Source organism: Nocardia sp. NPDC127606 (assembly GCF_042671725.1).
Taxonomy (GTDB): domain Bacteria; phylum Actinomycetota; class Actinomycetes; order Mycobacteriales; family Mycobacteriaceae; genus Nocardia.
This window is the reverse complement of the sequence record NZ_JBHXWQ010000005.1, coordinates 279,695-510,380: the sequence shown is the minus strand read 5'-3', so window position 1 is coordinate 510,380 and position 230,686 is coordinate 279,695. Positions and strand designations below refer to the sequence as shown.

The window sequence follows — 230,686 nt, the reverse complement described above, 5'->3', positions numbered from 1 at the left end:
GACGGGCACCGCGGGCCCCGGCGTCGACCGCTTCGCCACCGACCCCGAAACCCCCTGGCTTCTGCGCTATTTCGACCGCATCCGCTGGCACCCGGTCGAGGCGGACGAACTACTCGACCTTCGCGCGGATTTCGCGGCGGGCAAGGTGGACATCACCACCGAGAACGGCGACTTCCGCCTCGCCGACTACCGCAAGTTCCTGGCGGAAAACGCCGACTCCATCACCGACTTCCGCGCGCTCCAAGCCGAAGCCTTCGCCGAGGAACGCCAATCCTGGCGCAGCGCGGGAGAACTCACCGACTGAGCTACGTCAGGCGAGGAGAACGGTCTTCCCCGACGCGTGCCCTTGCTCGAACGCGGCAACGGCAAGGGCCGTGTCGGACAGGGGGAACCGCCGCTCGATCACCGGGCGCAACCGTCCGGAGACAGCCAATTCGGCCAGGTATTCCAGGTCGGCGGCGGCGGGTCGCATGAGCAGCGCCTTCAGGGTCTGTCGCGCGAACAGGTCGGTGAGTGCCACCTGACCCAGCCATCGGATCGGGCCGAACCAATTGTTGCCCGGCGCGGCGGCGGAGGAGATGAACACGCCGTCCGCGGCCAGCACGCGACGGATCTCGCGTAGTTTACGGTTGCCCGCCAGGTCGAAGATCACGTCGTAGGGAACGTCCGTTCTGGTGAAATCGTCTGTGGTGTAGTCGATTACGCAGTCGGCGCCGATGTCGCGCACCATATCGACATGGCGGGTGCTGCACACCGCCGTCACGTGCGCGCCGAGCACCTTCGCGATCTGCACCGCGAAGCTGCCGACCCCACCGGAGGCGCCGTTGACCAGCACCCGCTGTCCGGGCCCGACCTTGCCGATATCGCGCAGCCCCTGCAAGGCCGTCATTCCCGAATCCGGTATCGCCGCAGCGTCTTCCATGCTCAGATCCGGGGGAACAGCGGCGAACGAACGCTCGCCGGCACACACGTACTCGGCGAACCCACCGCTGGGGACCTCGCCGAAAACCTGATCACCGACGCGGAATTCAGCGACCCCGTCACCCACCGCGACGACCTCGCCCGCCGCGTTCTGCCCGATCATCCGACGCTTGGGCCTGCGCAGCCCGAACCCGAGCCGCAGCAGGTACGGCGTCCCGTTGAGCAGATGCAGGTCCCCGCTGCACAGGGACGCCGCCCGCACCCGGACCACCACGTCCCGGTCCCCGGGCGTCGGCCTCGGCACGATCTCGGTCCGCAACACCTCGCCCCCGCCGTATCGGGGCGCGATCCAGGCGGTCATCGAAGCGGTATCCACATCGGTCATGAGAATTGTCCCTCATCTCGCACTTACAGCGTAAGTCTCCAATGCGAGACGCTACACTTACGCCGTAAGTACGTCAAGGAGAGGACACCATGCCGCCGCGCACCCCACTCACCAGGGAACGCGTCCTGCGCGCCGCCATCGACCTCGCCGACCAGCAGGGCTTGGCCGCCCTGTCGATGCGCAACCTCGCCAAGGCCGTCGGCGTGGAGGCGATGTCGCTGTACAACCACGTCGCCAACAAGGACGACCTCTACGACGGCATAGTCGACCTGGTGGTCGCGGAGATCTACGTCCCCCGAGCGGGCGGCGACTGGCAGGCCGAACTCCGCCACCGCGCCGCCTCTGCCCACGAGGTCCTGCTGAACCACCGCTGGGCCACCGGCCTACTCGGCTCCCGCGTCAACGTCGGCCCCGCCATGCTGCGCTACGTCGACGCCACCCTCGGCTGCCTGATCACCGCGGGCTTCACCTACGAACAGGCCGATCGAGCCTGGAACGCCCTGGACAGCCACATCTACGGCTTCACCATCCAGGCCGTCAACTTCCCTCTCGACCCTTCCGAATACGCTTCGGCCGCACAACGATTCCTTCCGCTCATCCCGACCGAAACTCATCCCCACCTGCACACACTGGCGGAGCTCGTCATCACCGGAAATCACTCCGGCGCGGCTGATTTCACCTTCGGCCTCGATCTACTTCTCGCGGGGTTGGCGAGTCTGCTCCCCCGCTGACAGCGGCGTGGTGTCAGATACAGATCTCCACGCTGCCCAGCGGGAAGCACAACGCCACCGATCCGATTTCCGATGCTGTGGGAGTGGCGGCCTGCGGCGCAGGCACGGCAGCCGAGGCCGCAGGAGCGGCGACAGCGCCGAGAGCCAGAACGATGGCGGCCGTGGCGGCCGCCTTGCTGATCTTCGCGGACATGGGAATCCTTCCTTCGGGTGAACTCGGTTGGTTCCTAGCTGCGCGCCCCCTCAGTCTTCGCCGTGAACAGGGCAAACTCCAGACAAGAAAACATCACGTCGGACGCGGTGGCGTCGCGGAACAGTCACTTTCGGGATTCGACGGTCACCCATGTAAGGCCCGTGTGCAGGGAAAGCCGCCGGTTTTCCCGGGAAAACCGGGTGTTACCGCCTGGTGACCTCCGCGCCGCCGAATTCACCGTTCCGGAATCTGGCCGGACGTTGTCCACCGATCGGTGGACGCGAAGTTCGACCGGTCGATGCTGTCTGCGGCACCGGCCACCCGAGCAGCATTGACGACATGCGAAATCGCTTGGTATTGATCGCCGTTGCCAGCGCGCGCCATCCGTGGCGGGCCATTGTCGGCTGGTTCGTCTTCGTCGCGCTGTGCGTCGGAATCGGCGCCGGAATCGGCGGGAAACCCGCTGCCACCGAGGACTTCTGGATCGGTGAGGCGGGCCGCGGTGAGGCGATCGCGACCTCGGGCGGGCTACAGCAGGTGCCGATGGAACGGGTGCTGATCACCGGCGGAGGGGCCGCCGCGGACAACGCGGCGCAGGACATCACCGACCGAATGCTGACACTGCCCGAGGTCAGATCCGTTGATGTTCCGGTGTATTCACCGGATGAGACGGTGCTGCGCATCGACGTGACCATGGCGGGCGCGGAACTCGATGCCAAGAAGCACGTGGCCGCGCTGCGCGAGCAAACCGATCAGGTACAGCGGGCGTACCCGGACCTGCGGGTCGAGCAGACCGGCGGTCCCTCGATCAGCAGCGGTGTCGAAGCCTTGCGCGGGCGCGATCTGGTACGAACCGAGTTGATCGCGCTGCCGATCACCCTGATCACCCTGCTCGTCGTGTTCCGCTCGGCGGCAATGGCTCTGGTGCCGTTGCTGCTGGCGATATCGTCGATCGTCGCGGCGATCGGCCTGTCGCTGCCCGCCTCACATCTGTTCCCCGACAACGGAGTCGGCACCAACATCATCCTGCTGATCGGGATGGCGGTCGGCGTCGACTACACCCTGTTCTATCTGAAACGGGCGCGCGAGGAGCGGGCCCGCGCGGGCAGCTCGCTCAGTTCACGGGCACTGGTGGAACTGGCGGCGGCGACCTCCGGGCGCGCGGTGGTGGTCTCCGGTATCGCCGTCGCGGTCTCGAGCGCGACGATGTATCTCGCCGACGACGTGGTCTTCTCCTCGATCGCGACCGCCACGATTCTGGTCACCCTGGTCGCGGTGGCCAGCTCGCTCACCGCACTGCCCGCCCTGCTGACAGTGCTGACCGATCGAGCCGCGCGGCGTGCGGCCCGCAAGCCCTCGGAACCGCAGCGAGAGGGCACCGGTCGACTCACCCGTTCCCTGCTGCGACTGACCGCCGCACGCCCGGTAGCCGCACTGACCGTCTCGGTTCTGGCCGTGCTCATGCTCACCGCGCCGCTACTCGGCCTCGAACTCACCGACATGGGCCGCGAGACCCATCCACGCTCCATCCCCGCCATGCAGACGTTCGATCGACTCAATACCGCGTTCCCCCAGCTCAAGTCGATGCACCAGGTAGTGGTGGCGGCCGCACCGACGCGCGCCGACGACGTCACGGCCGAGCTGCGCGCACTGGCCCGACGAGCCGAATCCGATCCCGCCCTCGCGGGCAATCCCGAACTGCGCACCTCCCCCGACGGCCGGGTCAGCCTGCTGGAACTGCCGGTCCAGCACCACGTCGGCGACGACGCGGCCCAACAGTCACTCGAACGACTCCGCACGGACTACCTACCGGCAACCGTCGGCACCCTCTCCGGCGTGGACTACGCGGTGACCGGTGATGTCGCTCGCTATGCCGACTACCCGCGCCACCAGGAACAGAAACTGCCCCTGATCATCGCGACGTTGCTGCTGGTGACGTTCGTCCTGACCGTCGTGACGTTCCGCTCCGTGGTCCTCGGACTGCTCGGTGTCGTGCTGAACCTGCTCTCGGCGGGCGCGTCGCTCGGCCTGTTGACCGCGGTCTTCCAGAACACCTGGGCCGAGAGCCTGCTCGATTTCCATTCGACCGGCTCGATCGGCTCCCGAGTCCCCCTGCTGCTGTTCGTGATCCTGTTCGGACTGTCGATGGACTACCAGGTTTTCGTGCTCAGCCGCATCAGCGAGCTCGCCCGCGCGGGCATGCCGACCCGCCAGGCCGTGGTCGAGGGTGTCGGCGGTTCGGCGAGCGCGGTGACCAGCGCCGCGTTCGTCATGGTCACAGTGTTCGCGAGCTTCGTTCCACTGCACATCATGGAGATGAAACAGATGGGCTTCGCCCTCGCGGCGGCGGTCCTGCTCGACGCGTTCGTGATCCGGATCGTGATCCTGCCCGCGGTATTGCTGCTGCTGGGTGATCGCACCTGGTGGCCTTCCCGCCCCGCCGTCACCGCCGAGCCGGTGAAAGTAGGCTGAGCGGAATGGAGCAGAGGCCGACCCGGACGCAGATCCTGCGCCGGTGGTATGCCGGATGTTGGGTGCTGTTCGGCCTCGGCCCGCCGGTGATCGCGGTGCACGATCGCACCGATCTGACGAAGTACTCGACGTGGATCCTGATCACGGCGCTGGCCACGAGCTATGTGGCGCTGACGACCTTTCCGCGCCACCGCGTCGTCGGGGCAACCAGCTTTCTCTGCCTGCTGGTCGCCGTCCTCGGCGTGACGGCGATCCTGCTCGAAGGCGGCGCGGCATTCTTCATCGTCTCGATTCCGCTGTTCTGGATCTACACTCCGACGCCGCGCCGCGCGGTCGGTTACCTCAGCGCGGCGGCGGTAGCCACCCTCGTCGGGAATCTCACCGGTCCGATCTTCTCCCCCGGCAATGCCACCTTCACGCTGCTCGGATACGCGGGCGGCGTCCTGCTCGGGCTGTGGATGGACCAGGTGATCAGGCAGGGCGCCGAACGCACCCGCGCCCTCGGCGCCGAGCTGGAACGCACCCAATCCGATCTCGCCGCCGCCCACCAGCGGCAGGGTGCGGCCGAGGAACGCGAACGGATCGCCCGCGATATCCACGACACCCTCGCCCAGGGCTTCGCCTCCATCGTCGTGCTGGCCGAGGCGGCCCGCGACAGCATCGGCACCGATCCGGCAGCGACCGCCAGACAGCTGTTGTCGATCGAGCGCACCGCCCGCGAGAACCTCACCGAGGCAAGGGTTCTGGTCGGCGGACGTCCCGCGGACAGCACCGGGATCGCCCAGACGCTGCGTCGGGTCCTCGACAGCTTCGCCGAAGACACCGGGCTGACCGTGCACGCCGAACTCGCCGACATCGTCTGCGACCAACCCACCAGAATCGGCCTGCTGCGCTGCACGCAGGAATCCCTGGCCAACGTGAGCAAGCACGCGAAGGCGAGCACTGTGAGCGTGGTCCTCTCCCACACCGGTGCCGGACCTGAGCTCGAGATCACCGATGACGGAATCGGTTTCACACCGCACGAGGCTCGCGGATTCGGTCTGAACGGGATGCGCACCCGGCTGGCCGAACTCGGTGGCGAATTCGCCGTCACGAGCTCGCCCGGCGAGGGCACCAGGATCTTCGCCCTTCTCCCCTCGACCGGACCGACATGACCGAGCCCCTACGCCTGATCCTGGCCGACGATCACCTCGTGATGCGAGCGGGTCTCGTCGCGCTGTTGCAGGCCGAACCGTCCATCCAGATCGTCGGCGAGGCGGCCGACGGCGCGGAAGCCATCGATCTCGCCGAACGCCTGTCCCCGGATGTAGCGCTGCTCGATCTACGGATGCCGGTACTCGACGGCGTCGCGGCGACCCGGGACATCGTGCGCCGCACCGGAACCCGCGTCCTGATTCTCACCACCTACGACACCGATGCCGACATCGAACGCGCCATCGAAGCGGGCGCCATCGGCTACCTCCTCAAGGACACCACCCGCGATCAACTCGTCGACGCCATCCACGCCGCCGCCCACGGCCGGACCGTCCTGGCTCCCCGCGTCGCCGAACGCCTGGTCGCCCGCATCCGCCGCCCCGAACCGGTCACCTTGACCCCCCGCGAAATCGATGTCCTCCGCGCGGTCGCCGACGGCCTCTCCAACCCCGAGATCGGCAGACGACTCGTCATCGCCGAAGCCACCGTCAAAACCCATCTACTCCGCATCTTCGCCAAGCTCGACGTCAACGACCGCACCCACGCCGTCATCGTCGCCATGAACCGGGGCCTGTTCACCACCGGCGAGTGATCGACTCCAGCAGCCGATCAACCGGGAACCAGGTCCGCGCTTCTGCGCACGGCACCGGGGGACAGACTGTCCGATTGCGGCGCGACCTCCATGACCGCTTCCGCCACGGCGAGACAGGCACCGAGCCGCGGCGGTCGGCGCAATCCCGAATCCCCTTGCAGCAGGAGCCGAACCGCGGCCCATGGCAGGTTCACGTCGGCGAACGATGTGTGGAACAAGCCCGCCGAGGGGCGTGGATTCGCCTCGAGCAGTACTGGTTCGCCACCGCGATAACGCAATTGAACATTCGTCAGATAGGCCAGTTCGAAATGTCGCACGAGCCGACGCGCGATGTCGACCAGTGCGGGATCGTCGAGCAGGATGCGGAAACGTCCCTGCTTGGCCCGCGGAATACCCATCAGCAGTTCGCCTCCCGGAGCGGAGAGGCAGTCGATGCTGATCTCCGGTCCTTCGAGGAACGGCATCACGAGCAGCGGCGGCACCGCTTCGCCCTCTTCCGCCGCCCGGCGCATCGCCCCCGCGACCGCCTCGACCGAGGCCACCGGCCGGGGCGCGACCCGCAGGTTCGCCATCGTCAGCGGGCGGTCGTCGAGGATGCGGAAGCCGAATGCCGAGTACTCACCGCTGGGCTTGATGCACAGCGTCTCCCCGGTGAGCGAGAGCTCGTCGACAGCCGCGTAGAACTCATCGACGCCGGCCGCCTCGCGCCATGGCGGCACGGGAATTCCCGCGGCGCCGGCTATCTCGTAGGTGAGAACCTTGCTGGTCAGCGCCGTCACCGCGGACAGCGGCGAACACATCAGACTGGTACCGACCGCGGCGAAGTCCGCCGCGCGGCCCGCCAGCGCATCGAGCCGGCGCGGCGGGATGAGCACATCGATCCCGTGCGTCCGGCAGTAGTCGAGGGCGAACTGCGCGTACTGCTCGTTGCTGACGTACCGAGGCTCGATCACCGACACATCACACGCCGAGAGAGCTGCCGCACTCGGATCCACATTGCTGGCGAAAACAGTGACTTCGACCCCGTCAGGGTTCTCCCGTAGCAACCGCATGACCTGAACGCTGGCCGCACCCGCACTGCTCAGCCAAATCCGAAGCGTTATGGCAACCGCTCCCTTCCTTTTCCCGAAGCGAACCCGGACCTTATCCCGGTTCTGCTTCGAGCACATTTCGGAAAGAAGGACCCCACGTCACATCGGGGGGAACTACATCACAGGCCGTACTTACGGACGAATTCCTCGGTGAGGTCGATCGCGGGGAGTCCGAGATCGGTGGCTCCAGGATTGGGCCGAAAAGGGCACCTCCGCCAGGACTACTCGCCTACCGAGCGCTTCGGTAGGCGAGTAGCGGCGGACTAGTCGGCGACGATCACCGTCACTTCACCCTCGGCCGCGTCGGTCGGATCGCCTGCCACGACGAACCAGTGCGTGACCTCGCCCTCTGCCAGGTCGTCTTCGACCGAGGCGTCGGGCAGGACCGACAGGGCGCCCGCGGTGGACGAGGCCAGGAATTCCTGGACCGCGGCCGGGCCGGAGGCGTGGGTGGTGTAGGTGGTGCCTTCGTAGTCGATGCCGTGTTCGTCGCGCAGGCGCTCGGCGAGGGCCACCGCTTCGGACTGGGTGAGAACCGTGGTGTTCTCGCCGCAGACCTGCACGAAGGCCGGGTGGTCCTCGGCCAGGGGGCGGACTCGGTCGGCGTAGGAGACGGGATGGGCCGCGGCCGCGGCGATCTCGTCTTCGACGTCGGCCAGGATCAGCCACTGACCCGCCACCCCGGCGACCGGCGTCGCGCTGATACCGAAAAGAGCTCCGGCGGCGGCGATCTCGACGCCGGGAAGTTCGCCGGCGAACAGCACCGCGGCACCCGCCTTCTGGACCGCCCAGGCGGCGAGGACCGAATCCACGCTGCGCGGCAGCGAGATCGCGACCACGTCGCCGGGGCCCGCGCCGCGCGCGATGAGCACGCGGGCCAGCTGCGAGGACTTGCGATCCAGTGCGCTGTAGGCGATTTCGCTGTCACCGCGCAGCAGCGCCGGAGCCTGCGGATCGGCTTCGACGACCTCGGCGAGCACCTTGGCCACCGTCTGCGCGCCGACACCGGAAGCGACCGGAGCCGAAACAGCGGCTGTCACACCGGAATCGGCGAGCAGCTGAGCGCGTTCGCTCGCATCGAGGATGTCGATGTCGCCGACCAGACCGGACGGGTTGTCGAGCAACTCGTCGAGCACCCGCAGCAGGCGCTGCGACAGCGTGCGGACCTCATCGGCGGTGAAGGTGCTGGTCAGGTACTTCATCGTGATCTCGATGGTCGACTCGGCCATCACCACCAGCGTGAGCGGGTAGTGGGTCGCGTCGTCGAGGCCCACACCGGTGACCTGCATGCCGTCGATCGAGCTCGCCGCGGTGACGGCGTCCTTGTCCATCGGGTAGGACTCGAACACCACCAGCGTGTCGAACTGCGAGCCCATGCCCGCCACCCGCTGGATGTCGGACAGCCCGACGAAGTGGTGGCTGAGCAGTTCGGCCTGCTCGGACTGCACCCGCTGGGTGAGCTTCTCCGCGGTCATCCGGTCGTCGATCTGGATGCGCACGGGCAGGGTGTTGATGAACAGGCCGACCATCGACTCGACGCCGGGCAGTTCCGCCGGGCGACCCGAGACGGTCGCGCCGAACACCACGTCGTCGCGGCCGGTGAGGCGACCGACGACGATGCCCCACGCGGTCTGCAGCATCGTGTTCACGGTGACACCGAGCTCGCCGGCGAACTTGCCGAGCGCCCTGGTGCGGTCGTTGTCGATCTCGACGATGACCTTGCCGAGCTCGTAGCGCTCCTCGGTGCGCGGCGCGGGCGCGAGCTGGGTGGGGCCTTCGACCCCGGCCAGCGCGTCGGCCCACACCTGCAGCGACACTTCGCGATCCCAGCCCGAGAGCCAGGACAGGAAGTTGCGGTAGGACGCCACCCGCGGGAGCGCGGTGAGGTCGCCGTGGACCGCGTAGAGGACGAGCAGGTCGCGCATGAGCAGCGGCATGGACCAGCCGTCGACCAGGATGTGGTGGACGGTGATCGCCAGGTGCGAGTGCTCCTCGTCGATCTTGTAGAGACCGAAGCGGATCAGCGGCGCGGTGGCCATGTCGAACTGGTTCGCCTGGTCGGCGCGCAACAGTTGCCGCATGCGCGGCATCCGCTCGTCTTCGGGCAGGTCGGTGAGGTCGACCTCGCGCCACGGCACCTCGAGCTCGGACAGCACCACCTGCACCGGCTGACCGGCCGAATCGGTGACGAACGCGGTCCGCAGGTTCGGGTACCGGTCGAGCACGGCCTGGGCCGCGCCGCGCAGCCGCTCGGTGTCGAGGGTGCCGGTCAGGTCGAGGACGGCCTGCACGGTGTAGACGTCGACGGTCGCCGAGCTGAGCATGGCGTGGAACATCAGGCCCGCCTGCAGCGGCGAGAGCGGCCACACCTCCGACAGCGCCGGGTAGTCGCGCTCCCACAGCTCGAGATCGGACTGGCCGACCCGGATCAGGGACATGTCGGACGGGGTGAAGCCACCCGCGTCGGCACGCTGGGCATGCGTGGCGAGCGCGGTGAGCGCCGCCACGAACAGGTCGGCGAACTCCTGCGCCTGGTCGGCGGTGAGCAGACCCTTCGGGAACGCGATGTTCGCGCCGAGCTGCGGTCCCTCGTCGCCGTCGTTGACGATGGCGTTGATGTCCAGGGTCGCGTTGGCGGGCATGTCGAGGTCCATCTCGGCGTCGAGCCGGCCCAGATCCGCCACCGGCACCCAGCCGAGTTCGGCGAGCTCGGTGGGGATCTCACCGGCGGTCGCGCGACCGAGGTAGTTGAAGCTGATCTGGCCCACGCTCGGCAGGTCGGCACCGTCGAGGTACTTCAGCATGCCGAAGCCGATGCCCTTGTCCGGCACCGCGAGCATCTGCTCCTTGACCGATTTGATGACGTCACCGAGCACGGCGCCACCGGCGAACGCGTCGTCGAGGTCGGCGCCGGCCAGGTCGAGCCGGACCGGGAAGGCGGTGGTGAACCAGCCGACGGTGCGCGACAGATCCGCACCGGCGACGATCTCTTCCTGGCGGCCGTGGCCTTCCAGCTTGATCAGTGCCGCGGTACCGGATTCGTCACCACGCCACCGGGATACGGCCAGTGCGAGCGCGGTGAGCAGACCGTCGTTGACGCCGCCGTGGTAGAGGCCGGGGATCGCGGTGAGGACCGCGTCGGTGACCTCGGGCGACAGGGTGACCTGCACCCGGTCGACGGTGGCGAAGGTGTCCACCTGCGGGTCGAACGCCCGCGCGCCAAGCTGCGGATCGGCGGTGGCCGAAACCTCGCGCCAGAACGGCAGTTCCGCGCGACGATCCGTCGACTGCTCGACCAGGCTGTGCGCCCAGCGACGCATCGAGGTGCCGTTGACCGGCAGCGTGACCTGCTGGCCCGCCGCGATCTGACCCCAGGCCATGCCGAGGTCCGGGATCAGGATGCGCCAGGAGACGCCGTCGATCACGAAGTGGTGGCCGACGATGAGCAGTGCGTCGCGGCGGCGCGGTCCGTCGGCGTTGTCGCCGAAGGCGAACCAGACGAACTGCACCATGGCGGCGTTCGCGGGGTCGAGACGACCCATCGCCTCGTCGTATTCGACACTGGCCAGCTTGGACAGCTGGTCGTCGGCGATGTCGCCGGACACCTCGACCCGACGCACGAGGGTGGTCACGTCGACCTCACCCGGCGCCAACGCCTCGAAGATCCAACCGTTCTCGGGATCCTTCGCGACCCGCGAACGCAGCACATCGTGGTGGTCGAAGACCGCACCGATGGTGGCGTGCAGGACATCGGCGGTGATGTTGTCGGGCAGGCGAAGCACCATCGACTGGGAGAACCGGTCGTAGGTGGAACCGCTCGCCAGGATCTGGCGCATGATCGGCAGCATCGGGATATCGCCGACGCCGCCTCCCGGCAGCTCCTCGAGCACGATCTGTTCGGCGTCGCCCGCCAGCACAGCGATCTCGGCGAGCCCTGCGACGCTGCGCTTGTCGAACACATCGCGCGGCTTGAAGAGCACGCCGCGGTCCTTGGCCCGCGAGACCAGCTGGATGGACAGGATCGAGTCGCCGCCGAGAGCGAAGAACGAATCGTCGAGGCCGACGGCGTCCACACCGAGCACCTCGGCGAAGACGGTCGCGATGATCGCCTCGACTTCGCTGGTCGGCGTGCGGAACTCGCGCGGGGCCAGGACCGGCTCGGGCAGTGCGCGCCGGTCCAGCTTGCCCGCGGGGGTCAGCGGGATCTCGTCGAGGACCATCACGGCGGCGGGCACCATGTGCGCGGGCAGGTGCTGCGCCGCGTACTCGACCAGGGCGGCCGGGTCCACGTTGCCGCGGACGTAGGACACCAGGATGGTGGCGCCCGCGTCGGTCTTGCGGCCGATGGTGGCGGCGAACTCGACGTCGTCGTGCGCGGTGAGGACCGCGTCGATCTCGCCCAGTTCGATGCGGAAGCCGCGGATCTTCACCTGGAAGTCGTTGCGGCCCACGTATTCCACGACCGGCTTGCCGTGCACCGTGCGCCAGGCGACGACGTCACCGGTGCGGTACAGGCGCTCGCCTGCCGCGTACGGGCTGGCCACGAAACGCTCGGCGGTGAGGCCGTGGCGCGCGTGGTAGCCCCGCGCCAGCGGCACACCGCCCAGGTACAGCTCACCGGCCACGCCCTCGGGGACCGGGTGCAGGCGGCTGTCGAGCACGTACACGGTCGCGCCCGCGATCGGGCCACCGATGTTCATGGTGTCGCCCGGCAGCAGCGGATCGGACAGGTTGGTGGCGATGGTCGCCTCGGTCGGACCGTAGGCGTTGTAGAACCGGTGCAGCGCCGGGTCGGTACCCGCGCTGTGCCAGTTCGCGACCAAGTCGACGGGGGCTTTGTCGCCACCGACGATCAGCGCTTCGAGCCCGGCCAGTGCCGCGGGTTCCATCGACGCCGCGACCAGCGGGGTGAGGAACACATGGGTCAGCTGCTGGCCGGCGATGATGTCGGCCAGTTCCTCGCCACCGACCACACCGACCGGCGTGATCACCAGGGTGCCCGCCGAGCCGACGGCCAGGAGGAACTCGAGGATCGACGCGTCGAACGACGGTGACGCGAACGCCAGGGTCCGCGCGTTCTTGTCGAGGCCGAACTGCGCGACCTGGGCGGCGGCGAAGTTGGGCACACCGGCGTGGGTGACGACGACGCCCTTGGGCAGACCCGTCGAACCCGAGGTGTAGATCATGTAGGCCGTGTTGCCGGGGCGGACCGCGCCACGGCGATCGGCCTCGGTGAGCTCGGCATCGGACTGCGCGGCGATCGCGGCCTCGGTGGCCGCGTCGTCGAGAGTGAGCCAGTCGCCCAGCGCGGGCGCGGGCAGGTGGTCGACCTCGGCCGACACCGTGATGCCCAGTGCCGCACCGGAGTCCGACATCATGTGCGCGATGCGCTCGGCCGGGTACTTCGGGTCGACCGGCAGGAACGCCGCACCGGTCTTGCTGACGGCCCAGATGGCGAGGGTGGTGTCGAGTGAACGCTGCATGGCGATGGCGACGACGGTCTCCGGTGCCGCACCGCGCTCGATGAGCACCCGCGCCAGGCGCGAGGATGCCGCGTCGAGCTCGGCGTAGGTCAGCGAGGCCGACTCGCCCGGCGCCACGATGGCCTGACCGGTCGGGTTGGTCGCCACAGCCTGGGCCAGCAGCTCCGGCAGGGTGCTCACCGCGGCGGCGGGACCGCCTGTGCGGGTGAGCAGTTCGGTGCGCTCGACGCTGTCGAGGAGTTCGAGGTCACCGACCGGGGTGGTGGTGTCGGCGACGACCTCGGCGAGCAGACGCTGGAAGCGCTGCGCGAACTTCTCCACCGTCGACCGGTCGAACAGCGCACTGGCGTAGGAGAACTCGGCGTAGGCGCCCGCGTCGTCGCCTGCTGCCGCTTCCCGCACGGTGAGCAGCAGGTCGAACTTGGCGGTGTCGACGTCGAAGTCGACGGCCGAGACCGACAGGCCGGGCAGCTCGAAGCCTGCGTCGGGCAGGTTCTCGAACGACAGCGCCACCTGGAACAGCGGGTGCCGCGCGGTGGAGCGCTCGGGGTTGAGCAGTTCCACCAGACGTTCGAACGGGATGTCGGCGTGAGCGAAGGCGGCCAGGTCGGCTTCCTTGGCCTGGGTCAACAGCTCGGCGAAGGTGAGCTGTCCGCCGACCTGCGTGCGCAGGGCGAGGGTGTTGACGAACATGCCGATCACGTCGTCGAGTTCGGCCTCGCCACGGCCCGCGATCGGGGTGCCGATGACGATGTCCTCGGTGCCCGACATGCGCGCCAGGAAGACCGCCAGCGCGGTGTGCACGACCATGAACAGCGTCGCGTTCTGCTCGCGAGCGATGGCGGACAGTCCGGCGTGGATGTCACCACCGATCGGGAACAGCACCCGGCCGCCGGCGAAGGACTGCGTGCTGGGACGCGGCCGATCCAGCGGCAGGTTCAGCTCGTCGGGCACACCGGCGAGCGCGCGCTTCCAGTAGTCGGCCTGCTGGGCGATGAGGCTGGTCTCGTCGGTCTCGGCGCCGAGCACCTCGCGCTGCCAGACGCTGAAGTCGGCGTACTGCACCGGCATCGGCGCCCAGCCCGGTGCTTCACCGGTGGCACGGGCGGCGTAGGCGATCATCACGTCGCGGGTCAGCGGGCCCATGGACCAGCCGTCGGCGCTGATGTGGTGGGCCACGAAGACGAGGACGAACTCCTCGTCGGCGACCTGCATGAGCTTCGCGCGCAACGGAACTTCGTCGATCACGTCGAAACCGGTGGTGATCAGCTCGGCGATCTTGTCGCGCACCTGTTCGGGGGCAACGGTTTCCGGCGTCAGATCTGGGACGTTGCCTTCGACCGGCAGGATCACCTGGTGCGGTGTGCCGTCGGTCGACGGGTACACCGTGCGCAGGGTCTCGTGCCGCGCGAGCACATCGGCGACTGCCAGCTGCAATGCCTCGACATCCAGCGCGCCCGACAGGCGGACGGCGACAGGGATGTTGTTCACCGAAGAGGCAGTGTCGAACTGGTTCAGGAACCACATGCGCTGCTGTGCGAGCGACAGCGGCACCTGGTCCGGGCGCGCAGCGGCGACCAGCGCGCGACGCCCACCGGCACCCGCACCCTGCTCGACCTTCACCGCGAGTCCGGCCACCGTCGACGCCTCGAACAGCAGGCGCACGGGCACCCGGCTGTCCAGGGCGGCGCCGAGGCGGGCCGCCACCTGGGTGGCCAGCAGCGAGTTGCCGCCGAGGGCGAAGAAGTCGTCGTCGGCACCGACGCGCTCGGCGCCGAGAACATCGGCGAACACGCCGGCCACGATCTCCTCGATCGGGGTCGACGGCGCGCGGAAGGTCTGTGCCTCGAACTCCGGCTCCGGCAGCGCCTTGCGGTCGAGCTTGCCGTTGACATTCAGCGGCAGCGCATCCATGACGACGAACGCGGCGGGCACCATGTACGACGGCAGCCCGGCGGCCAGCGTCGACTTGACCTGCGCCACCTCGATATCCGAGCCGACCAGGTAGGCGACCAGACGGTCACCGGTGCGCGGATCGGACTTGGCGATCACCGCGGTCTGGGCGATCTCGGGCAGCGCGAGCAGCGCGGCCTCGATCTCGCCGAGCTCGATCCGGAAGCCGCGGATCTTCACCTGGAAGTCGGTGCGGCCGCGGTAGTCGAGCTCGCGGTTGTGCCAGGCCACCAGGTCACCGGTGCGGTACATGCGAGTACCCGGGGTGAACGGGTTGGCCACGAAGCGGTCGGCGGTCAGGTCGGGGCGACCGTAGTAGCCGCGAGCCAGCTGCGCGCCTGCCAGGTACAGCTCACCGGCGACACCGTCGGGCACCGGGCGCAGACGCTCGTCGAGCACGTAGACCTGGCTGTTCCACTCGGGCGAGCCGATGGAGACCGACACCTGGTCGGCGGCGTTCACCCGGTGCGAGGTGATCGAGACCGCGGCCTCGGTCGGGCCGTACAGGTTGAACAGCTCGGTGCGGCTGAACTCCGCGCGGAAACGCTGGGCCAGCGAACCCGGCAGCGCCTCACCGATGGCGAGGACCCGCCACAGCGAATCGGGCATCCCCGAGGCCAGCAGCGCGTCGAGCATCGACGGCACCACATGCAGAGTGGTGACCCATTCGCGGGCCATCAGCTCGTTGAGGTAGGCCGGGTCACGATGACCGTCGGCCGAGGCGATCACCAGGCGACCACCGCAGACCGCGGCCGACCAGAACTCCCAGACCGAGAGGTCGAAGGTGGCGGCGGTCTTGAGCAGCACCGCGTCGGCGGCGTCCATGCCGAACTCGATCAGCTTCCACTGCAGCTGGTTGGCGATGGATTGGTGAGGAACGGCGACCCCCTTGGGGCGCCCGGTGGAGCCGGACGTGAAGATCACGTAGGCGGTGTTGTTTGGACGCAGCGGTTCGGTGCGCTCGGTATCGGAAATCGGTGCCGCGCTCAGCGATTCGAGGTCGAGCTCGTCGACGCGAACCACCGGTGCGACGTCGGTGCCGAACTCGGCGTTGGTCAGCACGCAGACCGGTGCCGCCGTCTCGAGGATGTAGTCGGTGCGCTCGGCCGCCTGATCGGGGTCGACCGGCACGTACGCGCCGCCGGATTTGGCCACCGCGTACATCGCGACAACCAGGTCCACGGAGCGGCGCATCGCCAGCGCGACACGGGACTCCGGGCCCACACCGCGCGAGATCAGGTGCCGCGCGAGACGGTTCACCTTCGCGTCGAGTTCGGCGTAGGTGAGCTGCGCGCCGTCGTCGGTGACCAGCGCGGTCGACTTCGGATCGGCGGCCACCGTCGCGTCGAGCAGCGAGACCAGGGTGGCCTCGGTGTCGACCGAGTAGGTGGTGGCGTTGCGGGCGTCGAGGATCTGGGTGCGTTCGGCCGGGGCCAACAGCTCGATATCGCCGACCGCGGTTCGCGGGGTGGCGACGATCGCGCCGAGCAGGCGGGCGAACCGCTCCACGAAGCCTTCGACCGTGGCGTGGTCGAACAGGTCGGTGGCGTAGGTGAACAGACCCGAGATACCTTCGGGCTCACCGGCATCGCCGTAGCGGTCGGTGGCGATCAGGTGCAGATCGAACTGCGACAGCTCGGTGGCGATGTCGAGGCCGGAGACGGTCAGGCCCGGCAGTTCCAGGGTGGCGCGGCTGAGGTTCTGGAACGACAGGCCGACCTGGAACAGCGGGTGACGCGCGGTGGAGCGCACCGGGTTGAGCACCTCGACGAGACGCTCGAACGGCACGTCGGCGTTGGCGAACGCCGCGATGTCGTCTTCGCGCTGGCGGGCCAGCAGTTCGGTGAACGCTTCGCCGCCGTCGACCTTGGTGCGGAACACCAGGGTGTTGACGAACATGCCGATCATGTCGTCGAGCGCCGCTTCGCCACGTCCGGCCATCGGGGTGCCGATGGCGATGTCGTCGGTGCCGGACAGGCGGGCCAGCAGCACCGCGAGGGCGGTGTGCACGACCATGAACAGCGTCGCGCCCTCGGCACGGGCCAGCTCGACCAGCGCACGATGGGTGTCGGCGTCGATCTGGACATCGACCTTGCTGCCGGCGAAGGTCTGCACCGCGGGGCGCGGACGGTCGGCGGGCAGGTCGAGCTGATCGGGCAGGTCCGCGAGGGCCTGCTTCCAGTGCGCGACCTGCTTGGACGCCATCGAGTCGGCGTCGTCCTCGCTGCCGAGGAGGTCGCGCTGCCAGATGCTGTAGTCCGCGTACTGCACGGCCAGCGGGGCCCAGCCGGGCTCGGAGCCCATCGAACGGGCCGCGTAGGCGGTCATCAGGTCGCGGGTCAGCGGGGCGACCGAGGAACCGTCACCGGAGATGTGATGCACCACGAGGGCGAGCACGAAGTCGCCCGCGATGCTCCCGGCGGGCCCGGAGGCGGTAGCGGAGCGTGACCACGCAGGGCCCTCGAGAGCATCGCCATCGGATACAGCGTTCTCGACGCGGAATAGCGCCACCTTGAGGGGGACCTCGACGGTGACGTCGAACATCGTCGACATCAGTTCCGCCACAGCCGTTTCCACCTGGTCGGCGGCGACGGTGCGTTCGATCAGTTCCGGCGCGGCCTGCGCGGGCGACAGGATCACCTGTGCCGCACCGGCTTCGGTCTGCGGGTAGATCGTGCGCAGGATCTCGTGGCGGGTCACCAGGTCGGTGACCGCCGCACGCAGCGCGTTCACGTCGAGGTCGCCGGTGAGGCGGACCGCGACGGGCACGTTGTAGGCGGCCGACTGGGTGTCGAAGCGGTTGAGGAACCACATCCGCTGCTGCGCGAGCGAGAGCGGGATGTGCGCGGGGCGCGGACCCGCGGTCAGCGCCTTACGGTCACCGGTCTCGGCATGCTGCTCGACCCGCTGGGCCAGTGCGGCCACCGTGGACGCCTCGAACAGCAGCCGCACGGGGATGCGGGTGTCGAGTGCCGCGCCGAGGCGGGCGGCGACCTGCGTGGCCAGCAGCGAGTTACCGCCCCAGGCGAAGAAGTCGTCGTCGAGGCCGAAGCGCTTGTCGGCGTCGAGGCGAAGGACCTCGGCGAAGGTGGCGGCGACGAGCTGTTCGCTCGGGCTCACCGGCGCGCGGAACACGGCCTTCTCGACCTCGGGCTCCGGCAGGGCCTTGCGGTCGAGCTTGCCGTTGGCGTTGAGCGGCAGCGCGTCGAGCTGCAGGAACACGGTCGGAACCATGTACGACGGCAGCTCGGCGGCCAGCGCGGCACGCAGGGCCAGCTTGTCGACCACATCGCCGGCCACGACGTAGGCGACCAGGCGGTCGCCGACCACGGGATCGGTGTGGGCCAGGACAGCGGCGGAGGTGATACCGGCCTGACGCAGCAGCGCGGCCTCGATCTCGCCGAGTTCGATGCGGAAGCCGCGGATCTTCACCTGGAAGTCGGTGCGGCCGCGGTAGTCGAGCTCGCCGTCGGCGTTCCAGGCGACGAGGTCGCCGGTGCGGTACATGCGCTCGCCGGTCACCGAGAACGGGTCGGCGACGAAGCGGTCGGCGGTCAGGTCGGCGCGACCGTAGTAGCCGCGGGCCAGCTGGGCGCCGGCCAGGTACAGCTCGCCGGAGACACCCACCGGAACCGGGCGCAGGCGCGAATCCAGCACGTAGACACGGCTGTTCCACTCCGGTGCGCCGATCGAGACCGACACCGTGTCCGCGTCGGTGACCGCGTGGCTGGTGATCGAGACCGCGGCCTCGGTCGGTCCGTACAGGTTGAACAGCACGGCGGTGTTCGCCGTGCGGAAACGCTGCGCGGTCGCGGCGGGCAGCGCCTCACCGATGGCGAGGACCCGGCGCAACGTACGCGGTAGTGCCGCACCGGATTCGGTGAGCAAGGCGTCGAGCATCGACGGCACCACGTGCAGCGTGGTGACGCCGGCGGCCCGCATCAGGTCGTTGAGGTAGGCCGGGTCACGGTGGCCGTCGGCGGTGGCGACCACCAGGCGGGCGCCCGCGACGGCGGCGGTCCAGAACTCCCAGACCGAGAGGTCGAAGGTGGCGGCCGTCTTGAGCAGCACCGCGTCGTCGGCGCCGATACCGAATTCGGCCGTCTCCCACAGCAACTGGTTGACGATCGCGCCGTGCGAGACCGCCACACCCTTGGGCTTGCCGGTCGAGCCGGACGTGAAGATGACGTACGCGGTGTTCGCGGGGACCAGGGTGCGCCCGGTGATCTCCTCAGCGCTGACATCGCTCAGGTCGAGGTCATCGAGGACCACAACTTCGGCTGCCGCCGTGCTGAATTCGGCGTTCGCCGTCGTCAGCACGACAGCCGGTGCGGCCGTCTCCAGGATGTAGTCGGTGCGCTCGGCAGGCTGATCCGGGTCGATCGGCACATAGGCCGCGCCCGTGCGGGCCACCGCGTACATCGCGATGATCAGCTCGGCGGAACGGCGGATGGCAAGAGCCACCCGGTCTTCGGTGCCGATCCCGCGCGAGATCAGGTGCCGCGCGAGACGGTTGACCTCGGCGTCGAGCTCGGCGTAGGTCAGCTCGCGGCGTCCTGCGACCGTCCGACCGACTGCAGCGGTGCCACTACCGGATTCGGCGCCGGCGGCAACCGCTTCGGATTCCGACTCGTCCACGACCAGCGCGATGGCCTCGGGAGTGGCCGCCACTGTCGCATCGAGCAGCGACACCAGGGTGGCGTCGGTGTCGACCGCGTGCGCGGTGTCGTTCCACGCCGTGACGATCCGCTCGGATTCCGGCGTGGTGAGCAGGTCGATATCGCCGACCGCGATGGTGGCGTCGGCGGCGACCGCGTCGAGCACCAGCAGGAAGCGGTCGGCGAAGCTCTGGACGGTCGACTCGTCGAACAGGTCGATGGCGTAACCGAATTCGGTGACCAGCTGGGCCGGTGCGCCGTCGTCGGTGTAGCGGTCGTAGAGGGTGACGTGCAGGTCGGTCTTGGCCAGCTGCGAGTCGTAGTCGACGGCGCTGACGGTCAGGCCGGGCAGTTCGAAGGTGGTGTCGGCCAGGTTCTGGAACGACAGGCCCACCTGGAACAGCGGATTGCGCGCGGTGGAGCGGACCGGGTTGAGCACCTCGACCAGCCGCTCGAACGGTACGTCGGCGTTGGCGAAGGCTTCCAGGTCGCGGTTGCGCACATCGGCGAGCAGTTCGGCGAAGGAGGCGCCGGAGTCGACGGCGGTGCGGAACACCAGGGTGTTGACGAACATGCCGATCAGGTCGTCGAGCTCACGCTCGCCACGGCCGGCGATCGGGGTGCCGACGGCGATGTCGTCGGTGCCGGACAGGCGAGCGAGCAGCACCGCGAGCGCGGCGTGCACGACCATGAACAGCGAGGCGTTGTTCGCCCGTGCCAGGTCGTGCAGGGCCGCGTGCCGGGTCGGGTCGATCTCGAAGCGGATGGCCTGGCCCTGGAACGACTGCGCGGGTGGGCGCGGCCGGTCGGCGGGCAGTTCGAGCTGGTCGGGCAGACCGGCCAGCGCTTCGCTCCAGTAGGCGACCTGCTTGGCGGCGAGGGATTCGGGATCGGTCTCGTCGCCGAGGACCTCGCGCTGCCACAGCGCGTAGTCGGCGTACTGCACGGGCAGCGGCGCCCACTGCGGGGCCTCGCCCTGCACGCGGGCCACGTAGGCGGCCATGATGTCGCGAGCCAGCGGGCCCATCGAGGAACCGTCGGCGGAGACGTGGTGCACGGTGAACGCCAGCACGTGGTCGGTCTCGTGCAGTTCGAACAGCGCGACCTTGAGCGGCACCTCGTGGGTGACGTCGAAGGTGGTCATCGCGAATTCGATGACGCTGCCGAGCAATTCGGCCTCGGTGACCGCGATGTGGTGCACCACGGCGCGACTCTGCGAGACGGGCAGGATCACCTGGTGCGGGCCGTCGGGCGAGCCCGGGTAGGTGGTGCGCAGCATTTCGTGGCGGGCGAACACGTCGCCGATGGCCTGCTCGAGCGCGGGCACGTCGAGTTCGCCGGTGAGGCGGACGGCCAGGGGGATGTTGTCGACCGCGGAGGTGGACGTGTCGAACTGGTTGAGGAACCAGTAGCGCTGCTGGGCGGGCGAGAGCGGTATGACGGCGGGCCGCTCCCCCGCGGTCAGGCGCGGACGGGTCCGTCCGGAGCCCGCGTTGTGCTCGGCGCGGGCGGCCAGTGCGGAGACCGTCGAGGCCTCGAACAGGTCGCGCACCGAGAGCTGGGTGTCCAGGGCCGCACCGATGCGGGCGGTGACCTGGGTGGCCAGCAGCGAGTTGCCGCCGAGTTCGAAGAAGTCGTCGTCGGCGCCGACGCGGGTCACGCCGAGCACGTCGCCGAAGGTGCCCGCCACGATCTCTTCGATCGGGGTGGACGCCGCGCGGAACACCTTGGCCTCGAACACCGGCGCGGGCAGCGCCTTGCGGTCGAGCTTGCCGGAAGCGTTGAGCGGGAAGGCATCCAGGATCACGAAGGCGGTGGGGACCATGTAGGCCGGCAGCGCGCCGCCGAGTTCGGTGCGCACGGCATCGAGGTCGATGCTCGTACCGGCCGCCGGGATCAGGTAGCCGACCAGCTGGTCACCGAGGCGCTCGTCGGAGCGGACCACGACCACCGACTGGGCGATCGAGGGCAGCGCGGTGAGCGCGGACTCGATCTCGCCGAGTTCGATGCGCAGACCACGCAGCTTCACCTGGAAGTCGGTGCGGCCCAGGTATTCCAGCTCGCCGTCGGCGGTCCAGGCGACGAGGTCGCCGGTGCGGTACATGCGTTCGCCGTCGGTTCCGAACGGGTCGGCGACGAAGCGGTCGGCGGTGAGGTCGGGACGGTTGACGTAACCGCGCGCCAGCTGGACACCGGCCAGGTACAGCTCGCCGGGAACGCCGACGGGTGTCGGGTGCAGACGCGAATCCAGCACGTACACCTGGGTGTTGAAGACCGGCGCACCGATCGGCACCGAGGTGGTGTCGGCGTCGGTGACCTCGTGGAAGGTGACGTCGACGGCGGCTTCGGTGGGGCCGTACAGGTTGTGCAGGGCCGCGCCGGTGAGGGCGCGCATCCGCTGCGCGGTCGGCGCGGGCAGCGCCTCACCCGAGGCGAACACCAGGCGCAGGCTGCTCGAGATCTCCCGACCGTCGGCGAGCGCGACAGCGGCGGACTCGGCGAGTTCGGCGACGAACACCGACATCATCGACGGCACGAAGTGCGCGGTGGTGACGCCCTCGGTGGCGATGATCTCGGCCAGGTAGGCCGGATCGCGGTGACCGTCGGGCTTCGCGACAACCAGCTTCGCGCCGATCTGCAAGGGCCAGAAGAACTCCCACACCGACACGTCGAACGTCGCCGGCGTCTTCTGCAAGACCACATCGGCTTCGGCCAGGCCGTACGCCTGCTGCATCCACACCAAACGGTTGACGATCGCGCCGTGGCTGACCGCCACACCCTTCGGACGACCCGTCGAACCCGACGTGAAGATCACATACGCCGTGTTCTCCGGACGCAACGGCGCGATGCGCTCGGCATCGGTGACCGGCGCATCCGAGTAGCCCGAGAGATCCAGGCGTTCGATGTTGAGCGCCGTGGTCGAACCGGCGTCGAATTCGTCACGGACAGTGGTCAATACGCACACCGGCGCCGCGGTCTCGAGCACGTAGTGGGTGCGCTCGGCCGGGTGGTCGGGGTCCAGCGGCACGTAGGCGCCACCGGCCACGCTCACCGCGTACATGCCGATCACCAGATCGAGCGAGCGGCGCATGCCGAGCGCGACCATGGTGTCCGGGCCGACACCCTGGGCGATGAGATGACGGGCGAGGCGGTTCACCTGCGCGGTGAACTCGCGGTAGGACAGACTCGTCCCCTCGAACGTGAGGGCGGTCGCGTTCGGGCTGGTCGCGGCCTGTGCCTCGAACATCGACACCAGCGTGGCGGCCTGGTCGACCGGGTGCTCGGTGGCGTTCCAGTCGGTGACCACCTGGCGGTATTCGGCCGGGGCCAGCAGGTCGACCTCGCCGATCGCGCGGGTGGGCTTGGCCACGACCGCGGTCAGCATCCGCACCAGGCGCTGTGCGAGGGCGGCGATGGTGTCGGCGTCGAACATGTCCGTGGCGTAGGCGAATTCGGCGGTCATGCCGTCGGCGGAACCGTCGGCGCGGTGGCGATCGGCCAGGTTCAGGTGCAGATCGAACTTGGCGGTGACCACGTCGAGGGGCACACCCGCGACCTCGAGGCCGGGCAGTTCGAAGGAGGCCTCACCTGTGTTCTGGAAGGACAGCATCACCTGGAACAGCGGGTGGCGGGCCTGCGAACGGGCCGGGTTGAGGATCTCCACGAGCCGCTCGAACGGCAGGTCGGCGTGACCGAAGGCGGCGAGGTCGTTCTCCCTGGTCCGGTCGAGCAGCTCGGTGAACGGCTGGGCCGGGTCGACGGCGCTGCGCAGGACCAGGGTGTTGACGAACATGCCGATGGCGTCGTCGAGCACCGCTTCACCACGACCGGCGACGGCGGTGCCGATGGCGATGTCGTCGCTGCCCGACAGGCGGGCCAGCAGTGCGGCGAACGCGGCGTGCACGACCATGAACAGGCTGGCGCCGTGTTCGCGGGCGAGCGCGTTGAGTCCGGCGGACAGGGCCGGGTCGATCGAGAACTCGTGCACGCCACCGCGATTGGACGCGACGGCGGGACGGGCCCGGTCGGCGGGCAGGTCGAGCTGGTCGGGCAGCCCGGCCAGGTTCTGCGACCAGTAGGCCACCTGCTGCGCGATCATCGACGCCGAATCGGCTTCGGCGCCCAGCGTTTCGCGCTGCCACAGGGCGAAGTCGGCGTACTGCACGGGCAGCGGGGTCCAGCCGGGCGCCTCACCGCGCGAGCGGGCGGCGTAGGCGATCATCACGTCGCGGGCCAGCGGGCGCACCGACCAACCGTCGCCGGAGATGTGGTGCACGACGAAGACCAGCACGTGGGTGTCGGGGTGCGAGCCGTCCATCGAGCCGGCGACGCGCAACAGTTCGGCGCGCACCGGGACCTCGGCGGTCACGTCGAATCCGGCGAGCACGAGTTCGCTGATGCGATCACGGATCTCGTCCTCGCCGACGGTGATCGGGTGCAGCGAGATCGGCATCTGCCCGACGGGCAGCACGACCTGCACACCCTGGCCGTCGGCGGTCTCCGGGTAGACGGTGCGCAGCACCTCGTGCCGGTCGACCACATCGGCGACGGCCTGGCGCAGGGCGTCGATGTCGAGGTCGCCGGTCAGGCGGACCGCGAGGGGGATGTTGTTGACGCCGGTCGCGCTGTCGAAGCGGTTGAGGAACCACATGCGCTGCTGCGCGAGCGAGAGCGGGATCTGGTCCGGGCGCGTACCGGCGACGAGCTCGCGACGGCTGCCGCTGCCCGCGTGGACCTCGACCTTGGCGGCCAGCGCGGCCACCGACGGCGCCTCGAACAGGGCGCGCACGGGGACGCGGGTGTCGAGGGCGGCACCGAGGCGGGCGACCACCTGGGTGGCGATGAGCGAGTTGCCGCCCAGATCGAAGAAGTCGTCGTCGAGGCCGACCGCGCGATCACCGGACAGGCCGAGCACCTCGGCGAAGGTGGCGGCGACGATCTCCTCGATCGGCGTGCGCGGCGCGCGGAACTCGCGGGCCTCGAACACCGGCTCGGGCAGGGCGCGCCGGTCGAGCTTGCCGTTGGCGCTCAGCGGCATCTCGTCGATGATGACGAAGGCGGCCGGAACCATGTAGGACGGCAGCTGCGCCGCGAGATGCGCGCGCAGAGCGTCGATGTCGACGGTCTCGCCCACGGCGGGGACGACGTAGCCGACGAGCTGGTCACCGGTGCGAGCATCCGAACGCACGACCACCACGGCCTGCGTGACGGTGTTGTGCGCGGTGAGCGCGGCTTCGATCTCGCCGAGCTCGATCCGAAGACCACGCAGCTTGACCTGGAAGTCGGTGCGGCCGAGGTAGGTGATCACGCCGTTCTCGTCGCGGCGGACGAGGTCACCGGTGCGGTACATCCGTTCGCCGTCGGTCCCGAACGGGTCGGCGACGAAGCGGTCGGCGGTGAGATCGGGGCGGCCGAAGTAGCCGCGGGCCAGCTGGGCACCAGCCAGATACAGCTCACCGGCGACACCGGCGGCGACCGGGTGCAATCGCGAATCCAGAACGTAAGCCCGCGAGTTCCAGACCGGCGTACCGATCGGGACGGCGCCGTCGACCTGGTCGGCGACCGGGCCGTGCGTCGCGTGGACGGTGAACTCGGTGGGGCCGTACAGGTTGAACAGAGCCGCGTCGCTCACCTTGCGGAATGCGACGACCGTATCGGCGGTGAATGCCTCACCGGCGATCAGCAGGGTGCGCAGCGAGGACAGAGCTCCGCCCTCGATCGCGGCCCGATCGATGCTGCCCGCGAACACGGTGAGCATCGACGGCACGAACGAGGTCATCGTGACCCGTTGCGCGGCAATGACATCGGCGAGGTACTGCGGATCGCGGTGGCCGTCGGGGCTCGCCACGACGATCCGGCCGCCGGTGCTCAGCGGGCCGAACAGCTCCCACACCGACACGTCGAAGGTGGCAGGCGTCTTGAACAGCACCACATCGTCGGCGTCGATGCCGTACTCGCCGGTGATCCAGCGGATCTGGTTCACCACGGCCGAGTGCGGCACGGCCACACCCTTCGGGCGACCGGTCGAGCCGGAGGTGAAGATGACGTAGGCCGGGTGCCGCGGGAGCAACGGGACGATCCGCTCGGCATCGCTGACCGGAGTCTGCGGGTACGCCGTGAGGTCGATCGCGTCGATGACCAGCGTCGTCGGGGCGGTGTCCACGGCCGCGTCGTCGAGTCCGAACCCGTCGCGGGTAGTGGTGAGCACGGCGACCGGGGCAGCCGTCTCCAGGACGTAGGCGATGCGGTCGGCGGGCTGGTCCAGGTCGAGCGGCACGTAGCCACCGCCTGCTTCCTGCACCGCGTAGGCCGCGACGACCAGGTCGATGCCGCGGCGCAGGCCGAGCGCGACCAGGGCTTCCGGTCCAACGCCCGCCTCGATCAGGCGATGCGCCAAACGGTGCACGCGCGCGGCGAATTCGGCGTAGGTCAGGGTTTCGCCGGTGGCGGGGTCGACCATCGCGACCGCGTCGGGCGTAGCCGCGGCCTGGCGGGCGAACTCGTCCACCAGCGTGCCCGCCTCGGGCAGCTCGCGGGCGGTGTCGTTCCAACCGTGCACGGCCAGAGTGGTTTCCGCCGAGTCGAGCAGGGCGATATCGCCGACGGCGCGGTTCGGCGCCGCCGCGATGCCGGCCAGCAGGCGGGCGAAGCGGGCACCGAAGCGGTCCATCGTCGCCGCGTCGAACAGGTCGGTGGCGTAGATCAGCTCGGCGACGATGCCGGACGCGTCGCCCGGCTTCTCGGTGAGCACGACCTGCAGGTCGAATTTGGCCACGTCGATCGGCAGATCCACGCCGCTCACGGTGAGGCCGGGCAGTTCCAGGCTGGTCTGGCCGGTGTTCTGGAAGGCCAGCATGACCTGGAACAGCGGGTGACGGGCCTGCGAGCGCGCGGGGTTGATGATCTCGACGAGCCGCTCGAACGGCAGGTCGGCGTGACCGAAGGCCGCGATGTCGCTCGCGCGGACCGCGCCGAGCAGGTCGGTGAAGCTCGCGTCGCCGTCGACCTCGGTGCGCAGCACCAGGGTGTTGACGAACATGCCGATCAGGTCGTCGAGGGCGCGCTCGCCACGGCCCGCGATGGGGGTGCCGATGGCGATGTCGTTCTCGCCGGACAGGCGCGAGAGCAGCAGTGCCAGCGCCGCGTGGGCGACCATGAACAGCGTCGCGCCGCGGGTGCGGGCCAGCTCGGTCAGGGCCGCATGGGTCTTCGCGTCGATCTCGAAGGTGTGGGTGGCGCCGCGTCCGCTGGCGACCGCGGGGCGCGGCCGGTCGGCGGGCAGATCGAGCTGCTCGGGCAGGCCGCGCAGGGTCGAACCCCAGTACGAGATCTGCTGGGCGATCACCGATTGCGCGTCGTCCTCGTCACCGAGCACGGCGCGCTGCCACAGCGCGAAGTCGGCGTACTGGACATCGAGGGGACGCCAGGCCGGTTCGGCGCCTTCGACGCGGGCGCTGTAGGCGGTCATCACGTCGCGGGTCAGCGGGCCCATGGAGAAGCCGTCGGCCGAGATGTGGTGCACGACAAGGGCGAGCACGTGTTCGGTGGGGCTCACCTCGAACAGGGCCGCACGGAACGGCACCTCGGCGGTGACGTCGAACGCGGTGCGTACCAGCTCCGAAAGCCGTTGCGGCAGTTCGGCGGCGGTGGTCTCGATCGGCGCGAGGTCGGGGATGACCTTGCCGGTCGGCACGATCACCTGGTAGCCGGCGCCGGAAACCTCCGGATAGTAGCTGCGCAGGGATTCGTGACGAGCGAGCACGTCGGCCACGGCCACCTGCAGCGCCTGGCGGTCGAGCAAGCCCGACAGCCGGACCGCGGCGGGAATGTTGTCCACCGCGGACTCGGGGTCGAAGCGGTTGAGGAACCACATGCGCTGCTGGGCCAGCGACAGCGGCACCCGCTCGGGGCGCTGCTGGGGCACCAGCGGCGCGCGGCGTTCGGTACCGGAGTGCGTCTCGGCCCGCGCGGCCAGCCCGGCCACGGTGGAGGACTCGAACAGTTCGCGCACGCCGATATCGGTGTCCAGCGCGGCCGACAGGCGGGCGGCGACCTGGGTGGCGGTCAGCGAGTTGCCGCCGAGCGCGAAGAAGTCGTCGTCCAGGCCGACCCGGTCCAGACCGAGCACACCGGCGAAGGTGGCGGCGACGATCTCCTCGACCGGGGTGGTCGGGGCGCGGAACACCGCGGCCTCGAACACCGGCGCGGGCAGCGCCTTGCGGTCGAGCTTGCCGGAGGCGTTGAGCGGGAACTCGTCGAGCACGATGATGACCGCGGGCACCATGTAGGCGGGCAGGTTGTTGCCCAGTTCCTCGCGGGCGTCCTCGATGTCGACGGTGCGGCCGGTCGCGGGGATGACGTAGGCGACCAGCTGGTCACCGGTGTGCTGCTCGCCACGCACGACGACCACCGACTGAGCGACCTCGTCGAGGCCGGTCAGCGCGGACTCGATCTCGCCGAGCTCGATGCGCAGACCACGCAGCTTCACCTGGAAGTCGGTGCGGCCCAGGTACTCCAGCTCGCCCTGTTCGGTCCAGGCGACGAGGTCACCGGTGCGGTACATGCGCTCGCCGTCGTCACCGAACGGATCGGCGACGAAGCGATCGGAGGTCAGATCCGGGCGGGCGACGTAGCCGCGCGCCAGCTGGGCACCGGCGAGGTAGAGCTCACCCGCGACACCGACCGGGACGGGGCGCAGGCGCGCGTCGAGGACGTAGACCTGGGTGTTGAAGACCGGGGCGCCGATCGGCACCGTGTCCACGTCGGTGTCGACGACCTCGTGGAAGGTGACGTCGACGGCGGCCTCGGTGGGGCCGTACAGGTTGTGCAGCGCGGCGCCGGTCAGCTCACGCAAGCGGTGAGCGGGCTTGGGCGGCAACGCTTCACCGGAGGCGAACACCATCCGCAGCGACTCGCAGCGCGCGGCCGCGGCGTCGGCGACGAACACGGCGAGCATCGACGGCACGAAGTGCGTGACGGTGACGCCCTCGGTGCGAATGATCTCCGCGAGGTACGCCGGATCGCGATGACCGTCCGGCTTGGCGACAACGAGATTCGCGCCGATCTGCAGGGGCCAGAAGAACTCCCACACCGACACGTCGAACGTGGCAGGCGTCTTCTGCAAGACCGCATCGGCCTCGGTCAGACCGTAGGCCTGCTGCATCCACACCAAACGGTTGACGATCGCACCATGGCTGACCGCCACACCCTTCGGACGACCCGTCGAACCCGACGTGAAGATCACATACGCCGTGTTCTCCGGACGCAGCGGCGCGATCCGCTGGGCGTCGGCGACGCGGGAATCGGCGTAGCCGTCCAGGTCGAGCAGGTCGATCCGGACCTGTGCGGTGTCGATCTCCAGATCGGTGCCCGAGGTGAGCACGCAGACCGGATCCGCCGTCGCCAGAATGTATTCCGTGCGCTCGGCCGGGTGATCGGGATCCAGCGGCACGTAAGCGCCACCGGCCACGCTCACCGCGTACATGCCGACGACCAGGTCGATCGAGCGACGCATGCCCAGTGCCACATAGGTTTCCGGGCCCACGCCGCGGTCGATCAGCCAGCGCGACAGGCGGTAGACCCGCTGGGCGAACTCGGCGTAGGACAGACTCGTGCCCTCGAAGGACAGGGCGGTGGCCTGCGGCGTGCGGGCGACCTGGGCCTCGAACATCGAGACGAGGGTGGCCCGCTGGTCGACCTCGTGCGCGGTGGCGTTCCACTCGCGCACGACGAGTTCGCGTTCGGCGGCGTCGAGCAGTTCGATATCGCCCACGGCGACAGCCGGTTCCGTGGTGATCGCGGTGAGCACCCGGATCAGGCGCTCGGCGATGCGATGCACGGTGGCCGCGTCGAACAGGTCGCTCAGGTAGCCGGCGCGCACGCGCAGCTGGGTGTCGAGCTGGGCGATCAGCGACAGCGGGTAGTGGGTGGCGTCGGCCGCGTCGAGGCCGGTGACAGCCATGCCGTCGATGTCGGCGGCCTGGGCCTTGATGCCCTCGGCGTCGACCGGGTAGGACTCGAAGACCACCAGCGAGTCGAACAGGCCACCGATTCCGGCCGCGGACTGGATCTCGGCGAGGCCGATGTAGTGGTGGTCGAGCAGATCGGCCTGCTCGCCCTGGGTGCGGGTGAGCACGTCGCGCACCGATTCCGCGGCGTCGAAGCGCACGCGCACCGGGACGGTGTTGATGAACAGCCCGACCATGGATTCCACGCCGGACAGCTGCGCGGGACGACCCGAGACGGTGGTGCCGAAGAGCACGTCGTCGCGGCCGGTCATCCGGCCGAGCACGATCGACCAGGCCACCTGCAGGACGGTGTTCGGGGTGACGCCGAGGTCGGCGGCCAGCGCCACGAGCCGCGCCGTGGTGGGCTCGTCGAGGTCGAACAGGTACTCGTCGGACAGGGCGGCGATCTCGCGGCTCGCGTCGGGGCGGGCCAGCATGGTCGGCTCGGTGACGCCGCGCAGCGCGTGCGACCAGGCCTCGATCGAGACCGAGTGATCCTGGCGGGCAACCCATTCCAGGAAGTGCCGGTAGGAGCGGACGGCGGGCAGTGCGCTCGCGTCGCCGTGCAGGGCGTAGAGGGCGAGCAGGTCACGCATGACCAGCGGCGTCGACCAGCCGTCCAGGAGGATGTGGTGGTTGGACACCACGAAGCGCCATTCGTGCTCGGCGATCTGGATCAGGGTGAAGCGGATCAGCGGCGGGTCGGCCAGGTCGAAGCGCGCGGTGCGGTCGGCCTCGACGAGGTCGGCGTATTCGCCGGTCTCGATGCGATCGTGTTCGGTCCACGCCACGCGGGTGGTGTCGAGGACGACCTGCACGGCGTTGCCGTCGTGGTCGGTGACGAACGCGGTGCGCAGGGTTTCGTGGCGGTCGAGCAGCGCCTGGGCGGCGGCGCGCAGACGGGTGGCGTCGACGCGACCGGTGAGCGTGAGGACCGCCTGGGCGGTGTAGACGTCGACCGAGGTGGCGGCGAGACGGGCGTGGAAGAACAGACCTGCCTGCAGCGCGGCCAGCGGCCACACCTGGGTCAGCTCGGGGTAGCGCTTCTCCCAGGTGTCGATATCGCGCTGGGTGGAGCGCACGAGGGCGAAGTCGGACGGTGTGTGACCGCCCGCGTCGGCCGAATTGGCGTGCCGGGCAACGGCTTCCAGTGCGGTGATCCACAGGTCGGCGAATTCGCGGACCTCGGCCTCGGCGAGCAGGGTGCTCGGGTAGCCGATATTGGCGCTGAGCTTGTCGCCGACGACGATCGCGTTGACATCGAGGGGCGCCATCGCGGGCATGTCGGCGTCGTAGGCACCACCGAGGGCGGCCAGCTCGGGCGCGGGGATCCAGCCGAAGCCGCGCAGCGCGTCGGGGACGTCACTGTCGGCGACACGGCCGAGGTAGTTGAAGCTGATCTGGCCGGGGAGCTGCGTGGGCAGTTCGACGGCGGTCTCGGCGTTCATGTACCGCAGCAGGCCGTAACCGATGCCCTTGTCGGGCACCGCGAGCAGCTGTTCCTTGACCGCCTTGACGGCCTGTCCCAGCGCCGGACCACCGGCGAGCGCGGCGTCGATGTCGATGCCGGCCAGGTCGAGGCGGACCGGGAAGATGGCGGTGAACCAGCCGACGGTGCGCGACAGGTCGGCGCCGGGCGCGACCTCTTCCTCGCGACCGTGGCCTTCCAGACGCACGAGTAGCGCGTCGCCGCTCGGGTCGGCGCGGTGGCCGTTGCCGAGCGCGCCGGGACCGGTTCGGGTGGCGCGCCACTTGGCGGCGGCCAGTGCCAGCGCGGTGAGCAGACCGTCGTTGACGCCGCCGTGGAAGAGCGCGGGGACGGTGGTGAGCAGGGCCTTGGTGACCTCGGCGGACACCTCGACCGGCAGCTTCTCGACGACACCGGAGACGTCGACCGCGGGGTCCATGGGCCGCGCGGTGAGCAGCGGGTCCGGGGTGGCGACGACCTCACGCCAGAAGTCGAGTTCGGCGGCGCGGTCGGCGGTGCGCGCCTCGTCGGCCAGCGCGTGCGCCCAGGCCCGCATGGAGGTGGCGGGGGCGCCGAGCTCGGGCTGCTGCCCGGCGGAGAGCTGACCCCACGCGGAAACGAAGTCGGGCACGAGGATGCGCCACGAGACGCCGTCGACGACGAGGTGGTGAGCGACAACGATCAGGCGGCCTGCGCGACGGGCATTCGACGCACCTGCGCCCTCGTCGACGTTCAGCTCCGGCTCGAGCCAGACGAAGCGCACGACGACGCCGTCGGCCGGGTCGAGGCGGTCCAGGCTCGCATCCAGTGCGGCAGCGGCGATCTCGACGAGTTCGGCATCGGAGACGGCGGGGTCGAAAGAGGTGTGATCGATGAGCGCGGTGGCGTCGACGGTGCCTGTGGGGGCGGTGACGACGACCCAGCGGCCGTCGACCTGATGCAGGCGCGAGCGCAGCATGTCGTGACGGTCGATGACCGCCCCGACGGTGGCGGCGATGCCCGCGCGGTCGATACCGACCGGCAGTTCCAATGCCATCGTCTGGTTGAACCGGTCGAACGAACCGGAACGCTCGGCCATGAACCGCACGACCGGGGTCAGCGGCATCTCGCCGACGCCACCACCGGGCAGCTCGGCCAAGGTGATCGCGGAAGCCGCCGCGACATCGGCGGTTTCGGCGACCGAGGCCAGCCCGGCGACGGTGCGCTGTTCGAAGACGTTGCGCGGGGAGAACAGCACGCCGCGAGCCTTGGCCCGGGAGACGAGCTGGATGGAGACGATCGAGTCACCGCCCAGGGCGAAGAACGAATCGTCCACGCCCACGCGTTCCACACCCAGCACCTCGGCGAAGACCTCGGCGATGGTCTGCTCGATCGGGTTGCGCGCGGCCCGGAAGGTGACCTCGGTGGCGAACACCGGCTCCGGCAACGCCTTTCGGTCGAGCTTGCCGACCGGGGTGAGCGGCACGTGGTCGATCACCATGATCGACGACGGCACCATGTACGCGGGCAGACGATCCTCGACGTGCGCGGTCAGCGCGGCGACATCGATCGAATGCCCCGGCGCGGCAACCACATACGCGACCAGCGAGACCGCGCCCGCGGTGCTCTTGTGGCCGACGGTGGTGGCGAAGTCGACGGTCTCGTGCGAGGCGAGAGCGGAGTCGATCTCGCCCAGTTCGATCCGGAAGCCACGGATCTTGACCTGGAAGTCGGAACGACCGACGTACTCGACGGTGCGCTCGGCGGTCCAGCGCACCACGTCGCCGGTGCGGTACATCCGCTCGCCCGGGATGAACGGGTCGGCGACGAACCGGTCGGCGGTGAGCCCGGCGCGGGCGTGGTACCCACGGGCCAGCTGGATGCCCGACAGGTAGAGCTCACCCGCGACACCCACCGGTACCGGCTGGAGCTGGGTGTCCAGGATCAGCGAACGCATGCCGCGAGTCGGCCCACCGATGGTGACCAGCTCGCCCGGTGTCAGCGCGGCGCTGATGTTGGTCATGATCGTGGTCTCGGTGGGGCCGTAACCGTTGTGGAAGGCGCGAGTCGTGCCGTCCGCCAAAGGAACTGCCCACTTCGACACCAGATCGGCGGGCACCGCCTCACCACCGGCGACCAGCACGCGCAGCGAGTCGAGCCCGCTGGGGTCGAAGGTCGCCAGCGCGGCGGGGGTGATGAAGGCGTGGGTGACCCGCTCGGCGCGGATCAGCTCCGACAGCTCGTCACCGCCGTAGACACCGGGCGGGACGACGACCAGCGCACCGCCGCGGGCCAGCGCCAGCAGCAGCTCGAGGATCGAGGCGTCGAACGAGGGCGAGGCGAAATGCAGTGCGCGGGTATCGGTGTCGAGGGCGTAGCGCTTGGCCTGCTCCTCACCGAAGTTGGCCAGACCGGCGTGGGTGACGACGACGCCCTTGGGCACACCGGTGGAGCCGGAGGTGTAGATGACGTAGGCGGGCTGCTCGGGCGTGGTCGCGCGGACCAGTTCGGTGTCGGCGATCGGACCGCCGTCGAAAGCGTCCAGATCCAGCTCGTCGAGCACCAGCCAGCCCACCGCACCGGTAACGGCGGTCGAGCTTTCCGGCCGCGCCGCAACGGATTCCGCCGCCGGACGCGCAGCGATATCGGGCAGACCCACGCGCACCGACGCCACGGTGATGCCCAGCGGTGAACCGGAGTCGGTGACCATGTGGGCGATGCGGTCGGCGGGGTAGGTCGGGTCCACCGGGACGAAGGCCGCCCCGGTCTTGGCGACCGCCCACGCTGCCAGCACCGAGTCGGCCGAACGCGGCACACCGATCGCGACGAGATCCTCGGCGCCGATCCCCTCGGCGATCAGCAAGCGCGCCAACCGGTTCGAGCGTTCGTCGAGCTCGGCGTAGGACACACTCGTCCCCTGGAACACCACCGCCGGGCCCGTCGGGTTCTGAGCGACGGCCTCGGACAGCAAGGTACGCAGAGTACGGGCAGGCACCGGCGGTTCGCCGACCCGGAACACCAGGTCGGTCCGCTCGGCGGCGTCGAGCACATCGATCGCGCCGACCGTGATCGAGGCATCGGCGGCGATCGCTTCGAGCACTCGCTGCCAGCGCACGGCGATGCCGGCGACGGTGTCCTCATCGAACAGTTCGGTGGCGTAGTTCAGTGCCAGCGCCATCCCGCCGTGGCCGGGTTCACCCAGCTCGGAGAGGGTGAACTGCAGGTCGAAGCGGGCAACGCTCTCGTCGAGGTCGAGCGCCGACACTGCCAGGCCGGGCAGTTCCAGCGTGGTGCGGTCCAGGTTCTGGAAGGCCAGCATCACCTGGAACAGCGGGTTACGCGACTGCGACCGCTCCGGAGCCAGGAGTTCCACCAGGCGCTCGAACGGCACATCGGCATTGCCGAAGGCGTCGAGGTCGGTCGTGCGCGCTTGTTCCAGCAGGTCGGTGAAGGACTCGGCCGGGCGCACACCGGTGCGCAACACCAGGGTATTGACGAACATACCGACCAGGTCGTCGAGGGCCTGTTCACCACGGCCCGCGATAGGGGTGCCGACGGCGATGTCGTCGGAGCCGGACAGGCGGGCCAGCAGCACCGCGAGCGCGGTGTGCATGACCATGAACAGCGACGCGCCCTGGCGGCGGGCGACCTCGTCGAGCTTCGCGATCAGCTCGGGCGAGAGTTCACGGTGCACGGTCGCGCCGTGATGCGAGGCGATCGCCGGGCGGGCGCGGTCGAACGGCAGGGTCAGCTCGTCGGGGACACCGGCGAGCTGGGACTGCCAGTAGCCGACCTGGCGCGACATCAGCGAGTCGGCGTCGTCCTCGGTGCCGAGCACCGCGCGCTGCCAGATCGCGAAATCGGCGTACTGCACCGGCAGCGGCGCCCAGCCGGGGGCGGTGCCCTGGGCACGGGCGGTGTACGCGCGCATCACATCTCGGGTCAGCGGCGCGATCGAGAAACCGTCGGCGGCGATGTGGTGCACGACCACGACCAAGACGTGCTCGGCACCCGCAGCCTGTTCGTTGTCAGCGGTGCGACCTGTGTGGCCTGCGGAGGCGACCCGGAAGAGGCGGGCGCGCATCGGAACCTGTTCGGCCACATCGAAACCAGTGGAGACGAACTCGGTGACGGTCTCGAACAGCTCGTCCTGAGCGATCGCGATCGGGCGAAGGTCCAGCGAAATGCGTTCCGCCGCGACGATCTGCTGCACGGGGGTGCCACCGTGCTCGGGGTAGCGGGTGCGCAGCGATTCGTGCCTGCGGACCAGGTCGGCCAGCGCGAGTGCCAGTGCCTCGGTGTCGAGGTCGCCGGTGAGACGGATCGCGACGGGCAGGTTGTAGGCGGCCGAGGTGGTGTCGTACTTGTTGAGGAACCACATCCGCTGCTGCGCGAACGACAGCGGAACCAGTTCCCCTTCGGCGCGCTCACGGGCGACCAACGCCGCGCGAGCGGTGCCGCCGGTGTGCGATTCCACCCGTGCCGCGAGGGCTTCCACGGTGGACGCTTCGAACAGCGCGCGCACCGGCACCGTCGCGCCGAGCGCCGCACCGATGCGGGCGACGACGCGGGTCGCGATGAGCGAGTTGCCGCCGAGGTCGAAGAAGTCGTCGTCGACACCGACCCGGTCCAGGCCGAGCACATCGGCGAAGACCGCGGCCACGGCTTCCTGCACGGGTGTGACCGGTGCGCGGAAGGCCCGCGCCTGCACCGCCGGAGCAGGCAGCGCACGCCGGTCCAGCTTGCCGTTGACGGTCAGCGGGATCCACTCGAGGCGCACGAGCGCCGCCGGAACCATGTAGGCGGGCAGCTGTTCGGCCGCGCCGCTGCGAATGGTCTCGAGGTCGGGTTCGAGATCGCCCTCGGCGACCACGTAGGCGACGATCCGCTGATCACCCGGCTGATCCTCACGCACGATGACCGCGGCCTGGGCGATGCCCGGCTGCGCGAGCACCGCGGCTTCGATCTCACCGAGCTCGATCCGGAAACCACGGACCTTCACCTGGTCATCGGCGCGGCCCAGGTATTCGAGTTCGCCGAAGCGATTCCAGCGCGCGAGGTCGCCCGATCGGTACAGGCGCGAGCCACCCTGGTTCGGGCCCGCGAGCGGGTTGGCGACGAAGCGGGTGGCGGTCAGGTCGGGGCGACCGAGGTAACCGCGCGCCAACTGCGGTCCGGCGACATACATTTCGCCCGCGACACCCACCGGCACCGGCCGCAACCGGTTGTCCAGGACGTACACACCCAGACCCGCGATCGCCCGGCCGACCACCGAACCGGCCGCGGCGGCAATGGTTTTCGCGTCCAGCGCACGGAACGACACGTGCACCGTGGTCTCGGTGATGCCGTACATGTTGACCAGCGTCGGCGAGCTGTCACCGTGGCGCGCGACCCAATCCGAGAGGCGGCGCAGCTCGAGGGCCTCGCCGCCGAACACCACGTAGCGCAGGGCGAGCGGTTCCAGACCCGGTCCGGCGTTGCGGTCGGCCTCGGCCAGCTGATAGAACGCCGACGGCGTCTGGTTGAGCACCGTCACCTGTTCCACCCGCAGCAGTTCCAGGAACTGTTCGGGCGAACGCGAGGTGTAGTAGTCCACGACGATCAGCGAACCGCCGAACAGCAGCGGGCCCCACAGTTCCCACACCGAGAAGTCGAAGGCGTAGGAGTGGAACAGCGTCCACACATCACGCGGGCCGAAGCCGAAATCACGGTCGGTGTTGGCGAACAGGCGCACCACATTGCGGTGCGCGACCGCGACACCCTTGGGGCGACCGGTCGAGCCGGAGGTGTAGATGACGTAGGCGACATTGTCCGGCGAGAGCGGGGCGAGCCGGTCGGCGTCGGTGATCGGGGCGTCGTCGGCGTCTTCGATATTGCCGGTTTCCACGGCGAAGCCGTCGAGCACCACCGAGGGCAGGTGCTCGGGCACCCGTACCTGGACGGTGGAATCGAGGACCACGCTGGTGGGGCGCGAGTCCTCGAGCACATAGGCGATGCGCTCGGCCGGGTAGGTCGGGTCGACGGGCACGTAGCCCGCGCCGGTCTTCACGACGGCGAGCAGCGCGACCACGAGATCGAGCGAACGCGGCAGGATCACCGCGACCAGCGATTCCGGGCCCGCGCCGTCTTCGATCAACCTGCGCGCCAACACATTCGCGCGGCGATCGAGTTCGGCGTAGGTCAGCGACTCGACACCGAACTTGGCGGCGATACGGTCGGGGTAGGCGGCGGCCGCGGCGTCGAACAGGTCGACCAGGGTCGTGTGCTTGTTGCCGAACAGGCCACGCCGGTAACCGGCGGGGGTGCTGGCGTCGTGGATGACCGGCAGGCCGATGGCGTCGACGCCGGAGGACACCCAGCGCTGGGCGACATCACGCTGTTCGGCCTCGCCGAGCAGGTCGATGTCGCCGACGATCACGTCGGGGTTCTCGGCGACGCTGCGCAGGATGCGGACCAGGCGGTCGCCGAAGGCGGCGACGGTTTCGGCGTCGAACAGATCGGTGGCGTAGTTCCACGACAGCGCCAGCGAGCCGTCGGCGGCTTCGCCCACGGTGAGCTGCACGTCGAATTTCGCGGTGCCCGGATCGAAGTCGACGACGTCGAGATCGAGGCCGGGCAGCGCGATGGTGCCCGCGTCGGCGGCGGTGGCCGCTTCGAAGGTGAGCGCCACCTGGAACAGCGGGTGGTGCGCCTGCGAACGGGTGGGGCTGAGCACGTCGACGAGGCGCTCGAACGGCACATCGGCATTGGCGAAGGCGGACAGGTCCACCTTGCGGACCTGATCCAGGAGGTCGCCGAAGCGCGCGCTCGAGTCGACCTCACTGCGCAGCACCAGGGTGTTGACGAACATGCCGACCAGGTCGTCGAGCGCGCGCTCGCCACGACCGGCGATGGGGGTGCCGATGGCGATATCGGTGCTGTTGGACAGGCGTGCGGCCCAGGTGGCCAGCGCCGCGTGCATCACCATGAACAGGGTGACGCCGCGGGCGCGGGCGATCTCGGTCAGCGCGTGGTGCAGTTGCGCGTCGACCGAGAAGCGGTGCAGGTCACCGGCATTGGTGGCGACCTCGGGGCGCGGCCGATCGGCGGGCAGCTCGAGCTGATCGGGCAGGTCGCGCAGCTGCTCGGTCCAGTAGGCGAGCTGGCTCGCGGCGACCGAGTCGGGATCGGACTCCTCCCCGAGGAGCTCACGCTGCCACAGGGTGTAGTCGGCGTACTGGACTTCCAGCGGCGTCCAGGCGGGGTTCTCGCCGCGGGTGCGCTCGGTGTAGGCGATGACGACATCGCGCAGCAGCGGACGCAGGGAGAAGCCGTCACCGCTGATGTGATGCACGACCAGCACGGCCACGTGGTTCCGGTCGTCGACGCGCAGCAGGCTCGCGCGGAACGGGACTTCGCGGGTCACGTCGAAGTGCACGCTCGCCAGTTCGATCACCCTGGCCACCACATCGCTCGCGGCGACCGGCTGGGCGGCCAGCGCGACCCGGACCTCGTCGGCGGGCAGGATCCGCTGGTAGCCCGCGCCTTCCTCGACCGCACCCGCGGTCACGTCGGCTGCCGGGTACAAGGTGCGCAGGGACTCGTGCCGGGCGACCACGTCGGCGATGGCCGCCTCGAGCGCGGCGACATCGAGGTCACCGGTGAGACGGATCGCGACGGGGATGTTGTTGACCGCGGTGCGGTTGTCGAATCGGTTGAGGAACCACATCCGCTGCTGCGCCTGCGACAGCGGCACCAGCTCGGGCCGCGGGCGCGCGACCAACGGGATGCGCCCACCGCGACCGGTGTGCGTTTCGACGCGAGCCGCCAGCGCGGCCACCGTCGACGCCTCGAACAGCGCGCGCAGCGGCACCTGGGTATCGAGGGCCTCGGACAGCCGGGCCGCGACCCTGGTGGCGACCAGCGAGTTGCCGCCGAGTTCGAAGAAGTCGTCGTCGAGGCCGACCTGACCGGCGCCGAGCACCTCGGCGAAGGTGGCGGCGACGATCTGCTGCACCGGGGTGACCGGCGCCTGGAAGGTCCGCGTGGCGAACACCGGCGAGGGCAGCGCCTTGCGATCGAGCTTGCCGGAGGCGTTGAGCGGGAACGCGTTCAGCACCACGTACGCGGCGGGCACCATGTAGACGGGCAGCTCGGTGCCGAGGGCCTCCTTCACCGCGTCGGTGTCGACGGTGACCCCGGCCTCCGGGATGACGTAGGCGACCAGCTGATCGCCGGTGTGCTCGTCGGCACGGACCACGACCACCGACTGGGCGATCTCCGGCAGCGCCGTGAGCGCGGACTCGATCTCGCCGAGCTCGATGCGCAGACCACGCAGCTTCACCTGGAAGTCGGTGCGGCCCAGGTACTCCAGCTCGCCGTCGGCGGTCCAGGTGACGAGGTCGCCGGTGCGGTACATGCGCTCGCCGGGCGCGAACGGGTCGGCGACGAAGCGGTCCATCGTCAGGTCGGCGCGACCCACATACCCGTGGGCCAGCTGCACGCCCGCGAGATAGAGCTCACCCGCGACACCCACCGGAACCGGTCGCAATCGCGAATCCAGCACGTACAGACGGGTGTTGAACACCGGGGCGCCGATCGGCACCGTCTCGATGTCGGCATCGGTGACCTCGTGATAGGTCACGTCGACCGCGGCTTCGGTCGGACCGTAGAGGTTGTGCAGTGCGGCGCCGGTCAATTCGCGCAGACGCTGCGCGGTCGGCGCGGGCAGGCCCTCGCCGGAAGCGAACACATTGCGCAGCGAGACACACTCGGCGGCCAGCGGTTCGGTGACGAACACCGCCATCATCGACGGCACGAAGTGCACCGTGGTGACCTGTTCGGCCCCGATCAGGCGGGCCAGGTAGGCCGGGTCGCGATGCCCGTCCGGCTTGGCGACGACCAGGCGCGCGCCGACCTGCAAGGGCCAGAAGAACTCCCACACCGACACGTCGAAGGTGGCGGGGGTTTTCTGCAGCACCACGTCGTCGGCGGCGAGGCCGTAGGCGGCGTGCATCCACACCAGGCGGTTGACGATCGCCGCGTGGCTGACGGCCACGCCCTTGGGGCGACCGGTCGAGCCGGAGGTGAAGATGACGTAGGCGGTGTTGTCCGAGCGCAGCGGGCGGTGCCGGTCGGCGTCGGTGACCGGCTCGGTGGAGCGGCCGGACAGGTCGAGCTGGTCGATGCGCACCTCGCGACCGGCGGCCGCGGGCAGGCTCTCACCGGAGGTGAGCACGCAGACCGGTTGCGCGGTCTCGAGGATGTGCTCGATGCGCTCGGCCGGGTGATCGGGATCCAGCGGCACGTACGCGCCACCGGCGGCGGACACGGCGTACATGCCGACCAGCAGGTCGATCGAGCGCCGCATGCCGAGTGCCACATACGATTCCGGGCCGACGCCGGCGTCCTTGAGCCAGCGCGCCAGCTGACGCACGCGGCCCGCGAACTCGGCGTAGGACAGACTCGTCCCCTCGAACGTGAGCGCGACCGCGTCGGGGGTGCGGGCGACCTGCGCCTCGAACAGCGCGTGGAGAGTGGCCGGTTCGTCGTCGCTCGGCGTGCTCAGCGCGGCGTCGACGGCGAATTCGGTGTCGTTCCAGCGATCGAGCACCAGGGCACGCTCGGCGGAGTCGAGAAGTTCGATGTCACCGACGGGAGCCGAGGGGTCGACCACGACGGCGGTGAGCACGCGCAGCAGGCGGGCGCCGAAGGTCGCGGCGAAGCTCGCGTCGAAAAGATCTGTCGCGTAGACGAGTTCGGCATCCATGTGGCTGTCGTCGTCGGCGGGGACCTCGCTGAGCGCGAGCTGCAGATCGAACTTGGCCATGTGCTGGTCGATGCCCAGCTCGGAGACCGTGAGGCCGGGCAGTTCCAGGGTGGTGCGGCCCAGGTTCTGGAACGAGAGCATCACCTGGAACAGCGGGTGGCGCGATTGCGAGCGCGCCGGGTTGAGCACCTCGACGAGGCGCTCGAACGGTACGTCGGCGTGCGCGAAGGCGGCCAGGTCGTGCTCGCGGACCTGACCGAGCAGCTCGGCGAAGGTGGTGCCCGGATCGACCTGCGCGCGCAACACCAGGGTGTTGACGAACATGCCGACCAGGTCGTCGAGTGCCTGCTGACCACGGCCCGCGACCGGGGTGCCGATGGCGATGTCGGGGGTGCCCGACAGGCGCGACAGCAGGACGGCGAAAGCGCTGTGCACCACCATGAACAGGGTGGTGCTGTGCTCGTGGGCGACCCGGTTCAACGCCTCGACGAGCTCGCCGGGCACTTCGAAGCGGTGCGTGCCCGCCTGGTAGCTGGCCTGCACCGGCCGCGACTTGTGACCGAGGCGCAGTTCGTCGGGCAGATCGGCGAGCGCGCCGCGCCAGTGCTCGAGCTGCTCGGAGATCAGCGAGGTGGGATCGGTTTCGTCGCCGAGGATCTCGCGCTGCCACAGCGCGTAGTCGACGTACTGGATGTTCAGGGGCGGCCAGCCGGGTTCGGTGTTCGCGGTGCGGGCCACGTAGGCGGTCATCAGGTCGCGCACCAGCGGGCGCAGCGAGAAACCGTCGGCGGCGATGTGGTGGACCACCATCACCAGCACATGTTCGCGCTCGCTGAGCTCGTAGACCCGAAGGCGCACAGGCGCGTTCGCGGTGACGTCGAAACCGCGGCGGGCGAACTCGTAGAGCGAGGTCGCCATGTCGGTCTCGTCGGCCTCGATCAGCTCGACGTCCGGAATCGAGCCCGCGGCGGCGAGCACCTTCTGGTAGGCGGTGCCGTCGGCCATGGCGGCGCGCCCCGACTCGGGGGTGACGTACACGGGGTAGACCGTGCGCAGGGTTTCGTGGCGGGCGACCACGTCGGCGACCGCGCCGCGCAGCGCGGGCAGATCGAGCAGGCCCTGTAGGCGGACCGCGACCGGGATGTTGTAGGTGCCGGTGTCGGCGACGTCGAAGCGGTTCAGGAACCACATGCGCTGCTGGGCGAGCGACAGCGGCGGGTACTCGGGGCGCTGACGGGCCGTGAGCTCGGCGCGCAGACCGGTGCCCGCGTGCGATTCCACGCGAGCGGCCAGCGCACCGACGGTGGGCGCCTCGAACAGGGTGCGCACGCCGACCTCGGCGTCGAGCGCCGTGCTCAGGCGCGCCGCGACCTGGGTGGCCACGAGGGAGTTGCCGCCGAGGGCGAAGAAGTCGTCGTCCACGCCGACGCGTTCGGCGCCGAGCAGGTCGGCGAAGATCTCGGCGACGATCTCCTCGATCGGGGTCGAGGGCGCACGGAACACCTTCGCCTCGAACACGGGCGCGGGCAACGCTTTACGGTCGAGCTTGCCGGATGCGTTGAGCGGGAAGGCCTCCAGCACGACCAGGGCCGACGGCACCATGTAGGTGGGCAGTTCGGTGGTGATGCCCGCCTTCACCGCGGCCACGTCGAGGGCCGACTCCGCTTCTGGCACAAGGTAACCGACGAGCTGGTCACCGGCGTGCGCGTCGGAGCGCACGACCACGACCGACTGCGCGACGCCCGGCTGAGCCAGCAGGGTCGCCTCGATCTCTCCCAGTTCGATGCGCAGACCGCGCAGCTTCACCTGGAAGTCGGTGCGGCCCAGGTAGTTCAGTTCGCCGTAGGTCAGACCGTTCTCGCCCGACACCGCGGTCCAGGTGACGAGGTCGCCGGTGCGGTACATGCGCGAGCCTGCCGCGCCGTACGGGTTGGCGACGAAACGGTCGGCGGTCAGGTCGGCCCGGTTGAGATAGCCGACAGCCAGCTGATCGCCCGCGAGATAGAGCTCTCCCGCGACACCGGGCGCCACGGGGTGCAGGCGCGAATCCAGCACGAACACCCGGGTGTTCCACACCGGGCGCCCGATCGGCACCGACTCCACATCGGCGTCGACGACCTCGTGATAGGTGACGTCGACCGCGGCCTCGGTGGGGCCGTACAGGTTGTGCAGGCGGGCGCCGGTGAGCTCGCGCAGGCGCTGCGCGGTGGGCGCGGGCAGCGCCTCACCGGAGGCGAACACCTGACGCAGGCGCACCGCGTCGCCGTTGCCGTTGCTGCCGAGGGTCGAGACGAACACCGACAGCATCGAGGGCACGAAGTGCGCGGTGGTGATGTCGCGTTCGGCGATGGTCTGGGCCAGGTACACCGGGTCGCGGTGACCGTCGGGCTTGGCGACGACCAGGCGGGCGCCGGTCTGCAAGGGCCAGAAGAACTCCCACACCGACACGTCGAAGGTGGCCGGGGTCTTCTGCAGGACGGCGTCGGCCGCGTCGATCGGGTACTCGTGCTGCATCCACAGCAGGCGGTTGACGATCGCCGCGTGGTCCACCGCGACGCCCTTGGGGCGACCGGTCGAGCCGGACGTGAAGATCACGTACGCGGTGTTGGTGGCCCGAATCGGTTGCACGCGTTCGGCATCGGTGATCGGCGCACCGCTGAAGTCGGCGGGCGAGAAGATGTTCTCGACCGCGTGCACGGTGACGCCGTCGGCCTCGAACGCGTCGCGGCGACTGGTGAGCACCAGTCGCGGCTGCGCGGTCTCGATGATGTGGCCGATGCGGTCGGCGGGCTGATCCGGGTCGAGCGGCACATAGGCGGCGCCGGCCTGCAGCACCGCGTACATGGCGACGACCAACTCGGTGGAACGCCGGATCGCCAGTGCCACATGGTCACCGGGGCCGACGCCATCGGAGATCAAGCGGCGGGCGATGCGGTTGGCCCGCTCCTGCAGCTCGCGATAGGACAGCTCTTCCTGCTCGAAGACCAGGGCGACGGCGTCCGGGGTCCGCTCCACCTGTGCGTCGAACAGCGACATCAGCGTCGCGTGCGGGACGGCGTGCGCGGTGTCGTTCCAGTCGACGAGGACCTGCGCGTGCTCCTCGGGTGCGAGCAGATCGATGTCGCCGACGAACACCTCGGGATCGGCGACGACCGCGGCGAAGATGTTGTCGAGCCTGCGGGCGAACGCGGCGACCGTCGATTCGTCGAAAAGATCGAGCGCGTACGAGAACTCGGCCGACATGCCGCCGACGTCACCGTCGGTGTCCTGAACCTCGGTGAGCGTGAGCTGCAGGTCGAATTTGGCCAGCTGCGGGTCGTAGTCGATACCGCTCACCGCCAGACCGGGCAGCTGCAGCGAGGCCTGCTTGTTGTTCTGGAACGACAGCATCACCTGGAACAGCGGGTGGCGTGCCTGCGAACGGGCCGGGTTGAGCACCTCGACCAGGCGCTCGAAGGGCACGTCGGCGTGCGCGAAGGCCTGCAGGTCGGTCTCTCGGGCCTGGGCGAGCAGGGTGGCGAACGGGGTGGCGCCGTCGACCTGCGAGCGCAGCACCAGGGTGTTGACGAACATGCCGACCAGGTCGTCGAGCGCCTGATCGCCACGGCCCGCGACCGGGGTACCGATCGCGATATCGCTGGAGCCGCTGGCACGGGCCAGCAGCACCGCGAGGGCGCTGTGCATGACCATGAACAGCGAGGCGTTGTAGCGGCGGCCCAATTCGACCAGGGCGCGCTGGGTTTCGCTCGCGATGACGAAGCTGTACGTGCCGCCCCGGTAGGACGCGGCGGGCGGGCGCGGGTGATCGGCCGGGAGGACCAGCTCGTCGGGTAGGTCCGCGAGTTCCTTTGCCCAGTAGGCGATCTCGGAGGAGATCAACGACTGCGGATCGTCCTCGGAGCCGAGGACCTCACGCTGCCAGAGCGAGTAGTCGGCGTACTGGACCGGCAATTCGGCCCAGGTCGGCGCCTCCCACGAGGTGCGAGCCGCGTAGGCCATGATCACATCGCGCGAGAGCGGCGCCATCGACCAACCGTCGGCGGAGATGTGGTGCACCACCATCCCGAGCACGTACTCGGACTCGGACACCTCGAAAAGCCGTGCGTGCAGCGGCACTTCGCTGGTCACGTCGAACGCCATCGACGCCAGATCGATCAGGTGATCGATGAGGTTGTCCTCGGTCACCCGGTACGGGGTGAGGTCGGGAACGATCTGCGCGGCGTCCAGGACCACCTGCACGGGGCCGGTGCCGGAGTCGGGGAACACGGTGCGCAGCGACTCGTGGCGGTCGATCACGTCGATGACCGCGACCTGCAGGGCAGCCACGTCGAGGTCACCGGACAGCCGGATCGCGACGGGGATGTTGTTGACCGCCGACGCGGTGTCGAAGCGGTTGAGGAACCACATGCGCTGCTGCGCCAGCGACAGCGGCACCCGGTCGGGACGTTCGCGGGCGACCAGCGCCTTGCGCGCGCCGTCACCGGCCTGGGACTCCACCCGGGCGGCCAGCGCCGCCACCGTGGGGGCCTCGAACAGCATGCGGACCGGGACACGAGTGTCCAGGGCGATGCCGATGCGGGACGCGACCTGGGTGGCGATCAGCGAGTTGCCGCCCAGTTCGAAGAAGTCGTCCTCGACGCCGACCCGGCCCAGCTCGAGCACGTCGGCGAAGATCTGCGCGACGATCTGCTCGATCGGGGTGGTAGGCGCGCGGAACTCGCGCACCTCGAACACCGGCGCGGGCAGCGCGCGACGATCGAGCTTGCCGTTGACGGTCAGCGGGACCGCGGCGAGCACCATGATCGACGAGGGCACCATGTACGCGGGCAGACGCTGCGCGACATGGTCGGTCAGTTCGGCGATATCGATCGAACCGCCCGGCACCGCCACGACATAGGACACCAGCGAGGTGCTGCCGCCCTTGTTCTTGTGGCCGATGCTCACCGCGAAATCGACGGTGTCGTGCGAGGCCAGCGCGGAGTCGATCTCGCCGAGCTCGATCCGGAAACCACGGACCTTCACCTGGAAGTCGGAACGGCCGACGTACTCCACATTGCGATCGGCGGTCCAGCGCACCACGTCACCGGTGCGGTACATCCGCTCACCGGGGGCGTAGGGGTTGGCGACGAAACGGTCCGCGGTCAGCGAGGCGCGCGCGTGGTACCCACGCGCCATGCCGACGCCGCCGATGTAGAGCTCACCCGCGACACCGACCGGCACGGGGCGCAGGCGGTCGTCGAGGATCAGAGTGTGGACGCCGCGGATGGGGCCGCCGATGACGACTCGCTCCCCCGGGATCAGCCCTTCGCTGAGGTTGGACGCGATGGTGGTCTCGGTGGGGCCGTAGACATTGCCCAGCATGCGGCGCGCACCGTTGGGCAGGCGCACCGCCCACTTGGCGACCAGTTCCGGCGGGACCGCTTCACCGCCGGCGGCGAGCACCCGCAGGTGATCGAGACCGCGGGCATCGAAGGTGGCCAGCGCGGCCGGGGTCACGAACGCGTGGGTGACCTGTTCGGTGATGAGGATGTCGCGCAGTTCCTCACCGCCGTACACACCCGGCGGGACGACGACGAGCGTGCCGCCGCGACCGATGGCGAGCAGCATTTCCAGCACCGACGCGTCGAACGAGGGCGAGGCGAAATGCAGTGCGCGCGTGGTGGAATCGAGCGAGTAGAGGTCGATCTGCTCGGCGCAGAAGTTGGCGACGGAGGCGTGGGTGACCACGACGCCCTTGGGCACACCGGTGGAGCCGGAGGTGTAGATCAGGTACGCGGGCTGCGCGGGATCGGACTGGCGGACCAGTTCACGCGGCGCCAGGGCGGCATCGGAGATACCGGTGAGGTCGATGTCGTCGACCACCACCCAGCTCACCGAATCGGGCAGGTCGTCGGCTTCACCGGTGACCGTGATGCCAACGGACACACCGGCATCGGTGATCATGTGGGCGATGCGGTCGGCCGGGTAGTTCGGGTCGACGGGCACGAACGCGGCACCGGTCTTGGTGACCGCCCACACGGCGAGCACCGATTCCAGCGACCGCGGCACGGCGACCGCGACGAAGTCCTCGGCGCCGAGACCTTGCTGGATCAGCAAGCGCGCCAACTGGTTCGAGCGACGATCGAGGTCGCCGTAGGACACCGCTGTCCCCTCGAACACCACGGCGGTCGCCTCGGTGTCGCGGGCGGCCTGGGCGATCAGCTGCGGCAGCGTGCGCGCCACCGCGGCGGGGGCGCCGAAGCGGGTGACCAGGTCGGCGCGTTCGGCATCGTCGAGCACGTCGATCGCGCCGACGGTGACGGCCGGATCGGCCAGGATCGCGTCGAGCACGCGGCGCCAGCGCAGCAGCAGCTCTTCGACGGTCGACTGATCGAACAGGTCGATGGCGTAGGTGAGCACGCCGGTCATACCCGACAGCGAGCCGGTGCCGGTGTGTTCCTCGGTGAGGGTCCACTGCAGGTCGAACTTGGCCATGTCGACCTCGACCTCGTCGGCCGTGACCGTGAGACCGGGCAGCTCCAGGGTGCCGTGCGACATCTCCTGGAACGACAGCACCACCTGGAACAGGGGATGGCGGGCCTGCGAGCGCGACGGGTTGAGCACGTCGACGAGCCGCTCGAACGGCACATCCGCGTTCGCGAACGCGCTCAGGTCGGTTTCGCGGGTGCGGGTGAGGAATTCGGTGAACGGCTGGGTGGGATCGACGTCGGAACGCAACACCAGGGTGTTGACGAACATGCCGATCAGGTCATCGAGGGCCTGCTCACCACGACCGGCGATGGGGGTGCCCACGGCGATGTCGGTGGTGCCCGACAGGCGCGCGAGCAGCACCGCGAGGGAAGCGTGCACCACCATGAACAGGGTGACGCCGTTGGCGCGGGCCACCGCGGCGAGCTGTTCGTGGGTGTCGGCGTCGATCTCGAAACCCACGCGCGCGCCACGGAAGCTCTGCTGCTGCGGGCGCGGTCGGTCGCTGGGCAGGTCGAGCTGGTCGGGCAGGCCTTCGAGGGCGCTCTTCCAGTAGTCGAGCTGGCGCGCGGCCATCGAGGCCGGGTCGGATTCGGCGCCGAGCAGTTCGTGCTGCCACAGGGTGTAGTCGCGGTACTGGACCGGCAGCGGCAGCCAGGCCGGGGCCTGGCCCGCGGCGCGAGCCAGGTAGGCGGTGGCGACGTCGCGGGCCAGCGGGCCGAAGGAGAAACCGTCGGCCGCGATGTGGTGCACGACGAAAGCGACCGCGTATTCCGGTGTGCCGTTGGTGGTTCCGCCGACCACCTTGAAGATCTGCACGCGGATCGGCAGTTCCAGGGTGACGTCGAAGCCGGTGGAGGCGAAGTCGATCAGTTCCTCGCGCAGCCGCGACTGGTCGATCGGGGTCACCGCGATGCCGAGGTCGAATTCGTCGGCGCCGAGTACCTGCTGGAAACCGCCGTCGGCGTCGGGGAAGATCGTGCGCAGCGATTCCTGGCGCACCACGACATCATTGAGCGCGGCGATCAGGGCGTCGACATCGACGCGACCCTTCATCTGCACCACGAAGGGCAGGTTGTAGGTGGGCGCGGTGGGGTCGAACTGGTTGATGAACCACATCCGCTGCTGGGCCAGCGACAGCGGCACCTGCTCGGGATGCGGCAGCGCGACCAGCGGCGGACGCGTGGAAAGCTCGGCGGGCGTGACGGATTCGGCCCGCGCGGCGAGTCCGGCCACGGTCGGGGTCTCGAACAGCGCGCGCACACCCAGCTGGATGCCGAAGGCAGCGCCGATACGGGCGACGACCTGCGTGGCGACCAGCGAGTTGCCGCCGAGTTCGAAGAAGTTGTCGTCGGCGCCGACGCGTTCCTGGCTCAGCACGTCGCCGAAGATGCCGGCCACGATCTGCTCGGCCGGGGTACGCGGCGCACGGAAATCGCCTGCGGCAGCGGTGAAGACGGGTTCGGGCAGCGCCTTGCGATCCAGCTTGCCCGAGGTGTTGAGCGGGAACGCGTCGAGCACCATGATCGACGCGGGCACCATGTAGGCGGGCAGCTTCTCGGACACGAAACGAGTCAGCGTCGACGGATCGGCGGACTGGCCCGGCGCCGGCACGATGTAGGCCACGAGCTGCTGACCGGTCGCGGTGTCGACCACGAGCACCGCGGCCTGACTGACGGTCGGGTGCGCGAGCAGATCGGTCTCGATCTCGCCGAGCTCGATGCGCTGACCGCGGAACTTCACCTGGAAGTCGGTGCGGCCGATGTATTCCAGCACGCCCTCGGCGTTCCAGCGCACGAGGTCGCCGGTGCGGTACATGCGCTCGCCGGGGGCGCCGACGGGGTTGGCCACGAAGCGGTCCGAGGTCAGGTCGGGGCGGCCGCGGTAGCAGCGGGCCAGCTGTCGACCGGCCAGATACAGCTCACCCGGGGCGCCGATCGCGGCCGGGCGCAGCCGCGAATCCAGTACGTAGACTTCGACATTCCACTCGGGGATACCGATCGGCACCTGCGTGGTGTCGGCTTCGGTGGCCTCCCAGTAGGTGACCGAGACCGCGGCCTCCGTCGGACCGTACAGGTTGTGCAGGCCGGCGTCGGAGATCGCACGCAGACCCGCGGCGGTCTCCGGGGGCAGCGCTTCACCGATGACGAAAACCGCACGCAACGAGGCACATTGAGTCTGCGTGGCGTGCGAGACGAAGACGGTGAGCATCGACGGGACGAAGTCGGTCACGGTCACGCCGTGACGTTCGATCATGTCCGCGACATACAGCGGGTCGCGGTGGCCGTCGGGGCTCGCGATGACCAGTTTCGCGCCGACCATCAGCGGCAGGAAGTAGCCCCACAGCGACACGTCGAAGGTGGTGGCGGTCTTCTGTAAGTACACGTCGTCGGCGGTCAACCGGTACTCGTCGAGCATCCACAGCTCTTGGTTGACGATCGCGTGATGGGTGACCGCGACGCCCTTGGGGCGGCCGGTCGAACCCGAGGTGTAGATGACGTAGGCGGTGTTGTCCGGGCGCAGCGGCGACAGCCGGTCGGCGTCGGTGAGAGCTGTGGCGTCGAAACCGGTCGTGTCGAGTCGATCGATCTCCACGCGGGCGACGGTGTCGGGCAGGTCGAGGTCGTCGCCGGTGGTGGTCAGGACGCAGACCGGTGCCGCGGACTCGAGGATGTAGGCGGTGCGGTCGGCCGGGTGATCCGGGTCGATCGGCACATACGCGCCACCGGCCCGCAGCACGGCGTGCATGCCGATGACGAGGTCGAGCGAACGGCGCATGCCGAGCGCTACGAGCGATTCCGGGCCGACGCCGTCGGCGACCAGGAAACGGGCCAGCCGGTTGACCTTCGCGCCGAACTCCGCGTAGGTGAGGGTTTCGCCCTCGAAGTCCAGGGCGATGTTGTCCGGGGTCAGCGGAATCTGCGCGTCGAGCAGCGCGGGCAGGGTGGTCGCGGGGACCTCGTGTGCCGCGTCGTTCCACTCGGTGAGCGAGCGTTCCAGCTCGGCCGTGCCGGTGACCGGCAGGTTCCACACCGGCAGCTCGGCGTCGGCGGCCAGGAACCGGTCGAAGAACTCCAGGAACCGGCCGTGATGGGTCTGCGCGTCGGCGGCCGAGTACAGGTTCGGGTTGGTCTCGAAGTCGATGTGGGAGCGGGTGCCACCGTGCGACTGATAGAAGTTGACGCCCAGGTCTTCGATGCTGCCCGTGGACAGCACGTTGAGCGTGCCCTCCATGTCACCGAAGCTCAGGTGGTTGTCGAACAGCATGATGTTGACCCACGGGCCGAAGAACTCCGTGGAGACCATGCCCTCGCCCGCCGAATCACGGCGGATGTCCTCGTGCCGGTAGCGCTGGTGGCGCAGAGCGCCGGAGACCTCGGTGGTCACCGAACGCAGCAGCTGCGCGACCGTGGTGTCGTGGCCGACGCGCAGGCGCAGCGGGACGATGTTCGAGGTCACACCGCCCGAGCGACGCATCACCGCGGTGGTCCGGGCGGTGACCGGCAGGCTGAGGATGACGTCGGAGGTGCCGGTGATCTGGGCCAGATAGGCCGCGAAACCGGCGATCAGCAGCGGTGCGGCGGTGCTGTCGTGGCGGGCGATCGCCGCGGTGAGCAGCTCGTCCTGGGAGGTGCTCAGCGCCGCGCTGGTGATGTCGTTGACCGGCGAGGGCGGGGCCGAACGACCGGTGAGGCTGCTGCCCTCTTCCAGGCCCGCTACGCGCTGGGCCCAGTGTTCTTTGTCGGACTGAAAGCGGGTGCTGTCGCGGTAGACGAGCTCGGACTCGTAGAGCGCGCGCAGATCGGTGGCTTTGTTCGGCGGGGCCGGGGTGCCGGTGACCTCGGCGGTATAGAGCTGTGCCGTGCGGTTGACGAAGTTGTTGGCGCCGAAACCGTCGAGCACGATGTGGTGGACGCGGGCATACCAGTACCAGCGATCATCGCTGAGCTGGATCGCGGCAGCCTGGACGAGGCGGTCGCGAACGATGTCGAGCGGGCGGCTGTACTCCGCGCGCATCCACGCGGCGGCGGCCGCTTCGGGGTCGGCCTCGCCACGCAGATCGACATGGATCAGCGTCGCGTCCTGGGTGGGGTCGACGGTCTGCATCGGCTCACCGTCGATCTCGACGATGCGCAACCAGCCCGATTCGAGGTCGGTGGCCGCGTCGGCGCTCGCACGCTCGAGCACGGCGACATCGAGGCGTCCACGCAGGTCGACGTACTGGGCGATATTGATCGGCACCTGTGGGTCGACGTGCTGCGCGTACCAGATACCCAGCTGTGCGGGCGAGAGCGGGAAGTACTCCGAAGAGCCTCCACGTCCGTCACCAGTTTCGCCGTTTCCGCCGAAATCCAGCCGGTCCAACCCAAACCTCGCTTCCGGAACACCCGGTCAGGCGCTCCCCGACGACACCGGAACGCGAGCGCCCACCTGAATAAGCGTGGCGCCCGCGTCTCGGGTTCAGTTCTCGAATCAATCAGGCAAAAATGTCCATTGGCACTATCTGTCACCCAGGCCGGTCTCGTTACACGGCCGAGACCATGCACCTGACCGTCCGGCCGCCAGCGCCGGTCTACTCGTCGCAAACCATCGCACCAATCTACCGGTGTGCCCGCCCCGCAACCAACCACCTCCATAGCCGGCAAACATCGGCCCAGGTAAAGCCCCCGCCCCACGTTTGCTGACGCTTGTCTGTGTTCTCACATCCCCGTCGGGTCACCCGCGCACCGCGCCAACTGAGTGATGGATCACACCGATTGGTCTGCTGTTGTGGAGTGGGTGTTACCGGGTCCTGGCGGGGTCGTAGAGGTGCGACTGGGCGCAGTCGAGGGAAGTGGCCAGCGCGCGGCCGACGAGGATCACCGCGGCTTGACGCAGGCCGGCCGCCGCCACCTGATCGGCGATGTCGGACAGAGTGCCGCGCAGGACGAGTTGTTCGGGTTGGCTGGCGCGATAGACGACAGCCACGGGGCAGTCCGCGCCGTACTCGGCGACCAGCTCGAGCGCCAGTACTCCGATCCGGGTGATCGCGAGATGCAAGACGAGAGTCGCGCCGGTGGCGGCGAAGTTCGCCAGTGCCTCGCCGGGCGGCATCGCGGTGGAGCGGGCCTGGGTGCGGGTGAGGACTACCGACTGGACGACCTCGGGGACGGTCAGTTCGGTGCCGAGGGCGGCCGCCGCGGCCGCGTAGGCGGGGACGCCGGGGGTGATGTCCCATGCCACGTTGTGGGCGTCGAGTCTGCGGGTCTGCTCGGTGAGGGCCGAATAGATCGACGGGTCGCCGGAGCACAGTCGCGCCACGTCCTTGCCCGCCTCGGTGGCGCGCACGAGGTGGTCGATGATCTGGTCCAGGTTCAGGTGCTGGGTGTCGATCAATTCGGCGCCCGGCGCACAGTGGGCCAGCACCTCGGGGTCGAGGTAGGTGCCCGCGTAGAGGCAGACCGGGCTGTCACGCAGGAGGGTGACCGCTCGCACCGTGAGCAGGTCGGCGGCGCCGGGGCCTGCCCCGATGAAGTGCACAGTCATAGTCGGGAGTCTAGGAGTGCCCCCGAGACCGGCGGACAAGTAGGTTCTGTGTCGGATGGCAAGCGGCGGCGACGAGGAAACGGGGGTCCGCGATGCGGGTTTCGAGTAGGTCCGGTGGGGTGCGCGGCGCGGGCGCTTGCGCGGTTGTGATCGTGGCCGCCACGCTGGCGACAGGGTGCTCGGGAGAGAAGATCGTCGGCCAGGCCACCGCCACCGCGGACAGTTTCGCCCCGTCCGCGGACAACCGTGACCCCTCGCTCCAGATTCGCGGCGTCGTCGTCACCGAGATCGCGCCTGGCCAGCAGCACGTGCGGCCGAACCAGCGAGTCGCCTACCCGACGATTCCCCCGGTGGGCGGACCACACGACGCGCAATGGGCCGCCTGCACCGGCGTCGTCTATTCGAAGGCCCTGCGCACCGAGAACGCGGTCCACTCGCTCGAACACGGCGCGGTATGGATCGCCTACGACCCCGCGAAGGTGAGCGCGCAGGATCAGGCGGCGCTGAGCGCCAAGGTCACCGACCGCCAGTACACCCTGATGTCGCCCATCCCCGACCTGAACCACCCGATCGCACTGCAGTCGTGGGGCCACCAGCTCACCGTCGACTCCGCCACCGACGAACGCATCGACCAGTTCATCGTCGCTCTCCGCGAAAACCCGTACACCACCCCGGAAGTCGGCGCGACCTGCTCGTCCCCCCTCTTCGACCGCACCGATCCCCCGCCGTACGACCCGACCCCGCCCGGCCCCGACGCGGTCCCGATGACCGGCGCCCGCTAGCCCGTCATATCGAACTGCGCGATGATCTTCGTCGGCCGCACGCGCACCACGAGTTCGCCCGCCACCCCGTTGCGCTGACCGAATTCCTCCGCCTTGTCCGGACCCATGTACCGGGCGGCGATGGCGGTAGCGGTTCGCACGAGCTCATCGAGGTCTTCGGACAGCGAGACCGTCCCCTGCACCTCCACCAGCGCGTACGGCGGCTCCTCGAGGTCGACGCACACCGCGACACGCGGATCACGCGCGAAAGCCCGCCCCTTGGCCGTGTTCTTACCCGTATTGAAAACCAGCTCGTCACCTTCGACGACGAACCACACCGGCGTCACCAGCGGACGCCCATCCGCCGCGGCGAACGCCACCTTGCCCGTTCGCGTTCCGTGGGAAAGAAATTCGCGCACCTTGGGATCAGACAGAGAGGCCATGCGCCCAGGGTAAACGCAGCGGCGGCGGTGGCGCCGAAGGTGAATCAGCATGTCGACAGTCAGATCGCGCCGCTTTCACGTGCTGTGGCGACGGCGGAGGTTCGGGACTTCACGCCGAGTTTGGCGTAGATGTGGACGAGGTGGGACTTGACGGTGGTTTCGCTGAGGAACAGTTGTTTGGCGATGTCGCGGTTGGACAGGCCCGCGGCTACCAGGCGGAGGACTTCTACTTCGCGGGGGCTCAGGGTGGTGTCGGCTCGGCGGACTCTGGTCATCAGGCGGGAAGCGACTGTTGGGGAGAGGACGCTTTCGCCCGCTGCGGCGGCGCGGACGGCGGCGAGGAGTTCGGTGGGTGGGGTGTCCTTGAGGAGGTAGCCGACGGCGCCCGCTTCGATGGCGCCGAGGATGTCGGCGTCGGTGTCGTAGTTGGTGACGACGAGGACGTTCGGTGGGGTGGGCAGGGCCCGCAGGCCCGCGGTGGCAGAGGCGCCGGAGCGGCCGTCGCCGAAGCGCAGGTCCATCAGGACCAGGTCGACGGGGGTGGCGGCGCAAAAGGCCACCGCCGCGTCGGCATCCGCGACATCGCCGACGACGGTGATATCGGCGGCGGCGTCGAGGAGCGCGCGCAGGCCCGCACGGACGATGGCGTGATCGTCGGCGAGGAGAAGGCGGATCATGAGGCCGCTCCGAGCGGGAAGGTCACCGTCACGGCGGTGTGGCCGGGCTCGGATTCGACTGTCATCGCACCGCCCTGTTGCTCGACGCGGCTGCGCATGGCCGCGAGGCCGAAGGCCCCGGATCGGGGGTGGCGCAACGTATCCGGATCGATGCCGATGCCGTCGTCGACGATATCCAGGTGCGCGTCGGTGTCGTCGTAGGTGAGGGTGACCCGCATCCGCTCAGCCTGCGCGTGCTGGACCACATTCGCCACCGCGCTCTGCGCGATCCGCACCAGCGCCGCCTCGACCGGCATCGGCAGTCGTTCCGGCTCACCCTCGACGAGCAGCTGCGTGGTCAGAGCCGGCGACTGCGCGCGCAGGCAAATGCGTTCCAGCGCTTCGGCCAGTGATTGCCCGTCCAGCGCGGCGGGCGACAATTCGTCGATGAGCCTTCGGGTTTCGGCCAGGTCCTCGGCGGCGGTCTCGCGCGCGAGCCGAATACGGTCCAGCGCAGGATGATCCGGTGCGGCCTGCTCGGCGCTGTGCAGGAGCAGTTGGATACTGCTCAGGCCCTGGGCGACGGTGTCGTGGATTTCCTTGGCCAGGCGTTCGCGCTCGGCGAGCTTGCCCGCTGTCCGTTCCTGTTCCGCGAGAATCGCTCTGGTGCCGATCAATTCGTCGATCAGCCGCTCCCGCTCGACCGCCTCACTGCGCAGGGCCTGATAGCCGAGCCCGATCCCGATCGCCACCAGCGCGCCGAGAACAGGCCCCACCACCGCACCCGCGGACCAACCACGATGCGCCGCGAACCCGATCACACCGACCGCCGTCGCCGACACCACCGCGACCAGATTCCACGGCCGTGGCAGCAGGTGCAGGTAGACGAAGAACAGCCCGAACGCCAGGTAGACCGCATCGGGGGTGAGCGCAAGCAGGACCAGCCACAACACGGTCAGCGCCGACAGCCACACCCACACCACCGTCGCCCCATCGGGATAGGCATGCGAACGCGAGCGAGGGAACTCGGTCCCCGCGAAATACACCAGCAACCACACCACCGTCAGCGCGACCACCGCGACACCGTGACCGCCGCCGCCGGGCAGCAGCGCGCGCACCGCGACCACCACCGCCAGCACCGTCACCAGCACATGCAGGCCGAGGCGCAGGGTGGTGACCACCGGGGTCAGGGGGGACGAGTGCACGTCGACCAGCTTATGTGCGGCAACCACGCGGGCATCCATCGAAAGATGTAAACGCCGCCAGACCTTGGATGGACGGCGTTTCGTGCGCCGGTGCGATGGCGTCGACCGACGAGAACGACAGAGTGGAGTCATGTTCGTCGCACTCCGAGATCTGCGAGCCGCCCGCGGCCGCTTCCTGCTCATCACCACTGTCGTGCTGTTGGTGGCGGTGCTGGTGAGCTTCCTCAGTGGCCTCACCGCTGGGCTGGCGCACCAGAACATCTCCGCTGTCCAGGGGATCGATGCCGACCGGGTCGTTTTCGCCGAGACCGGGGCCGACCCGTCTTTCGACTCGTCGGTGCTCACCGAGCAGCAGATCGCGCAGTGGAAATCGGCGGACGCGACCCCGATCGGGATCTCGCGCACGAGGGCCGAGCACGCTGGTGCCAGCCCGACGCAGGTCGCGTTGTTCGGCGGCGACCCGTCGGCGTTCAGCAATCGCCCTGCTACCGAACCCGGTGCGGTGGTGCTGAGTTCGGCGGCGGCTCGTGAACTGTCCGCGGGCACCGGCGATGTCGTCCTGCTGGCGGGCCACGAGTTCACCGTCGCCGACGTAGCCGGCGACGAGTGGTACAGCCATACCCCCGTGATCTGGACGAGCATGCAGGACTGGCAGGCGGCCAGCCCGCGCGCCGGCGCCGCGACCGTGCTCGCGGTGACCGGCGATGTCCCCGGCGGCCTCGACGCCGAAGCCGGAACACACTCGCTGCCCGCGCAGGATGCCGTCCAGGCGATCGGCTCCTACCAAGCCGAGAACAGCTCACTCACCCTGATGACCGTGCTGCTGTTCGCCATCTCGGCGCTGGTGATCGGCGCCTTCTTCACGGTCTGGACCGTGCAGCGCCAACCCGACATCGCCACGTTGAAGGCACTCGGCGCGACCACCGGCTCCCTGGTTCGTGATGCCCTGGCCCAAGCCGCGATCGTCCTGACCGCGGGCGTCACGGCGGGCCTCGCGATCACCGCCCTGGCCTCACTGTTCCTGGGCGAGGCGATGCCTTTTGTGCTCAGCCCCGCGACGACCCTGGTCCCCGCGCTGGCCTTGATCGTCCTCGGCCTCGCCGGCGCCGCTGTCGCCCTGCGCTTCCTGTTCACCACCGACCCGCTGACCGCGCTCGGCGCGACCCGCTGACGAACCCATGACGACCGTCGCCCGCACCGATGCCGCAGTCAGGCCGATCCGGTGCACCGCGCGACCAACCGAAGGATCCACCGTGGCAATCACTCTCACCGACGTCACCCTCACCTACCCCGACGGCACCGACCGTCTCACCGCCCTCGACCGAGTGAACATGCACGTCCCCGGCGGCACCATCGCCGCGGTGACCGGCGCGTCCGGATCAGGGAAGTCGAGCCTGCTGGCCGTCGCCGCGACCCTGATCCGGCCCGACTCGGGCACGGTCGTGCTCGAAACCGAGTCGGCCACTACCGATCTGGCTACGCTGAGCCGCCGAGCGGCCGCCACAGCTCGGCGGAACTCGATGGGCATCGTCTTCCAGCAACCGAATCTCATCCCATCGCTCACCGCCGTCGAGCAGCTGGAAGTGACCGCCCACCTCGGCGGCCCGAAGCGGGCATCGCGTAGTGAAACCAGTTCCCGCGCACAGGAACTACTCGAAGCGGTAGGCCTGACCGAACACGCTCACAAACGCCCCGCCCAGCTCTCCGGCGGCCAGCGCCAGCGCGTCAACATCGCCCGAGCCCTGATGAACGACCCCGCCCTGCTCGTCGTCGACGAACCCACCAGCGCCCTGGACTCCGAACGCGGCGCCGCGATCATCGCCCTGATCACCACCATCGCCCGCGAACACCGCGCCGCCACCATCCTGGTCACCCATGACCCGACCCACCTGCACCGCATGGACGCGGTCTACCGCATGACCGACGGCCGCCTCACCGGCGTCGCCGTCCTCACGCCTGCCTGACGCTCCTGCCACCGGGCAGACTGGGCCCATGAGCGATCCGAGGCATCTCATCGTGGTGGACGCGGCCAATGTCATCGGCTCGCGCCCCAACGGTTGGTGGAAGGACCGCCCGGGCGCCGCGCGCAGGCTTCTCGCCGACCTGGCGAACCTGACGACTCGCCTGCCCGAGACCACCGAGGTCACCGTCGTCCTCGAAGGCGCGGCCACAGCCGCCGCCGACGGCGCCGAACCCTCCGCGCCGCGGATGAAGGTGGTCCTCGCCGAACGCTCGGGCGACGACCAGATCGTCGACGTGGTCGTCGAGACCGATTCCCACGAGCAGATCACCGTCGTCACCGCCGACCGCGAACTCCGCACCAGAGTCGAAGCCCATGGCGCCGAAACCGTCGGCCCCGGCTGGCTCTGGAACCAGATCGAAGCTTCACCCGCTTCGGGTGAAGACAGGACCGAGTCGAGCTGACAGGCTGACTTCGCTCCTCGTCGCGGGAATTCGGTCATGGAGGTGTGATGGCGGATACGCATGCCCCGGACGTCGATCCGGTTGCGGTCATGCGCTCCAAGCGGTACCTCGTGGCTCTACTGCTGGCGGCGGCTCTGGGCATACCGATCTCCTTGGTCGCGTATGGCTTCCTGGCCGCGGTAACGAAGATCCAGCAGTTCCTGTTCAGCGACCTCCCGGGCGACGTCTTCTCCGGTGGCACGCCATCATGGTGGCCACTGCCCTGGTTGGTGCTCTGCGGCGTGTTGACCGGTGCGACCATCCGCTACCTGCCAGGCAACGCCGGTCACTCTCCGGCATTCGGGTTCCATGCCGGAGGCACGCCGGTCGACAAGGAAATGCCGGGCATCATCCTGGCGGCGCTGGCCACGCTCAGCCTGGGGGCCGTCCTCGGTCCGGAGGCCCCGCTGATCGCGATCGGCGGCGGACTCGCGGTGCTCACGGTGCACCTGCTGAAGAAAGACGCGCCCCCGATGGCGCTGGTGATCATGGCGTCGGCGGGCAGCTTCACCGCCATCAGCACCCTGTTCGGCTCCCCGATCCTGGCAGCGTTCCTGATCATGGAAGCCGCCGGAATCGGTGGCGCGACGCTGAGTCTCGTCGCGGTACCGGGACTGCTCGCCTCCGGAATCGGTGCCGTCGTCTTCGTCGGACTGGACAGTCTCACCGGACTCGGCACGTTCTCCCTCGCGCTGACATCCGTTCCGGCGGCGGTGAACCCGACTCTGGCCACGATGTGCTGGGCTGTCGTCGTCGGCGGGATCGCGGCACTCCTCGGCTGGGCGATCCGCTGGGCCGGGCTGGCACTTCGACCGCTCGTCCACACCGATCGTATCCTGGTGACGGCAATGCTCGGGTTGCTCATCGGGCTTGCCGCCACCGCCTACCAACTGATTTCCGGGAACAGCTTCAACCAGGTGTTGTTCTCCGGGCAGGACGCCCTACCCGAACTCGTCGCCCACGCCGCCGACTATTCGGTGGGTGTCCTGCTTCTGCTCGGTCTCTGCAAAACGGTCGCCTACTCGATTTCGCTGAGTGCGTTTCGTGGTGGACCGGTCTTCCCGTCGATCTTCATCGGCGCCGTTCTCGGCATCGCGATGAGCGGACTGCCGGGCATGAGTATGGGTCCGGCGATCGCGATGGGCATCGGTGCGATGTGCGCGGTGATGCTGCGCCTCCCGTTGACCTCAGCGCTGCTGGGTGTTCTGTTGCTCGGTCCCGACGGCATATCGGTGACTCCCCAGGTGGTCGTCGCTGTGGCCGTGGCCTTTGTCCTGATCAATGTCCTCCCGACCACTCCAGCCGAAGGAGCCGGCGAATGACGACCTCCTGACGGGAGAACTATCCGGCCGACAGCGCCGCCAAAGCCATCTGCCTCAGCACCGGACGGGCCCGCGAAGCGCTCGCCGCCGACGCGCTGTGCGGCGTGGAGTTGATCAGGCCGAAGGCGGCGTGGGCCTGAATGCGGGCGGCTTCCTCGGGGAGAGCAGGGTTCAGCTCGCGCAGGACACCCACCCAGATCTCGACGTATTGGCGCTGGGTGCGGCGCAAGATCCGGCGGTCGTTGGCGGGCACGTTGTCGAGGTCGCGGTCCTGGATGCGGATGAGTTCGGGATTACCGAAGGCGAAGTCGAGATGGAAGTCGACCAGGGCCGTCAGCGCCGAGGCGGCCGACGGCGATTCGTCGACAACGGCGCGACCACCCGAGAGCAGGCGCTCACTGATGCCGACCAGGAGTTCGACCAGCAGTGCCTCTTTGTTCGCGAAGTGCCGGTAGACGGCGGGGCCGCTGATGCCGACCGCCGCGCCGAGGTCGTCCAGACGCACGCCGAAGAAGCCGCGGTCGGCGATGAGACGGGCGCCCGCGGCGAGCAACTGTTCGCGACGCTGAGCTTTGAGCTGCTCGCGCCGGGTCACCTGGACAGGCTCGGTAGTCGACATTGTGGCCGCCCCCTCTGGACAACTTGGTTAGTCAAGATTAACCTGAATTTCAGTTATTGGCGATTAACCGAGTGAGAGAATGGCGCGATGACGGTTACGCACGAGACCGAAGACGGCACCGTGGCCGTGACGAGCAACCGGGACGCACACGGCGCCCTGGTCGCGGATCTGCGGCAGCGGCTCGCCACAGCCGCGCTCGGCGGCCCGGAGAAGTCCCGCGAACGGCACGTGGCCAGGGGCAAGCTGCTCCCCCGCGAGCGCGTCGAGCAGCTGCTCGACCCGGGCAGCCCGTTCCTCGAGCTGGCGCCGCTGGCCGGCAACGGCATGTACGGCGACGAGTGCCCCGGCGCGGGCATGATCGCCGGCATCGGCCGCATCTCGGGCCGTGAGTGCCTGGTCCTGGCCAACGACGCGACGGTCAAGGGCGGCACGTACTACCCGATCTCGGTGAAGAAGCACCTGCGCGCGCAGGAAGTGGCCGCGCAGAACAACCTGCCGTGTGTGTACCTGGTGGACTCCGGCGGCGCCTTCCTACCGCACCAGGACGAGGTGTTCCCCGACCGCGAGCACTTCGGCCGCATCTTCTACAACCAAGCGAACATGAGCGCCAAGGGCATCGCCCAGATCGCGGCGGTCATGGGCTCGTGCACCGCGGGCGGCGCGTATGTGCCCGCGATGGCCGACGAAGCCGTCATCGTGCGAGATCAGGGCACCATCTTTCTCGGCGGCCCGCCGCTGGTGAAGGCCGCGACCGGTGAGGTCGTCACCGCCGAGGAGCTCGGCGGCGGCCTGCTGCATTCGCGGACCTCCGGCGTCACCGACCATCTGGCCGACGACGATCGCGACGCGCTGCGGATCGTCCGCAAGATCGTCGGCACGCTCGGCCCGAAGCCGGAGGCGCCGTGGGAGGTGCTGCCCAGCACCCCGCCCGCCAAGAACGAGGACGAGCTCTACGACGTGGTCCCGGTGGACCCGCGCACGCCGTATGACGTGCGCGAGGTGATCGACCGGATCGTCGACGGCGAGGCCGGATTCCACGAGTTCAAGGCCGAATACGGCAAGACCCTGGTCACCGGGTTCGCTCGCATCCACGGCCATCCGGTCGGCATCGTCGCCAACAACGGCGTGCTGTTCGCCGAGTCCGCGATGAAGGGCGCGCATTTCATCGAACTGTGCGACAAGCGCAAGATCCCGCTGCTGTTCCTGCAGAACATCACCGGCTTCATGGTCGGGCGCGACTACGAGGCCGGCGGCATCGCCAAGCACGGCGCGAAGATGGTCACCGCGGTCGCGTGCGCACGGGTGCCGAAGCTGACCGTGGTGATCGGCGGCTCCTACGGCGCGGGCAACTATTCCATGTGCGGGCGCGCGTATTCGCCGCGCTTCCTGTGGATGTGGCCGAACGCGCGCATCTCGGTGATGGGTGGCGAGCAGGCCGCCTCGGTGCTGTCCACGGTGCGCGGCGATCAGCTCGACAGCGCGGGCAAGCCGTGGTCCGAAGAAGATCAGGAGGCCTTCAAGGCGCCGATCCGGGACCAGTACGAGACCCAGGGCAACCCCTACTATTCGACGGCCCGGATCTGGGACGACGGCGTCATCGCGCCGACCGACACCAGAACCGCACTCGGCCTTGCCCTTTCGGTGTGCGCGCAAGCGCCGCTCGAACCCGTTTCCTACGGCGTCTTCCGGATGTGAGCGACATGCTGAACAAGAACCACCCCGTCGAATTCGACACCGTCCTGGTCGCCAACCGTGGCGAGATCGCGGTGCGAGTCATCAAGACCCTGCGCGCCATGGGCATTCGCTCGGTCGCGGTGTACAGCGACGCCGACGTCGACGCGCGCCATGTGCGTGAGGCCGATATCGCCGTGCGGCTCGGACCCGCGCCGGCACGCGAGAGCTACCTGTCGATCGAGAAGGTCGTCGACGCCGCCGTACGTTCGGGCGCACAGGCTGTGCATCCGGGTTATGGCTTCCTGTCGGAGAATTCGGCCTTCGCGGCGGCACTGGCCGACGCCGGCATCGTGTTCCTCGGCCCGCCCGCCAAGGCCATCGAGGTGATGGGCGACAAGATCACCGCGAAGAAGACGGTGACGGCGTTCGGGGTTCCGGTGGTGCCCGGCATCGCCGAACCCGGCCTGACCGATGACCAACTGATCACCGCCGCGACGGACATCGGCTACCCGGTGCTCGTGAAGCCGTCCGCAGGCGGTGGCGGCAAGGGCATGCGCCGGGTCACCGACGCCGCCGATCTGCCCGCCGCGCTGGTGAGCGCCCGGCGCGAAGCCGCTGCGGCATTCGGTGACGACACCCTGTTCCTGGAACGGTTCGTCAACCGGCCCCGCCACATCGAGGTGCAGATCCTGGCCGACAAGTTCGGCAATGTGGTGCACCTGGGTGAGCGCGAATGCAGCCTGCAGCGCAGGCATCAGAAGGTGATCGAGGAGGCTCCGTCACCGCTGCTGGACGCGCGGACCAGGGCCCGGATCGGCACCGCCGCCTGCAATACCGCCCGCAGCGTGGACTACGTGGGCGCGGGCACCGTGGAGTTCATCGTCTCGGCCGACCAGCCCGACGAGTTCTTCTTCATGGAGATGAACACCCGTCTGCAGGTGGAGCATCCGGTGACCGAGATGGTCACCGGTGTCGACCTGGTGGAGTGCCAGGTGCGGGTCGCCGCGGGGCAGAAGCTGGCGCGCACCCAGGACGAGATCCACCTCGTCGGGCACGCGATCGAAGCACGCGTCTACGCGGAGGACCCGGGTCGCGGATTCCTGCCGACCGGCGGCGCCGTGCTCGCGCTGTCGGAGCCGGAAGGCGCTGGTGTGCGGGTGGATTCGGGGCTCTCGGTGGGCACCGTGGTCGGTAGCGACTACGACCCGATGCTGTCGAAGGTGATCGCGCGCGGCAATACTCGCGCCGACGCGCTCGCCGCGCTGGACCGCGCACTGGAGCAGACCGTCCTGCTGGGCGTGACGAGCAACATCGAATTCCTGCGGTTCCTGCTCGCCGACGACGATGTGCAGGCGGGCCGTCTCGACACCGCGCTGCTGGATCGCCGCGTCGCCGACTTCGTCCCCGCCGAGGTGACCGACGACGAATTCATCGCGGCCGCAACACATCACTGGTTGCGACGCTGGCCCGCCACCGGCGGCGACCCCTGGTCGACCCCATCGGGATGGCGCCTCGGCGAACCGGCCCCGACATCGATCAGACTGTCCGCGGGCGAGAAGGTGCGCCACGTGTTCATCACCGGCACACCGGCTTCGGCGACAGTGTGGCTCGACGAGCCGGAGTCCGGCGTACCGACGACGAGTCGCCCCGAACCGCGCACGCTCACCGCCACCGCCTCGGCCGAGGGTCTCGCGTCGACGCTCGACGGGCTGCGGCGCACCTACCGCATCGCCGAGGCCGACGGCCAGCTGTGGGTGAGCCACGACGGCGGGCTCGCCGTTCTGCGCGAGGTCGCCGAGGCGAGCGTGCGCGGCGACACGGCCCACGTGGGTGATGCCGAAATCCGCAGTCCCATGCCGGGTTCGGTGATCGCCACGCCGGTCGAGAACGGCGCGACCGTCGCCGTCGGCGATCCGGTGATCGTGATCGAGGCCATGAAGATGGAGCACGCGCTCACCGCGCCGGTGGCAGGCACGGTGGAGGTGCTCGCCGCCCCCGGCGCCCAGGTGAAGCTGGACCAAGTACTGGTGCGCGTCGTCGCCCACCCCGCAGAAACCGTCGTCGCGGAAGCCGCGACAGAACCCGCCGTCGTCGAGACCGCCGCGGCACCGACCGAGCCCGAAGGAACCCCCGCATGACCGACTACCTGTCCACCGGTTCGCTGCCGGAGGAATACCGCCAGCTCGCACTCACCGTGCGCGATTTCGCCAACCAGGTCGTCGCGCCGGTGTCGGCGAAACACGATGCCGAACACAGCTTTCCGTACGAGGTCGTGGCGGGCATGGCCGAGATGGGCCTGTTCGGCCTGCCGTTCCCCGAGGAGTTCGGCGGCATGGGCGGCGACTACTTCGCCCTGTGCCTGGCACTCGAGGAACTCGGCAAGATCGACCAGAGCGTGGCCATCACCCTCGAGGCGGGTGTGTCGCTGGGCGCCATGCCGATCTACCGCTTCGGCAACGACAAGCAGCGCACCGAATGGCTGCCCCAGCTCACCAGCGGGCAGGCGCTGGCGGGCTTCGGGCTCACCGAACCCGACGCGGGCAGCGACGCGGGCGGCACCAGGACCACCGCCGTGCAGGACGGCGAGAGCTGGGTGATCAACGGCAGCAAGCAGTTCATCACCAACTCCGGCACCGACATCACCCGCCTGGTCACCGTCACCGCGGTCACCGGGCAGGCCGGCGGCAAGAAGGAGATCTCCACCATCCTGGTGCCGACCTCCACGCCGGGTTTCGTGGCCGAGCCCGCCTACAACAAGGTCGGCTGGAACGCCTCCGACACCCACCCGCTGAGCTTCACCGATGTGCGGGTGCCGCAGGAGAACCTGCTCGGCGAGCGCGGTCGCGGCTACGCCAACTTCCTGCGCATCCTCGACGAGGGCCGCATCGCCATCGCCGCGCTGGCCGTCGGCGCCGCGCAGGGCTGTGTGGACGAGAGCGTGCGCTATGCGGGCGAACGCCAGGCCTTCGGGCAGGCGATCGGCCGCAATCAGGCCATCGCGTTCAAGATCGCCCGGATGGAGGCGCGGGCCCACGTCGCGCGCACCGCCTACTACGACGCCGCCGCGCTGATGCTGGCGGGCAAGCCGTTCAAGAAGGCCGCCTCGATCGCGAAGATGGTCGCCAGCGAGGCCGCGATGGACAACGCCCGCGACGCCACCCAGATCTTCGGCGGCAACGGCTTCATGAACGAATACCCGGTGTCGAGGCACTACCGTGACAGCAAGATCCTGGAAATCGGCGAGGGCACCACGGAGGTACAGCTGATGCTGATCGCACGGGAGCTGGGTCTGTGAGCGCGCCTGATCACGGCGGCCCGGAGGCGGCAGCGGAGCGTGACCACGCAGGGCCTCGAGAGCAGGCGCCATCGAGCACCGCACCGAGGCGGGTCGTCCAGCGCGGACTGTGGTTCGAGGAGTTCGAGATCGGCACGATCTATGAGCACCGCCCCGGCCGCACCATCACCGAGGCCGACAATGTCCTGTTCACCACGCTGACCATGAACACCCAGGCCCTGCACCTGGACGCGGCCTTCGCCGACGCGCAGCCGCCGTTCAACCAGCGCCTGGTGAACTCGATGTTCACGCTGTCGACGCTGGTCGGGCTCTCCGTCGCCCAGCTCACGCAGGGCACGCTGGTCGGCAACCTCGGTTTCTCCGAGATGACCACGCCCGCTCCGCTGTTCCACGGCGACACCATGTACGCGGAAACGCTGGTCACCGACAAGCGTGAATCCAAGAGCCGTCCCGGCGAGGGCATCGTCAGCCTGGCTCACACCGCACGCAACCAGCACGGCGTGATCGTGGCGACCGCGATACGCAAGACACTGGTCCGTAAGGCACCGCAGGCATGAGCGACCGACACCACGCCACCGGGCACCCGTCGAAAGGACGCAGTATGAGCTGGCAGCCGAGTGGTCCCGCGTGGCTGTTCTGCCCGGCCGATCGCCCCGAACGCTTCGCCAAGGCCGCCGCAGTGGCCGATGTGGTGATCCTCGATCTCGAGGACGGTGTCGCGGCGGGTGACAAGGCCGCGGCCAGGCAGGCGCTGATCGACACCCCGCTCGACCCCGCGCACACCGTGATCCGGGTGAACGCGGCCGACACCGACGACTACGCGGCCGATCTGGCGGCGCTCGCGCAGACCGCCTACCGCCGGGTCATGCTGCCCAAATGCGAGTCGGTCGACCAGGTTCGCAGCCTCGACGGCTACGAGGTGATCGTGCTGGTCGAATCGCCGCTCGGCGCGGTGCGGATCACCGAGTCGGTGCAGGCCGACAACGCCATCGGCGTGATGTGGGGCGCCGAGGATCTGGTCGCCGGACTCGGTGGCACCTCGAGCAGGCATGCCGACGGCAGCTACCGCGATGTCGCCCGTCAGGTGCGTTCGTCGACCCTGTTGGCGGCCAAGGCCTTCGGCCGCTTCGCACTGGACTCGGTGTACCTGAACATCAAGGATCTCGATGGACTCGCCGCGGAGACGAGCGATGCGGTCGCTGTCGGATTCGACGCCAAGGTGGCCATCCACCCGAGTCAGGTCGCCGTGATCCGCGACGGCTACGCACCCGACCCCGCCGAGCTCGACTGGGCGCAGCGGGTACTGGCGGAGGTGCCCGACCATCGCGGCGTCTTCGCGTTCGAGGGCCGTATGGTCGACGCGCCGGTGCTCCGGCATGCCGAACAGATCGTCCGGCGCGCAGGCGTGCCCAGCTGATCATCGGGTAACCCGTCCCCGATACACGAGTAGTCCAGTTCGAGGAGGACATCGGAGTGCAACCGCAATGGGTCCCGAGCGCGCAAGATATCGCGTCGGCCCGAATCACCGACTTCGCCGCCTTCGTCACCGCGCGAACCGGCGACCAGTATCCCGACTACCAGGCACTGTGGCAGTGGTCGGTGGACGACATCGCCGGCTTCTGGCAGGCCGTGTGGGACTACTTCGAGCTCGGCGAGACCGCCGGTGAAGTGCTCGGCTCGCGGGAGATGCCGGGCGCGCAATGGTTTCCCGGCACCCGGCTGAACTATGTCGACCAGATCATTCGGATGGCCCAGTTCGGCCGCCCCGCGGTGATCGCCCTGCACGAGGACGCCGAGCCGCGGGAGGTGTCCTGGGCCGAATTGATCGAACAGGTGACGGTTTTCGCGCGGACCTTGCGTGAGCAGGGCGTCGAGGCGGGCGACCGGGTGGTCGGCTACCTGCCCAATATTCCGGAAGCGATCGTCGCGTTTCTCGCCGCCGCCAGTATCGGCGCGGTGTGGAGCGCCTGCGGTCAGGACTACTCCGCCAAGGCCGCGCTGGACCGGCTCGGCCAGCTCGACCCGACGGTGCTGGTCACCGCCGACGGCTACCGGTTCGGCGGCAAGCAACACGACAAACGGGCCGACATCGCGGCACTGCGCGACGGGCTGCCCGGCCTGCGTGCCACCGTCGTCGTCTCGCAGCTCGGACTCGACGTACCCGACACGCTCTCCTGGACGGACTCGGTCGCCGATGCCGGACTCGGTGTGATCGAAACCGTCCCGGTGGATTTCGATCATCCGCTGTGGATCGTGTTCTCCTCCGGCACCACCGGGCTGCCCAAGGGCATCGTCCACGGCCACGGCGGCGTACTGCTCGAGCACCTGAAAGCCGTAGCGCTGCAATCGAACATGGGCCCCGAGGACACGTTCTTCTGGTACACCAGCCCGAGCTGGATGATGTGGAACTTCCAGGTGGCGGGTCTGCTGACCGGCGCCACCGTCGTCACCTACGACGGCAGCCCGACCGCGGGCGGACCGGATGCGCTGTGGCGCATCGCCGCTCAGGTGGGCGCCACCGTTTTCGGCACCAGCCCCGGCTATGTTCTCGGCTGCGTCAAGGCCGGGTCGGTGCCACGCGCCGAGCACGACCTGTCGGCCCTGCGCTCGGTGGGTATCACCGGTTCGTCGCTGCCGGTGTCGAGCGCGCTGTGGTTGAACGAGAATGCCGGAGAGCACGTTCAGGTGAATTCGATCAGCGGTGGCACCGATGTGGTGTCGGCGTTCGTCGGCGGCGTCCCAACCGTGCCGGTATGGCCGGGTGAGCTGTCGGCGCCGTATCTCGGCGTCGCCCTCGATGCCTTCGACGAGCAGGGCAACCCCGTGCGCGGCGAGGTCGGCGAGCTGGTGGTCACCGCGCCGATGCCGTCGATGCCGGTGAGCTTCTGGCGCGACGACGACGGAAAGCGCTACCACGCGGCCTATTTCGACACCTACCCCGGCGTATGGCGCCACGGCGACTGGATCACCCTCACCGAACACGACAGCATCGTCGTGCACGGTCGCTCCGATTCGACGCTCAACCGCCACGGCATCCGCATGGGCAGCGCCGACATCTACCAGGTCGTCGAACAGTTCCCGGAGATCGCCGAGGCCCTGGTGATCGGCGCCGAACAACCCGACGGCGGCTACTGGATGCCCCTGTTCGTCGTGCTCGCCCCCGGCGCGGAACTCACCGAAGACCTCACAACCCGTCTCGCCACCGCGATTCGCACCGAGGTCTCCCCCCGCCACGTCCCCGACGAGATCCGCGAAGCCCCCGGCATCCCCCACACCCGAACCGGCAAGAAATTGGAAGTCCCCATCAAGAAGCTCTTCCAGGGCGCCGATCCCGCCCGCGTCGTCGAACGCAGCGCCGTCGACGACCCCGCACTCCTGGACTGGTATGCCCGGATAAGCCCACCCGACAAGGGCTAATACACTTGAACTATGAATGTCAGCGAGTCTCGTGGGGCGCGTGGGGTAGCTGGGACTGAAGTTCGGCGGCGGCCGAAGAATCGCCGGGCGCAGATCGCGGCGTCGTCGGCGGTGGCGTTCGGCGCCGCCGGGTATCACGGGGTGAGTATGGAGGACATCGCATCCGGGCTGGGGATCAGTTCGGCGGCGCTGTATCGGCACTACCCCAGTAAGTACGCGTTGTTCCGGGAGGAGTTACTTCGGGTCGGGCAGGCGTTCACGGCATCGATCGTGGTGTCGGCCGAAGACACACTGCCGGCGGCGCAACGGTTGCGGCACATGCTGACCGGGCTGATCGGCGCGACCGTGGAGAACCGGGCGACGGTGCGGCTGGTGCGATGGGAGGGCCGCTACCTCGAGCCGACGGATCGGGTGGTGCTCGACGAGCAGCAGGGTTCGGTGCTGGTCGCGCTCGACGAACAGCTGGCGATCTTGCGTCCCGAATTGACCACGGCCGAGCTGCGTATGGTCTCCACGGCGATCCTCGGTGTGGTCACCAGCATCGCCGATCATCACGCCGCGCTGCCGCTTCGCACGCTGAACAAGCTGCTCGGCTCGGCGTGTATGGCGCTCACCGATGCCGCATTGCCGCCCGCCGCAACCGTTTCGGAGCAGGGTGCCCGCGCCCAGATTCCCGATTCGTTCAAACATGAACTGCTGCTGCGCAAAGCGGTGGAGCTGTTCCACAAGCGCGGCTATCCGAATGTGAGCGTGGAGGACATCGCCTCGGCGGCGGGTTTGTCGGCGGCGTCGGCGGTGTACCGGTTCTATCGCGGCAAGAGCGACATCCTCGCCGCCGCGTTTCGACGCGCGGCAGACCGGGTGTCGGGGGCGATCGGGCCCGCGGTGGCGAGCACGCCCGACAGCGGAGCGGCGCTGGGCGTGCTGGTCGATCAGTTCGTCGCCGACACGTTCGACGAGCGGGCGCTGGCCGTCGTCTACTACGCCGAATTCGGGCACGTGCCCGCCGAGGAACGTGCGGTCCTGCGCAATATCCAGCGGTTGAGCGTGCAGGAGTGGGCGCGGCTGGTGCGCGATATGCGGCCGGAGCTCTCCGCGGCCGAGGCGCGTTTCCTGGTGCACGCGGCGTTCGCGATGGTCATCGACCTCGGTCAGCGCTTCGGCGACGACCCGATCGCCGGCCGGGCCAGGGTCGGATACCTGATGCGGCGGGTGCTGCGCGGCTGAGGCAATTCACCCGTTGCGTATGAGGCGCAGCGTTGCTGACTCGTCATACGCTCGGCGATCAGGCCGTCGAACGGAGCGTGCATGGATCCTCGCGCGAGCGCGTTGACCAGGCGATCGTTGCTCGGGCTCGCCGCGGCGGCAGCCGCCGCGGCGGCGTTGCCCGGGTGCGGGAACGAAGCGGTACCCGAGCCGATCCGCACCACCGGTCGCCCGGATGTGCTCGGCCGGGCGATCGACGCCTACATCTACGGCTATCCGATGGTCCTGCTGGACATGATGCGCGCGGCGAGCGGGCCGATCAACGGCTTCGATCACAGCGTCCTACCCGATCCCTACGATCGCGGGGTGGCCCGGCTCAGCCACGACATGGTCTATTCGCAGGCGTGGCTCGACCTGACCGAAGAGCCGATCGTGCTCCAGATCCCCGGGATGGAGCCCGATCGGTTCTGGCTGTTCCAGCTGGTCGACGGGTGGGCGAACACCGTGCACGACCTGACCAGCAAGACCCCGCGGACCACCGTGGACGCCGACGGTCCACCTTTCACCTATGTCCTCACGGGGCCCCAGTGGACCGGTGCGCTGCCCGCGAAAGTGACCCGGCTGCACATGCCGTCGTCGATGTGCACGATCGTCGCGCGGGTTCAGATCAACGGCGCCGGGGACGCGCCGGTGGTCAACCGGTGGCAGGAGAAGATGAAGCTGATCCCGCTGAGCGCCTGGGATCGCGGTGAACTCGCCGGGACGGTCAGCCGCGTCCACCAGATCGACCGTGGACCGGAGCCGCCGACGAAGCGAATTGCCGCGATGGACGGCCGCACCTACCTCAATCGCCTGTGCCGGCTGATGCTCACCGATCCCCCCGCTGCCGCCGACGCGCCACTGATGACGCAGCTGGCCACGATCGGTGTCCAGCCCGGTGGGGTCGTCGACGACCAACCCGCCGACATCCTCGACGAGGCCGTGCGCCAGGCCCAGCGCCGCATCGCCGACTGGACAGACCCGACCGCACGCTCCGTCAACGGCTGGGAGATCCCCATCGACCTCGGCGCCTTCGGTACCGACTACCTCCGCCGCGCCGCCACCACCAAGCGCTCCCCCGCCCTTGCCCCCGTCCGTGACGTCCTCTACGCGAACCGCGACGCCCCCACCACCGACGACCGAGGCAACCCGCTGCGCTACCGCATCCGCTTCGAACCGGGCCGATGGCCTCCTGTCCACGCCTTCGCCTCGATCACCGCCTACGACACGCAAGGCTTCCTGGTCCCCAACCCCGACGCGATCTACTCGGTCGGCCACTTCCCCGCCGTTGTCCCCGGACCCGACGGATCCGTGGAACTAGCCGTTCAACACCAGGACCCACGTCCCGCCGTCCCCACCGGCAACTGGCTCCCCATCCCCGCCACCGGCGACTTCTCCCTCACCCTGCGGCTCTACGCACCGCGCGAGAACGCCCTCGACGGAAAGTGGGAGCCCCCGCCGATGACGCTGGTCGACTGAGCCGGGCACGGTTCAGCCGATCACCCGAACTCGACAACGGTGCCGTTCTCGATCGACACCCTCGCGGCCTCGAAGAACAGCAGCCAGGTGATCAACTCCCGGTCGAACGGGTGCGACGAATCGCTGTCCAGCATCGTCCGGATCCTGCCGATCTCGGCGTCGGTGAGCACCCCATCGGCCAGCTCGATACCCAAATACGGTGCGACATAGATCAGTTCGCGCAACAGCGCAGTGCTCGACCCGACCATGCCACCGGCGATGTCGACGTCCTCGCCGACGAAAAGTACTTCGTCGAAATCGACCGGTACGTAGAACCCTTCGCAGTCCGAATGGCAGATGAGATGGGAGTCGAAGGTGGATCCGACCAAGTCGATGGCTGGATCATCCGAAGCGCTGTCTCCGTCGGCGACGGGTGTCAGCGGTTGCTCGGGATACTCGCGCGCTCGGGCATACGCGCGTCGCAGATAGTGCACGAAAGAGTAGGGCACGCTCCCTATCCGAGCGCGGTCCACTGCCGAACCCGCAGTCCTCGGCTCGCTGTGCGGAGCAAGCCCCTCCCGCACCAGTAGTTCGCTGAGCGCGCGCAGTTGCTCGGTCAACGCATCGAGATACTCCGGGTCGCTGCCGTCTGCCACGGCAAAGGCCAGCCCCCCGGTCCCCACTGAAAGTCCCATGGGCGCAAAGCTAGCCCGACCATCCGACAGATACCCGGACGCCGCAGGTCAGGGTTTGTTGGACATGGCGGCTATCAGGGAGTTGGGGCGCATGTCGAGCCAGTGGGATTCCACGTAGTGGAGACAGGAGGTTCGGGGGGCGGCGCCGAAGGCTACCGACCAGCCGCCGGGGACGGCGGCGAAAGTGGGCCAGAGGGAGTGTTCGCCTTCGGTGTTGACCAGGACGTAGAACTGGGCGTTGTCGTCGTCGAACGGGTTGGTCATGGGGTGGCCTTTCCGAGGAGGGTGCCGAGGTGGGCTAATGCTGCTGGGGTGCCTTCGATTTCGTGGTGGGCGAGCTCGCTCGTGCGGAACAGGCGGTCGCGGTGGGTGGTGCGGACGGGCGCGAAGTGGGGGGTGAAGTCGGTGGTGGTGATGCCGTAGGCGGCGATGAGAGCGGCCAACCGGGTGGGGTCGGGCGGTTCGGTGAGGACGACGGTCGCGCCCACTCGGAGGGGGAGCAGGTAGCCGTGCCAGGCGGTGGCGTCGCCGGTATGGGATTGGTGCAGATAGACATCGCGAGTGGTGAGGTGGTGGCGGGCCTGCATGGCGGTGACCCGGTGCACGGCGGCGGCATGACTGATGGTGACGCTGTGCGTTGCGCCAGGGGGAAACAGCACCAAGGCGGGGTGCTGCGGCAGGATCGGCGTGCGATGTTCGCTGCGGGCGACGGGTTCGCTGGAGTAGGTCGACAGGGACGCGCGGTCGATCGTCACCGTCGGGATGTCGTAGGTGCCGAGGTGTTCGCGGGCGGCGACGGTCAGGGCCAGTGCCGGGTTGACGATCGGTGGGAGCCGGGGGTTCGCGGCATCGATCGGCACCACGGTCCCACCCGCTTTGAGAACCGCGTAGGTCGCGACCACGAACTCGATGGAACGCGGGACATCCACGAGCACAGCCGATTCCGGGCCGATGCCGAGTGCGGTCAGATGCCGGGCGAGCTGATTGGTGCGCCGGTCGAGGTCACCGTAGGTGATGATCGAGGTCGGGCCGTCGGTCGGCGCATGGACGACGGCCGGGTCGAAAGGGGTTGCGGCGGCTTGGGCTTCGAACTCGTCGAGCAGCAGTTCGTCGGCGAGCCCGGTCGAGCGGGCGTAGGGCCCGTCATCGACGCGGCCGACGAATTCGATCTCGGCGGTCCAGGCATCGCCCGGCGGCCTGCGCCGCACGAGGTCGCCGGTGGCGAACATGCGGTCGTCCACCGGACCGATGGGGTTCGCGAGGAAGGTCGCCGCGGTGGCCTGTCTGCCGACGTACCCGCGCGCCAATTGCACACCGGAGACGTAGAGTTCGCCGATCTCGCCGTCGGCGACCGGGCACAGGTGCTCGTCGAGGATCAACAGTTCGACATCGTCGGCGGCCGATCCGAACGGGACCACCTCCAGGTCGGCGCCGGTCACCTCGTGCGCGACGAACTCGCCCGCGGTCTCGGGCCTGCCGTAGACGTGCCACAGGGTCGCGCCGCTCACCGCGCGCAGAGCGGCGGCGGTTTCCGCGAGCAGTGGCCCGCCCGAGCCGAGCACCACGCGCAGCGAGTCCAGACGTTCCTCGGCATCGGGCAGCGCCGCCAGTTCGGCGAGCTCGGCATGATCGAAACATGCCGCGGTCACCTGAGTTTCGGCAATAGCGTCGGCGAGCATCGCCGACGACGAGACCACCAGTGTGGCGCCGGTTTGCAGCGCGAGCAGCATCTCGCCCACCGCGGCCTGTCCGGCCAGCGGTGCGTGCCAGAGCACCGAGTCGCCGATACCGATACCGCACAGTCGCTGGCGCCAGCTCGAATTGGCCTGCGCGGCACGATGTCCGACGACGACGGCGGTCGCGGCAACGACATCGACGACCAGGTAGGCGGGGTTGTCCGCGCCCGGCCCTGGTAGCTCATCGGGGGTGACATCGACGGTGGCGTCGGTGTGCAGGACCGGGAACCCGGCGGGGTGCGGTGTTCCGTCGCTGGTGAGGATCAGGGCGGGCGCGGCCAGCGCGGCAGTGCGTCGTTGCAGGTCAGCGGAGCCCGCGGGGTCGAGCAGAACGAACGCACCGCCCGCGGCGAGCACCGCGTGCACGGCGACCACCAATTCCGCCGAGCGCGGAAGCGACACCGCGACCGTGGTTTCGGGGCCGACGCCGTGCTCGAGGAGAGCAGCGGCCAACGCATCGACTCGCTCGGCCAGTTGGCCGTAGGTGAGACCGATTTCGCCGTCGCGCACGGCGAGGATGTCGGGTTCGCGGTCGGCGTAGGTGGAGAAGGCGGCGAGCAGGGTCGCCGGGTCACGTGGTCGATCGCCGTCCAGGTCACGCAGGAGCGCGGCGAGGGTGGCGGCGGTCGTGACCGAATCCGTGTGCGACATCAGAGTTGTCCTTCCGAGTCGTCAACCGACGCTGTCCCGGCGATTACCGCGGCAGCATCGGTCACCAGTGTTTGCAGAGTGGAAGTGAGACCGGCCGCGCCGAGTGCGGCGAGCACGCCGGGCACGAGGCCGGCCAGCGCGACGTTCACCAACGCTTCAGGTTTCATCTTCGCGCCCATCGCCCTGCTCACCGCGGCGAGCTTGGCGTCGAGTGCTCCGTAGGAGATGGCGTGCTCGCCGTGGGTGAATGCCACGGTCGCCGGCGCGAGCCGAGCTGCCGAGCCGACGAGGCCCGGAAGATCGGCGATTGTGTAGGTGGTCGGGGTCTTTTCGGCGGCGGTGCGCAGGTCGATCGCGCGCACCGCCACGGTGGGGTCGGCGGCGACGGTGGTGAGCACCTTGCGGAATCGCTCGGCCATGGTTCGGACCGTCGACGCGTCGAACAGGTCGGTGGCGTAGCCGAAGTGGACGTCGAGACCGTCCAGCGCACCGTCGTCGCGGTAGCGCTGCAGGGCGGTGAGGTGCAGGTCGAATTTGGCTTCGGTGAGTCCGGGGTCCAAGGTCTGGACGTGTAGGCCGGGTAGCTCGATACCGCCGGGCGGCATGTTCTGGAAGGTCAGCATCACCTGGAACAGCGGGGTGTAGGCGCCGGTACGGGCGCGACCCACGGCATCGACCACCTGCTCGAACGGGACATCGGCATGCGACAGCGCGGCCAGGTCGCGGCGCTTCGCCTGGGCGAGCAGGTCGGTGAACGGCGCACGGGCGTCGACCTCGGTGCGCAGGGCGACGGTGTTGACGAACATGCCGACGAGGTCGTCGAGTTCGCGGGCGCCGCGCCCGGAGACCGGTGCGCCGATGGTGATGTCCGCGCTGCCGGATTGCTTGGCCAGCAGGACTGCCAGTGCGCTGTGGATCAGCGTGAACAGGGTGGTTCCGTTGGTGCGGGCCACGTCGTCGAGGCGAGTGGTGAGTGCGGTATCGATGTCGAATTCGATCGTCGCACCGCGCATTTCACGCCGGGCCGCGCGCGGGCGGTCGGTCGGCAGCGCCATGAGTTCGGGTGCGCCGGCGAGCTCGCGGGTCCAGTAGGCCAGCTGCTGGGTGAGCACGCTGTCGGGGTCGGAATCGGAGCCGAGCAGGTCGCGCTGCCAGGCACTGAAATCGCCGTACTGGATCGTCAGCGGAGCCCAGCCCGGTTCGCGCCCCTGGCTGCGATCCACGTAGGCGCGCACCAGATCCCGGGTGAGCGGGTCGATCGAGTATCCGTCCGCGCTGATGTGGTGCACCACGACGACGAGGACGTGATCGTTGTCGCCGAGGCGGTAGAGGGCGACCCGGATCGGGGGCGCGGCGGTGATGTCGAAGGGCTGCGCGACGAGTGCCGCGATCCGGCTTTCGACATCGGCGGGCGCGACCGGGAGGGGGGTGAGATCGACGGCGGCCGACCAGGCGGGCATCACCTGCTGGACCGGGCCGTCGGTGGTGTCCGGGTAGCGGGTGCGCAGCGTGTCGTGGCGGGCGAGCAGGTCGGCGACGGCCGCCTGCAGGGCGGGCAAGTCGAGCTCGCCGTTCAGGCGGATGGCGGCCGGGATGTGATAGGCCGAGGACTGGGGCGAGAGCTGGTGCAGCACCCACATGCGCTGCTGGGCGGGCGAGAGGACCGCGGGGCCTTCGCCGGTGCGCTTGGTCAGCGGGGGGCGGGCGATGACGCGATCGGCGGTGGCGAGATGTGCGGCCAGCGCGCCGACTGTCGGTGCGTCGAAGACCGCGGCCACCGCGACGTGGACGCCGAGCGCGGCGCCGAGGCGTGCGGCCAGGCGGGTTGCCATCAGCGAGTTGCCGCCGAGGGCGAAGAAATCGTCGTCGAGCCCGGCGCTCGCGCAGCCGATCACCTCGGTGAACGTCTGGGCGACGAGCTGTTCGACCGCGGTGACCGGCGCACGGAAGGCCGCTTCGGCGAACTGCGGTTCGGGCAGCGCCTTCCGGTCGACTTTGCCGTTGGGGTTGAGGGGCAGCGCGTCGAGCACCACCAGCGCGGACGGAACCATGTAGGCGGGCAGGTCGGCGGCGAGTTCACCGCGCAGGCGGGCGGCGACGGCAGGCTCGTCGCCCGGGGTCAGGTCGGCGACCGCCGCGTAGGCGATCAGGCGGGCTCCCGCACGCTCGTCGGTCGTGGCGACCGCGACTGCCGCCCGCACATCGGCGCAGCGCAGCAGGGCTGTTTCGACCTCGCCGAGTTCGATGCGGAAGCCACCGATCTTGACCTGGAAATCGGCGCGCTCGAGGTATTCGAGGGTGCCGTCGGCGCGCCAACGGACGATGTCGCCGGTGCGATACATCCGCGAGCCGGTGTCGGCGAAGGGGTTCGCGACGAACCGGTCGGCGGTGAGGGCGTGGCGCCCGTGGTAGCCGCGGGCGAGCTGATCGCCTGCCAGATAGAGCTCGCCCGCGACGCCGATCGGGACCGGATTCAAGCGGGCGTCGAGAACGTAGAGCGCACTGTTCCAGACCGGAGTACCGATCGGCACGATGTGCGACAGATCCTGGTCCACGTGGTATTCGGTGATCGAGACGGCCGCCTCGGTCGGTCCGTACAGGTTGTGCAGGCCTGCGGTGGTGCCGACGGCACGGAACTCGGTGGCCGTCGCCGCGGGCAGCGCTTCACCGATCGCGAGCAGAGCGCGCAGCGAAACAGGCAGTGCGGGAGTCACTTCGGTCGCCAGCAGCATGCCGACGAGCGAGGGCACGGCGTGCAGGACCGTGACGCCGTGCCGGGTCATGGTGGCACGCAAACGATCCGGGTCGCGTTCGTCGCCGGGACGGGTGACGATCAGGGCACCGCCCGAGGTGAGGGGTGACCAGAACTCCCAGACCGAGAGGTCGAAGGTGGCGGGGGTCTTCACCAGGACCCGGTCGGCGGTGGTCATGGTGAAGCGCTCGTGCAGCCAGCCGAGCTGGTTGACGATCGCGGCGTGCGGGACGGTGACGCCCTTGGGCAGGCCGGTGGAGCCCGAGGTGAAGATGATGTACGCGGGATGCGCGGGGCGCAGCGGGGCGATGCGCTCGGCATCGGTCACCGGCTCCGTCGACAGTTCTCGCAGCGCACGATGATCCAGCTCGAAGACCGGCACGTCCACGGCGATCGGCAGTCCGTCGGCGGCGGTGGTGAGCACGCACAGGGGTGCCGCGGTGGTGACGATGTAGGCGATGCGGTCGGCCGGGTGGTCGGGGTCGATCGGCACGTACGCGCCGCCCGCCCGGACAACGGCGTGCATGGCGATGACGAGGTCGATGCCGCGGCGCATGGCCAGTACGACGGTGCGCTCCGGGCCGACTCCCTCGGCGATCAGGAGCCTGGCGACCCGGTTGACCTGCGCGTCGAAGGTGGCGTAGTCCAGGGACTCGCCGGTTTCGTCGTCTACCAGCGCGAGCGCGTCGGGGGTCAGGTTCGCCTGACGCGCAACCAGTTCGGCGAGGGTGGTGGACTCGACCGGACGGGCGGTGTCGTTCCAGGTTTCGAGCAGCAGCTCACGATCGGCACCGAGCACGTCGAGGTCACCGATGGTGGTCTCCGCCGCGACGCTGACGGATTCGAGGATCCGGCACAGCTGACCGGCGAAGCGTTCGGCTGTTTCGGCATCGAACAGGTCGGTGGCGTAGCCGAGCGCCATCTCGATTCCCGCGGGGGTGCCATCGGCGGTGTAGTTGTCCAGGGCGAACAGGTGCAGGTCGAACTGCGCGACACCGGCATCGAATTCGATACTGGAAACGGTCAGGCCGGGAAGTTCGAGCTGTCCGCGGTCGTGGTTCTGGAACGAGTAGCCGACCTGGAACAGCGGGTGTCGCGCGGTGGAGCGGGCGGGGTTGAGCACCTCGACCAACCGCTCGAACGGCACATCGGCGTGCGAGAACGCGGCGATATCGGCGGTGCGCGCGGTGGCGAGCAGTTCGGTGAACGGCGCGTCGCCCGCGACCGGGGTCCGCAACACGAGGGTGTTGACGAACATGCCGATCACCTCGTCGAGCTCGGCTTCGCCGCGGCCCGCGTTCGGGGTGCCGACGGCGATGTCGGCGGTGCCGCAGATGCGGGCCAGCAGGGCCGCGAACGCCGCGTGCACCACCATGAACAGGGTGGCGCCGTTGTCGCGCCCGAGTGCGGACAGCGCGGCATGCAGGTCGGCGTCGACGGTGAAGCTCACCTTGTCGCCGCGCAGGGTCTGGCGGGCGGGGCGAGGACGGTCGGTCGGCAGGGCCAGCTGATCGGGAAGTCCGGCCAGCTGGGTGTGCCAGCAGCCGACCTGCTGGGCGGCGAGGGATCGCGGGTCGGCTTCGTCGCCGAGCAGGTCACGCTGCCACAGCGCGTAGTCGGCGAACTGCACGGCGGGCGGCGCCCAGCCGGGGGCGGTGTCGGCAAGCCGGGCGGTGTAGGCCCGCATGAGGTCGGCGACGAAGGGGGCGATGGAGGAACCGTCCGCGGCGATGTGGTGCAGGACGCCGGCCAGCACGAATTCGGTGTCGTCCAGCTGGAACAGCCGCATGCGCACCGGGATCTCGGTGGTGACGTCGAAGGTGGTCTCGGCCAGTTCGCGAATCGCGGCGGGAAGCGTGGCTTCGCTGATCGCCACCGGCGTGAGCGCCGATCCGGTGGTGGGCACCGCGGCGGCGACGATCGACTGCACGGGTGTGCCGTCGACCTCGGGGTAGACGGTGCGCAGCGACTCGTGCCGGGCGACCACATCGGCCATCGCGGCCTGCAACGCACCGGTGTCGAGCGCGCCACTCAGCCGCAGCGCGAACGGGATGTTGTAGGCCACCGAGGCGCGGTCGAAGCGGTTGAGGAACCACATCCGCTGCTGGGCCGGGGACAGCGGGAGCAGCTCGGGACGAGCCCGGCCGACCAGCGCGGGTCGATCGACCTTCGACTGGGCGTCGATCGCGGTGGCCAGTTCGGCGACGCTCGGCGCCTCGAACAACGTCCGTACACCCACGCGCCGGTCCAGGGCGGCGCCGATGCGGGCCACGGCCTTGGCTGCCAGCAGCGAGCTGCCGCCGAGGGCGAAGAAGTCGTCGTCGGCGCCGATCGGCCGGTCGTCGGCACGGCCGAGCACCTCGGCGTACACGGCGGCGATGATCTGCTCGGTGACGGTAGCCGGTCTGCGGTAGGTGGTGGTCTCGAAGACGGGGGCGGGCAGGGCCGCGCGATCGAGCTTGCCGTTGACCGTGAGCGGAATGCGCTCGACCGGTACGACGGCGGCCGGGAGCATGTGCTCGGGCAGGGTGCGCGCCAACTCCTTGCGCAGGGCGGCGGTGTCGAGATGGGTGTACTCCCCCACCACGTAGCCCACGATGCGCGGCTCGTCGACGAGGTCGGTCCGCACCAGCACCGCGACTTCGCGAGGCGCGATCGAGCTGTGCAGCAGCGCCGCTTCGATCTCGCCGAGTTCGACACGGAAGCCACGGAGGTTGACCTGCTGGTCGGCGCGGCCGAGGTATTCGAGGTCGACGTGCGTGGTGCGCGACGCCCCGGTGGCGTCGTCGGGCACGACCGTCCAGCGGGCGAGGTCGCCGGACCGGTAGGCGACGGATCCGGGAGGACCGTAGGGGTCGGCGACGAAGCGGCTCGCGGTCAGGTCCGGTCGGCCCAGGTAGCCGCGCGCCAATTGCGGTCCGGAGACATAGATTTCGCCGGGAACGCCGAGCGGGACGGGGCGCAGTCGCGAATCGAGCACGCGCACCGCGAGTCCCGCGAGGGCACCGCCGATCACGCTGGCGGAGCCGGTGTTCGGGGTGATCTCCCGATAGGAGGCGTGGACGGTGGTCTCGGTGATGCCGTACATGTTCACCATGCGAGGCGAGTCCGGGTAGCGGGCGAACCAGCCCGCGAGGCGTTGCGGTTCGAGCGCCTCGCCACCGAAGATCACTGCGCGCAGGGCGTGTTCGGTGGGCGCTGGCGCGGCCAGGTCGGCAGCGATGAGCTGGTAGAACGCTGACGGCGTCTGGTTGAGGACGGTGACGCGCTCGGTCCGGAGCAGTTCGCGGAACTGTTCGGGCGAGCGGGAGGTGAAGTAGTCGACGAGAACGATCGAGCCGCCGTGCAGCAGGGCGCCCCACAGTTCCCACACCGAGAAGTCGAAGGCGTAGGAGTGGAACATCGTCCACACGTCCGACGGGCCGAAGCCGAAGCGTTGCGCGGTGTTGTCCAGCAGCGCGATGACATTCGCGTGCGGCACCACGACACCCTTGGGGCGGCCGGTCGAGCCGGAGGTGTAGATGACGTAGGCGGCGTTGGCGGGATCCAGCGGCGTACGCCGGTCCGCGTCGGTCATGGCTTCGGCGGCGAAGTCGGACAGGTTGGCCGCGGCGGGATCGATGACCGGGCCACCGAACCAGTCGTGGGCCAGGCCGGTGTCGTCGTTGGTGATCGCGCACTGTGGGCGGGCGTCGTCCAGGACGTATTCGATGCGATCGGCGGGGTAGTTGGGGTCGATCGGCAGGTAGCCCCCGCCGGCCTTCAGTACGGCGAGCAGGGCGACCGGCAGCTCCACCGACCGCGGCAGCGCCACCGCTACCAACGATTCCGGGCCGACGCCCGCGGCGACGAGTCGCCGGGCGAGACGGTTGGACCAGGCGTCGAGCTCGCCGTAGGTCAGCGTGCGCTCGCCCGCTTTCACGGCGACGGCGGTGGGGTCGAGGGCGGCGACGCGGGCGAACCGGTCCACCATGGTGTCGGCGGCGGCCACCGATTCGCCGGTGGACGACCAATCGTGCAGGGTGCGCTGCTGTTCTTCGGCGCTGAGCAACTGGATGTCGCCCACCACGACGGTCGGGTCGGCGACGACGGCGGCCAGCACCTGGGTGAAACGACGGGCCAGCACCGCGACGCTGCCCTCGTCGAACAGATCGGTGGCATAGGCGATTTCGATGGCCATGCCGTTCGCGCGTCCGTCGATGTCGTCGGATTCACCGAGGGTGAACTGCAGGTCGAACTTCGCCACGGCGGCATCGAAATCGACGGGCTCCACGCGCAGGTCCGCGGCTTCCAGCGCGGGGACGGTGAAGTTCTGTAGCGCCAGCGCCACCTGGAACAGGGGATGGCGGTTGCGGGCTCGCGCCGGGTCGATGGCATCGACGACCTGCTCGAACGGGACGTCGGCGTGCGAGAGGGCATCGAGGTCGCCCGCACGGACGGCATCGAGGGTGGTTTCGAATTCGGCGCGCGGGTCGATCTGGGTGCGCAGCACCAGGGTGTTGACGAACATGCCGATCAGCCCGTCGAGGGCGGCCTCGCCGCGGCCCGCGACCGGTGTGCCGATGGCGATGTCGCTGCCGCCGGACAGTCGGGCCAGCAGTACAGCGAGTGCGGCGTGCACCGTGCTGAACAGGGTTGCCTCGTGCTTGCGCGCGAGTTCGCGCAGTTCACTGTGCAGATCGGAGTCGATCTGGAAGCGGTGGACGGCGCCGCGGAAGGTCGACTCGGCGGGACGGGGACGGTCGGTGGGCAGGTCGAGCTGCTCGGGGAGACCGGCGAGGCCATGGCGCCAGAACGCCAGTTGGGTGTGCGCGAGCGACGCGGGATCGGCTGTCTCGCCCAGGTTTTCGTGCTGCCAGAGGGCGTAGTCGGCGTACTGGACGGGCAGCGGCGTCCAGGTGGGGGTGGCGCCCTCGCGACGGGCGGCGTAGGCGGCCATCAGGTCGGCGGCCAGCGGGCCGAGCGAGAAGCCGTCGGCGGCGATGTGGTGGACCACCAGGACCAGCACGTGGTCGGTGTTCAGCGCGAACAAGGCCGCGCGGAGCGGGATCTCGGCGGTGAGGTCGAATCGGACCGCGGCGCAGGACAGCAGGCGTTCGGGCAGTTCCGTCTCGGTGATCGCCTCGGGCCGCAGAGTGATCTCGGCGGGGTCCGAGATCAGCTGTTCGGCGCCCTCCGGCCCCTCCGGGTAGCTGGTTCGCAAGGTTTCGTGCCGGGCGACCACATCGGCGAGGGCGGCTTCGAGGGCGGCGAGGTCGAGGTCGCCGGTGAGCCGCAGCGCGACGGGGATGTTGTCGACAGCGTCGCCGATGCCGTCGACGTCGGCGAGGTAGCGATTGAGAAACCACATCCGGCGCTGCGCCGCGGACAGCGGAATCCGCCGGGGGCGTTCACGAGTGGTGAGTTCGAGCCGGCCGCCTGCGCCGCGCAGGGCGGTGCACCGGTCGGCCAGGTCGGCCACCGTCGGTGCGTCGAACAGCAGCCGGACCGGGATCTGGGTGTCGAGGGCGGCGCCGAGGCGGGCCGCGACCTGGGTGGCGTTGAGCGAGTTGCCGCCGAGGGCGAAGAAGTCGTCGTCGAGACCGACTTCACGATCGGCGGGGAAGCCGAGCACCGTGGCGAAGGTGGCCGCGACGATGCGAGCGACCTCGGTGGACGGCGCGCGGAAGACGGCCGCCTCGAAACTCGGTGCGGGGAGCGCCTTTCGATCGAGCTTGCCGGACGAGTTGAGCGGGAACTCGTCGAGGACGACGAAAGCCGAGGGAACCATGTAGGCGGGCAGGGTGCGGATGAGCGTGGACTTCACCGCATCCACGTCGACATGCTGTGCGGCAACGAGATACGCGACCAGGGTCTCGTCGCGGACGATCACCGCGGCCTGGGTGATCTCGGAAACCCCGGAGAGCACGGCTTCGATCTCGCCGAGTTCGATCCGCAGACCACGCAGTTTCACCTGGAAGTCGGTGCGGCCCAGGTACTCCAGCTCACCGGTCGACGCCCAGGTGACGAGGTCGCCGGTGCGGTACATGCGCTCGGCGGGGGTGAACGGGTTGGCGACGAAGCGGTCGGCGGTGAGGTCGACGCGGCCCGCGTAGCCGCGAGCGAGCTGCGCGCCTGCCAGGTACAGCTCGCCCGGGACACCGACGGGGACCGGGCGCAGGCGGCTGTCGAGGACGTAGACCTGGGTGTTGTGCACAGGCGCGCCGATCGGCACGGTGACGGTATCGGCGTCGATCACCTCGTGGAAGGTCACGTCTACCGCGGCCTCGGTGGGGCCGTACAGGTTGTGCACAGCCGTCCCGGTGAGCCGACGCAGCAGCTGGGCGGGCGCGGGCGCCAGCGCCTCGCCGGAGGCGAACACCAGACGCAGCGACGCACAGATCCCGGCGGCCCGCGTGGTCGCTCCGTCGGCGTGCGCGCTGTCGAGCGCCGCGACGAAGACCGACAGCATCGACGGGACGAAGTGGGCGACGGTGATCTGCTCCTCGGTGATCAGCCGGGTCAGGTAGGCGGGGTCGCGGTGACCGTCCGGGCGGGCGAGCACGAGACGGGCGCCGATCTGCAAGGGCCAGAAGAACTCCCAGACCGAGACGTCGAAGGTGGCCGGGGTCTTCTGCAGCACGGCGTCGTCGGGGGTGAGCCGGTAGGCGTCCTGCATCCACACCAGACGGTTGACGATCGCGGCGTGGGAGACGACGACGCCCTTGGGCTTGCCGGTGGAGCCGGAGGTGAAGATCAGGTAGGCGGCGTTGTCCCGGGTCAGGGTGGCCAGTCGGTCGGCGTCGGTGATCGGCTCGGCCGAGTAGTCGGTGGTGTCGATCTGCTCGAGATCGAGAACAGCGCACTGTTCGCCCGCCGACTCCATGCCGGTGAGATCGAGGTCGTCGCTCAGGCGGGTCAGTACGCAGACCGGGTCGGCGGCGGCGATCACCTGGGCGATGCGCTCGGCCGGGTGCTCCGGATCGAGGGGGACGTAGGCGCCACCGGCGGCGATGACGGCGTACATCGCGACGACCGAGTCGATCGAACGGTGCATGCCGAGAGCCACGGTGCGGTCGGCGCGCACGCCGATCGAGATCAGCAGGCGGGCAAGCCGGTTCACCTCGGCGGCGAACTCGGAATAGCTCAGCGATTCGCCCGCGAGGGTCACCGCGGTCGCGTGCGGGGTGCGCTCGGCCTGCGCCGCGAACAGCGATGCCAGCGTCATGCGCTCGTCGACCGGGTACTCGGTGGCGTTCCAGGTGTCGAGCACGCGAATGCGCTCGTCGGTGTCGAGGAGGTCGATGTCGCCGATCACGACGTTGGGATCGGCGGTCACCGTATCCAGCGTCCGCAGGAAGCGGGTGCCGAAATCTGTGATGGTCTGCCCGTCGAAGAGGTCGGTCGCGTACTCGAAGCGGGCGAGCAGGCCGTCGGCGGTCTCGCGCAGGGTGAGGTGCAGGTCGAATTTGGCGGTGTGGGTGTCGATCTCGATTTCCGAGGCGGTCAGGCCCGCGAGTTCGAGTTCGGTTCGGGAGTTGTTCTGGAAGTCGAGCATCACCTGGAACAGCGGGTGCCGGGCGGTCGAGCGTTCGGGGTTGAGCACCTCGACGAGCCGGTCGAAGGTGACCTCGGCGTTGGCGAGGGCGCGCAGGTCGCTGTCGCGGACCGTGCCGAGCAGCTCGGCGAAGGTGGCGTCGGGGCGGATCCGGGTGCGCAGCACCAGCGTGTTGACGAACATGCCGACCAGGTCGTCGAGCGCCTGGTCACCGCGACCGGCGACCGGTGTGCCGATCGAGATGTCCTGCTGGCCCGACAGTTCGGTGAGGGTGGTGGCGAAGGCGGTGTGCAGCACCATGAACAGCGAGGCATTGGCTCGCGCGCCGATGCCGCGCAGTCGCTCGGTGATCTCGGCGGGCACCGTGAAGGCTTGGCGCGCACCGCGACCCGAGGCCACGGCCGGGCGCGGTCGATCACTCGGCAGCGAGAGCAGGTCGGGCAGGTCGGCCAGTTCCGTCGTCCAGAACGCGAGCTGGCGCGACAGGGCGGAATCGGCGTCGTCCTCGGCGCCGAGCGCGTCGCGCTGCCAGAGGGCGAAGTCGGCGTACTGCACCGGCAGCGGCGTCCACTGGGGCGCGGCGCCGGCCAGGTGGGCGGCGTAGGCGACCATCACATCGCGGGTCAGTGGTGCGACGGACCAGCCGTCGGCGGCGATGTGGTGCAGCACGAGGACGAGGACGTGCTCGTCGGCGCCGGTGTGCAGCAGGTGCAGGCGGACCGGGGGTTCCTGGTCCACCGCGAACGGGACGGCGGCCAGCGCGCGGATCCGGCTGTCGAGGTCGACCGGGGCGATCGCGTGCGGTTCGAGGGTGATCGTCAGCTGGTCGGCGGCGAGCACCTGCTGGAACGGGATGCCGTCGACGGCGGGATAGCGGGTCCGCAGCGCCTCGTGCCTGGCGAAGACCGCGGCGACGGCCGTGTTCATCGCGGCGTAGTCGATGACGCCGGTGAGGCGGATGGCGGCGGCGATATTGTCGGCGACCGATTCGGCGTCGAACTGGTTCAGGAACCACATGCGCTGTTGGGCGTAGGACAGCGGAATCCGGTGCGGCCGTTCGCCTGCCACCAGCGCGGGCCTGGGCGCGACCGCGTCCGCGGCGCCGAGCAGGGCGGCGAGCGCGGTGACGGTCGGCGCCTCGAACAGCGACTTCAGCGAGACCGTGCGGCCGAGCGCGGTGCCCAGACGCGACACCACCTGGGTGGCGACAAGAGAGTTGCCGCCGAGGGCGAAGAAGTCGTCGTCGGCGCCGATCTGCGCGACCCCGAGCACCTCGCCGAACATCTCGGCCACCACGGACTCGGTACCGGCGGCGGGCGCGCGGAACGAACGCGCGGCGAACACCGGCTCCGGCAGGGCCTTGCGGTCGAGCTTGCCGTTGGGGGTGAGCGGCAGGGCATCGAGCACCACGAACGCGGACGGCACCATGTGCGCGGCGAGGGTGGCGCGCAGGCCGGCGGCGATCGCATCGACGTCGATCAGCTCGCCGGACTCGGCGGGCACGACGTAAGCGACGAGTTGATCACCGCGGTGCGCGTCGGCGCGCACCAGCACCACGGCCTGGCGAACCGAGGGCCGGTCGAGCAGGGTGGATTCGACTTCGCCGAGTTCGATGCGGAAACCCCGGAGTTTGACCTGGTCGTCGTTGCGGCCCAGGTAGTCGAGGGTGCCCTCGGGAGTCCAGCGGACCAGGTCTCCGGTGCGGTACATGCGCTCGGACGACGCCCACGGGCAGGCGACGAAGCGGGTCGCGGTGAGCGCGGCGCGGGAGCGATAGCCGCGCGCGACCTGGGCACCCGCGACGTACAGCTCGCCCGCGACGCCGACCGGGACCGGCCGCAGCCGGGAGTCGAGGACCCACTGGGTGATGCCGCGCAGCGGCGTGCCGAGGGTCAACGGGGAATCGGCGGTGAGCGGGGCGCTGATGTTGGTGGCGACCGTGGTCTCGGAGGGGCCGTAGGCGTTCACGAACGCGCGGGAAACGGGTCCGGCGGTCCAGCGGGCGATCAGGTCGGGCGGGCACGCTTCGCCGCCGACCATCACCATGCGAAGGGCGTCGAGCGGGGCGGGGTCGAGCACGGCCAAGCCGGACGGAGTCATCAGCGCGTGCGTGACGCGTTGCTCCGAAAGCAGTTGGGCCAGTTCGGCTCCCACGTGTCGCCCGTGCGGGGCGATCACCAGGGTCGCGGCGGAATTCACCGCGAGCAGCAATTCCATCACCGAGATGTCGAAGGACGGGGAGCCGACCTGGAGGATGCGGGCGTCGGCGGTGCCGAACATGCGCGCCGTCTCCTCGGCGGCGAAACCGGCGATACCCGCCTGGGTGACGAGCACGCCCTTGGGCAGGCCGGTCGAGCCGGAGGTGTAGATGACGTAGGCGAGGTGCTGGGCGCGCAGGGTGCGCACACGGTCGAAGTCGGTGACGGGATCGCTGGAACGCCCGGCGCATTCGGCCATCAGCTTCAGCTCGTCGAGGACCAGCCAGTCGATCGGGCCGGGCAGCGCGGACTGCGACTCGGACACTGTAAGACCCAGCCGGGCACCGGAATCGGTCACCATATGGGTGATCCGATCGAGCGGGTAGCTCGGGTCGACGGGCAACCAGGCGGCACCGGACTTGGCGATCGCCCACACCGCGAGAACCGACTCGATGGAGCGGGGGATGCCGACGGCGATCACGTCGTCGGGGCCGACGCCGCTGTCGATGAGGACCCTGGCCAGGCGTGACGACGCCCGGTCGAGTTCGCGGTAGGTGAGGGTGCGGTCGCCGTCGGTGACGGCGTCGCGATCCGGGTCGGCGGCGACCGCGGTGGCGAGGAGGTCGGGTAGCAGACCGGTGGCGGTGACCGGGGCGCCGCGCATACCGGTGAGCTGGGAATACTCGGGCGCCGACAGCAGCGGTAGGTCGCCGACCGCGGTATTCGGAGCGGCGACAGCCGCGGCGAGTAGTCGCACGAAACGCGCACCGAGAGCACGCATCTCGGACTCGTCGAACAGGTCGGCGGCGTACAGGGTGACGGCGTCGATGCCCGCGGGTTCGCCTGCGGCGCCGCGTCGTTCGGCGAGGGTGAGCTGTAGGTCGAACTTGGTGATGTCGAGCTCGATCTCGCGCACCGTCACCGACGAGCCCGCCAGGTCGAAGGTGGTGTCGAGGACGGCCTGGAAGTTCAGCGCCACCTGGAACAGCGGGTGCCGGGACTGCGAGCGAGCCGGGTTGACGACGTCGACCAGGCGATCGAAGGGAACGGTGGCGTGCGCGAAGGCGGCCAGGTCGGTTTCGCGGGTGTGCTCGAGCGCGGCGATGAAGCTCGCGGCGGGGTCGACCTCGGTGCGCAGCACCAGGGTGTTGACGAACATGCCGATCAGGTCGTCGATGGCGCGGTCGCCGCGGCCCGCGACGCCGGTGCCGATGGCGATGTCGGTGGTGCCGGACAGGCGCGCGAGGAGCACCGACAGCGCGGTGTGCACAACCATGAACAGCGAGGCGCCTGCCCGCTGGGCCAGGTCGGCGAGCTGACGGTGCAGGTCGGCGTCGATGGTGAAGGCGGTGCGGGCGCCGCGCATGCTCGGCTCGATCGGCCGCTGGCGGGCCGAGGGCAGCTCGAGCTGGTCGGGCAGTCCCGCGAGAGTCCGCTCCCAGAAGGCGATTTCGCGGGAGGCCAGCGACTGCGGATCGGTTTCGGCACCGAGGAGCTCGCGCTGCCAGAGGGCGTAGTCGGGGTACTGCACGCTCAGCGGCGACCAGCCGGGGTCGACGCCGTCGGTGGCGGCACGGTAGGCGGTGAGAACGTCTCGGACGAGCACCTGCAGCGAAACACCGTCTGCCGCAATATGATGCAGCACGACAGCGAGGACACACTCCCCCGCCGCGGCGCTCGATCGCCGCGGCGCCGAGTTGTCCACAGTTGTGTCGGCGGCCTCCGGAACAACGAAGATGCCCGCACGCACCGGTGCTTCGCGTTCGAGATCGAACCCGGTGCGCGCGAATCGGGTCAGCTCCGCGTCGAGGTCGGCGGCCGGGACTTCGGTGGGGTCGCCGATGCGGACCAGCCCGGCGTCGCGGACGACCTGCTCGGCCACCTCACCACCGGGGGTGTCGACCGCGGGGAACACGGTGCGCAGCGCCTCGTGGCGGTCGACTACCGCGTGCAGGGCCGCGACCAGGGCGGGCAGATCGGCGGTACCGCGCAGGCGGACGACGAACGGCATGTTGTAGCCGGGCGCCGTGGGATCGAAGCGGTTGAGGAACCAGATCCGTTGCTGCGCGGGCGACAGCGGGATCAGCGCCGGGCGGGGACCAGCGGTGAGCACCGGGAGCTGAGCCGAGACACCGGTGTCGGCGCGATCGGCGATGGCGGCGGCGAGGCGGGCGACGGTGGTCGCGCCGAACAGATCGCGCACGCCGAGGCGGCAGCCGAGGTCGGCGCCGAGGCGAGCCGCGACCTGGGTGGCGACCAGGCTGTTGCCGCCGAGGGCGAAGAAGTCGTCGTCGCGGCCGACGCGGTCGAGGCCGAGGACCTCGCCGAACACCCTGGCCACCGTCTGCTCCACCGGGCCGACAGGTTCGGCGTAGGTGACGACGGTGCGGGCGGGGGCGGGCAGGGCCTTGCGATCCAGCTTGCCCGACGCGTTCACCGGAAGGGTCTCGAGCAGCACGAAGGCCGCCGGCACCATGTATGCGGGCAGCGCCCGCAGCGCGGTCTCGCGCAGATCGTCGATCGCCACCGAGCCCGGCTCGGCTTCCACGACGTAGGCGACCAGCTGCTCGCCGACGCCCGCGTCGTCACGGACCATCACCACGGCGCGCGCCGCGGAGTCCACGCTCTCCAACACGGCCTCGATCTCGCCGAGCTCGATCCGCAGGCCGCGCAGTTTCACCTGAAAGTCGGTGCGCCCCAGGTATTCCAGCTCGCCGTTGGTGGTCCAGCGAACCAGGTCACCGGTGCGGTACATCCGCTCACCCGGCAGTGGATGCGTAACAGCGCTGCCGGCCCCGCCATCGGACATCAGGCGCCCGGAGTCGGCGGCGACCACCGCGGGCGCGGCGACGAAACGTCCGGCGGTGAGCTCGGGACGTCCGACATAACCCCGGGCGAGCTGTACCCCCGACAGATACAGCTCACCCGGAGCCCCGACCGGAACGGGCCGCAGCCGTGAGTCGAGAACATGGAGCCGGGTGTTGAACACCGGCGCGCCGATCGGCACCGTGACCCGGTCGCTGTCGTTCACCTCGTGGAAGGTGACGTCGACGGCGGCCTCGGTCGGGCCGTAGAGATTGTGCAGGCGAGCACCCGTCAGCAGCCGCAGCCGCTGGGCCGGCGCGGCGGACAGTGCCTCACCGGACGCGAAGACCAGCCGCAGCGAGGTGCGCTCGGCGATTTCCTGTTGGGCCAGAAACACTTCGAGCATCGACGGCACGAAATGCGCGACGGTGACGCCATATTCGGCGATCACGCGGCGCAGGTAGCCGGGATCACGGTGGCCGTCGGGCTCGGCGAGCAGCAGCGTCGCGCCGATCTGCAAGGGCCAGAAGAACTCCCACACCGAGACGTCGAAGGTCATCGGGGTCTTCTGCAGCACCACATCGACCCCGTGCAGGCGGTAGGTGTGCTGCATCCAGACGAGGCGGTTCACGATCGCGGCGTGCTCGACCGCGACGCCCTTGGGCAGACCGGTGGAGCCGGAGGTGAAGATGACGTAGGCGGGATGTTCGGGGCGCAGCGGCGCGGTGCGGTCGGCGTCGGTCAGCGGGGCGTCGTCGTAGTCGCTCAGATCGAGGTCGTCGACAGCCAGCACCGGCAGCCCGTCGACGGGCGCACCGTCGCGGGTGGTCGTGAGCACGGCCGCCGGGGCGGCGGTGGCGAGGATGTGCGCGATGCGCTCGGCCGGATGATCCGGGTCGATCGGCACGTAGGCCGCGCCCGCGGCGAGCACCGCGTACATCGCCACCACCAGCTCGGGCGAACGCCGAATACTCAGCGCCACCAGCGATTCCGGTCCGATGCCGTCCGCGCGCAGCCGCCGGGCCAGCCGATTGACGCGCTGCGCCAGCTCGCGATAGGTGAGGGTCATGCCCTCGGAAGCCACGGCGGCGGCATCCCGAACAGCGTCGGTGCGCGAGGACGTCGCCATCCGCACGGCCACGTCGTCGGGGGTGCGCGCGACCTGGGCCTCGAACATGGCGGGCAGCGTCGCGGCCCGCACCGAACGCTCGGCCAGCGCGGCGTCCACGTCGAACCGGGTGGAGTTCCAGATCCGGGTGCTGACCTGCAGTTCCAGCTCGGTCGCGACCTCGATCGCGCCGAGCGCGGTGTCGAGGTCGGTAGCGGCCAGGCGCTCGAGGAAGCCGAGGAAGCGGGCGTGGTGCCTGGCCAGGGTGTCGGCGTCGTAGAGGTGCGGGTTGGCCTCGAAATCGACGTGCACCCGGTCGCGGTCGCCGTAGTAGACGTTGAGACTCAGGTCTTCGATCGGTCCGGTGGACAGCACCCGGTAGCGACCGGTGGTGGTGCCGAGGGTGAGGTCACTACGGAAGAGCATGAAGTTGGCGAGCGGGCCGAACAGCGCGCGCCGGGCGGGGCGGCCGTCGTCCTCGGCGTCGCGGCGGATGTCCTCGGCGCGGTAGCGCTGATGACGCAGCGCACCCGCCACCTCGACCCGGGCCGCGCGCAGCAGCTCACCCCAGGTGGCGGGTGAGCCCGCCGCGCCCGTCGGCAGTCGCAGCGGCACGATATTGGACAGCATCCCCGCCGAGCGGCGCATGACCGCGGTGGTGCGGGCGGTGACAGGCAGGCTCAGCACCGCGTCCGGTCGGTCGGTGAGGCGGCCCAGATAGGCGGCGAAGGCTGCCAGCAGTACCGCGGAGATGGTCGAATCATCGCTGGCGGCAATGGTTTCCAGCCGATCGACCAGCTTTTCCGACAGGCGCCCGCCGGTCACCAGATTGATCGCCGAACGCGGCGCGGTGCGGCCGTCGAGCGCGGTGGGGCTGTCCAGGCCCGCGATCCGCTGAGCCCAGTGCTCACGATCGCCGACGAAACGGGTGCTCTCGCGGTAGCGCTGTTCGCCTTCGACCAGCGCCGACAGTTCGCCGGGCACCACTTCGCGCGCCGGGGTACCGAGCATCCGCGCGGTGTAGAGCTCGGCGATGCGCTGGGAGTTGGTGAACGCGCCGTACCCGTCGAGCACGATGTGGTGGCCGCGCAGGTACCAGAACCAGCGGGTCTCGCCGACGCGCAGTACCGCGCCCGCCACCAGTCGGTCGGTGAGCAGGTCGATGGGGGCGCCGAATTCCGCGCGCATCCATTCCTGCGCGGCGGCCACGGGGTCGTCGTGGTGGCGCAGATCGATCAGCGGCAGCTCCTGCTCGACCGCGATGGTGTGGTCGACGTACTGGTGCGGGACACCGTCGAACTCGCCGATACGCACCAGCGGCGAACCGTAGGCGTGCGCGGCCTCGGCCGTAACCTGCTGCAGCACACCGGCATCGAGCTCGCCGTCGATATCGACGTACTGGGCGATGGTGATCGGGACATCGGGGTCGAGCAGCTGTGCGTACCAGACACCCAGCTGGGCCGGGGTCAGCGGAAACGGCAGACCGACGACCCGTGCTTCCTGTGGTCGCGCACTGAACCCACCCAACTCCGTACCGTGCACCAGAGCCTCCTCGTATCGCGAAAAAACAGCAGATCGAATGTTTTCGGGCAGCACGAATACACCTCGCGCAGCGAAAGATTCGATATGAACGCGGTGGGCGTGACGCCACACTCGCGCAAGATCCCCGACAGATCATGTGGACGAGATCGACGACCGAGGGGTCGCCGAGGCAACGGACCATTCGTCCGTCGCGGGTGCCTAGCTGTTGATCGTTCCTCCAACGGCTTTGTCAGTTACATCACATGGGCGCCTGTCCATGCAGTGCCGACAGTAGGCCCTGAGTTAATAAAAAGAAACTTTTTCCGCTAAAAAAATCGGTCGGTCGTCCAGTCTGTACCGATGGGTACCCACGACCAGGGCATGAGTGTGGGCTCCAACACATTGGTCACCCATATGTGAGCCACCACACCTTCAGACCGGGACACTATGAGCCGAAACGTTGCATCTGCGTTGCATCGGCGCCGATGCGCCGGTCGAGTACCCGGATCTTGGCCTCTATCTGCGCATACAGTGGCGAATCACGATCGACGGTCGACCGATAGGCGGCCCACGCGGCGGCATCGTCGCGGCCTTCCGGACACGACGTCCATCGGCGCAGCACGGCGGCGTCGGGGGCGGCGAGCACGGCGGTCCGCAATCGGACCCGCAGCTCGTCGCGGATGTCGCAAATGCCGGGAGCCGAGGAGCGCGGCAGCACCGGACCCGCGTACAAGTTCAATGCGGATGCGGTATCACCGGAGTCGAGTGCGGCCCGGAGCTCCTCGACATCGGTTGCGACATGCACGCGTAGACGGTATGGGCGCGAACCGACGACCGAGGCGCCGATCACCGACCGCAGCCGCGACATCGCCGCGCGGATCGTGCCGTTGTCCAGATCGGTGTCGTCCAACAGCAGCGCCAGGTGATCGGCGCCGAGACCTTCGGGATGTTCGGCGAGCAAGAGCAGGATCTCGGCATGGCGTTGCGAGAGCGACACCCGCTCCCCCGCGATGCTCAACTGAGGTTGACCGAGACCCAGGACATCAAGGCCGAGCTTGGCCTGTCCGGTGTCGTCGCGGTTCGCGGGAGCCGGCGCCTTGATGCCGTGGCTCGCGCGCATGGCCCGCAGCACCAGGTCCATCTCGGCCGCGGTCGCGGCGGCTTTGACCAGGGCGAGAATTTCGGGCTTGGCCACCCGCATCCCGCCGGCAATCATCAGAACGCCGATCAGACGGCCATCCGGCTCGTGCACGGGGGCCGCGGCGCCGGTGATCTGGTGCATGCGATGCAGGAAATGTTCGGGTCCGTGGATCCAGGTGGCGCGCCCGGTGCGCACGACGAGACCGACGGCATTGGTACCGATCCGGCGCTCGCTGAGATCGTCGCCCTCGCGCACGCCGATCTCGGCGGCGGCGGCGACCTGCTCCGGATGACCGTGCACCGACAGCACCCGACCGAACTGGTCGGCCACGGTCACGATCAATCCGGCGTGCGACGCGTCCTGGACCAGCAGTTTGTCGATCAGCGGCATGAGCGCGGCGATAGGGTGGGCGTCGCGATAACGCTCCAGATCGGCGCCGCGCAGCCCGCGACCGTCGATGACGTCCGTCGGATCGACACCGCCGCGCACACTGCGCAGCCATGATTCGAGAACGAGCGGACGTAGAAGACCGGCCAGCTGGGTAAGCTGTTCACCACCGGCACTGAGAAATCCATGGGCCTGTGCGGCATAGGCTTCCAGAGCACCGAGCTGTGCGCCCGACTCCGATGCCTGCCGTGGGGGCCTCCCACCTGCAAGATTGCTGACCATTTGCCTTTCTTTCCCGCTACAAACTGTACCGGGCAGATATCGGGCCAACCTCCAGAAGTCGGGGTTTGTCCCGCAGGTCACATCGTGGTATCAATCGTCACTTCGTCACACGACCATGTGGTCCGCTATGGACGCGGCGAGCATCACCGTGGTGGCCTGTGGACCGCACCGCAGCGGGACCGGGACGACCGACAGATCGGCGACCGTCAGTGCCTCGATGCCGTGCACCCGCCCCTGTTCGTCGACCACCGCGCGCTCGTCCTGCGCGGGGCCCATCCGGCAGGTACCGGAAAGATGTTGGGAAGTGCCGAGGTTGGCGTGCAGCCAGGAGTCGTCGACGGGTCCGATTCGCCGACCCAGGAGATCCGCGGTGAGCGCTACTCCCTCGCGCAACCGGGCTCGGTCCTGCTCGGCGCGGAGATAGCGCTGGTCGACGCGGGCGGGGACAGCCGGATCAGCCGAAACCAGGGTCAGCTCGCCGGTCGACTCGGGATGCATCAGAGCGACCCCCACCCGGCGCAGACCCGGCGTGAACATCACGGTGTACGGGCGTAGTTCCAGGTCGTCGATGCCGAGGACGTATTCGAGCGCGACGGCTGACCGCGCGGATTCCACACCGGGGAATTCGATGCCGATCTCCGGGTGATCGGTGCACCACGCGCCCACCGGAGCGGGTCGCAGCACCGGAACGCCGAGCGAGCGCAGCAGTGGTTCGGGGCCGATCCCGGACCGGATCAGCAGCGCGGCCGACTCCACCGCACCCGCGCACAACACCACCTCATCGGCATACGTCGTCCCGCGTTCTCGCCCGCGCGCCCACTCCACACCGATTACCCGGGTCCCACGGAGTAATAGCCGGGTCACCATTGTTTCGCCCGTGACGATCAGATTGCTGCTGTGGAGTGCGGGAAAGAGATGGGTGATCGCGGGTCCCGCACGGCGGCCGCGCGATATCGCCAACGGCACGCGCCCGAATCCGGCCTCGTTATCTCCGGCCGGTGCGTTGAGGTCGGGGATTTCCCTGAATCCCGCTGCCACGCAATGTCGCGCGAATTCAACGCTGAACTCGGTGGGGTCGCTGGTTCGCGCGATCGGAATCGGGCCGCCGATTCCGTGGCCGGGCGCAGTGCCGAAATCCGCGTCGTCTTCCAGAGCGCAGAACACCGGGAGGACCGAATCGAACGACCACCGTGGACCTGCCACCGCACTCCAGGCGGCGAAGTCGGCGGCGGGCGGGCGGAGGAAATAACTGCCGTTGATCGACCCGGATCCACCGATCAGTCTGCCCCGCACCAGGTTTCCCGGGTAGCGCCACACCACGCGGGAGTCGGGGCCGACCGGGAGATGACCTGGATCGAGCAGTTCGACGGGCAGCTCGCCCATCGTCGGGAAAACCGGTCCGGCTTCGAAGACGCGCACCGAACGCCCCGGATCCGCGCTGAGCCGGGCGGCGAGCACGCAACCCGCCGACCCGGCTCCGACAATGAGAGTGCTCGTCACGCAGGAGTATTCAGCGGGGCGGCACGCTCGGCTTGAGCGCTTCGAAACTGCGCGCCCGGATGACGCCGAGCCACAGGCCCGTGCCGTAGGCGACGTCGTCGAGACGCTTATAGGCCACATAGCGGACCGGGTCGAGCCCGCCCGCGTCGCGATGGGTGAACCAGTCGGCCAGACCGTCGGCGAGCGCCATCGTGATGGCGATCTTGCGGATCCGGCTCGACGCGATCACCGCGAGTAGCGTCACCGGCCAATAGTCCCGGCACATCGCCGAAGCCAGTCGCCACATCCCGGCGAAGTAGCCGCGCGCGAGATAGACCGCCGCGATCCGGGTCGGATTGTCCAGCTCGGTGAAGACCCGGCGCAGGCGAACCAGGGCCATCGCGAGGGTGACGAGTCCGCCGAGCAGACCCCATTTCGACAGCGTCGCGAACAGCAGACTGGCCAGCACGGTCGAGGTCGGCACCGACAGCGGCGAGACCAGGCCCGAGTGCCGTTTCCCGAGCGGCGCCGCGCCGGTGCCGTAGAACAACTTTCGCCCGAACCAGGCGCGGAAGGCGACCCGATGATCGTGGGCGACGTGCGCGGCGGGCTCGTAGCGCAACCGCCAGCCCGCGCGTTCGAGCCGCCAGCACAGGTCGACGTCTTCGGCCACCTGCATCGATTCGTCGAATCCGCCCTCGCCGAGCAGCGCCGCGCGCCGGGCCAGCAGCGCCGCGCTCGGCACATACGACACGATGCCGCGCGCGTGCACCGCCGATTCGCGCCTGCCGAGGTCGAGTGAGGAGCGGGTGTGTTCGTAGCGGGCGAGCGCGTTGGATTCGGAATCGAGGGCCACGATGCGCGGCGCGACCAGCGCGACCTGCGGATCGCTGAAATGTCCGAGCATCACCTCGAGCCACCCGCTGCGCGGCACCACATCGGAGTCAAGGAACGCGACGAAGCCCGTTGTCGCCGCCCGCAATCCGGCATTGCGGGCGGCCGCGGGGCCGAGCGGGCTCTCGTGCCGCAGCACCGTCACCTGACCGCGGCCCGGTCGCGGCGGGATGCGGACCGGCTCGTCGGAGCCGTCGTCGACGACGATCACATTGTGCCCGCGCAGCACCGCCAGCAGACGTAGCAGCCCGTCGGCGTTGTTGTAGAGCGGGATGACGACGGTGACGTCGTCGAGGGACGGTTCGAGCCGCGGGCGCGGGTTGGCCACGCCGGAATCGAGCAGCCGGCGGGCGACGATCGCGGACTTGGTGTCGGTCACCTCCAGGTATCCGTCGCCGATCAACTCGGCGGCCTCCGGGGCCAAGCGCAGCATCCGTGCGGGTGATCCTCCGATCAGGATCCGACCCCCGGAAAATGCGCGTACCCGTGGATCGATCCGTACCCCGAAGCCGTCGGGCAGACGATCATGGCGCATTCCTCGCATGCTATGCGCAGTTGGGCTCTCAGACATCATCACCCCACAAAAAAGGAGGAAAGTCTGCCTGAAATGCCGCTGTGACCGGTTCCCGGACGCGTCAACAAGATCGGCAGCGCATTCCCGGCAACCGGCCTAGCCTCAGCCGAGCGGACTCTCGTTGCACGCCTTGGCAGGTGGGCGCTTCACGGTCAGCGGCAGCGACACCCTGCCACGACTGCGAACCGGGCGAGAGTGGTCGACGGCGGGGCGCGGAATGGTGCGTCCCGGCGCCGACAGCGCCGCTTCGCCGTAGCCCTGCACGCATTCCGGATCCGGTCCGTTGGCGGGCAGGCCGGTGAAGAATTTCGCGGCCATGCAGCCACCTCGGCAGGAGTCGTAGTGCGAGCACTTCGTGCACGCGCCACCGTCGACCGGCTCGCGCAGTTCGGCGAAGAGCTCCGAGTCGGTCCAGACCGCCTCGAAACCACCGTCGGCGACGATGTTTCCGGCCTTGAAGCGGTCGTGGATGGCGAACGGGCAGGCGTAGACGTCGCCGACCGGATCGACCAGACAGACCACCCGGCCCGCACCGCACATGTTCAAACCCGGTAGGGCCGAACCGAATGCGGACAGGTGGAAGAACGAGTCGCCGGTGAGGACACCCTCGCCGTTGCGGACGAGCCAGTCGTAGAGCTCGCGCTGCTGTTCGGGCAGCGGGTGCAGTTCGTCCCACACGTCCGCGCCGCGACCCGAGGGACGAAGGCGGGTGAGTCGCAAGGTGGCGCCGTACTTGTCGGCGATGGCCTTGAACTCGTCGAGCTGGGAGATGTTGTGGCGGGTGGCGACCACCGAGAGCTTCGCGTCCTTGAAACCCGCCGCGGCGAGATTCGACAGCGCCTTGATCGCGGTGTCGTAGGAGCCGGGACCGCGCACGGCGTCGTTGACCGCGGCATCGGCGCCGTCGAGGGAGATCTGCACATCGACGTAGTCGCTGGCCGCCAACCGCGCGGCGACCTCTTCGTTGATGCGAACGCCGTTGGTGGAGAACTTGACCCCCACGTTGTGCGCGGTGGCGTAGTCGACCAGTTCCCAGAAGTCCGGGCGCACGGTCGGTTCACCGCCGCCGATGTTGACGTAGAAGATCTGCATGCGCTCGAACTCGTCGATCAGCGCCTTGCACTGCTCGGTGCTCAGTTCGTTCGGGTCGCGACGACCCGACGAGGACAGGCAGTGCACGCACGACAGGTTGCAGGCGTAGGTGAGTTCCCAGGTGAGGCAGATCGGTGCGGCGAGGCCCGATTCGAAACGATCGATCAGCCTGCCGCCCTGGGTGGCGTCACCCGCCGCCAAGGCTGTCGGCGCGGGGGTGACCGGGCCGGGCGATGCCACGATCATGTCGGTGTCGGCCAGCTGCGCGAGCGCCTTGACGTGCGCGTCGGAGGCCTCGATGCCCTTGGCACGCAGTGCGTCGCGCACGGAAGAGTGCGCGGGCAGCGACCGGACCACATCGACGAGATCGCGGCTCTTGAGGAACGAGAGCTTGCGGGTCCCGAAGTGGTACAGCAGCGCGCCGAAGGATTCCGGGCGCAACGAGACCCGAGGGTGCAGCGTCCAACGGGTGTCGAGATCGAGCATGGTCAGTACACGCCGCACATGCCGTCGATGCTGACCTCTTCGATCAGCGTCTCGGTGACCAGGTCCTCGTCGGATTCGACGGTCGCAGGCGTGGTGTTCTCAGGCATGACTACCTCCATTGTGTTGCCGGTCACCTCGACCTTAACGTCAGTGACTGCCATAAAGGGCGGAATCGGAAAATCTTTCTCTGAGCACACCCCACCCCCCTCCGCTGCGAACCCCTCTAGACTTCCGGAGGCAGGGATGGGAAAAGGGCTGATAGCCCGGCGGCAGCAGAGGTGAGGCAGAGGCTTGCGTAACCATGGCGGGGCGGGGAGTGGCGTGAATTCAACCCTGTCGGAGGCAGAGATCGTCGATGCGGCACTGAAGGTGGTGCGCGAGGACGGGGTCGAAAAGCTTTCGATGCGGCGGCTCTCACGCGAGCTCGGGGTGTCACCGATGGCGCCGTACTACTACGTGGCCGACAAGCGCGAGCTACTCGATCTGGTCGCCAGCGCCGCGCTGGTCGGGGTGCGCAAGCCGCCGCGCGAGTCCGGCCTGTGGCAGGAGCGCCTGCGCGATCTGATCGATCAGATAGACGATAAACTGCGCACGCATCCCGGCCTGGGCGACATCTTGCTCGAGCAGATGCTCGGCAAGCAGCTCGACCTGATCGACGCCGTGATGGAGATCCTGTTCGACGCGGGCTTCAGCGACCGCAATGTGCTGGCCGCCTACGCGACCATCCACACCTACCTGTTCGGCCGCAGCAGAGTGAACCCGCGCGACCGTTCCGCGCCGGCCGACGTGCTGCTGCCCGAGGCGGTGGCCCGAGCCACGAAGTACATGTCCGACCTGCGCGGCAAGTACTCCTACGACTTCGGGATGGAGGTGCTGGTCGCCGGACTCGAGGCACAGCTTGCCCTGCAGGCGCGTCCCGGCCTAGCATGAAACTGAAACACGTTCTAGTTTTGCCCGAGAGGACGACATGACCACAGTCGAGGTTCCGCACAGCTCGCGCTCGGTGGTGCTGCGAGTAGCCGCGGTGATCGCCGAAACGGCCGACACCCACTCCGTGGTCTTCGAGGTGCCCGCCGAACTCCGCGAGCGCTTCGCCTACTCCCCCGGCCAGTTCCTGACGTTGCGCATCCCGAGCGAGCAGACCGGATCGGTCGCCCGCTGCTACTCGCTGGCCAGCTCGCCGTTCACCGATGATCTGCCGAAGGTGACCGTCAAGCGCACCGTGGACGGGTACGGCTCGAACTGGCTGTGCGACAACCTCGCCGCGGGCGACGAGGTCGAGGTGCTGCCGCCGTCGGGCGTGTTCACGCCCAAGAATCTCGACGAGGACATGCTGCTGTTCGGCGCGGGCAGCGGGATCACGCCGGTGATGTCGATCCTGAAGTCGGCGCTGTCGCAGGGTTCGGGCAAGGTCGTGCTGGTCTACGCCAACCGCGACGCGAACTCGGTGATCTTCGCCGACGAACTCCGCGATCTCGTGGGCAAGCATCCCCAGCGACTCACCGTCATCCACTGGCTCGAACCGCTGCTCGGCCTGCCGACCGCCGACATGCTGGCCACCCTGGTCCGGCCCTACACCGCCTTCGAGGCGTTCATGTGCGGGCCGAAGCCGTTCATGGACCTGGTGCACGACGCACTGGCCTCGCTCGAGGTGCCGCGCAACCGCACCCATGCCGAGGTGTTCAACTCCCTCGCGGGCGATCCGTTCGCCGACCACGCGCCCGCGGAGGTGTCCGAGGCCGAGGCGGCCGACGCGGCCACGGTCGAGGTGGAGCTCGACGGTGAGGTGCACGAGATGTCCTGGCCACGCAAGCAGACGCTGGTCGACATCATGCTCGACAAGGGCCTCGACGTGCCCTACTCCTGCCAGGAGGGCGAGTGCGGGTCGTGTGCCTGCACGGTGCTGGAAGGCAAAGTGGAGATGGCCAATTCGGAGATCCTGGATCCCGAGGACATCGAGAACGGGTACATCCTCGGCTGCCAGGCGCGGCCGGTGACCGATCGGTTGCGGATCCAGTTCTAGCGCATGGCGCGATAGGCGGCGCGTTGCTCGGGGTCGAGGTGTTCGGTCGCGTAGCTCAACGCGGTGCGGCCCAGTTCGGGTGCGTTCCTGTTCAGGAAATCGGTGAGTGCGGTCTGGTCGACGCGCTTGCCGATTTCGCGCAACATCCAACCCAGCGCCTTCTGGATCAGATCTCGGCGGTCCGTCTGAAGGATTTCGGCGAGTTCCAAGGTGGTACTCGGGTCGCCCGCCTTGATGAACGCGAATGTCGACAGCAGGGCCACTCGGCGCTCCCAGAGCGAATCCTGTTCGGCCAGTTCGAAAAGCAGCGCGCGGTCTCTGTCGAGTAGCCAGGGGCCGATGATGTTCTCGGCGGAGGCGTCGACCAGATCCCAGTTGTTGACCCGGCCGCGCCGGACCGCCGCCAGGTAGAGATCGACCATCTCCCGACGGGCCTTGTCGTCGAGGGCGCGCGGTTTCGATGCCGCCGCGAAGCGGGCGTTGAGGATGAACAGGGCGGCCAGCCGCTCTTCGTGGAGGGGGCTGTCCAGGAGCTCGTCGATCTGCGACAGCGGCAGTGTGGCGAATTGTTTCGCCACTTTTCTGGTGACGGGGACTCGGATACCGAGGAAGATGTCGCCCTCGCCGTATTCGCCGGGGCCGGTCTTGAAGAAGCGTTGCAGGTGATGCGCGTCAGTAGGGTTCGCCAGGTCGGCGAGGGCCTTGCGCACCTGTGCAGCAGTGGGAAGTTCGGACACACGCACCTCCGGGTCGGCGGATTCCCTCCGCATTCAACACCGGTGCGGTGACATGCCGGCGCGGGCTCCCCGTCGCCCGGTCAGGCCGGTAGTGCGCCGAGAAGGCGGCCCGACTCGAATGTTGCCGCACCGGAGGGCAACTCGCCCGGCCGACCGCTCGTGCGGACGGTGACGGTGCCGGTGCCGGTGGTGGGGCGGCCGAGTTCGTCCATCTTGCGGACAGTCTGGGCGGCGACGGCTTGGGCGCTGTCGAACAGGCGCACACCGTCGGGCAGTGCGGCGACGATGGCGTCGATGACCAGCGGGTAATGGGTGCAGCCGAGGACAACGCCCTCGACGTCGGCCGGGGTGCGCGCGGCCGAGTCGGCGATCGACTCGCGGATCGCCTTGATGTCACCGCGGTCGATCGCATCGGCCAGGCCGTGGCAGGCGACCCCGACGACCTTCGCGTCACCGCCGAACCGGGCGATCAGATCGGCCTGGTAGCGACTGGCAGTGGTCGCCGCCGTCGCCCACACCGCTACCGAATTACATTGCGCGGCAGCAGGTTTGATCGCGGGAACCGTGCCGATCACCGGCACCGACTCCCCCACCTCCGCCCGCACGTGCGCCAACGCGGTGACGCTGGCGGTATTGCACGGCAGCACGATCACCTCGGCCCCGGCCTCGATCGCCTGCCGCGCCGTGCCGACGACCCGCTCGACCACCCACTGCTCCGGCTTGGGCCCCCAGGGCGCACCATCGGGGTCGAGCAGCAGCAGCAAGTCGACGTCGGGCCGCAGCTTGCGCAACCACGAAGCCGTAGGCAACAGGCCGAGGCCGGAATCGATGAGCGCGACGATCACCGCTACACCGTATTACAGCGGCGAATTCGGCCGATCGCGACCACATGCGCACCAGCCCGAGCGCCGAGGGGCCCGAGGCCGCTCAGCGCCCTGACCGAGTGACTCAGCCGGCCGCGGCGAGGAGATCCGCCACCGGGGTGGGGGTGGCCAGCTTGGCGCGCAGTTTCATCACCTGGCCGGTCAGACCAGCACCGAGGACGGCCGTGAGGATGCCGTCGCGGGAGTAGTAGGCGAGGAACTTGCGGCCGTCGTCGGTGACCACGGTGACGTCGTCGTCGGGCGAGGGGGTGCCGAGGGCCTGGATCTTGATGTCGTACTGGTCGCTCCAGAAGTACGGGACGCGGGCCACGGTGGGCGGTGCGCCGCCGAGGAGGGCGGTGACCACGAGTTTTGCCTGCTCACCGGCGCTGGTCCAGTGTTCGACGCGCTTGCGGACGCCGGAGTCGTGCTGCCAGGCGGCGACATCGCCGACCGCCCAGACGGCGTCGGCGGAGGTGCGGCCGACCTCGTCGGCGAGCACGCCACCACCCGCGGACCTGTCGGCCAGCTCGATGCCGGAGTCGGCCAGCCAGTCGGTGACGGGGACCGAGCCCACGCCGACCACGACCAGGTCGGTGTCGATGTCGGTGCCGTCGGTGAAGACCGCGCCGCGCACCCGGCCGGAATCGTCGGCGCGCAGGGTGTCGACGCCGACGCCGCAGCGCAGGTCGACGCCTTCGTCGCGGTGCAGGCGCGCCACCAGGCCGCCGATCTGCTCGCCGAGGACCGAGGCCAGCGGGGTCGGCTGGGGTTCGACGAGGGTGACCTCGACTCCGGCGGCCCGGAAGCTGGCGGCGAGTTCGCAGCCGATGAAACCGGCGCCGATGATCAGGGCCCGGTTGGCGCCGTCGAGTTCGGCGCGCAGGGTCGCGGCGTCCTCGTGGGCACGCAGCACGTGTACGCCCCCGACCTGGGGTAGACCGGGGAGCCTGCGGGGACGCAGACCCGTCGCGATGATCAGCTGGTCGTAGGCGATGGTGGAGCCGTCGGCCAGGGTGACGGTGCGCGCGGCGGTGTCGACACCGGTGACGGCGGTGCCGAGGCGCAGCTCGATGTTCTTGTCCGCGAAGAACTCCGGCGGGCGAAGGGTGGTGTCGTCGGTCTCGCCGCGCACGAACTGCTTCGACAGCGGCGGGCGGTCGTACGGCGCGCGCGTCTCGTCTCCGAGCAGCAGCACACCGCCTTCGTACCCGGCCCGACGCAGTTCCTCGGCCGTGCGCAGGCCTGCCAGACCCGCTCCGACGATCACGATGGGCGCGCTCATGTTGTGTCCTCTCGGCATGCGCGGTCGCTGACCGCTCGTGCCATGTTTCTGCTGTGTCGCGGACCACTACGGCCCCCAGATGTTTGTACCAGTGCGCCGGGTTACCTGTGACACCCACGTCGCAACACAACCGTGCCGCTTCCGATGTCGACCGGGCGGTCAATCAGGAGTAGACCGAGGTCAGAGGTATTTATCGTCTCAACGAGGAGGCATTTCCATGTTCACCAACAGTCGCGCACAGGACTTTCTGGCCGTTGTGCTCGGCGCATTCACCGCACTGTCGCCCCTGTGGCTCGACACCAACGACAATGCCCGCTGGACCCTGATCGTGCTCGGCGTACTCATCGCCGCGACCGGTCTGATCCAGATGGCCAGGGACGGTCTGTCCGTCGCGGACTACGCGATGGGCGTATTCGGCGTGCTGCTGTTCATCTCGCCGTGGGCCATGGACTTCACCGCGTTCAGCGGCGCGTCCTGGACGGCATGGGTGGTCGGAGTGGTGACGGCGGTGGTGGCGGTCGCCGCGCTGCCTGCCATGAACCAGCGCCTGCACAACATGGCTCCACATCACTGATGCCGGGCCGACGAGTCGGGCGCCGCAACGCGAAACGCGATGGCGACGCCCGGCAACTCATCCTGGACGCCGCCGAGACCCTGTTCGCCGCACAGGGATTCGACGCAACGCCGACCGCAGCCGTCGCCGCGGCCGCCGACGTGCCGAAAGGACTGGTCTTCTACTACTTCCCCACCAAGAACGCGATCCTGTCCGCGCTCATGCGCGAACGCGTCCCCGAACATCCGATCGACGACCTCGCCGCCGTGGTCGCCCCCGGCGATCCGGCCGCCAGTCTGATCAACCTCGACACCGCGATCAACCTGCGCGACCATCACTCGTCGGTCCTGCGGGTGATCATGTGGCGCGAAGCCGACACCCACCCCGACGTGCGCCGCAAACTCCGCGCCCTGCGCGATCAGCTTCTCGACGTGACCGCCCACGTCCTCGAAGCCAGCACCCCCGCACCCATTCGCCCCGCCACCCTGCACGCCTGCGCCGCCGCCTGGGTCTCCGCCATGTTCGCCATCGCCAGCACCGACCGCCTCCACGCCCTGGACGGACTACCCGTGCCCACGAGCGACGACCTGATGAACGTCGCCCAGGTGGTCGCGGCGGGCATGACTCACCTCGGCTGAAGGCGAGCGTCGCGCGCGGAGAACGCGGATGGCCACCGAGCCGAGGACACCGTGCAGGATGGCCGCGGTGGCGGCGACGACGTGCACTCCGCTGACGAAGGCGCTGCGGGCGTCGTCGAGTACGGCGGGGGCGAGGCCGGGCAGGTGCAAAGTTTCGCCGAGGGTGGGTGCGAGGTCCGGGCCGTGGACGCGGAACAGGACGGCGGCCAGCGAACCGAAGAGGGCGATACCGAGCGCGTTGCCCAGTTCGTTGCCGGTTTCGGCCAGCGCGGCGGCCGCGCCCGCCCGTTCGGCCGGAACCGCGGCGACGGCGATATCGGCGACCACGCTGAACGAGATGCCGTAGCCGATGCCGGCCACCGCGGTCGCGGCGATGTACCAGCCGGCACCGCCGCCGGTGCTGGTCGGCAACAGCAGCAGCAGGCCGATCGCGATCGTGAAGTGGGCGGTGATCAAGGCGGCCGAGCGGCCGATGCGGGCAACGACGGCCGGGGTCACGACGGCCGCAACAGTGAGAACGAGGGCGCCGGGGACCGCGAGCAGTGCGGCGTCGGCGATGGACACGCCGAGGACGGATTGCAGGTAGGTCGCCGCCAGATACGCGGTCGCAGACCAGGCCGCGAGGGGCAGGAACCCGGTGATGATCGCGATGGTGAAGACCCGGTTGCGGAACAGAGTGAAGTCGATGAGCGGGTTGTCGATGCGCCCCTGCCTTCGGCCGAACCATCCGAGCAGCGCCACGCCGGTCAGCCCGACAGTGACCGACGAAGTCGATATGCCCTGCGCGGCAACATGTTTCACTGCGTACATGGCAGCGAGCAATCCGGACGCCGAGGTGATCACGCTCGCCACGTCGACGCGGCCGAGGCCGGTCGCGCGCACCTCACCGAGCAGGATCGGCGCCAGCACCGAGAACACCAGCACCACCGGCACATTGATCAGCAGCACCGATCCCCACCAGAACCGGGTCAGCAGCTGACCGGCGACGATCGGGCCGATCGCGAAACCCGCCGCGAAGGTGGCGGCGAAGATGCCGATGGCCTGCGCGCGTCGGCGCGGGTCGGTGAACAGCGTGCCGAGTACGGCGAGTGCCGACGGCAACAGCGTCGCACCGGCCACACCCATCAGGACGCGGAAGGCGATCAGCAGTTCGGGGCTCGTGGCGAAGGCCGCCCCCACCGAGCCGATGCCGAACATCGCCGCGCCGATCATCAGCAGGCGTTTGCGGCCGTAACGGTCGCCGATGGTGCCGAACGCGATCAGCAGGGCGCCGACCGCGAAACCGTAGCTGTCCAGGATCCACAGGGCTTCGTCGGCCGAGGGTGCCAGCGCGTCGGTGACGGCGGGCATGGCCAGGAACAGCACCGAGCCGTCCATGGCGACGAGCAGTACGGGGCCGAGCACCACCAGCAGGCCCAGCCAGGACCGCAGCTCGATATCGGTTCGATTCATGCCCCCACCCTGCGACCGCGTGCGAGCGGCAACCAGACCCCTGACGTGGGTACACCCGGCCGGGATAGGCGTACCTCCGCCTTCGCTCCGGCCGTGCGCGAAGACCGAGGAACGCTTCGCGCCCGCACCCATCGAGCACGACCACCCCGTGGTGCCTACGATCGGAACGATGGAGTTGGAAAGCCTCGGAACGTTCCTCAAGTCCCGCCGCGACCGAACCACCCCCGAACGGATCGGCCTACGCACCTTCGGCGTCACCCGCCGCGTCCCTGGCCTGCGCCGCGAAGAACTCGCCCAGCTCGCCGGAGTCAGCGCCGGGTACTACACGCGCCTCGAACAAGACCAGGCCGGGACCGTGTCCGCACAGGTCATCGACGCCATCGCCCGGGTACTCCGGCTCGACCCCGCCGAAACCACCCACCTGCACAACCTCGCAGGCCAACCGGCCGTGCCGCGCCTGGTCCGGGCCGAACCGGAACAACCACACCCGCGGGTTCTCACACTGCTCACCTCGCTCGGCGACACCATGCCCGCTGTCGTTCTCGGACGCCGCGGCGACGTGCTCGCCTGGAACCACGCCGGGCACGCGCTCGTCGGCGAGCACCTCGACTTCACCGCGCCCGACGACCCCGCACGACGTCCGTCGATTCCGCGACTGTTCTTCCTCGATCCGCTCGCCAGGGACCTGTACCGGAACTGGGACGAGCTCGCCCGCATTCACGTGGGCTACCTCCGGCTGACCGCGGGACGGTATCCCACCGACGCGCATCTGGCCGAACTGATCGGCGAACTCGCCATGCGCAGTACGACTTTCGCGACGCTGTGGGCCGGCGCGGAGGTCGCCGATTGCACGGTCGGGCCGATGGATCTGCGCCATCCGACGGTCGGCCGTGTCGACGTCGACTATCAGGTGTGGCTGCAGCCCGACAGTCCTGACCACCGGCTCGAGGTCTACACCGCACGCGATGCGAGTTCGGCAGACGCGCTGCGCCTGCTGACTGCCGGATCCACCAGGACACATCGGGTTCCGGCGATGGTCGACTCCGAGACACCGGACGGAACCCACACCTAGGCATCGTCGACGAACCGGTGACGCCGCGTGTATCGCGACGCCACCGGTGTCGATCAGCAGCCCGCGATGATCGACGCCGCCGCACCCGGCGGGACCGGGGCATAGGAGTCGAACACCATCGAGTAGTTCGCTCGGCCACGGGTTTTCGAGCGCAGGTCCCCGATGTAGCCGAACATCTCCTGGAGCGGGGTCAGCGCGCGGATGATGTGCGCGCCGCCTCGTTCCGTGAGCTCGGTGACCCGGCCGCGACGGGCGTTGAGGTCACCGATCACCTCGCCGACGTACTCCTCCGGCGTCACGACCTCCACGGCCATCACCGGTTCGAGCAGTACCGGCTCGGCTCGCGCGAGCGCCGCGCGTACCGCCGCCGCTCCCGCGAGACGGAACGCCAGTTCCGACGAATCCTGCACGTGGGCGGCGCCGTCGAGCAGCGTCACCTTCACGTTCACCAGGGGGAAGCCGGCGAGTGTGCCGACGCGCAGCGCGTCTTGCGCGCCCGCGTCCACCGCGGGGATGTACTCCCGCGGTACGCGCCCGCCGGTGACCCGGCTCTCGAATTCGTAGATCGCGTCGTCATCGGCCACGTGTGGTTGCAGCGCGATCACCACCTTGGCGAACTGCCCGTGCCCACCCTGTTGCTTGCGGTGGGTGTACTCGAACAGATCGACTGCCGCGGTGATGGTTTCGCGGTAGGCCACGCGTGGGGCGCCGATGTCGGCGTCGACCCGGAACTCCCGTTTCATCCGGTCGACCAGGATCTCCAGATGCAGTTCGCCCATGCCGCCGATGACCGTCTGGCCGGTTTCGGCGTCGACGTGCACGGTGAACGTCGGATCCTCGTCGGCCAGGCGAGCCAGGGCGGTGCCCAGCTTGTCCTGGTCGGCGCGGGTCCTCGGTTCGATCGAGACGGCGAGTACGGGGTCGGGGAAGGTCATCGACTCCAGGACGACGGGGGCTGCCCGATCGCACAGGGTGTCGCCGGTTCCCGTCGCCTTCAGGCCGATCACGGCACAGATCTGCCCGGCCTGCACCCGCTCGACGGCGATCTCGGTGCTCGAATGCATCTGGAACAGTTTGCCGAGCCGCTCCTTTCGTCCATTGGTCGAATTCAGTACGGTCGCACCGGGTTCGGCGGTACCGGAGTACACCCGCAGGTAGACGAGCTTGCCGAAGAACGGGTGCAGCGCGACCTTGAACGCCAGCGCCGCGAACGGCTCGGCGAAATCGGGCGCGCGGTGGATGTGCTCGCCCTCCGGCGAGAACCCGTGCACGGCAACGACATCCAGTGGAGACGGCAGGTAGTCGACGACGGCGTCCAGCAGCGGCTGCACGCCGATGTTGGCCAGCGCCGAGCCGCACAGGACCGGGTAGGCCTGTGCGTCGATCGTCATCCGCCGGATAGCGGCTTTCAGGAGGTCGACGGTGATCGCCTTGCCCGCGAGATAGCGCTCCAGCACTTCCTCGTCGGCCTCGGCGACCGCGGCCTCCAGTGCATCCCGATGCTGGAAGGCCCTGGTACGCAGGTCTTCCGGAATCTCGATGGTCTCGAAGCGAGTACCGCGATCGGTGTCGCCACGCCACACCTTGGCGGTCATCTCGACCAGGTCGATGATGCCTTCGAACTCGCGTTCCGCACCGATCGGCAGCTGAATCACCAACGGGCGCACCCGGAGTCGCTCCGCGATGGTCCGCACGGTGAACGCGAAATCGGCACCGAGCTTGTCCATCTTGTTCACGAAACAGATCCGCGGGACGCCGTACTTGTCGGCCTGGCGCCACACCTGCTCCGACTGCGGCTCCACGCCCTCCTTGGCGTCGAATACCGCGATCGCACCGTCGAGCACCCGCAGCGAACGCTCCACCTCGACGGTGAAGTCGACGTGGCCGGGGGTGTCGAGAATGGTGATCTGGTGCTCGTTCCACCAGCAGGTGGTCGCCGCCGCCGCGATCGTGATGCCGTGTTCGCGCTCCTGGATCATCCGGTCCATCACCGCGGTGCCGTCGTGCACTTCGCCGAGAGTCCGGGTGACGCCGGTGTAGAACAGCACCCGCTCGGTCGTCGTGGTCTTGCCCGCGTCGATGTGGGCGGCGATGCCGATATTGCGTATTCGGGCGAGATCGATTCTGGTCATGGGAATCCCCCAAGGCTGGTCCGGTCGAGGAATCGACGCTCGCCAGTTGTGCGTTCCTGGGACGGCACGGGCGTCGGATCACGCGGCGCCGCACCGGCGCCGAACGACCCGATGCGAGCTAGAACCGCGACTGCGGACGTGCTGTAACCATGCGACAAGTTCTACGCGCCCGATCGCGCGCTGTCGACGGGATTTCCGCCGCCCGGGCATAAACGCGCGACCACGACGGTTCGTCACAACGAACAGCCCGCCACCCCTAGGAGCCGATCGATGCCCGAAACGCCACTCGACCTGCACGCTCTCATCGCCGACTCCCGCATCGGCATCCTGGCCACCATCAAATCCGACGGCCGCCCCCAACTCTCCCCCGTCACCCCGTACTACGACCGCGCCGCGGGCGTCATCTATGTCTCCATGACCGAAGGCCGCGCCAAAACGATCAACCTCCGTCGCGACCCACGCGCCGCGCTCGAGGTCACCAGCGCCGACGGCTGGTCCTGGGCCACCGCCGAGGGCACCGCCACCCTGACCGGCCCCGGAACCGACCCGAACGGCCCGGAAGTCGAGGCACTGGTCGACTACTACCGCGCGGCCGCGGGCGAGCACCCCGACTGGACCGAGTACCGCGAAGTCATGGTCTCGGACCGGCGCGTCCTCATGGCCTTGTCGGTCGAGCACGTATACGGGGCCAAGATTCGATGAATCAATCTGTCGCCGAGAGGAATTCGGTGACATCCGGGGCGAACCTGGCGTGTTTGATCGCACCCAGATGGCTCGTCGCGGGGTAGATGATCAAGCGGGAATCAGGAATGCCGTCGGCGGTGTAGCGGAAGGAGGATTGGTCGTAGAACTCGTCGCGTTCGCCTGCGACCACCAGCGTGGGGGTCGTGATGTCGGCTAGGCGGTCGGTGAGGTCGAAGGCATCTTCGGCATGAACGAAGGCGAGGGTGTCGGCGGGGTTCTTCGGGCGAAACAGCGGGTCCGCCAGCCAGGCGGCGGCGCCGACGAGGCGCGCCTTCAGCGAAGATTCGATGCCCTGGGTCGCCAGGTGGTGCAGGGATCGTTTGCCCGCGGCGGCGGCCTCCGCGTATTTCATCTGCGACACGCGCGCGGACTGGTCGAGACGGTAGGCGGAGGAAGCGATCACCAGTCGGCGTACTGCTGACGGATGGTCGGCGGCGAGTTGCAGCGCTACGGAGCCACCCGAGGAAATGCCGAGAACGTCTACGGGACCGCCGAATTCGTTGTGCAACGCTTCCGCGTGTGCCCGCGCGATATCGGCCATCGAGGTACCTGCCGCCATCCCCGGCGCGCGATTGACCGCGTACACCCGGAAGTTCCTGGCCAGCGGCGCCATTGTCTTGATCTCGCTGGACCGCAGCCAGCCACGCGGATTGGCGTGGTCGGGCATGAACCACCGCAAGAACACCAGTGGACGCCCCGACCCGAACGCGAGATAGGGCATCCCGTGTTCGAGCACCCCTTCGCTGACATCCAATTCCCGTTCGAGCGCGGCCTTGCCCACGAGGTCTCCGATCCTCTCGAATGCGATAGTGCCCCAACGCTACCGAGCACGACCGACAACCACGATGACGTCAGAAGTCATCCACCGTCGGTAGGCTGACGGTTCGTCGACTACAGGAGAATCCGATGGGACAAGAATCGCTGTTGCGCCGCGGTGTCGGCGCATTCAACACCGGCGTGGTCGCCCTGACCAATGCCCCCGTCATCGGCAAGCTACTCGGCAAAGCCTTCGCCCAGATCACCTACACCGGCCGCCGCTCGGGCCGCACGTTCAGCACCCCCGTCAACTACCGCCGCTCCGGCGACGAATACCTGATCGGCGTAGCGATGCCGGACAAGAAGTCCTGGTGGCGCAACTTCCTGGACGAGGGAGCCCCCGTCACCCTGCGCATCGACGGCATCGACCACCCCGGCCACGCCATAGCCCACCGAGACGACCGCGGCCGAGTAACCGTCCGCGTCCGACCGGCGTAGTGGATCCGTCCGAGTCGCACGATCGCCCCTGAAAACGCCGAACGGCGCCGCTCCCGGAGGAGCGACGCCGTTGCGGTGTCAGCGAGTCAGAGACTCACTTGATGATCTTCGTGACGCGACCGGCACCGACGGTGCGGCCACCTTCGCGGATCGCGAAGCGCAGGCCTTCGTCCATGGCGACCGGCTGGATCAGCTTGACCAGCATCTCGGTGTTGTCGCCGGGCATGACCATCTCGGTGCCCTCGGGGAGGGTAACGACGCCGGTCACGTCCGTGGTACGGAAGTAGAACTGCGGGCGGTAGTTGTTGAAGAACGGGGTGTGGCGGCCGCCCTCGTCCTTCGACAGGATGTACGCCTGGCCCTCGAACTCCGTGTGGGGAGTCGTGGTGCCCGGCTTGACGACAACCTGGCCACGCTCGACATCTTCGCGCTTGATGCCACGAACCAGCAGGCCGACGTTGTCGCCCGCCTGGCCCTGGTCGAGCAGCTTGCGGAACATCTCGATGCCGGTGACGGTGGTCTTGGTCGACTTCTCCTTGATGCCGACGATTTCCACCTCCTCGTTCACGTTGACAATGCCGCGCTCGACACGACCGGTGACGACGGTGCCACGACCGGTGATCGTGAAGACGTCCTCAACGGGCATCAGGAACGGGAGCTCGGTCTCGCGGACCGGGTCCGGGATCGAGTCGTCGACGGCCTGCATGAGCTCGACGATGGCCTCGGCCCACTTCTCGTCGCCCTCGAGGGCCTTCAGGCCGGAGACACGCACGACCGGCGCGTCCTCGTCGAATTCCTGCGAGGCCAGCAGTTCGCGGACCTCCATCTCGACGAGCTCGAGGATTTCCTCGTCATCGACCATGTCCGACTTGTTCAGCGCGACCAGGATGTAAGGCACGCCGACCTGACGGGCGAGCAGCACGTGCTCGCGAGTCTGCGGCATCGGGCCATCGGTGGCCGCGACCACCAGGATGGCGCCGTCCATCTGCGCCGCACCGGTGATCATGTTCTTGATGTAGTCCGCGTGACCCGGGGCGTCGACGTGCGCGTAGTGGCGCTTCTCGGTCTGGTACTCGACGTGGGAGATGTTGATCGTGATACCACGAGCCTTCTCCTCCGGCGCCTTGTCGATCTGATCGAACGCAAACGCGTCGTTCAGGGTCGGGAACTTGTCAGCCAGCACCTTGGTGATCGCTGCAGTCAGCGTGGTCTTGCCGTGGTCGACGTGACCGATGGTGCCGATGTTGACGTGCGGCTTCGTCCGCTCGAACTTCGCCTTCGCCACTTTTGGGTCCTCCTGGACTTGTTGGTGCGTGCATTTGCAGCAGTGCGTGTGTCATCCCCGCTGGAGGCGGGGATCGGGGGTATTACTTGACGCCCGGCACTTGCGGTCCAGTGTGCCACTGGACCGCAAGAGGGTTTTATTCGCCGGTCGCCTTGGCGATGATCTCCTTGGACACATTGGCCGGAACCTCTGCGTACTGGGCGAACACCATGGAGTAGTTCGCGCGACCCTGGGTCTTGGACCGCAGGTCACCGATGTAACCGAACATCTCCGAGAGCGGAACCAGCGCCTTGACGACACGGGCACCACTGCGTTCCTCCATGGCCTGAATCTGGCCACGGCGGGAGTTGAGGTCGCCGATCACGTCGCCCATGTATTCCTCGGGCGTGATGACCTCGACCGCCATGAGCGGCTCGAGGATCACCGGACCGGCCTTACGGGCCGCTTCCTTGAGGGCCTGCGAACCCGCGATCTTGAACGCCATTTCCGAGGAGTCGACGTCGTGGTACGCGCCGTCGAGCAGGCTGACCTTCAGGTTCACCAGCGGGTAGCCGGCGAGCACGCCGTACTGCATGGCATCCTGGGCGCCCGCGTCGACCGACGGGATGTACTCACGGGGCACGCGACCGCCGGAGACCTTGTTCTCGAACTCGTAGGCCGCGCCGTCTTCGCCGACGAACGGCTCGAGGGCGATGATGACCTTCGCGAACTGGCCGGAGCCACCCGTCTGCTTCTTGTGGGTGAACTCGTGCTTTTCGACCTTCTTGGTGATGGTCTCGCGGTAGGCCACCTGCGGCTTGCCGACGTTCGCCTCGACCTTGAACTCGCGACGCATACGGTCGACGAGGATGTCGAGGTGGAGCTCGCCCATGCCGCCGATGACGGTCTGGCCGGTCTCCTGGTCGAGCTTGACCGAGAACGTCGGGTCTTCGCGCGCCAGCTTCTGGATCGCGGTGCCGAGCTTTTCCTGGTCGGACTTGGTCTTGGGCTCGATCGAGACCTCGATGACCGGATCCGGGAAGGTCATCGACTCGAGGACGACCTGGTTCTGCGCGTCGGACAGGGTGTCACCGGTGGTGGTGTCCTTCAGGCCGATGACCGCGTAGATGTGGCCGGCCGAAGCCGTCGCGACCGGCATCTCCTTGTTGGAGTGCATCTGGAACAGCTTGCCCAGACGCTCCTTCTTGCCCTTGGTCGAGTTGACGACCTGGGCGCCGGAGGCGACCTGACCCGAGTACACACGCACGTAGGTGAGTTCACCGAAGAACGGGTGCACCGCGATCTTGAACGCCAGCGCCGCGAACGGCTCGTCGACGTTCGGCTTGCGGGTGATCAGCTCTTCTTCCTTGTTGGGCACGTGGCCGGTGGTGGCCTCGACGTCCAGCGGGGAAGGAAGGTAATCGATGACCGCGTCGAGCATGGGCTGAACGCCCTTGTTCTTGAACGCGGAACCACACAGCACCGGGTACAGCTCGGAGTTGACCGTCATCTTGCGGATGGCGCCCTTGATCTCCTCGATGGTGAGATCCTCGCCACCGAAGAACTTCTCGAGCAGTGCCTCGTCGGACTCGGCGACGGTCTCGAGCAGTTCCTGACGGTACTGCTCGGCCTTCTCCTTGAGGTCGGCCGGAATCTCGACGACTTCGTACTCTTCGCCGAGCTTGGTCTCGCCCTTCCAGACCTTGGCGTTGTTCTCGACCAGGTCGACGATGCCCTCGAAGTCGTTCTCAGCGCCGATCGGCAGCTGGATCACGAGCGGACGAGCGCCGAGACGGTCCTTGATGGTCTGCACGGTGAAGTAGAAATCCGCACCGAGCTTGTCCATCTTGTTCACGAAGCAGATACGCGGCACGTCGTACTTGTCGGCCTGACGCCACACCTGCTCGGACTGGGGCTCGACACCCTCTTTGCCGTCGAACACCGCGACCGCGCCGTCGAGCACGCGGAGCGAACGCTCCACCTCGACGGTGAAGTCGACGTGCCCGGGGGTGTCGATGATGTTGATCTGGTTGTCTTTCCAGAAGCAGGTGGTAGCCGCGGAGGTGATGGTGATACCACGCTCCTGCTCCTGCTCCATCCAGTCCATCGTGGCCGCGCCATCGTGAACTTCACCGATCTTGTACGTGATACCGGTGTAGAACAGGATGCGTTCGGTCGTGGTGGTCTTGCCCGCATCGATGTGGGCCATGATGCCGATGTTGCGGACCTTGTTCAGGTCGGTGAGCACGTCCTGTGCCACGAAATTCTCCCTTTTAAGTGACGGGCCGGACTATCACCAGCGGTAGTGCGCGAAGGCCCGGTTCGACTCGGCCATCTTGTGGGTGTCCTCGCGACGCTTCACGGCGGCACCGAGGCCGTTGCTGGCATCGAGGAGCTCGTTGGCGAGACGCTCGACCATGGTCTTCTCGCGACGGGCGCGGGAGTAGCTGACCAGCCAGCGCAGCGCCAGGGTGTTGGCGCGGCCCGGACGGACCTCGACCGGCACCTGGTAGGTGGCGCCACCGACACGACGGGGCTTCACCTCGAGGGCGGGCTTGACGTTGTCCAGCGCGCGCTTGAGGGTGACGACCGGATCGGTGCCGGTCTTCTCACGCGCCTGCTCGAGGGCACCGTAGACGATGCGCTCGGCGGTGGACTTCTTGCCGTCCATCAGGATCTTGTTGACCAGCTGAGTGACCAGCGGGGACCCGTAGACCGGGTCGTTGATCAGCGGACGCTTGGGTGCGGGGCCCTTGCGTGGCATATCAGCTCTTCTCCTTCTTGGCGCCGTAGCGGCTGCGCGCCTGCTTGCGGTTCTTCACGCCCTGGGTGTCGAGCGATCCACGGATGATCTTGTAACGGACACCCGGGAGGTCCTTCACACGACCGCCGCGAACGAGCACCATGGAGTGCTCCTGCAGGTTGTGGCCTTCACCGGGGATGTACGCCGTGACCTCGATCGCGCTGGTCAGGCGAACACGCGCGACCTTACGGAGCGCGGAGTTCGGCTTCTTGGGGGTGGTGGTGTACACGCGAGTGCACACGCCACGACGCTGCGGGCTCCCCTTCAGGGCCGCAGTCTTGGTCTTGGTGACCTTGTCGCGGCGACCCTTGCGGACCAGCTGGTTGATGGTTGGCATAGACCGGCTTTCCTTATTGGTAATTGCGCTTGATGTGCAGTGTCTTGCAGTTCATCGAGCTTTCACCCGCACGTCAGACCACGTTTCCGTTAACCCGTGGTCGGGCGTGTCGCTGAGGCGCTCAGTGCCCTTTTCAAGGCACGCTGGAACGTATCGGCCGCTTTCGCTGGCCTACGTTCACACACGAACTTGCCCGCAGTAATCCGGGCACAGGGATCCACGATACCCGCGTGCCCGATTCGGGGTCAAAGCGGGGGGCCGCGTCAAGCCTTCTACCGGGCGAGATCCAGGGTCAGCTCGACCAATTTCTGGGCGCCCGCGCACGGATCGGGGTGCGCCGAGCCGGGCCGGTAGTTGATCCACCACCCGACGACGCCGACATCGGCGGCCGGTGCGGTGACGCCGCAGGAGTCGTTGTCGCCCGGTCTGCGGACCTGCAACGCCCTGCGGCCCTGCACGGTGATGTCGCCGGAGATGTAGCCCAGCTTGTCGTTGGTGGTCTTCTCGTTGTTCAGGGTACCCATCTCGTACCAGTTGAGGCTGGCCATGGCCGCCCCACCAGGTGCGTCCTCGATGTCCCACATGCAGACGGCACCGCTGAACGAGGCGCTCACGCTCTTGGCGTTGCCGATGATCTCGCCGATCTTGTCCGCGGCCACCACCTCGCACTCGCGCAGCAGCTTGTCGAAGTCGGTGTTGATCGTCTCACCGCCGCCACCCTTCCCCAGCGGCTGGGCACTGCCCTCGATCTTCTGGCCGCAGCCTGCCAGCGCGAGGGTGAGCATCAGCGCCGCGGCGGCGACCTTGCCGGCGCTCACTGCAGCCGTCCCACGGTCAGCTCGGCCAGTTTCCTGGTCCGGTCGCACGGGTTGCCGCCGGTGGCGAAGATGCCGGTGGACATCGACCACTCGAAGAAGTCGTCGTCGAGTTGCACGGCGAGGTCACAGACAGTGCCCTGCGGGTCCAGCGCCATGAAGCCGGAATGCCCACCCACGTCGATGGTCTCCGGTGCACGGCCCACGTTGGACACCCACGCCTTCTCACGTTCGATCGGACTGCCTCGGTACGAGGCGAAAGTGACACTGGGCGAAGATAATCCGGCCGATTGCCAATTGCAGCCGGTCGCGTTCTTGTAGACCCGCGCGATCTGGCCGAGGCCCGCGAGGTTGCGCACTTCGTCGTCGGTGACATGGCCGCACTCGCCCACGAAGGGACCGAGTGAGGCGACCTTCGGTGGTGGTCGGTTGGGCCCTGTCGGCGTATCGGAGTCGCCCCCCGATCCGCACGACGTCAGCATGACGACCAAGGTCATGCCGGTGATGATCGCCGAGGGGATCCGCATGGCATGAACTGTAGTAGGTCCGCGGACCCGGTCACAGATTGCCGCGAGCCTCCTGTTCGCGTTCGATGGCCTGGAAAAGGGCCTTGAAATTGCCTTTTCCGAAACCGAGTGAGCCGTGTCGCTCGATGAGCTCGAAGAAGACGGTGGGGCGATCGGTGAGCGGACGGGTGAAGATCTGGAGCAGGTAGCCGTCCTCGTCGCGGTCGACCAGGATGCCGCGACGCTGTAGTTCGTCGACCGGAACGCGCACGGCGCCGATGCGAGCGCGCAATTCGGGGTCCTCGTAATAGGCGTCGGGTGTCGCCAGGAATTCGACGCCCTCGGCGCGCAGGGCGTCGACGGTGCCGAGAATATCGCCGGTGGCCAGCGCGATGTGCTGCACGCCGGGGCCGCGATAGAACTCGAGATACTCGTCGATCTGAGAACGCTTGCGGCCCACCGCCGGTTCGTTGAGCGGGAACTTCACCCGGTGGTTGCCGTTGGCGACGACCTTGCTCATCAGCGCGGAGTAGTCGGTGGCGATGTCGTCGCCGACGAATTCGGCCATGTTCGTGAATCCCATGACGTCGCGGTAGAAGTCGACCCAGCGGTCCATCATGCCGAGCTCGACATTGCCGACCACGTGGTCGATCGCCTGGAACACGCGCTTGCCCGGCGCGCGAGTGGAGGTGCGCGCGATATAGCCGGGGAGATAGGGACCGACGTAGCCGGAGCGGTCGACGAGGGTGTGCCTGGTCTCGCCGTAGGTCGCCAGTGCGGCAGAGCGGACGGTGCCGAATTCGTCGGTCTCGTCATGGGGTTCGGTGAGAATCGTGGCGCCGTGTTGACGGGCCCAGGCGATGCAGCGGTCCACATCGGGGACCTCGAGGGCGATGTCGACGATGCCGTCGCCGTGGCGGTCGTGGTGGCCGACGAGCGGGCTGTCGGGGTCGACCGCGCCGGTGATCACGAACCGCGCTCCCCCGCTGCGCAGCACGAACGACTTGTGGTCGCGATTGCCGGTCTCGGGGCCCGAGTACGCCTCCAGCCGCATGCCGAACGCGGACTGCAGGAAGTGGGCGCTCTGGGTCGCGTTGCCGACGACCCAGACGAGGGCGTCCCACCCGATCACCGGAAACGGATCGACACTGTCGTCGTGCTCGATCAGCCCGACGAGCTGCTGCTCAATGGTCATGACCTAGGAAATCGCGCCGGGCCGCAGGTGGGCAACTACTCCATCTTTGTCTGAGCAGGCTGGCTCGAGAAGCCACCGGATCCCCACAAATGGTGGACAATTTGAATAGCAACCGGACATGGAGGTCTTCGCATGCGCACCCCCGCGAAATTGGATGAGCTCGACCTGGCGATCCTCACCGCGATGCACGAGTTCCAGAAGGCCGGAATTCTCGAACTGTCGCGGCGGACGAAGGTCGCGCGGGCGACGGTGCAGGCCCGGATCAACCGGATGGAGGAATCCGGGGTGATCGCGTCCTACGATCCGCAGATCGATGTCACCGCAGCGGGTTTCGATGTGCAGGCGTTCGTGACCCTGGAGATCGCGCAGGGCGCGCTGGATACCGTGAGCGCGGAGCTGGCGGCAATTCCGGGAGTGCTCGAGGCGTACGCGACGACCGGCTCCGGTGACGTGCTGTGCCGGATCGGGGCCGATTCCCATGCCGGATTGCAGGCGGTGTTGTTGAGCATCGATCGGACGGGGTCGGTGGTGCGGTCACACAGTGTGGTCGTGTTGTCGACAGTGGTCGCGCATCGGACCATGCCGCTGCTGCGCACATTGACCCCGGCGGGGACCACGAAGGCCCCCGCCTACCGCGATCACCGCTGACGGTTACTGCCGGGCGAGGCGGGTGAGCAGCCCTTGCACGTGGGCCTCCGCGGCGGCGCGGGCGGACTCGGGGTGGCCGGACTCGAGGGCTTCGACGATGCGGCGGTGCTCGCGCAGGGCGACGCGGCGGTTGCGGGCCGAGCACCACAGGTCGCCGCGGTAGAGGTGGGCCTGGGCTTCCAGCCGGGCCAATTCGTCGACGACGCACGCGTTGCCGGAGGCGTCGCGGATGAAGGTGTGGAACTCCAGGTCGAGCTGGGCGTCGCGAGCGGGATCGGTCGGGTCGTCCAGATGCGCTTGCTGGGCAGTGATGATGCCGGTGAGCTTGTCGAGGTCGGCCTCGGTGAGGCGGGTGGCGGCCGCGGCGGCGGCGAGACCGTCGAGGGCGGCCCGAACCGCGAGGACGTCGCGAATGCGGTCGTCGTCGACGGCGGCCACCTTCGCCCCGGCGTGCGGCGCGCTGACGGCGAGACCCTCGTAGATCAGCTGCTGCACCGCCTCGCGGACGGGGCTGCGACTGACCCCGAGCTCGGTCGCCAGCGCCGGCACGCTGAGCGACTGGCCCGAGGTCAGCTCGCCGGAGAGGACCATCTGCCGGATCCGTCGATGGACAGACTGGCCGAGCAGCGAGGCTTCGGTCATCGCAGAATCTTCGGGCATGCTCGGGCGCCCTGCGTGGTTACGCGGGCTGCCTCCTCCGGGCGCTGACCGCTCATGCCGTGTCCTTTCCGTTGGTTGCGGTGATTATCCCTGGGGGCGGTAGTTCGCCTGTACCCGCTGAGTCAGGAAGTCCGCCGCGGTGACGGGCGGGTACTTGCCCGCGGGCCCCTGGATGACGGCGTCGCGGTCGGCCTGGGCGAAGTAGGCGATGCTGTAGCGCTCACCCTGGTATTCGCCCTCGCCGGGGCTGCGAACGCGGTGGAAGTTCGACGGCAGCAGGTCGTCGCTCCAGCGGGTGAGCATGTCACCGATATTGCAGGTGATCAGGCTCGACGACGGAGTGATGGAAGTCCACTCCTGCTCTTCCATCTCCTTGCCGGGACACACCTGGAGCCCGCCCTGGCCGTCCCGCTGGAAAAGCAGTGTGAGGCAGTCGAAGTCGGTGTGCGCGCCGGCCCGCCACCGTCCGGGGACGCCGCGCAGTTCCTCGGGTACGGCGAAGTAGTGCAGCAGCCGCAGGGCGCTCTGGTAGGTCTCGGAGCCGGGATCGTGCGCGGCGGTGAAGTGTTCGCGTTCGAAGCCGAGGCGATCGGCGAAGCAGGACAGCACCCGCATCGCCACTTCCCAGGCCCGGCTCTCGAAATCGAGGACGCGGGAACGGAATCCGGCCAGCTCGGTCTCGCTGGGCCACAACTCGTCCATGTGCGGCCGGGTGATCTGATACGACTCCTTCTGATCGGGCACGCCGATGGACGGGCGCACCTGACTCAGGCTCTCCCAGCCCGCGTTGTTCTTCTTGACCAGGGGGTACTGCCCCTTGATCTCCTCGGGCAGGGCGAAGAAATCGGCTGTGGTGCCGAACATTTCGTCGATCAGGTCCTGCGGGATGCCGTGGCCGGAGAGCTGGAAGAAGCCGATCTCGGTGGCGGCGGCCCACAGTTCCTCGGTGATCTCGGCGCGACGGCTCTCGAAGTCGGTGAGGTCGATGACGCGGATCTCACGGTCGGTGGTCTCCTTGCCGAGACCTCCCATCTGCTTCTCGCGCGAGACTTCGGACAGGTCGTAGCTGGTGGTCATGGGTGTCTCCTTAGCCGGTGACGGAAATGGCGGGGTCGAGGAATTCCTTGGTGACCAGGTCCTTCGCGGTCAGGCCGGAGGGCACGTTCGCGCCGCCCGCGCGCAGGATGGGTCCGAATTCGTCGATGATGCGCTGGACGCGGGCCTCGTCGAAACTGCCGAGTACGCCGTCGGTGTCGTTGCCGATCAGACCGCCGTCGATGAGGGCCTCGGAGCCGAATTCGGCCAGTTCGGCGCTGTAGGGGCTGAGCTTGGGGTTCTGCTCCACCACGTCGACGACGACGTCGTTGACGTGAGTGGGATCGGCTTTGAACGACGCGGTGGCCTGCTGGATCATCGGCACCAGCTTCTGCAGGCACGGGCGCAGCTCGGCGAGTTTGTCGGCGCGCACGTTCACGGTGCGGGCATAGCCCTCGTAGCCGACGTCCTTGAGCAGTTGGTAGCCGACCGGCTTGTTCCAGGCCCGCACCTCGTGCTCATAGGTGAACGGTTCGGCGTTGGCGAAGCCCTGCTGGGCGAAGGACGGATCGGTGACGAAGCGCGAGGGCGAGTTGTCGTAGGAGGCGTCGATCTGTTCCTTGCGCACCAGCCCGCGGGCGACGAGCCAGTCCGGATACAGCTGCCCCTTGGAGACCACGACCGGCTTACCGGACTTGCCGATATCGGTGATGCCCTTCCAGTCGGGGTTGGTCTTCGGGTCCCACATCAGCATCTGGGGACTGTTGCGCAGCAACGTGGTGACGGCGACGATCGGCTGCTGCCCCGCGGCGGCGATGGCGTGCTCGGAGTGCGCGAGACCGAGGGTGATGCTCTGGTCGACGTACATCTGCGACGGCACGGTCTGGAAGCCGATGGCCGGGCCGCCGGCGCGGATCTCCAGCTTCACGCCGGTGTCCTTGCCGTCGGCGACGAGCGGGCCGGTGATCTTGTTGTTGTCGGCGTCGACCGTGTAGCCGGGGCCGAGCAGACCGAAGATGGGGCCGGAGTCGGTTTCCGGCGCCCACTGGAGCTGGACGACCACGGTGGCGGGGCAGGCGCCTGCGAGTTGTTGTTCGGCGGGCGCCGGTTCGAGCGCGACAGCGGGGGCGGCGGTGGTGTCGTCGGAACAGGCGGACGCGGTGCCCGCCAGCAGCACAGCCAGCGCGGCAACACCGATGCGACGCAAGGGAGGTGTCTTCATGGGGAGTCCTGTCGAGCTATTGGGCGGAGTTGTGCCAGCGACCGACGCTGACCTTCTGGATGACGGTGAACACGGTGAACACGAGCACGCCGAACAGGGCGGCCAGCAGCAGCGCGCCGATCAGGTCCTCGGATTGCAAGCGGGCGCGGTAGGTATCGAGCAGGGTGCCGATGCCGGGTTTGCCCTGCGCGAAGAACATGTCACCGATGATGGCGCCGGTGACCGAAAGTCCTGCGGCGGTGCGCAATCCGGTCAGCGTCGAGGGCAGCGCGGCGGGCAGTTGCAGCGACCAGAGGCGGCGCAGGCGGCCCGCTCGGCCGAGGGTGAACAGTTCCTGGAGGTTGCCGTCGACGGATTTGATGCCGAACAGGGTCATCGCGATGATCGGATGGATCGCGATGAGCACGCACACGGTGGTGCGGGCGGCGAAGCCGTAGCCCAGCCACAGGCCGATGAGCGGGACCACCGCCAGCACCGGGATCGCTTGGAGGACAACCGCGTACGGGTAGACGACGTTCTCGATCGGTTTGGCCTGGCTCATCAGCACAGCGATCGCCACCCCGAGCACCGCCGAGATCAGCAGACCGGTGATCGCGACCCGGGCGGTGACGGCCAGCGCCTCGAGCATCACCTCGAGCTTCTTCGGGTCGGCGAGGGATTCGCTGAACACCACGTGCGGCGGCGGCAGCAGGAAGCGGCGGCCCTCGCTGAGGATCAGCATCGACACCGCGTACCAGGCGGCCAACGCCAGGGTGATCGACACGAGGGGCGCCACCAGGGCACCGGCGAATTTGCGCAGTGGCGCCGTCGGCAGCTGGAGCTTCGCTGCGGCGGGGACACGGGCCGCGACACTCACCATCAGGCAGCCTCTTTCAACGAGCGCGAGATGCGCGAGACGAGTTGGGTGAACGCGGGTTCGAAGCGGAGTTCACGTTCCCGCGGGTAGGGCAGGTCGACGTCGATCACCTCATGGATGCGGCCCGGCCTGGCCGACATCACCACCACGCGCGAGGCGAGGAACACGGCCTCGGAGACCGAGTGGGTGATGAACAGGGCGGTGAAGGCGTTGTCGCGGTAGAGGCGAAGCAGCTCCTCCTGCATGTTCAGCCTGGTCATCTCGTCGAGCGCGCCGAATGGTTCGTCCAGGAGCATCAGGCGCGGTTCCAGCGACAGCGCCCTGGCCAGTGACACGCGCATGCGCATGCCGCCGGAGAGTTGGCTGGGCAGCTTGTTGGCGAAGTCGGCCAGGCCGACGGCTTCGATCGCCCGCTCGACCCGGTCGCGGCGGGTCTTGCGGTCGACCCCGGCCAGTTCGGCCGAGAGTTCGACATTGCGGCGCACCTTGCGCCACGGCAGCAGTGTGGCTTCCTGGAAGATGAAGCCGATCGAATTCGTGCGCACCGCAACGGCTCCCGAGCTCACCGGCTCGAGACCGGCCGCCAGGCGCAGCAGCGTCGACTTGCCGCAACCGGACGGGCCGACCACCGCGACGAATTCGCCTTCGCGGATGTCGAGGTCGATGTCGGTCAGGGCGAGTGTGCCGCCTTCGCCGCCGAAGCGCTTGCTCACGCCGGCGAAGGAAACCTCCATGCCGGACAGCAGCGTCCTCGCGTCGGCGTCGTTCACCGTGTCGTAGAGCGTCACCGTGATCACCTTCTCCTGCGGTATGTCGATTTTGCGTGCAACCTTGGGGTGGAATTAGTTTGATCTAGCTGGATTACATGCAATGTGTCGTTCGTTTCCGATGGATTAACAGTCATCGCATGCGGATCAGACGTCGCGCGAGATCCTGATGATCGACGCGGGTGCTGAGGCCGTCGCGGATCACGGGCTCGCCGTCGACCCACACGGTGTCGATCACGCGCGGTGACGCGGCGGTGAGCAGGGTGGCGCCGGGGTCGAGAACCGGCAGGCAGGCGAAGTCGCGGTCGAAGCGCACCAGGGTGAGGTCGGCGCGGTCGCCCACGGCGATGCCGGTGCGCGAAGGGCGGCCCAGCACCCGGCCCGCGGCGCCGGTCGCCATCCGCAGCATCTCTTCGAAACCGAGCAAGTCGGCCTTCTTGTGGGCCGCACGCTGCAGGTATGCGCCGATACGCAGGGCCAGCAGCATGTCCTGAGTGTCGTTGCTCGCGGCGCCGTCGACGCCGAGCGTCACATCGATGCCCGCGGCGAGCATCTCCGGAACCGGGGCTACGCCACTGCCGAGGCGCATGTTGGAAACCGGGTTGTAGGAGACGGCGACACCGCGTTCGGCGAAGACCTCACGGCCGTGCTCGTCGAGGTTGACGCAGTGCACGGCCAGAGTGCGGTCCCAGAGGAAACCGCTCGCGTCGAGGTAGTCGACGGCCGAGGCACCCGCATGCAATCGGCACATGTCGTCGTCGGTGGCGGTCTCGAGAACATGTATCGACACCGTTTTGCCGGCGGCCTGCGCGTACTCGCGGGTGGCCGCCATGCCGTCGGGGGTGAGGCAGCGCGGGTTGGGGACGGCAAGAGCGGTGGTGATGCGGGTGCCGACCAGTTGCTTGTCGAGTTCGTCGACGTGGGCGAGCGCCTCGTCGAGTGGTTGCATGAGGCGCGGGTCGAGGCCCCATTTGCGGGTGATGTCGGCGCGGTCGGCGATGCCGCGACCGAGGACCACGCGGATGCCGAGCTCTCGCAGCGCGCGGATCATCGCCTGGTGGATCTCGTCGGACGGGCTCGGCCACATGTGTTCGACGACCGTGGTGACGCCGCTGCGCAGCAGTTCCAGGCCGCCTGCCAGCGCCGAGAGGTAGGTCCGCTCCGGGGTGGCGGCCACGGTGTGTTCGCCGACGCAGCGCAGCCATTCCAGCAGCGGCAGACCCTCACCGACCCCGCGCAGAACCGCCTGCTGCAGGTGGGTGTGGGTATTGACGAAACCCGGCAGCAGATAACCACCACCGCCGTCGAAACGGGGCAGATCCGCGTGTTCGGGCGCGGCTCCCATGGCGATGACCACACCGTCTTCGATCACGACTTCGCCGGGCGCCCAGCCCTGCTCGGTGTAAACGGTGACATCGGTAATGACTACGGACGCAACAGATTCCATGCGCGCACCTCTTTCGGGATGCGGCTGGTTCGCTCGCCGGATTCAGCGGAGCACGTCGTCCGTTGCAGCCATGAACGTCGTGGGGACGACCCTAGGAAGCCGTTGTTGCCTCGACGTTAAGGCGATGTCACGGGCGAAGGTCGGCGCCGGGCTCGAGGATCTCGACGACGGGTTCGGATTCGGCCTCGAGGAAGGCGAGCAAGGCGCTCGCTTCCGCTTCCACCTGCGCCGCTTCGGTTTTCGTCCACGGGCGGGCCGGGCTGATCCGCAGGCGCGCGGTCCCGGACTTGACGAAGATCTTGTACACCCCGGCCGCGAAACCGTCGATCAGGATCGGCGAGACATTGGTGGCGAAGGCCCGCAGGGTCGGCGGGTTGTCGTCGCCGGTGATCCGCGCGCGGTCCTGGTGGGACAGCAGCGCGTTGTCGTACCAGCCGAGCAGCCGGACCGGGGCGGGCAGGTCGGGATCGGCGAGTTCGAGGTCGGCCGCGTCGTAGAGGGTGCGGCCGCGGGCGTCGGTGTAGGTGCGCACCCGGTCGCCGAGTTCGGCGACGGCCTTCTTCATGGCGGGCAGGCGTGACCACGCCTGCATGTCCATCGTGCTCGCCGGGCCGAAGGCGCGCAGGTAGCGCAGGATCAACTCCGGCACCGGGTAGGTCGGGTCGAGTGGTGCGCCCAGCCAGGGCTGAACTCGCGACCAGACCGGGCGGCTGTTGTCACCCCAGCGGCCGCGCGGGGGTGTCTGCAGGACGGGGAGTTGGTACAGCCACGTCTGCAGAACCGCACCGGCGTCGCGGTCGGGGTAGCGACGAGCGGCTTCGGCGCGCAGGTCGGCCGCCGACTTCGGCTCGTCACCGAGCGCCGCCTCCCCGTGCGCGCGCACCTCGTCGGGGTCGAGCCCGACCATCGCGCCGTAGTTGAAACCCTTACGGAACGGGGCTTTCTCGAGCTCGGGCTGAATGTGCGGCGCGATCCGCAACGCATCCGACGGCGTGACGAGATGAATCGTGCCGCGCATCAAGGTGATCCGCACGAGCGACCGGTCATCGAGGCCCTTCGATACCGTCGCCGGATCGAAATCGGTTATCCGGCTCCACAAGCCGATGAACGGCGGCGGTACGTCCTGGGCCTGCAAGCCGACCAGGTGCTCGCACATCTGGTCGGTGGTCAGCGTCGAGCGCTCCAGCAGATGCTGGCGGGCCAGCAACGTCCGGTTGAGCGTTCTGTTCGACAGCTGCATTCGGTTTCCTTCGTCGACCCGCGATGATCCGCCGACACTACCGCCGACCTGTGACAGTCGGCGCGGTCAGCGCAGCTGCACGACCACCTTGCCGGTGGCGGTCCGGTTATCCAATGCCGCAACGGCTTCGGCGGTGCTCTCCAGCGGGTATAGCACCGGATCGGGAGCCGGAATCGCGCCGGAGGCCAGCAGCGGGGCGATCTCGGCCCACTGCTCGGCGAGGTAGGTGGGGTGCGACATCACCCATTCGCCCCAGGCCGCGCCGACGACCTCGACGTTCTTGAGCAGCAGGCGGTTCACCTTCACCGTCGGGATCTCGCCCGCGGTGAAGCCCACGACCAGCAGTCGGCCGCCGCCGGCCAGGGAGCGCACGCTGTCGGTGAAGCGGTCGCCGCCGACCGGGTCGAGGACGATATCGACGCCACGACCGTCCGTCAGGTCCTTCACCGCGGCGAGCCAGCCGTCGGTCAGCACCACATCGGTGGCGCCGTTGGCCTTGGCCACCTGGGCTTTCGCATCGGTGCTGACCACCGCGATCACCCGGCCCGCGCCGAGCGCCTTGGCCATGCGCAGCGTGGAGGTGCCGATACCGCCTGCCGCGCCGTGCACCAGCACCGTCTCGCCCTCGGCCATCCTGGCGCGCTTGGTCAGGCAGAAGTGGACGGTGAGGTCGTTGAACAGCACGCCCGCGCCCGCTTCGAGAGAGACGTTGTCGGGCAGGACGAACACGGCGTGTTCCGGCGAGACCGCCACCTCGGCGACGCCGTTGCCGAGCATGGTCAACGCGGCGACCCGGTCACCGGGGCGCAGCGACGAACCCTGCGGCGCCTCGCGCACGACACCGGCCACCTCGCCGCCGACGACGAACGGCAGACCCGGCTTCATCTGGTAGAGACCGCGCGTCATCAGCACGTCGGGGAAGGCGATGCCCGCGGCGTGCACGTCGATCAGCACACCACCCGGATAGGCCACCGGCTCGGGCAGATCGACGATCTCGATCGCCGACGGTCCGTCCAACTTGCCGACCTGGGCTGCGCGCATTTTCGACACCTCTCTTGATGACATTCACCCGCGAACATAACCCGGCGACGGGATCAACGATGGGCGAACTCGGTCACCGGCTCGCTGGCGAGCACCGAACCGGCCTTGATGATCGTCAGACCGGATGAGTCGAGCTGGTACTGGGTGCCGTCGGTCGGGTTGGTCACGGTGTACGCGCCCGCGCCGTTCGGTACCGGATCATCGAGTTCGATCCCGGCGCCGTCGCTGACGCGTACACCCTTGTAGTAGTACCGCTGGTCGCCGGTGTGACAGATGACGACACGCGATCTGGTGGTGCGGGCGATGGACATCGCGGCGTCGTTGTCGTTGCACCGCGGGCCCGCGTTCAGGAAGCCTTGGCCGTCGGCGCCGGAGACACTCGATTGCAGCGGGGGGACAGTGGTCGTGATCGGCGATTGTTCTGTGGTGGGGACCGTCTGGCTGACGGTCTCGATGACCGAGGGATCGATGACGCCGGACGCGGGCGGGACGGCCACATCGCGGCGGTCGTCGACGGTCATCATGAACCACACACCAATACCGACCGCCGCCAACACGATCAGCGAACCCAGCGCACCGGCCAGCACGGGCGTCGCCGAATGACGTTGCGGGGGAATCGGTAGCGGTGCCGACGGATGGGTGTAGCCACTCCCCTGGCCGGGACCGGTCACACCGGGTGCGGCGCGCAGGACCGTGGGCTCGTGCGTCGCTGCCCGATACGCGCCCGCCGGTTGGGGTCCGGTCACCCGGCGCGTCGGCTGCGGTCCGGCGGATTGCGGGCCCGTCACGCGGGGCGTCGAATACGGTCCGGCGGAATAGGCTGCCGCGCCGTGGATCATCGGGCGCGACTGCGAGTCACGGACCAGCGCCGCGGAATCCCGGGTCGGGGGCGAATCGGGCGACAGGGCCGCGGAGTCGCGAGTCGGCGGGGGTTGCGAGTCGGCGGGGACGACGGCCGAGCCGCGGGTCGTCGGCGGAGCAGCGAGATCGCCGACCCGGCTCGGCGGTGTCTGCGGGCCGGTGATCTCGATCCGGGGTCCGGATACCGTGGCGGGAGTGGAGCGTTCGGCTTGGATCAGCGCGGCTCTGGCAGCCCGGGCCAGGTCGACGGGGGTCGCGTAGCGCTGGTCGGGGCGCTTGGCCATGCCCCGCTCGACGACCGGGTCGAAGGTGGTCAGCGTGGCGTCGGCGGCGCTGGGGCGTGGGGCGGGCGCCATCTGATGCGAGCCGATCGCGCCCGCGAGACTGTTCACCGGGTACGGCACCCGGCCGACCAGGCATTCGTAGAGGACACAGGTGAGCGCGTAGGTGTCCACCGACGGCGACATCGGCACACTCTCGAACCGCTCCGGCGCCATGTACGCCATCGAGCCGACCGCGCTGCCCGCGCTGGTGAGCTGCGGGTCGGTGGCGGTGTGGGCGATGCCGAAGTCGACCAGGTAGGCGAACAGGTTGCCGGTGAGCAGGATGTTGCCCGGTTTCACGTCGCGATGGACCAGGCCCACCTCGTGCGCGGCGTCGAGCGCGAACGCGATCTGCTCGACCACCTGCACCGCCTCGACCGGCGTGAGCCTGCCGTACTGCTGCAGCCGCTCCTTGAGGTCGACACCCTTGACCAGGCGCATGTCGATATAGAGAACGCCATCGACCTCGCCCCAGTCGTGCACCGGGATGACGTGCGGTTCCTGCACGCTCGCCATGGCCCGCGACTCGCGGCGGAAGCGCTGCACGAAGGTGGGATCACCGGCGAGTTCACGGTTGAGCATCTTGAGGGCGACAACACGATTCTTGGACGTGTCGTATGCCTCGTAGACCTCCCCCATACCGCCGACTCCGAGAAGTCTGCGAATTTCATAGCGCCCGAACATCGAGCCCGCCATCGCTCCGCCGGCCATTACAGCAGGCTACCTGGGCGCGGATAGGTCTGTCATGTAGGACAACCCCGCCGGCGCCCCCTTGGTGACCCACACCTGCTACCGCTAGTCCCGACTCGGCGCGAGGGTGTGATCTGCGACCCGTAAAGTCGTCTACAGAACTACGCAAGAAGTCGCGACGCACTGGTGTGTCGCGCAAGGAGCACACGTGTCACTCGATCAGCCACTGGCCCCGCTTCCCGAGGAGGGCACGGGTTTCGCCACGGCGTGGCCCGTCCGGGCCGGCGACGTGGATCCTTATCAACGACTGCGCCTGGACGCCGTGGCGCGCTACCTGTCCGACATCGCCTGGGACGAACTCAACCAGACGGCGCTGCACCTCACCGACCCCACCTGGATCGTGCGCCGCACCGTCATCGACGTGATCCGCCCGGTCGTGTGGCCCGATCACGTGCATCTCGAGCGCTGGTGTTCGTCGATGTCCACCCGGTGGACGAATATGCGCACGCGGATCACCAGCGAACGCGGCGGGTTGATCGAGACCGAGGGCTTCTGGATCAACCTCAGCGAGTCGAGCAATCTGCCCGCCCGGATCAGCGACGACGGCCTGGCCTACCTGGCCCGGTCCACCGACGAGCATCGCCTGCGCTGGCGGCCCTATCTCACCGATCCGGCGCCGCGCGAATCCGACGCCGACCTGCCGTTCCCGGTACGGGCGACCGATATCGACCAGTACAACCACGTCAACAACGCCTGCTACTGGCAGGCGGTCGAACAGTTCCTGGTCGACTTCCCGAAGCTGGTCGCCGGACCGCATCGTGCCGTGATCGAGTACGTGGCGCCGGTGCTGGCCCGCGAGCACATCACCGTGCGCGCCCGCCACGAACCGGGCGACCGGACCGGGCAGATGGTGCTGCGGCTGTGGTTCGTGGTCGGGGGCGTCACCACGACCGTCGTCCGGATCATGCCGCTACCCCAGTAGTTTCCGCGACGACGCGGCGTGCCCCGGCGCCGCAGCGGGCGCCGGGGTCATCGCTCAGCCCTTGGCTGCTTTGAGCAGGTCGGCGCGGGTGGTGAACTTGACCCGCGGCCTACCTGCCGCCTTGCCCGCGGTCTTCTCGGCCTGGTCGATGGTCTTCCAGCCCTTGCGGTCGACCAGATCGGGCTGGCGCTGCGCGAGCAGTGCGCGCAGCGCGGCGCGGTCGCCGGTCGGCGCGGCGAGTTTGCCCGCGATGAAGTCGGCGATCACCGCTTCCACGGTTTCCTCGGCGTCGACCCGGTTGGAGCCGATCACCCCGCGCGGGCCGCGCTTGATCCAGCCGGAGACGTAGACGCCGGGGACGGGCTCGGTGGCGTCGATGACCCGGCCGCGCTCGCTCGGCACGGTGCCACGGCGCTCGTCGAAGGGCAGTCCGGCGACGGGTTCGCCGCGGTAGCCGATCGAGCGCAGCACCAGTCCGGTCTCGATGGTCTCGGTGCGATCGGTGGCGGTGGCCACCAATTGCCCGTTCTCCTCGGTCAATTCGTTGTGCGCGAACTCGATCGCGGTGACCGCGTCGGTACCGTGCACAGCGGTCGGCGCGGCGAGGTAGCGGAACACGATCCGCTTGTTCGACAGGTCGGGCTTCGCGGTCGAATACTCTTGCGCGAGCTCGTACTTCAGGCGCAACGAGGGTTCGATGTTCGGATCGTCGAGCAACGCGCGGCTGTGCGGGTCGAGTTCGATATCGGCGGGGTCGACGATCACATCGACGCCCTTGCGGTGAGTGAGCGCCAGGAACTCCGGCGAGCTGTAGGCCGCTTGCAGCGGGCCACGCCGTCCGAGGATCACGACCTCGCGAATGTTGCTGCGCCGCAGGGCGTCCAGCGCGTGGTCGGCGATGTCGGTCTTGGCGAGCTCGTCCGGGTCGCCGGTGAGCACGCGCGCCACATCGAGGGCCACGTTGCCGTTGCCGACGATCACCGCACGCTCACCGGACAGGTCGAACTCACGCTCGGCGAAGTCGGGGTGGCCGTTGTACCAGGCCACGAACTCGGTGGCCGAGTGGCTGCCGGGCAGGTCCTCGCCGGGGATGTCGAGCGAGCGGTCGCTCGAGGCGCCGACGGCGTAGATCACCGCGTGGTGGTGGTCGAGGAGCTCCTGGTGATCGATGTGCTCACCGACCTCGACATTGAGGTAGTACTGCAGCGTGTCGCGGCGGAACGCCGACTCGAACATCTCGGCGACGCCCTTGGTGCCCGCGTGATCGGGAGCGACGCCCGCGCGCACCAGACCCCACGGGGTCGGCAGCCGGTCGAACATCTCGACCTCGACATCGCTGCGCCGCAGCAGCTCGTCGGCGGCGTAGCAGGCCGCGGGGCCCGCGCCGACGATCGCGACGCGCAGCGTGCCCAGACTCTTGGGCGGGCGGACCGGCGTGCTCAGCGGGTCGAAGTTCGACTCGAGCGGGTGACGCTGGAAGTAGGCGGCGTTGATCTCGCGGTATCTGGACAGCGAGGCCAGCAGGTCATCCTCGGAGAAGATCGCGTCCACCGGGCATGCGTCAACGCAGGCACCGCAGTCGATGCAGGTGTCAGGGTCGATGTACAACATCTCCGCCGTGGCGAACTCCGGTTGATCCGGAGTCGGGCGGATGCAGTCGACCGGGCATTCGGTGACGCAGCTGGCGTCGTTGCAACAACGCTGCGTGATGACGTAGGCCATAGGTGCAGATCCTCGAAATGTGTGGTCGGTGGCTCGAGACGCCCCCAGCAGGGCCCGTGGCGGGTGAACCACGAACCCATCGATGGTGACGCAGCTTTCAGTGTGCCTCGAGTGTGACTGCTACCTCACCGCTGCCCGGCATTACGGTGGTCCCATGGTGGCGACCCTGATCCTGATGCGGCACGGAAAATCGGCCTATCCCGACAACGTCGACGACCACGCGCGCCCGCTGGCACCGCGTGGCGAACGCGAAGCGGCGCTGGCCGGGGACTGGTTGCGCGCCGCCGCGCCGCCGATCGACGCGGTGCGCTGCTCGACGGCCGAGCGCACCAGACAAACCCTGGCGGCCACCGGCATCACCGCGCCCGTCGAGTACACCGACGACATCTACGACGCGAACCCGCACACCCTCATGGAACTGATCGGGCTCACCGACGACACGATCTCGACGCTGCTCATCGTCGGCCATGTGCCCGGCATTCCCTGGACCGCGTGGGAACTGGCGGGCAACCGCGAATCCGAACAAGCGACCGAACTCAGCCGCAAGTTCCCCACCTCGGCGCTGGCCGTGCTCGAATTCGATCGGCCGTGGGCACAGCTCGGCCCCGGCACGGGCGAACTCACGACGTTCCACGTCCCGCGCTGACTTCACTCGGTGCGCCTCATTTGAGCAGCTTTCCGCCGATGACGATGCCCACCCCCAGCAGCGCGAGGAGCACGAACGCGACGAATCCGTTCGTCAGCGCCCAGACCACGCCGAGCACGAGTACCACCGGGGCCACCGCGATAGCGGTGATCACCGGGCTCTCCTTGACCGTTTCCCAAGCCGAGCGGGCCCTGACGCGGTCGATGTCCTTACCAGCCATGTGATCCACACTACGTTTCCGTCGGACCACCGTGTCATGCTCGACCACATGGATTGGAAAATCGAACTCGTTGCCATCCCGGTCACCGATGTCGACCGGGCCAAGGATTTCTACACCAGCATCGGCTTCAACGCCGATCACGACCACACACCGTCCCCGGAGATCCGATTCGTGCAGCTCACGCCGCCGGGTTCGGGGTGTTCGATCTGTATCGGACGCGGGCTCACCAGTGCCGCGCCGGGCAGCGTCGAGGGCATGCAGATGGTCGTGGCCAGCGCCGACAAGGCCTATGAACAGCTGATCGCCGCGGGTGTGGCGGCCACCCCCGTCGAGGACATGGGCTGGGGACGGTTCACCTTCTTCGCCGACCCCGACGGCAACAAGTGGGCCATCCAGGAGCTGCCGAACTACAGCTGACTTCGCTCGTCCCGGGAGAATAGGCCTTGCTTGGAGTGCACTCCAGGTGGATAGCGTCTAGGAAGTTCCACGGGAAGGGACGAGCACGATGGACCAGGACGCGGCGCTGCGCGCCGAGAGCGGCGACGACGAGCACGAGCGCCCGAGGTATTCGATCGGCCAGGTGGCGCAACGATCGGGCCTGAGCCGCGACACCCTGCGCTGGTACGAGCGGATCGGGCTGATGAGCTACGTCGGTCGCGATCACACCGGCAACCGCCGGTTCAGCGACCGCGACCTGGAGTGGCTGGCGCTGATCGCCCGCCTGCGGCTCACCGGTATGCCGGTGGCCGACATGATCCGCTACGCCGAACTGGTCCGGGCAGGCGAGCAGACCTACCCGGATCGGTTGGAGATGTTCCGGCAGACCAGATCCGACGTGCTCGACAAGATCGCGGAGCTGCAACAGACCGTGGCCGTTCTCGACTACAAGATCGCCGTCTACGAAGGCCGATCGGATGTGGTCCGTCCCGCCACGATCACCGTGCACACGAGCGAAGGAAGCGACACATGAGCACCACCGCGACACTGCCGACCACGACGCTGGGCGCAGGCGGACCGCTGATCGGCACCCAGGGGCTGGGCTGCATGGGCATCAGCGAGTTCTACGGTGATACCGACGCGGCCGAATCTCGGGCCACCCTCGACCACGCGCTCGAACTCGGCGTCACCCTGTTCGACACCGCCGATGTGTACGGATCCGGCCACAACGAGGAATTCCTCGCCGATTTCGTGCGGGCCAACCGCGAACACCTGCTCATCGCCACGAAATTCGGCATCGTGCGCAAGGCCGACGATCCGTCCTTCCGCGGCTTCGACAACTCCCCCGCCTACATCCGCGCGTCGGTCGAGGCCAGCCTGCGCAGGCTCGGCGTCGACACGATCGACCTGTACTACATGCACCGGCGCGACCCGCGGGTGCCGATCGAGGAGACCGTCGCCGCCATGGCCGAACTCGTCGCGGCGGGCAAGGTGCGCGCGCTCGGACTGTCCGAGGTGACCGGTGACGAGTTGCGCGCCGCGCACGCGGTGCACCCGATCGCGGCCCTGCAGTCGGAGTGGTCGCTGTTCTCCCGCGACGTGGAGCGCACTGCGGTGCCCGCGGCGGCCGAACTGGGTGTGGCGTTCGTGCCGTACTCGCCGCTGGGCCGCGGCTTTCTCACCGGTGCTTTCACCTCGGCGACGGAGCTCAGCGACCAGGACTTCCGCAAGTTCCAGCCCCGCTTCACCGGCGACAACGCCCAGCACAACGCCGCGTTGCTCGCACCGCTGGCCGCGATCGCCGCCGCGCACGACATCACCCAGGCCCAGGTCGCACTGGCGTGGGTACACGCGAGAGCGGGTGTGCACAACCTGTCCGTGGTGCCGATTCCCGGCACCCGCAAGCGGACCAGACTGGCCGAGAACGTGGCGGCGGCGTCTGTGCGCCTGTCTGCGGACGAACTGGCGGCAGTGGAGCCGATCGCCGAACAGGTGGCAGGCAGCCGGTACGCGGATATGACGTTCACCTCTGCAGGACGCGAATAGAGTCCCGCGACGACCGACGATCGCGCGGAATAGGCTGCGGCCGACGAATGGTTCTGATTACCGTCACGGTCGACGCAACGGGCGCGCCGACCCTCAGCGCACCGCCGTCGGTGCAGAAGGAGCGTTTGCCGATGACCGAGACAGCAGAGTCACAGCGCCGCGTCGTGCGCAATGTCGAGAAGAACCGCTACGACGTGTTCTTCGACGATGAGCTCGCCGGCTTCGCCGAATACATCGAGCGCGACAACGACACCGATTTCATCCACACCGAGATCGATGACGCGTTCGCGGGCAAGGGACTCGGCGGCGTACTCGCCCGCCAAGCCGTCGAGGACGTGATCGCGCGCGGGCGCACCATCACCGCGCACTGCCCGTTCATTCGTGGCTGGCTGGACAAGCACCCCGAGTACGACGCGCACGTGGTGGGCAAGGGCATCACCGGATGAGCGACATGGAGATCGACCCGGACGAGGCGCTGTGTGAGCCGTCGCCGCGTCCGGGCCCGATCGCCGAGTTGTATCCGGCCAGGGAGGTCCCGCTCGGCGGGGTGCGCGGGGTGTACGTGGAACGCACTCTGCCGCAACGGGATCTGCCGACCGTGGGTGCGTGGTGCTTCCTCGACCGGTTCGGTTCGGCCACCACGACCGAGGCCGGCGCCTCCCCCGACATCTTGCCCCACCCCCACATCGGCTTGCAGACGGTGACCTGGCCGCTCGACGGCCGCATCCGGCATCGTGATTCGGTGGGCTCCGACGTGGTGATCGAACCGGGTCAGCTGAACCTGATGACCTCCGGTCGCGGCATCGCGCACTCGGAGTTCGGTGTGCCCGGCGCCGAGTCGGCCAACGGCCTTCAGCTGTGGATCGCGCTGCCCGGCAGTGCGACGGGCGTCGATCCCCATTTCGAACAGCATCGTGAACTGCCGATCTACGCGGAACCGGGCCTGCGCGCCACTGTGCTGATCGGCGCGCTGGGTGGTGTCGCCTCGCCGGCGAAGGCTTACACACCGATCGTCGGGGCCGACATCGTGCTCGATCCCGGTGCCGAGGTGCGGCTGCCGCTGGAGCTCGCGTTCGAGCACGCGGTGCTGGTGATCGCGGGCACGGTGACGGTCGACGGCACCGATCTCACCCCTGGACCGCTGCTGTACCTGGGTACCGACCGCGCCGAGCTGCGGCTGTCCAGTGCCGAGGGTGCGCATTTCGCGCTGGTCGGCGGCGAACCCTTCGCCGAAGAGTTGGTGATGTGGTGGAACTTCGTCGCCCGCAGTCACGACGAGATCGTCGATGCCCGCGACGCGTGGGAAGCCCGCGACACCAGCCGCTTTCCCACGGTCGTCGGCCACATCCCCGACGAGCGGATACCTGCCCCGCCGCTACCGCCGTTGCGCTTGAAGCCGCGCAAACGAGCGACCGGCTGCAGTCACCGCTGACCCGGCACCGAGGTCGACGCAGTCCCGAATCAGCCTGTACGCGAGCTGAATCGGCCGCCTGCACCCGATGCGGGCTCCCCAGCGCCGCACCGGGTGGGCGCGCTCAGCGACCTGCGGCGAGCAGGGCGTCGAGGGCGCGGTAGCTGTCGTTGAGACCGCCCTCCATGCCAGAGGCCAGCATGCCCGCGCATTCCTCGGCCGTGTGGAAGATGCTGTCGGTGGCGACCCGGGTGCGGCCGTCGCCGAGATCGATGAAGGTGGTGGAGTCGATGGAGATATGGGCGGGCATGCCGTCCCACTCGAAGGACTGCACGATGCGTTCCTTCGGGGTGATCTCGCGGAAGCGGCCCTCGAACCCGTAGGACTCGTCGCCGTCGTGTTCGACGAAACGCCAGTGGCCGCCCTTGCGGAACTCCCAGCGCTCGACGTCGACCACATGGCCGCGACCCCACCAGCGTGAGAGCTGCTCGATGCGGCTGTAGGCGTCCCAGACCCGGTCCAGTGGCGCGTCGAAATCGCGTTCGATGTGGACTTCGCGGTCCGAGGTGGAGGTGATGACGGCGTCGTTGGTGGTTGTGCTCATTGCTCTGGCTCCGTTCGTTGCAGGAATTCACCGAGACGGTCCATCCGGGCTTCGAGCATCTGCCGATAACCCTGCATCCAGGCCACCTCACGATCGAAGACGTGCTCACAGATCCGGCAGTACCGCACCCGCCCACGCTTCTCGGTGACCACCATGCCCGCGTCCTCGAGCAGACCGATGTGCTTCTTGATGCCGGTCAAGGTCATCTCGAAGCGCTCGGCCAACTCGCTGACACTCGCGGGCCCACGCCCGAGCTGCTCGAGGATGCCCCGCCGTGTGGGGTCCGCGAGCGCCCCGAACGAGGCGTCTAGGAAGTCATACTGAACCATCTAGTTCAGTATTGCGTGGCGACGTCATCCGGTCAACCCCCTTTCGGAAAACCCTGGACGGGCCGAGGGATTCACTACTACGCTTTGTCGTAGAACCTGGCGGGAATCATCGAGGGGGAACATTGATGGACACGACCACCTGTTGCATCGTCGGCGGTGGCCCCGCGGGCACGATGGCAGGCCTGCTGCTCGCCAGAGCGGGCGTCGAGGTGACCGTGCTGGAAAAACACGCCGACTTCCTGCGGGATTTCCGCGGCGACACGGTGCACCCGTCGACGGTGCGGCTGATCGACGAACTGGGGCTCGGCGCCGAGTTCGCCCGGTTGCCGCGGTCCGAGCTCACCCGGATGTGCATGTACGCGGGCGACCGCATGGTGGTCGCGGCCGATCTCACCCGAATTCCCGGCAAGTACCGGCACATCGCCATGGTGCCGCAATGGGACTTCCTCGACCTGCTCACCAGTGCCGCGGCCGAGGAACCGAGCTTCACCCTGCGGATGCGCTCGACCGCGACCGGACTGATCGACGAGGCGGGCCGGGTGGCAGGCGTGCGCTATCTCGATGCCGACGGCGTCGAACACGCCCTGCGCGCCGATCTCGTGATCGCCTGTGACGGACGCGATTCCGTGACGCGCGAGGCCGCGGGGCTGCGGCAGCGCATGGAGGACGTGCCGATGGACATGTGGTTCTTCCGCATCCCGAAAGCGGAAGACGACATCGACGGCGGTGCCGTGCAGGCCCGCTTCACCAGCGGCAACTCCGCGGTGGCCATCGACCGCGGCGACTACTACCAGACCGGCTACATCATCGAAAAGGGCTGTGACGCTGAGCTTCGCGCCGCGCACGACGTGCGGTGGTTGCGTGAACGCGTCACCGAACTCTTCGGCTGGTCCACCGAGGCGACCGCGGCGATCCGGACCTGGGACGACGTCGCGCTGCTCGAGGTGACGGTGGGCATGCTCGACCGGTGGTACGTCCCCGGCCTGCTGTGCATCGGCGATGCCGCGCACACGATGTCGCCGGTCGGCGGGGTCGGCGTCAACCTCGCGGTGCAGGACGCCGTCGCGGCCGCGCGCATCCTGGCCCAGCCGCTGCTCGACGGCACCGTGCAGACCGCCGACCTGGAAAAGGTGCAGCGCAGGCGGATGCTGCCCGCGAGCTTCACCCAGCGATCCCAGCGCGGCGAACACGACCTGCTCATCGCGCCCGCGTTGCGGGGAACCCTGCACACCGCGCCACTGCCGTTGCGTGTCGTCGACGCCGTGCCCGCGCTCGCCGGGATCACCGCCTACCTCGGCGGCATCGGGCTGCGCCCCGAGCACGCGCCGGAGTTCGCCCGACGTCCACAGACCGGCGTCGAATCGTCGAACGCGCGGCGCTGATCCGTCCCTGCCCCACCGGCTGTGGACTTTCCGAACGGGGCCGCAACAGCTAGGTTTGCCGCGACGAACGGGGCGAATCGGACCCTGGTGGAGCAGCAGGAGGCTTGCGGGATGAGGATCGGCACTGGGGTCGGGGCGGCACTGCTCGCGATGGGGATCATCGTGGCGGCAGCCGGGAACGGGTACGCCGAGCCCGCCCCGATAGTCGCCGAGCAGCCGGTCGAGGCGCCCTCGCTGCGCGGGGTCGACAAGGGCGTGAACTACCAGGTGAGCGCGACCGATGACCGGCGCGCGGTGGTCACCACCATCGACACGGGGCGGTTCCAGCTCGTCCACGACGCGAAAGTCGTCGCGGTCACCGACGAATCGGGGGCGGTTCTCGCGGCGCTGCCGATGGTCGTGCGCGTCGGCACGCACGCGGTGCCGCTCACGCCGTCGATCGACGAGAAGGGCACCGGCCTGACCCTCACCCCGATCAGCGAATCCACCACACCGGTGCGCGACATCAGCGCACAGGAACGCTTCTTCGCCGAAACCCAACGCCTGCAACCGAAGATCATCGAAGGCGCCGCCATCGGGGCCGCCATCGGTTTCGTTCTCGGCTTCCCGCTCGGCCTGTTCATCCTGGACTTCATCACCGTCCCGGTCGCCACCGTGGCGGGCGCGGCGATCGGCGCGCTCGCCGGGTACGCGCTGGCAGGCGGTCAGCCCGCGATCGACACCGCGCTGGCCTATGTCACCGGGGCGCCCTGAATCAGGGTGTCGGACTGAGGAGTTGAGTGCCGATCACGCGCAGCAGTGCCATCTTCTCCGCCGCGTCGGTGCCCGGACGCGGCAGATAGACCAGCAGTCGCTGGGCCGCGTTCGGGGTGAGCAGGGTCTCGCAGATCGTATCGATCAGGCCGATTTCCGGGTGCAGGAACTGTTTGGTGTCGGAGATCCGCACGGCGACTTCGTGTTCGTTCCACAGCTCTTCGAATTCCGCACTGTTGCCGCGTAACTCGCTGATGAAGCCGGTGACCTCGGCATCGTCGGCGCGACGTGCCGCGGTGGCACGCAGATCGGCCACATGGCTGCGGCTCATGCGGGACCAATCCGATTCGGGGAACAGCGTTCTGGCCGACGGGTCGGTGAACCAGCGCCAGGAATAGAAGCGATCGAGGCCGCTGCGGGTGCTGTGGTCACCGGCCAGCAGGCTGTGCATGCGGTTCTGCACGAGGACCTCGCCGAGGTCGGTGATCACAGCGGCGGGCACGTCGTCGAGTTTGTCCAGCATGTGCAGCAGCCCGGGGCCCACGTGCTTGTCGCGCAGCCCACGGTCCGGTGACGGGTGGCCGCACAGATGGAACAGGTGGTCGCGCTCGTCGGCACTCAGGCGCAGCGCGCGAGCCAGCGCGGCGAGGACCTGGGTGGACGGGCGTGGACCACGCGCCTGTTCGAGGCGGGTGTAGTAGTCGGTCGACATGCCGGTGAGCAGAGCCACCTCGTCGCGCCGCAGACCGGGCGTGCGTCGGCGCACGCCAGGGGGCAGGCCCACGTCGGCGGGGGTGAGCAGTTCCCGGTGACGGCGCAGGAAGTCGGCCAGCTCGGATCGGTCCATGTCTCCATGGTGCGCTTCGCGGCGGCGCCCAGCCAGGGACCGGCGATCCCCCGATGAACGATCTCTGCCGCGACCGGCGTTCGCGGCGCAGGCTCGAAGCATGACGAACTCACAGATCCCCACCGTCGTCCTCGGCGACACCGGCCCCCGGGTCAGCCGCATCGGCCTCGGCGCGATGGGCATGTCCGGGATGTACGGCGCCTCCGACGACCGTGAATCGGTCGCGACCGTCCACGCCGCCATCGACGCGGGCATCAACCTCATCGACACCGGCGACTTCTACGGCGCGGGCCACAACGAGATGCTGATCGGCAAGGCCATCGCCGAACGCGCCCGCGAGGACGTGGTGCTCAGCGTGAAGTTCGGTGCGCTGCGCGGGCCGGGCGGAACATGGGGCGGCTTCGACGGGCGTCCGGCCGCACTGCGCAACTTCCTCACCTACACACTGACTCGACTCGGCGTCGACCACATCGACATCTACCGGCCCGCGCGCCTGGATCCCGAGGTGCCGATCGAGGACACCGTCGGCGCCATCGGCGAACTCGTCGAGGCGGGGTACGTCCGGCACGTCGGACTCTCCGAGATCGGCGCCGACACGTTGCGGCGTGCCGCCGCCGTGCATCCGATCGCCGACCTGCAGATCGAGTACTCGCTCATCTCGCGCGGTATCGAGAAGGAGATCCTCCCGGTCGCACGGCAACTCGGCACGGGCATCACCGCTTACGGCGTGCTGTCGCGGGGGCTGCTCAGCGATACCTTCCGCAACGGCGGGCCGGCGACGGCCGGTGACTTTCGTGCCCACAGCCCGCGCTTCCAGGGCGAAAACCTCACCCGGAACCTGCGCTTGGTCGAGGCTCTGGCCGATATCGCCGCCACGAAACAGGTTTCGGTCGCCCAGCTCGCGATCGCCTGGGCGCTGAGCCGCGGCGAGGACATCGTGCCGGTCATCGGCGCGCGCAGCCGGACGCGCCTCCACGAGACGCTCGGCGCGCTCGCGATCTCGCTCACGCCGGACGAGCTGGCCGTGATCGAAGCGGCCGCACCGGCCGACGCCGTCGCCGGCGAGCGGTACGCAGCCGAGCAGATGGCGATGCTGGACAGCGAACACTGATTTCGCCAGGCCACCCCGCCGTGCGTTGTCGCCGGTCTCCGCTACCGTTGACACCAGTAAGTCCGCACGGGTGGGTGGTGATGAGAGTGGTGTTCGACCCGCTGGCCGATATCGAACGCGCCCTGGCCGAACAGGCCGGGTGGACGTGGTTCGACGACTACCTGCTGTACACCTGCGGGGTGGCCGATCTGCTGGTGCGCGGCGAGGTGGGACTGATCCCGCACACGGCGACCAGGGTGCGGATCGAGCCCGGCGAGGTCGGCCTCGCCGAGGGGTCGGTCAACTGGTACACGTGGCGCTCGACCGGCAACGGGACTCGGAGCCGGGGCCCCGTCGCCGGTCCGGCCCCGATCGTCGCGGCCGCGCAGTTGGGCAATGCTGTCGTGAACCGGACCCGGCGCACACAGGCAGCGGCCGCCGCGCAACCACGCTGGGTGGCGGAACGGCCGGGGTCGGTGATGATCTCGGACCGGCGGCTCCACCTCACCAACCCCGACCGAGCGTTCTCGCTGTACTGGTCCGCGCTCGAGTCCATCGACCTCACCGCGCCGGATCGCGTCGGCTGCCGATTCCCCGACCGGGACGGCAAATTACAGCAGATCCAGATCCAAAGTCCCTGGGCGGTATTACTTTTCGTCACCGCCGCCCTGCGGCACTTCCCACATCACCCGCTGTTGAAGACCGGCACCTGGCTGCCCGCGAGATTCGAGGACAAGTGCCATCTGGCAGGCAAGAAGTGCCCGAAAGTGCGCACGCTGGGCTGATGTTCGGCCGAAACGGGCACGCTGACACTCAGCGTTGACGTGCGCGGTAGGCGGCGACGGCGTTGCGGTTGCCGCACGCGGTGCTGCAATAGCGGCGGGAACGGTTGCGGGACAGGTCGAGTACCAGTCCCGCGCAGTCCGCGTCGGCGCAGATCGAGAGCCTGCTCAGGTCGTCGGCGCGGATCAGGTCGATCATCGCCATCGCGGTTTCGACGGCGATGCGGACCGGGAGTGGAGCTTGCGGCGGGACCGCGTGCACGTGGTAGTCGACGTCGCCGTGGCGGACCAACTGCGGCACGGCGCGATGCTCGGCGAGCGTCTCGTTCACGAGCGTGACGGCGGCATCGCGGTCGCTGGTGAGCATCGCGCGCAGCGGCGCGCGCAGGGCCCGGACAGCCGACAGTTCGGCCGCGTCGCCGGTGTGCGCGCCCGTGTAGACGTGTCGTTCGAAGAACTCGGCGAGCTGGGCCGTCTCGGTCAGGGTGTCGGGGTCTTCGGCGGAATTGACCAGTTCGACCGCCGCCAGCAGGGCCGCCTCGGTGTCATGAGCAAAAACCACATTGACATATTACCGCAGGCTGCTTACCGTCATTAGTCATGGCGACTTTGACTCATGACAGCGCGATCCGGATGCGGTCCGGGCTGCTGCTCGCGCTGGCGTCGGCCACCTCGTTCGGGCTGTCCGGCCCACTCGCGCGCGGGCTGATGAACGCGGGCTGGAGCGCCGCCGCCGTGGTCGCCGCGCGCGTGCTGCTGGCCGGGGTGGTTCTCGTGCCGCTCGCACTCCCCCACCTGAGGGGAAACTGGAAACTGCTGCGCGCCAACGCGAATCTCATCGTCGCGTACGGCTTGGTCGCCGTGGCGGGCACCCAGCTCGCCTACTTCAACGCCGTCGCGCACATGGAGGTCGGCGCCGCGCTGCTGATCGAATACACGGCGCCGATCGCCGTGGTCGGCTGGTTGTGGGTGCGCCACCGGCAACAGCCCGGCGCGGCCACCATCGCAGGCGCGGTCCTCGGCATCACCGGACTGCTGCTCGTCCTCGATGTGGCCTCGGGCCTGTCGACCGACCCGATCGGCATCGCCTGGGCCCTGGCCGCGATGGTCGGCGCCGCGGCCTATTTCGTCCTCTCCGCCCAGGGCGGCGACCTCCCCGGCACCGTCCTGGCCTGCGGCGGCCTCCTGATCGGCGGCCTCACCCTGATCGTGGCGGGCGCCCTCGGCATCGTCCCCCTGCACGCCACCACCCACCGGGTCGTCTTCGCCGACTTCACCACCCCCTGGTGGATCCCGATCCTCGTCATCGGCATCGTCACCGCCGCCATCGCCTACGTCACCGGCATCGCCGCCACCCGCCGCCTCGGCTCCCGCCTGGCCTCCTTCGTAGCCCTCACCGAAGTCCTGGCCGCCCTGATCTTCGCCTGGATCCTCCTCGCCGAAGCCCCCCGCCCCATCCAACTCCTCGGCGGCGCTTTGATCCTCACCGGAGTCGTCGCCGTCCGCCTCGGCGAGCCCACCTCACACGCGCTCGGCGACCCCGAGACACCGGCAGACACCCCGACGGCTCGGTCGAAGCAAGGATCCTGACCGACGACAGAACCCGAGTCACCAGCGGTAGTCGAGGAATTTGCCGTCCAGGGTGATGACGACGCGGTCGCCGTCGGGGTGCGGGCGGCGGGCTATGTCGATGTTGAAGTTGATGGCGCTCATGATGCCGTCGCCGAATTCCTCGTGGATGAGTTCCTTGAGGGCGGGGCCGTAGACCGAGACGGCTTCGACGAGGCGGTAGATGGTGGGGTCGGACAGTTTTGCCGGGTCGGCGCCGCGGGAGGGCTGTAGGCGCAGGCTTTCGGCGACGGTGTCGTCGAGGCCGAGCAGGGCGCAGACGGCGGCGGCCTGTTCCTCGGTCATCGGGTGCTGGCCGAGGAGGGCCGCTGTCGTCCAGACCAAGGGTGTGCCGAGCGATTCCGCGATGCCTGCCCACGTGAGGCCCTTGCGGATGCGGGCGGCGACGATGAGGTCGGCGGCGGCAGTCTTGCTCAGGATCGGTTGCATGCGGGCTCCTAGGTCGGGGTTGCCGCCAGCCTGCCATCCACAACCACCCCCACGCCATAGTGGAATACCACTATTTACGCGAGGGCAACCTCCGGTGATCGCGCGGCAATCTCGACAGCGAAAACTCCTGCGCTAGAAGCACTACGAAGGGGTTTCCATGTCCTATCTCACACCGGCGGCCTTCGTCGAGAAGATGATCGACGCGGGCGAGGCCAAAGCGTTCATGTCCACCCGCGACACCGTGATCCGTGCCTATATGGCGGGCGCGATCCTCGCCCTCGCAGCCGCCTTCGCGGTGACCATCACTGTGAACACCGGCGAACCATTACTCGGAGCCGTGCTCTTCCCGGTCGGGTTCTGCATGCTCTACCTACTCGGATTCGATTTGCTCACCGGCGTTTTCACGCTGGTTCCGCTGGCCCTGATCGACAAGCGTCGCGGTGTCACCGTGCGCGCGATGCTGCGCAACTGGGGGCTGGTATTCGTCGGCAATTTCGCCGGTGCGTTCACCGTGGCGGCGATGATGGCGATCATCCTCACCATGGGCTTCTCCGTCGACCCCAGCGTCGTCGGCGAAAAGCTGGGCGAGATCGGCGAATCGAGGACGCTGGGCTACGCCGAACACGGCGCCGCGGGCATGCTCACCCTGTTCATCCGCGCCGTACTGTGCAACTGGATGGTCTCCACCGGCGTCGTCGCCGCGATGATGTCGACCTCGGTGTCGGGCAAGGTGATCGCGATGTGGATGCCGATCATGCTCTTCTTCTACATGGGCTTCGAACACTCCATCGTCAACATGTTCCTCTTCCCCTCGGGTCTACTGCTGGGCGGCGAGTTCTCGATCGGCGACTACCTGATCTGGAACGAAATCCCCACCGTTGCAGGAAACCTCGTCGGGGGCCTCACCTTCGTCGGCCTCACCCTCTACGCCACCCACGCCCGCACCGCCCCGTCACGCCGGCAGTCCGCACCCACAGAATCCGTTGTGGCGGAATGAAGTTCGCCGAGAAGGCGAGCAGCTACCGGTCGCGGTACTCCGCTTCTGCGATCTTCAGCTCCGTACCCGGCATCGTGATCGTCAGGAGGGCGGTGTCCGGATTCCAGGTGGCTGCGACGTCGCCTGCCGGGTAGGGAATGTCGTAGAACAAGCCGCGATTGGGCGCGATTCCGACATGGATCATGTACTCGGTGGCCAACAGCCCTGGCGTTGTTCGGTGGTACACGCAGTACGACCTGCCAGGGTCCGGGCGGCAGCTGACTACTACCTGATCCGACATCACGCTGGTAGCGACTCGATAGGTGGTGAACGCCGACGCCAGCACACCGATCACCGCGAGCACGACCACGACTATCCGAGACTTCACGCAGGCGACTGTACGCAGAAAACGGCCCCCGCTCTCGAAAGAGCGGGGGCCGAAATCTGTCTAGCCAACCACGCGCGAGCGGTTCTACGATGCGGGCGAGGCCGCTAGTCTGAATGACCCCCTATGCAGCAACAATCCAGGCGGTGAAGGTGCACGATCCGATGGCAGATGTCGAACGGGCGTTGGCCGCGCAGGTCGGCTGGAATTGGGTCGACGACCACCTGCTGTATGCCTGCGAGATGCTGTCGCGGCTGCGCGCGGGCGGCATGGCGGCGCTGGAGCCGTACCCGACGTCGATCGTGATGGAGGAGCAGGAGACCTGCTTCGGTGAAGGCCAGGGCATGTGGGCGGCGTTTCGTAGTCCTGCGCTGCCGCCGCCACCGCCGGCAACAATTGTCCCATCGGTGGTCGCAGCCGTCTCGCCGTCAACTCCAGTTTTTGTTCCACCACGCGGCAGCTCGCGCCGCGATATCCAGCGAGCACGCACGGCAGCCAATGCCGCAGCCTTCAACGCAAGACAACGAAGCGAGCGTATGGCGGTTCAGATGGTTCAGGCGGCGGCCGAGGCCGCACGCGTGGCAAACGCCGCAGCAGCAGCGGCCCGCGAACAGGCGGCGCTGCCACGCTGGATATCGGAGCCGAGCGGCCGCATCACCCTCACGAATCGTCGAATCCACCTCGCCAACCAACATCGCTCGTCCCCGATCCCGCTCACAGCGTTGGAGCACATCGAGTTGACCCAACCCGACCGGCTGCGAATCCGATTCACCGAAGCGACCACATCGCACTACCTCGAATTGGCGACACCGTGGGCGGCCCCGGCGTTCCTTGTCGCCAGCCAGGCGAGATTCCCCCATCACCCGCAACTGATCAGCGGTTCCTGGTTACCTCACGGCTTCGAGGAACGCTGTCATATCGCGGGTAAATCCTGCCGGCGAGTGCGCTGACCTGGACACGACGAACGCCCCGCTCCAACCCGGAGCGGGGCGTTCGGATTACTGCTTAGCGGTAGTCGCTGAAGCCGTAGTCGTCCAGCGGCACTGCTGCGCCGGTGGAGGAGCCGAAGCTGTCCGGGGAGTAGTAGGTGTCGTCGTAGGACGGCACCGCGTACGCCGCGGCACGGGCTTCTTCGGTCGGCTGCACCTGGATGTTGCGGTAACGGTTGATACCGGTACCGGCCGGGATGAGCTTACCGATGATCACGTTCTCCTTCAGGCCGATCAGCTTGTCGGAGCGGCAGTTGATGGCCGCGTCCGTCAGCACTCGGGTGGTCTCCTGGAAGGAAGCCGCCGACAGCCACGAATCGGTGGCCAGCGACGCCTTGGTGATACCCATCAGCACGGGACGGCCCGAGGCCGGCTCGCGGCCTTCGGCCACCACACGACGGTTCGAGTTCTCGAACTCGGCGCGCTCGGTGAGCGAGCCGGGCAGGAACTCGGTCGCACCCGAATCGATGATCGTCACACGACGCAGCATCTGGCGAACGATGACCTCGATGTGCTTGTCGTGGATCGACACACCCTGCGAGCGGTAGACCTCCTGGACCTCGTGGACCAGGTGGACCTGCACCTGACGGGGACCCATCACGCGCAGCACCTCGTGCGGATCGGCAGCGCCCTCGAGCAGCTGCTGACCCACCTCCACGTGGTCACCGTCGGCCAGCAGACGCTCGGAGCCGTCGTCGTGCTTGAAGACACGCAGACGCTGACGCTTCGAGAGCTTGTCGTAGACGACTTCCTCGGACCCGTCATCAGGGATGATCGTGATCTTGTAGAAGCGGTCGTCGTCCTCGAGCCGCACCCGACCCGAGACCTCCGCGATCGGCGCCTTGCCCTTGGGGACACGGGCCTCGAAGAGCTCCTGAACACGCGGCAGACCACCGGTGATGTCGTCGCCGGCGACGCCACCCTGGTGGAAGGTACGCATGGTCAGCTGGGTACCGGGCTCACCGATGGACTGGGCCGCGACGATGCCGACGGCCTCGCCGATATCGACCAGCTTGCCGGTGGCCATCGAACGGCCGTAGCAGGTGGCACAGACGCCGGTGCCGGTGGTGCAGGTCAGCACGGAGCGGACCTTCACCTCGGTGATACCGGCCGCGAGCAGCGCGTCGAGCGCGGGGTCGCCGAGGTCGGCGCCCTTCGCCACGATGACATTGCCCTTGGCATCCACCGCGTCGGACGCGAGCGTCCGGGCGTAGGTGGAGGTCTCGACGTGCGCGTCACGGATGATCGTGCCGTCGGCCAGCTTCTCCGCGATCGGCACCAGGATGCCGCGCTCGGTGCCACAGTCCTCTTCGCGGACGATGACGTCCTGCGACACGTCCACCAGACGACGGGTCAGGTAACCCGAGTCGGCGGTACGAAGCGCCGTATCGGCCAGACCCTTACGAGCACCGTGGGTGTTGATGAAGTACTCGAGCACGGTCAGGCCCTCACGGAACGAGGACTTGATCGGGCGCGGGATGAACTCACCCTTCGGGTTCGTCACCAGGCCCTTCATACCCGCGAGGGTACGGGTCTGGGTGAAGTTACCCGTGGCGCCGGAGTCGACGATCGTGATGATCGGGTTGTCCGGCGGGTAGTGGGTCCGCAGCGCGGCGCCCACTTCCTCGGTGGCTTCCTGCCAGATCTTGACCAGGGCGTTGTTGCGCTCGGAGTGATCGAGCGCGCCACGCTGGTACTTCTTCTCGATCAGGTCCGCCATCGACTCGTAGCGTTCCATGATCTCGGGCTTCTCCGGCGGAACGAGCACGTCCGACATGGAGACGGTGACACCCGAACGCGTGGCCCAGTAGAAACCGGCGTCCTTGAGCTTGTCGACGGTCTGCGCGACGACGATCATCGGGTAACGCTCGGCCAGATCGTTGATGATCGTGGCCTGACGCTTCTTCGGCATCGGCTCGTTGATGAACGCGTAGTCCGCCGGAAGCAGATCGTTGAAGATCACGCGACCCAGCGTGGTTTCGGCCAGCCAGGCCTCGCCGCGCTTCCAGCCGTCCGGGAACAGCTCGTTCTCGATGTCGCGCGGCGGGCGCTGCTCGGTCAGTCGCACCTTGATGGTGGACCGCACGGTCAGCTCGCCACGATCGACCGCCATCTGTGCCTCGGCGGGCGAGGAGTACACGCCGTACTCCGGCACATCCTTGGCGGCGGCCTTGTAGGTGCCGACACCGTTCTCGTCGAGACGGGTCAGGTAGAACAGGCCCGTCACCATGTCCAGACGAGGCATCGCCAGCGGGCGACCCGACGCCGGGGACAGGATGTTGTTCGACGACAGCATCAGGATGCGTGCCTCGGCCTGCGCCTCCGCGGACAGCGGAAGGTGCACGGCCATCTGGTCACCGTCGAAGTCGGCGTTGAACGCCTCACAGACGAGCGGGTGCAGCTGAATGGCCTTGCCTTCGACCAGCTGGGGCTCGAAGGCCTGGATGCCGAGGCGGTGCAGGGTGGGCGCGCGGTTCAGCAGCACGGGGTGCTCGGCGATGACCTCTTCGAGGACATCCCACACCTGTGCGCGCTGACGCTCGACCATCCGCTTGGCGGACTTGATGTTCTGCGCGTGGTTCAGGTCGACCAGACGCTTCATGACGAACGGCTTGAACAGCTCGAGCGCCATCAGCTTCGGCAGACCACACTGGTGCAGCTTGAGCTGCGGGCCGACCACGATGACCGAACGGCCCGAGTAGTCGACGCGCTTGCCGAGCAGGTTCTGACGGAAACGACCCTGCTTGCCCTTGAGCAGATCGCTCAGGGACTTCAGCGGGCGGTTACCCGGTCCGGTGACCGGACGGCCACGACGGCCGTTGTCGAACAGTGCGTCGACCGACTCCTGCAGCATCCGCTTCTCGTTGTTCACGATGATCTCGGGCGCACCCAGATCGATCAGTCGCTTCAAACGGTTGTTGCGGTTGATCACGCGGCGGTACAGGTCGTTCAGGTCGGAGGTGGCGAAACGGCCACCGTCGAGCTGAACCATCGGACGCAGCTCCGGCGGGATCACCGGGACAGCGTCGAGCACCATGCCCATGGGCGAGTTGCCGTTGGTCTGGAAGGCCGCGACGACCTTCAGACGCTTGAGCGCGCGCAGCTTCTTCTGACCCTTGCCGGAGCGAATGGTCTCGCGCAGGCTCTCGGCCTCGGCGTTGATGTCGAAGTTCTCCATCAGCTTCTGGATGGACTCCGCACCCATGGCGCCGGTGAAGTACTCGCCGTAGCGGTCGACGAGCTCGCGGTAGAGCACCTCGTCGACGATGAGCTGCTTGACCGACAGCTTGGTGAAGGTCGTCCAGATCTCGTCGAGGCGGTCCAGCTCACGCTGCGAGCGGTCGCGCAGCTGACGCATTTCGCGCTCGCCGCCGTCCTTGACCTTGCGACGCACGTCGGACTTGGCACCCTCGGCTTCCAGCTCGGCCAGGTCGGCTTCAAGCTTCTGCGCGCGGGCCTCGAGGTCGGCGTCGCGCTGATCGGCGACAGCCTTCTTCTCGACCTCCATCTCGGCTTCGAGCGTGGAGAGCTCGTTGTGACGCAGCTCCTCGTCGACACCGACGATGACGTAGGCGGCGAAGTAGATGATCTTCTCGAGATCCTTCGGCGCCAGGTCGAGCAGGTAACCCAAGCGCGACGGAACGCCCTTGAAGTACCAGATGTGAGTAACCGGAGCGGCCAGCTCGATGTGGCCCATCCGCTCACGACGCACCTTGGCGCGAGTCACCTCGACGCCACAGCGCTCACAGATGATGCCCTTGAAGCGGACACGCTTGTACTTGCCGCAGTAGCACTCCCAGTCCCGGGTGGGACCGAAGATCTTCTCGCAGAAGAGCCCGTCCTTCTCCGGCTTGAGCGTGCGGTAGTTGATGGTCTCCGGCTTCTTCACCTCGCCGAAAGACCACTGGCGGATGTCATCGGCGGAGGCAAGGCCGATCCGGAGTTCATCGAAGAAGTTGACGTCTAGCACGTAACTTCCTTTCCCCTATTCGGGTCGAATTCGAGCAAAAGTTCACTAGTTGTCGAGCGCGGTGCGCGGTGCGATCGCTTCCACAGCGACCGCACCGCTTACCACCTAGTTCGCCAGATCGTCGATGGTGGCGGCTTCGTTCCTGGACAGGTTGATGCCCAGGTTCGCGGCCGCGCGCTCCAGATCCTCGTCTTCGCCGCCGCCCATCTCGATCGCGGCGCCGTCCGAAGACAGCACCTCGACGTTGAGGCACAGTGACTGGAGTTCCTTGAGGAGCACCTTGAACGACTCCGGAATGCCCGGCTCCGGAATGTTCTCGCCCTTGACGATGGCCTCGTAGACCTTCACGCGGCCGACCACGTCGTCGGACTTGATGGTCAGGAGTTCCTGCAGCGTGTACGCCGCGCCGTAGGCCTGCATGGCCCAGCACTCCATCTCACCGAATCGCTGACCACCGAACTGCGCCTTACCACCCAGCGGCTGCTGCGTGATCATCGAGTACGGACCGGTCGAACGGGCGTGGATCTTGTCGTCGACCAGGTGGTGCAGCTTCAGGATGTACATGTAACCGACCGCGACCGGGTACGGGAACGGCTCACCCGAACGACCGTCGAACAGTGTCGACTTGCCGTCGGCGTTGACCATCCGCTCACCGTCACGGTTGGGCAGGGTCGAGCCGAGCAGACCGGTCAGCTCGTCATCCTTGGCACCGTCGAAGACGGGCGTGGCGATGTTCGAGTCGGCCGGCGCCGCCAGCATCTCCTCGGGCAGCGTCGCCGCCCACTCGGGACGGGTGCCGTCCGCGGCCACGTCGATATTCCAGCCGGCCTTACCGATCCACCCGAGATGGGTTTCCAGGATCTGGCCGATGTTCATACGACGGGGCACACCGTGGGTGTTCAGGATGATGTCGACCGGCGTGCCGTCGGGCATGAACGGCATGTCCTCGATGGGGAGGATCTTGCCGATGACGCCCTTGTTGCCGTGGCGACCGGCGAGCTTGTCGCCGTCCTGGATCTTGCGCTTCTGGGCCACGTAGACGCGGACCAGCTCGTTCACACCGGGAGGCAGATCGTCGTCGTCTTCGCGCGAGAACACGCGAATGCCGATGACCTTGCCGGACTCACCGTGGGGCACCTTGAGCGAGGTGTCGCGCACTTCGCGAGCCTTCTCACCGAAGATGGCACGCAGCAGACGCTCTTCCGGGGTGAGCTCGGTCTCGCCCTTGGGCGTGACCTTGCCGACCAGGATGTCGCCGTCGCGGACCTCGGCACCGATGCGGATGATGCCGCGCTCGTCGAGGTCGGCGAGGACCTCGTCGGAGACGTTCGGGATGTCGCGAGTGATCTCCTCGGCACCGAGCTTGGTGTCGCGGGCATCGATCTCGTGCTCTTCGATGTGGATCGAGGTGAGAACGTCCTCTTCCACGAGGCGCTGCGACAGGATGATCGCGTCCTCGTAGTTGTGGCCTTCCCACGGCATGATCGCGACGAGCAAGTTCTTGCCCAGCGCCATCTCACCGTTCTCGGTGCAGGGGCCGTCCGCGAGGACCTGCCCCTTCTCCACCCGATCGCCCTCGTCCACGATCGGACGCTGGTTCGAGCAGGTGCCCTGGTTCGACCGGTTGAACTTGCGCATCCGGTAGGACTTGCGGCTGCCGTCGTCGGCCATCACGGTGACGTAATCGGCCGAGACCTCTTCGACAACACCGGGCTTCTCGTTCACGACGACGTCACCGGCGTCGACGGCTGCGCGCAGCTCCATGCCGGTACCCACGATCGGGGACTCGGAACGGATCAGCGGCACGGCCTGACGCTGCATGTTCGCACCCATGAGGGCACGGTTGGCATCGTCGTGCTCGAGGAACGGGATCATGGCCGTCGCGACCGACACCATCTGGCGCGGCGAGATGTCCATGAAGTCGACCTGAGCCGGCGTCACGAACTCGACCTCTTCGCCCGCACGGCGGACGAGGACCTTCTCCTCGAGGAAGCGACCCTCGGCGTCGACCGGGGAGTTGGCCTGCGCGCGAACGTAGCGGTCTTCCTCGTCGGCGGTCAGGTACTTGACCTCGTCGGTGACCTTGCCGTCGACAACCTTCTGGTACGGCGTCTCGATGAAGCCGAACGGGTTGACCCGCGCGTACACCGACAGCGAACCGATCAGGCCGATGTTCGGGCCTTCCGGGGTCTCGATCGGGCACATGCGGCCGTAGTGCGACGGGTGGACGTCACGAACTTCCAGACCGGCACGCTCACGGGACAGACCACCGGGGCCCAGCGCCGACAGGCGGCGCTTGTGGGTCAGACCCGACAGCGGGTTGTTCTGGTCCATGAACTGCGACAGCTGCGAAGTTCCGAAGAACTCCTTGATCGCCGCGACCACCGGACGGATGTTGATCAGGGTCTGCGGCGTGATCGCCTCGACGTCCTGAGTCGTCATCCGCTCACGAACGACACGCTCCATGCGGGACAGGCCCACGCGGATCTGGTTCTGGATGAGCTCGCCGACGGTGCGCAGACGACGGTTACCGAAGTGGTCGATGTCGTCGATCTCGACGGGGACCTCTTCACCGCCGGGGGCGGTCATCGTGCGGTCACCGGCGTGCAGACGCACCAGGTACTCGATGGTGTCGACGATGTCTTCCTTGGTGAGAACCGAGGAGGTCACCGGCTCGTGCACGTGGATGCCGAGCTTCTTGTTGATCTTGTAGCGACCGACGCGGGCCAGGTCGTAGCGCTTCTCCTTGAAGAACAGGTTCTCCAGCAGAGTCTGCGCGGACTCCTTGGTCGGCGGCTCGCCCGGACGCAGCTTGCGGTAGATGTCGAGCAGCGCCTCGTCCTGGCCGGGCGTGCTGTCCTTCTCCAGGGTGGACATCATGATCTCGGAGAAGCCGAAACGCTCGACGATCTCCTCGGTCGTCCAACCCAGCGCCTTGAGCAGCACGGTGACCGGCTGACGACGCTTGCGGTCGATACGGACACCGACGGTGTCGCGCTTGTCGACGTCGAACTCCAGCCACGCGCCGCGCGACGGGATCACGCGCACGCTGTGCAGGTCCTTCTCGGTGGTCTTGTCGATGTTGTGATCGAAGTAGACGCCCGGGGAACGGACCAGCTGGGAGACGACGACACGCTCGGTGCCGTTGATGATGAAGGTGCCCTTGTCGGTCATCATGGGGAAATCGCCCATGAACACCGTCTGGCTCTTGATCTCGCCGGTGTTGTTGTTGATGAACTCCGCGGTGACGAACAACGGCGCCGCGTAGGTCATGTCCTTCTCTTTGCACTCATCGATGGAGGCCTTGACCTCTTCGAAGCGCGGATCAGAGAACGACAGGGACATGGACCCGGAGAAGTCCTCGATCGGCGAGAGCTCTTCGAGCACCTCCTCGAGGCCGCCTGCGAGACCGACGTCGCCGCGAGCGGCTGCCTTCTCGCGCCAGTCGGGTGTACCGACCAACCAGGCGAACGAGTCCGTTTGTAGGTCGAGAAGTCCGGGCACCTCCAAGGGCTCTCGGATCTTCGCGAACGAAACCCTCAACGGGGCTCCGGGGATACCAGCCTTGGTCTGGGTGGAGACTGCCAAGATGCGTCCTTCCAGCACCTCACGCGCGTCGCGTGGTGGTCCGCGACCGTCGCTTGTCTGCTACGAATTCCGCTGGTTACAGCCCGAACGAAACCAGAACAAGCAGCAGCGGAAGTAACACCGGAAGGGTGGAACTTTCGAGTGCGAATCAAGGTGTGGACAGGAGGCAGCCAGCGCAACGTCCAAACTTACACCCCTAGACAAGGGAGTGTCAACATACCATCCGTGTGACCGCACGCACGGGATAACGCGCCGAAGCCCTGGACGCTGGCCGCGTCGGGTTCCTTCACCGCTGCGCGCCCCGCCGCCGACTCCCCCGAGCCGACTGCTCACTGCGCGCTGAGCCCTCTATTCAACTGGCGCCGACCCCTGTCAGCTGGTGCTGGGCCGAATTCTCGCTGGCGCTGATGCCCCTTAACAGCACAGGCTGCTGTGAATAGGGTGACGGTTTGCGGGCCCCTCGTCAAGTGGCGCGCGAAGGTCTGTTCGCGATGCGAGATCGCCTGGCGCGCTGGGGATCCCCCACCCGGCGCCGCGGTCATTTTACTCGCGACACGCCGTGTGCGCCAGCCGGCTGACGGCCGGTCAGCAGCTGTTTTCCGTCCTGTCACACAGAAGAGCCCCGGCCGTAGGCCGGGGCTCATCCGAGGCGTAAAAGTCGCTCAGCCGTTGAGCTGGCCGTGCGGAACCGTCTTGAACGTTTCGGTGGGCTGATCGCTGCCGCCGTAGGCAGCCATCACCTGAGTGTCATCGGAGGAATCCAGCGACTCGCGGATCGCCACCTGTGCCGCGTGCGGCAGGGTGTGGATGATCTCGCGCACGCGCGCCTGGCGGCGGAACACGGCCTGACGGGCCGGCATGCCGGGCTCGGCCTTCATCTGCGGGATGATGCCGTCGATCTCCTCGGCGCCACCGTGGTGGTGACCGGCGTCGACGAGCGCCTGCTCGCGCGCCATCTGCGCCTCGTCCTTCTCCTCCGACATACCGATCGGGCCGATCATGCGGCCGTTGAGGAACTGCTTGACCACCGGCTCCTCGCTGGTGAGCAGCACCTCACGGGGGCCGAACATCACCAGGTTGCGGCGGAAGAGCATGCCGATGTTGTCCGGCACCGTACGGGCCAGGTTGATGTTGTGCGTCACGATCAGGATCGTGGCGTCGATCTGCGCGTTGATGTTGAGCAGCAGCTGTGCCAGGTACGAGGTACGCACCGGGTCGAGGCCCGAGTCGGGCTCGTCGACGAGGATGATCTGCGGGTCGAGGACCAGCGCGCGGGCCAGACCGGCGCGCTTGCGCATACCACCGGAGATCTCGCCGGGCAGCTTGCCCTCGGCGCCGAGCAGACCGGTCAGCTCGAGCTTCTCCATGACCACGCGGCGGATCTCGGATTCCGACTTCTTCGTGTGCTCACGAAGCGGGAACGCGATGTTGTCGTACAAATTCATCGAGCCGAACAGCGCGCCGTCCTGGAAAAGGACGCCGAACAGTTTGCGGATCTCGTAGAGCTCCTTGTTGGAGCAGGTCATGATGTCGGTGCCATCGATGAAGATCGACCCGCGCTCGGGCCGCAGCAGACCGATGAGCGACTTCAGGAACACCGACTTACCCGTACCCGATGGGCCGAGCAATGCACTGACCTCACCCGAAGGGAGCGTGATCGACACGTCCTGCCAAATTCGCTGTGAACCGAAGGATTTGGTTACACCCTCGGTCCTGACCTCGACGCCCACTGCTACCTCCATTGATCCCTGCGAGCACCCCACCCGCGTTCCCGCGCGCTCACATCACGGCGGTGCGCTACGACTCTGTGGGTCCGGTCACTGTAACCCATCAGTGAGACGGGGCACACCCCTACATGACTGAAGAGTAACCTGGCGCGGCTACTACGACCCGGATCACTTTCGCATGTCCGGACAAATAGCAAACGGGCGGCCCGAAAAGGACCGCCCGTTCACAACAGCACTGGTTCCGAATTACTTGACGGAAACCTTGGCGCCGGCCTCTTCGAGCTTCGCCTTGGCGGCCTCGGCGGCATCCTTGGCGACCTTCTCCAGGATCGGCTTCGGGGCGCCCTCGACCAGGTCCTTGGCTTCCTTCAGGCCCAGGCCCGAGACGATCTCACGGACCACCTTGATGACCTGGATCTTCTTGTCGCCGGCACCCTCGAGGATGACGTCGAACTCGTCCTGCTCTTCGGCGGCGTCGGCCGGCGCAGCAGCGCCACCGGCGGCGGCGACCGCGACGGGGGCGGCGGCGGTGACGTCGAAGGTCTCTTCGAAGACCTTGACGAACTCAGCGAGCTCGAGCAGGGTCAGCTCCTTGAAGGCGCCGATCAGTTCTTCGGTGCTCAGCTTTGCCATGGTGGTTCCTTTCGTGGTGTACCTCGCAGCGCATACGCACCCCGAGGCGGGTAATAGATGTCTTATTCGGCGTCAGCCGCGGGTGCTTCTTCGGCAGCAGGAGCGCCTTCGGCACTCGTGCGCTTCTCGAGCAGCGCCTGGGCGAGCCGGGCGACCTGCGAAGCGGGAGCGGCGAACAGGGCGGCAGCCTGCGAAGGCTTGGCCTTGAACGCACCGGCCAGCTTGGCCAGCAGCACCTCGCGCGAATCGAGGTCGGCGATACGCTCGACCTCGGACACGGACAGCGCGCGGCCGTCCATGTATCCGCCCTTGATGACCAGGGACTTGTTGTCCTTGGCGAACTGCTTGAGCGCCTTGGCGGCATCGACCGGCTCACCCTGGATGAAGGTGATGGCGGTCGGGCCGACGAACAGCTCGTCGAGACCCGCCACACCGGCTTCGCCGGCAGCGATCTTGACCAGGGTGTTCTTGGCGACGGAGTACGTGGCGTCGGCGCCGAGCGCACGACGCAGCTCGGTGAGCTTGCCGACCGACAGGCCACGGTATTCCGTGACAACAGTGGCCGTGGAGTTCTTGAACTGCTCCGCGATCTCCGCGACAGCGGTGACCTTTTCAGGTTTCGCCATACTTCGCCTCCTCTCTGATGTCGGTTTCGTTGGTGCACTACCGAATCAGGGGCCGGCGACAAAACGAACGCCCCGGACGCAAGGCGTACCGGGGCGCAAAATATCTTCGGCCTCAGCTCTCCCTGCGTGGGTCGCCGGCAATGTCGCCGGACCTTCGATCGACACCGTGAAATTCGGCATCAACGACCAACGGTCTTCGGTAGAACGAATGGGTGTGGCCTTCCGGATGTATGCACATCCCGCATGACCGTTGACCACTGTACCCGCACCTCCCCCCATCTGCCAAAACGGGTGTCCCCCGGTCCGATTCGGCCGGTTTCCTGTGACGCAGACCACTTCGGACAGTCAATGTGGCAGTGATCCTACCGAGAAGGTGTTACGCAGGGTGACAGTAATCTGATTCACTCCAATGCTATGGCAACCTCCATAGTCGCTCCATCAGTGCTGCTGGACCGGCGTTCGCAGCGGTTTCTCGCGCTCGCCGTCATCTGTCTGGCCGAATTGCTGGTGGTGCTCGACAACACCATCGTCAATGTCGCCCTTCCCTCGATCGGCGTCCAACTACGGACCGGAGTCTCCGGTCTGCAATGGGTCGTCGACGCCTACACCCTCACCTTCGCCGGTCTGCTGCTGGCGGCGGGCAACCTCGGCGACCGCTACGGCCGCCGCCGGATCATGACCATCGGCCTCGTCGGCATCGCGGTGATGTCGGTCGGCGGCGCCCTCGCCGAGACGATGACCCAGGTCATCGTCGCCAGAGCCGCGATGGGCATTTTCGCCGCCGCGGTCTTCCCGGCCACCCTCGCCCTGATCATCAATATCTTCACCGACCGGCGCGAACGCGCGCTGGCCATCGCCGCGTGGACCGCGATGGCCGGGTTCGCGATCGCCATCGGCCCGATCTCCGGCGGCTGGCTGCTCGAACATTTCAGCTGGCATTCGGTGTTCTGGATCAACGTGCCGGTGGCGCTGGTCGCGCTGGTCGCGACGCTGATCTGGGTGCCCGAATCACGCGCCGCCCACATCGGCTCACTCGATCTGGTCGGTATCGTGCTCTCGATCGCCGGGATCACGCTGCTGGTGTGGTCGATCATCGAGGCACCGCACAACGGCTGGCTCTCGCTCACCACACTGTGCACCGCGGCGCTCGGCACCGTTCTGCTCGCCGCCTTCGTCACCTGGGAATTGCGCACTGCCGCACCGATTCTCGATATGCGGTTGTTCCGCAACCGCCGATTCTCGTTGCCCGCGCTGGCAATCGCCATCGGCTACTTCTCGATGTTCGGTTTCCTGTTCCTGATCACCCAGTATTTCCAGGGCGTGCGCGAATACACCCCGCTCGAATTCGGCATCGCCTCATTGCCGTTCGCCTTCTCGGTCGCCATCGGCGCACCGGTCGCGACGTTGCTGGCGCAACGAGTCGGCACCACCGCGGTGCTGGTGATCGGCCTGCTACTCATCGGTGCGGGTCTCTACCTCGGCGGACAGGTCACCGTCGACAGCAGCTACCTGATCGGCGTGCTGCCCTCGATGGTGTTGATGGCACTGGGCCTGGGCATCGTGCAGGGACCTGCCACCGAATCGATCATGTCCTCGCTGCCACTGAACGAGGCGGGGGCGGGCTCGGCCGTCAACGACACGACCCGCGAGATCGGCGGCACGCTCGGTGTCGCGGTGCTCGGCTCGATCGTGGCCTCGTACTACACCAGCCGGATCGGCGCACGCATCGACGCCATCCCGGCGGGCATCATGAACGACAACGAGAAGAGCCTGGTCAAGGCCAGTCCGCTCAGCGTGCTGGAACTGCGCAAACGCGAGCTCGCGCCGTTCTTCGAGACCCAACGCGAGAACCTGATCGTCGCCATGAAGGCCGCTACGCTCCAGGGCGCCCACGCCGCGTCCCTGGTCGCCACCGTCGCGGTGCTCGTCTGCGCGGTGATCGTGGCGATCTTCCTGCCGTGGCGGCCGCATGACGGAGAGTCCGTACTGCTCGCCTGGCGCGACACCGAGGACGCCGAAACGAAGAACTGACCGAAACGCGCACCGGGCCATCGTGCCCGGTGCGCGCACGTCACACTCCGATTCGACGCAGATGCGCAGCCAGTTCGACCAGCGCGATCGACGCGTTCGGCGCAAACTCCCGATCCGCGACCAGACCGTTCTCGTCGACATCGGCGCCGAGCACCGGCACCCGCAGACACGCCCGCTCGACGACATCGGCGCCGACGTAACCGAGCACCGTGGACAGGGTGTCCAGCGCACCCTCGCCGCGACCCGGTTGGGCCACCGACAGCCAGGCCACCGGCTTCTCGTACAGGTCCGCCGTACCGACAGTCCAGTCGAGCAGGTTCTTCAAGCTGCCGGGCAGCGTCCCCGCGTATTCGGGGGTGCAGATGAGCACCGCGTCCGCCGTGGCGAGCTCGGCGCGGAGGTCGACCACCGCGGGATAGTCGTCCGGATCGTCGCCGGGAACGAAAGCGGGCAGGTCACGCAGGCCGCCGTAGAGATCGGCGCGCATCCCGGTGAGCGCGAGCCCGGCCACGGTACGGAGGGCGGCGGTATTGGTCGATCCGGCTCTGGTGCTACCGGAGATCAGCAGAATCCTGGTCACACCTGTGCGCAACCGGGATGCCGTAGCGAATAGTCCCCCGAAAAACCTCGAGGGTGGGAACGCGAATGCGTTCCCACCCTCGAGTTGCTCTCAGGAGCTAGCTGTCAGCCGAAGCTCACGCATCCTCGTCGAGGAGGTTGCGGGTGCGGTTCGGGTCCACCGGGATGCCCGGTCCGGTGTTCGTCGAAACCGTGATCTTCTTGACGTAGCGACCCTTGGCGGTCGACGGCTTCACACGCAGGATCTCGTCCAGCGCGGCGCCGTAGTTCTCCACCAGCTTGGCGTCGTCGAAGGACGCCTTGCCGATGACGAAGTGCAGGTTGGCCTGCTTGTCGACGCGGAAGTTGATCTTGCCGCCCTTGATCTCGTTGACGGCCTTGGTCACATCGTTGGTGACGGTGCCCGTCTTCGGGTTCGGCATCAGACCACGCGGGCCGAGGACACGCGCGATGCGGCCGACCTTGGCCATCTGATCCGGGGTGGCGATCGCGGCGTCGAAGTCGAGCCAGCCGCCCTGGATCCGCTCGATCAGGTCCTCGGCGCCCACGGCGTCGGCGCCTGCGGCCTCGGCCTCGGAAGCCTTCTCGCCCGCGGCGAACACGATGACGCGGGCAGTCTTACCGGTGCCGTGCGGCAGGTTGACGGTGCCACGGACCATCTGGTCGGCCTTGCGGGGATCGACGCCGAGACGGACGGCGACCTCGACGGTCGCGTCGGTCTTGGTGGTCGCGGTCTCCTTCGCCAGGCGCGCGGCGGCCAGCGGGGAGTACAGGTTGTCGCGATCGACCTTCTCAGCAGCGGCGAGGTACGCCTTGCTTCGTTTTGCCATGATTTTCTGTCCTTAAAGTTTCGAGTTCAGATGTGGTTGTCGGGCCTGGCCGGCCCTCCCACATGAGAGCGAGATTCGCTCAGCCTTCGACGGTGATACCCATCGAACGCGCGGTACCGGCGATGATCTTCGCGGCCTGATCGAGATCAGTGGCGTTGAGATCCTCGGCCTTGGTCTTGGCGATCTCCCGGACCTGGTCCATGGTGACCTTCGCGACCTTGGTCTTGTGCGGCTCAGCGGAGCCCTTCTGCACACCGGCGGCCTTGAGCAGCAGACGAGCGGCAGGCGGGGTCTTCAGCTTGAAGTCGAACGTCCGGTCCTCGTACACCGAGATCTCGACCGGAATGACGTTGCCACGCTGCGACTCGGTCGCGGCGTTGTACGCCTTGCAGAACTCCATGATGTTGACGCCGTGCTGACCGAGCGCGGGGCCGACCGGCGGTGCCGGGTTGGCTGCGCCGGCCTGGATCTGCAGCTTGATGATCCCGGCGAGCTTCTTCTTCTTGGGGGGCATCTTTCTTCCTTGGCTTTCTGGGGTTCGGTTCCTTACGGTTGCCGTAAGCCTCGTATCCGCGCACGACTAGGCCCCGACAGGTACTGCGGGGAAGTCAGAACACGAACCATCACACTCTACCGGACCTGCCACACGACCCAGCAATCGGGTGGCGACCAGCACAAACACCAACGGCACCGCCGGTGAGCGGTGCCGTTGACGCGAGTGTGGAAAATCCTAGATCTTGGAGACCTGGGTGAAGTTCAGCTCGACCGGGGTCTCACGACCGAAGATCGACACGAGCACCTTGAGCTTCTGCTGCTCGGCGTTGACCTCGGAGATCGAGGCGGGCAGCGTCGCGAAGGGGCCGTCCATAACGGTGACCGACTCGCCGACCTCGAAGTCGACCTCGATGGTGGGCTTGCCCGACGCCGCGCTACCGGCATCCGAACCACCGGCGGCGGCCGCGGCGGCCTTCTTCTGCGCCTGCGCACCGGCCGGAACCAGGAACTTCACGACCTCGTTGATGGTCAGCGGGGTCGGCTTGGCGCCGGGGCCACCGCCGGTCATACCGACGAAACCGGTGACGCCGGGGGTGTTGCGCACCGCGCCCCACGACTCGTTGTTCAGTTCCATCCGGACCAGGATGTAGCCCGGCAACACCTTGCGGTTGACGTTCTTCTTCTGGCCGTTCTTGATCTCGGTGACCTCTTCGGTCGGCACCTCGACCTGGAAGATGTAGTCCTCGAGACCGAGGTTCTGCACACGGGTCTCGAGGTTGGTCTTGACCTTGTTCTCGTAGCCCGCGTAGGAGTGCACGACGTACCAGTCGCCGGGCACGCGGCGCAGCTTGGTCTTCATCGACTCGATCGGGTCGGCCTCGGGGTCGTCCTCGGTGGCGACTTCTTCGATCACGGCTTCGTCGACGACCTCGTCGGCAGCGGCTTCGTCGGCATCGGCGAGCTCGGCGGCCTCGACCTCGTCGGTGGCGGTTTCCGCCACGACAGCGTCGTCAACCGGGAACTCGTCGTTGGTGTCGTTCTCCGGGGTGCTCACTGAGGCACTCGCTTCCTGTGTCGTCACGTACATCCTCTGGGCCGGGTCGGGTGCGCGGAGGCACACTCCGCCGTTCCGACCCGCGATCGGCTACCGGCGTGGGTGTCGGCGATCAGCCGAACAGCCAGTCGACACCCTTGACGAACGCCACGTCGATCCCGGCGATGAACGCGACCATGAAGACCACGAACACCAGAACGACGGCCGTATAGGTGACCATCTGCTTCCGGTTGGGCCAGATCACCTTGCGCAGTTCCGCGATAACCTCTCGCAGGAACTTGAGCAGCCGCTTGAACGGGTTGCCCGTCTTTGCCTTACCGGCGGTCTTGTCTGCCTTGCGCGAGGCCGACGGCCGATCGAGCGTGGCCACCGATCCGTTGTCTGCCGGAGCATCCGACGCGCGCACACGACGAGCAGACCGCTTGCCACTCGGTCGAGTGGCAGCGGCGGTGTCCTCGCCGTCTTCGCCGCGAGTATCCCGCTCGTCGCTCACGTCGATCCTCTCTCGTCGCTGGCATTCAGGGCAGGGGCGACAGGACTTGAACCTGCAACCTGCGGTTTTGGAGACCGCTGCTCTGCCAATTGAGCTACGCCCCTTCGGTTGGACCAGCCTGAGCTGTAGTGCCCAACCACATTCGATATTCGGTTGTCTCCAGTGTCACACAACACGCGCGCCGCTTCCATGAGGAGATAACCCCTCGGGAAGATCAGCGCGCAGCATCTCGTGACCCCAGAGACCCGACTATACGTCACCGCGCGCGGTTATCGCCAATCCGGGACACCCGACCAGGTCAGGACAGCTGAACGGTTGCCGTGGCGCGGCCGAAGATCTTTTTGCCCGCCGACTTCGCCGTGATGGCGACAACGGCGGTCCGGGTCTGCGGATCGACCGATTTCACCTTGCCGGTGTATTCGACCTCCGCCGGGATGTCGGAACCGACGTAGACCGGGCTGGTGAAGCGGACGTTGTACTCCTTCACCGCGCCGGGATCGCCCAGCCACGAGGTGACGAAACCGCCGCCGAGACCCATCGTGAGCATGCCGTGCGCGACCACGTTGTCCAGGCCGACCAGCTTCACGACCTCGTCGCTCCAGTGGATCGGGTTCGCGTCGCCGGACACGCCCGCGTAGTTGACGAGGTCGCCACGGGTGAGTCGCGCCACGCGGGCCGGCAGCTCGTCGCCGACCGACACACTGTCGAAGGACAGGGCGTGCACGCTGACCGTCGGCTCCGGCTGCTTGGTGATCGGGTCCGCGGCGATCCCGATGGACAGTTCGGCCGGCGCGTGGTGGGCGGGCTCCTCCTCACCGAGTCCGTGCATCAGCACGTTGCGGACCGCGTTCGACATCTGGGGATCGATGTCGCCGCCGCTGCGGCCGATCAGGGTGGTGTAGGTGGTGAGCACCAGTTCGTCGTCCTGGGCGGTGACGATGTTCTTGGTCACGATGATGTCGCCACCGAAGGCCTGCCGGAAAGAATGCAGATACACATCGCAGGTCAACTGGTCGCCGACCCGAATCGGGCGGTGGAATTCCAGGATCTGATCGGTCTGCATGATCTGGCTCAGGTCGTAGCCGGTCACGATCTGTTCGAACAGCTTGCGCTGGGCGAGGATGCCGACCAGGGAGATGAAGGTGAGCGGGGCGAGCAGGCCCTGGTGGCCGTACTCGCGCGCGATGTCTTCCTCCCAGTGCACCGGGTGGTAATCCTGCACCGCACGGGCGTATTCGCGCACCTTTTCGCGGCCGACCTCGTAGTAGTCGTCGACGCGGTAGTGGTGGCCGACCATCGATGCCGCGTGGGCGGCGGGATCGAAGGATTCGGCGGCTGCGGCAGGGACCGCTTCGTGAGTTCCGGTGTTCACTGTCACAACGTGGACCTTACTCACTCGTAAGACACCACCGAAGTCGACCGGTGTAAAACGTGATGCGTCCGAGTACTGTATCGGCCCCGAACTTTCCATGAACTTCCCGGGAAAAGCACAAAGGCCGGACTCTCGTCCGGCCTTCGGCAGATGCTTCTGAAAACTAGCGCGACTCGCGGTGCGCCCGGTGAGTTCCGCAGTTCGGGCAGAACTTCTTCAGCTCGAGGCGATCCGGGTCGTTACGCCGGTTCTTCTTGGTGATGTAGTTGCGGTGCTTGCACTCGTCGCAGGCCAAGGTGATCTTTGGCCGGACATCGGTGGACTTCGCGGCCACGATTTGCCTTCTTTCCGGTCTGGGCTGAGTTGAAATTGGTAGCGATGGCCGGACTTGAACCGGCGACACAACGATTATGAGTCGTTTGCTCTACCAACTGAGCTACACCGCCACGGCGGACTAATATCCCGATGATGCCGCGGTAAGCCGCTCACCACCGGCAATCCGGCGAGCCCCCTAACGGAATCGAACCGTTGACCTTTTCCTTACCATGGAAACGCTCTACCGACTGAGCTAAGGGGGCATGACAACGTGGCACAGAGTCTGTATCGGCAAGCCGATCAGCGTGACCCCGTGCTCCGGCGTCCTGAACGAGATTACACACTCCCCGGCCAGAGCACCAAATCGGCAGCTCAAAGGGCATTTTCACGGGGTTCAGCCCCGCTGGTTCCGACCTGCTCACATCGAGGCTACCCGGATCCGCGCGGGAACAACCCGCAGAACCAAGGAACCCCCGCCGATCTTCATGATCGACGGGGGTTCGATGTGGCAGATGTAGGATTCGAACCTACGTAGGCATAAGCCGACGGATTTACAGTCCGCTCCCATTGGCCGCTCGGGCAATCTGCCGTGTGCGCCGTTTCCGGTGCGCTGAGCAGCTTACAACGTACTCACCCGGACTATCAAAACGCCTGCACAGACCCCCTGCGAGCACCGGTCGTCCCCCGATGCGGGTACAACTGTCTCGGTGGCCGGCACATCCCGGCCCCGAAGTTCGCCGGACCTTCACAGGACAGGAGCGCAGTGTGGCTGATTCGTCATTCGACGTCGTGAGCAAGGTCGATCGACAGGAGGTCGACAACGCTCTGCATCAGGCGGAGAAGGAGCTGAACTCGCGCTACGACTTCAAGGGCACCGATGCGTCGATCGCGTGGTCGGGCGAGGAGGCCATCGTGCTGACCGCCAATGCCGAGGAGCGGGTGCAGGCGGCGCTCGACGTGTTCAAGGAGAAGCTGATCCGGCGCGACATCTCGCTGAAGGCGTTCGACGCAGGCGAGGCACAGCCGTCGGGCAAGGTGTTCAAGATCACCGGCACGCTGGTGCAGGGTATCGACACCGAGAAGGCGAAGAAGATCTCGAAGAAGATCCGCGACGAGGGCCCCAAGGGCGTGAAGGCGCAGATCCAGGGTGAGGAGCTGCGGGTCAGCAGCAAGAAGCGTGATGATCTGCAGGAAGTGATCTCGCTGCTCAAGGGCGAGGACTTCGGTATCGCCCTGCAGTTCGTCAACTACCGGTAGGTCCGGTGTGGCGGCACTCAGTGGTGGTGAGTGCCGCCTGGAATGATGCGAATGGCGGAGGACGGCGCTCAGTACTGGGTGTTGTCTCCGGCCATCTCCTCCAGACGCTTGATTCGCTCGTCCATCGGGGGGTGGGTGGAGTACCAGCGGGCGACGCGGTCGCCCGCGCGGAACGGGTTGGCGATCATCAGATGCGATTCGCTGGTGATCTTGGGGTCGGGCGGAAGCGGGGCCGCCTGGACGCCGCGTTCGATCTTGCGCAGGGCCGAGGCCAGGGCCAGCGGGTCGCCGGTGAGCTCGGCGCCGGACTGATCGGCCTGGTACTCCCGCGATCGTGAGACCGCCATCTTGATCAGGCCCGCCGCGATCGGCCCGAGCAGCGAGACCAGCAGCACGCCGATGATGTTCGGTCCGTTGCCGTCTCTGTTGCCGAACGAGCTCGCGAAGAACGCCATATTCGCCAGACCGGTGATGACCGAGGCCATCGCGCCCGCCACCGACGAGATCAGGATGTCGCGGTTGTAGACGTGGGACAGCTCGTGGCCGAGCACCGCGCGCAGCTCGCGTTCGTCGAGCAATTGCAGGATGCCGCTGGTACAGCAGACCGCGGCGTGGCGCGGATTACGGCCGGTCGCGAACGCGTTGGGGGCGCTGGTCGGGCTGATGTAGAGCCGCGGCATCGGCTGGCGCGCCGTGGTCGCGAGTTCGCGCACGATCCGGTACATGACCGGCGCCTCCAGTTCGCTCACCGGTTGCGCGTGCATCGCCTTCAACGCCAGCTTGTCGCTGTTGAAGTAGGCGTAGGCGTTCATGCCGACGGCCAGCACGATCGAGATGACCAGGATCGTCGGGCTGCGGAACATCGCCCCGATGGCGACGATCAACGCCGACATCCCCACCATCAAACCGAACGTTTTGATCCCATTGGGCATGAAGGAGAAACGCGAATCTCGCCCTGAAAGTTCCTCCTCAGCCGACCCGCTCGATGGTGTAGCGGACCAGCCGGGTGAGGGCGTCGTTGGCGGGCCCCGCGGGCAGCGCGGCGAGTTCGGTATCGGCGAGGTCGGCGTATTCGGCCAGCTTTTCCTTGGCCAGCGCCATGCCGGGCGAGCAGCGCAGCAGTTCCAGTGCCTCGTCGACCTCGGCGTCGGTTTCCAGCGGGCGCGCCAGCAGGGTGCGCAGGCGGTCGCCGTCGGCGCCGGTCTCGCGCAGGGCGTAGAGCACCGGCAGGGTGTGCACGCCCTCGCGCAGGTCGGTGCCCGGCGTCTTGCCCGACTGCTCGGCCGAGGACGAGATATCGATGATGTCGTCGGAGATCTGGAACGCGGTGCCGACCGCGTCGCCGAGGCGGGCCAGGCGTTCCACGTGCTCGAGACCCGCGCCGGAGAAGGTGCCGCCGAAGCGGCCCGCGGCGGCGATCAGCGAGCCGGTCTTCTCCCACACCACGCGCAGGTAGTGCTCGACGGGGTCCTGGGTCTGCTTGGCGCCCATGGTTTCCCGCATCTGGCCCGTGACCAGCTCGGCGAAGGTCTCGGCGATGATGCGGACCGCGTCGGGGCCGAGGGTGGAGGTCAGGCGCGAAGCGTGGGCGAACAGGTAGTCGCCTGCCAGGATCGCGATGTTGTTACCCCACCGCGAGTTGACGCTCTCCGCGCCGCGACGCTGGGTCGCCTCGTCCATGACGTCGTCGTGATAGAGCGTCGCGAGGTGCACCAGTTCGACGACCGTGCCCGCGGTGATCAGCGCCGGGTCGGTCGGATTCGGTCCGAGCTGGCCGGTGAGCACGGTGAACAGCGGCCGGAACCGCTTGCCGCCCGCCCTGGCCAGGTGCAGCGCCGCCTCCTGGAGAAAATCCTCACCGTCGGAGAGTTCGTCGACGAGCAGTTTCTCGACCGCGGCCAGTCCGTCGCGCACGGTGACGGCGAGTTCGGGATCGACGAGATCTACCCCGGCAACCACGGTGCTTTCGTCGCTCACAGCCGATGTACTCATTATCTTCTCCCAGCGATGCGTCCGACCCCGACGGGTAGCAACCTAGCGTGTCCCGGCACTATGGCCGATGAACCCCGTCACACAGTGACAATTCCCGGTGTACCCGACACTCTCGCACAGCGGCCGACAGTGCCAGTATTGAGCCATGGGTTCACCGGATCTCACCCCTGCCGACCACGCTCCGCTGCCTGCCACCGTCGAGGTGCTGGTGGTCGGGGCAGGGCCGGCCGGTTCCGCGTCGGCGGCGTGGGCCGCGCGCGCCGGACGCGATGTGCTGCTGCTCGATTCGGCGGTTTTCCCGCGCGACAAGACCTGTGGTGACGGGCTGACGCCGCGCGCCACCGCCGAGCTGGAACATCTGGGTCTCGGCGAATGGTTGCGCGCCCACACGGTGAACCACGGCCTGCGGATGGCGGGCTTCGGCAAGGAAGCACTGCTGCCGTGGCCGGGCGGGTCGTTCCCCACGTACGGAAGTGCCGTTCCGCGAACCGAACTCGACGACAAGCTGCGCGAGACCGCGATCAAGTCCGGTGCGCGGATGGTCGACGGCGCGAAGGTCACCGAGGTGCTGCGCGAGGGCGAGCGAGTCACCGGGGTGACGGTGCGTATCGGCGCGTCCACCCACACGGTGCGCTGCCGGGTGCTGGTGGTGGCCGACGGCGTGCGCTCCCCCATCGGCAAACAGCTGGGTCGCACCTGGCATCGCCGCTATGCCTACGGGACCGCGGCCCGCGCCTACATCAAGTCCGGCCGCAGCGACGATCAGTGGATCTCCTCGCATCTGGAACTGCGCAATGCCGCCGATGAGCTGGTCCCCGGCTACGGCTGGATCTTCCCGCTCGGCAACGGCGAGGTGAACATCGGCGTCGGCTCGCTGGCCACCGAAGCGCGGCCCTCGCACGTCGCCCTCAAGCCGCTGCTCGAGCACTACACCCAGCTGCGTCGCGAGGAATGGGAACTCGAGGGCGAGCTGCGCGCGGTGGCCTCGGCGCTGCTGCCGATGGGCGGCGCTGTCTCGAACGTGGCGGGCCCGAACTGGGTGCTGGTCGGTGACGCCGCGGGCTGCGTGAACCCGCTCAACGGCGAAGGCATCGACTACGGCCTGGAAGGCGGGCACATGCTCGCGGACCTGCTCGACGAACCCGATCTGAGCCGGGCGTGGCCACAGTTGCTGCGTGACCACTACGGACGCACCTTCTCGGTGGCGCGCAGGCTCGCGGGCCTGGCCACTCAGCCCAGGATGGTCCCGCTCGGTGGGCCGCCGGTGATGCGCTCGAAGTACCTGCAGCGCACGGCGGTTCGGGTGATGGGCAATCTGGTGACCGACGAGGACCTCGACCTCACCGCCCGCGCCTGGCGGGCCGCCGGACGGGCCTCACTGCGCGCCGACGAACTGCAGCCCTTCAGCTGATGGCCGAGCGTGGGCGGGCGGAGCGGTCGTGAGCGAGGCGGCGCGTCGTCCGGTGCTGGCGCTGCTGCCGCACCTGCGCAAGGCCCGTGACCTGGTCGACCGGCAGTACGCCGACCCGCTCGACCTCGACGAACTCGCTCGCGCCGCAGGTGTTTCCAAGTACCACTTCCTTCGTGCGTTCGCCGCCGTGTACGGCCGCACACCGGCGGTGTATCTGGCCGAGCGGCGGATCGAGCGGGCTCAGGATCTGTTGCGGTCGACCAACCTGACCGTCACCGAGGTGTGCATGCTGGTCGGGTATTCGAGCCTGGGCTCGTTCAGTGCCAAATTCCGGCAACTCGTCGGGGTGACGCCGAGCGAGTACCAGGTCAAATTCGCCGACGGCGCGCCGCACATTCCGGGCTGCTATGTCTTCATGCACGGACTCTCCGACCGCGTCCGCCACGACACCGCAATTTCGGAGAAGCCCGATGACACCGGGCGGCCATAGCCTGCAACCATGACAACGATCACGAACGTTTCCCTGGTCACCGTGTACGTCACCGATCAGGATGCCGCCAAGCAGTGGTACATCGACAAGCTCGGATTCGTCGAGACCGCGGATGTGAGCATGGGCGACAACGGCTTCCGCTGGGTGAGCATCGCCCACCCCGATCATCGCGAGCTCGAGGTGACCCTGATGATCCCGGGGCCGCCGCTGACCGACGACCTCGCCGACGCGATCCGGCGGGCACTGGCCGACGGCACCCACGGCGCGCTCGGGCTGCGCACCGCCGACTGCCAGAAGACCTACGAGGAACTCACCGCGAAGGGTGTCGAGTTCATTCAGCCGCCGTCCGAGCGTCCGTACGGCACCGAGGCGATCATTCGCGACAACTCGGGCAACTGGCTGGTACTGGTCGAGAACCGCGGCTGACGCGCGGGTGCCGCTCGCTGGAGCGGCACCCCTCGCTGTCGGGGTCAGAGCTTGGCGAACCAGTTCTCGATGAATTTGCGTTCGCTGTTGAGGACGCGCTGGTGCAACTGTTCGGCCAGCGGCTCGATGGCGCCACCGACCAGCGGAACCTTCACCTTGACCGTGCCGACGACCTCGATCTCGCTGCCCTCGGCAGTGGGACGCAGTTCATAGGTGCCCGACATCTCGGTGGTGATGCCACTGGTGTTGCCGGTGAAACTGCCCTTGGCGACCTCGCCGGCCAGTGGCTGCCAGTTGTCGGTGCGGACCAGGACGAGATCGCTCTTGAGCACCTTGCGCACCAGCGCGGGGACCTTGTCCTTACCTGGGGTTTCGGTCATATGGATGGTGATCGAATCGGGGCCGTCGGGATGGGAGAGTTCGATGGTCGCGGTCTCGGCGCCGGCGAAACGCGCCTGCCAGACGGCATCGTCGACAAGTGCCCGGTGAAGCTCTTCGACCGGGACGGTGTAGGGCACGGTGAAGCTGAATTTGCGGGACATAGCGGGAATGTTAGGGGAGGGGCCCGTGGGGCGTCGGCGCGTGCGGGAACTTCCGGTCCCAGAGGTGACCGGTACTGTGTGGCGAGTGTCGGAAACCAGCCTGTCGGAGCGGCGGAGCAAGCGCCTGCGGCGGGTTCGGGCGTGGGTGGTCGGGGCGGCGGCCGTGGTCAGCGTGCTGATGGTGTTGCTGGTGCTCGCGGCCTGGCGCAACGACTTCGAGATCGAGCGGCATCGTGGCGTGACCTCCGGCGAGGTGCTGTCCGCGGGCCGGTTGCGCTCGGCGGTGATCTACGTGACGCCCGACAGCGTGACCCACAATCCGAAGGTCGGCATCCTGTATCCGACGAATCTGACGGCTGGTCAGCGGATCAACGTGGAGTACAGCACGCGCGATCCCGACCTGGTCCGGGTGGCCGGGCGCGACGCACGGGTAGCGATCATCCCGGCGGCGTCGGTGATCTTCGTGGCGTGGGCGCTCGCCCTTCCGGTGCTGTGGATCGTGCGCCGCAAGCAGCGCGAGTCGTAACTTCGTTTGCTGTTCGTCCCGGCTTCACGTCGGTGTGGGGGTGTCGCGCGGTGTGGCGGTCACCCTGGAAGAGTGCGCGTAGCCATCGTCTCGGAGTCTTTCCTGCCGAACATGAACGGCGTCGTCAACTCCGTGCTGCGGGTGTTGGATCACCTGGACCAGCACGGTCACGACGCGATGATCGTGGCGCCCGACTCCCTGCGCGGCGCCCCACCCGCACCTCGTTTCCACGGCCGGTTCCCGGTACACCGCGTGCCCGCGATGATGGTGCCGAAGGTGAGTTCGCTGCCGGTGGGCCTTCCGCAACCGGGAATCACCGCCGCCATCGCGGCATTCGATCCCGATGTGGTGCACCTGGCCTCGCCGTTCCTGCTCGGCGCGGGCGGGCTCGCCGCGGCGACGCGCTTGGACCTGCCGACCGTCGCGGTGTATCAGACCGATGTGGCCGGGTTCGCCAAGAGCTACGGGCTCGGGCTGGCCGCACGGGCCGCGTGGGCGTGGACGCGCCGGATCCACGAGGGCGCCACCCGCACGCTGGCGCCGTCGTCGGCGGCCGCGCACGACCTCGCCGAGCACGGGATTCCCCGGGTGCACCGCTGGGGCCGTGGCGTGGACATCGCCCGGTTCAACCCGGCCGCGCGCAGTGCCGAGCTGCGGGCGAGCTGGCTCGGTTCCAGCGACCGGCTCGTCGTCGGGTTCGTGGGCAGGCTCGCACCGGAGAAGCACGTGGAGCGGCTGGCCACGCTGGCCGGTGACCCGTCGATCCAGCTCGTCGTGGTGGGCGACGGACCGGAACGGGCCCGGCTGCGCAGGTTGATGCCGGACGCGGTGTTCACCGGCGAGCTGGGCGGCAGCGAGCTGGCGACCCACTACGCCAGCCTGGACGTGATGGTGCATCCCGGCGAGCACGAGACGTTCTGTCAGGGCGTGCAGGAAGCGCTGTCCTCCGGTGTGCCGGTGATCGGGCCCGATGCCGGTGGACCACGGGATCTGATCTCGCACTGCCGTAACGGGTATCTGCTGCCGGTCGACCGGTTCGAGGAATTGCTGCCGAGCGCGGTGTCGGCCCTGCGTGACGCGGGCCAGCGCGGCTTGTTCGCGGCGGCGGCGCGCAAGTCGGTGCTGCACCGCACCTGGCCCGCGGTCTGCACCGAGCTGATGGGTCACTACGCCGATGTCACCGGGATGCGCGAGCGATTGCCGCGCACGGCCTGAGTGGCGCAACCCACCCGCGCTATCGCGGCGAAAAAACTCTAAGCTCGGTGCGTGGCGACAACAGAGCAGCGAGAACCGATTCGGGCTTCGCTGGACAAGCAACCCCACGAGGTCGCGTCGATGTTCGACGGTGTGGCGAAGCGCTACGACCTCACCAATACGGTCATCTCCGGTGGCCAGGATCGGTACTGGCGGTGGGCGACGCGACGTGCTCTCGCGCTGCGTCCCGGCGAGCGGGTCCTCGACCTGGCCGCGGGCACCGGCGTCTCGACCGTGGAACTCGGTAAGTCCGGCGCCTGGTGCGTGGCCACCGACTTCTCCCAGGGGATGCTCGCGGCCGGCCGGTTCCGGCAGGTGCCGATGGTGGCGGGCGATGCGATGGCGCTGCCGTTCGCCGATGATTCGTTCGACGCGGTGACGATCTCGTTCGGGCTGCGCAATGTCGCCGATATCGATGTGGCGCTGCGCGAGATGCTGCGGGTGACCAAACCGGGCGGACGGGTCGTGGTCTGCGAGTTCTCCACACCGGTGTTCGGACTGTTCCGCACCGTGTACATGGAGTACCTGATGAAGGCGCTGCCCCGGGTGGCGCGCGCCGTGAGCTCCAACCCGGACGCGTACGTGTACTTGGCCGAGTCGATCCGTTCCTGGCCGAACCAGCGCAGGCTGGCCCGCCGGATCGCCGACGCCGGCTGGGACTCGGTGCAGTGGCGTGATCTCACCGGTGGTGTGGTGGCGCTGCACCGCGGCTACAAATTGAGCTGAAACGCCGTCGCCGGCCGGGGTGAGTCCGGTCACCCCGACTCGTCCGCGGTCGCGCGCCGACAGCCCGGAATGCGCCCTGATCAGGGGCGATATTCGGGCCGTATCCTCACCGTCGAGTTTTCGGCTTGTGAGGTCGATTGTCACCTGGACATAACGTTCGGTAAATCGAGCGCAACGACCAATGCGGATGATCGAGTCATGACAGGGGAAGCGGACGGCCGCGGCACGGACACTGTGCGTACACAGTGCTCGTATTGTGGCGTCGGCTGCGGCATAAGCGTCCAGACAAAGACCGATCGGTCTGGCGCGCGAATGATCGCGAAGGTCAGCGGCGACAAGTTGCATCCGGCGAACGCGGGCAGACTGTGCACCAAGGGCGCCACCCACGCGGAGATGATGGCCGCGCCCGGTCGGATGGACACCGCGTACCGGCGCCCCGAACGCGGGCAGGTCCCCGTTCCACTGCCGGTCGACGAGGCCGTGCACGAGACCGCCACCCGCCTGCGCGCGATCCTCGACGAGCACGGCCCCGACGCGATCGCCCTCTACGTCTCCGGACAGATGTCGCTGGAAGCCCAGTACCTGGCCACCAAGCTGGCCAAGGGCTACCTGCGGACCAAACACATCGAGGCCAACTCGCGCCTGTGCATGGCCAGCGCGGGCACCGGCTACAAGCAGTCGCTCGGCGCGGACGGGCCGCCCGGCTCCTACGACGACTTCGAACACGCCGACCTGTTCCTGGTCAGCGGCGCGAACATGGCCGACTGCCACCCGATCCTGTATCTGCGCATGGCCGACCGGCTCAAGGCGGGCGCCAAGCTGATCGTGGTCGATCCCCGCCGCACCGATACCGCCGTCCGCGCCGACCTGTTCCTGCAGATCGCACCGGGTACCGACCTCGCCCTGCTCAACGGACTGCTGCACCTGCTGGTCGCCGACGGTGCGATCGACACCGACTTCATCGCCGAGCACACCGAGGGCTGGGACGCGATGCCCGAGTTCCTCGCCGACTACCCGCCGGACCGCGTCGCCGAGCTGACCGGCCTGGCCGAGGCCGATATCCGCACCGCGGCCGCGATGATCGCCGAAGCCGGCGAGTGGATGTCGCTGTGGACGATGGGGCTCAATCAGTCCACGCACGGCACCTGGAACACCAACGCCCTGGTGAACCTGCACCTGGCCACGGGCACCATCTGCAGGCCGGGCAGTGGGCCCTTCTCGCTCACCGGCCAGCCCAACGCCATGGGTGGCCGCGAGATGGGTTACATGGGCCCCGGCCTGCCCGGGCAGCGCAGCCTGCTCTCCCCCGCCGACCGCGCCTTCGTCGAAACCGCCTGGGATCTGCCCGACGGCACCCTGCGCACCGAGTCGGGTCCCGGCACGATCGATATGTTTCGCGGACTGGCCGACGGTGAGATCAAGGCCGCCTGGATCATCTGCACCAATCCCGTTGCCACCGTGGCCAATCGCAAAACGGTGATCGCGGGCCTCGAGGCGGCCGAGTTGGTCGTGGTGCAGGATGCCTACGCCGAGACCGCGACCAACGCCTACGCCGACCTGTTGCTGCCCGCCGCACTGTGGGCCGAAGCCGATGCGGTGATGGTGAATTCGGAGCGCAACGTCACCCTGCTGCGGCAGTCGGTCGACCCGATCGGCGACGCGCGACCGGACTGGCTGCTGATCGCCCAGGTCGCCACCGCCATGGGGTTCCCCGGGTTCGATTTCGCCTCCAGCGCCGAGGTGTTCGCCGAGCTGCGGCAGTTCACCAACCCGGCCACCGGCTACGACCTGAGCGGCATGAGCTACGAGCGACTGGCGCAAGGGCCGATGCAGTGGCCGTGCAACGACGCCGATACCCCGCGCAACCCGATCCGCTATGTCAACGACGGCACCCATCAGCCGCTGCACGTGTCTGCCGACGGCACCACCCCGCGGCTCGCGTTCGCTACTCCGAGCAGGCGCGCGGTGTTCTTCCCGCGCCCGCATATGCCCGCCGCCGAACTGCCCGACGACGATTACCCCTTCCTGCTCAATACCGGTCGGCTGCAACATCAGTGGCACACGATGACCAAGACGGGCAAGGTCGCCAAGCTGACGAAGCTGAACGGCGAGCCGTTCGTCGAAGTGCATCCCACCGACGCCGAGAAGCTCGATCTGAAGCCGGGCGATCAGCTCGAGATCGCGTCGCGCCGGGGCCGTGCTGTGCTGCCGGTGCGGATCAGCGACCGGGTTCGACCTGGTGATTGCTTTGCTCCTTTCCACTGGAACGACGAACAGGGCGAATATCTGACGATCAACGCGGTCACCAACGACGCGGTGGATCCGGCGTCGTTGCAGCCGGAGTTCAAGGCGTGCGCGGTGGCGCTGCGCCGGGTCGGTCCGGCCGCCACCCCCGAGAAGGCGCCTGCGAACCCCGCGCAACTGCCCGCACCACCGGCCGCGCATCCACTGGCCGGAATCCTGGGCCTCGAGGCCGGCACCTCCCCCACGCTCAGCGAGACCGAGCGCATCTATCTCGGCGGCTACCTCGCCGCACTGCAGTCGCTACCGGTGACCGGGCAGCCGGTGCTGCCGGTGAGCGCACCGATGTCGACTCAGTCGCGCCTATGGGTCGACGGACTGCTGGCCGGCATGTACTCCCGCAATGCGGGTGCCGCCGCCGGGGCCACCGACAGCCCCGACCCACACCCGATCACCGTCCTGTGGGCCTCCCAGACCGGCAACGCCGAAGAACTGGCGGCCACCGTCGCGGCCCGCCTCTCGGAAGCGGGACTCACGCCGTCGTTGCTCGACATGGATTCGTGCGAGCTGACCTCGATCACCGGCGACGTCCTCATCGTCACCAGCACCTTCGGTGACGGCGGCCCGCCGGACAACGGTGCCGACTTCTGGACCAGGCTCGAAGACAGCATCATTCGCCTCAACGGTGTTCGGTACGCGGTGTTCGCACTCGGTGACTCCTCCTACGACGACTTCTGTGGCCATGGCCGCAAGCTCGACACCCTGTTCGCCGAGCGTGGCGCGAAGCGACTGCTGGCGCGGGTGGACAGCGAGCCCGATTTCGCCGACACCGCCGATCAGTGGCTCGACGACGTCCTGATCGCGATCACCAGCGGATCGCCCGACGACGGCGGTCCGACCGGTGGCGCTCCGCGCGGCCGCGATGCCTCGCTCGTCGGCGCATCGAACGGCCGCGATTCGGTCGGCACCAGTAACGTTGCCCGGCAGGCCGATTCGGGCCGTGCGATGCCGTCATCGGCCGGTCGCGGTGGAACGACCGTGCTCGACCGGCAACTCGCGCCTGCCCGAGCGAAGCGCGCCACCGCCGCTCCGTTCACCCGCCAGTCCCCGGTCCGCGCCACCCTGATGCGCAACGAGATCCTCAGCGCACCCGGCTCACCGAAAGAGGTGCGTCGCTTCGGCTTCGACCTCCACGACCTCGACGCCGGGTACGAAGTGGGCGATTCGCTGGGCGTACTGCCCGCCAACTGTCCCGATCTGGTCGACGAATGGCTCACCTGCACCGGACTCGACGGTCGGCGCACGATCGAGGTCGACGACCGCGAACTCACGCTCACCGATGCCCTGCGCACCCACTACGACATCACCAAGGTGAGCCAGGATCTGCTCGGCTTCATCGGCGAGCGCAACCCACACCCACAGCTGGCCAAGCTGCTGCGCCGCGACAATCGCAATGAGCTCGCCTCCTACCTGTGGGACCGCCAGGCTGTCGACGTGCTGCGCGACTTCCCGGTGCGCACCGATCTGGTCGACTGGCTGGGCGCACTGAAAAAGCTGCAACCACGCCAGTATTCGATCTCCTCCAGCCCGTTGACCACGCCCGACGAGGTGCAGCTGACGGTCGGTGTGGTCCGCTACGGCGACCCGGTGGGCACCTCGGCGCGGCGGGGCGGGGTGTGCTCGACGTTCCTGGCCGACCGCGGCACGACCGAGGTGCCGATCTTTCTGCAGCGGGCACCGCACTTCCGTCCGCCGTTGGACCCGAACGCCCCGATGATCATGGTGGGCCCGGGTACCGGTATCGCTCCTTTCCGCGGTTTCCTGCACGAGCGCCGAGCCATCGGCGCGACCGGTCGCAACTGGCTGTTCTTCGGCGACCAGCACGCCGCCCAGAACTTCTACTACCGCGCCGAGCTCGAGGACATGTTCCGCTCCGGTTTCCTCACCCGGCTCGACCTGGCCTTCTCCCGCGATCAGCGCGAACGGGTCTATGTCCAGCATCGAATGATCGAGCATGGCGCCGAGCTGTGGTCGTGGCTGCGCGACGGCGGCCACTTCTACGTCTGCGGTGACGCCGCCCGGATGGCCAAGGATGTCGACGACACCCTGCTGCGGATCGCCCAGATCCACGGAAAGCTGGACGAGGCGGGCGCACTGGCCTTCAAGAAACAGCTCGTCGCCGAGAAGCGGTACGTGCGAGACGTGTACTGACCTGATCAGGCCGCCGCGCGGATCGCCGGCGGGTTGAGCCGGGCGAAGTCGGGCAGCCGGTGGTACGGGTAGTACGGGTACGGAGGTGTCGTCGCACTCGCCGCGTCGAGTGCGGCCAGGTGTTCGGGGTCGAGCTGCCAACCCACCGCACCGAGGTTCTGACGTAGCTGCTCCTCGTTGCGGGCGCCGATCAACACCGTGGCGACGGTGGGCCGGGTGAGCAGCCAGTTCAGGGAGATCTGCGGGACGCTGCGGCCGGTTTCGGCGGCGATCCGATCGAGCACCTCGACAACGTCGTAGAGCCGTTCGTCGTCGACGGGCGGACCCGCCTGTGCCGTCTCGTGCAGTCGGCTTCCCGCCGGAAGCGGTTGGCCGCGACGGATTTTGCCGGTGAGCCTGCCCCACCCGAGCGGACTCCAGATGATGGAGCCGACGCCCTGATCGGCACCGAGCGGCATCAGTTCCCATTCGTAGTCGCGACCGACCAGCGAGTAATAGACCTGGTGCGCCACCGGCTTTTCCAGGCCGAGAGCCTCGGCGGTGGCGAGTGTTTTCATCAGCTCCCAGCCGGCGAAGTTGGAGACGCCGAGGTAGCGGATCTTGCCTGCCCGCACCAGATCGTCCAGGGCCGTGAGGGTTTCCGCCAGCGGCGTGCCCGCGTCGAAGGCGTGCAGTTGGAACAGGTCCAGATAGTCGGTGCCCAGGCGACGCAGCGAGGCGTCGACGGCGCGAATCAGCCTGGCGCGGCTCGAGCCCGCCTCATGCGGGCCGGGGCCGGTGGGGAGTGCCGACTTCGTCGACAGCAGCACCTGCTCGCGCCTGCCCTTGATCGCCGCGCCGAGCACCTCTTCCGACGCGCCGTCGGAATAGACATCGGCCGTGTCGAACAGGGTGACGCCGGCCTCCACGCTGATGTCGATCAAGCGCCTGGCCTGCGCGGCATCGGTATCACCCCATGCGCTGAACAGTGCACCACGACCGCCGAAAGTACCCGCGCCGAAGCCGAGTGCCGGAACGAGAAGACCAGATGCGCCGAGCCGCCGGTATTCCATGAGAGCTCCTAAAGGGTCTATAGTTTCGTTAACACGGCCGACAGTACACCCGATCCGCACTAAATGAAACTGGAGTTCCGTTATGGACCACGACATCGCTTGGCCGGGCTCCGTTCGGCCTGGTGGACGCACCGCCCGGGTGCGCGAGTCCGTCCTGGAAGTGGCCGGCGATCTACTGGCGGACCGCGGATTCGCGCACCTCGATCTGACCGAGGTCGCCACCGGGGCCGGGGTCGGCAAGACGACGGTCTACCGCCGCTGGCGCACCCCCGCGGGGTTGGTCGCCGATCTGCTCGTCGACATGGCCGAGCAGTCGCTGCCCCGCGCTGACACCGGCGCATTGCTCGACGATCTGACCGCGAACGCCCGCCTGGTCGCGAAGACTCTCGCCGACGGTCGCCAGAGCAACCTCTTCCGCGCCGTCATCGCCGCCGCGACCTGCGACGACGCCACCGCCGCCGCGCTGCACACCTTCTACGACACCCGACTCAACGAATGGGCGCCCTGTGTCGAGGCCGCCGTGATCCGTGGCGAGGCGCCCGTCGGCACCGACCCGCGCGCCGTTCTCTCCGCCGTCTCCGCCCCGCTCTACTACCGATTACTGGCCAGCGGCGATCCCATCGACGACGACATCGCCGACCGATCGGCCCGGGCAGCCGCCATCGCCACCGCCGCGGGGACCTTCGTCATCGCCGCCGAGGGTCTCGACGACTGAACGCCGCGCTAGGCGACCACCGGGGAACGCCAGGCCGGGTCGCGACCGGTGAGACCGAGCAGTCGGTCGAAGGCGGGAGCGTCGGCCGGTATCTCGACGATCGGGCCGAACAGCCCGGGGGTGCCGGCGGGGTCGGTCTCGCGCAGGAACTCGTGCAGGATCGCCAGGTCCGCGGGGGCGACGGTCAGCTGTTGCCCTGTGGCGACGGCGAGATCCCACGCGTGGACGGTGATCTCGTCGAGCGCGACGGTCGCCATGACCGCGGCGGGCAACTCCACGCCACCGGCCTCGGTGTCACCGTCCCAGGCCTCGGGCACACGCCACACCGACGTCAACGTCTCGAGCTGCGCGGCGATGCGAGTACGCCAGTCATCGAGCAGCGGGCTGTCGGAACCGGCGGGCGGTGGCGCGGACCGACCGATCGACTCCTTGGTCGCCGCCTGACGGAAGGCCTCGGTCAGCCCGACCACGTGGGCGAGCAGATCGCGCACCGTGGACTCGGCGCACGGCGTCGGGTCGGCGAGCTGATCGTCGGTGATGCCGTCGACGACCGCGGCCAGCGATCGGGCGGCGGGTTCGAAATCGAACTGCGGTTCCATGAGCGCTCCTCAGCGATGGCAGGTGGCTGCACTCATGAAGACGGCCCCGGCGCCGGAAAGTCATCGGTGCGGGTTGCCGCGCACACCGGATCGGCGCACCCTGGACAGCGCAGTACCCGATCAGCGTCACATCACGTCCGAGGCTCAACCGATCGAGCAGGCCGACGAACGAGGAGCACCGATGATCGACTACGAAACCTCTCGCCCCCTGGACGAGGTCCCCGAGGCCGATCGCGTCGAGCAGGAACAGTCCGCCTTCCGCGATGACGACCCCGACGATCCCGCCTACTTCGATGCCGCCGACTACACCGACGAGATGGCGGCCACCATCGCCCGTGAGGCCGACACCGCGAATCCGGCGGACGTGATCGAACAGACCATCCCCGTCCCCTTCGACGAGGGCGCCGAGGGGTTCACTGCCGCCGAGGAGGGCTGACGGGCGCGACAGCGTTCGATCGTCGTTCGCGCACGACCGCGGCGAAGGCGCAGGGTCGCCTAACCGGCGATCTTCGCCCGCAGGCCCGCGTGCAGTTCACGCAGGCTGGAACGCTCGGTCGCGACCTCGAGCACCCGCAAGCCGTGCGCGTCGGCGGCCAGTTCCACGGCCAATTCGGCGGGATCGACCTGCCGGTGCGGAATGCGGTAGGCGGCGCACAGCGCGGCCAGATCCATGCCGTGCGGTGTGCCGAAAACCCGCTCGAACACGCCCGCGTACTGCGGATCGCCCTGTTCGAGCAGCTCGAAGATGCCACCGCCGTCGTCGTTGGCGACGACGATCGTGAGGTTGTCCGGGCGTGGTTCGCCACGCCCGATCAGCAGGCCGGACGCATCGTGCAGAAAGGTGAGGTCGCCCATCAGCGCCACGGTGCGGCCCGGATGCGCCAGCGCGGCACCCACCGCACCGGAGACGGTGCCGTCGATCCCGGCGACGCCGCGGTTGGACAGTACCCGGATACCCGACCGTGGATGCGAGACCAGGGCGGCGTCGCGCACCGGGTTCGACGCGCCGAGTAGCAGCTGATCGCCTTCTCGTAGTCCATCCATCACCACGGCCGCCACGTGCAGGCCGGTCGCCTTGGGATGCGCGGCCAGCTCGGCCCGCACCACCGATTCGGCCTGCTGGTTCAGTTCCGAGCAGCGCGCCAGCCAGGCGGGCGCGGGCGCACCGGTGGTCACCGCGCGGGTGCCGGTGCCGACGACATTGCCGGAGACATCGGGCCAGCGCGGACCCGTGGTGAGCGCGAACACGGTGACGTCCGGATCGGCCAGTACGCGCGAGACCTGCCGGTGCAGGGTCGGACGACCGGTGATGATCGCCTGGGTGGGCTTCAGCAACGACAGCGCGAGCGGATGCAGGGCGGGGCCGTGCATCGGCGCGGTCGGCTCGGCCACCGTCGGCAGCGCGGCGAGTTCGGGCAGCAGCCGGGCGCCGTGGCCGGAGATGACGACGGTGTCGGGCGTCAGATCGATGTCGAGCGGCACGTCGAGCGTGGCGTACTGGGTTGCCGTCCACGGCCGTTCGCCCTCGCGGCCGATGGGCAGCGGATCGTCGGACAGCTCCGGGACCAGCGGTTCGCGCAGCGGGATGTCGAACTGCACCGGACCCGCGTTGCCGGAACGGGTTCCGCGCGCGGCGGCGAGCACCCGGCACACCGACGAGCGCCACACACTGTTCTGTCGCGGGTAGGCCGACTCCCCCGCTTCGGCTTCGGCCAGCCCGAGGCTGATCGTGGCGCGCACCTGAGAGCCGAACAGCCCGAGCTGTTCCACCGTCTGATTGGCGCCGGTACCGAGCATCTCGTAGGGCCGGTTCGCACTGACGACGATCAGCGGCACCCGCGCGTAGTTGGCCTCCAGGACCGCCGGGCCCAGGTTCGCCACCGCGGTGCCGGAGGTCATCACGACCGGAACCGGCCGCCCCGACGACACCGCGAGACCGATCGCGAGAAATCCCGCGGTGCGCTCGTCGACGCGCATGTGCAGCCGCAGCTCACCTGCCGCGTCCGCCGCCTGCAGCGCGAAGGCCAGTGGCGCGTTACGCGATCCGGGGCACAGCACCACTTCGCGGACGCCGCCGCGGACGAGCTCGTCGACGACCACTCGAGCCTGCGCAGTAGACGGATTCACAATCACAGCCTGTCAGACCAGGGCGCACCCGTCTGCCCCCGGCCCGCGTTGCCTGCGTCACCGAGCCCGACGGCGTACCGATATTCGAACGCCCGATCAATTCCCGAAAAGCCGGACAGCTATTCGTGTCCAGCAGCAAACGAAATTCACGAAATCGCAAAGAGAACAACCGAAGAAAGAAATCCGGCGACGAGCAAGAAGCCCGCCGCCGGAATTTCCGCCGACCCGGTATGAGGCCGGCCGAACGAAGAGTCAGCTCACTCCGCGGGGGCGGTGAGATCCTGGATGCCCGTGACGGACTCGATGATGTTGAGGACAGCCGAGGTGGCGCTGTCGACAGCGGCGCTGCCCGACTCGAGCACACCCGAACCCGCGGACGAGCCGGTCAGCACGTCAGCCGAGCCCGTGGAGGCCTCAGCGGAGCCGGTGTCGGCGCTCGCGACGGCGACGGGACCGAAGAACATGACAGCGGCGGCAGCGGCAGCACCGGTGGCGGCGAGGGTCTTGCGAGAGATCATGTGAGCAAACTTCCTTTCGACCTGTGCAATGCAGTCACTTGAAGCAATTCATCTTCCGAATCGCCTGATTGGCAACGTAACCGATTAGGCAGGGTAGTTGTCAATTGCGAAGACGACGCACGCGCATATGACGAATTCGTGGCAACCCGCAATTATCCTGGTGTTCACCGGAGCGGTAATGTTCCTCACACAGACCGCCGCGGAATTTACCGCCGACCGGGAATCGATGTGTCAGCCGCCACCGAACACCCTTGTTGCGTGAGCATGGTCACCCACGGACGCGAAAAGGCCGGTGCGGTTCGGTTTCCCGAACTCGCACCGGCCTCTTCGGACGATCGCGGCGAGGGCTACCTCGCCATACCGCTCAGCCTGCGTGCTTCTGCACCAGATCGCCTACGCGCGGCAGTGCCTCGATGACGTGCTTCTTGGCCGAACCACGCATCGACGAGTACACCTTCTTCAGCGCAGGCCGGGTGGACGACTCGGCACGGGCGTCGGTGACGGCCAGCAGCGACTCGGCAACCTCATCGGACTTCGCGGCCAGCAGATCGGCGAAGGTGCCGGTGCCGGAGGTGGTGAATTCCGCCCAGTACGGCTGGAGCTGATCGAGCAGTTTCGGCGCCAGCGACGCGAGGCCGTCGGGAACGATGGTCGGGCTGATCTTCTTGACCGCCGCGTAGCCACCCTTCACGGCCAGGCCGGACGCACCACCTTTGTCCGAGACCTCGGCGTCGAGCACCTCGACGGCGTCAGCAAGGAAAGCCGGACGCTTGGCGTCGTCGAGCAGGGATTCAGACAGTGCTGCAACCACTTTCAGGTTCCTCCGGATCGGTTCGATGTACGAGCAGGCGCAACTATACGCATCGGGTGCTCAGAGTATGCGGCGACCGCTCGAGCTGCAGTGTTACGACCTCGTACCGCGGCGTCGGAAGGTAGGGCAATAATCGTGTTCGTGACTTTCGATCCGAAGCTGTGGCAGCCCGTCCCCGGGTTCGAGGACCTGACCGACATCACCTATCACCGCCATATCGAGCAGGGCACGGTGCGGGTCGCGTTCGACCGGCCCGAGGTCCGCAACGCGTTCCGTCCGCACACCGTCGACGAGCTGTACCGCGCGCTCGATCACGCGCGGATGAGCCCCGATGTGGGCGCGGTGCTGCTCACCGGCAACGGTCCGAGCGAGAAGGACGGTGGCTGGGCGTTCTGTTCCGGTGGCGACCAGCGCATCCGCGGCCGCAACGGCTACCAGTACGCCGACGGCGAGACCGCCGACACGGTCGACGCGGCGCGCGCGGGCCGGCTGCACATCCTCGAGGTGCAGCGGCTGATCCGTTTCATGCCCAAGGTGGTGATCGCGCTGGTCAACGGTTGGGCGGCGGGTGGCGGGCACAGCCTGCACGTGGTCTGCGATCTGACTCTCGCCTCGCGCGAACACGCGCGGTTCAAGCAGACCGATGCCGACGTCGGCTCGTTCGACGGCGGGTACGGCAGCGCGTATCTGGCGAAGATGGTGGGCCAGAAGTTCGCCCGTGAGATCTTCTTCCTCGGCAGGCCGTACACGGCCGAGGAGATGCACCAGATGGGTGCGGTGAACAAGGTCGTCGATCACGACGAGCTGGAGAACGTCGCGCTCGAGTGGACCGCCGACATCAACGGCAAATCGCCGCAGGCGCAGCGCATGCTGAAGTACGCGTTCAACCTGCTCGACGATGGTCTGGTCGGTCAGCAGCTGTTCGCGGGCGAGGCGACTCGCCTGGCGTACATGACCGACGAAGCGGTCGAGGGCCGAGACTCGTTCCTGGAGAAGCGCAAGCCCGATTGGACGCCCTACCCCTGGTACTTCTGAGAACGGACACCCCATGGAGATTCTCAACAGCCGGATCATCGTGCGTCCCAGCGATTACGGTCGCACGCTGGCGTTCTACCGCGACAGCCTCGGCTTGGCGATCGCCCGGGAGTACCCGGGCGGCACGGTGTTCTTCGCCGGGCAGTCGCTGCTCGAGGTCGCCGCACACGGTGGCCGGGGGCAGTCCGGCAGCTTCGACGGCGCGATCTGGTTACAGGTGCGCGATGTCGAGGACGCGGCGGCGGAGTTGGCGCTGAAGGGAATTCAGATCGAGCGAGCCCCGGTGCTCGAGCCGTGGGGTCTGTGGGAGATGTGGGTGCGCGATCCGGACGGGGTCGCGATCGTGCTGGTCCAGGTGCCCGCCGAACATCCGATCCGGCGGGATCCGCGCTGGTCAGCGGAGTGAGCGAGCGGTGCACGCGGCCGAGCCGAGTTGCCGATGACGGCTCAGCCGCGCACGATAGCTGCGAGCAAGCGCCCGACCGACGCCGTCCGGACCGCAGTGCGAGTGGTGTCCATCTACTGAATCGCAGTCGCTATGCCTGGCTTTTCCGACCCGTTTCCCGACAAACCGACCCGTTGGCCGGGTCTTGTCGGTCGCATGACACGATCGAAGCCGTGAGGGTGCGCGGCAAGCTGTTTCCGGAGGTGGTGGGGTGACCAGAACCCTGCGGACGCTGCAGATGCCGACCGGTTCCGGGGTCAGCGAAGTGATGCCCCACCTGCGCCAAGCCCTCGACGGCAGCGGCCCGGCGTGGTTACCGATCCCGACGACCGATCGTCGGGAGGCGCGCAGGCTCTCCGACGCGCTCAAGCCGGGCGATCCGATCGACGACGATGTCGCGCTGGTCGTGACGACCTCGGGCACCACCGGTATCCCCAAGGGCGCGCTGCTCGGCGCCGAGGCACTGCGTGCCAGTGGCAACGCCACCCACGACCGCCTCGGCGGGCCGGGTAGTTGGCTGCTGGCGCTGCCCACCCATCACATCGCCGGTATCCAGGTGTTGCTGCGCAGCATTCTCGCCGGCACCGAGCCGACCGTGCTCGACGTGTCGGGCGGTTTCCTGCCCGAGGCGCTGGCCGGCGCGGTCGGCGCGATGCGTGGACCGCGTCGCTATACCGCGCTGGTACCGACACAGCTGATCAAGTCGCTCGATTCGCCGGTGGCGGCCAAGGCGCTGGCCGAACTCGACGGTGTCCTGGTCGGCGGTGCGGCCACGCCCGCGCCGGTGCTCGACCGGGCACGTGACCTCGGGATCACCGTGGTGCGCACGTACGGGATGAGCGAGACCTGCGGCGGGTGCGTCTACGAGGGCGTGCCGCTCGACGGCACCGAGGTGCGGATCGAGGACGGTCGGGTGATCCTCGGCGGTGCGATGATCGCGCGCGGTTACCGCAATCTGCCCGATCATCCGGCCTTCGCCGAGCCCGGTTGGTTCCGGACCGAGGACGCGGGCTCCTACGACGACGGCGTGCTCTCGATTTCGGGCCGCCTCGACGAGGCGATCATGACCGGCGGGCTGCTGGTGATTCCACAGGTGGTGGAGGCTGTGCTGGCCAACCATCCCGGTATTCGCGAATGCATCGTGCTCGGCCTGCCCGACGAACGGCTGGGTCAGCGGGTCGCGGTCGCGATCGTGCCGACACCGGGTGCCGCGCCGACGCTGGACGAACTGCGAACCCATGTGGTGGCCGAACTCGACTCGATCGCCGCACCGCGTGAACTGGCCGTCCTGTCCGAAATCCCACTACGCGGCCCGGGCAAGCCCGACCGCGCGGCCCTGCGCAAGCTCCTGCTCGCCGAGTAGCCGCACGACGACAGCGCCGTGCAAGGGGCGTGCAAGTCGAGGTGGGCACGGTAGTGCTCATGACTTACACACCCACTTCATCCCTCGCCGTCGAGGCGGACGGGCTGGTCAAGGTGTTCGGGAAGCAGCGAGCGGTCGACGGGGTGAGCCTGACGGTGCCGCGCGGCGCTGTCTACGGCGTGCTCGGACCGAACGGCGCGGGCAAGACCACGACCATCAAGATGCTGGCCACCCTGCTCCGCCCCGACGGCGGTAGCGCCCGGATCTTCGGCCGCGACGTCGTGGCCGAACCGAACGCGGTGCGCTCGCTGATCGGCGTCACCGGCCAGTACGCCTCGGTCGACGAGGAACTCACCGCCACCGAGAACCTGATCATCTTCGCCCGCCTACTGGGCCTGAGCAGGCGCGATGCCCGGCGCAAAGCCGTCGAGCTGCTCGAGGAGTTCGACCTGGTCGAGGCCGCGGCCAAACCGCTGAAGAACTTCTCCGGCGGCATGCGCAGGCGCCTCGACCTCGCCGCCAGCCTCATCTCCACCCCGCCGCTGCTGTTCCTCGACGAACCGACCACCGGCCTCGATCCCCGCACCCGCGCGCAGATGTGGGACACCATCCGCAGGCTGGTCCGCGAAGGCGCGACGGTGCTGCTCACCACCCAGTACCTCGACGAGGCCGACCAGCTGGCCGACCGGATCGCGGTGATCGACCGCGGCAAGGTGATCGCCGACGGCACCGCCGACGAGCTCAAGGCCTCCATCGGCGGCGCATCGGTCCACCTGACCCTGGTCGATCCCGAACAGCTCGACGAGGCCCGCCGCATCGTCGGCGACTTCCTCGACGTGAGCGCGCAGATCAGCCCCGAAGCGGGCAGGCTCACCGCGCCGCTGCCCGACCCGAATCTCACCGCCGACCTGCTGATCCGGTTGCGCGACTGGGAGATCGGAGTCGAGGAGATCACGGTCAGCAAGCCGACGCTGGACGAAGTCTTCCTCACCATCACCGGCCACCCGGCCGACGAATCCGACGACACCGAACGGAGCGCGGCATGACCGCAGTTCTCACCGCTCCCACAACCATCGACGACCTTCCCCAGGCCAGCGACCGAATCAGCCTGCGTGACACGATCTCCACCTCGTTCACGATGGCCTATCGCGGCCTGCTCAAGATCAAACACAATCCCGAACAGCTCTTCGACGTGACGGTGCAGCCGATCCTGTTCACCGCGCTGTTCACCTACATCTTCGGCGGCGCGATCTCGGGCAGCGTGTCCGGCTATCTGCCGGTGCTCATCCCGGGCATCCTCGTGCAAACCGTGGTGCTGACCTCGGTGGTCACCGGCACGCAGTTGCGCGAGGACATGGACAAGGGCGTGTTCGACCGCTTCAAATCCCTGCCCATCGCCCGGGTCTCGGCGCTGTCCGGTGCGCTACTGGCCGACATGGTGCGCTACGCCATCGCCTCGACGCTGACCGTGCTGGTCGGGCTGTGCCTGGGCTACCGGCCCGGCGGCGGTCTGGTCGGCGTGGTCGCGGCCTGCCTGGTGGTCGTGGTGTGCTCGTTCGCGGTCAGCTGGATCTGGGCGCTGGTCGGGGTCACCGGCAAGAGCGCGGCGTCCGTACAGGGCATCTCGATGATGGTGATGTTCCCGCTGACGTTCATGTCCGGCGCCTTCGCCCCGGTGAGCACCATGCCGGGCTGGATGCAGGGGCTCAACCACGCCAACCCGGTGTACTACATGGTCAACACCTGCCGAGAACTGATGAACACCAACAGTTACGGCACCGACCTCGTCTGGTCGCTGGTCGGATCGCTCGTGGTGATCGCGATCTTCGCGCCGCTGGCGGTGCGGGCCTACATGCGCCGCGCCTGAACACCGCTCTTCCGCAACGGCATCCGATCCACCGGGTCGGGTGCCGTTGTCGTGTCAGCGCAGTCCGGAGATGATCTCGATGATGCGCGTCGCGGCGTCGAGACGACGCGTTCCCGCCGCGCGATGTAGGGCCGCGTCCATCGCGGTGTCGCCGACGGCATCTCGGTGCAGGGCGATGTGGGCGGTCAGTTCCATCGACGGGCCGTCCTGCCTGGCCACCGATGTCTGTGCGAGGGTGAGCAGTTCGAGCCCCTCGGGGCTCGTGGGGTCGGTGGCGAGCAGATAGGAACCGAGTCCGCACGCGACCGCGCCGATCTGCGGCAGGTCGACGTACTGCGCCAGGCGTTGATCGGCAGTCTCGATCAGCTGCGCCACCAGGTCGGTGGCAGCCGATGCCCGGCCGTGCAGCACATGGGCACTGATGGTGGCCGCCGCCACCATCAGTGAACCGGGGCCCGGCGTCGGTTCGAAATCGGGCCAGCCGAGCAGTTCCAGCCCGCGACGGTAGTGGCCGAGCCCGGCGTCGATATCACCCTCGGCGAGTTCGAGTTCGGCGATGGCCGTCGCGGCGTTGGCCAGGCGGTGGTTGCGGCGGACCGCGGGGTCGTCGACCGGGCTGACGCCCGAATCATTCGGTCGCACCGCGAAGTCGAGTTCGGTACGCGCCTGCTCGAGTTGACCACCGCCCACCAGGGCTGCGGCCAGGTAGCAGCGGCTCTCCATGATCTCCTCGTGCACCCGGAGCTGGCCCATCAGCTCCAGCGCGCCGCGGTAGTACGTCACGGCCTCGTCATAGCGCGCGGACTGGCCGCACAGCTGAGCCAGGTGCTGGCACACCGTCGCCCGGCCCCAGACTTCCGCCGGGTCCATGTCATCGAGTGCGCGCAAGGAGTCGAGGGTCGAGCCCGCGACGTTGCCGCCGTTCTCCCAGAAGTTGGAACGGGCCACCCACGCGGCGAGCCGGACTTGTTGATGAGGTGATCGCGCGCCCCGCGCGAACAGCCTGCCCAACCGGAACCGCTTGGGCTGCACGGTGATCACCGTACCCAGGAAGGACAGGCCGGGATCGAGATCGGGGTTCGCCAGCAACCGCCTCGCGCGCATGCGCACGATCCCCGTCGCTCGGACGCCACCGTCCTTGAGGAACAGCATGTGCAGGCAGGTCAGCAGGTGCGTGATCATCTGGAGGTCGGCGGCCTCCCCCGAGCCCGGCGTCGGCGGCGCGACAGCGACCAATCGCATGGCCCACCCGGTGAATTCCAGGTGCGCGCCACGCATCACCCACACCATCGCGACCACCGGAAAGACCGAGTACGCGGTGTGCGCGTCGGCGCGGTCGACGGCGGTGCGCAGCACCGCGACCAGGTTGTCCAGATCGGCGCTCACCGCCAGCACCGACGCCACTTGATCGCCGTCGCGGTAGCCGCGAAACGCGTCCAGCGCGAATTTCCTGGCCCAGCAGAACATCCGGTCGAGAACGAGCGCGGATTCGGCACCGCCGGTCACCGCGTCGACGGCGGCGATCTGTTCGGCGCCGAACTCACGGACCGTTTCGAGCATGCGATAGCGGATGCCGGCGCCGTCTGGGTCGTCCAGGACGGTGAGCAGGGACTGCCCGACCAGCCCGTCGACCGCGGCGGAGACATCCGGTCCGGCGGCGACGATCTCGGCCGCGGACAGGGTGAACCCGGCCGCGAAACGGCTCAGTCTGCGCAGGGTCACCTGCTGATCGGGATCGAGGAGGTTCCAGCTCCAGGCGATCACCGCGTGCAGCGTGCGATGCCGGTGCGGCGCGGACCGATCACCACTGCGCAACAGGGCGAAACGATGTTCGAGCCTGGTCTCGATCTCGGCGACGCTCATCGTGCGCACCCGCGCGGCGGCGAGCTCGATCGCCAGCGGGAGACCGTCGAGAGTGCGACACAGCCGGGCCACGGTGTCGGGATCGAGACGCACATCGGGACGCACCGCCCTGGCGCGTGCCGAGAACAGTTCCGTGGCAGGTGAACCGGCGGCGTCGATCGCCAAAGGAGCGAGGGGATAGACGGATTCGGCGGTGATCGCCAGCGGCGAGCGGCTGGTGGTGAGCACCGTCAGCTGGGCGCAACTGCCGACCAGATCGGCGACCACCTCCGCCGCGGCATCGATCACGTGCTCGCAATTGTCCAGAATCAGCACCATCGGCCGCGCCGCGAGCGCTTCGCGCAGGCGTGTGCTCGCGTCGATGTGCCTGCCCGCCCGGATGGCTCCTGTTTCGCGCACCTCACCCAGGCCGATCACCTGCCCGATCGCGACCTCGATGCCGGTGCGCGACTGGGCTCCCGCCTCCGACTCGGACTGCACCGAGGCCAATTCGACGAGCACCACCGGCACCGAACGGGCCAGCCGTTCACCCACCGCGTTGGCGACCCTGGTCTTGCCGGTACCGCCGGGACCGAGGACAGTCGTCACCCTGGCGCGGTGGGTCAGGTCGGTGATCGCGTCGAGATCCGCCGTACGGCCGAGCAGTTCGTTGGGTGCGGCACGCAGGCCGAGTGCCGTGCGGGGTACCGGGGTGTGGTTCGCCGTCGATCGGGCGGGCGTGCTGCCGTTCGCCGATTCGGAAGGCAGCGTGTTCGCTCGCTCTTCACCCACGGCGGTTGCCGGGCCGGTGCGCCTCGAGCCACCGTCGCTGGTCGAACTCGCCGATGAGCCGTCCAGGTCTGCCTCGGCGTCGTCGGCGTGCGTCCAGGTGACGACAGGCGGGTGGTGCCCGCCGGTTTGCCCGGGCCCGTCGCCGTCCCCGGTGCCGAAGCCTTGCCTACCAGCAATGATGTCGTTGGTGACACCGAGCGCCGATGAGTCGGCGGATCGGTTTACCGGCTTCGAGGCACCGGGGTCGGCCTGACTGTTACGGGTTGCGGGGAGCTCGATCGGTTCGCCGCGCAGGATGGCGGTGTTGAGGGCGAGGAGAGTGGGCCCCGGGTCGGCGCCCAGTTCTTCGATCAGGCGCAGCCGGTACGTGGCGAAGACTTCGAGGGCTTCGTTGGTTCGGTCCGCGGTGGCGAGAAGACGGATCAGGGTGGTGTGGGCGGACTCGTCCAAGAGGTTGGCAGCCGCGGCCGCGCGGGCCAGCGGGATGGCGGCGGGGAAGTCGCGCAGGCTGGTGTGGGCGCTGAGTTCGGTGTGATCGAGGTGGCGTCGGAGCTCGGCGGCGGCCGCGCGCAGATCGTCGGCGGGGGCGGAGTCAGGAAGATCGGCGCCCGGTTCGCCGCGCCAGAGGGTGCGGGCCAGTGCGATCGTGGCGAGGCAGTCGGTGGGGTTTCGCGCGGTCAGCTGTTCGTCGGCGCGGCGGGCCAGCGCGGTGACCGCGGCGAGGTCGACGCTGTCGGCGGGCAATCTCAGCCGGTAACCGGCCGGGCCGATCTCCAGAGCGCCGTCGGGCAGCATCGCCCGCAGGCGCGAGACCTGCGTGTGCAGCGCGTTCATCGGTGCGCGGGGTGGTTGTTCGCCCCACACCTCCTCGATCAGCGTTTGGGCGCTCCGAGCCCGGCCCGGATGCACCGCGAGGGCGGCCAGCAGCAGCCTGGCGCGGGCGCCGGGGAGCGCGACCATGGCGTCGTCGCGGCGGATCGCGATCACGCCGAGCACCCCCACGACAACGCGGGAGAGTGCCTCGGAAGGCGGCCCCTCGGGGCCGCGGTGCTGTACAGACATGCCGGATGTCATCGTAGGCGAGGGCGGCGACGGGTTCCCGGTTCGCGCCCCGGCGCGACACCGCCGACGTTGTGTCCCACGAATTTGTCCCCACCGCGCTTTAGGCTCACGCACATGGGCAACTTCGAGGTGTCGCGGCGCACCGTCATCGCCGCTGAACCGGCACGGATCCACGCACTGATCGACAACTTCCGCCAGTGGCGGCTGTGGTCGCCGTGGGAGGACGCCGACCCGCAGCTCGCCCGTACCTACACCGGCCCGGAATCCGGGGTCGGCGCCCGCTACGCCTGGCGGGGCAACCGCAAAGCCGGTGCGGGCGTGATGGAGATCAAGGCCGACGCCGAACGCGAGATCGGCGTGGAGCTCACCTTCGAGAAGCCGTTCAAAGCCACCAATTTCGTCACCTTCACGCTCGCTCCGGTTGCCGGTGGCACCGAGGTGACCTGGCAGATGACCGGCACCCACTCCGGCATGATGGGCGTGCTCGGCAAGGTGTTCCCGATCGACAACCTCATCGGCAAGGACTTCGACAAGGGACTGGCCCGGCTCAAGACGATCGCCGAGTCCACCCCGGCCTGACCGCGATCAGGCGCCCTCCGGCCGTGCGCGAGGGACTCCGGGAGCGGGGAGCGCCCGTATCGGATTAGGCTTCGATCCATGGCTACAGCAGCGGAATGGATCGAGGGCGCCCGACCGCGGACGCTGCCCAACGCGATCGCGCCGGTACTCGCGGGCACCGGCGCCGCCGCGTCTGTCGACGGGGCCGTCTGGTGGAAAGCGATTCTGGCGCTGCTGGTTTCGCTGGCGCTGATCGTCGGGGTGAACTACGCCAACGACTACTCCGACGGCATCCGCGGCACCGACGACGTGCGGGTCGGTCCCCTTCGCCTGGTCGGCTCGAAGCTGGCCTCCCCCACAGCTGTTCGCACCGCCGCGGTGCTCAGCCTCGCGATCGGCGCGGTCGCAGGCCTGGTGCTGGCCGTGACCACCGCGTGGTGGCTGGTGCTGATCGGCGCACTGTGCCTGGCGGGCGCCTGGTTCTACACCGGCGGCAGCAAGCCGTACGGCTACAGCGGTTTCGGCGAGATCGCCGTGTTCGTGTTCTTCGGGCTGATCGCGGTGCTCGGCACCCAGTACGTGCAGGCGCTGCGGGTCGACTGGGTCGGCCTGCTGCTCGCGATCGGTGTCGGCGCGTTCTCCAGCGCGGTGCTGGTGGCCAACAATCTGCGTGACATCCCGACCGACACCGAGTCCGGCAAGGTCACGCTCGCGGTGAAACTCGGCGACGCGCGCACCCGCACCCTGCACCTGGTGTTGCTCGCGGCGCCGTTCGTGATCAGCCTCGCGCTGATCGCGCGCACGCCATGGGCGCTGGCCGGACTGCTCGCGTTGCCGCTGGCGATCCGGGCCAACGCCCCTGTGCGCACCGGCAAGGGCGGGCTGGAACTGATTCCCGCCCTCCGCGATTCGGGGCTGGCCCTGCTGGCCTGGTCGGCGCTGAGTGCGCTGGCCGTCGGGCTCGCCGGCTAGTCGCCGTCGGGCACCAGAATGCCGAGCACCCAGTTGACCAGCGTGATGATCAAGCCACCCCACAGCGCCGCCCAGAAGCCGTCGACGCGAAGGCCGTAGTCGGTGATCTCGGTGATCTTGGCGGTGAGCCACAGCATCCCCGCGTTCACCACCAGCAGGAACAGGCCGAGCGTGAGGATCACGAACGGCAGCGACAGGAGTTGCACGATCGGCTTGATCACGGCATTGACCGCCGTGAACACGAGCGCGACGATGAGCAGGACCAGAGCCTTGCCCCAGTTGCCCCACTCCGCTGACCACTCTGGCGGCACGATGACGTCGATCTTGTCGATCCACGCGGCCGCGGCCCAGATGGCTATGGCGTTGATGACCAACCGGATTGCTAGTTGCATACACGCAATGCTAGGCCGGGAAACGGACATTGCGGCGGGTCTGACACACACCCGCCGTGGAATTCACGCGGCGCGGTCGAGCATCGCGTAGAGATCGGCGCGTAGGCCCGACACCGCGTCGTGGCCGCCGAGCAGGTCGGTGGTGCCCGGGTCGGCCCCGCGCAGGATGCCGAGCAGCAGGTAGGTCGAGGTGATCTCGCGATCCTTGCGGTGGATCGCCTCGCGCAGTGCGAGTTCGAGCGACTTCTTGGCTGTGCCGGTGAACGGGATGTGCCCGGAGCCGAGCAGCCGGCCGAACATGCCGCGTTTGGCCTCCGGTTCGGCCCGGTCCCAGGCCTGCGGGCCGAAGTTGTCGGCGATGCTCGCCTGTACGGCTTCCAGGTCGATGCCGATCGAGCGCAGGGCCTGCGCGTCATCGGCGCCCAGCGGGGGTTCGCTCGTGCGGGCGGCGAGGGCGGCGCGAACACCGTCGGCGGTGATGCCACGCGCGTCGAGCACCGCGCGCAGGCCCGGTTCGGCGTTCGAGAGGGTGCCGAGCAGTACATGCTCCGGCCCGATCCGCTTCGCGCCCAGCTCCTTGGCGTCGTCCTGGGCACTGACCACCGCGACTCTGGCCTCGCGGCTGAATTTTTCGAACATCAGCGGGTTCCACCTTTCCGGTTGTGTTTCTGATGGACCGCTTGCTTACTCACCTCGAGCGCCTCGGCGATGGCCTGCCACGACCAGCCGTTGGCCCGGGCGTTGGCGACCTGGATGGTTTCGAGTCGGTCGGCCAGCCTGCGCAGGGCGAGCACCGCGCGCAGCCCGACCGCGGGGTCGGGGTTGCCTGCCGCTGAAGCGAGGGTTGTTGCATCGGTCATGTTGTCAATTTTGATTGACGACAGCCGCATTTGTCAACAAAAATTGACATCGCTGAGCGCGAACAGGCCCGGAAAGGGGTGGGGAGGAAGTTGTCAGCCGTTCCAGCGGCCGGTGGTGGCGAATTCCGTGAGGATCTCGGTCGGGCCGGTCAGATCCATGTTCTGGGCGGCCACCCAGTCGTCGTCGAAATAGGTGCCCGCGTACCGATCGCCGCCGTCACACAGCAGCGTGACCACGCTCCCGCTGTGACCCGCCGCGACCAGCTCGGCGACGAGATGGAACGCGCCCCACAGATTCGTGCCGGTCGAACCGCCGACGCGACGACCCAGCGCGGCGCTCGCATGACGGGCGGTGGCGATCGAGGCCGCGTCGGGAACCACGATCATCCGATCGACCACCTGGCCGACGAACGACGGCTCCACCCGAGGACGGCCGATCCCCTCGATGCGCGACGGCATTCCGGTCTCATAACCCGCGTCGCCCGTCTCGTAGCCCCCATAGAACGCCGAATGCTCCGGGTCAACCACGGCCAGACGCGTCGCGTGCCTGCGATACCGGATGTAGCGACCGATCGTCGCGCTGGTGCCGCCGGTGCCCGCACCGACCACGATCCACTCCGGCACCGGGTGCTTCTCCAGCGCCAGCTGTTCGAAGATGGACTCGGCGATGTTGTTGTTGCCACGCCAGTCGGTGGCCCGCTCGGCATGGGTGAACTGATCCATGAAATGCCCGCCGGATTCGGCGGCGAGACGCTTGGCCTCGGTGTACATCTCCGGTGGTCGATCGACGAAATGACATCGGCCGCCCTGCGCTTCGATGAGCGCGACCTTCTGCGGCGACGTGCTCGCGGGCATCACCGCGACGAAGTCCAGGCCGAGCAGCTTCGCGAAGTAGGCCTCGCTCACCGCCGTCGAACCCGACGACGCCTCGACCACCGTCGTGCCCTCGGTCACCCAGCCGTTGCAGATCGCGTACAGGAACAGCGAGCGCGCCAGCCGGTGTTTGAGACTGCCGGTGATGTGGGTCGACTCGTCCTTGAGGTAGAGCTGCACCGGCCAGTCGGCGGGCAGCGGATACCGCAGCAGGTGGGTGTCGGCGGAGCGCTGCGTGTCGGCGTCGATCAGCCGGACGGCATTGTCGACCCAGTCACGCGGGGCGCTGCGATCGAGGTATTTCACGCCGACGCGCCGTCGTCGTCACCCCGCAAGCGGGCCCGCAGCTGCGCCTTGTCCTGGCGGCGGCGCGCGTCGACCACGGCGATGTCCTCGTTCACCTTCACCCGCAGCTTCTTGAACAACGTCAGCGACAGCGGCATCGCGACGATCAACGCGAACAGCGCCGCGACGATGACCGGCACGTCGACGCCGATCAGCTTGGCCACGCCTACGATCAACGCAGCGATCACCACGACCAGCCCGAGACGAGCCAGCGTGTAGAGCGCGAGATTGCGGGCCAGCCGCTTCCCTGCGCCAGGACCCTGCTGACCTGTTGCTTCACTCACGACTACAGCGTAGCCCCGGCGCGAATCTCGCCGATGCGGCCCCGTTCGCGGCTTTTGTCTATTACTTCCCCTTTACCAACAGTAGGTGGTTCGACTACATGGGGGTCGCAGTGCGACGATGACGCCACTGATGAGGGAACTGTCGAGAACGGAGAGGTTAGCTATGACTGCGATCACCGTCGGCCTTCAGGACACTCTGCTGACACCAGGCCAAGTGGCCGCCATGTTCCACGTAGATCCCAAGACCGTCACCCGGTGGGCCCATGCGGGCAGACTCGGCTCACTGCGTACACCGGGCGGACATCGCCGTTTCCGCGAGTCCGAGGTCCTGCAGTTGCTCAGATCACTGACCACCGAGGCAGCACCCCGCTGACTCACCGGCCGACGCGAGCCCACCGCGGGCTCGCGTTTGCCAAAAATTTCCCTCCCGTTGCGGATGTGCACACGGCGCGGACACGGCTACCCTCGATAGCAGGAGGTGAGCGACGTGACGTACCTGTTGGCACTCATCGCGATCGTGGCCATCGCGGTGTTGTGCTGGAAGGCGTTCGGCCCCGAAATGCCCCGCCAGAATCCCGGCCCACCCTCGCGCAGACCGGTTCTGGGCCCCGATGACGATCCGGAATTCCTCTGGCGCCTCGGCAAACAACCACGCGACGACTCCGGCCCTGCCGAGTGACCTCGCTATGTGCGTCGCCGTGAGCTGACGCACATACCCCCGTTGCGCGTCGAAAGAGCTGGGTAGATAACGTATTCCGGTGATTGATGTGCAGCAGGGTTCTGTCCCGACCACTTGGCGCGCGGCCGACGGCAGCGCCGTGACGTTCACCGAGGCACGGTCGGAGTGGACTCGCGCCGCACACGAAGTGCTGGCCGACACCGCCACCCGGTTCAACAACTTCATCGTCAATACGGAGTTGGCCGAGCTGGTCCAGGAAGAATCCGGGATCCGCACCGCGGTGAAGTGGCAGCACTGGCTGCCCGTCGTGCTCGACAAGGTCGCCGAGCACTGTCACAAGAACAACGAGCCGCCGCTGAGCGCACTGTGCGTGCGCAAGAACCAGACCGTGGGCACCGGCTACCGCTACATCCTCGAACTCGCGGGCCTGCCCATCCCCGACGACCTCGAAATGCACGCGGCCGCGGCCCGCTGGCAGTGCTACCAGCACTACGCCACCGACCTCCCCGCCGACGGCGGCCTGCCCACCCTGCCCCCGAAGGTCGCCGCCATCCGCCAGTCCACCTCCGCGGACCTGGCCACCGCCGAAGCAGCCGAGGCCGCCGTCAAACGCCCCTCCGCCGCCCGCCGCAGCACAGCAGCCATCCCCAAGCCCGAACCGGTTCGCAAACCGGTCTGCCTGAACTGCCACGTAGAACTCCCCGCCAACAAGATCTGCTACTACTGCTGATCCGAGGCGCCTCAGGGCTCCCACAGCGGGTTGTGCAAGATAGCCAGGTTCTGGCGTGCGGTGACTGCGAGGCTGTGCACGTAACTGTCGGGATACATCCGATCGAGGATGCTCCAGTACGAGCCCGCAGCCCGTTGCCGAAACCCGGCCAGCGCCTGTGTCCCCGCCAAGTTGTTGCGACGCCCGAGAGTTTCGAGACTGTCGTCGCCGAGTTTCCGTTCGCTGTAGTCGACGTTCAGGTCGAGTAGATCAAGGGCCCGAAGATACTCACCGGCAGCGGAATATCCCAATGCCAGATTGTTGCGGAGGGTGAGCGTCATTTCGTCGTCGACGCCGAGAGCATGCTCGGCGATCGACACGATATCGTCCAGCACCTGCAGCCCTTCGGAGACGTACCCCGCATCACAGTACGACCGGCCGAGGGCATTTCGCACCTGCAACGTGATGCGCTGGTCGGCACCGAATTTCTCCGCGCACTGGTGAGCGAGCGGCTCCAACACCGCGATAGCTTCCTGATAGCGCCCGCTGTCGCGGTGATTCTCCGCGACCGCCACCCGATACGACGCTGTAGTGATCTCGGAAAACGGTGCGCGTCCCAGGCCGTCGGCTCGCCAGATCGCCGCCGCCGCGTACGCGACATCGACCGGTGCCCCCGCCACAGCTGGACGGGCAGGCGCTACGGGCCACGGTTTCGACGGCGGCGCCTCGCGAATGACCCATGCCATCAGCTTTTCGCGCAGCTGCTCGGGCTGTGTGGCCGCAACATGGAATCGGTGGGTAGCCCCCGCCACATCCAGGCGAATCACGGAGCCGTCGGCCCACCCGACTCCAGCACCGATCACATCGAGAAGATCCGGCGTGCGCACATCCACGCCCGTCACCTCGCGCCAGCCGACCACAAACGCCGAGCGCACCGATCGGCGCCACCCGATTCCCGAATGCGAGAAACTCAACTTCCCCGCACGCCCAGCCGGTCCCCCGGAGCGATCCCCCGCTCTGTAGGTCACACCAGACAGCCGAAGATCGTGCGCCACAAGACCTATGGTCTCACCTCGGAGCTATGCAGACACGCTATATCGGATGTAGCAGCCGCTCAGTTCAGACCCGCGTAGCTGTGCAGGCCGCTGATCACCATGTTGATGATGAATACCTGTCCAGGCGTTTGCCACTGCCGGGTGAGTGCGAGACCTCGATGAAATGCCAGATCAATCCGCTGTTGGCGTTGGCGGCGGCCAGTTGTCTGCAGTGGTGCTGCGTACGCACTGCGTACCCAGCGCGGCTGCAGTCTTCATAAAGAGAACCCACGACGATCTGGGTCCTCGTCGCCTGTCAGCGAGGCTACGGCTGTGAACGCGGGGTCGATCGTCGCGCGAATATTGGTGCGGCTTTCGAGGGTGACGATCGCTCAGGGTTCAGAATCACCGTCGTCGAGGTCCCCGCGCTCCTGGAGCAGCAGCCCGAGGGCAGCCATCGCGGAGGTGTCGCCGTCGTCGGCGGCGCGTCGGAACCAGGTTTCGGCTCCATCGTGGTCCCCGCGCTGTTGAAGCCCGAGCCCAATGACGGTCATTGCGGTGGTGTGGCCGTCGGCGGCGGCGCGTCGGAGCCAATTTTCGGCTCCATCGTGGTCCCCGCGCTGTTGAAGCAGAAACCCGAGGGCAGCCATCGCGGAGGTGTCGCCGTCGGCGGCGGCGCGTCGGAACCAGGTTTCGGCTCCATCGTGGTCCCCGCGCTGTTGAAGCAGAAACCCGAGGGCAGCCATCGCGGAGGTGTCGCCGTCGTCGGCGGCGCGTCGGAACCAGGTTTCGGCTCCATCGTGGTCCCCGCGCTGTCGAAGCAGAAACCCGAGGGCAGCCATCGCTTTGGTGTCGCCCTCGTCGGCAGCGCGTCGAAACCAAGTTTCGGCTTCGGTGAGGTCCCCGCGCCGTTTAAGCAGAAACCCGAGGTTGACCATTGTGTTGGTGTGGCCGTCGTCGGCAGCGCGTCGGTACCAGGTTTCGGCTTCGGTGAGGTCCCCGCGCTGTTGGAGCACGACCCCGAGGCTGGCCATCGCGGAGGTGTAGCCGTCGTCGGCAGCGCGTCGGTACCAGGTTTCGGCTTCGGTGAGGTCCCCGCGCTGTCGAAGCAGATGCCCGATGGCAGACATTGCGATGGTGTCGCCGTCGTCGGCAGCGCGTCGGATCAAGATTTCGGCTTCGGTGAGGTCCCCGCGCTCTCGAAGCAGAAGCCCTAACACAGTCATCGCTTTGGTGTGGCCGTTGTCGACGGCGCGTCTAAACAAGGTTTCGGCTTCGGTGAGGTCCCCGCGCTGTTGGAGCACGACCCCGAGTTTGGCCATCGCACTGGTGTGTCCATTGTCGGCGGCGCGTCGAAACCAGGTTTCGGCTCCGTCCAGGTCCCCGCTCTGACGGAGCAGGGTCCCAAGGCTGGACATCGCGTCAGTGTCGCCTTGGTCGGCGGCTTGCCGCCATAGATCTGTCGCGATCTGGTTTTTGTTTCGGAAGAAGGCACCGTTTCCGACCGCGAAGAGCGTGGCGGCGGTGGCGTCACAGGTCGCGTCGGTCCAGAAGCTGTCCGGAACGGGGCGAGCGGGATGGTGTTGTCCGTCGTCGGCAGCGACGAGGTAGTCGAATGGTCGATACCCGCGAACGCCGTGGTCATCGAGGTTGGTAGTGGGCAGGGCGGCGGTGCGGCCGGCACCTGGCGGAGGAGTACGTGCATGCGTGATCGCCGCGGTTACGGCGCCGTCGTCGACGTCGAGTTCTGGGCGTGTGGTCCGTAGGCGCTGTTTGGCGAGGTCGAGCAGGGCAGGTTCTGGTATCGGGTCGACACGGCCGATGCGAGCCCAGTCCACCGCAGTCGCAATCACCGTGAACAACACGGGGTCAGCAGCTCTGGCGTCGTCGTAACGTGCGAGCAGCTCCGGCGCCCCGGCAAGTTCCTCGCCCAAGCCATAACCGTCGCGAACCTGTCCGGGATAGGCGTCGTTGACCGCCGCGGTCTCGACCGAATCCTCCGCGGTCGATGCCATCTCGATCGTGCTCGCCTGACCCAGCAACCTACGGATATCGGCGTGGAGTTCGTCCTTGCCACGCAGCCTGGAGCGCATCTCCGACCGCAACGTTGCGACCACGATCGTGCGCCCGGCTCGGGACGTCAGTTTCGATAGCAACTCAGGAGTCAGGGCGGTTGTGCCGGTCAAGTAGTCGTGGAGGTCGTCGAGCCATACCACCAGCGTGCCTTCGATGCCGTGGAGCCGCTGATCGGCGACGAACACATCAAGGGTGCCGACACACGGCCACGCCACCCTCGCGGTGGGATACACAGCCCGCACCGCTTCGTAGAGGGTGCGAGTTTTCCCGGCCTTCGACGGGCCGACCACCACGACCAACCTGTGGCCGGTCAAATCCTGTGTCAGTCGGCGATCGACCTCGTTGGCAGTGCGCGCGACGTAACCGTCACCGTCGCCGTAGTGGCCGTCGCGACCGAAGTCCGAGTTGGTTGCTCCCAACAGGTAGGGATCGAGATCGCAGACTCGAGGTAGCTGCTCTGTCGAGGATGAGCGGACCTTGACCAGATCGGACAAGGTCAACGAATTCTGACCGGCGCCACCAGTGTTGAGGTGGACGGGACCTTCGAACGTGTTCCCAGAGAGGTAGGCGCCGTACGTCGTGGGCGCTTCGGGCGCGGGACTGTCGGGATTCAGTCCTGCGCCGAGGGAGGGACCTGCTGCGAAAATCCCGTCCGCACCCTGGAGAACTCTGCGGCACCGGCGATCTTGCTGTTACGGACACGCACCCCGTCACCAGCGGACTCGATATCGGTGACCTTGAGAGCCTCAGCCACCAAGTTGTCGATATCCAGACCGACCACGACCTGCGGAGCGTGCTCACGGGCAGCTTCGAGCACCGCCTGCGCGGGCGCAAGCAACTCGTCATCCCCAGCAGCGCCGGCATCGTCGAGATCCTCAGCCAGCGAGTTCCGCTTCGATTCCGAATCGGGTTTACGCTCCACCGGCGAGACATCCACATCGGCGTATTTGCGTGATAGCAGGGCCTTCAACCCGACATAGGCGTCCTTGACAGCCTGAGACGCAGTGTCACCCACCCCGGCCAAAGCGCCGGTTGCGATTGCTGAAACCACCAGTGCTGTCACAGGATCCATGACTGTAGATCCTTGCATGCAGGGTCCGCCCCCGCACCCGGATCAACAGCCCCATAGCCATAACCCTTCTGGGGCGCACAGGGTTTCGTGGAGGCAAGTAGGCTCGTTCGCTATGCAGCTGATAGCCGACTCGTGGGTTCCCGGACTGATCGCCCTGGTGGGGGCAATGGTTGCTGCTGGTTCGACCTTCGGAGCCCAACTCTTGGCGAGGCAGGCTGAAAAGCTCGCAGACAACTTCCGTACGGCGGTCGCAGAGGATCGGGCCGAGCTTGTAGCCGAAGGCAAGGATCCCACTGAAGCTGCGGTCATTTCGAACGCCGCGCTCTTCGGGCAATACCACGCGCGCAGTCTCGCGCAATCACAGCTGAGCTTCTACTTTGCGCTCCTGTCAGCTGTTGTAGGGTTCGCCGTCATTGTGGTGGCCCTCTGGACAGTCGGAAGCAAGGGCACTGACCAGGTAGGTGTGGCGGGGGTCCAACTAACTGGCGCGGTAATTATCGAAGTGGTCGCCGCGCTGTTCTTCCGGCTGTCGAACCAGAGTCGACAACTCCTCGTCGACTTTTTCGACAAACTGCGCCAGGATCGGCAGTTCGAGGAAGGGCTGGCGCTCGCACGAGATATGCCAACGAGTTCCCCGATGGCACACAGGCTGCACTCCGCAATCGCGCTGCACTTGATCGGTGCGACAACAGGACAGCTCGAATCCGTCCTGCATGGGCGCGACGACGCGGACGTGACGCGTAGCGCGCCGACTCCAACTTCGGCCGAGCAGGACGTGAGCAGCTCAAGTCGGCCAGCCGCAGCGCCTTCGGCATGACTTCCTTCGGTGCCTCCGACTTCTTCGTTGTGGTCACCTCTTAAGTGGTAACCCCGCCGGACCGCGCTCCACACTGGCCGACCGGCAAACCTGCGTCCACAGCCGCAGCCTCCAAACTTCACGCCACCCGGCACCCAAGCTCGTCGATACGCAACAGGCGCTCCCCAGCCGCAACCACCCACACAACCTGGCCCACCTTATGGTCTTCTCTTCTTCTCCGACTCACTCACACACTTTCTTTCTTTCTTTCTTTCAAACCCAACCACCCCCACACTCACCCCCTCCCCGTTCCTGATTCTCTGTAATCAGCGAAGCGACAGAGAATCAGGAACGGGGAGGGGGTGAGTCCTGCGCCGAAGGCGCAGATCAGAGCTGGTTTCCGACCGGATCAAAAGCGGAGCATCCCACCTCGGGCACTCCTCGGGCACTCCTCGGGCACTCCTCGGGCACTTCGGCGTCGATCACAGGAACCGGAGTACCGCAATCGCCTTGTCATCGTGTTGCTTCGACCGCGGTAGAACCATTCCGTCCGGGTCGAAATCTGTCTCCCAGCGATGTAGTCGACCGAGCAGATCCGCGAGGCCGTCCGAGTCCTGCGCTGCGGCGCTGCCCCAGGATTCGTTCGCGCTGTCTAGTACATCGGTCACAAAGGTCACGCGGACAGCTACGTCTACTCGCTCCACAGTCGGCTGTCCCAGATATTCGGCGACGCCGTGCACGACAGGGTGCTTGCTCACAACCCGTGCTCCCGCCGGACCTCTCCCCCTGCAGGCAAGCAGAAGGTCTACGTGGCCACCACCGATCAGGTGTGGGCGCTCTATCAAGCCATGCCCGAGAGCATTCGCGTGTCGGTCCTGCTCGGCGCCTACGTTGGCCTTCGGGTCTCGGAGGTCGCTGGGTTGTGGGTCGACGACATCGATTTCACCGAAGGCGTGGTGTACCCGCAACGCCAGTGGCCCGAGCGGCCATTGAAGACGGACGCGAGCGATATGCCGGTTCCGATTCCGCCGGAGCTGGTCGAGATGTTGCAGACCTCGGTGCAGGCACGCGCCGGCCGCAATGTCGTGTGCGACGAACTCGGCAAGCCGACCTCGCCATGGGTGATCGCTTGGCACCTCCGCCAGGTCAAGGACCAGGTGCCTGACCTTCCCGCCGGATTCAGCTTTCAGGACCTCCGCCACTACTACGCATCGCTGCTGATCCGCCACGGTTCCGACATCAAGACCGTCCAGGCACGGGTTCGGCACGACAGCGCCATAACCACTTTGCGGTACTACGCCCACTTGTGGCCGGACGCTGACCAGTCCACTCGCGCCGCGGTGGGTAGCGAGATTCGGTCTCGCCCAGAGGTCGCTGCGTACCCACTGCGTACTGAACTCGCTTCAGCCGACCACCCTGATTTGATAGGTCGAGGCTGATGCACAGGTCAGAGCTGGTTTTCAAGCTCCTAGGTCAAGCCCGCGTAGCTGTGCAGGCCGCTGATCACCATGTTGATGATGAAGAGGTTGAACAGCATCGCTACGAAGCCGGCGATGTTGATCCAGGCTGCCTTGGTGTCTCGCCAGCCGGAGGTGGCTCGGGCGTGCAGGTAGGCCGCGTAGAGGACCCAGGCGATGAAGGAGCAGGTTTCCTTGGGGTCCCAGCCCCAGAAGCGGCCCCAGGCGGCTTCGGCCCAGATGGCGCCGAGGATGACGCCTGCGCCGAAGAGGGGGAAACCGATGATGGTGGTTTTGTAGGCGAGCTGGTCGAGGGTGCGGGCGTCGGGCAGGCGTCGGGCGATGGTGCCGAGGATGTTGGTGGATTCCTCGCCCGCGGGCTGACGCATGCGGAACAGGTAGAGCAGGCTGGCCACGCCCGAGACCAGGAAGACGCCGCTGCCGATGCTGACGATGGTGACGTGGATCGGCAACCAGAACGAGCGAAGGGCGGGGACCACGGGGGCGGCGTCGGCGTAGAGGACCGTGCCCGCCAGGAACATCAGGATCAGCACGGGGACCAGCAGGAACGCCCACATGGCCCGGTAGCGCTGGTCGCGCAGGAAGATCAGGCCGATCACCACGGCGGCCGCGGTGGCCATGGTGGTGAACTCGTACATGTTGCCCAGCGGGAAGCGGTGCGTGGCGAAACCGCGCAGCACGATCGAGCCGATGTGCAGTGCCGCGCCGACCAGCAGCACCGAGAAGGCCATGTTGCCCAGCCGTTCGGCAAGCGGTTTGGCCTCGGGGGTATCGATCCGGCCGGGCAACCCCGGGTCGCCCGCGGGGACGAGTTCGCGGGCGGCGACCTGCTTGGCGCGCGCCGAGGCGTACTGCACGATCAGCAGGACCGTGGCCAGGGCGTAAATGGCCATGGCCGACATGAACGCGAAGTCGCTGTACCGTGCCAGCGTTTCGTCGATCTGCATCAGGATTCCGTCTCCATGTCGAGTGCGCGCATCACTTCTCCGCTCCCAGCAGCCGTGTCCGCAGTCGATCGAACTCGGCGCCCCAGCCTGCTTGATCGCTCCTGGCCAGGCCGCCCATTTCTACTACGGTGCGTCGTTGACCCACGGTACCTGCCGCGGCTTCGACCGGGTACGCCCGGATCCAGATCCGCCGCCGTTTCAGCAACAGTGACACCAGCAGACCGGCCATCATCGTCAGCGCGCTCACCAGCACCCACTGCTGGGCGGGGTCGTGCGAGACCTGCAGGTTCACGAATTCCTCGGCGCCGTCGAAGGTGACCTTCGCCCCGCTGGGCAACGTGGTCGACTCGCCGGGACGCAGGTTGACCCGCGCTTCCTTGGTCAACCGACCCTGCTTGATCATCTCCGGGTCCAGCGAGAACAGCGACTGCGAGCGACCGGTGTCGAGGCCGGTATTGCCGCGATAGACATCGACCGCGACCGCCGGGTCGTCCATCCGGGGGAACGACGAGGTGAGCAGGCTGCCGTGGAACATCGCGGTCGGCGCGAACAGGCCTTCGATGGCGATCTGGTTCTGCCTGCGTTCCTCGTCGGTGGCATACATACCGCCGGGCGGGTCGATGCGCAGCACACCGCTGGACAGGAAGGTCTGAGCGTCCTCGGGCCGCCACTGGATGGTCTCGGTGCGGGTCTGCCCGTTGGGGAAGGTGACCGTGAACGTCGGCGCGAAGCCGTGTCCCTGCAGGTAGACGCGATCACCGGCGACCCGCAACGGATGGTTCACCCGCAGCTCGGTGCTGCGCCACGTGTCGGTGCTCAGGTCCGCGCCGGCCTGGTACTCGATGTTCGAGTGGAACATCTCGGCCTGGCCGGTGGGCAGGTAGTCGGCCTTGAAGTCCTTCACCTTGACGCACAGCGGCGTCATGCCGGTGCCGTCGTTGGTGTTGCCTGCGCGGAACGAGTCGAACACCGCGGGCGAGGTGGTGCAGAAGCCGGGTCCGTCGTTGGCGATCACGATGACATTGCCCTCGTACCCGAGCAGCTTGCCCAGCGCGATCGCGACCAGCAGCCCCACCAGCGACAGGTGGAACACCAGGTTGCCGAACTCGCGCAGGTAGCCCTTTTCCGCGGACAGCGTCACCTCGCCGTCGCGCTGACCGGGACGAACCTCGGTCCGCCACCCACGCAGCGACGTCTCGGCGGCCTCGATCACCTCGTCGGGAGTGCGCTCGTCGGTCTCGCTGAAGTGGTGCGGCAATCGGCTGAGGTTGCGCGGCGCGGGCACCGGCGGGGTACGCAGTGCCCGGTAGTGGTCCCAGCAGCGCGGCAGGATGCACCCGACCAGCGAGATGAACAGCAGCACATAGATGGCGGTGAACCAGAAGCTGCCGAACACGTCGAACAGTTCGAACCGATCCATCCACGGGCCGAGCGTGGGACGGTCGGCGATGTACTGGTCGACCTTCTGCGCGTTGAGGCTGCGTTGCGGCAGCAGCGCGCCGGGGATGGCGGCGAGGGCGAGCAGGAACAGCAGCACCAGTGCGGTGCGCATGCTCGTGAGGCCGCGCCAGGAATTCCGGACCAGGGCCCAGGCCCGGCCCGGCAGCGACTGCCGGGCGGGCGGGGTGGGGGTGGTCGGAGTGGTCAGCGTGTCAGTCATCAGATCGGAAGAGTCACCTCGGAGACGAACCCGTCACGCACCCAGCCGACGAACTGATCCCATGCCCCCGTGACCAGCGCGACGCCGACGGCGACGAGCAGAACACCCCCGATTACCTGAATGGTGCGCGAATTGCGCCGCAGCCAGCCGACCCCGCGCAACGCACCGGCCGACCCGAAGGCCAGCACCACGAACGGCAGCCCGAGACCGAGGCAGTAGGCGACGATCAACGTCACCCCGCGCACGGCGGTGGTGCCCTCGGTGCCCGCGGACACCGCCATCACACCCGACAGCGTCGGCCCGAGACACGGCGTCCAGCCGAGCGCGAACACCCCGCCGAGCAGTGGCGCGCCGAGGATGCTGGTGAGCCTGCGCGGCTCCATCCGCGTGTCGCGCTGCAGGGCGGGGACCAGGCCGATGAACACCAGACCCATCAGGATCGTCACCACACCGCCGATGCGCTGCAGCAGTTCCCGATTCACATTGAGGGTCTGGATCACGCCGAAAACAGTGGCCGTGGCCAGCACGAACACCACCGTGAACCCGGCGACGAACAGTCCGGCGGCACCGGCCACCCGCATCTTCGCGCTACGGCGCTGCGCGGTGAGCGTGCTCGCCTGCGCGTTGGTGGCAGGCGGCGCCTCGGCACCGACCAGCCCGGCCAGGTACGACAGATAGCCGGGGACGAGCGGCACGACACACGGTGAAGCGAACGACACCAGGCCCGCGAGCAGGCAGGCTCCCAGCGCCAGCAGAAGCGGACCCGATGCCGCCGTCTGCTGGAAGGAATCCCCGACTGCGGCGAGCGGGATCACTCGTCGGTGTCCGTATCCAACTCATGCTGCTCGTCGCGCGGCAACGACAGGGTTCGCTCGGTCTCGGCCGGTTCAGCGGGGCCGAAATCGAACAGACCGGCACCGGCGACACTGCGCGGCACGGTCGCGATGCCGGCCCAACGGTCATCGACCGTCCAGCCCGCACCCATTCGGCGTGCGCCCTGACGGGGACGACACGCGGTCAGATTTCCTGGACGACGGCGGCTGCTCACTACTGCTTCTCCTCGGCGGCGATGCGCTCGACCACGGGCTGAAGGTCTTCGGCCAATAGCGAGCGAAGGAAGACCGCGGCGACCCGGTGCTGACGATCCAGGATCAACGTGGTCGGAATAACACTGGTGGGAAAGTTTCCGCCGAGAGCGAGCAAGGTCCGCATCGACGGGTCGTAGATGGACGGGTATTCGATCTTGTTGTCCACTACGAAGTCCTGGGCTTTGTCGCGCTGATGGTCACGGACATTGATCCCCAGGAACGCGACGCCTTGATCTCTGGTCGCCGCGAAGACTTTTTCGAGAGCGGGCGACTCGGCGCGGCACGGGCCACACCACTGTCCCCACAGGTTCACGACCACGATCTGGTTCGGGAAATCGTCGACCGAAACGGTCTTTCCCTCGTTCATCAGATCGGGCCCCGAGAGCGTGCCGATCGTCCCGCGCGTCGCGGGCGGATCGTAATAGATATCCGTTTTACCACCGGGTGAGACGAATTCGAAGGTCCCACCACCGGTGGCAACCGCATCGGTACCCGTCGAACAGCCCGCCGCGGCGATGATCACCAGCAGGGCGGACAGAACGGCGGTCAGCGCCCGCGGCCGACGGCCACGGGCGGTTCCCGAAGAGGTGAAGCGTGTCATGCGCCGTGGACCGACGGATCCGACGCCCCGGCCGGCTCGGAATAGACGATGTCGACGAGCGTGTCGCCGTGGTAGACCAGCGAGGTCAGCGACGCCAGCGAGCACTGCCGGTTGCGCGGGTCGTGCCACAACCGCTGACCCTGCAGGAATCGGCGCAGCGTCCACACGGGCAGCTGATGCGAGACCAGCACCACCTCGTGACCGGCGGCCTCGACGCGGGCCTTGTTCACCGCGGCGAGCATGCGATGGGCGATCTGCAGGTACGGCTCGCCCCACGAGGGGGTGAAGGGGTCGCGCAGCTTCCACCAGTGCCGCGGCTTGCGCAGCGCACCGTCACCGACGGAGACACGCAGGCCCTCGAAGGTGTTGCCCGCCTCGATCAGGTTCTCGTCGGTGCGCACGATCAGGTCGTGGGCGGCCGCGATCGGCGCCGCCGTCTCCTGGGCGCGCTGCAGCGGGGAGGCGATCACCATCGCGATGTCGTGATCGGCCAGCGAGCGCGCGACCGCACCGGCCTGCGAGCGACCGGCCACCGAGAGGCTGAAGCCGGGCAGGCGACCGTAGAGGATGCCGTTCGGGTTGTGTACCTCACCGTGGCGCAGCACGTGCACGATGGTTTCGACGCTCGACGGGTCGTCGTCGAGGGCGGGCGGTGCGGCGGCGGGGGCAGGATGGGCCGCCTCGTCGCTATCCGCCGGGACTGGGGCGAATTCTGCGTCGGGCTGGTCGGAGCTCACGCTGGGGATCCTTCGGGGGTTGCGGCCGCGGCCGCGAGGGCGGCGGCGGGCAGAGCGGCGGCGATACGGTCGAACGCGTCCTCGTCGAGTGCCGCGGAGACGAACCATGCCTCGAACGCGCTCGGCGGCGCGTACACGCCCGCGTCGAGCAGCGCGTGGAAGAAGGCAGGGTAACGCCAGGTCTGGCTCGCTTTGGCGGCGGCGTAATCGGTCACCGGACGCTCGGCGAAGAACACGCTCACCATATTGCCTGCGAACTGGACTTGATGCTCGACACCGGCCTCTGTCAGGGCTTTCGCGAACAGCGAGCCGAGCCGGTCGGCGTTGCGGTCCAGCGCCGCGTACACCTGCGCGTCGGCCGCGCGCAGCGTCGCCAGGCCCGCCGCGACGGCGACGGGGTTACCGGACAGCGTGCCCGCCTGATACACCGGGCCGAGCGGGGCGAGGTTGTTCATGATCTCGGCGCGACCGCCGAACGCGGCGGCGGGCAGGCCACCGCTCATCACCTTGCCGAAGGTGTAGAGGTCGCCGGCGACGCCTTCGCGGCCGTACCAACCCGACGCGCTGACCCGGAACCCGGTCATCACCTCGTCCATGATCAGCAGCGCGCCGTTGTCGTGGGCGAGGGTGCGCAGGCCTTCGTTGAAGCCGGGCAGCGGCGCCACCGCGCCCATGTTGCCCGCGGCGGCCTCGGTGATGACGCACGCGATCTGGCCGCGGTGCGCGTCGAAGGCGGCGGCGACAGCGGCGAGGTCGTTGTAGGGCAGCACGATGGTGTCGGCGGCCTGCGCGCCGGTGACACCGGGCGAGGTCGGCAAGCCGAGGGTCGCGACACCGGAGCCCGCGTCGGCGAGCAACGCGTCGACGTGGCCGTGGTAGCAGCCGGAGAATTTGATGATCTTGGATCGGCCGGTGAAGCCGCGGGCCAAGCGGACCGCGCTCATCGTGGCCTCGGTACCGGAGTTCACCAGGCGGACCCGCTCGACGGGATCGACGCGGGCGGCGATGGCCTCGGCCAGCTCGATCTCGGCCTCGGTCGGCGCACCGAACGACAGTCCGCTCGTCGCGGCCTTCTGCACGGCCTCGACGACGGCGGGATGGGCGTGACCGAGGATCATCGGACCCCACGAGCACACCAGATCGACGTAGTCGTTGCCGTCGGCGTCGATGAGCGTGTAGCCGCTCGCGGAGGTGATGAACCGTGGCGTACCGCCGACCGAGTTGAACGCACGAACCGGGGAATTGACGCCACCCGGGATCACGGCGGCCGCCCGCTCGAAGAGCTGGGCCGAAACCGGTACCTGCGTAAGACTCACGGATTCCAGTGTCTCAGTTCGCCTCGGCACGCCGGACGACAGGGTGGAGCACAGTGACCCAGACCGCAGCGACCCACCGACGACACGCCCGACACGCCGCCCCGATCCGGGAAAGAATTCGATCTAGGCCCATTGGCCTGCGACTACGCTCCGGGCGGCTCAGCACCTGAGCCATAGGGAAATCAGGTCTCAGCGAGAGGGTATTTCATGCGTTTCGGCGTTACCAGCACTGCCCTTGGCACAGGGTTCGTCGCGGCGGGAGTGCTATTCGGCGCGGGTTCGGCCACCGCGTTCGCACCTCAGGCCCAGCCCGATCGGATCGGTGCCCAACTCAGCCACGAGGAGACCGCGGCACTCGGGGCGGGGCCGATTCCGGCGATCACCACGATGCTCGTGCCCGCCAATCGGATCGGCGCGGGTCTGCACCCCGACACCGATCTGTACCGCGACGCCGACGGCGGCATCCGCGCCACCCTGCGTCAGGTGGTGACGGAAGCGGCGGCCCATCCCGACGGCACCGTCTCCATCTTCCTGAACGCGCCCGGCACGCGCGGCGGCCGCATCGTCGACGTCTACCAGCAGTGGACCAGCTGATCAGGTGTACATGCAGGGCACTTCGGCCGAGATCGTGTGCAGCTGGCACATGATGCCGTTGTAGATCCCGCTCGAGCCGGTCTCCGGGGCGAAACCGTCGGCGGCCGGCTCGGCGATCATCGGGGTGAGCGGCAAACCGGGGGCGGCCTGGGCGGGCGCCGCTGCCAGGGCGATCGTCGCCACAGCGGCGGCGACGGTACAGATTCCTGCGGTCAGTCTGGTCATCGATTCCTCCTCGAGGGAGCCCGCGGTGCGAGCTCGCGTCCCGAACCCCCACGCACACATCGGAATTCGGCTTCCTCTAGATCATCGGTTCGACGCCGCGCGGTGCTACAGATCCGCGGTAGATCCTGGTGACGACGTCGATCACCAGCACCCCGCTCACCATCACCAGCGCACAGGCGAGCAACAGCAACGGCGGCACGTAGCGCACCGCCACGAACCCGGGGTGCTCATCGGTGCCGACGAATTCGGTCGTGCGCCGTGCGGCGCGCCAACTGACGACCGCGCAGGCAAGGAAGAGCACGGCGAAGCCGAGTTCGAACAGCGCGATCCAGCGTCTCATTCCTGCGATCCTGCCAGGGGCAAGATCGAATCAGCCGACCAGGCTCGGTAGCAGAATCAGCGCGATGACGGCGAGGGTGAGTACAACCATCAGCCCGATCACCAACAGATCGCGTCGCAGGCTGTGTGGTTGCTCGATCACCACGCGCATCATTGCCTCCGCTCCCCCGGCGCTAGACCGGTGTGACAATCCTCACCATACACTGCGCAGTGTCACTTCCGGCGGGACTGGAAGTACTTCGTCGACTCCGGCCGGTAGCTGAGGAACGCGGCCCCCGCGGCGAGCACGCCCTGCACGATCGCCGAGCCACCCGCCACGATCGTCGCGGGATTGGCGACCGCGGAGAAGCTGAACATGGTGGCGACGGCGCCGAGTCCGAGCCAGATCGCGACAACCGTGAGCACCGTGCGCGCCCAGCTCTTGCCACGGCCGAGCTGATGCGCGATGGCCACGGTGACACCGGCCAGCAGCACGCCGACCAGCGCTGTGAGCGCGAAAGCCACCAGCACCATCACGTCGACGGTCGACGCCGGGAAGTTCGGATCCGACTTGTGCATCTCGTCGAGGAACTGCTTGCTGAGCTTGTCGCGCTCCCCGGTCATGGTGATGACGCTGGCGAAGGTGTAGACGACACCGAGGCCGGCGATTCCCCACCACAGCTGACGGGCGGTGCCGACGTCCTCCGGCATGGGCAGGGTTTCGGGTTTGTTCGGCGGAACGATCACGACAGCCAGTGTGCTGCCTCGGTCGCCCAGTAGGTGAGCACGATGTCCGCGCCTGCCCGCCGGATGCCGATCAGCGACTCCAGGATCGAGGCCCGGCGATCGATCCAGCCACGCTCGGCGGCGGCGGTGATCATCGCGTACTCGCCGGAGATCTGATAGGCCGCGACGGGGACAGTCGAACGGTCGGCGACGTCGCGCAGGATGTCGAGGTAGGACATCGCGGGCTTCACCATCACGATGTCGGCGCCCTCGGCGAGGTCGAGGTCGAGTTCGCGCAGCGATTCGCGGCGGTTGGCCGGATCCTGCTGGTAGGTGCGGCGATCGCCTTCCAGCGACGAGCCGACGGCCTCGCGGAAGGGGCCGTAGAAGGCCGAGGCGTACTTGGCCGCGTAGGCGAGGATGGCGGTGTCGGTGCGCCCGACCGCGTCGAGCCCGCGCCGGATCGCGCCGACCTGTCCGTCCATCATGCCGCTGGTTCCGAGCAGATCGGCACCGGCTTCGGCCTGCGACAGCGCCATCTCGACATAGCGGTGCAGGGTGGCGTCGTTGTCGACCGCGCCGTCGGTACCGATCACTCCGCAGTGGCCGTGATCGGTGAATTCGTCGAGGCAGGTGTCGGCCATGATGACCGTCGCGTCCCCGACTTCTTCGGCCAGCGCGCGCAGGCCACGATTGAGGATTCCGTTCGGATCACTGGCCTGCGAACCGGTCGCGTCCTTGTCCTCGGACAGCGGCACACCGAACAGCATCAGCCCGCCGACCCCCGCGGCCACTGCCTCCGCCGCGGCTTTGCGCAGGGAGTCCAGCGAATGCTGGTACACCCCGGGCATCGAGCTGATCTCCCGCGGCTCGTCGAGACCATCGGCGACGAACATCGGCAGCACCAGCTGACGCGGCTGCAGCGTGGTTTCGGCGACGAGTCGACGCAATGCGGGTGTCCTGCGCAACCGCCGCGGGCGGTCGAAAGCGGTCATAGCCCGCAGAATACGCCTGCCGCCAGTCGGTCGCCGCAGCGCCTACAGCGGGTCGGAGCCGCGGGCCAGTTCGCCCAAAATCTGCTCGAAGGTTGCGAAGACCGGCGAGGGGCCTGCCGAACTCCAGGCTTGGTTGGTGAGCAGGATCGCCGTCACCGCACCGTCGTTGGACCAGGTGGATCCCAGGCCGCCGTCCCAGCCGTAGGCACCGGCGCGGGGGCCGTCGGGCTGATCGCGCAGCTGGATGCCGACGCCGTATCCCCAGCCCGCGCTGCCGTCGGGGGCTGGCCCGCCGCGGTCGAGTTGCTCGGCGGTGAGGTGATTGGTGGTCATGGCGGTGACGGCTCGTTCGGACAGGATGCGGGTGCCGTCGAATTCGCCGCCGTCGCGCAGCATGCGGGCGAAGCGGTGGTAGTCGGCGAGAGTGGACACGAGACCGTCGCCGCCGCCTTCGAAGGCGGGTGGGGTGCTCCATTGGCCCAGCGCCGGGTCGAAGACGGTACGGACGCCGTCGATGTCCGTGTAGTGCGGGCCGAGTCGGGCCAGCTCGTCCGGCGGGACGGAGAAACCGGTGTCGGTCATGCCGAGCGGGCGCAGGACGCGGTCGGCCAGGAATTCCGAGAGCGGTGCGCCCGCTGCCCTGGCGATCAGGATGCCGAGGACAGGTGCGCCGACGTGATAGAGCCAGCGTTCGCCGGGCTGATATTGCAGCGGCAAGGTGCCCAGTCGCCGCATCCAGGTGTCCGGAGGCAACATCTGCGCGGGCGTCGGCGGACCCCAGCCGAGGCCGAGTTCACTCCAGGCGGCGTCGAGTGGTTTGGGTGAGAAGTCGGCGAAATCCATCCCCCAGCCGAGACGGAAGGTCAGGAGGTCCTCGACGGTGATCGGGCGGTCCGCCGCGACCGTGTCGGCGAGTTCGGCGGCGGGATTCGCGAGCACCCGGAGGTCGGCGAGTTCGGGTAGCAGTCGGTCGACCGGTTCGGTCGGGTCGAGGACGCCGTCGTCGATCAGGATCGAGGCCGCGACCGCGGTGAGCGGTTTGGTCATCGAGGAGATCCGGAAGATCGTGTCGGTGCGCACCGGTGCGTCGCGCGCGGCGTCGAGATGGCCGATGGCGCCGGTGGTCACGTCGTCGCCGGCCGCGACGAGCCAGGCCAGGCCGAGCAGCTCGTCCGCGGCGACGTGCGCGCCGAGCCGCTTGTCGATCTCGTCCACCGTCATCGCCTCTTCTCGGGTTGCGTTGCGCTACTAGACCACAGCGGTCCGACAGCTACCGGCGAATCGGCACCCGCAGTGCTTCGGCGAGGTCGGCGATCGGTCCCGGCGAACCTGTGGATAACATCGAAACCCACTGGAGCTCAATGGCTTCCGCGAGAGATCGACGAAACCTGTCGGTGCCCCTCGGTATAATCGAAAGCGTGTTCGAGGGTTCCGACGATCGGGGGCGGAACCCAAACGCAACGGGAGGACGCCGAATGAATGCCATTGCCGCTCAAACCACTTTCATCACCGCGCCGTACGTGCCGCTCGAGAAGAAGCGACTGCCCGCGGGGCGTCCGCGCCGCTGGTACGTGGCGCACAATCGTCGGCTCAAGGCCATGCGGTTGACGATCGCACTGCTGGATTCCGGTGTGTACCTACCCAATCAGGCCACCAACGACACGATCCGACGCACCGCCGAGAAGATCGACATCCGCCCGCCGTCGGATGCCACCTGCCGGCTCGTGCGCACACTGCTGCGCTACAGCCGATGACCCTGATACGCCGAAAGCCCGCCGTTGCGGGCGGGCTTTCGGGGTATCTGCTGAGATCAGCGGCTGCTGCTGCGGCGACTCTTCTTACGCGGCGGGGGCAGCAAGCCCTCGGCGCGCAGGCGCGACGCGTGCTCGGCCAGTGCCTCCACCAGTGGACCGACCTGAGCCGACTCGGGCTGCACGTCCACGCGCAGACCGAACTCGATCGCGGTCTCGGCGGTCTTCGGGCCGATGCAGGCCACGATGGTGCGCGCGTGCGGCTTGCCCGCGATGCCGACCAGGTTGCGCACCGTGGAGGACGAGGTGAACAGGACCGCGTCGAATCCGCCGGTCTTGATCATCTCGCGGGTCTCCGCCGGCGGCGGCGAGGCGCGCACCGTGCGGTAGGCAGTGACGTCGTCGATCTCCCAGCCGCGCTCACGCAGGCCCTCGGCCAGGGTCTCGGTGGCGATGTCGGCGCGAGGCAACAGCACCCGGTTCACCGGATCGAACACGTCGTCGTAGGGCGGGAAGTCGGCGAGCAGGCCCTCGGAGGACTGTTCGCCGCTGGGCACCAGTTCGGGGTTGATTCCGAAGGAGCGCACCTTCTCCGCGGTGGCCTCGCCGACGCAGGCGATCTTCACACCGGAGAACGCGCGAGCGTCCAGACCGAACTCGGCGAACTTCTCCCACACCGCGCGCACCGCGTTGGTGGAGGTGAACACCACCCACTGGTAGCGCCCGTCGACCAGACCCTTCACGGCCCGTTCCATCTGGGCGGGGCTGCGCGGCGGCTCCACCGCGATGGTCGGCACCTCGATCGGAATCGCGCCGTGGGTGACGAGCCGCTCGCTCATCTCCCCCGCCTGATCCTTGGTGCGCGGGACCAGCACGGTCCAGCCGTAGAGGGCACGCGATTCCCACCACGACATCTTGGCGCGCTTGTCGACTTCCTTGCCGACCGTCACGACCAGCGGGCCGACGAGCTCGGACGCGGCGTTGTTCAGCGAAGCCAGCGTGGCCTCGATGGTGCGCTGCTGACGCGTGGTGCCACGCACGGTCACCGCGACCGGAGTCTGCGGTGCCAGACCGTGTTCCACCAGCGCGCTGGCGGTCTCGGCCAGGTGACCGGAAGTGGCGTGCAGCACCAGCGGGCCGGGGGCGGCGGCCAGCGCCGACCAGTCGACCTCGCCGCGCACATCGGCCTCGGTGTGCCCGGAGCCCAGCGCGATGCCCGCGTAGCTGGGCACGGCCGAACCGTTGGGCAGGCCCGGCAGCACCTCGAACACCATGTGCGAACGAGTGACGGCGTTGACCTCGTTGATCACCGAATCGGTGGTCAGCGGGTCGCCGGTGACGATGCGGACCACGTCGTGACCGTTGCGCGCCTCGGCGATCAGCGTCTTGGCCACCTCGGCGGGTTCGCCGAGGGCGGGCCGCACGTCGACCGGGCTCTCGCCGTCCTCGCCCACCTCGACCGCGCTACCGATCAGGGCGAGCACGCCCTTGTCGACATCGGGGTCGGTGAACGCCAGCATCGCCCGCTCGAGCACCTCACGGGCACGCACGGTCAGCAGGGCCGGGTCGCCGGGGCCGGATCCGACGAAAAGGATCCGCCCTGGTTGCTTCTTGGTAGCTCGGCTGCTGCTCATCGGTTGTTCTCCATCGGGCTGGAATTAGTGAAGTCGGTGGGCGCCGGTTCGTCTGTGACGCTCAGCAATGCGCGAGCACCCAGGTCCAGCAGTTCGCGCGCCAGCGTGCGACCGAGTTCGGCCGCGTCTTTCGGCGCGCCGACGATCGAGGCGCGTAGGACGTCGGAGCCGTCGATCGCGGCGGCACAGGCGCGCAGCGAGAGTTCGTCGAAGATCCGGCCGTCCTCGTCGATCGACTCGACGATCTCGGCGAGCGCTCCGATCGGTGCGGTGCAGCCTGCCTCGAGCTCACCGAGCAGCGAACGCTCGGCGAGCACCGCGGCTCTGGTCGCGGCATCGTCCAGACCGGCGAGTACCTCGATCAATTGCGGGTCGTCACTGCGGCATTCGACCGCGAGGGCGCCCTGTGAGGGGGCGGGCAGCATCTGCACCGGTTCGAGCGATTCGGTGATCTCGTCGGTGCGCCCGATCCGGCACAGGCCGGCGCGGGCGATAACGATCGCGTCGAGTTCGCCCTCGCTCACCTTGCGCAGGCGGGAGTCGATATTGCCGCGCAGCGGAAGGATGTCGAGGCCGAGGCCGAGTGCGCGCAGCTGTGCGGCGCGACGCGGGGCCGAGGTCCCGACCCGAGCACCGGCGGGCAGTTCGCCCAGGACCATGCCGTCACGAGCCACCAGCGCGTCGCGCGGGTCCTCGCGCGGCGGGATCGCGGCGATGGTGAAGCGCGGGTCCTGCGCGGTGGGGAGGTCCTTATAGGAATGCACCGCGATGTCGATGCCGCCCGCGGCGAGCTCGTCGCGCAGCGCGGAGGTGAACACTCCGACACCGATCTTCTGCACCGGATCCGAGGACAGATCGCCCGGCGTCTTGATGACCACCAGTTCGGCGGGCTGCCCCGCCGCGATCAGCGCATCTCGGATGGTGCCCGCCTGTGTCAGCGCGAGCAGGCTGCCGCGCGTGCCGATCCGCCACGGCGCACTGGCGCTGCCTGCGGTCACGGTGTCCTCTTCCTGCACTGTCGTGGTCATGCGGTTTCCTCCTGCGCATGCCCGAGCGGCGCTGCGTGGTTTCGCATGCTGCCTGTGTCGGGTCTTGACTCGGTCAGGCGTGACGGCCCATCGCCGAGGTGGCCTGCGGTGAAGTCGTCGGCCAGCGCGGACTCGCCCGCGGAGACCTCCATCGGAGCGGCAACCGCTTGTACCGCACCGGGTTTCAGTTCGAACAGCTCACGCAACGCTTCGGCGTAGCTGTCGCCGCCCGGCGTGGATGCCAGCTGCTTCACCCGCACGGTCGGCGCGTGCAGCAACTTGTCGACGACGCGGCGCACCGTGCGCGCCACCTCGTCGCGGGCCGGGTCGGCCAGGTCGGGCAGCCGCGAATCGAGGCGGAGCAGTTCGGCCTCCACCACATCGGCGGCACGCTGACGCAGTGCGGCCACCGTGGGAGTGACCTCTGCCATGCGTTGCCCGGCAAGGTATTTGGCGAGTTCGTCGGCGACGATGACGCGCGCGGCGGCGGTGTCGTCGGCCGCGGCGCCCGCGGCCGGATCGCGCTGCAGCGATTCGATGTCGATGACGGCGACACCGGGCAGACCTGCCACGGCGTGCTCCACATCGCGGGGCAGGCCCAGATCGCAGAAGACCAGGGGACGCTCGGCGGCGTCGGTGCGCGCCCGGCCCGCGAGCGCGCGATGGGTATCGGCCAGAGTCACCACGGACCCGACCGCGCCCGTACAGGTGATCACGACATCGGTGCCCGCCATGGCCTCGGTGAGCCGCGACATCTCGACCGCCTCGGCGTCGACACCGTGCATGGTGCGTCCGGTTTCGGCGAGACGCTGTGCGCGTTCGAGGGTCCGGTTGACGACGATGATGCGCCCGATCCCGGCCCGCGACAGATGCGCCACCGCCAGCCCGCCCATCGCGCCCGCGCCGACCACCACCGCGGTCCGCCCGGCGAGATCGCCGACGACACCGCGCGCCCGATCCAGCGCCACCGACACCACCGAGGCACCGGCCCGGTCGATCCCGGTCTCCGAGTGCACCCGCTTGCCGACCCGCAACCCGTGCTGGGCGAGCTCGTGCAACGTGCGCCCGACTGCCTGCTGACCATCGGCGCTGGCGTAGGCGCTGCGAATCTGGCTGAGCACCTGCTGCTCGCCGACGACCATCGAGTCCAGGCCGCTGGCGACCGCGAACAGATGCTCGGCCGCGGCCTCGCTGTAGCGCACGTAGGCGTGCTTGGTGAGATCGCCCAGCGGCAGTCCGGAGTGCTTGGTGAGCAGCTCGCTCACCTCGCCGAGTCCGCCGTGGAAGGCGTCGACGACCGCGTAGACCTCGACCCGGTTACAGGTGGAGACGATCATCGCCTCCGACACATGACTCGAGGAGAGCAGCCGATCCACCAGCTTCGGCCGATCGGACTCACTGATGGCGACCTTCTCCAGCACCGAGACCGGGGCGCTCCGGTGCGAAATCCCTACCAGCAGAACACTCATGACCGCACCTCGCCGACGCTGTGCCGCGTCATGCGCGTTCGCACGCTGTGTCGCTGATTCGCTCGCTGACGCTCGCTCATGGCGTAATCACCGATCCCTTGGTGCTTGGCTCCGTTGCCGAGTGGGGCGTGGCCGAGTGCGGCGCGGTACGACGCGTCGGCCTGCCGCGGGCCGGTTCGACCGGTGCGGCGTGGGTGAGGTGGTTCGGCGGCGGTACCCGGCGCGCGACACGGCCGGAGCCGACCTCGGCGATCTCGGGCAGCGCGGGCGCGTCGTTGCGCGCGGCATCGAAGGACAGCATCTGCAGTTCCATCGCCAGGTCGACGCGGCGGACCTGAACATGGGCGGGCGCGCGCAGTTCCAGGGGCGCGAAACTCAGAATCGACGGCAGTCCGGCGTCGACGAGCCGGTCACACACGTCCTGGGCGGCTTCGTCGGGCACGGCCACCACCGCGATCGTCGGCGTCAGCGCCGGAATCTGCGCGGTCAGCTGCTCGACATCGCGCACGACGAGACCGGCGTACGACTGGCCGATCACCGACGGGTCGTTGTCGAAGATCCCGACCACGGTGAAGCCTCGTACCCCGAATCCGCCGTAACCGACCAGCGCGCGGCCCAGATTGCCCGCGCCGATCAGCACTACCCGATGTCCCTGCGACAGTCCGAGCACATCTTCGATCCTGGTGCGCAACTTGGCTACGTCATAGCCGACACCCCGCACACCGTTGGGTCCGAGGAAGGAAAGATCCTTGCGCAGCTTCGCCGAATTGACACCCGCCGCGACAGCGAGTTCCTCACTCGATACGATGACTACACCCTCGTCGGCCAACCCGGCGAGAACCCGGAGATAGGTAGCAAGACGAGTCACCGTGGCCTGCGGAATGTCCCGCACAAGAGCCTTGCCGGAGACGCCACTCGGCGTCTCGTGCTGCTCTGTCACGTCGTCGGCTCCTCGTTCCGGGCCTGATCGCGGTCCGGTTCCTCTGTTTCGTTCACCGGTGTGGGTCGCTGCAGTTACGAGAGCGCGACCGGTGCCATAGGGGCGGTACAAACCCGGCCACCGCCGCCGCGTGGAGCGGCGGTGCGGATTGCGTGTCACCACCGTAACCGCTTGTGCAGGCGTTCACAAAGTCGGTGAATTCGGCCTCATTTTCCGTCGCGACCAGCGATCCGGCTCAGGTCCGCCCGCAAACGGGCCTCATCGACGTCGAAATAGCTGTGTTCACGGCCGTTCAACAGGACCACCGGCAGGCGATCACCGTATTCGGCACGCAGTTCGGGCTCGCTGACCGCGGCTTCGTCGACGTCTACAGTGGCGACCGGGAGACCGAAATCACCACAGATCGTCCGCAATTGCTCCAGTGCCGTGCTGCACATGCCGCAGCCGGCTCGAGTCAACAGGGTCACCGTCGGTGTGGGATTAGTCATGAGCTCTATTTAATCCCCGAGCCCGCAGCGGGTTGTCGGTGCAGCCGGTTACTGTGGACATGGTTCGCGCGACTAGCGGAGGGTACTGGTGCCGGAACGTTCGAAGGTGACTAGGGCCGGATTCGTCGCAGGGCGATTCGGGGAGTTCCCTGCGCGGTGGCAGCCCAGCCGCCTCGGTCAGGAACTGCAAGAACAGTTCGCACGGCTGCCACGCAGCCCGTTCGGACCGAGCGAAGAAGAGCTGCGCGCCAACCTGGCCGGTGAGGCCAGCGCCGACGCCGCGCTCGAGCTGCACGATGCCGAGCTCGCCGAACAGGACCCCGACGCGGGCCCCGAGGTCCCTCGCGACCTCACCGCCGCGGCGTTCTTCGACGTCGACAACACCCTCGTGCAGGGTGCCTCGATCGTCCACTTCGCCCGGGGGTTGGCCGCGCGCAAGTACTTCAAGACCTCCGACCTGGTCGACGTCGCCTGGAAGCAGGTGAAGTTCCGGGTCACCGGCAAGGAGAATTCCTCCGATATGCTCTCGGGCCGGGAGAAGGCGCTCAGCTTCATCGCGGGCCGCCCCACCGCCGAACTCGCGGCACTGGGCGAGGAGATCTACGACGAGATCATCGCCGACAAGATCTGGCCCGGCACCCGGGCACTCGCCCAGATGCACCTCGACGCCGGGCAGCAGGTCTGGCTGGTCACGGCCACCCCGGTCGAGCTGGCCAACGTGATCGCCAAGCGCCTCGGCCTGACCGGCGCCCTCGGCACGGTCGCCGAGAGTGTCGACGGCAAGTTCACCGGCCGCCTGGTCGGTGACATCCTGCACGGCCTCGGCAAGGCGCACGCGGTGCGCACTCTCGCCATCCGCGAAGGACTCAACCTCAAGCGCTGCACCGCCTACTCCGACAGCCACAACGACGTCCCCATGCTGTCGCTGGTCGGCACCGCTGTCGCCATCAACCCCGACTCCGATCTGCGCGAGGTCGCGAAGAACCGCGGCTGGGAAATCCGCGACTTCCGCACCGGCCGCAAGGCAGCCAAGATCGGCGTCCCCACCGCACTGGCGTTGGGAGCGGCAGGCGGTGCGGTGGCAGCCGTGGTGGCCCGCCACCGCGACAATTAGCCGAGCACTACGTTCCGGCGCTTGGCCAGCAGCTTGTAGAGGGTCTGCTGGATGGTCTCGCGGACCTGGTCGGTGACCTCGAACATCGTCATCGGGTCATCGGCCTCTTCCGGCTCGAACGCCGTGGTCGCGATCGGCTCACCGAATTCGATGTACCACTTCGACGGCATCGGCACCGCGCCCAGCAGCCCCAGATGCGGGAACAGCGGCGTCACCGGGAAGTACGGCAGCCCGAGCAGCCGTGCCAGCGGCTTGATATCGGCCAGTTTCGGGTAGATCTCCTCGGAGCCGACGATCGAGACCGGAATGATCGGCACCCCGGCCCGCACCGCCGCCGACACGAAACCGCCGCGCCCGAACCGCTGCAACTTGTACCGGTCGGCGTAGTTCTTGCCGACGCCCTTGAACCCTTCCGGGAACACGCCGGCGATGTGCCCGGCGCGCAGCAGCCGCTCGGCATCCGGATGGCAGGCCATGGTGTGCCCGGCCTTGCGTGCCAGCGCGCCGAGCAGCGGCATCTCGAAGATGAGGTCGGCGGCCAGCAGCCGCAGCGCCCGCTGATGCGGATGCTTGTCGTGCACGGCCAGCTGCAGCATCAGCCCGTCGATCGGCACGGTGCCCGCGTGATTGGCGACCAGCAGCGCACCACCCACGGCGGGGATGTTCTCGATCCCCGCGACCTCGACCCGGAACCAGTAGTCCGACAGCGGCCGGAGCGCGGGCAGGATCACCGATTCGAGCAGGTGCCGGTCGTAGCCGAACTCGTCGACCTGGTAGTCCCCGGTGAGCCTGCGGCGCGCGAACTCCGCGGTCCGTTCGATCTGCTCGCCGACGGCATCGCGCACGATCTCGGTCAGCGATTTCGGCGGGCGGGCGGGCATTCCCGGTCGACGCTCGCTGAGGGAGGTGACCGGCATCGCCTGCATCGGCTGGTCCGGCCATCGCCGGGCCTGCGGTCGCTGTCGGGTCTCGACATTCACGTCGAGACGAATGACTTTCGCTCCCTCGTTCATGTACGCGCTCCTGTACCGGCCCCGATGAGGCCGAGCAGTTTGTGTTCCGCGGCGTCGATCCAAGCCGGATCGAAGACGGGCCGCAACGCTGCGCCCGCGATGAAGTCATCGAACGCCTGGACCGTGGTCCAGCGTGGGGTGAAGCCGAGTTCGGTTCGCATACGGGTGGTGTCGAGCCCGCAGCCGAAGTAGAAGTAGTCGGGTTGTTCGCCACTGAATCCGCGCATGATCGGGCCCATCAGCGAGCGACCGACGGTGCGGAAGACGAAAAAGGGGACCGGCGCGACGATACGCCCGGCACGGCGGATCGCCTGCGACATGGCCAGCGCGCCGTCACCGGCGATATTGACCGTGCCACCGTGTGCACGCTGCGCCGCGTGCACCAGCACCGCGACCGCGTCTTCCTCGTGCAGCAATTGCAGTCGGGCTTCGCGACCGAGAACGGTCGGGGTGATCGGCGAACGCAGATATTGCACGCCTCGATCGGCCAGGCGCGGGCCGACGATCGGCGCGAAACGCAGAATCGACGCGGAAATATCGGGCCTGCGCCGCGCCATTCCACGCACCAGCGCCTCGATATCGATCATGTCGCGCGCGAACCAGCCCGCCGGCGGAGTGCGCGCGCCCATTTCCTCGGTGAATTTCGCCGGATCCTTGGCGCTGCAGCCGTAGACCGCCGACGACGATCGCACGACCACGCGGCGCACCGTCGGCGCTTTTTGACAGACGGCGAGCAATTGCATCGCGCCGAGGACATTGAGATCCTTCATCACCGCGCGACCGCCACCGGCGGGCGGACGGGTGAGCACGGCCGCGTGCACGACGGTATCGACGTCGTTGCCCTCGACGACTTTGCGAATCAGCGGATTCCGGATATCAGCACGCACGAACTCGGCACTACCCATTTTTCGCCGAAGCTCACGGCTGGGAGTGACCGTATCCACCGCGATGACACGTTCGACGCCGGGTTCGGCAGCCAGACGTGCCGCGACATTGCCACCGAAGAAGCGGCTGGCACCCGTGACCAGCACAACTCTCGGCGCGTGTCGTTCCCGTGTATCGGAACTCGAACCTGACCCCACTCAAAGCCCCCTGCTCATCGTGTTTCGCGTACCAGAGTAGCCGCATTCGCGCCACTCGCCGTCACGATCTACAAGCTTTTAACACCGCCGACCCGTCCTCGACCAGTGAGCTTCACAAACCCGGGTATTTCACAGCGCGAGCCCGCCACCTCGAAGGTGACGGGCTCGTCGCGGTACGCAGGCTTACTTGCCGAGTTTGCGCCGCTGAACACGCGTGCGGCGAAGCAGCTTGCGGTGCTTCTTCTTCGACATACGCTTGCGGCGCTTCTTGATCACAGAACCCATAGGGTTTCCTCGCGTTCTCTCTACTCGGCATACACACGCGGTGTTCACGTGCGTCGTTTGGCGTCCGCGCCGCCGGGGCAACCGGACACCACGAACGGTGCCACCGGCAGGCGGACACGAACCAGTTGTCCATGCTACCGGGGCACCCGAGCAGCCACGAAACCGCCCTTGTACCTGGCCGAACTACGTCATCCGGCGTCGAAGTACGACGTCTCCAGGTAGTCGTGCACCGCCTTCGCGTGCACTCGGAACGAGCGTCCGACACGCACCGCGGGCAGTTCACCCGAGTGCACGAGCCGGTACACCGTCATTTTCGACACCCGCATGAGATCGGCGACTTCGGCGACGGTGAGAAACTGCGTGCCACCGCCGATCACCGTTTGCGGGGTGGCGCCGACCCGCGGCCCGGGCGAACCCGAACCACCGCCCGACGCCGAGGGATTACTTGACATTCTGTTCGCAGACATCATGGCACCATTGACCTCCGGCACGCCCGCGCCGCCGGCTTCCCCACCAGCGGAACAGACACGCACGTGCTTCTACGAGCTTAGCGGGACCAGTGGGATTACTGCGACGGGTGTGAGAAATCGGTTTTCAAACCGGGTACCCGTTTGTCACTCGTTCGTTGCGCCCTGTTCGGCGGACCGCTGCTTGGCCGCGTGTAGCGCTTCGGTGAAAGTCGAGCGCAGCGCACCACGTTCGAGTTCGCGCAGCGCCGCGGCGGTGGTACCACCGGGCGAGGTGACCGCGGTCCGGAGCTCGGCCGCGCTCTGCCCGGTTTCGTCCAGCAGCGCCGCCGCACCGATCATGGTCTGCACGACCAGTTCGCTGGCCACCTCGCGGGTGAGGCCGAGGCCGACCCCCGCATCGATCATCGCCTCGACGACAAGGAAGAAATACGCCGGTCCCGAACCGGATACCGCGGTGACCGCGTCCATCTGCGCCTCGGGCACCGTCACCACCTTGCCGACGGCTTCGAGCATCTCGCCGACCTGCTCGAGCTGCTCCGGCTTGGCGTAGCGACCGGGCGATTGCACACTCATACCCTGTCCGACCAGCATCGGCGTGTTCGGCATCACCCGCACGACCGGGAAACCGGCGGGTAGTTTCGACTCCAGCCGGGCGGTGGAGACACCGGCGGCCAGCGAGACGAGCACCTGATCGCGACCGTTGTCCAGGTCGGCCTTGGACAGATCGGTGAGCACCGAGTCGACCACGCCGGGCTTCACCGCGATCACCACGATGTCGGCGCCCTCGACGGCGTCGGCCACCGAACCGCTCACCCGCACCTTGAACCGCTCGGCCAGCTGCGCGGCGCGCGCGGCGACCGGCTCGACAACGACCAGATCCTTGGTCGCCCGGCCGGATTCCAGCAATCCGGCCACCAGCGCCTCACCGATCCGACCGCCACCGACCACCGCAATTCTCGTCATGAGAACAAGGTTAGTTGGCCCGGCGGTTTCAGCGCGCCGCCGGGATCAGGGCCAGCTGGCGACTCTGGGCGACGACGGCACCGGTCGAGTCGATGACCAGGTGGTCCTCGTCGAACATCCGCTCACCGACCTCACGGGCGGTCGCGATGACGCGCAGCCAGCCGGGCGCGGGGATGCGGCGCAGATACGTGGTCATCTGCACGGTCGGCGACCACCCGAAGTGGCCGAGGTTCATCGGCACCGGCGGGCTGATGTCGGCGGCCATCATCGCGAAGGCGGCGCGCGCCCGCGGATCGGCTTCGTCGCCGTCGAACGGGCGGATCCACAGCCGCAGCCGGGGCGGGCCGGTCTCGCCGCGCAGGAATTCGCCCCAGGTCGGATCGATCACCATGTGGGCGCCCTGGCTGACGTGCACGATCTTGCCCATGGGCGAATCGGCGGAGTAGCGGAACGCCTCGTCGACCGGCTCGGCGGGCATGTCGGTATCGGGGCCGCTCCAGCGCGTCTCGGCGGCGTCGAGGTGGCCGAAGGTGAACGCGGTCCGGACGAGGGTGCGGCCGTTCTGGACCAGGTCCACGTCGGCCAGGCAGATCTGGCGGCCTTTCTTACGGATGTGCACCGCGTATTCGACCTCACCGGGGTCGGGGGCGCCGAGGAAGTCGGTGCTGGCCGCGATGGGCGCCATCTGGGCGAGCGATTCGTCGGCCTCGGTGAGCCAGCGGGTCGCCGCGGCGGCGGTGGCCGCGACCATGGTGCCGCCGTGGACTTTGGGGCCGATGGTCCAGGTGGGCGCGATGACGCCGACGTAACGGCCGGTCTCGGCATCGGTGGTGGTGAGCTCGGTCAGGTCGAGGACCTGGCTGAACGGCGCGTCGGTCGCGAGTTCTCGCGTCATCGTCACTCCTGGTCGAGGGGCACAGCAATTCGTACAGCGTACAAGCATGGTGGGGTTCGGAGTATTCCGCGCCGGGCCGGGGGGCGGGATGCGAGCAGGTGGTGTCGCATCACGGTTACCGAGTCCGGATAGCTGAGGGCTGTGTTTTTGGAGCGCTGGCGCGCTCGAGCGGGGCCCCGGGTGCCCCGATCTTCCCTCCCTGCGGGTACTCCTTCGTCGCACCCTCCGGTCAGTCCAGATCGGGGCGGGCCCCTTTGGGTAGGGACATCCAGGGGTTACCCGGCCGTGGAGGCGGCCGTCGGTGGTCACGGATCCGGCTGACTCCACCACGCGTTCCGTTACGGCAGGTCGGCGTGGCGAGGTTGAGGGTCAGGGGTTGCGCCGGTGAGGTGACGGCGTGCGAATTCGAGCGTGCGCGCCAGCTGCGTGGAGCGCTCGGCGGTGGTTCGCGCGTTCTGGGTGTTGATCTCGGCGACCGCGTGGCCACGAAAACCGGTGTGTATCAGGTGTTCACACAGTTGCGCGCAGGGCTGGGTGCCGTCGCCGGGCACCAAGTGCTCGTCGTGCGCGGCGCCGCGACCGTCGGCCAGGTGCAGGTGGACCAGGCCCTCGCCCATCCGGCGCGCCAGCTCGAGCGCGTCGGCGCCCGCGGTCGCGGTGTGCGAGAGGTCGAGGGTGTAGTGGTCGAAGCCGGTGTCGGTCGGGTCGTAGGAGGGGCTGAACGCGCTCACCGCGCGGCCGGGGCCCGCGCGCCGTTCCAGCCTGCGCACCGCGCCGTCGCGGAACAGGGTGTCGGCCCGCATCGGGAACATGTTCTCCACCGCCACCTTGACCGGGTGATGCGCCTCCAGCTCACCGACCTGTTCGGCGAAACCTCTCGCGTAGCGGCGCTGCCAGCGAAACGGCGGGTGCACCACCACGGTGTCGGCGCCCAGCGCCTCCGCGGTCCGCACGCTGCGTTCCAGCTTGGCCACCGGGTCGGCGCCCCAGACCCGTTGGGAGATGAGCAGACACGGCGCGTGCACGGCCAGCACCGGGACGCCGTAGCGCTTCGCGTAGGACTGCACGGTCGCGATGTCCTGGCTGGCCGGTTCGGCCCAGACCATCAATTCGACACCGTCGTAACCCAATTCGGCGGCATAACGGAACGCCGCCTGCGTGTTCTCCGGATATACCGAGGCCGTCGACAGCCCGATCGCGATGTCCGCCCGTGCGTTCCCCACAGCCCACTCCCTGTATTCAGCTGGTACTGAGGAGAAAGGCTAGCGGTCCCAGCGTCACGAAGACGCCTACGACGACGGCGATCACCGTGCTGAAGATGTCGTCGGTGCGGCGCAGGACGCGAACCAGCGCCACCAGACCGAGGATCACCACCATCGCCAGGGCCAGCGCCACCCATGGCAGCGTTTCCCACATCGTCTCGAAACCCTTGAACAGCAACATTCCGGCGACCGCCGCGCCCGCGCTCTGTGCGCCCAGGATCATCCACTGGCGGCGGTTGGCGTTGTCGCCGTCGCCGCGCGCCATGCTCGATACGCGTGCGGCGCGGCTCGCGACCGACCCGCCCGCTCGATTGCCCGACAGCCTGCTCGCGGCCCGCGACTCGGCGACGCTGCCGGTCTTCGGCTTGGCCCGGCTCGCCACCTTCGCCCGCGCCCGGTCCGCCAGCGTCACGGCGGCCGCCTTGGTCGCGGCGCGCCTGCTCGCCCTGGTCGGCTTGGGTTCGTAGTCGTCGTCGTAGTCGTCGTCATCGTCGAACGCCGCGTCGTCGTACTCGGATTCGGCGTAGTCGGCGTCGGAGTAGTCGTTGTCGACGTAATCGCGGTCGACGTAATCGGACTCGGCGTAGTCGTCGGTGTCCTCGCCATCGAGCTGGTCGGCGCCGACTCGGTAGACGACCTCGGTGTGCGCGTCGGCGTCGGCACCGCGATCGGCGCGCTGCCGCAGCAGGTCCCCGGCCACCGACTGCCCGGACACCAGCGGCTGCTCCTGGCTGACCGGCGACCACGCGGCCGTCGGGAAACCACCGCTCTCCGGCGCGGGCGCGTTCTTGTCCGGACGATGCCTGCGCGCCGACCACGACGGCAGCCCGCCGGACTTCGGCTCGCCCCGGCGGCGATCCAGCGACGGGCGCTGATCCGCGCCACGGGCCGGCGGGGCGTCGACGCCCGGCGCGAGGTTGTAGGCCTGCGTGGCATCGGCGCCCGGCGGCGGATATCCGTTGAAAGCTTGCGCCGCGTCGACACGACCCGGCGCGGGCTGCCCGTTCAGGCCGGGGACGCCGTTACGCCCCGCCCCGTTGAAACCTCGCGCCGGCTCGGCGCCCGGCCGCCCGTTGACAGGCTGACCGTCGAAAGACTCGCCCGGCCGCCCGTTGAAGCCCGACGCGGGCCTGCCGTCGAAAGACTCCCCCGGTCGGCCGTTGAAGCCTGACGCGGGCCGACTGTCGAAAGACCCGGTGCCCCGATGCTCGTCGAAGCCCGATCCGGCCTGATTGTCGAAACCGGGCCCGATATCGGGGAGCGCGTCCAGTCCACGCGACTGCCCCGGCCGACCCATGAATGCCTGTGGCGCGTCGATGCCCGCCTCGTACAGCGACGCGTCGAACGACGGGCGGCCCGGCGCCGGGCTCGCCTCGACGGCCTCTTCCGCGGCTTCGGCGGCTCGCCTGCGCGCCGCCCGGCCACCGGTGACAGGCGGCGGCTTCGGCGGCTCGGCGTACGGGGCGACCTCGGGCTCATCCGGTCGATGCCGTCTGCCCCCGCCGACCGCGGGCAGCGCACCGGAGCCGAACATCTCGGCGATACCGGGGTCGACCGGCTGCGTGGGACCGCCGGGAACACCGAGGCGACCCGGCCCGCGTCCTCCCCCACGGGAACCGGCATCGCGCGCTTCGGCACGGAACGGCCCGAACGGATCGGACGACGGTCGCTGTTCGGCAAGTCCGAGTGGATCGCGCGGATCGGGCGCGGAGTACCCCGCATCGGGGTCGAATCGGGCGATCGGGCCCGACATCGGCGAGAAGGCCGGTTCAGCCGGACCGGGCGGCGGGTAGGGCGCGGGCTGGTAGCTCGCGGGCGGTTCGTAAGTCGGCGCGGGCTCGGGCGCGTAGGTCGGCGCCGGGACATAAGCGGGCGGGGGTTCCGGCGCGGGCGGCGGGGGCGCGGCGTGTGAGTTCGGCTTGACCGCCGCGTTCTCCCCGGTCAGATCGTTGACCGAGAGTCCGCGCCCACTGCGCCGTCGTCGTCCACCACCACCGGAGGCAGCGGGCGCGGCCCCCTGCGCGGCGTTGCGCGCCAGCAGCTCAGCCACCGATAGCTGTTTAGAATCCTCGCTACTCATGCCGACTCCACTTCCGCGACCGGCGTGACCGGCGGCACCGCGGCCGGTCCACCTCCGTTGGGCTCGGAGTCCAGTTTGCGCAAGATGAGGCCTTCGCGCAGCGCCCAGGGGCAGATTTCGATGCTGTCGAGCGATAACGCCCGCATACTCGCCTCCGCGACCAATGCGCCGGCCACCAATTGCTGGGACCGATCCGAACTCACGCCTTCCAGTTCCGCGCGGTCCGACGCGGTCATCCGGGAGATGAACGCGATCAACTGGCGCAGACCGGAGCTGGTCAGTGTACGTCGCACCCGTGGACCGGCCGCCGAGGGTGCCGCGCCGGTCAGCCGGGCCAGCGAACGGAATGTCTTCGAGGTGCCCACGGCCAGGTCGGGCCTGCCCGCGTCGATCATCGTCTTGGACGGGACGACCAGTTCGGCGTCGAGCCAGTCACGCAGGACCGCGATCTTGCGCTTGCCCGGCGGGTCGTCGCGCAGCCACTCCCTGGTGAGCCTGCCCGCCCCGAGTTGCAGCGACAGCGCCACATCGGGTTCCTCGTCGCCGCCGTTGGACAGCTCCAGCGAGCCGCCGCCGATGTCGAGATTGATGATCCGGCCCGCGCTCCAGCCGAACCAGCGGCGCACCGCGAGGAACGTCAGCCTGGCCTCGTCGTCGCCGGAGAGTACTTGCAGATCGACTCCGGTCATCGCTCGAACGCGCTGGAGCACTTCTTCGGAATTGGTCGCCTCGCGCAGGGCCGAGGTGGCGAACGGCATCAGCTCGACGCACTTGGAATTGCGTGCCAGATCAGCGAATTCGAGGATGGTCGCGATCAGCCGCGCCTCGCCCTCCTCGGTGATCCGGCCCACCGAATCCATGCTCTCGGACAGGCGCAACGCCGACTTCGTCGAGCTCATCGGCATCGGGTGGCCACCACGATGGGCGTCCACCACGAGCAGGTGGACGGTATTGCTTCCGACATCGAGAACACCAAGCCGCACACGAATACGGTACTTGGTGATCCGGTACAACAGGCCAGGCGACTGAACTGTTAGCGTCACGAGTTGTGACCGAAGGCGCATCTGGCACCGCGGAGACCGGGCTCCGACCTGGGCGAAAGATCGATCCGACCCCGGAGGTCGAGCTCGATTTCCCACGGGAGTGGATCGAGTTCACCGATCCAGCAAACGACGAGCACCAGATCGTCGCCGATCTGACGTGGCTGCTGTCGCGCTGGACGTGCGTGTTCGGCACCCCTGCCTGCCAGGGGATCATCGCCGAACGCCCCGACGACGGCTGCTGCTCGCACGGCGCTTTCCTCGCCGACAAGGACGACCGCAAGCGCCTCAACGGTGCTGTGAAGATGCTCACACCCGATGACTGGCAGCTGATGGGCGAGGCCACCGAGAACGGCAAGGTCGTCAAGAAGGGTTACCTCGAACTCGACGAACTCGAGGACGAACCGGCCCTGCGCACCCGTCGCTTCGACGG

172 protein-coding genes and 4 tRNA genes (2 of these 176 cut by a window edge) are annotated in these 230,686 nt (G+C 68.1%); 67 read left to right on the top strand and 109 right to left on the bottom strand.

What is annotated here, in order from left to right:
* Nucleotides 1-304 carry the end of a 5-oxoprolinase/urea amidolyase family protein gene (locus tag ACFVJ5_RS24510; RefSeq protein ID WP_379223366.1) on the top strand. It extends 1,850 nt beyond the left edge of the window, so only the last 304 of its 2,154 coding nucleotides appear in the window; the start codon falls outside the window, past its left edge; the stop codon is at nt 302-304.
* A gap of 6 nt (nt 305-310) precedes the next feature.
* Here the strand turns inward: ACFVJ5_RS24510 and ACFVJ5_RS24505 are convergent, their stop codons facing one another.
* Nucleotides 311-1,306 (bottom strand): NAD(P)-dependent alcohol dehydrogenase, encoded by a 996-nt coding sequence (locus ACFVJ5_RS24505; protein ID WP_379223364.1) that lies wholly within the window; start codon nt 1,304-1,306, stop codon nt 311-313.
* Between the two features lie 89 nt (nt 1,307-1,395).
* On the opposite strand from ACFVJ5_RS24505, the gene ACFVJ5_RS24500 reads away from it, so the two are divergent.
* A complete protein-coding gene (locus ACFVJ5_RS24500; RefSeq protein ID WP_379223362.1) occupies nt 1,396-2,037 on the top strand; it encodes a TetR/AcrR family transcriptional regulator C-terminal domain-containing protein in 642 nt (213 codons plus the stop codon).
* 13 nt (nt 2,038-2,050) lie between these two features.
* Here ACFVJ5_RS24500 and ACFVJ5_RS24495 read toward each other — a convergent pair whose 3' ends face one another.
* Entirely contained in the window at nt 2,051-2,230 is a 180-nt protein-coding gene (locus ACFVJ5_RS24495; RefSeq protein WP_379223360.1) for a hypothetical protein, read from the bottom strand.
* Nucleotides 2,231-2,569: 339 nt separating this feature from the next.
* On the opposite strand from ACFVJ5_RS24495, the gene ACFVJ5_RS24490 reads away from it, so the two are divergent.
* Genes ACFVJ5_RS24490 through ACFVJ5_RS24480 form a run of 3 tightly spaced genes read left to right on the top strand, consistent with a single transcriptional unit; the run spans nt 2,570 to nt 6,488 of the window.
* Nucleotides 2,570-4,702, top strand: a complete 2,133-nt coding sequence (locus ACFVJ5_RS24490; protein ID WP_379223358.1) for an MMPL family transporter — start codon at nt 2,570-2,572, stop codon at nt 4,700-4,702.
* A gap of 5 nt (nt 4,703-4,707) precedes the next feature.
* Entirely contained in the window at nt 4,708-5,856 is a 1,149-nt protein-coding gene (locus ACFVJ5_RS24485) for a sensor histidine kinase (RefSeq protein ID WP_379223357.1), read from the top strand.
* On the top strand, nt 5,853-6,488 hold the full coding sequence (locus tag ACFVJ5_RS24480) for a response regulator (protein ID WP_379223355.1): 636 nt from the start codon (nt 5,853-5,855) through the stop codon (nt 6,486-6,488). The genes ACFVJ5_RS24485 and ACFVJ5_RS24480 overlap by 4 nt, the downstream gene beginning before the upstream one ends.
* A 17-nt stretch (nt 6,489-6,505) precedes the next feature.
* Here the strand turns inward: ACFVJ5_RS24480 and ACFVJ5_RS24475 are convergent, their stop codons facing one another.
* The 3 genes from ACFVJ5_RS24475 to cobM form a co-directional block, all read right to left on the bottom strand.
* Nucleotides 6,506-7,657 (bottom strand): ATP-grasp domain-containing protein, encoded by a 1,152-nt coding sequence (locus ACFVJ5_RS24475; RefSeq protein WP_379223353.1) that lies wholly within the window; start codon nt 7,655-7,657, stop codon nt 6,506-6,508.
* A gap of 185 nt (nt 7,658-7,842) precedes the next feature.
* Nucleotides 7,843-51,708, bottom strand: coding sequence for a non-ribosomal peptide synthase/polyketide synthase (locus ACFVJ5_RS24470; protein WP_379223351.1), 43,866 nt, complete (start codon nt 51,706-51,708; stop codon nt 7,843-7,845).
* Nucleotides 51,709-52,125: 417 nt separating this feature from the next.
* Nucleotides 52,126-52,869: a precorrin-4 C(11)-methyltransferase gene (gene cobM, locus ACFVJ5_RS24465; protein ID WP_379223350.1), complete on the bottom strand. Its 744-nt coding sequence runs from the start codon at nt 52,867-52,869 to the stop codon at nt 52,126-52,128.
* A 92-nt stretch (nt 52,870-52,961) separates the two neighbouring features.
* Here cobM and ACFVJ5_RS24460 point away from each other — a divergent pair, with 92 nt between their 5' ends.
* Nucleotides 52,962-53,651, top strand: a complete 690-nt coding sequence (locus tag ACFVJ5_RS24460; protein ID WP_379223348.1) for a DUF3105 domain-containing protein — start codon at nt 52,962-52,964, stop codon at nt 53,649-53,651.
* On the opposite strand, the gene ACFVJ5_RS24455 is transcribed toward ACFVJ5_RS24460, so the two are convergent.
* Genes ACFVJ5_RS24455 through ACFVJ5_RS24445 form a run of 3 tightly spaced genes read right to left on the bottom strand, consistent with a single transcriptional unit; the run spans nt 53,648 to nt 55,934 of the window.
* The gene (locus ACFVJ5_RS24455; protein ID WP_379223346.1) at nt 53,648-54,073 is read right to left on the bottom strand and encodes a PPOX class F420-dependent oxidoreductase; all 426 of its coding nucleotides are present in this window, start codon (nt 54,071-54,073) and stop codon (nt 53,648-53,650) included. The two genes, ACFVJ5_RS24460 and ACFVJ5_RS24455, sit on opposite strands and share 4 nt — an antisense overlap.
* Nucleotides 54,074-54,132: 59 nt before the next feature.
* A complete protein-coding gene (locus ACFVJ5_RS24450) occupies nt 54,133-54,750 on the bottom strand; it encodes a LuxR C-terminal-related transcriptional regulator (RefSeq protein ID WP_378634431.1) in 618 nt (205 codons plus the stop codon).
* The gene (locus tag ACFVJ5_RS24445; protein ID WP_379223415.1) at nt 54,747-55,934 is read right to left on the bottom strand and encodes a sensor histidine kinase; all 1,188 of its coding nucleotides are present in this window, start codon (nt 55,932-55,934) and stop codon (nt 54,747-54,749) included. Before ACFVJ5_RS24445 ends, ACFVJ5_RS24450 begins: the two co-directional genes overlap by 4 nt.
* A gap of 130 nt (nt 55,935-56,064) precedes the next feature.
* On the opposite strand from ACFVJ5_RS24445, the gene ACFVJ5_RS24440 reads away from it, so the two are divergent.
* The 4 genes from ACFVJ5_RS24440 (at nt 56,065) to ACFVJ5_RS24425 (ending at nt 59,719) form a co-directional block, all read left to right on the top strand.
* On the top strand, nt 56,065-57,105 hold the full coding sequence (locus ACFVJ5_RS24440; RefSeq protein WP_379223344.1) for an ABC transporter permease: 1,041 nt from the start codon (nt 56,065-56,067) through the stop codon (nt 57,103-57,105).
* An 82-nt stretch (nt 57,106-57,187) separates the two neighbouring features.
* Nucleotides 57,188-57,898, top strand: a complete 711-nt coding sequence (locus ACFVJ5_RS24435; RefSeq protein ID WP_379223342.1) for an ABC transporter ATP-binding protein — start codon at nt 57,188-57,190, stop codon at nt 57,896-57,898.
* A gap of 28 nt (nt 57,899-57,926) precedes the next feature.
* Nucleotides 57,927-58,358: an NYN domain-containing protein gene (locus tag ACFVJ5_RS24430; RefSeq protein ID WP_379223340.1), complete on the top strand. Its 432-nt coding sequence runs from the start codon at nt 57,927-57,929 to the stop codon at nt 58,356-58,358.
* A 47-nt stretch (nt 58,359-58,405) separates the two neighbouring features.
* Nucleotides 58,406-59,719: a chloride channel protein gene (locus ACFVJ5_RS24425; RefSeq protein WP_379223338.1), complete on the top strand. Its 1,314-nt coding sequence runs from the start codon at nt 58,406-58,408 to the stop codon at nt 59,717-59,719.
* Between the two features lie 19 nt (nt 59,720-59,738).
* On the opposite strand, the gene ACFVJ5_RS24420 is transcribed toward ACFVJ5_RS24425, so the two are convergent.
* Nucleotides 59,739-60,338 carry a TetR/AcrR family transcriptional regulator gene (locus tag ACFVJ5_RS24420; protein WP_379223337.1) on the bottom strand — a complete coding sequence of 200 codons (600 nt, stop codon included), beginning with the start codon at nt 60,336-60,338 and terminating at the stop codon, nt 59,739-59,741.
* Between the two features lie 87 nt (nt 60,339-60,425).
* On the opposite strand from ACFVJ5_RS24420, the gene ACFVJ5_RS24415 reads away from it, so the two are divergent.
* The 8 genes from ACFVJ5_RS24415 (at nt 60,426) to ACFVJ5_RS24380 (ending at nt 71,448) form a co-directional block, all read left to right on the top strand.
* Nucleotides 60,426-62,033, top strand: coding sequence for a carboxyl transferase domain-containing protein (locus tag ACFVJ5_RS24415; RefSeq protein ID WP_379223335.1), 1,608 nt, complete (start codon nt 60,426-60,428; stop codon nt 62,031-62,033).
* A 5-nt stretch (nt 62,034-62,038) separates the two neighbouring features.
* Entirely contained in the window at nt 62,039-64,150 is a 2,112-nt protein-coding gene (locus ACFVJ5_RS24410) for a biotin carboxylase N-terminal domain-containing protein (RefSeq protein WP_379223333.1), read from the top strand.
* Nucleotides 64,147-65,307, top strand: a complete 1,161-nt coding sequence (locus ACFVJ5_RS24405; RefSeq protein ID WP_266293533.1) for an acyl-CoA dehydrogenase family protein — start codon at nt 64,147-64,149, stop codon at nt 65,305-65,307. The genes ACFVJ5_RS24410 and ACFVJ5_RS24405 overlap by 4 nt, the downstream gene beginning before the upstream one ends.
* A gap of 107 nt (nt 65,308-65,414) precedes the next feature.
* Complete coding sequence (locus ACFVJ5_RS24400) at nt 65,415-65,864, top strand: MaoC family dehydratase (protein ID WP_379223413.1); 450 nt, start codon at nt 65,415-65,417, stop codon at nt 65,862-65,864.
* Nucleotides 65,865-65,908: 44 nt separating this feature from the next.
* Nucleotides 65,909-66,724, top strand: a complete 816-nt coding sequence (locus ACFVJ5_RS24395) for an HpcH/HpaI aldolase/citrate lyase family protein (protein ID WP_379223331.1) — start codon at nt 65,909-65,911, stop codon at nt 66,722-66,724.
* A 56-nt stretch (nt 66,725-66,780) separates the two neighbouring features.
* A complete protein-coding gene (locus ACFVJ5_RS24390) occupies nt 66,781-68,724 on the top strand; it encodes an acetoacetate--CoA ligase (protein ID WP_379223329.1) in 1,944 nt (647 codons plus the stop codon).
* 12 nt (nt 68,725-68,736) lie between these two features.
* Complete coding sequence (locus ACFVJ5_RS24385; RefSeq protein ID WP_379223327.1) at nt 68,737-69,951, top strand: TetR/AcrR family transcriptional regulator; 1,215 nt, start codon at nt 68,737-68,739, stop codon at nt 69,949-69,951.
* Nucleotides 69,952-70,032: 81 nt separating this feature from the next.
* Nucleotides 70,033-71,448 (top strand): DUF1254 domain-containing protein, encoded by a 1,416-nt coding sequence (locus ACFVJ5_RS24380; RefSeq protein ID WP_379223325.1) that lies wholly within the window; start codon nt 70,033-70,035, stop codon nt 71,446-71,448.
* A 20-nt stretch (nt 71,449-71,468) separates the two neighbouring features.
* Here the strand turns inward: ACFVJ5_RS24380 and ACFVJ5_RS24375 are convergent, their stop codons facing one another.
* The 9 genes from ACFVJ5_RS24375 to mftA all read right to left on the bottom strand — a co-directional run bounded on the left by ACFVJ5_RS24375 (nt 71,469) and on the right by mftA (nt 98,872).
* The gene (locus ACFVJ5_RS24375) at nt 71,469-72,122 is read right to left on the bottom strand and encodes a hypothetical protein (protein ID WP_379223323.1); all 654 of its coding nucleotides are present in this window, start codon (nt 72,120-72,122) and stop codon (nt 71,469-71,471) included.
* Nucleotides 72,123-72,170: 48 nt separating this feature from the next.
* Nucleotides 72,171-72,386, bottom strand: a complete 216-nt coding sequence (locus ACFVJ5_RS24370) for an MbtH family protein (protein ID WP_056814159.1) — start codon at nt 72,384-72,386, stop codon at nt 72,171-72,173.
* Nucleotides 72,383-74,509: an AMP-binding protein gene (locus tag ACFVJ5_RS24365; RefSeq protein WP_379223321.1), complete on the bottom strand. Its 2,127-nt coding sequence runs from the start codon at nt 74,507-74,509 to the stop codon at nt 72,383-72,385. The genes ACFVJ5_RS24370 and ACFVJ5_RS24365 overlap by 4 nt, the downstream gene beginning before the upstream one ends.
* The gene (locus tag ACFVJ5_RS24360; protein ID WP_379223319.1) at nt 74,509-92,451 is read right to left on the bottom strand and encodes a non-ribosomal peptide synthase/polyketide synthase; all 17,943 of its coding nucleotides are present in this window, start codon (nt 92,449-92,451) and stop codon (nt 74,509-74,511) included. Before ACFVJ5_RS24360 ends, ACFVJ5_RS24365 begins: the two co-directional genes overlap by 1 nt.
* 424 nt (nt 92,452-92,875) lie before the next feature.
* The gene (locus tag ACFVJ5_RS24355; protein ID WP_379223317.1) at nt 92,876-94,288 is read right to left on the bottom strand and encodes a GAF domain-containing protein; all 1,413 of its coding nucleotides are present in this window, start codon (nt 94,286-94,288) and stop codon (nt 92,876-92,878) included.
* 57 nt (nt 94,289-94,345) lie between these two features.
* Nucleotides 94,346-95,740, bottom strand: a complete 1,395-nt coding sequence (gene mftG, locus ACFVJ5_RS24350; protein WP_379223315.1) for a mycofactocin system GMC family oxidoreductase MftG — start codon at nt 95,738-95,740, stop codon at nt 94,346-94,348.
* Between the two features lie 10 nt (nt 95,741-95,750).
* On the bottom strand, nt 95,751-97,148 hold the full coding sequence (mftF, locus tag ACFVJ5_RS24345; protein WP_379223313.1) for a mycofactocin biosynthesis glycosyltransferase MftF: 1,398 nt from the start codon (nt 97,146-97,148) through the stop codon (nt 95,751-95,753).
* A 141-nt stretch (nt 97,149-97,289) separates the two neighbouring features.
* Entirely contained in the window at nt 97,290-98,765 is a 1,476-nt protein-coding gene (gene mftC, locus ACFVJ5_RS24340; RefSeq protein ID WP_379223411.1) for a mycofactocin radical SAM maturase, read from the bottom strand.
* Nucleotides 98,766-98,767: 2 nt separating this feature from the next.
* A complete protein-coding gene (mftA, locus tag ACFVJ5_RS24335; RefSeq protein WP_101468422.1) occupies nt 98,768-98,872 on the bottom strand; it encodes a mycofactocin precursor MftA in 105 nt (34 codons plus the stop codon).
* A 214-nt stretch (nt 98,873-99,086) separates the two neighbouring features.
* On the opposite strand from mftA, the gene mftR2 reads away from it, so the two are divergent.
* Complete coding sequence (gene mftR2, locus ACFVJ5_RS24330; protein ID WP_379223311.1) at nt 99,087-99,695, top strand: mycofactocin system transcriptional regulator MftR2; 609 nt, start codon at nt 99,087-99,089, stop codon at nt 99,693-99,695.
* 37 nt (nt 99,696-99,732) lie between these two features.
* Nucleotides 99,733-100,788: a 2Fe-2S iron-sulfur cluster-binding protein gene (locus ACFVJ5_RS24325; RefSeq protein ID WP_379223310.1), complete on the top strand. Its 1,056-nt coding sequence runs from the start codon at nt 99,733-99,735 to the stop codon at nt 100,786-100,788.
* On the opposite strand, the gene ACFVJ5_RS24320 is transcribed toward ACFVJ5_RS24325, so the two are convergent.
* The 3 genes from ACFVJ5_RS24320 to ACFVJ5_RS24310 form a co-directional block, all read right to left on the bottom strand.
* The gene (locus ACFVJ5_RS24320; RefSeq protein ID WP_379223308.1) at nt 100,785-101,558 is read right to left on the bottom strand and encodes a DNA alkylation repair protein; all 774 of its coding nucleotides are present in this window, start codon (nt 101,556-101,558) and stop codon (nt 100,785-100,787) included. The two genes, ACFVJ5_RS24325 and ACFVJ5_RS24320, sit on opposite strands and share 4 nt — an antisense overlap.
* A 47-nt stretch (nt 101,559-101,605) precedes the next feature.
* Nucleotides 101,606-102,370 carry a glutamate racemase gene (locus tag ACFVJ5_RS24315; RefSeq protein WP_379223306.1) on the bottom strand — a complete coding sequence of 255 codons (765 nt, stop codon included), beginning with the start codon at nt 102,368-102,370 and terminating at the stop codon, nt 101,606-101,608.
* 103 nt (nt 102,371-102,473) lie between these two features.
* On the bottom strand, nt 102,474-103,673 hold the full coding sequence (locus ACFVJ5_RS24310) for an NAD(P)/FAD-dependent oxidoreductase (protein ID WP_379223304.1): 1,200 nt from the start codon (nt 103,671-103,673) through the stop codon (nt 102,474-102,476).
* A 217-nt stretch (nt 103,674-103,890) separates the two neighbouring features.
* On the opposite strand from ACFVJ5_RS24310, the gene ACFVJ5_RS24305 reads away from it, so the two are divergent.
* Together ACFVJ5_RS24305 and ACFVJ5_RS24300 are read left to right on the top strand one after the other, a co-directional pair.
* Nucleotides 103,891-104,247: an SPW repeat protein gene (locus ACFVJ5_RS24305; protein WP_379223303.1), complete on the top strand. Its 357-nt coding sequence runs from the start codon at nt 103,891-103,893 to the stop codon at nt 104,245-104,247.
* Nucleotides 104,247-104,864: a TetR/AcrR family transcriptional regulator gene (locus tag ACFVJ5_RS24300; RefSeq protein WP_379223301.1), complete on the top strand. Its 618-nt coding sequence runs from the start codon at nt 104,247-104,249 to the stop codon at nt 104,862-104,864. Before ACFVJ5_RS24305 ends, ACFVJ5_RS24300 begins: the two co-directional genes overlap by 1 nt.
* Here the strand turns inward: ACFVJ5_RS24300 and ACFVJ5_RS24295 are convergent.
* Nucleotides 104,790-106,316, bottom strand: coding sequence for an MFS transporter (locus ACFVJ5_RS24295; protein ID WP_379223299.1), 1,527 nt, complete (start codon nt 106,314-106,316; stop codon nt 104,790-104,792). The two genes, ACFVJ5_RS24300 and ACFVJ5_RS24295, sit on opposite strands and share 75 nt — an antisense overlap.
* 169 nt (nt 106,317-106,485) lie before the next feature.
* Between ACFVJ5_RS24295 and ACFVJ5_RS24290 the strand changes: the two genes are divergently transcribed.
* The gene (locus tag ACFVJ5_RS24290; protein WP_379223298.1) at nt 106,486-107,388 is read left to right on the top strand and encodes a helix-turn-helix transcriptional regulator; all 903 of its coding nucleotides are present in this window, start codon (nt 106,486-106,488) and stop codon (nt 107,386-107,388) included.
* A gap of 53 nt (nt 107,389-107,441) precedes the next feature.
* On the opposite strand, the gene fusA (ACFVJ5_RS24285) is transcribed toward ACFVJ5_RS24290, so the two are convergent.
* Nucleotides 107,442-109,520 carry an elongation factor G gene (gene fusA, locus ACFVJ5_RS24285; RefSeq protein WP_379223296.1) on the bottom strand — a complete coding sequence of 693 codons (2,079 nt, stop codon included), beginning with the start codon at nt 109,518-109,520 and terminating at the stop codon, nt 107,442-107,444.
* 270 nt (nt 109,521-109,790) lie between these two features.
* Here fusA (ACFVJ5_RS24285) and ACFVJ5_RS24280 point away from each other — a divergent pair, with 270 nt between their 5' ends.
* Nucleotides 109,791-110,222 carry a PPOX class F420-dependent oxidoreductase gene (locus tag ACFVJ5_RS24280; RefSeq protein ID WP_379223294.1) on the top strand — a complete coding sequence of 144 codons (432 nt, stop codon included), beginning with the start codon at nt 109,791-109,793 and terminating at the stop codon, nt 110,220-110,222.
* A 1-nt stretch (nt 110,223) separates the two neighbouring features.
* Here ACFVJ5_RS24280 and ACFVJ5_RS24275 read toward each other — a convergent pair whose 3' ends face one another.
* Complete coding sequence (locus ACFVJ5_RS24275; RefSeq protein WP_379223293.1) at nt 110,224-111,045, bottom strand: alpha/beta fold hydrolase; 822 nt, start codon at nt 111,043-111,045, stop codon at nt 110,224-110,226.
* 125 nt (nt 111,046-111,170) lie between these two features.
* On the opposite strand from ACFVJ5_RS24275, the gene ACFVJ5_RS24270 reads away from it, so the two are divergent.
* The gene (locus ACFVJ5_RS24270) at nt 111,171-111,518 is read left to right on the top strand and encodes a nitroreductase/quinone reductase family protein (protein WP_379223291.1); all 348 of its coding nucleotides are present in this window, start codon (nt 111,171-111,173) and stop codon (nt 111,516-111,518) included.
* Between the two features lie 94 nt (nt 111,519-111,612).
* Here ACFVJ5_RS24270 and tuf read toward each other — a convergent pair whose 3' ends face one another.
* The 7 genes from tuf to hppD form a co-directional block, all read right to left on the bottom strand.
* Nucleotides 111,613-112,803 carry an elongation factor Tu gene (tuf, locus tag ACFVJ5_RS24265; RefSeq protein ID WP_056814209.1) on the bottom strand — a complete coding sequence of 397 codons (1,191 nt, stop codon included), beginning with the start codon at nt 112,801-112,803 and terminating at the stop codon, nt 111,613-111,615.
* A 136-nt stretch (nt 112,804-112,939) separates the two neighbouring features.
* The gene (fusA, locus tag ACFVJ5_RS24260; RefSeq protein ID WP_379223290.1) at nt 112,940-115,042 is read right to left on the bottom strand and encodes an elongation factor G; all 2,103 of its coding nucleotides are present in this window, start codon (nt 115,040-115,042) and stop codon (nt 112,940-112,942) included.
* A gap of 33 nt (nt 115,043-115,075) precedes the next feature.
* On the bottom strand, nt 115,076-115,546 hold the full coding sequence (rpsG, locus tag ACFVJ5_RS24255) for a 30S ribosomal protein S7 (RefSeq protein ID WP_056814216.1): 471 nt from the start codon (nt 115,544-115,546) through the stop codon (nt 115,076-115,078).
* Nucleotide 115,547: 1 nt separating this feature from the next.
* The gene (gene rpsL / locus ACFVJ5_RS24250; protein ID WP_056814220.1) at nt 115,548-115,922 is read right to left on the bottom strand and encodes a 30S ribosomal protein S12; all 375 of its coding nucleotides are present in this window, start codon (nt 115,920-115,922) and stop codon (nt 115,548-115,550) included.
* Between the two features lie 272 nt (nt 115,923-116,194).
* On the bottom strand, nt 116,195-116,740 hold the full coding sequence (locus ACFVJ5_RS24245) for a DUF3558 domain-containing protein (RefSeq protein ID WP_379223288.1): 546 nt from the start codon (nt 116,738-116,740) through the stop codon (nt 116,195-116,197).
* Complete coding sequence (locus tag ACFVJ5_RS24240) at nt 116,737-117,264, bottom strand: DUF3558 domain-containing protein (RefSeq protein WP_379223286.1); 528 nt, start codon at nt 117,262-117,264, stop codon at nt 116,737-116,739. Before ACFVJ5_RS24240 ends, ACFVJ5_RS24245 begins: the two co-directional genes overlap by 4 nt.
* A 31-nt stretch (nt 117,265-117,295) precedes the next feature.
* On the bottom strand, nt 117,296-118,438 hold the full coding sequence (hppD, locus tag ACFVJ5_RS24235; RefSeq protein WP_379223284.1) for a 4-hydroxyphenylpyruvate dioxygenase: 1,143 nt from the start codon (nt 118,436-118,438) through the stop codon (nt 117,296-117,298).
* Nucleotides 118,439-118,570: 132 nt separating this feature from the next.
* Here hppD and ACFVJ5_RS24230 point away from each other — a divergent pair, with 132 nt between their 5' ends.
* On the top strand, nt 118,571-119,086 hold the full coding sequence (locus ACFVJ5_RS24230) for an Lrp/AsnC family transcriptional regulator (protein ID WP_379223282.1): 516 nt from the start codon (nt 118,571-118,573) through the stop codon (nt 119,084-119,086).
* A gap of 3 nt (nt 119,087-119,089) precedes the next feature.
* Here ACFVJ5_RS24230 and ACFVJ5_RS24225 read toward each other — a convergent pair whose 3' ends face one another.
* The 9 genes from ACFVJ5_RS24225 to ACFVJ5_RS24185 form a co-directional block, all read right to left on the bottom strand.
* Nucleotides 119,090-119,746, bottom strand: a complete 657-nt coding sequence (locus tag ACFVJ5_RS24225) for a GntR family transcriptional regulator (protein WP_379223281.1) — start codon at nt 119,744-119,746, stop codon at nt 119,090-119,092.
* Nucleotides 119,747-119,830: 84 nt separating this feature from the next.
* Entirely contained in the window at nt 119,831-120,823 is a 993-nt protein-coding gene (locus tag ACFVJ5_RS24220) for an isopenicillin N synthase family dioxygenase (RefSeq protein ID WP_379223279.1), read from the bottom strand.
* 10 nt (nt 120,824-120,833) lie between these two features.
* Nucleotides 120,834-122,003 carry a nitrate ABC transporter substrate-binding protein gene (locus ACFVJ5_RS24215; protein WP_379223277.1) on the bottom strand — a complete coding sequence of 390 codons (1,170 nt, stop codon included), beginning with the start codon at nt 122,001-122,003 and terminating at the stop codon, nt 120,834-120,836.
* Nucleotides 122,004-122,019: 16 nt separating this feature from the next.
* The gene (locus ACFVJ5_RS24210; protein WP_379223276.1) at nt 122,020-122,862 is read right to left on the bottom strand and encodes an ABC transporter permease; all 843 of its coding nucleotides are present in this window, start codon (nt 122,860-122,862) and stop codon (nt 122,020-122,022) included.
* Nucleotides 122,862-123,647: an ABC transporter ATP-binding protein gene (locus ACFVJ5_RS24205; protein ID WP_379223274.1), complete on the bottom strand. Its 786-nt coding sequence runs from the start codon at nt 123,645-123,647 to the stop codon at nt 122,862-122,864. The genes ACFVJ5_RS24210 and ACFVJ5_RS24205 overlap by 1 nt, the downstream gene beginning before the upstream one ends.
* Nucleotides 123,648-123,759: 112 nt before the next feature.
* On the bottom strand, nt 123,760-125,073 hold the full coding sequence (locus tag ACFVJ5_RS24200; protein WP_379223272.1) for an amidohydrolase family protein: 1,314 nt from the start codon (nt 125,071-125,073) through the stop codon (nt 123,760-123,762).
* Nucleotides 125,074-125,200: 127 nt separating this feature from the next.
* Entirely contained in the window at nt 125,201-126,313 is a 1,113-nt protein-coding gene (locus ACFVJ5_RS24195; RefSeq protein ID WP_379223270.1) for a winged helix DNA-binding domain-containing protein, read from the bottom strand.
* A gap of 66 nt (nt 126,314-126,379) precedes the next feature.
* Nucleotides 126,380-127,354, bottom strand: coding sequence for an NADPH:quinone oxidoreductase family protein (locus ACFVJ5_RS24190; RefSeq protein WP_379223269.1), 975 nt, complete (start codon nt 127,352-127,354; stop codon nt 126,380-126,382).
* A 53-nt stretch (nt 127,355-127,407) separates the two neighbouring features.
* Nucleotides 127,408-129,249, bottom strand: a complete 1,842-nt coding sequence (locus ACFVJ5_RS24185; protein WP_379223267.1) for a protein kinase — start codon at nt 129,247-129,249, stop codon at nt 127,408-127,410.
* Between the two features lie 187 nt (nt 129,250-129,436).
* Between ACFVJ5_RS24185 and ACFVJ5_RS24180 the strand changes: the two genes are divergently transcribed.
* Nucleotides 129,437-130,210, top strand: coding sequence for an acyl-[acyl-carrier-protein] thioesterase (locus ACFVJ5_RS24180; protein WP_379223265.1), 774 nt, complete (start codon nt 129,437-129,439; stop codon nt 130,208-130,210).
* Nucleotides 130,211-130,264: 54 nt separating this feature from the next.
* On the opposite strand, the gene ACFVJ5_RS24175 is transcribed toward ACFVJ5_RS24180, so the two are convergent.
* Complete coding sequence (locus ACFVJ5_RS24175) at nt 130,265-131,932, bottom strand: FAD-dependent oxidoreductase (RefSeq protein WP_379223263.1); 1,668 nt, start codon at nt 131,930-131,932, stop codon at nt 130,265-130,267.
* Nucleotides 131,933-132,086: 154 nt separating this feature from the next.
* Here ACFVJ5_RS24175 and ACFVJ5_RS24170 point away from each other — a divergent pair, with 154 nt between their 5' ends.
* Nucleotides 132,087-132,578, top strand: coding sequence for a SixA phosphatase family protein (locus tag ACFVJ5_RS24170; RefSeq protein ID WP_379223262.1), 492 nt, complete (start codon nt 132,087-132,089; stop codon nt 132,576-132,578).
* Nucleotides 132,579-132,594: 16 nt separating this feature from the next.
* Here ACFVJ5_RS24170 and ACFVJ5_RS24165 read toward each other — a convergent pair whose 3' ends face one another.
* Entirely contained in the window at nt 132,595-132,798 is a 204-nt protein-coding gene (locus ACFVJ5_RS24165) for a hypothetical protein (protein WP_379223260.1), read from the bottom strand.
* Nucleotides 132,799-132,846: 48 nt separating this feature from the next.
* Between ACFVJ5_RS24165 and ACFVJ5_RS24160 the strand changes: the two genes are divergently transcribed.
* The 5 genes from ACFVJ5_RS24160 (at nt 132,847) to ACFVJ5_RS24140 (ending at nt 136,213) form a co-directional block, all read left to right on the top strand.
* The gene (locus ACFVJ5_RS24160) at nt 132,847-133,215 is read left to right on the top strand and encodes a VOC family protein (protein WP_378634314.1); all 369 of its coding nucleotides are present in this window, start codon (nt 132,847-132,849) and stop codon (nt 133,213-133,215) included.
* A gap of 88 nt (nt 133,216-133,303) precedes the next feature.
* Nucleotides 133,304-133,768 carry a MerR family transcriptional regulator gene (locus ACFVJ5_RS24155; protein WP_379223258.1) on the top strand — a complete coding sequence of 155 codons (465 nt, stop codon included), beginning with the start codon at nt 133,304-133,306 and terminating at the stop codon, nt 133,766-133,768.
* Nucleotides 133,765-134,781: an aldo/keto reductase gene (locus tag ACFVJ5_RS24150; RefSeq protein ID WP_379223257.1), complete on the top strand. Its 1,017-nt coding sequence runs from the start codon at nt 133,765-133,767 to the stop codon at nt 134,779-134,781. Before ACFVJ5_RS24155 ends, ACFVJ5_RS24150 begins: the two co-directional genes overlap by 4 nt.
* A 131-nt stretch (nt 134,782-134,912) precedes the next feature.
* The gene (locus ACFVJ5_RS24145; RefSeq protein ID WP_378634307.1) at nt 134,913-135,227 is read left to right on the top strand and encodes a GNAT family N-acetyltransferase; all 315 of its coding nucleotides are present in this window, start codon (nt 134,913-134,915) and stop codon (nt 135,225-135,227) included.
* Nucleotides 135,224-136,213 (top strand): pirin family protein, encoded by a 990-nt coding sequence (locus ACFVJ5_RS24140; RefSeq protein WP_379223255.1) that lies wholly within the window; start codon nt 135,224-135,226, stop codon nt 136,211-136,213. Before ACFVJ5_RS24145 ends, ACFVJ5_RS24140 begins: the two co-directional genes overlap by 4 nt.
* A 103-nt stretch (nt 136,214-136,316) precedes the next feature.
* Here ACFVJ5_RS24140 and ACFVJ5_RS24135 read toward each other — a convergent pair whose 3' ends face one another.
* The gene (locus tag ACFVJ5_RS24135) at nt 136,317-136,796 is read right to left on the bottom strand and encodes an SRPBCC family protein (RefSeq protein WP_379223253.1); all 480 of its coding nucleotides are present in this window, start codon (nt 136,794-136,796) and stop codon (nt 136,317-136,319) included.
* The gene (locus ACFVJ5_RS24130; protein ID WP_101465577.1) at nt 136,793-137,125 is read right to left on the bottom strand and encodes a helix-turn-helix transcriptional regulator; all 333 of its coding nucleotides are present in this window, start codon (nt 137,123-137,125) and stop codon (nt 136,793-136,795) included. Before ACFVJ5_RS24130 ends, ACFVJ5_RS24135 begins: the two co-directional genes overlap by 4 nt.
* Nucleotides 137,126-137,250: 125 nt before the next feature.
* Between ACFVJ5_RS24130 and ACFVJ5_RS24125 the strand changes: the two genes are divergently transcribed.
* Both ACFVJ5_RS24125 and ACFVJ5_RS24120 read left to right on the top strand, forming a co-directional pair.
* Entirely contained in the window at nt 137,251-138,507 is a 1,257-nt protein-coding gene (locus ACFVJ5_RS24125; RefSeq protein ID WP_379223251.1) for an FAD-dependent oxidoreductase, read from the top strand.
* 111 nt (nt 138,508-138,618) lie between these two features.
* A complete protein-coding gene (locus ACFVJ5_RS24120; protein ID WP_379223249.1) occupies nt 138,619-139,260 on the top strand; it encodes a hypothetical protein in 642 nt (213 codons plus the stop codon).
* 1 nt (nt 139,261) lies between these two features.
* Here the strand turns inward: ACFVJ5_RS24120 and ACFVJ5_RS24115 are convergent, their stop codons facing one another.
* Nucleotides 139,262-140,107, bottom strand: coding sequence for a helix-turn-helix transcriptional regulator (locus tag ACFVJ5_RS24115; RefSeq protein ID WP_379223248.1), 846 nt, complete (start codon nt 140,105-140,107; stop codon nt 139,262-139,264).
* Nucleotides 140,108-140,207: 100 nt separating this feature from the next.
* Between ACFVJ5_RS24115 and ACFVJ5_RS24110 the strand changes: the two genes are divergently transcribed.
* Both ACFVJ5_RS24110 and ACFVJ5_RS24105 read left to right on the top strand, forming a co-directional pair.
* Complete coding sequence (locus ACFVJ5_RS24110; protein WP_379223246.1) at nt 140,208-141,218, top strand: aldo/keto reductase; 1,011 nt, start codon at nt 140,208-140,210, stop codon at nt 141,216-141,218.
* A gap of 80 nt (nt 141,219-141,298) precedes the next feature.
* The gene (locus tag ACFVJ5_RS24105) at nt 141,299-141,982 is read left to right on the top strand and encodes a hypothetical protein (RefSeq protein ID WP_379223244.1); all 684 of its coding nucleotides are present in this window, start codon (nt 141,299-141,301) and stop codon (nt 141,980-141,982) included.
* A 28-nt stretch (nt 141,983-142,010) separates the two neighbouring features.
* Here the strand turns inward: ACFVJ5_RS24105 and ACFVJ5_RS24100 are convergent, their stop codons facing one another.
* Nucleotides 142,011-142,541, bottom strand: a complete 531-nt coding sequence (locus ACFVJ5_RS24100) for a CGNR zinc finger domain-containing protein (RefSeq protein ID WP_379223243.1) — start codon at nt 142,539-142,541, stop codon at nt 142,011-142,013.
* A 38-nt stretch (nt 142,542-142,579) separates the two neighbouring features.
* On the opposite strand from ACFVJ5_RS24100, the gene ACFVJ5_RS24095 reads away from it, so the two are divergent.
* Nucleotides 142,580-143,569, top strand: coding sequence for a DMT family transporter (locus ACFVJ5_RS24095; protein ID WP_379223241.1), 990 nt, complete (start codon nt 142,580-142,582; stop codon nt 143,567-143,569).
* An 18-nt stretch (nt 143,570-143,587) separates the two neighbouring features.
* Here ACFVJ5_RS24095 and cynS read toward each other — a convergent pair whose 3' ends face one another.
* Nucleotides 143,588-144,037, bottom strand: coding sequence for a cyanase (gene cynS, locus ACFVJ5_RS24090; protein WP_379223239.1), 450 nt, complete (start codon nt 144,035-144,037; stop codon nt 143,588-143,590).
* 157 nt (nt 144,038-144,194) lie between these two features.
* On the opposite strand from cynS, the gene ACFVJ5_RS24085 reads away from it, so the two are divergent.
* A complete protein-coding gene (locus ACFVJ5_RS24085; protein ID WP_379223237.1) occupies nt 144,195-145,034 on the top strand; it encodes a formate/nitrite transporter family protein in 840 nt (279 codons plus the stop codon).
* Between the two features lie 22 nt (nt 145,035-145,056).
* On the opposite strand, the gene ACFVJ5_RS24080 is transcribed toward ACFVJ5_RS24085, so the two are convergent.
* Nucleotides 145,057-145,401, bottom strand: coding sequence for a hypothetical protein (locus ACFVJ5_RS24080; RefSeq protein ID WP_379223235.1), 345 nt, complete (start codon nt 145,399-145,401; stop codon nt 145,057-145,059).
* 143 nt (nt 145,402-145,544) lie between these two features.
* Between ACFVJ5_RS24080 and ACFVJ5_RS24075 the strand changes: the two genes are divergently transcribed.
* Nucleotides 145,545-146,348 (top strand): hypothetical protein, encoded by an 804-nt coding sequence (locus ACFVJ5_RS24075; RefSeq protein WP_379223233.1) that lies wholly within the window; start codon nt 145,545-145,547, stop codon nt 146,346-146,348.
* A 55-nt stretch (nt 146,349-146,403) separates the two neighbouring features.
* On the opposite strand, the gene ACFVJ5_RS24070 is transcribed toward ACFVJ5_RS24075, so the two are convergent.
* The 5 genes from ACFVJ5_RS24070 to rplJ form a co-directional block, all read right to left on the bottom strand.
* A complete protein-coding gene (locus tag ACFVJ5_RS24070; protein WP_379223231.1) occupies nt 146,404-150,357 on the bottom strand; it encodes a DNA-directed RNA polymerase subunit beta' in 3,954 nt (1,317 codons plus the stop codon).
* Nucleotides 150,358-150,462: 105 nt separating this feature from the next.
* Nucleotides 150,463-153,963 (bottom strand): DNA-directed RNA polymerase subunit beta, encoded by a 3,501-nt coding sequence (locus tag ACFVJ5_RS24065; RefSeq protein WP_358060948.1) that lies wholly within the window; start codon nt 153,961-153,963, stop codon nt 150,463-150,465.
* Nucleotides 153,964-154,607: 644 nt separating this feature from the next.
* On the bottom strand, nt 154,608-155,687 hold the full coding sequence (locus ACFVJ5_RS24060; protein ID WP_101465564.1) for an ABC transporter ATP-binding protein: 1,080 nt from the start codon (nt 155,685-155,687) through the stop codon (nt 154,608-154,610).
* A 231-nt stretch (nt 155,688-155,918) separates the two neighbouring features.
* Entirely contained in the window at nt 155,919-156,305 is a 387-nt protein-coding gene (gene rplL / locus ACFVJ5_RS24055; RefSeq protein WP_056814330.1) for a 50S ribosomal protein L7/L12, read from the bottom strand.
* A 62-nt stretch (nt 156,306-156,367) separates the two neighbouring features.
* Nucleotides 156,368-156,931: a 50S ribosomal protein L10 gene (rplJ, locus tag ACFVJ5_RS24050; RefSeq protein ID WP_062988862.1), complete on the bottom strand. Its 564-nt coding sequence runs from the start codon at nt 156,929-156,931 to the stop codon at nt 156,368-156,370.
* A gap of 414 nt (nt 156,932-157,345) precedes the next feature.
* Here rplJ and ACFVJ5_RS24045 point away from each other — a divergent pair, with 414 nt between their 5' ends.
* A complete protein-coding gene (locus ACFVJ5_RS24045; protein WP_379223228.1) occupies nt 157,346-158,962 on the top strand; it encodes an MFS transporter in 1,617 nt (538 codons plus the stop codon).
* Nucleotides 158,963-159,002: 40 nt separating this feature from the next.
* Here ACFVJ5_RS24045 and ACFVJ5_RS24040 read toward each other — a convergent pair whose 3' ends face one another.
* From ACFVJ5_RS24040 to ACFVJ5_RS23990, 11 genes are all read right to left on the bottom strand, one after another.
* The gene (locus ACFVJ5_RS24040) at nt 159,003-159,554 is read right to left on the bottom strand and encodes an NADPH-dependent FMN reductase (protein ID WP_379223226.1); all 552 of its coding nucleotides are present in this window, start codon (nt 159,552-159,554) and stop codon (nt 159,003-159,005) included.
* Nucleotides 159,555-159,657: 103 nt separating this feature from the next.
* A complete protein-coding gene (gene rplA, locus ACFVJ5_RS24035) occupies nt 159,658-160,371 on the bottom strand; it encodes a 50S ribosomal protein L1 (RefSeq protein WP_301903705.1) in 714 nt (237 codons plus the stop codon).
* 79 nt (nt 160,372-160,450) lie between these two features.
* Nucleotides 160,451-160,885 carry a 50S ribosomal protein L11 gene (rplK, locus tag ACFVJ5_RS24030; protein ID WP_019049397.1) on the bottom strand — a complete coding sequence of 145 codons (435 nt, stop codon included), beginning with the start codon at nt 160,883-160,885 and terminating at the stop codon, nt 160,451-160,453.
* A gap of 216 nt (nt 160,886-161,101) precedes the next feature.
* The gene (nusG, locus tag ACFVJ5_RS24025) at nt 161,102-161,920 is read right to left on the bottom strand and encodes a transcription termination/antitermination protein NusG (RefSeq protein WP_379223409.1); all 819 of its coding nucleotides are present in this window, start codon (nt 161,918-161,920) and stop codon (nt 161,102-161,104) included.
* A 112-nt stretch (nt 161,921-162,032) separates the two neighbouring features.
* Nucleotides 162,033-162,413: a preprotein translocase subunit SecE gene (gene secE / locus ACFVJ5_RS24020; protein ID WP_379223223.1), complete on the bottom strand. Its 381-nt coding sequence runs from the start codon at nt 162,411-162,413 to the stop codon at nt 162,033-162,035.
* A gap of 31 nt (nt 162,414-162,444) precedes the next feature.
* Nucleotides 162,445-162,517, bottom strand: a tRNA-Trp gene (locus ACFVJ5_RS24015).
* A 194-nt stretch (nt 162,518-162,711) separates the two neighbouring features.
* The gene (locus tag ACFVJ5_RS24010; protein ID WP_379223407.1) at nt 162,712-163,785 is read right to left on the bottom strand and encodes a fused (3R)-hydroxyacyl-ACP dehydratase subunits HadA/HadB; all 1,074 of its coding nucleotides are present in this window, start codon (nt 163,783-163,785) and stop codon (nt 162,712-162,714) included.
* A 163-nt stretch (nt 163,786-163,948) separates the two neighbouring features.
* On the bottom strand, nt 163,949-164,119 hold the full coding sequence (gene rpmG / locus ACFVJ5_RS24005; RefSeq protein WP_056814348.1) for a 50S ribosomal protein L33: 171 nt from the start codon (nt 164,117-164,119) through the stop codon (nt 163,949-163,951).
* A 36-nt stretch (nt 164,120-164,155) separates the two neighbouring features.
* Nucleotides 164,156-164,231 (bottom strand) — tRNA-Met (locus tag ACFVJ5_RS24000).
* Between the two features lie 59 nt (nt 164,232-164,290).
* Nucleotides 164,291-164,363 (bottom strand) — tRNA-Thr (locus tag ACFVJ5_RS23995).
* A gap of 243 nt (nt 164,364-164,606) precedes the next feature.
* A tRNA-Tyr gene (locus tag ACFVJ5_RS23990) sits at nt 164,607-164,689 on the bottom strand.
* A 176-nt stretch (nt 164,690-164,865) separates the two neighbouring features.
* Here ACFVJ5_RS23990 and ACFVJ5_RS23985 point away from each other — a divergent pair.
* Nucleotides 164,866-165,357, top strand: coding sequence for a YajQ family cyclic di-GMP-binding protein (locus ACFVJ5_RS23985; RefSeq protein ID WP_056814350.1), 492 nt, complete (start codon nt 164,866-164,868; stop codon nt 165,355-165,357).
* A 68-nt stretch (nt 165,358-165,425) separates the two neighbouring features.
* Here the strand turns inward: ACFVJ5_RS23985 and htpX are convergent, their stop codons facing one another.
* Nucleotides 165,426-166,289 (bottom strand): zinc metalloprotease HtpX, encoded by an 864-nt coding sequence (gene htpX / locus ACFVJ5_RS23980; protein WP_379223221.1) that lies wholly within the window; start codon nt 166,287-166,289, stop codon nt 165,426-165,428.
* A gap of 37 nt (nt 166,290-166,326) precedes the next feature.
* Complete coding sequence (locus tag ACFVJ5_RS23975; protein WP_379223217.1) at nt 166,327-167,349, bottom strand: polyprenyl synthetase family protein; 1,023 nt, start codon at nt 167,347-167,349, stop codon at nt 166,327-166,329.
* A gap of 145 nt (nt 167,350-167,494) precedes the next feature.
* Here ACFVJ5_RS23975 and ACFVJ5_RS23970 point away from each other — a divergent pair, with 145 nt between their 5' ends.
* Genes ACFVJ5_RS23970 through ACFVJ5_RS23960 form a run of 3 tightly spaced genes read left to right on the top strand, consistent with a single transcriptional unit; the run spans nt 167,495 to nt 169,676 of the window.
* The gene (locus ACFVJ5_RS23970) at nt 167,495-168,760 is read left to right on the top strand and encodes a geranylgeranyl reductase family protein (protein ID WP_379223215.1); all 1,266 of its coding nucleotides are present in this window, start codon (nt 167,495-167,497) and stop codon (nt 168,758-168,760) included.
* A 28-nt stretch (nt 168,761-168,788) separates the two neighbouring features.
* Nucleotides 168,789-169,250, top strand: coding sequence for a helix-turn-helix transcriptional regulator (locus ACFVJ5_RS23965; RefSeq protein WP_379223213.1), 462 nt, complete (start codon nt 168,789-168,791; stop codon nt 169,248-169,250).
* Between the two features lie 9 nt (nt 169,251-169,259).
* The gene (locus ACFVJ5_RS23960) at nt 169,260-169,676 is read left to right on the top strand and encodes a VOC family protein (RefSeq protein ID WP_266293677.1); all 417 of its coding nucleotides are present in this window, start codon (nt 169,260-169,262) and stop codon (nt 169,674-169,676) included.
* Between the two features lie 44 nt (nt 169,677-169,720).
* Here the strand turns inward: ACFVJ5_RS23960 and ACFVJ5_RS23955 are convergent, their stop codons facing one another.
* Nucleotides 169,721-170,218: a DUF2505 domain-containing protein gene (locus ACFVJ5_RS23955; protein ID WP_378658681.1), complete on the bottom strand. Its 498-nt coding sequence runs from the start codon at nt 170,216-170,218 to the stop codon at nt 169,721-169,723.
* An 85-nt stretch (nt 170,219-170,303) separates the two neighbouring features.
* Here ACFVJ5_RS23955 and ACFVJ5_RS23950 point away from each other — a divergent pair, with 85 nt between their 5' ends.
* From ACFVJ5_RS23950 to ACFVJ5_RS23935, 4 genes are all read left to right on the top strand, one after another.
* The gene (locus ACFVJ5_RS23950) at nt 170,304-170,744 is read left to right on the top strand and encodes a DUF3592 domain-containing protein (protein ID WP_379223211.1); all 441 of its coding nucleotides are present in this window, start codon (nt 170,304-170,306) and stop codon (nt 170,742-170,744) included.
* 72 nt (nt 170,745-170,816) lie between these two features.
* Complete coding sequence (locus ACFVJ5_RS23945; RefSeq protein WP_379223209.1) at nt 170,817-171,959, top strand: glycosyltransferase family 4 protein; 1,143 nt, start codon at nt 170,817-170,819, stop codon at nt 171,957-171,959.
* Nucleotides 171,960-172,010: 51 nt separating this feature from the next.
* On the top strand, nt 172,011-172,724 hold the full coding sequence (locus tag ACFVJ5_RS23940) for a demethylmenaquinone methyltransferase (RefSeq protein WP_379223207.1): 714 nt from the start codon (nt 172,011-172,013) through the stop codon (nt 172,722-172,724).
* Nucleotides 172,725-172,922: 198 nt separating this feature from the next.
* On the top strand, nt 172,923-177,176 hold the full coding sequence (locus tag ACFVJ5_RS23935; protein ID WP_379223205.1) for a molybdopterin-dependent oxidoreductase: 4,254 nt from the start codon (nt 172,923-172,925) through the stop codon (nt 177,174-177,176).
* 5 nt (nt 177,177-177,181) lie between these two features.
* On the opposite strand, the gene ACFVJ5_RS23930 is transcribed toward ACFVJ5_RS23935, so the two are convergent.
* Nucleotides 177,182-178,228: an aldo/keto reductase gene (locus ACFVJ5_RS23930; protein ID WP_379223203.1), complete on the bottom strand. Its 1,047-nt coding sequence runs from the start codon at nt 178,226-178,228 to the stop codon at nt 177,182-177,184.
* An 82-nt stretch (nt 178,229-178,310) separates the two neighbouring features.
* On the opposite strand from ACFVJ5_RS23930, the gene ACFVJ5_RS23925 reads away from it, so the two are divergent.
* Nucleotides 178,311-178,943, top strand: coding sequence for a TetR/AcrR family transcriptional regulator C-terminal ligand-binding domain-containing protein (locus ACFVJ5_RS23925; protein WP_379223201.1), 633 nt, complete (start codon nt 178,311-178,313; stop codon nt 178,941-178,943).
* Nucleotides 178,944-178,951: 8 nt separating this feature from the next.
* On the opposite strand, the gene ACFVJ5_RS23920 is transcribed toward ACFVJ5_RS23925, so the two are convergent.
* Nucleotides 178,952-179,542, bottom strand: a complete 591-nt coding sequence (locus ACFVJ5_RS23920; protein ID WP_379223199.1) for a TIGR03086 family metal-binding protein — start codon at nt 179,540-179,542, stop codon at nt 178,952-178,954.
* A gap of 181 nt (nt 179,543-179,723) precedes the next feature.
* Between ACFVJ5_RS23920 and ACFVJ5_RS23915 the strand changes: the two genes are divergently transcribed.
* The gene (locus ACFVJ5_RS23915; RefSeq protein ID WP_379223197.1) at nt 179,724-179,978 is read left to right on the top strand and encodes a hypothetical protein; all 255 of its coding nucleotides are present in this window, start codon (nt 179,724-179,726) and stop codon (nt 179,976-179,978) included.
* A 59-nt stretch (nt 179,979-180,037) separates the two neighbouring features.
* Here ACFVJ5_RS23915 and menD read toward each other — a convergent pair whose 3' ends face one another.
* The 3 genes from menD to ACFVJ5_RS23900 form a co-directional block, all read right to left on the bottom strand.
* Nucleotides 180,038-181,669 (bottom strand): 2-succinyl-5-enolpyruvyl-6-hydroxy-3-cyclohexene-1-carboxylic-acid synthase, encoded by a 1,632-nt coding sequence (gene menD / locus ACFVJ5_RS23910; RefSeq protein ID WP_379223195.1) that lies wholly within the window; start codon nt 181,667-181,669, stop codon nt 180,038-180,040.
* A 257-nt stretch (nt 181,670-181,926) separates the two neighbouring features.
* Nucleotides 181,927-182,187, bottom strand: a complete 261-nt coding sequence (locus tag ACFVJ5_RS23905) for a hypothetical protein (protein WP_379223193.1) — start codon at nt 182,185-182,187, stop codon at nt 181,927-181,929.
* 364 nt (nt 182,188-182,551) lie between these two features.
* Entirely contained in the window at nt 182,552-182,998 is a 447-nt protein-coding gene (locus ACFVJ5_RS23900; RefSeq protein ID WP_056814402.1) for a DUF6918 family protein, read from the bottom strand.
* Nucleotides 182,999-183,139: 141 nt separating this feature from the next.
* Between ACFVJ5_RS23900 and ACFVJ5_RS23895 the strand changes: the two genes are divergently transcribed.
* The 5 genes from ACFVJ5_RS23895 to ACFVJ5_RS23875 all read left to right on the top strand — a co-directional run bounded on the left by ACFVJ5_RS23895 (nt 183,140) and on the right by ACFVJ5_RS23875 (nt 187,708).
* A complete protein-coding gene (locus tag ACFVJ5_RS23895; protein ID WP_056816187.1) occupies nt 183,140-184,033 on the top strand; it encodes a 1,4-dihydroxy-2-naphthoyl-CoA synthase in 894 nt (297 codons plus the stop codon).
* A gap of 13 nt (nt 184,034-184,046) precedes the next feature.
* Nucleotides 184,047-184,439 (top strand): VOC family protein, encoded by a 393-nt coding sequence (locus ACFVJ5_RS23890; protein WP_379223191.1) that lies wholly within the window; start codon nt 184,047-184,049, stop codon nt 184,437-184,439.
* 277 nt (nt 184,440-184,716) lie between these two features.
* Nucleotides 184,717-185,841 (top strand): o-succinylbenzoate--CoA ligase, encoded by a 1,125-nt coding sequence (gene menE, locus ACFVJ5_RS23885; protein ID WP_379223405.1) that lies wholly within the window; start codon nt 184,717-184,719, stop codon nt 185,839-185,841.
* A gap of 59 nt (nt 185,842-185,900) precedes the next feature.
* A complete protein-coding gene (locus ACFVJ5_RS23880) occupies nt 185,901-186,887 on the top strand; it encodes an ATP-binding cassette domain-containing protein (protein ID WP_379223189.1) in 987 nt (328 codons plus the stop codon).
* Nucleotides 186,884-187,708, top strand: coding sequence for an ABC transporter permease (locus tag ACFVJ5_RS23875; protein ID WP_379223188.1), 825 nt, complete (start codon nt 186,884-186,886; stop codon nt 187,706-187,708). The genes ACFVJ5_RS23880 and ACFVJ5_RS23875 overlap by 4 nt, the downstream gene beginning before the upstream one ends.
* Before the next feature lie 54 nt (nt 187,709-187,762).
* Here ACFVJ5_RS23875 and ACFVJ5_RS23870 read toward each other — a convergent pair whose 3' ends face one another.
* Nucleotides 187,763-191,404 (bottom strand): BTAD domain-containing putative transcriptional regulator, encoded by a 3,642-nt coding sequence (locus tag ACFVJ5_RS23870; protein ID WP_379223186.1) that lies wholly within the window; start codon nt 191,402-191,404, stop codon nt 187,763-187,765.
* A 114-nt stretch (nt 191,405-191,518) separates the two neighbouring features.
* Between ACFVJ5_RS23870 and ACFVJ5_RS23865 the strand changes: the two genes are divergently transcribed.
* Together ACFVJ5_RS23865 and ACFVJ5_RS23860 are read left to right on the top strand one after the other, a co-directional pair.
* Nucleotides 191,519-191,983 carry an SRPBCC family protein gene (locus ACFVJ5_RS23865; protein WP_379223184.1) on the top strand — a complete coding sequence of 155 codons (465 nt, stop codon included), beginning with the start codon at nt 191,519-191,521 and terminating at the stop codon, nt 191,981-191,983.
* 78 nt (nt 191,984-192,061) lie between these two features.
* Entirely contained in the window at nt 192,062-192,934 is an 873-nt protein-coding gene (locus tag ACFVJ5_RS23860; RefSeq protein ID WP_379223182.1) for a 1,4-dihydroxy-2-naphthoate polyprenyltransferase, read from the top strand.
* Here the strand turns inward: ACFVJ5_RS23860 and ACFVJ5_RS23855 are convergent.
* The 5 genes from ACFVJ5_RS23855 to ACFVJ5_RS23835 all read right to left on the bottom strand — a co-directional run bounded on the left by ACFVJ5_RS23855 (nt 192,931) and on the right by ACFVJ5_RS23835 (nt 195,688).
* Entirely contained in the window at nt 192,931-193,326 is a 396-nt protein-coding gene (locus tag ACFVJ5_RS23855) for a phage holin family protein (protein ID WP_379223180.1), read from the bottom strand. The genes ACFVJ5_RS23860 and ACFVJ5_RS23855 overlap by 4 nt on opposite strands.
* A gap of 63 nt (nt 193,327-193,389) precedes the next feature.
* Nucleotides 193,390-193,965: a Clp protease N-terminal domain-containing protein gene (locus tag ACFVJ5_RS23850; protein WP_379223178.1), complete on the bottom strand. Its 576-nt coding sequence runs from the start codon at nt 193,963-193,965 to the stop codon at nt 193,390-193,392.
* Nucleotides 193,965-194,186 (bottom strand): hypothetical protein, encoded by a 222-nt coding sequence (locus tag ACFVJ5_RS23845; RefSeq protein ID WP_019049431.1) that lies wholly within the window; start codon nt 194,184-194,186, stop codon nt 193,965-193,967. The genes ACFVJ5_RS23850 and ACFVJ5_RS23845 overlap by 1 nt, the downstream gene beginning before the upstream one ends.
* Before the next feature lie 93 nt (nt 194,187-194,279).
* Nucleotides 194,280-195,365 carry a PLP-dependent cysteine synthase family protein gene (locus tag ACFVJ5_RS23840; protein WP_379223176.1) on the bottom strand — a complete coding sequence of 362 codons (1,086 nt, stop codon included), beginning with the start codon at nt 195,363-195,365 and terminating at the stop codon, nt 194,280-194,282.
* Nucleotides 195,362-195,688 carry a DUF4229 domain-containing protein gene (locus tag ACFVJ5_RS23835; RefSeq protein WP_379223174.1) on the bottom strand — a complete coding sequence of 109 codons (327 nt, stop codon included), beginning with the start codon at nt 195,686-195,688 and terminating at the stop codon, nt 195,362-195,364. The genes ACFVJ5_RS23840 and ACFVJ5_RS23835 overlap by 4 nt, the downstream gene beginning before the upstream one ends.
* Nucleotides 195,689-195,851: 163 nt before the next feature.
* Here ACFVJ5_RS23835 and ACFVJ5_RS23830 point away from each other — a divergent pair, with 163 nt between their 5' ends.
* From ACFVJ5_RS23830 to ACFVJ5_RS23820, 3 genes are all read left to right on the top strand, one after another.
* A complete protein-coding gene (locus ACFVJ5_RS23830; protein ID WP_056814442.1) occupies nt 195,852-196,061 on the top strand; it encodes a BldC family transcriptional regulator in 210 nt (69 codons plus the stop codon).
* 114 nt (nt 196,062-196,175) lie between these two features.
* The gene (locus tag ACFVJ5_RS23825; protein WP_379223172.1) at nt 196,176-196,367 is read left to right on the top strand and encodes a hypothetical protein; all 192 of its coding nucleotides are present in this window, start codon (nt 196,176-196,178) and stop codon (nt 196,365-196,367) included.
* Nucleotides 196,368-196,446: 79 nt separating this feature from the next.
* Nucleotides 196,447-197,097, top strand: a complete 651-nt coding sequence (locus ACFVJ5_RS23820) for a hypothetical protein (RefSeq protein WP_379223170.1) — start codon at nt 196,447-196,449, stop codon at nt 197,095-197,097.
* A gap of 11 nt (nt 197,098-197,108) precedes the next feature.
* Here the strand turns inward: ACFVJ5_RS23820 and ACFVJ5_RS23815 are convergent, their stop codons facing one another.
* The 3 genes from ACFVJ5_RS23815 to ACFVJ5_RS23805 all read right to left on the bottom strand — a co-directional run bounded on the left by ACFVJ5_RS23815 (nt 197,109) and on the right by ACFVJ5_RS23805 (nt 201,258).
* Complete coding sequence (locus ACFVJ5_RS23815) at nt 197,109-197,969, bottom strand: tetratricopeptide repeat protein (protein WP_379223168.1); 861 nt, start codon at nt 197,967-197,969, stop codon at nt 197,109-197,111.
* A 533-nt stretch (nt 197,970-198,502) separates the two neighbouring features.
* A complete protein-coding gene (locus ACFVJ5_RS23810) occupies nt 198,503-200,479 on the bottom strand; it encodes a tetratricopeptide repeat protein (protein WP_379223166.1) in 1,977 nt (658 codons plus the stop codon).
* Between the two features lie 317 nt (nt 200,480-200,796).
* Nucleotides 200,797-201,258, bottom strand: coding sequence for a hypothetical protein (locus tag ACFVJ5_RS23805; RefSeq protein WP_379223165.1), 462 nt, complete (start codon nt 201,256-201,258; stop codon nt 200,797-200,799).
* A 112-nt stretch (nt 201,259-201,370) separates the two neighbouring features.
* On the opposite strand from ACFVJ5_RS23805, the gene ACFVJ5_RS23800 reads away from it, so the two are divergent.
* Complete coding sequence (locus ACFVJ5_RS23800; RefSeq protein WP_379223163.1) at nt 201,371-202,075, top strand: hypothetical protein; 705 nt, start codon at nt 201,371-201,373, stop codon at nt 202,073-202,075.
* Between the two features lie 461 nt (nt 202,076-202,536).
* Here the strand turns inward: ACFVJ5_RS23800 and ACFVJ5_RS23795 are convergent, their stop codons facing one another.
* On the bottom strand, nt 202,537-202,812 hold the full coding sequence (locus ACFVJ5_RS23795; protein ID WP_379223161.1) for a hypothetical protein: 276 nt from the start codon (nt 202,810-202,812) through the stop codon (nt 202,537-202,539).
* Between the two features lie 51 nt (nt 202,813-202,863).
* Here ACFVJ5_RS23795 and ACFVJ5_RS23790 point away from each other — a divergent pair, with 51 nt between their 5' ends.
* Nucleotides 202,864-203,493 (top strand): tyrosine-type recombinase/integrase, encoded by a 630-nt coding sequence (locus ACFVJ5_RS23790; RefSeq protein WP_379223159.1) that lies wholly within the window; start codon nt 202,864-202,866, stop codon nt 203,491-203,493.
* A gap of 29 nt (nt 203,494-203,522) precedes the next feature.
* Here the strand turns inward: ACFVJ5_RS23790 and ccsB are convergent, their stop codons facing one another.
* The 7 genes from ccsB to hemL form a co-directional block, all read right to left on the bottom strand.
* Nucleotides 203,523-204,479, bottom strand: coding sequence for a c-type cytochrome biogenesis protein CcsB (ccsB, locus tag ACFVJ5_RS23785; protein WP_379223157.1), 957 nt, complete (start codon nt 204,477-204,479; stop codon nt 203,523-203,525).
* A gap of 31 nt (nt 204,480-204,510) precedes the next feature.
* Nucleotides 204,511-206,139 carry a cytochrome c biogenesis protein ResB gene (locus tag ACFVJ5_RS23780; protein ID WP_379223155.1) on the bottom strand — a complete coding sequence of 543 codons (1,629 nt, stop codon included), beginning with the start codon at nt 206,137-206,139 and terminating at the stop codon, nt 204,511-204,513.
* Entirely contained in the window at nt 206,139-206,954 is an 816-nt protein-coding gene (locus ACFVJ5_RS23775) for a cytochrome c biogenesis CcdA family protein (protein ID WP_132369700.1), read from the bottom strand. The genes ACFVJ5_RS23780 and ACFVJ5_RS23775 overlap by 1 nt, the downstream gene beginning before the upstream one ends.
* The gene (locus ACFVJ5_RS23770) at nt 206,951-207,124 is read right to left on the bottom strand and encodes a hypothetical protein (RefSeq protein WP_379223153.1); all 174 of its coding nucleotides are present in this window, start codon (nt 207,122-207,124) and stop codon (nt 206,951-206,953) included. Before ACFVJ5_RS23770 ends, ACFVJ5_RS23775 begins: the two co-directional genes overlap by 4 nt.
* A 62-nt stretch (nt 207,125-207,186) precedes the next feature.
* A complete protein-coding gene (locus ACFVJ5_RS23765; protein WP_379223152.1) occupies nt 207,187-207,828 on the bottom strand; it encodes a TlpA disulfide reductase family protein in 642 nt (213 codons plus the stop codon).
* Nucleotides 207,825-208,442 carry a histidine phosphatase family protein gene (locus ACFVJ5_RS23760; protein WP_378943160.1) on the bottom strand — a complete coding sequence of 206 codons (618 nt, stop codon included), beginning with the start codon at nt 208,440-208,442 and terminating at the stop codon, nt 207,825-207,827. Before ACFVJ5_RS23760 ends, ACFVJ5_RS23765 begins: the two co-directional genes overlap by 4 nt.
* A 119-nt stretch (nt 208,443-208,561) precedes the next feature.
* Nucleotides 208,562-209,890 carry a glutamate-1-semialdehyde 2,1-aminomutase gene (gene hemL, locus ACFVJ5_RS23755; RefSeq protein WP_379223403.1) on the bottom strand — a complete coding sequence of 443 codons (1,329 nt, stop codon included), beginning with the start codon at nt 209,888-209,890 and terminating at the stop codon, nt 208,562-208,564.
* A 198-nt stretch (nt 209,891-210,088) separates the two neighbouring features.
* On the opposite strand from hemL, the gene ACFVJ5_RS23750 reads away from it, so the two are divergent.
* Nucleotides 210,089-210,475 carry a hypothetical protein gene (locus ACFVJ5_RS23750; protein ID WP_379223151.1) on the top strand — a complete coding sequence of 129 codons (387 nt, stop codon included), beginning with the start codon at nt 210,089-210,091 and terminating at the stop codon, nt 210,473-210,475.
* Here ACFVJ5_RS23750 and ACFVJ5_RS23745 read toward each other — a convergent pair whose 3' ends face one another.
* The 6 genes from ACFVJ5_RS23745 to ACFVJ5_RS23720 form a co-directional block, all read right to left on the bottom strand.
* A complete protein-coding gene (locus tag ACFVJ5_RS23745; RefSeq protein ID WP_143875995.1) occupies nt 210,476-210,700 on the bottom strand; it encodes a hypothetical protein in 225 nt (74 codons plus the stop codon).
* Nucleotides 210,701-210,776: 76 nt separating this feature from the next.
* Nucleotides 210,777-211,040 carry a hypothetical protein gene (locus tag ACFVJ5_RS23740; protein ID WP_379223150.1) on the bottom strand — a complete coding sequence of 88 codons (264 nt, stop codon included), beginning with the start codon at nt 211,038-211,040 and terminating at the stop codon, nt 210,777-210,779.
* Between the two features lie 30 nt (nt 211,041-211,070).
* Entirely contained in the window at nt 211,071-211,193 is a 123-nt protein-coding gene (locus ACFVJ5_RS23735; protein ID WP_281258081.1) for a hypothetical protein, read from the bottom strand.
* Nucleotides 211,194-211,252: 59 nt separating this feature from the next.
* A complete protein-coding gene (locus ACFVJ5_RS23730; RefSeq protein ID WP_379223148.1) occupies nt 211,253-211,765 on the bottom strand; it encodes a hypothetical protein in 513 nt (170 codons plus the stop codon).
* Nucleotides 211,762-212,739: a porphobilinogen synthase gene (gene hemB / locus ACFVJ5_RS23725; protein ID WP_379223146.1), complete on the bottom strand. Its 978-nt coding sequence runs from the start codon at nt 212,737-212,739 to the stop codon at nt 211,762-211,764. Before hemB ends, ACFVJ5_RS23730 begins: the two co-directional genes overlap by 4 nt.
* Nucleotides 212,740-212,781: 42 nt before the next feature.
* Nucleotides 212,782-213,960 (bottom strand): serine hydrolase domain-containing protein, encoded by a 1,179-nt coding sequence (locus ACFVJ5_RS23720; RefSeq protein WP_379223144.1) that lies wholly within the window; start codon nt 213,958-213,960, stop codon nt 212,782-212,784.
* Nucleotides 213,961-214,214: 254 nt separating this feature from the next.
* Here ACFVJ5_RS23720 and ACFVJ5_RS23715 point away from each other — a divergent pair, with 254 nt between their 5' ends.
* The gene (locus ACFVJ5_RS23715; protein WP_364403472.1) at nt 214,215-214,493 is read left to right on the top strand and encodes a hypothetical protein; all 279 of its coding nucleotides are present in this window, start codon (nt 214,215-214,217) and stop codon (nt 214,491-214,493) included.
* A gap of 56 nt (nt 214,494-214,549) precedes the next feature.
* On the opposite strand, the gene ACFVJ5_RS23710 is transcribed toward ACFVJ5_RS23715, so the two are convergent.
* From ACFVJ5_RS23710 to ACFVJ5_RS23690, 5 genes are all read right to left on the bottom strand, one after another.
* Nucleotides 214,550-216,124 (bottom strand): uroporphyrinogen-III synthase, encoded by a 1,575-nt coding sequence (locus ACFVJ5_RS23710; RefSeq protein ID WP_379223142.1) that lies wholly within the window; start codon nt 216,122-216,124, stop codon nt 214,550-214,552.
* Nucleotides 216,121-217,152, bottom strand: a complete 1,032-nt coding sequence (gene hemC, locus ACFVJ5_RS23705) for a hydroxymethylbilane synthase (protein ID WP_056814475.1) — start codon at nt 217,150-217,152, stop codon at nt 216,121-216,123. The genes ACFVJ5_RS23710 and hemC overlap by 4 nt, the downstream gene beginning before the upstream one ends.
* A complete protein-coding gene (locus ACFVJ5_RS23700; RefSeq protein WP_379223140.1) occupies nt 217,149-218,621 on the bottom strand; it encodes a glutamyl-tRNA reductase in 1,473 nt (490 codons plus the stop codon). The genes hemC and ACFVJ5_RS23700 overlap by 4 nt, the downstream gene beginning before the upstream one ends.
* A 76-nt stretch (nt 218,622-218,697) precedes the next feature.
* Entirely contained in the window at nt 218,698-219,561 is an 864-nt protein-coding gene (locus ACFVJ5_RS23695; RefSeq protein WP_378634153.1) for a redox-sensing transcriptional repressor Rex, read from the bottom strand.
* Nucleotides 219,562-219,767: 206 nt separating this feature from the next.
* Nucleotides 219,768-220,049 carry a glutaredoxin family protein gene (locus ACFVJ5_RS23690; protein ID WP_379223138.1) on the bottom strand — a complete coding sequence of 94 codons (282 nt, stop codon included), beginning with the start codon at nt 220,047-220,049 and terminating at the stop codon, nt 219,768-219,770.
* An 88-nt stretch (nt 220,050-220,137) separates the two neighbouring features.
* Here ACFVJ5_RS23690 and ACFVJ5_RS23685 point away from each other — a divergent pair, with 88 nt between their 5' ends.
* On the top strand, nt 220,138-221,163 hold the full coding sequence (locus tag ACFVJ5_RS23685; RefSeq protein ID WP_379223136.1) for an HAD family hydrolase: 1,026 nt from the start codon (nt 220,138-220,140) through the stop codon (nt 221,161-221,163).
* Here the strand turns inward: ACFVJ5_RS23685 and ACFVJ5_RS23680 are convergent.
* The 9 genes from ACFVJ5_RS23680 to ACFVJ5_RS23640 form a co-directional block, all read right to left on the bottom strand.
* On the bottom strand, nt 221,160-222,176 hold the full coding sequence (locus ACFVJ5_RS23680) for a lysophospholipid acyltransferase family protein (protein ID WP_379223135.1): 1,017 nt from the start codon (nt 222,174-222,176) through the stop codon (nt 221,160-221,162). The two genes, ACFVJ5_RS23685 and ACFVJ5_RS23680, sit on opposite strands and share 4 nt — an antisense overlap.
* Nucleotides 222,173-223,207, bottom strand: a complete 1,035-nt coding sequence (locus ACFVJ5_RS23675) for an NAD-dependent epimerase/dehydratase family protein (RefSeq protein WP_378991038.1) — start codon at nt 223,205-223,207, stop codon at nt 222,173-222,175. Before ACFVJ5_RS23675 ends, ACFVJ5_RS23680 begins: the two co-directional genes overlap by 4 nt.
* A 234-nt stretch (nt 223,208-223,441) precedes the next feature.
* Nucleotides 223,442-223,543: a 30S ribosomal protein bS22 gene (locus ACFVJ5_RS23670; protein ID WP_003402602.1), complete on the bottom strand. Its 102-nt coding sequence runs from the start codon at nt 223,541-223,543 to the stop codon at nt 223,442-223,444.
* Nucleotides 223,544-223,731: 188 nt separating this feature from the next.
* Complete coding sequence (locus ACFVJ5_RS23665; RefSeq protein WP_378902047.1) at nt 223,732-224,013, bottom strand: helix-turn-helix domain-containing protein; 282 nt, start codon at nt 224,011-224,013, stop codon at nt 223,732-223,734.
* Between the two features lie 144 nt (nt 224,014-224,157).
* A complete protein-coding gene (proC, locus tag ACFVJ5_RS23660; RefSeq protein ID WP_379223133.1) occupies nt 224,158-224,976 on the bottom strand; it encodes a pyrroline-5-carboxylate reductase in 819 nt (272 codons plus the stop codon).
* Nucleotides 224,977-225,004: 28 nt separating this feature from the next.
* Nucleotides 225,005-225,871, bottom strand: a complete 867-nt coding sequence (locus ACFVJ5_RS23655) for a thioesterase family protein (protein ID WP_379223131.1) — start codon at nt 225,869-225,871, stop codon at nt 225,005-225,007.
* 338 nt (nt 225,872-226,209) lie between these two features.
* The gene (locus ACFVJ5_RS23650; protein ID WP_379223129.1) at nt 226,210-227,094 is read right to left on the bottom strand and encodes a sugar phosphate isomerase/epimerase family protein; all 885 of its coding nucleotides are present in this window, start codon (nt 227,092-227,094) and stop codon (nt 226,210-226,212) included.
* A 16-nt stretch (nt 227,095-227,110) separates the two neighbouring features.
* Entirely contained in the window at nt 227,111-229,183 is a 2,073-nt protein-coding gene (locus tag ACFVJ5_RS23645; protein WP_379223127.1) for a hypothetical protein, read from the bottom strand.
* Between the two features lie 26 nt (nt 229,184-229,209).
* Nucleotides 229,210-230,196 carry a hypothetical protein gene (locus tag ACFVJ5_RS23640; protein ID WP_379223125.1) on the bottom strand — a complete coding sequence of 329 codons (987 nt, stop codon included), beginning with the start codon at nt 230,194-230,196 and terminating at the stop codon, nt 229,210-229,212.
* Between the two features lie 65 nt (nt 230,197-230,261).
* Between ACFVJ5_RS23640 and ACFVJ5_RS23635 the strand changes: the two genes are divergently transcribed.
* Nucleotides 230,262-230,686, top strand: partial view of a hypothetical protein gene (locus tag ACFVJ5_RS23635; protein WP_379223123.1) — the beginning only. The gene runs 454 nt beyond the window's last position; only the first 425 of its 879 coding nucleotides appear in the window; its start codon is at nt 230,262-230,264; its stop codon lies off the right edge, out of view.

Excerpts from the sequence above, each read along its gene's own strand:
- ACFVJ5_RS24505 (WP_379223364.1), bottom strand. The coding sequence starts at position 1,306 with ATGACCGATGTGGATACCGCTTCGATGACCGCCTGGATCGCGCCCCGA.
- ACFVJ5_RS24500 (WP_379223362.1), top strand. The coding sequence starts at position 1,396 with ATGCCGCCGCGCACCCCACTCACCAGGGAACGCGTCCTGCGCGCCGCC.
- ACFVJ5_RS24495 (WP_379223360.1), bottom strand. The coding sequence starts at position 2,230 with ATGTCCGCGAAGATCAGCAAGGCGGCCGCCACGGCCGCCATCGTTCTG.
- ACFVJ5_RS24490 (WP_379223358.1), top strand. The coding sequence starts at position 2,570 with ATGCGAAATCGCTTGGTATTGATCGCCGTTGCCAGCGCGCGCCATCCG.
- ACFVJ5_RS24485 (WP_379223357.1), top strand. The coding sequence starts at position 4,708 with ATGGAGCAGAGGCCGACCCGGACGCAGATCCTGCGCCGGTGGTATGCC.
- ACFVJ5_RS24480 (WP_379223355.1), top strand. The coding sequence starts at position 5,853 with ATGACCGAGCCCCTACGCCTGATCCTGGCCGACGATCACCTCGTGATG.
- ACFVJ5_RS24475 (WP_379223353.1), bottom strand. The coding sequence starts at position 7,657 with ATGTGCTCGAAGCAGAACCGGGATAAGGTCCGGGTTCGCTTCGGGAAA.
- cobM (WP_379223350.1), bottom strand. The coding sequence starts at position 52,869 with ATGACTGTGCACTTCATCGGGGCAGGCCCCGGCGCCGCCGACCTGCTC.
- ACFVJ5_RS24460 (WP_379223348.1), top strand. The coding sequence starts at position 52,962 with ATGCGGGTTTCGAGTAGGTCCGGTGGGGTGCGCGGCGCGGGCGCTTGC.
- ACFVJ5_RS24455 (WP_379223346.1), bottom strand. The coding sequence starts at position 54,073 with ATGGCCTCTCTGTCTGATCCCAAGGTGCGCGAATTTCTTTCCCACGGA.
- ACFVJ5_RS24450 (WP_378634431.1), bottom strand. The coding sequence starts at position 54,750 with ATGATCCGCCTTCTCCTCGCCGACGATCACGCCATCGTCCGTGCGGGC.
- ACFVJ5_RS24440 (WP_379223344.1), top strand. The coding sequence starts at position 56,065 with ATGTTCGTCGCACTCCGAGATCTGCGAGCCGCCCGCGGCCGCTTCCTG.
- ACFVJ5_RS24430 (WP_379223340.1), top strand. The coding sequence starts at position 57,927 with ATGAGCGATCCGAGGCATCTCATCGTGGTGGACGCGGCCAATGTCATC.
- ACFVJ5_RS24425 (WP_379223338.1), top strand. The coding sequence starts at position 58,406 with ATGGCGGATACGCATGCCCCGGACGTCGATCCGGTTGCGGTCATGCGC.
- ACFVJ5_RS24420 (WP_379223337.1), bottom strand. The coding sequence starts at position 60,338 with ATGTCGACTACCGAGCCTGTCCAGGTGACCCGGCGCGAGCAGCTCAAA.
- ACFVJ5_RS24415 (WP_379223335.1), top strand. The coding sequence starts at position 60,426 with ATGACGGTTACGCACGAGACCGAAGACGGCACCGTGGCCGTGACGAGC.
- ACFVJ5_RS24410 (WP_379223333.1), top strand. The coding sequence starts at position 62,039 with ATGCTGAACAAGAACCACCCCGTCGAATTCGACACCGTCCTGGTCGCC.
- ACFVJ5_RS24405 (WP_266293533.1), top strand. The coding sequence starts at position 64,147 with ATGACCGACTACCTGTCCACCGGTTCGCTGCCGGAGGAATACCGCCAG.
- ACFVJ5_RS24395 (WP_379223331.1), top strand. The coding sequence starts at position 65,909 with ATGAGCTGGCAGCCGAGTGGTCCCGCGTGGCTGTTCTGCCCGGCCGAT.
- ACFVJ5_RS24385 (WP_379223327.1), top strand. The coding sequence starts at position 68,737 with ATGAATGTCAGCGAGTCTCGTGGGGCGCGTGGGGTAGCTGGGACTGAA.
- ACFVJ5_RS24380 (WP_379223325.1), top strand. The coding sequence starts at position 70,033 with ATGGATCCTCGCGCGAGCGCGTTGACCAGGCGATCGTTGCTCGGGCTC.
- ACFVJ5_RS24375 (WP_379223323.1), bottom strand. The coding sequence starts at position 72,122 with ATGGGACTTTCAGTGGGGACCGGGGGGCTGGCCTTTGCCGTGGCAGAC.
- ACFVJ5_RS24370 (WP_056814159.1), bottom strand. The coding sequence starts at position 72,386 with ATGACCAACCCGTTCGACGACGACAACGCCCAGTTCTACGTCCTGGTC.
- ACFVJ5_RS24365 (WP_379223321.1), bottom strand. The coding sequence starts at position 74,509 with ATGTCGCACACGGATTCGGTCACGACCGCCGCCACCCTCGCCGCGCTC.
- mftF (WP_379223313.1), bottom strand. The coding sequence starts at position 97,148 with ATGCGCCATGATCGTCTGCCCGACGGCTTCGGGGTACGGATCGATCCA.
- mftC (WP_379223411.1), bottom strand. The coding sequence starts at position 98,765 with ATGCTCGATCTCGACACCCGTTGGACGCTGCACCCTCGGGTCTCGTTG.
- mftA (WP_101468422.1), bottom strand. The coding sequence starts at position 98,872 with ATGCCTGAGAACACCACGCCTGCGACCGTCGAATCCGACGAGGACCTG.
- ACFVJ5_RS24325 (WP_379223310.1), top strand. The coding sequence starts at position 99,733 with ATGACCACAGTCGAGGTTCCGCACAGCTCGCGCTCGGTGGTGCTGCGA.
- ACFVJ5_RS24320 (WP_379223308.1), bottom strand. The coding sequence starts at position 101,558 with ATGCGGAGGGAATCCGCCGACCCGGAGGTGCGTGTGTCCGAACTTCCC.
- ACFVJ5_RS24310 (WP_379223304.1), bottom strand. The coding sequence starts at position 103,673 with ATGAGCGCGCCCATCGTGATCGTCGGAGCGGGTCTGGCAGGCCTGCGC.
- ACFVJ5_RS24305 (WP_379223303.1), top strand. The coding sequence starts at position 103,891 with ATGTTCACCAACAGTCGCGCACAGGACTTTCTGGCCGTTGTGCTCGGC.
- ACFVJ5_RS24300 (WP_379223301.1), top strand. The coding sequence starts at position 104,247 with ATGCCGGGCCGACGAGTCGGGCGCCGCAACGCGAAACGCGATGGCGAC.
- ACFVJ5_RS24295 (WP_379223299.1), bottom strand. The coding sequence starts at position 106,316 with ATGAATCGAACCGATATCGAGCTGCGGTCCTGGCTGGGCCTGCTGGTG.
- ACFVJ5_RS24290 (WP_379223298.1), top strand. The coding sequence starts at position 106,486 with ATGGAGTTGGAAAGCCTCGGAACGTTCCTCAAGTCCCGCCGCGACCGA.
- fusA (WP_379223296.1), bottom strand. The coding sequence starts at position 109,520 with ATGACCAGAATCGATCTCGCCCGAATACGCAATATCGGCATCGCCGCC.
- ACFVJ5_RS24280 (WP_379223294.1), top strand. The coding sequence starts at position 109,791 with ATGCCCGAAACGCCACTCGACCTGCACGCTCTCATCGCCGACTCCCGC.
- ACFVJ5_RS24270 (WP_379223291.1), top strand. The coding sequence starts at position 111,171 with ATGGGACAAGAATCGCTGTTGCGCCGCGGTGTCGGCGCATTCAACACC.
- rpsG (WP_056814216.1), bottom strand. The coding sequence starts at position 115,546 with ATGCCACGCAAGGGCCCCGCACCCAAGCGTCCGCTGATCAACGACCCG.
- rpsL (WP_056814220.1), bottom strand. The coding sequence starts at position 115,922 with ATGCCAACCATCAACCAGCTGGTCCGCAAGGGTCGCCGCGACAAGGTC.
- ACFVJ5_RS24240 (WP_379223286.1), bottom strand. The coding sequence starts at position 117,264 with ATGCGGATCCCCTCGGCGATCATCACCGGCATGACCTTGGTCGTCATG.
- hppD (WP_379223284.1), bottom strand. The coding sequence starts at position 118,438 with ATGACCATTGAGCAGCAGCTCGTCGGGCTGATCGAGCACGACGACAGT.
- ACFVJ5_RS24230 (WP_379223282.1), top strand. The coding sequence starts at position 118,571 with ATGCGCACCCCCGCGAAATTGGATGAGCTCGACCTGGCGATCCTCACC.
- ACFVJ5_RS24225 (WP_379223281.1), bottom strand. The coding sequence starts at position 119,746 with ATGCCCGAAGATTCTGCGATGACCGAAGCCTCGCTGCTCGGCCAGTCT.
- ACFVJ5_RS24220 (WP_379223279.1), bottom strand. The coding sequence starts at position 120,823 with ATGACCACCAGCTACGACCTGTCCGAAGTCTCGCGCGAGAAGCAGATG.
- ACFVJ5_RS24215 (WP_379223277.1), bottom strand. The coding sequence starts at position 122,003 with ATGAAGACACCTCCCTTGCGTCGCATCGGTGTTGCCGCGCTGGCTGTG.
- ACFVJ5_RS24210 (WP_379223276.1), bottom strand. The coding sequence starts at position 122,862 with ATGGTGAGTGTCGCGGCCCGTGTCCCCGCCGCAGCGAAGCTCCAGCTG.
- ACFVJ5_RS24200 (WP_379223272.1), bottom strand. The coding sequence starts at position 125,073 with ATGGAATCTGTTGCGTCCGTAGTCATTACCGATGTCACCGTTTACACC.
- ACFVJ5_RS24195 (WP_379223270.1), bottom strand. The coding sequence starts at position 126,313 with ATGCAGCTGTCGAACAGAACGCTCAACCGGACGTTGCTGGCCCGCCAG.
- ACFVJ5_RS24190 (WP_379223269.1), bottom strand. The coding sequence starts at position 127,354 with ATGCGCGCAGCCCAGGTCGGCAAGTTGGACGGACCGTCGGCGATCGAG.
- ACFVJ5_RS24185 (WP_379223267.1), bottom strand. The coding sequence starts at position 129,249 with ATGGCCGGCGGAGCGATGGCGGGCTCGATGTTCGGGCGCTATGAAATT.
- ACFVJ5_RS24175 (WP_379223263.1), bottom strand. The coding sequence starts at position 131,932 with ATGGCCTACGTCATCACGCAGCGTTGTTGCAACGACGCCAGCTGCGTC.
- ACFVJ5_RS24170 (WP_379223262.1), top strand. The coding sequence starts at position 132,087 with ATGGTGGCGACCCTGATCCTGATGCGGCACGGAAAATCGGCCTATCCC.
- ACFVJ5_RS24165 (WP_379223260.1), bottom strand. The coding sequence starts at position 132,798 with ATGGCTGGTAAGGACATCGACCGCGTCAGGGCCCGCTCGGCTTGGGAA.
- ACFVJ5_RS24160 (WP_378634314.1), top strand. The coding sequence starts at position 132,847 with ATGGATTGGAAAATCGAACTCGTTGCCATCCCGGTCACCGATGTCGAC.
- ACFVJ5_RS24155 (WP_379223258.1), top strand. The coding sequence starts at position 133,304 with ATGGACCAGGACGCGGCGCTGCGCGCCGAGAGCGGCGACGACGAGCAC.
- ACFVJ5_RS24150 (WP_379223257.1), top strand. The coding sequence starts at position 133,765 with ATGAGCACCACCGCGACACTGCCGACCACGACGCTGGGCGCAGGCGGA.
- ACFVJ5_RS24145 (WP_378634307.1), top strand. The coding sequence starts at position 134,913 with ATGACCGAGACAGCAGAGTCACAGCGCCGCGTCGTGCGCAATGTCGAG.
- ACFVJ5_RS24140 (WP_379223255.1), top strand. The coding sequence starts at position 135,224 with ATGAGCGACATGGAGATCGACCCGGACGAGGCGCTGTGTGAGCCGTCG.
- ACFVJ5_RS24135 (WP_379223253.1), bottom strand. The coding sequence starts at position 136,796 with ATGAGCACAACCACCAACGACGCCGTCATCACCTCCACCTCGGACCGC.
- ACFVJ5_RS24130 (WP_101465577.1), bottom strand. The coding sequence starts at position 137,125 with ATGGTTCAGTATGACTTCCTAGACGCCTCGTTCGGGGCGCTCGCGGAC.
- ACFVJ5_RS24125 (WP_379223251.1), top strand. The coding sequence starts at position 137,251 with ATGGACACGACCACCTGTTGCATCGTCGGCGGTGGCCCCGCGGGCACG.
- ACFVJ5_RS24120 (WP_379223249.1), top strand. The coding sequence starts at position 138,619 with ATGAGGATCGGCACTGGGGTCGGGGCGGCACTGCTCGCGATGGGGATC.
- ACFVJ5_RS24115 (WP_379223248.1), bottom strand. The coding sequence starts at position 140,107 with ATGGACCGATCCGAGCTGGCCGACTTCCTGCGCCGTCACCGGGAACTG.
- ACFVJ5_RS24110 (WP_379223246.1), top strand. The coding sequence starts at position 140,208 with ATGACGAACTCACAGATCCCCACCGTCGTCCTCGGCGACACCGGCCCC.
- ACFVJ5_RS24105 (WP_379223244.1), top strand. The coding sequence starts at position 141,299 with ATGAGAGTGGTGTTCGACCCGCTGGCCGATATCGAACGCGCCCTGGCC.
- ACFVJ5_RS24095 (WP_379223241.1), top strand. The coding sequence starts at position 142,580 with ATGGCGACTTTGACTCATGACAGCGCGATCCGGATGCGGTCCGGGCTG.
- cynS (WP_379223239.1), bottom strand. The coding sequence starts at position 144,037 with ATGCAACCGATCCTGAGCAAGACTGCCGCCGCCGACCTCATCGTCGCC.
- ACFVJ5_RS24085 (WP_379223237.1), top strand. The coding sequence starts at position 144,195 with ATGTCCTATCTCACACCGGCGGCCTTCGTCGAGAAGATGATCGACGCG.
- ACFVJ5_RS24060 (WP_101465564.1), bottom strand. The coding sequence starts at position 155,687 with ATGGAGGTAGCAGTGGGCGTCGAGGTCAGGACCGAGGGTGTAACCAAA.
- rplL (WP_056814330.1), bottom strand. The coding sequence starts at position 156,305 with ATGGCAAAGCTGAGCACCGAAGAACTGATCGGCGCCTTCAAGGAGCTG.
- rplJ (WP_062988862.1), bottom strand. The coding sequence starts at position 156,931 with ATGGCGAAACCTGAAAAGGTCACCGCTGTCGCGGAGATCGCGGAGCAG.
- ACFVJ5_RS24045 (WP_379223228.1), top strand. The coding sequence starts at position 157,346 with ATGGCAACCTCCATAGTCGCTCCATCAGTGCTGCTGGACCGGCGTTCG.
- rplA (WP_301903705.1), bottom strand. The coding sequence starts at position 160,371 with ATGGCAAAACGAAGCAAGGCGTACCTCGCCGCTGCTGAGAAGGTCGAT.
- rplK (WP_019049397.1), bottom strand. The coding sequence starts at position 160,885 with ATGCCCCCCAAGAAGAAGAAGCTCGCCGGGATCATCAAGCTGCAGATC.
- htpX (WP_379223221.1), bottom strand. The coding sequence starts at position 166,289 with ATGCCCAATGGGATCAAAACGTTCGGTTTGATGGTGGGGATGTCGGCG.
- ACFVJ5_RS23975 (WP_379223217.1), bottom strand. The coding sequence starts at position 167,349 with ATGAGTACATCGGCTGTGAGCGACGAAAGCACCGTGGTTGCCGGGGTA.
- ACFVJ5_RS23970 (WP_379223215.1), top strand. The coding sequence starts at position 167,495 with ATGGGTTCACCGGATCTCACCCCTGCCGACCACGCTCCGCTGCCTGCC.
- ACFVJ5_RS23960 (WP_266293677.1), top strand. The coding sequence starts at position 169,260 with ATGACAACGATCACGAACGTTTCCCTGGTCACCGTGTACGTCACCGAT.
- ACFVJ5_RS23955 (WP_378658681.1), bottom strand. The coding sequence starts at position 170,218 with ATGTCCCGCAAATTCAGCTTCACCGTGCCCTACACCGTCCCGGTCGAA.
- ACFVJ5_RS23935 (WP_379223205.1), top strand. The coding sequence starts at position 172,923 with ATGACAGGGGAAGCGGACGGCCGCGGCACGGACACTGTGCGTACACAG.
- ACFVJ5_RS23930 (WP_379223203.1), bottom strand. The coding sequence starts at position 178,228 with ATGGAATACCGGCGGCTCGGCGCATCTGGTCTTCTCGTTCCGGCACTC.
- ACFVJ5_RS23925 (WP_379223201.1), top strand. The coding sequence starts at position 178,311 with ATGGACCACGACATCGCTTGGCCGGGCTCCGTTCGGCCTGGTGGACGC.
- ACFVJ5_RS23920 (WP_379223199.1), bottom strand. The coding sequence starts at position 179,542 with ATGGAACCGCAGTTCGATTTCGAACCCGCCGCCCGATCGCTGGCCGCG.
- ACFVJ5_RS23915 (WP_379223197.1), top strand. The coding sequence starts at position 179,724 with ATGATCGACTACGAAACCTCTCGCCCCCTGGACGAGGTCCCCGAGGCC.
- ACFVJ5_RS23905 (WP_379223193.1), bottom strand. The coding sequence starts at position 182,187 with ATGATCTCTCGCAAGACCCTCGCCGCCACCGGTGCTGCCGCTGCCGCC.
- ACFVJ5_RS23890 (WP_379223191.1), top strand. The coding sequence starts at position 184,047 with ATGGAGATTCTCAACAGCCGGATCATCGTGCGTCCCAGCGATTACGGT.
- menE (WP_379223405.1), top strand. The coding sequence starts at position 184,717 with ATGCCGACCGGTTCCGGGGTCAGCGAAGTGATGCCCCACCTGCGCCAA.
- ACFVJ5_RS23880 (WP_379223189.1), top strand. The coding sequence starts at position 185,901 with ATGACTTACACACCCACTTCATCCCTCGCCGTCGAGGCGGACGGGCTG.
- ACFVJ5_RS23875 (WP_379223188.1), top strand. The coding sequence starts at position 186,884 with ATGACCGCAGTTCTCACCGCTCCCACAACCATCGACGACCTTCCCCAG.
- ACFVJ5_RS23870 (WP_379223186.1), bottom strand. The coding sequence starts at position 191,404 with ATGTCTGTACAGCACCGCGGCCCCGAGGGGCCGCCTTCCGAGGCACTC.
- ACFVJ5_RS23865 (WP_379223184.1), top strand. The coding sequence starts at position 191,519 with ATGGGCAACTTCGAGGTGTCGCGGCGCACCGTCATCGCCGCTGAACCG.
- ACFVJ5_RS23860 (WP_379223182.1), top strand. The coding sequence starts at position 192,062 with ATGGCTACAGCAGCGGAATGGATCGAGGGCGCCCGACCGCGGACGCTG.
- ACFVJ5_RS23855 (WP_379223180.1), bottom strand. The coding sequence starts at position 193,326 with ATGCAACTAGCAATCCGGTTGGTCATCAACGCCATAGCCATCTGGGCC.
- ACFVJ5_RS23850 (WP_379223178.1), bottom strand. The coding sequence starts at position 193,965 with ATGTTCGAAAAATTCAGCCGCGAGGCCAGAGTCGCGGTGGTCAGTGCC.
- ACFVJ5_RS23845 (WP_019049431.1), bottom strand. The coding sequence starts at position 194,186 with ATGACCGATGCAACAACCCTCGCTTCAGCGGCAGGCAACCCCGACCCC.
- ACFVJ5_RS23830 (WP_056814442.1), top strand. The coding sequence starts at position 195,852 with ATGACTGCGATCACCGTCGGCCTTCAGGACACTCTGCTGACACCAGGC.
- ACFVJ5_RS23805 (WP_379223165.1), bottom strand. The coding sequence starts at position 201,258 with ATGGATCCTGTGACAGCACTGGTGGTTTCAGCAATCGCAACCGGCGCT.
- ACFVJ5_RS23800 (WP_379223163.1), top strand. The coding sequence starts at position 201,371 with ATGCAGCTGATAGCCGACTCGTGGGTTCCCGGACTGATCGCCCTGGTG.
- ccsB (WP_379223157.1), bottom strand. The coding sequence starts at position 204,479 with ATGCAGATCGACGAAACGCTGGCACGGTACAGCGACTTCGCGTTCATG.
- ACFVJ5_RS23780 (WP_379223155.1), bottom strand. The coding sequence starts at position 206,139 with ATGACTGACACGCTGACCACTCCGACCACCCCCACCCCGCCCGCCCGG.
- ACFVJ5_RS23770 (WP_379223153.1), bottom strand. The coding sequence starts at position 207,124 with ATGGGTGCGGGCTGGACGGTCGATGACCGTTGGGCCGGCATCGCGACC.
- ACFVJ5_RS23765 (WP_379223152.1), bottom strand. The coding sequence starts at position 207,828 with ATGACACGCTTCACCTCTTCGGGAACCGCCCGTGGCCGTCGGCCGCGG.
- ACFVJ5_RS23750 (WP_379223151.1), top strand. The coding sequence starts at position 210,089 with ATGCGTTTCGGCGTTACCAGCACTGCCCTTGGCACAGGGTTCGTCGCG.
- ACFVJ5_RS23745 (WP_143875995.1), bottom strand. The coding sequence starts at position 210,700 with ATGACCAGACTGACCGCAGGAATCTGTACCGTCGCCGCCGCTGTGGCG.
- ACFVJ5_RS23740 (WP_379223150.1), bottom strand. The coding sequence starts at position 211,040 with ATGAGACGCTGGATCGCGCTGTTCGAACTCGGCTTCGCCGTGCTCTTC.
- ACFVJ5_RS23735 (WP_281258081.1), bottom strand. The coding sequence starts at position 211,193 with ATGATGCGCGTGGTGATCGAGCAACCACACAGCCTGCGACGCGATCTG.
- hemB (WP_379223146.1), bottom strand. The coding sequence starts at position 212,739 with ATGACCGCTTTCGACCGCCCGCGGCGGTTGCGCAGGACACCCGCATTG.
- ACFVJ5_RS23720 (WP_379223144.1), bottom strand. The coding sequence starts at position 213,960 with ATGACGGTGGACGAGATCGACAAGCGGCTCGGCGCGCACGTCGCCGCG.
- ACFVJ5_RS23715 (WP_364403472.1), top strand. The coding sequence starts at position 214,215 with ATGAATGCCATTGCCGCTCAAACCACTTTCATCACCGCGCCGTACGTG.
- ACFVJ5_RS23710 (WP_379223142.1), bottom strand. The coding sequence starts at position 216,124 with ATGAGCAGCAGCCGAGCTACCAAGAAGCAACCAGGGCGGATCCTTTTC.
- hemC (WP_056814475.1), bottom strand. The coding sequence starts at position 217,152 with ATGACCACGACAGTGCAGGAAGAGGACACCGTGACCGCAGGCAGCGCC.
- ACFVJ5_RS23700 (WP_379223140.1), bottom strand. The coding sequence starts at position 218,621 with ATGAGTGTTCTGCTGGTAGGGATTTCGCACCGGAGCGCCCCGGTCTCG.
- ACFVJ5_RS23690 (WP_379223138.1), bottom strand. The coding sequence starts at position 220,049 with ATGACTAATCCCACACCGACGGTGACCCTGTTGACTCGAGCCGGCTGC.
- ACFVJ5_RS23680 (WP_379223135.1), bottom strand. The coding sequence starts at position 222,176 with ATGAACGAGGGAGCGAAAGTCATTCGTCTCGACGTGAATGTCGAGACC.
- ACFVJ5_RS23670 (WP_003402602.1), bottom strand. The coding sequence starts at position 223,543 with ATGGGTTCTGTGATCAAGAAGCGCCGCAAGCGTATGTCGAAGAAGAAG.
- ACFVJ5_RS23665 (WP_378902047.1), bottom strand. The coding sequence starts at position 224,013 with ATGATGTCTGCGAACAGAATGTCAAGTAATCCCTCGGCGTCGGGCGGT.
- proC (WP_379223133.1), bottom strand. The coding sequence starts at position 224,976 with ATGACGAGAATTGCGGTGGTCGGTGGCGGTCGGATCGGTGAGGCGCTG.
- ACFVJ5_RS23655 (WP_379223131.1), bottom strand. The coding sequence starts at position 225,871 with ATGACGCGAGAACTCGCGACCGACGCGCCGTTCAGCCAGGTCCTCGAC.